175 protein-coding genes, 4 pseudogenes and 2 riboswitches (1 of these 181 cut by a window edge) are annotated in these 203,875 nt (G+C 72.4%); of the genes and pseudogenes, 80 read left to right on the top strand and 99 right to left on the bottom strand.

The window, feature by feature from the left end; genetic code table 11:
* Positions 1 to 416 precede the first annotated feature (416 nt).
* Positions 417 to 866: a PTS glucose transporter subunit IIA gene (locus ACH4F2_RS09415; RefSeq protein WP_398132093.1), complete on the top strand. Its 450-nt coding sequence runs from the start codon at positions 417 to 419 to the stop codon at positions 864 to 866.
* 77 nt (positions 867 to 943) lie between these two features.
* Complete coding sequence (gene ptsP, locus ACH4F2_RS09410) at positions 944 to 2,614, top strand: phosphoenolpyruvate--protein phosphotransferase (protein WP_398132092.1); 1,671 nt, start codon at positions 944 to 946, stop codon at positions 2,612 to 2,614.
* A 72-nt stretch (positions 2,615 to 2,686) separates the two neighbouring features.
* Here the strand turns inward: ptsP and ACH4F2_RS09405 are convergent, their stop codons facing one another.
* A complete protein-coding gene (locus ACH4F2_RS09405) occupies positions 2,687 to 3,577 on the bottom strand; it encodes a hypothetical protein (protein WP_398132091.1) in 891 nt (296 codons plus the stop codon).
* A gap of 121 nt (positions 3,578 to 3,698) precedes the next feature.
* On the bottom strand, positions 3,699 to 5,675 hold the full coding sequence (locus ACH4F2_RS09400; RefSeq protein WP_398132090.1) for an acetoacetate--CoA ligase: 1,977 nt from the start codon (positions 5,673 to 5,675) through the stop codon (positions 3,699 to 3,701).
* A gap of 213 nt (positions 5,676 to 5,888) precedes the next feature.
* Between ACH4F2_RS09400 and ACH4F2_RS09395 the strand changes: the two genes are divergently transcribed.
* Complete coding sequence (locus ACH4F2_RS09395) at positions 5,889 to 8,267, top strand: glycoside hydrolase family 31 protein (RefSeq protein WP_398132089.1); 2,379 nt, start codon at positions 5,889 to 5,891, stop codon at positions 8,265 to 8,267.
* Here the strand turns inward: ACH4F2_RS09395 and ACH4F2_RS09390 are convergent.
* Positions 8,258 to 8,794 carry an NUDIX domain-containing protein gene (locus ACH4F2_RS09390; RefSeq protein ID WP_398132088.1) on the bottom strand — a complete coding sequence of 179 codons (537 nt, stop codon included), beginning with the start codon at positions 8,792 to 8,794 and terminating at the stop codon, positions 8,258 to 8,260. The two genes, ACH4F2_RS09395 and ACH4F2_RS09390, sit on opposite strands and share 10 nt — an antisense overlap.
* A gap of 47 nt (positions 8,795 to 8,841) precedes the next feature.
* Entirely contained in the window at positions 8,842 to 9,651 is an 810-nt protein-coding gene (locus ACH4F2_RS09385) for a M15 family metallopeptidase (RefSeq protein ID WP_398132087.1), read from the bottom strand.
* A 141-nt stretch (positions 9,652 to 9,792) separates the two neighbouring features.
* Here ACH4F2_RS09385 and ACH4F2_RS09380 point away from each other — a divergent pair, with 141 nt between their 5' ends.
* Positions 9,793 to 11,418 carry a GGDEF domain-containing protein gene (locus ACH4F2_RS09380; RefSeq protein ID WP_398132086.1) on the top strand — a complete coding sequence of 542 codons (1,626 nt, stop codon included), beginning with the start codon at positions 9,793 to 9,795 and terminating at the stop codon, positions 11,416 to 11,418.
* 504 nt (positions 11,419 to 11,922) lie between these two features.
* Here ACH4F2_RS09380 and ACH4F2_RS09375 read toward each other — a convergent pair.
* Genes ACH4F2_RS09375 through ACH4F2_RS09360 form a run of 4 tightly spaced genes read right to left on the bottom strand, consistent with a single transcriptional unit; the run spans position 11,923 to position 16,393 of the window.
* Positions 11,923 to 12,528, bottom strand: coding sequence for a GTP-binding protein (locus ACH4F2_RS09375; protein ID WP_398132085.1), 606 nt, complete (start codon positions 12,526 to 12,528; stop codon positions 11,923 to 11,925).
* Positions 12,529 to 12,574: 46 nt separating this feature from the next.
* Complete coding sequence (locus tag ACH4F2_RS09370) at positions 12,575 to 12,970, bottom strand: DUF742 domain-containing protein (protein ID WP_398132084.1); 396 nt, start codon at positions 12,968 to 12,970, stop codon at positions 12,575 to 12,577.
* Positions 12,971 to 12,980: 10 nt separating this feature from the next.
* The gene (locus tag ACH4F2_RS09365; protein ID WP_398132083.1) at positions 12,981 to 13,415 is read right to left on the bottom strand and encodes a roadblock/LC7 domain-containing protein; all 435 of its coding nucleotides are present in this window, start codon (positions 13,413 to 13,415) and stop codon (positions 12,981 to 12,983) included.
* Entirely contained in the window at positions 13,412 to 16,393 is a 2,982-nt protein-coding gene (locus ACH4F2_RS09360) for a nitrate- and nitrite sensing domain-containing protein (protein ID WP_398132082.1), read from the bottom strand. The genes ACH4F2_RS09365 and ACH4F2_RS09360 overlap by 4 nt, the downstream gene beginning before the upstream one ends.
* A gap of 421 nt (positions 16,394 to 16,814) precedes the next feature.
* Here ACH4F2_RS09360 and ACH4F2_RS09355 point away from each other — a divergent pair, with 421 nt between their 5' ends.
* The 3 genes and pseudogenes from ACH4F2_RS09355 to ACH4F2_RS09345 all read left to right on the top strand — a co-directional run.
* Positions 16,815 to 17,384: a hypothetical protein gene (locus ACH4F2_RS09355; protein ID WP_398132081.1), complete on the top strand. Its 570-nt coding sequence runs from the start codon at positions 16,815 to 16,817 to the stop codon at positions 17,382 to 17,384.
* Positions 17,385 to 17,525: 141 nt separating this feature from the next.
* Entirely contained in the window at positions 17,526 to 18,722 is a 1,197-nt protein-coding gene (gene solA, locus ACH4F2_RS09350) for an N-methyl-L-tryptophan oxidase (protein ID WP_398132080.1), read from the top strand.
* Positions 18,710 to 19,133 (top strand): annotated as a pseudogene (locus ACH4F2_RS09345) (SRPBCC family protein); the annotation flags it as partial. The gene solA and the pseudogene ACH4F2_RS09345, both read left to right, overlap by 13 nt.
* A gap of 123 nt (positions 19,134 to 19,256) precedes the next feature.
* Here the strand turns inward: ACH4F2_RS09345 and ACH4F2_RS09340 are convergent.
* The 4 genes from ACH4F2_RS09340 to ACH4F2_RS09325 all read right to left on the bottom strand — a co-directional run bounded on the left by ACH4F2_RS09340 (position 19,257) and on the right by ACH4F2_RS09325 (position 27,289).
* Positions 19,257 to 23,918, bottom strand: coding sequence for a hypothetical protein (locus ACH4F2_RS09340; protein ID WP_398132079.1), 4,662 nt, complete (start codon positions 23,916 to 23,918; stop codon positions 19,257 to 19,259).
* A 70-nt stretch (positions 23,919 to 23,988) separates the two neighbouring features.
* On the bottom strand, positions 23,989 to 24,870 hold the full coding sequence (locus ACH4F2_RS09335) for a hypothetical protein (RefSeq protein ID WP_398132078.1): 882 nt from the start codon (positions 24,868 to 24,870) through the stop codon (positions 23,989 to 23,991).
* 106 nt (positions 24,871 to 24,976) lie between these two features.
* Positions 24,977 to 26,503 carry a hypothetical protein gene (locus ACH4F2_RS09330; RefSeq protein ID WP_398132077.1) on the bottom strand — a complete coding sequence of 509 codons (1,527 nt, stop codon included), beginning with the start codon at positions 26,501 to 26,503 and terminating at the stop codon, positions 24,977 to 24,979.
* Positions 26,504 to 26,593: 90 nt separating this feature from the next.
* Positions 26,594 to 27,289: a GntR family transcriptional regulator gene (locus ACH4F2_RS09325; RefSeq protein WP_398132076.1), complete on the bottom strand. Its 696-nt coding sequence runs from the start codon at positions 27,287 to 27,289 to the stop codon at positions 26,594 to 26,596.
* A 176-nt stretch (positions 27,290 to 27,465) separates the two neighbouring features.
* Between ACH4F2_RS09325 and ACH4F2_RS09320 the strand changes: the two genes are divergently transcribed.
* The 5 genes from ACH4F2_RS09320 (at position 27,466) to ACH4F2_RS09300 (ending at position 32,003) form a co-directional block, all read left to right on the top strand.
* Positions 27,466 to 28,788, top strand: a complete 1,323-nt coding sequence (locus ACH4F2_RS09320) for an MFS transporter (RefSeq protein ID WP_398132075.1) — start codon at positions 27,466 to 27,468, stop codon at positions 28,786 to 28,788.
* Positions 28,785 to 29,618 (top strand): putative hydro-lyase, encoded by an 834-nt coding sequence (locus tag ACH4F2_RS09315; protein ID WP_398132074.1) that lies wholly within the window; start codon positions 28,785 to 28,787, stop codon positions 29,616 to 29,618. Before ACH4F2_RS09320 ends, ACH4F2_RS09315 begins: the two co-directional genes overlap by 4 nt.
* A 137-nt stretch (positions 29,619 to 29,755) precedes the next feature.
* A complete protein-coding gene (locus tag ACH4F2_RS09310; protein WP_398132073.1) occupies positions 29,756 to 30,514 on the top strand; it encodes a LamB/YcsF family protein in 759 nt (252 codons plus the stop codon).
* Complete coding sequence (locus ACH4F2_RS09305; RefSeq protein WP_398132072.1) at positions 30,511 to 31,137, top strand: allophanate hydrolase subunit 1; 627 nt, start codon at positions 30,511 to 30,513, stop codon at positions 31,135 to 31,137. The genes ACH4F2_RS09310 and ACH4F2_RS09305 overlap by 4 nt, the downstream gene beginning before the upstream one ends.
* Entirely contained in the window at positions 31,134 to 32,003 is an 870-nt protein-coding gene (locus tag ACH4F2_RS09300; RefSeq protein WP_398132071.1) for a biotin-dependent carboxyltransferase family protein, read from the top strand. Before ACH4F2_RS09305 ends, ACH4F2_RS09300 begins: the two co-directional genes overlap by 4 nt.
* 45 nt (positions 32,004 to 32,048) lie before the next feature.
* Here the strand turns inward: ACH4F2_RS09300 and ACH4F2_RS09295 are convergent.
* From ACH4F2_RS09295 to ACH4F2_RS09275, 5 genes and pseudogenes are all read right to left on the bottom strand, one after another.
* Positions 32,049 to 32,225: pseudogene (locus tag ACH4F2_RS09295) on the bottom strand (SGNH/GDSL hydrolase family protein); the annotation flags it as partial.
* Positions 32,224 to 32,911 (bottom strand): annotated as a pseudogene (locus ACH4F2_RS09290) (glycosyltransferase); the annotation flags it as partial. The pseudogenes ACH4F2_RS09290 and ACH4F2_RS09295, both read right to left, overlap by 2 nt.
* The gene (locus ACH4F2_RS09285) at positions 32,908 to 34,035 is read right to left on the bottom strand and encodes a glycosyltransferase family 4 protein (protein WP_398132070.1); all 1,128 of its coding nucleotides are present in this window, start codon (positions 34,033 to 34,035) and stop codon (positions 32,908 to 32,910) included. The gene ACH4F2_RS09285 and the pseudogene ACH4F2_RS09290, both read right to left, overlap by 4 nt.
* Positions 34,036 to 34,278: 243 nt before the next feature.
* On the bottom strand, positions 34,279 to 35,697 hold the full coding sequence (locus tag ACH4F2_RS09280) for a HEAT repeat domain-containing protein (RefSeq protein WP_398132069.1): 1,419 nt from the start codon (positions 35,695 to 35,697) through the stop codon (positions 34,279 to 34,281).
* A 334-nt stretch (positions 35,698 to 36,031) separates the two neighbouring features.
* A complete protein-coding gene (locus tag ACH4F2_RS09275; RefSeq protein ID WP_398132068.1) occupies positions 36,032 to 36,424 on the bottom strand; it encodes an ankyrin repeat domain-containing protein in 393 nt (130 codons plus the stop codon).
* 331 nt (positions 36,425 to 36,755) lie between these two features.
* On the opposite strand from ACH4F2_RS09275, the gene ACH4F2_RS09270 reads away from it, so the two are divergent.
* Positions 36,756 to 36,950 carry a hypothetical protein gene (locus ACH4F2_RS09270; RefSeq protein WP_003977410.1) on the top strand — a complete coding sequence of 65 codons (195 nt, stop codon included), beginning with the start codon at positions 36,756 to 36,758 and terminating at the stop codon, positions 36,948 to 36,950.
* Between the two features lie 62 nt (positions 36,951 to 37,012).
* Positions 37,013 to 38,845: a hypothetical protein gene (locus ACH4F2_RS09265; RefSeq protein ID WP_398132067.1), complete on the top strand. Its 1,833-nt coding sequence runs from the start codon at positions 37,013 to 37,015 to the stop codon at positions 38,843 to 38,845.
* A gap of 34 nt (positions 38,846 to 38,879) precedes the next feature.
* Here ACH4F2_RS09265 and ACH4F2_RS09260 read toward each other — a convergent pair whose 3' ends face one another.
* Positions 38,880 to 40,379 (bottom strand): PLP-dependent aminotransferase family protein, encoded by a 1,500-nt coding sequence (locus ACH4F2_RS09260; RefSeq protein ID WP_398132066.1) that lies wholly within the window; start codon positions 40,377 to 40,379, stop codon positions 38,880 to 38,882.
* A gap of 101 nt (positions 40,380 to 40,480) precedes the next feature.
* On the opposite strand from ACH4F2_RS09260, the gene ACH4F2_RS09255 reads away from it, so the two are divergent.
* From ACH4F2_RS09255 to ACH4F2_RS09240, 4 genes are all read left to right on the top strand, one after another.
* Complete coding sequence (locus tag ACH4F2_RS09255) at positions 40,481 to 41,170, top strand: YitT family protein (RefSeq protein ID WP_398132065.1); 690 nt, start codon at positions 40,481 to 40,483, stop codon at positions 41,168 to 41,170.
* Positions 41,167 to 41,934, top strand: coding sequence for a glycerophosphodiester phosphodiesterase (locus ACH4F2_RS09250; protein ID WP_398132064.1), 768 nt, complete (start codon positions 41,167 to 41,169; stop codon positions 41,932 to 41,934). The genes ACH4F2_RS09255 and ACH4F2_RS09250 overlap by 4 nt, the downstream gene beginning before the upstream one ends.
* A 74-nt stretch (positions 41,935 to 42,008) precedes the next feature.
* Positions 42,009 to 43,355 carry an MFS transporter gene (locus tag ACH4F2_RS09245; RefSeq protein ID WP_398132063.1) on the top strand — a complete coding sequence of 449 codons (1,347 nt, stop codon included), beginning with the start codon at positions 42,009 to 42,011 and terminating at the stop codon, positions 43,353 to 43,355.
* A gap of 278 nt (positions 43,356 to 43,633) precedes the next feature.
* On the top strand, positions 43,634 to 44,008 hold the full coding sequence (locus ACH4F2_RS09240) for an RNA polymerase-binding protein RbpA (RefSeq protein ID WP_003977404.1): 375 nt from the start codon (positions 43,634 to 43,636) through the stop codon (positions 44,006 to 44,008).
* 137 nt (positions 44,009 to 44,145) lie between these two features.
* Here the strand turns inward: ACH4F2_RS09240 and fxsA are convergent, their stop codons facing one another.
* The 4 genes from fxsA to ACH4F2_RS09220 all read right to left on the bottom strand — a co-directional run bounded on the left by fxsA (position 44,146) and on the right by ACH4F2_RS09220 (position 48,334).
* Positions 44,146 to 44,718: an FxsA family membrane protein gene (gene fxsA / locus ACH4F2_RS09235; RefSeq protein WP_398132062.1), complete on the bottom strand. Its 573-nt coding sequence runs from the start codon at positions 44,716 to 44,718 to the stop codon at positions 44,146 to 44,148.
* A gap of 46 nt (positions 44,719 to 44,764) precedes the next feature.
* Positions 44,765 to 45,661: a polyprenol monophosphomannose synthase gene (locus ACH4F2_RS09230; RefSeq protein WP_398132061.1), complete on the bottom strand. Its 897-nt coding sequence runs from the start codon at positions 45,659 to 45,661 to the stop codon at positions 44,765 to 44,767.
* Positions 45,662 to 46,188: 527 nt separating this feature from the next.
* A complete protein-coding gene (locus ACH4F2_RS09225; RefSeq protein ID WP_398132060.1) occupies positions 46,189 to 47,793 on the bottom strand; it encodes an amidohydrolase in 1,605 nt (534 codons plus the stop codon).
* 100 nt (positions 47,794 to 47,893) lie between these two features.
* Positions 47,894 to 48,334, bottom strand: coding sequence for an Lrp/AsnC family transcriptional regulator (locus ACH4F2_RS09220; RefSeq protein ID WP_142196567.1), 441 nt, complete (start codon positions 48,332 to 48,334; stop codon positions 47,894 to 47,896).
* Positions 48,335 to 48,601: 267 nt separating this feature from the next.
* On the opposite strand from ACH4F2_RS09220, the gene ACH4F2_RS09215 reads away from it, so the two are divergent.
* Both ACH4F2_RS09215 and ACH4F2_RS09210 read left to right on the top strand, forming a co-directional pair.
* Entirely contained in the window at positions 48,602 to 49,039 is a 438-nt protein-coding gene (locus tag ACH4F2_RS09215) for a hypothetical protein (protein ID WP_398132059.1), read from the top strand.
* 238 nt (positions 49,040 to 49,277) lie between these two features.
* Positions 49,278 to 49,559, top strand: a complete 282-nt coding sequence (locus ACH4F2_RS09210) for a hypothetical protein (protein ID WP_398132058.1) — start codon at positions 49,278 to 49,280, stop codon at positions 49,557 to 49,559.
* Here the strand turns inward: ACH4F2_RS09210 and ACH4F2_RS09205 are convergent.
* The 4 genes from ACH4F2_RS09205 to ACH4F2_RS09190 all read right to left on the bottom strand — a co-directional run bounded on the left by ACH4F2_RS09205 (position 49,522) and on the right by ACH4F2_RS09190 (position 53,465).
* Positions 49,522 to 50,697: an acyl-CoA dehydrogenase gene (locus ACH4F2_RS09205; RefSeq protein ID WP_398132057.1), complete on the bottom strand. Its 1,176-nt coding sequence runs from the start codon at positions 50,695 to 50,697 to the stop codon at positions 49,522 to 49,524. The genes ACH4F2_RS09210 and ACH4F2_RS09205 overlap by 38 nt on opposite strands.
* 320 nt (positions 50,698 to 51,017) lie before the next feature.
* Entirely contained in the window at positions 51,018 to 51,677 is a 660-nt protein-coding gene (locus ACH4F2_RS09200; RefSeq protein WP_398132056.1) for a TetR/AcrR family transcriptional regulator, read from the bottom strand.
* Positions 51,678 to 51,759: 82 nt separating this feature from the next.
* A complete protein-coding gene (locus ACH4F2_RS09195) occupies positions 51,760 to 51,900 on the bottom strand; it encodes an SCO1431 family membrane protein (RefSeq protein ID WP_398132055.1) in 141 nt (46 codons plus the stop codon).
* 191 nt (positions 51,901 to 52,091) lie between these two features.
* Positions 52,092 to 53,465 (bottom strand): peptidase C39 family protein, encoded by a 1,374-nt coding sequence (locus tag ACH4F2_RS09190; protein WP_398132054.1) that lies wholly within the window; start codon positions 53,463 to 53,465, stop codon positions 52,092 to 52,094.
* A 210-nt stretch (positions 53,466 to 53,675) separates the two neighbouring features.
* Here ACH4F2_RS09190 and ACH4F2_RS09185 point away from each other — a divergent pair, with 210 nt between their 5' ends.
* Positions 53,676 to 54,296 (top strand): uridine kinase, encoded by a 621-nt coding sequence (locus ACH4F2_RS09185; RefSeq protein WP_398132104.1) that lies wholly within the window; start codon positions 53,676 to 53,678, stop codon positions 54,294 to 54,296.
* Between the two features lie 430 nt (positions 54,297 to 54,726).
* On the top strand, positions 54,727 to 56,592 hold the full coding sequence (locus ACH4F2_RS09180) for an AAA family ATPase (RefSeq protein ID WP_398132103.1): 1,866 nt from the start codon (positions 54,727 to 54,729) through the stop codon (positions 56,590 to 56,592).
* A gap of 69 nt (positions 56,593 to 56,661) precedes the next feature.
* Here the strand turns inward: ACH4F2_RS09180 and ACH4F2_RS09175 are convergent, their stop codons facing one another.
* From ACH4F2_RS09175 to ACH4F2_RS09135, 9 genes are all read right to left on the bottom strand, one after another.
* A complete protein-coding gene (locus ACH4F2_RS09175) occupies positions 56,662 to 57,699 on the bottom strand; it encodes a hemolysin family protein (protein ID WP_398132053.1) in 1,038 nt (345 codons plus the stop codon).
* Positions 57,696 to 59,027 (bottom strand): hemolysin family protein, encoded by a 1,332-nt coding sequence (locus ACH4F2_RS09170; protein WP_398132052.1) that lies wholly within the window; start codon positions 59,025 to 59,027, stop codon positions 57,696 to 57,698. Before ACH4F2_RS09170 ends, ACH4F2_RS09175 begins: the two co-directional genes overlap by 4 nt.
* A gap of 204 nt (positions 59,028 to 59,231) precedes the next feature.
* Positions 59,232 to 59,690: a PH domain-containing protein gene (locus ACH4F2_RS09165; RefSeq protein WP_398132051.1), complete on the bottom strand. Its 459-nt coding sequence runs from the start codon at positions 59,688 to 59,690 to the stop codon at positions 59,232 to 59,234.
* A 20-nt stretch (positions 59,691 to 59,710) separates the two neighbouring features.
* Positions 59,711 to 60,559, bottom strand: coding sequence for an ATP phosphoribosyltransferase (gene hisG / locus ACH4F2_RS09160; protein ID WP_398132050.1), 849 nt, complete (start codon positions 60,557 to 60,559; stop codon positions 59,711 to 59,713).
* A 47-nt stretch (positions 60,560 to 60,606) separates the two neighbouring features.
* Entirely contained in the window at positions 60,607 to 60,879 is a 273-nt protein-coding gene (locus ACH4F2_RS09155) for a phosphoribosyl-ATP diphosphatase (protein WP_030951748.1), read from the bottom strand.
* A 34-nt stretch (positions 60,880 to 60,913) separates the two neighbouring features.
* Positions 60,914 to 61,399, bottom strand: a complete 486-nt coding sequence (gene ribH, locus ACH4F2_RS09150; protein WP_398132049.1) for a 6,7-dimethyl-8-ribityllumazine synthase — start codon at positions 61,397 to 61,399, stop codon at positions 60,914 to 60,916.
* 21 nt (positions 61,400 to 61,420) lie between these two features.
* On the bottom strand, positions 61,421 to 62,710 hold the full coding sequence (locus tag ACH4F2_RS09145; protein WP_398132048.1) for a bifunctional 3,4-dihydroxy-2-butanone-4-phosphate synthase/GTP cyclohydrolase II: 1,290 nt from the start codon (positions 62,708 to 62,710) through the stop codon (positions 61,421 to 61,423).
* Positions 62,707 to 63,351, bottom strand: a complete 645-nt coding sequence (locus tag ACH4F2_RS09140; RefSeq protein ID WP_398132047.1) for a nicotinamide riboside transporter PnuC — start codon at positions 63,349 to 63,351, stop codon at positions 62,707 to 62,709. The genes ACH4F2_RS09145 and ACH4F2_RS09140 overlap by 4 nt, the downstream gene beginning before the upstream one ends.
* The gene (locus ACH4F2_RS09135) at positions 63,348 to 63,950 is read right to left on the bottom strand and encodes a riboflavin synthase (protein WP_398132046.1); all 603 of its coding nucleotides are present in this window, start codon (positions 63,948 to 63,950) and stop codon (positions 63,348 to 63,350) included. Before ACH4F2_RS09135 ends, ACH4F2_RS09140 begins: the two co-directional genes overlap by 4 nt.
* 152 nt (positions 63,951 to 64,102) lie before the next feature.
* A riboswitch (FMN riboswitch) is annotated at positions 64,103 to 64,233 on the bottom strand.
* A 216-nt stretch (positions 64,234 to 64,449) separates the two neighbouring features.
* Between ACH4F2_RS09135 and ACH4F2_RS09130 the strand changes: the two genes are divergently transcribed.
* Complete coding sequence (locus ACH4F2_RS09130; protein WP_398132045.1) at positions 64,450 to 66,825, top strand: chitinase C-terminal domain-containing protein; 2,376 nt, start codon at positions 64,450 to 64,452, stop codon at positions 66,823 to 66,825.
* Between the two features lie 136 nt (positions 66,826 to 66,961).
* On the opposite strand, the gene ACH4F2_RS09125 is transcribed toward ACH4F2_RS09130, so the two are convergent.
* Positions 66,962 to 68,203, bottom strand: coding sequence for an ROK family transcriptional regulator (locus ACH4F2_RS09125; RefSeq protein ID WP_398132044.1), 1,242 nt, complete (start codon positions 68,201 to 68,203; stop codon positions 66,962 to 66,964).
* 156 nt (positions 68,204 to 68,359) lie between these two features.
* Between ACH4F2_RS09125 and ACH4F2_RS09120 the strand changes: the two genes are divergently transcribed.
* Positions 68,360 to 69,571: an MFS transporter gene (locus ACH4F2_RS09120; RefSeq protein WP_398132043.1), complete on the top strand. Its 1,212-nt coding sequence runs from the start codon at positions 68,360 to 68,362 to the stop codon at positions 69,569 to 69,571.
* Here the strand turns inward: ACH4F2_RS09120 and ACH4F2_RS09115 are convergent.
* Positions 69,531 to 69,989 (bottom strand): acyl-CoA thioesterase, encoded by a 459-nt coding sequence (locus tag ACH4F2_RS09115; RefSeq protein WP_398132042.1) that lies wholly within the window; start codon positions 69,987 to 69,989, stop codon positions 69,531 to 69,533. The genes ACH4F2_RS09120 and ACH4F2_RS09115 overlap by 41 nt on opposite strands.
* Before the next feature lie 183 nt (positions 69,990 to 70,172).
* Between ACH4F2_RS09115 and ACH4F2_RS09110 the strand changes: the two genes are divergently transcribed.
* Positions 70,173 to 71,585, top strand: coding sequence for a uracil-xanthine permease family protein (locus ACH4F2_RS09110; RefSeq protein ID WP_398132041.1), 1,413 nt, complete (start codon positions 70,173 to 70,175; stop codon positions 71,583 to 71,585).
* Here ACH4F2_RS09110 and ACH4F2_RS09105 read toward each other — a convergent pair.
* Positions 71,567 to 72,715 carry a glycoside hydrolase family 6 protein gene (locus tag ACH4F2_RS09105; protein ID WP_398132102.1) on the bottom strand — a complete coding sequence of 383 codons (1,149 nt, stop codon included), beginning with the start codon at positions 72,713 to 72,715 and terminating at the stop codon, positions 71,567 to 71,569. The genes ACH4F2_RS09110 and ACH4F2_RS09105 overlap by 19 nt on opposite strands.
* Before the next feature lie 174 nt (positions 72,716 to 72,889).
* Between ACH4F2_RS09105 and ACH4F2_RS09100 the strand changes: the two genes are divergently transcribed.
* Positions 72,890 to 73,585 (top strand): DUF5995 family protein, encoded by a 696-nt coding sequence (locus tag ACH4F2_RS09100; protein ID WP_398132040.1) that lies wholly within the window; start codon positions 72,890 to 72,892, stop codon positions 73,583 to 73,585.
* 103 nt (positions 73,586 to 73,688) lie between these two features.
* On the top strand, positions 73,689 to 74,618 hold the full coding sequence (locus ACH4F2_RS09095; protein WP_398132039.1) for an LLM class F420-dependent oxidoreductase: 930 nt from the start codon (positions 73,689 to 73,691) through the stop codon (positions 74,616 to 74,618).
* A gap of 8 nt (positions 74,619 to 74,626) precedes the next feature.
* Here the strand turns inward: ACH4F2_RS09095 and ACH4F2_RS09090 are convergent, their stop codons facing one another.
* Positions 74,627 to 76,324 (bottom strand): flavin monoamine oxidase family protein, encoded by a 1,698-nt coding sequence (locus ACH4F2_RS09090; protein ID WP_398132038.1) that lies wholly within the window; start codon positions 76,322 to 76,324, stop codon positions 74,627 to 74,629.
* 52 nt (positions 76,325 to 76,376) lie between these two features.
* Positions 76,377 to 77,165 (bottom strand): carbon-nitrogen hydrolase family protein, encoded by a 789-nt coding sequence (locus tag ACH4F2_RS09085; RefSeq protein WP_398132037.1) that lies wholly within the window; start codon positions 77,163 to 77,165, stop codon positions 76,377 to 76,379.
* A gap of 440 nt (positions 77,166 to 77,605) precedes the next feature.
* Here ACH4F2_RS09085 and ACH4F2_RS09080 point away from each other — a divergent pair, with 440 nt between their 5' ends.
* The gene (locus ACH4F2_RS09080; RefSeq protein ID WP_398132036.1) at positions 77,606 to 78,151 is read left to right on the top strand and encodes a Repetin; all 546 of its coding nucleotides are present in this window, start codon (positions 77,606 to 77,608) and stop codon (positions 78,149 to 78,151) included.
* On the opposite strand, the gene ACH4F2_RS09075 is transcribed toward ACH4F2_RS09080, so the two are convergent.
* The 9 genes from ACH4F2_RS09075 to fmt form a co-directional block, all read right to left on the bottom strand.
* Entirely contained in the window at positions 78,099 to 79,331 is a 1,233-nt protein-coding gene (locus ACH4F2_RS09075) for an MFS transporter (RefSeq protein WP_398132035.1), read from the bottom strand. The genes ACH4F2_RS09080 and ACH4F2_RS09075 overlap by 53 nt on opposite strands.
* A gap of 139 nt (positions 79,332 to 79,470) precedes the next feature.
* Positions 79,471 to 79,923: an Lrp/AsnC family transcriptional regulator gene (locus ACH4F2_RS09070; protein WP_398132034.1), complete on the bottom strand. Its 453-nt coding sequence runs from the start codon at positions 79,921 to 79,923 to the stop codon at positions 79,471 to 79,473.
* A 15-nt stretch (positions 79,924 to 79,938) separates the two neighbouring features.
* Positions 79,939 to 81,429 (bottom strand): amino acid permease, encoded by a 1,491-nt coding sequence (locus tag ACH4F2_RS09065; protein ID WP_398132033.1) that lies wholly within the window; start codon positions 81,427 to 81,429, stop codon positions 79,939 to 79,941.
* A 560-nt stretch (positions 81,430 to 81,989) separates the two neighbouring features.
* A complete protein-coding gene (locus ACH4F2_RS09060) occupies positions 81,990 to 83,432 on the bottom strand; it encodes a GuaB1 family IMP dehydrogenase-related protein (RefSeq protein WP_398132032.1) in 1,443 nt (480 codons plus the stop codon).
* Between the two features lie 108 nt (positions 83,433 to 83,540).
* On the bottom strand, positions 83,541 to 83,894 hold the full coding sequence (locus ACH4F2_RS09055) for a barstar family protein (RefSeq protein ID WP_398132031.1): 354 nt from the start codon (positions 83,892 to 83,894) through the stop codon (positions 83,541 to 83,543).
* A 45-nt stretch (positions 83,895 to 83,939) separates the two neighbouring features.
* A complete protein-coding gene (locus ACH4F2_RS09050; RefSeq protein ID WP_003977362.1) occupies positions 83,940 to 84,983 on the bottom strand; it encodes a sugar-binding transcriptional regulator in 1,044 nt (347 codons plus the stop codon).
* Positions 84,984 to 85,060: 77 nt separating this feature from the next.
* Complete coding sequence (gene rpe / locus ACH4F2_RS09045; RefSeq protein WP_398132030.1) at positions 85,061 to 85,747, bottom strand: ribulose-phosphate 3-epimerase; 687 nt, start codon at positions 85,745 to 85,747, stop codon at positions 85,061 to 85,063.
* A 155-nt stretch (positions 85,748 to 85,902) separates the two neighbouring features.
* Positions 85,903 to 87,330 (bottom strand): RsmB/NOP family class I SAM-dependent RNA methyltransferase, encoded by a 1,428-nt coding sequence (locus ACH4F2_RS09040; protein WP_398132029.1) that lies wholly within the window; start codon positions 87,328 to 87,330, stop codon positions 85,903 to 85,905.
* Positions 87,331 to 87,410: 80 nt separating this feature from the next.
* Positions 87,411 to 88,343 carry a methionyl-tRNA formyltransferase gene (gene fmt / locus ACH4F2_RS09035; protein WP_398132028.1) on the bottom strand — a complete coding sequence of 311 codons (933 nt, stop codon included), beginning with the start codon at positions 88,341 to 88,343 and terminating at the stop codon, positions 87,411 to 87,413.
* A gap of 324 nt (positions 88,344 to 88,667) precedes the next feature.
* On the opposite strand from fmt, the gene ACH4F2_RS09030 reads away from it, so the two are divergent.
* Positions 88,668 to 89,231, top strand: coding sequence for a hypothetical protein (locus tag ACH4F2_RS09030; RefSeq protein ID WP_398132027.1), 564 nt, complete (start codon positions 88,668 to 88,670; stop codon positions 89,229 to 89,231).
* 280 nt (positions 89,232 to 89,511) lie between these two features.
* Here the strand turns inward: ACH4F2_RS09030 and ACH4F2_RS09025 are convergent, their stop codons facing one another.
* The 5 genes from ACH4F2_RS09025 to ACH4F2_RS09005 form a co-directional block, all read right to left on the bottom strand.
* The gene (locus ACH4F2_RS09025) at positions 89,512 to 90,465 is read right to left on the bottom strand and encodes an ROK family glucokinase (protein WP_398132026.1); all 954 of its coding nucleotides are present in this window, start codon (positions 90,463 to 90,465) and stop codon (positions 89,512 to 89,514) included.
* Positions 90,466 to 90,519: 54 nt separating this feature from the next.
* On the bottom strand, positions 90,520 to 91,071 hold the full coding sequence (locus ACH4F2_RS09020) for a DUF5304 domain-containing protein (protein ID WP_398132025.1): 552 nt from the start codon (positions 91,069 to 91,071) through the stop codon (positions 90,520 to 90,522).
* A 57-nt stretch (positions 91,072 to 91,128) separates the two neighbouring features.
* Positions 91,129 to 92,310, bottom strand: a complete 1,182-nt coding sequence (locus ACH4F2_RS09015; RefSeq protein WP_398132024.1) for an ArsA family ATPase — start codon at positions 92,308 to 92,310, stop codon at positions 91,129 to 91,131.
* A gap of 139 nt (positions 92,311 to 92,449) precedes the next feature.
* Entirely contained in the window at positions 92,450 to 92,890 is a 441-nt protein-coding gene (locus ACH4F2_RS09010) for an SRPBCC family protein (protein ID WP_398132023.1), read from the bottom strand.
* Positions 92,891 to 93,025: 135 nt separating this feature from the next.
* On the bottom strand, positions 93,026 to 93,823 hold the full coding sequence (locus ACH4F2_RS09005) for a metallophosphoesterase (RefSeq protein WP_398132022.1): 798 nt from the start codon (positions 93,821 to 93,823) through the stop codon (positions 93,026 to 93,028).
* 310 nt (positions 93,824 to 94,133) lie between these two features.
* On the opposite strand from ACH4F2_RS09005, the gene ACH4F2_RS09000 reads away from it, so the two are divergent.
* A complete protein-coding gene (locus ACH4F2_RS09000) occupies positions 94,134 to 95,930 on the top strand; it encodes an AMP-dependent synthetase/ligase (protein ID WP_398132021.1) in 1,797 nt (598 codons plus the stop codon).
* Between the two features lie 121 nt (positions 95,931 to 96,051).
* Here the strand turns inward: ACH4F2_RS09000 and ACH4F2_RS08995 are convergent, their stop codons facing one another.
* Positions 96,052 to 97,194, bottom strand: coding sequence for a glycosyltransferase family 4 protein (locus tag ACH4F2_RS08995; RefSeq protein WP_398132020.1), 1,143 nt, complete (start codon positions 97,192 to 97,194; stop codon positions 96,052 to 96,054).
* Positions 97,195 to 97,323: 129 nt separating this feature from the next.
* Here ACH4F2_RS08995 and ACH4F2_RS08990 point away from each other — a divergent pair, with 129 nt between their 5' ends.
* Positions 97,324 to 98,565 carry a glycosyltransferase 87 family protein gene (locus ACH4F2_RS08990; protein ID WP_398132019.1) on the top strand — a complete coding sequence of 414 codons (1,242 nt, stop codon included), beginning with the start codon at positions 97,324 to 97,326 and terminating at the stop codon, positions 98,563 to 98,565.
* Here the strand turns inward: ACH4F2_RS08990 and ACH4F2_RS08985 are convergent.
* From ACH4F2_RS08985 to ACH4F2_RS08965, 5 genes are all read right to left on the bottom strand, one after another.
* Positions 98,522 to 99,715, bottom strand: coding sequence for a hypothetical protein (locus ACH4F2_RS08985; RefSeq protein ID WP_398132018.1), 1,194 nt, complete (start codon positions 99,713 to 99,715; stop codon positions 98,522 to 98,524). The genes ACH4F2_RS08990 and ACH4F2_RS08985 overlap by 44 nt on opposite strands.
* A gap of 55 nt (positions 99,716 to 99,770) precedes the next feature.
* Entirely contained in the window at positions 99,771 to 100,802 is a 1,032-nt protein-coding gene (locus tag ACH4F2_RS08980; RefSeq protein ID WP_398132017.1) for an NlpC/P60 family protein, read from the bottom strand.
* A 211-nt stretch (positions 100,803 to 101,013) separates the two neighbouring features.
* A complete protein-coding gene (locus ACH4F2_RS08975; protein WP_398132101.1) occupies positions 101,014 to 102,054 on the bottom strand; it encodes an NlpC/P60 family protein in 1,041 nt (346 codons plus the stop codon).
* A gap of 232 nt (positions 102,055 to 102,286) precedes the next feature.
* Positions 102,287 to 103,630 (bottom strand): NYN domain-containing protein, encoded by a 1,344-nt coding sequence (locus tag ACH4F2_RS08970; protein WP_398132016.1) that lies wholly within the window; start codon positions 103,628 to 103,630, stop codon positions 102,287 to 102,289.
* 65 nt (positions 103,631 to 103,695) lie between these two features.
* The gene (locus ACH4F2_RS08965) at positions 103,696 to 103,935 is read right to left on the bottom strand and encodes a hypothetical protein (RefSeq protein WP_395573676.1); all 240 of its coding nucleotides are present in this window, start codon (positions 103,933 to 103,935) and stop codon (positions 103,696 to 103,698) included.
* 157 nt (positions 103,936 to 104,092) lie between these two features.
* Here ACH4F2_RS08965 and ACH4F2_RS08960 point away from each other — a divergent pair, with 157 nt between their 5' ends.
* From ACH4F2_RS08960 to ACH4F2_RS08930, 7 genes are all read left to right on the top strand, one after another.
* Positions 104,093 to 104,881, top strand: coding sequence for a rhomboid family intramembrane serine protease (locus ACH4F2_RS08960; protein ID WP_398132015.1), 789 nt, complete (start codon positions 104,093 to 104,095; stop codon positions 104,879 to 104,881).
* Positions 104,878 to 105,159 (top strand): Lrp/AsnC family transcriptional regulator, encoded by a 282-nt coding sequence (locus ACH4F2_RS08955; protein WP_100044201.1) that lies wholly within the window; start codon positions 104,878 to 104,880, stop codon positions 105,157 to 105,159. Before ACH4F2_RS08960 ends, ACH4F2_RS08955 begins: the two co-directional genes overlap by 4 nt.
* 123 nt (positions 105,160 to 105,282) lie before the next feature.
* Positions 105,283 to 105,597 carry a small secreted hydrophilic protein gene (locus tag ACH4F2_RS08950; protein ID WP_398132014.1) on the top strand — a complete coding sequence of 105 codons (315 nt, stop codon included), beginning with the start codon at positions 105,283 to 105,285 and terminating at the stop codon, positions 105,595 to 105,597.
* Positions 105,518 to 107,008: an ATP-binding protein gene (locus ACH4F2_RS08945; RefSeq protein ID WP_398132013.1), complete on the top strand. Its 1,491-nt coding sequence runs from the start codon at positions 105,518 to 105,520 to the stop codon at positions 107,006 to 107,008. The genes ACH4F2_RS08950 and ACH4F2_RS08945 overlap by 80 nt, the downstream gene beginning before the upstream one ends.
* Before the next feature lie 19 nt (positions 107,009 to 107,027).
* Complete coding sequence (locus tag ACH4F2_RS08940; RefSeq protein WP_345595790.1) at positions 107,028 to 107,690, top strand: response regulator transcription factor; 663 nt, start codon at positions 107,028 to 107,030, stop codon at positions 107,688 to 107,690.
* A 91-nt stretch (positions 107,691 to 107,781) separates the two neighbouring features.
* Positions 107,782 to 109,197, top strand: a complete 1,416-nt coding sequence (locus ACH4F2_RS08935; RefSeq protein WP_398132012.1) for an SLC13 family permease — start codon at positions 107,782 to 107,784, stop codon at positions 109,195 to 109,197.
* A 56-nt stretch (positions 109,198 to 109,253) separates the two neighbouring features.
* Positions 109,254 to 110,462, top strand: a complete 1,209-nt coding sequence (locus ACH4F2_RS08930; RefSeq protein WP_398132100.1) for a glycerate kinase — start codon at positions 109,254 to 109,256, stop codon at positions 110,460 to 110,462.
* On the opposite strand, the gene ACH4F2_RS08925 is transcribed toward ACH4F2_RS08930, so the two are convergent.
* The 6 genes from ACH4F2_RS08925 to ACH4F2_RS08900 form a co-directional block, all read right to left on the bottom strand.
* On the bottom strand, positions 110,411 to 111,784 hold the full coding sequence (locus tag ACH4F2_RS08925; protein WP_398132011.1) for an aminotransferase class V-fold PLP-dependent enzyme: 1,374 nt from the start codon (positions 111,782 to 111,784) through the stop codon (positions 110,411 to 110,413). The two genes, ACH4F2_RS08930 and ACH4F2_RS08925, sit on opposite strands and share 52 nt — an antisense overlap.
* A 195-nt stretch (positions 111,785 to 111,979) precedes the next feature.
* A riboswitch (SAM riboswitch) is annotated at positions 111,980 to 112,096 on the bottom strand.
* 126 nt (positions 112,097 to 112,222) lie between these two features.
* Positions 112,223 to 113,287 carry an anthranilate phosphoribosyltransferase gene (gene trpD, locus ACH4F2_RS08920; RefSeq protein WP_398132010.1) on the bottom strand — a complete coding sequence of 355 codons (1,065 nt, stop codon included), beginning with the start codon at positions 113,285 to 113,287 and terminating at the stop codon, positions 112,223 to 112,225.
* 133 nt (positions 113,288 to 113,420) lie between these two features.
* Positions 113,421 to 115,082, bottom strand: a complete 1,662-nt coding sequence (locus ACH4F2_RS08915; protein WP_398132009.1) for a cytochrome bc complex cytochrome b subunit — start codon at positions 115,080 to 115,082, stop codon at positions 113,421 to 113,423.
* Complete coding sequence (locus ACH4F2_RS08910; protein WP_398132008.1) at positions 115,079 to 116,137, bottom strand: Rieske 2Fe-2S domain-containing protein; 1,059 nt, start codon at positions 116,135 to 116,137, stop codon at positions 115,079 to 115,081. The genes ACH4F2_RS08915 and ACH4F2_RS08910 overlap by 4 nt, the downstream gene beginning before the upstream one ends.
* Positions 116,134 to 116,943 carry a c-type cytochrome gene (locus ACH4F2_RS08905; RefSeq protein ID WP_398132007.1) on the bottom strand — a complete coding sequence of 270 codons (810 nt, stop codon included), beginning with the start codon at positions 116,941 to 116,943 and terminating at the stop codon, positions 116,134 to 116,136. The genes ACH4F2_RS08910 and ACH4F2_RS08905 overlap by 4 nt, the downstream gene beginning before the upstream one ends.
* Positions 116,944 to 117,008: 65 nt before the next feature.
* Positions 117,009 to 117,629 carry a heme-copper oxidase subunit III gene (locus ACH4F2_RS08900; protein ID WP_029393865.1) on the bottom strand — a complete coding sequence of 207 codons (621 nt, stop codon included), beginning with the start codon at positions 117,627 to 117,629 and terminating at the stop codon, positions 117,009 to 117,011.
* Between the two features lie 188 nt (positions 117,630 to 117,817).
* Here ACH4F2_RS08900 and ACH4F2_RS08895 point away from each other — a divergent pair, with 188 nt between their 5' ends.
* Complete coding sequence (locus ACH4F2_RS08895) at positions 117,818 to 118,219, top strand: hypothetical protein (protein ID WP_398132006.1); 402 nt, start codon at positions 117,818 to 117,820, stop codon at positions 118,217 to 118,219.
* Positions 118,220 to 118,246: 27 nt separating this feature from the next.
* On the opposite strand, the gene ACH4F2_RS08890 is transcribed toward ACH4F2_RS08895, so the two are convergent.
* From ACH4F2_RS08890 to coxB, 4 genes are all read right to left on the bottom strand, one after another.
* Positions 118,247 to 119,524, bottom strand: coding sequence for an Ig-like domain-containing protein (locus ACH4F2_RS08890; RefSeq protein WP_398132005.1), 1,278 nt, complete (start codon positions 119,522 to 119,524; stop codon positions 118,247 to 118,249).
* 129 nt (positions 119,525 to 119,653) lie between these two features.
* On the bottom strand, positions 119,654 to 120,052 hold the full coding sequence (locus tag ACH4F2_RS08885; protein WP_398132004.1) for a cytochrome c oxidase subunit 4: 399 nt from the start codon (positions 120,050 to 120,052) through the stop codon (positions 119,654 to 119,656).
* On the bottom strand, positions 120,049 to 121,785 hold the full coding sequence (gene ctaD / locus ACH4F2_RS08880) for a cytochrome c oxidase subunit I (protein WP_398132003.1): 1,737 nt from the start codon (positions 121,783 to 121,785) through the stop codon (positions 120,049 to 120,051). Before ctaD ends, ACH4F2_RS08885 begins: the two co-directional genes overlap by 4 nt.
* On the bottom strand, positions 121,782 to 122,741 hold the full coding sequence (gene coxB / locus ACH4F2_RS08875) for a cytochrome c oxidase subunit II (protein WP_398132002.1): 960 nt from the start codon (positions 122,739 to 122,741) through the stop codon (positions 121,782 to 121,784). The genes ctaD and coxB overlap by 4 nt, the downstream gene beginning before the upstream one ends.
* A 323-nt stretch (positions 122,742 to 123,064) precedes the next feature.
* On the opposite strand from coxB, the gene ACH4F2_RS08870 reads away from it, so the two are divergent.
* The gene (locus tag ACH4F2_RS08870) at positions 123,065 to 124,447 is read left to right on the top strand and encodes a cysteine desulfurase/sulfurtransferase TusA family protein (protein ID WP_398132001.1); all 1,383 of its coding nucleotides are present in this window, start codon (positions 123,065 to 123,067) and stop codon (positions 124,445 to 124,447) included.
* 77 nt (positions 124,448 to 124,524) lie between these two features.
* Here ACH4F2_RS08870 and ACH4F2_RS08865 read toward each other — a convergent pair whose 3' ends face one another.
* The gene (locus tag ACH4F2_RS08865; protein WP_398132000.1) at positions 124,525 to 125,499 is read right to left on the bottom strand and encodes a carbohydrate kinase family protein; all 975 of its coding nucleotides are present in this window, start codon (positions 125,497 to 125,499) and stop codon (positions 124,525 to 124,527) included.
* A gap of 133 nt (positions 125,500 to 125,632) precedes the next feature.
* On the opposite strand from ACH4F2_RS08865, the gene ACH4F2_RS08860 reads away from it, so the two are divergent.
* Both ACH4F2_RS08860 and ACH4F2_RS08855 read left to right on the top strand, forming a co-directional pair.
* The gene (locus tag ACH4F2_RS08860) at positions 125,633 to 125,842 is read left to right on the top strand and encodes a hypothetical protein (RefSeq protein WP_398131999.1); all 210 of its coding nucleotides are present in this window, start codon (positions 125,633 to 125,635) and stop codon (positions 125,840 to 125,842) included.
* A 113-nt stretch (positions 125,843 to 125,955) separates the two neighbouring features.
* Positions 125,956 to 127,476, top strand: a complete 1,521-nt coding sequence (locus ACH4F2_RS08855; protein WP_398131998.1) for a hypothetical protein — start codon at positions 125,956 to 125,958, stop codon at positions 127,474 to 127,476.
* Positions 127,477 to 127,575: 99 nt separating this feature from the next.
* Here ACH4F2_RS08855 and ACH4F2_RS08850 read toward each other — a convergent pair whose 3' ends face one another.
* Positions 127,576 to 127,932, bottom strand: a complete 357-nt coding sequence (locus tag ACH4F2_RS08850) for an iron-sulfur cluster assembly accessory protein (RefSeq protein WP_279566575.1) — start codon at positions 127,930 to 127,932, stop codon at positions 127,576 to 127,578.
* Between the two features lie 277 nt (positions 127,933 to 128,209).
* Between ACH4F2_RS08850 and nadA the strand changes: the two genes are divergently transcribed.
* Positions 128,210 to 129,394, top strand: coding sequence for a quinolinate synthase NadA (gene nadA, locus ACH4F2_RS08845; RefSeq protein WP_398131997.1), 1,185 nt, complete (start codon positions 128,210 to 128,212; stop codon positions 129,392 to 129,394).
* Between the two features lie 97 nt (positions 129,395 to 129,491).
* On the opposite strand, the gene ACH4F2_RS08840 is transcribed toward nadA, so the two are convergent.
* The 5 genes from ACH4F2_RS08840 to ACH4F2_RS08820 form a co-directional block, all read right to left on the bottom strand.
* On the bottom strand, positions 129,492 to 132,611 hold the full coding sequence (locus ACH4F2_RS08840; RefSeq protein ID WP_398131996.1) for an efflux RND transporter permease subunit: 3,120 nt from the start codon (positions 132,609 to 132,611) through the stop codon (positions 129,492 to 129,494).
* A 163-nt stretch (positions 132,612 to 132,774) separates the two neighbouring features.
* Positions 132,775 to 133,458: a response regulator gene (locus ACH4F2_RS08835; RefSeq protein ID WP_398131995.1), complete on the bottom strand. Its 684-nt coding sequence runs from the start codon at positions 133,456 to 133,458 to the stop codon at positions 132,775 to 132,777.
* Positions 133,455 to 134,681 (bottom strand): sensor histidine kinase, encoded by a 1,227-nt coding sequence (locus tag ACH4F2_RS08830; RefSeq protein ID WP_398131994.1) that lies wholly within the window; start codon positions 134,679 to 134,681, stop codon positions 133,455 to 133,457. Before ACH4F2_RS08830 ends, ACH4F2_RS08835 begins: the two co-directional genes overlap by 4 nt.
* 171 nt (positions 134,682 to 134,852) lie before the next feature.
* On the bottom strand, positions 134,853 to 135,137 hold the full coding sequence (locus tag ACH4F2_RS08825; RefSeq protein WP_398131993.1) for a hypothetical protein: 285 nt from the start codon (positions 135,135 to 135,137) through the stop codon (positions 134,853 to 134,855).
* Between the two features lie 21 nt (positions 135,138 to 135,158).
* Entirely contained in the window at positions 135,159 to 135,950 is a 792-nt protein-coding gene (locus ACH4F2_RS08820) for a PspA/IM30 family protein (protein ID WP_398131992.1), read from the bottom strand.
* A gap of 187 nt (positions 135,951 to 136,137) precedes the next feature.
* On the opposite strand from ACH4F2_RS08820, the gene ACH4F2_RS08815 reads away from it, so the two are divergent.
* The 3 genes from ACH4F2_RS08815 (at position 136,138) to ACH4F2_RS08805 (ending at position 138,801) form a co-directional block, all read left to right on the top strand.
* Positions 136,138 to 136,860 carry a DUF3043 domain-containing protein gene (locus tag ACH4F2_RS08815; RefSeq protein WP_398131991.1) on the top strand — a complete coding sequence of 241 codons (723 nt, stop codon included), beginning with the start codon at positions 136,138 to 136,140 and terminating at the stop codon, positions 136,858 to 136,860.
* Between the two features lie 74 nt (positions 136,861 to 136,934).
* A complete protein-coding gene (locus tag ACH4F2_RS08810) occupies positions 136,935 to 137,636 on the top strand; it encodes a class I SAM-dependent methyltransferase (RefSeq protein ID WP_398131990.1) in 702 nt (233 codons plus the stop codon).
* 67 nt (positions 137,637 to 137,703) lie between these two features.
* Positions 137,704 to 138,801 (top strand): S1C family serine protease, encoded by a 1,098-nt coding sequence (locus ACH4F2_RS08805; protein ID WP_398131989.1) that lies wholly within the window; start codon positions 137,704 to 137,706, stop codon positions 138,799 to 138,801.
* Positions 138,802 to 138,842: 41 nt separating this feature from the next.
* Here the strand turns inward: ACH4F2_RS08805 and ACH4F2_RS08800 are convergent, their stop codons facing one another.
* Complete coding sequence (locus ACH4F2_RS08800; RefSeq protein ID WP_398131988.1) at positions 138,843 to 139,079, bottom strand: hypothetical protein; 237 nt, start codon at positions 139,077 to 139,079, stop codon at positions 138,843 to 138,845.
* A 182-nt stretch (positions 139,080 to 139,261) separates the two neighbouring features.
* Between ACH4F2_RS08800 and ACH4F2_RS08795 the strand changes: the two genes are divergently transcribed.
* The gene (locus tag ACH4F2_RS08795; RefSeq protein WP_398131987.1) at positions 139,262 to 140,461 is read left to right on the top strand and encodes a bifunctional adenosylcobinamide kinase/adenosylcobinamide-phosphate guanylyltransferase; all 1,200 of its coding nucleotides are present in this window, start codon (positions 139,262 to 139,264) and stop codon (positions 140,459 to 140,461) included.
* A gap of 104 nt (positions 140,462 to 140,565) precedes the next feature.
* Here the strand turns inward: ACH4F2_RS08795 and ACH4F2_RS08790 are convergent, their stop codons facing one another.
* On the bottom strand, positions 140,566 to 141,372 hold the full coding sequence (locus ACH4F2_RS08790; protein ID WP_398131986.1) for a class I SAM-dependent methyltransferase: 807 nt from the start codon (positions 141,370 to 141,372) through the stop codon (positions 140,566 to 140,568).
* A 166-nt stretch (positions 141,373 to 141,538) separates the two neighbouring features.
* Here ACH4F2_RS08790 and cobT point away from each other — a divergent pair, with 166 nt between their 5' ends.
* On the top strand, positions 141,539 to 142,642 hold the full coding sequence (gene cobT / locus ACH4F2_RS08785) for a nicotinate-nucleotide--dimethylbenzimidazole phosphoribosyltransferase (protein ID WP_398131985.1): 1,104 nt from the start codon (positions 141,539 to 141,541) through the stop codon (positions 142,640 to 142,642).
* A gap of 304 nt (positions 142,643 to 142,946) precedes the next feature.
* Here the strand turns inward: cobT and ACH4F2_RS08780 are convergent, their stop codons facing one another.
* Entirely contained in the window at positions 142,947 to 143,699 is a 753-nt protein-coding gene (locus ACH4F2_RS08780) for a hypothetical protein (RefSeq protein ID WP_398131984.1), read from the bottom strand.
* A gap of 60 nt (positions 143,700 to 143,759) precedes the next feature.
* Between ACH4F2_RS08780 and ACH4F2_RS08775 the strand changes: the two genes are divergently transcribed.
* Positions 143,760 to 144,542, top strand: a complete 783-nt coding sequence (locus tag ACH4F2_RS08775) for an adenosylcobinamide-GDP ribazoletransferase (protein ID WP_398131983.1) — start codon at positions 143,760 to 143,762, stop codon at positions 144,540 to 144,542.
* Between the two features lie 9 nt (positions 144,543 to 144,551).
* Here the strand turns inward: ACH4F2_RS08775 and ACH4F2_RS08770 are convergent, their stop codons facing one another.
* Positions 144,552 to 145,334: an endo alpha-1,4 polygalactosaminidase gene (locus ACH4F2_RS08770; RefSeq protein WP_398131982.1), complete on the bottom strand. Its 783-nt coding sequence runs from the start codon at positions 145,332 to 145,334 to the stop codon at positions 144,552 to 144,554.
* A gap of 272 nt (positions 145,335 to 145,606) precedes the next feature.
* On the opposite strand from ACH4F2_RS08770, the gene ACH4F2_RS08765 reads away from it, so the two are divergent.
* The 7 genes from ACH4F2_RS08765 to ACH4F2_RS08735 all read left to right on the top strand — a co-directional run bounded on the left by ACH4F2_RS08765 (position 145,607) and on the right by ACH4F2_RS08735 (position 156,367).
* The gene (locus tag ACH4F2_RS08765) at positions 145,607 to 147,145 is read left to right on the top strand and encodes a leucyl aminopeptidase (protein WP_398131981.1); all 1,539 of its coding nucleotides are present in this window, start codon (positions 145,607 to 145,609) and stop codon (positions 147,143 to 147,145) included.
* A 284-nt stretch (positions 147,146 to 147,429) separates the two neighbouring features.
* Positions 147,430 to 148,818 carry a dihydrolipoyl dehydrogenase gene (gene lpdA, locus ACH4F2_RS08760; RefSeq protein ID WP_398131980.1) on the top strand — a complete coding sequence of 463 codons (1,389 nt, stop codon included), beginning with the start codon at positions 147,430 to 147,432 and terminating at the stop codon, positions 148,816 to 148,818.
* A 64-nt stretch (positions 148,819 to 148,882) separates the two neighbouring features.
* On the top strand, positions 148,883 to 150,667 hold the full coding sequence (sucB, locus tag ACH4F2_RS08755) for a 2-oxoglutarate dehydrogenase, E2 component, dihydrolipoamide succinyltransferase (protein WP_398131979.1): 1,785 nt from the start codon (positions 148,883 to 148,885) through the stop codon (positions 150,665 to 150,667).
* Positions 150,668 to 150,930: 263 nt separating this feature from the next.
* Positions 150,931 to 151,554 carry a GntR family transcriptional regulator gene (locus ACH4F2_RS08750; protein WP_398131978.1) on the top strand — a complete coding sequence of 208 codons (624 nt, stop codon included), beginning with the start codon at positions 150,931 to 150,933 and terminating at the stop codon, positions 151,552 to 151,554.
* A 402-nt stretch (positions 151,555 to 151,956) separates the two neighbouring features.
* The gene (gene aceE, locus ACH4F2_RS08745; protein WP_398131977.1) at positions 151,957 to 154,659 is read left to right on the top strand and encodes a pyruvate dehydrogenase (acetyl-transferring), homodimeric type; all 2,703 of its coding nucleotides are present in this window, start codon (positions 151,957 to 151,959) and stop codon (positions 154,657 to 154,659) included.
* A 71-nt stretch (positions 154,660 to 154,730) separates the two neighbouring features.
* Complete coding sequence (locus tag ACH4F2_RS08740; protein ID WP_398131976.1) at positions 154,731 to 155,789, top strand: helix-turn-helix transcriptional regulator; 1,059 nt, start codon at positions 154,731 to 154,733, stop codon at positions 155,787 to 155,789.
* A gap of 56 nt (positions 155,790 to 155,845) precedes the next feature.
* The gene (locus tag ACH4F2_RS08735) at positions 155,846 to 156,367 is read left to right on the top strand and encodes a DUF4240 domain-containing protein (RefSeq protein ID WP_398132099.1); all 522 of its coding nucleotides are present in this window, start codon (positions 155,846 to 155,848) and stop codon (positions 156,365 to 156,367) included.
* 68 nt (positions 156,368 to 156,435) lie between these two features.
* Here the strand turns inward: ACH4F2_RS08735 and ACH4F2_RS08730 are convergent, their stop codons facing one another.
* Positions 156,436 to 157,353 carry a peptidoglycan recognition protein gene (locus ACH4F2_RS08730; RefSeq protein WP_398131975.1) on the bottom strand — a complete coding sequence of 306 codons (918 nt, stop codon included), beginning with the start codon at positions 157,351 to 157,353 and terminating at the stop codon, positions 156,436 to 156,438.
* A 107-nt stretch (positions 157,354 to 157,460) separates the two neighbouring features.
* Between ACH4F2_RS08730 and ACH4F2_RS08725 the strand changes: the two genes are divergently transcribed.
* Complete coding sequence (locus tag ACH4F2_RS08725; RefSeq protein WP_398131974.1) at positions 157,461 to 158,645, top strand: MarP family serine protease; 1,185 nt, start codon at positions 157,461 to 157,463, stop codon at positions 158,643 to 158,645.
* A gap of 3 nt (positions 158,646 to 158,648) precedes the next feature.
* Here the strand turns inward: ACH4F2_RS08725 and ACH4F2_RS08720 are convergent, their stop codons facing one another.
* The gene (locus ACH4F2_RS08720) at positions 158,649 to 159,143 is read right to left on the bottom strand and encodes a GNAT family N-acetyltransferase (protein WP_398131973.1); all 495 of its coding nucleotides are present in this window, start codon (positions 159,141 to 159,143) and stop codon (positions 158,649 to 158,651) included.
* A gap of 117 nt (positions 159,144 to 159,260) precedes the next feature.
* Here ACH4F2_RS08720 and ACH4F2_RS08715 point away from each other — a divergent pair, with 117 nt between their 5' ends.
* Complete coding sequence (locus ACH4F2_RS08715; protein ID WP_398132098.1) at positions 159,261 to 160,208, top strand: TIGR01777 family oxidoreductase; 948 nt, start codon at positions 159,261 to 159,263, stop codon at positions 160,206 to 160,208.
* 296 nt (positions 160,209 to 160,504) lie between these two features.
* On the top strand, positions 160,505 to 161,908 hold the full coding sequence (locus tag ACH4F2_RS08710) for an NAD(P)/FAD-dependent oxidoreductase (RefSeq protein WP_398131972.1): 1,404 nt from the start codon (positions 160,505 to 160,507) through the stop codon (positions 161,906 to 161,908).
* 72 nt (positions 161,909 to 161,980) lie between these two features.
* On the opposite strand, the gene ACH4F2_RS08705 is transcribed toward ACH4F2_RS08710, so the two are convergent.
* The gene (locus ACH4F2_RS08705) at positions 161,981 to 163,444 is read right to left on the bottom strand and encodes a regulator (protein ID WP_398131971.1); all 1,464 of its coding nucleotides are present in this window, start codon (positions 163,442 to 163,444) and stop codon (positions 161,981 to 161,983) included.
* Between the two features lie 236 nt (positions 163,445 to 163,680).
* Between ACH4F2_RS08705 and lipB the strand changes: the two genes are divergently transcribed.
* From lipB to ACH4F2_RS08685, 4 genes are all read left to right on the top strand, one after another.
* Positions 163,681 to 164,532 (top strand): lipoyl(octanoyl) transferase LipB, encoded by an 852-nt coding sequence (gene lipB, locus ACH4F2_RS08700; protein WP_398131970.1) that lies wholly within the window; start codon positions 163,681 to 163,683, stop codon positions 164,530 to 164,532.
* A gap of 269 nt (positions 164,533 to 164,801) precedes the next feature.
* Positions 164,802 to 165,755: a lipoyl synthase gene (gene lipA, locus ACH4F2_RS08695; protein ID WP_398131969.1), complete on the top strand. Its 954-nt coding sequence runs from the start codon at positions 164,802 to 164,804 to the stop codon at positions 165,753 to 165,755.
* Positions 165,756 to 165,987: 232 nt separating this feature from the next.
* Positions 165,988 to 166,203 (top strand): hypothetical protein, encoded by a 216-nt coding sequence (locus tag ACH4F2_RS08690; protein ID WP_398131968.1) that lies wholly within the window; start codon positions 165,988 to 165,990, stop codon positions 166,201 to 166,203.
* Positions 166,204 to 166,284: 81 nt separating this feature from the next.
* Positions 166,285 to 166,989: a DUF4191 domain-containing protein gene (locus ACH4F2_RS08685; protein WP_398131967.1), complete on the top strand. Its 705-nt coding sequence runs from the start codon at positions 166,285 to 166,287 to the stop codon at positions 166,987 to 166,989.
* Between the two features lie 87 nt (positions 166,990 to 167,076).
* Here ACH4F2_RS08685 and ACH4F2_RS08680 read toward each other — a convergent pair whose 3' ends face one another.
* On the bottom strand, positions 167,077 to 167,544 hold the full coding sequence (locus ACH4F2_RS08680) for an RDD family protein (protein ID WP_398131966.1): 468 nt from the start codon (positions 167,542 to 167,544) through the stop codon (positions 167,077 to 167,079).
* A 254-nt stretch (positions 167,545 to 167,798) separates the two neighbouring features.
* On the opposite strand from ACH4F2_RS08680, the gene glnA reads away from it, so the two are divergent.
* The 3 genes from glnA (at position 167,799) to ACH4F2_RS08665 (ending at position 170,920) form a co-directional block, all read left to right on the top strand.
* Positions 167,799 to 169,208: a type I glutamate--ammonia ligase gene (glnA, locus tag ACH4F2_RS08675; protein ID WP_398131965.1), complete on the top strand. Its 1,410-nt coding sequence runs from the start codon at positions 167,799 to 167,801 to the stop codon at positions 169,206 to 169,208.
* 160 nt (positions 169,209 to 169,368) lie between these two features.
* Positions 169,369 to 169,629, top strand: a complete 261-nt coding sequence (locus ACH4F2_RS08670; protein WP_398131964.1) for a hypothetical protein — start codon at positions 169,369 to 169,371, stop codon at positions 169,627 to 169,629.
* Between the two features lie 106 nt (positions 169,630 to 169,735).
* Positions 169,736 to 170,920 carry a winged helix DNA-binding domain-containing protein gene (locus tag ACH4F2_RS08665; protein ID WP_398131963.1) on the top strand — a complete coding sequence of 395 codons (1,185 nt, stop codon included), beginning with the start codon at positions 169,736 to 169,738 and terminating at the stop codon, positions 170,918 to 170,920.
* 45 nt (positions 170,921 to 170,965) lie between these two features.
* Here ACH4F2_RS08665 and ACH4F2_RS08660 read toward each other — a convergent pair whose 3' ends face one another.
* The 6 genes from ACH4F2_RS08660 to ACH4F2_RS08635 all read right to left on the bottom strand — a co-directional run bounded on the left by ACH4F2_RS08660 (position 170,966) and on the right by ACH4F2_RS08635 (position 177,336).
* Positions 170,966 to 173,536 (bottom strand): FtsX-like permease family protein, encoded by a 2,571-nt coding sequence (locus tag ACH4F2_RS08660; RefSeq protein ID WP_398131962.1) that lies wholly within the window; start codon positions 173,534 to 173,536, stop codon positions 170,966 to 170,968.
* Positions 173,533 to 174,300 (bottom strand): ABC transporter ATP-binding protein, encoded by a 768-nt coding sequence (locus tag ACH4F2_RS08655; RefSeq protein WP_398131961.1) that lies wholly within the window; start codon positions 174,298 to 174,300, stop codon positions 173,533 to 173,535. Before ACH4F2_RS08655 ends, ACH4F2_RS08660 begins: the two co-directional genes overlap by 4 nt.
* 23 nt (positions 174,301 to 174,323) lie before the next feature.
* Positions 174,324 to 174,755, bottom strand: a complete 432-nt coding sequence (locus ACH4F2_RS08650; RefSeq protein ID WP_398131960.1) for a hypothetical protein — start codon at positions 174,753 to 174,755, stop codon at positions 174,324 to 174,326.
* A 171-nt stretch (positions 174,756 to 174,926) separates the two neighbouring features.
* Positions 174,927 to 175,601 (bottom strand): response regulator, encoded by a 675-nt coding sequence (locus ACH4F2_RS08645; RefSeq protein ID WP_398131959.1) that lies wholly within the window; start codon positions 175,599 to 175,601, stop codon positions 174,927 to 174,929.
* The gene (locus ACH4F2_RS08640; protein WP_398131958.1) at positions 175,598 to 176,848 is read right to left on the bottom strand and encodes a sensor histidine kinase; all 1,251 of its coding nucleotides are present in this window, start codon (positions 176,846 to 176,848) and stop codon (positions 175,598 to 175,600) included. The genes ACH4F2_RS08645 and ACH4F2_RS08640 overlap by 4 nt, the downstream gene beginning before the upstream one ends.
* Before the next feature lie 179 nt (positions 176,849 to 177,027).
* Positions 177,028 to 177,336, bottom strand: coding sequence for a hypothetical protein (locus tag ACH4F2_RS08635; RefSeq protein WP_398131957.1), 309 nt, complete (start codon positions 177,334 to 177,336; stop codon positions 177,028 to 177,030).
* 175 nt (positions 177,337 to 177,511) lie between these two features.
* Here ACH4F2_RS08635 and ACH4F2_RS08630 point away from each other — a divergent pair, with 175 nt between their 5' ends.
* Entirely contained in the window at positions 177,512 to 177,871 is a 360-nt protein-coding gene (locus ACH4F2_RS08630) for an arsenate reductase family protein (protein WP_398131956.1), read from the top strand.
* 6 nt (positions 177,872 to 177,877) lie between these two features.
* Positions 177,878 to 178,057, top strand: a pseudogene (locus tag ACH4F2_RS08625) (hypothetical protein); the annotation flags it as partial.
* On the opposite strand, the gene ACH4F2_RS08620 reads toward ACH4F2_RS08625, so the two are convergent.
* Complete coding sequence (locus tag ACH4F2_RS08620) at positions 178,046 to 178,918, bottom strand: alpha/beta fold hydrolase (protein WP_398131955.1); 873 nt, start codon at positions 178,916 to 178,918, stop codon at positions 178,046 to 178,048. The pseudogene ACH4F2_RS08625 and the gene ACH4F2_RS08620 sit on opposite strands and share 12 nt — an antisense overlap.
* Positions 178,919 to 179,067: 149 nt before the next feature.
* Here ACH4F2_RS08620 and ACH4F2_RS08615 point away from each other — a divergent pair, with 149 nt between their 5' ends.
* The 7 genes from ACH4F2_RS08615 (at position 179,068) to ACH4F2_RS08585 (ending at position 186,452) form a co-directional block, all read left to right on the top strand.
* Positions 179,068 to 179,505 carry a MarR family transcriptional regulator gene (locus ACH4F2_RS08615; protein ID WP_398132097.1) on the top strand — a complete coding sequence of 146 codons (438 nt, stop codon included), beginning with the start codon at positions 179,068 to 179,070 and terminating at the stop codon, positions 179,503 to 179,505.
* 165 nt (positions 179,506 to 179,670) lie between these two features.
* A complete protein-coding gene (glnII, locus tag ACH4F2_RS08610) occupies positions 179,671 to 180,702 on the top strand; it encodes a glutamine synthetase (RefSeq protein ID WP_398131954.1) in 1,032 nt (343 codons plus the stop codon).
* A gap of 403 nt (positions 180,703 to 181,105) precedes the next feature.
* Positions 181,106 to 181,738, top strand: coding sequence for a winged helix-turn-helix domain-containing protein (locus ACH4F2_RS08605; protein WP_398131953.1), 633 nt, complete (start codon positions 181,106 to 181,108; stop codon positions 181,736 to 181,738).
* 73 nt (positions 181,739 to 181,811) lie between these two features.
* Positions 181,812 to 182,846, top strand: a complete 1,035-nt coding sequence (locus ACH4F2_RS08600) for an SDR family oxidoreductase (protein WP_398131952.1) — start codon at positions 181,812 to 181,814, stop codon at positions 182,844 to 182,846.
* A 52-nt stretch (positions 182,847 to 182,898) separates the two neighbouring features.
* On the top strand, positions 182,899 to 184,176 hold the full coding sequence (locus tag ACH4F2_RS08595; protein WP_398131951.1) for a sensor histidine kinase: 1,278 nt from the start codon (positions 182,899 to 182,901) through the stop codon (positions 184,174 to 184,176).
* Positions 184,161 to 184,814, top strand: a complete 654-nt coding sequence (locus tag ACH4F2_RS08590; protein ID WP_398131950.1) for a LuxR C-terminal-related transcriptional regulator — start codon at positions 184,161 to 184,163, stop codon at positions 184,812 to 184,814. Before ACH4F2_RS08595 ends, ACH4F2_RS08590 begins: the two co-directional genes overlap by 16 nt.
* Before the next feature lie 132 nt (positions 184,815 to 184,946).
* On the top strand, positions 184,947 to 186,452 hold the full coding sequence (locus ACH4F2_RS08585) for a DUF1996 domain-containing protein (RefSeq protein ID WP_398131949.1): 1,506 nt from the start codon (positions 184,947 to 184,949) through the stop codon (positions 186,450 to 186,452).
* Between the two features lie 72 nt (positions 186,453 to 186,524).
* Here the strand turns inward: ACH4F2_RS08585 and ACH4F2_RS08580 are convergent, their stop codons facing one another.
* Positions 186,525 to 186,953, bottom strand: coding sequence for a hypothetical protein (locus ACH4F2_RS08580; RefSeq protein ID WP_398131948.1), 429 nt, complete (start codon positions 186,951 to 186,953; stop codon positions 186,525 to 186,527).
* Positions 186,954 to 187,089: 136 nt separating this feature from the next.
* Here ACH4F2_RS08580 and ACH4F2_RS08575 point away from each other — a divergent pair, with 136 nt between their 5' ends.
* Genes ACH4F2_RS08575 through ACH4F2_RS08565 form a run of 3 tightly spaced genes read left to right on the top strand, consistent with a single transcriptional unit; the run spans position 187,090 to position 190,350 of the window.
* Positions 187,090 to 187,599 (top strand): tetratricopeptide repeat protein, encoded by a 510-nt coding sequence (locus ACH4F2_RS08575; protein WP_398131947.1) that lies wholly within the window; start codon positions 187,090 to 187,092, stop codon positions 187,597 to 187,599.
* A gap of 44 nt (positions 187,600 to 187,643) precedes the next feature.
* Positions 187,644 to 189,575 (top strand): hypothetical protein, encoded by a 1,932-nt coding sequence (locus ACH4F2_RS08570; protein WP_398131946.1) that lies wholly within the window; start codon positions 187,644 to 187,646, stop codon positions 189,573 to 189,575.
* 58 nt (positions 189,576 to 189,633) lie between these two features.
* Positions 189,634 to 190,350: a TetR/AcrR family transcriptional regulator gene (locus ACH4F2_RS08565; RefSeq protein ID WP_398131945.1), complete on the top strand. Its 717-nt coding sequence runs from the start codon at positions 189,634 to 189,636 to the stop codon at positions 190,348 to 190,350.
* Here the strand turns inward: ACH4F2_RS08565 and ACH4F2_RS08560 are convergent.
* The 6 genes from ACH4F2_RS08560 to ACH4F2_RS08535 form a co-directional block, all read right to left on the bottom strand.
* On the bottom strand, positions 190,347 to 190,703 hold the full coding sequence (locus ACH4F2_RS08560; RefSeq protein ID WP_398131944.1) for a 5-carboxymethyl-2-hydroxymuconate Delta-isomerase: 357 nt from the start codon (positions 190,701 to 190,703) through the stop codon (positions 190,347 to 190,349). The two genes, ACH4F2_RS08565 and ACH4F2_RS08560, sit on opposite strands and share 4 nt — an antisense overlap.
* Positions 190,704 to 190,759: 56 nt before the next feature.
* Positions 190,760 to 196,177, bottom strand: a complete 5,418-nt coding sequence (gene pulA / locus ACH4F2_RS08555) for a pullulanase-type alpha-1,6-glucosidase (protein ID WP_398131943.1) — start codon at positions 196,175 to 196,177, stop codon at positions 190,760 to 190,762.
* A 211-nt stretch (positions 196,178 to 196,388) separates the two neighbouring features.
* Positions 196,389 to 198,071, bottom strand: coding sequence for a glycoside hydrolase family 13 protein (locus tag ACH4F2_RS08550; protein ID WP_398131942.1), 1,683 nt, complete (start codon positions 198,069 to 198,071; stop codon positions 196,389 to 196,391).
* A gap of 125 nt (positions 198,072 to 198,196) precedes the next feature.
* Positions 198,197 to 199,108, bottom strand: a complete 912-nt coding sequence (locus tag ACH4F2_RS08545) for a sugar ABC transporter permease (RefSeq protein ID WP_398131941.1) — start codon at positions 199,106 to 199,108, stop codon at positions 198,197 to 198,199.
* A gap of 13 nt (positions 199,109 to 199,121) precedes the next feature.
* Positions 199,122 to 200,126, bottom strand: a complete 1,005-nt coding sequence (locus tag ACH4F2_RS08540; RefSeq protein ID WP_398131940.1) for a carbohydrate ABC transporter permease — start codon at positions 200,124 to 200,126, stop codon at positions 199,122 to 199,124.
* A gap of 132 nt (positions 200,127 to 200,258) precedes the next feature.
* Positions 200,259 to 201,530 carry an extracellular solute-binding protein gene (locus ACH4F2_RS08535; protein ID WP_398131939.1) on the bottom strand — a complete coding sequence of 424 codons (1,272 nt, stop codon included), beginning with the start codon at positions 201,528 to 201,530 and terminating at the stop codon, positions 200,259 to 200,261.
* 393 nt (positions 201,531 to 201,923) lie between these two features.
* Here ACH4F2_RS08535 and ACH4F2_RS08530 point away from each other — a divergent pair, with 393 nt between their 5' ends.
* Positions 201,924 to 202,958 carry a LacI family DNA-binding transcriptional regulator gene (locus ACH4F2_RS08530; RefSeq protein WP_398131938.1) on the top strand — a complete coding sequence of 345 codons (1,035 nt, stop codon included), beginning with the start codon at positions 201,924 to 201,926 and terminating at the stop codon, positions 202,956 to 202,958.
* Positions 202,959 to 203,044: 86 nt separating this feature from the next.
* Positions 203,045 to 203,875 carry the 5' portion of a phosphatase PAP2 family protein gene (locus ACH4F2_RS08525; protein ID WP_398131937.1) on the top strand. The gene runs 27 nt beyond the window's last position, so only the first 831 of its 858 coding nucleotides appear in the window; it begins with the start codon at positions 203,045 to 203,047; the stop codon falls past the right edge of the window.

Here is a 203,875-nt window from a genome sequence, read left to right as displayed (position 1 = left end):
TTTTGGCACGCTGTTGAGTTCTCAAGGAACGGACGCTTCCTTTGTACTCACCCGAGAGACTCTCTCAGGCTTTCCTCCGGGCGCTTCCCTTCGGTGTTTCCAACACTACCAGGCTTTCCTGGTGCTTCTGACCACCGTCCTGCGAGCACGCAGAGGGTGATCCAGCGATAGGATCTGATGAGTTGGGTACTGCTCGAGCCAGGACGCCATGCTTCGCATCGCTCAACCTCAAGCAGGAGTAACGACTGTACACGGAGCCGTGGAACGGGTGCAAATCCGTGGGGACTGTGGTCTAGACCTCTAATCGGAACACTCATGCGGAACCGGTACTTCCTATGACATACGCTGCTGCTCAGTGCGCCGTCCGGGACAGGCAGTGACGGCCCGTACAGATCACCGCCCCCGGGAGGCTTCCCATGACCACCGTCTCGTCCCCGCTCTCAGGACGTGCCATCGGACTGGCCGCTGTGCCGGACCCCGTCTTCTCCGGGGCCATGGTCGGTCCGGGTACCGCCATCGACCCCGTACGGGAGCCGTCCGTGGCGATCGCCCCCGTGGACGGGGTCATCGTGTCCCTGCACCCGCACGCCTTCGTCGTGGTCGACGACAGCGGGCACGGTGTGCTGACTCATCTGGGCATCGACACCGTGCAGCTCAACGGTGAGGGTTTCGAGCTGCTGGTGAACAAGGGCGACACCGTCGTGCGTGGGCAGGGCGTCGTCCGCTGGGACCCTGCCGCCGTCGAGGCCGCGGGCAAGTCGCCGGTCTGTCCGGTCGTGGCCCTGGAGGCGACGGCCGAGGCCCTCACCGATCTCCGTGAGGACGGCGAAGTGAAGGCCGGCGAGAGTCTCTTCCTCTGGAAGTGACGTCGGCGCCGTCGTATGACGGCTGGTAGGACAACCACCGCGGCGGCGGGACCCGCCGCACTATCGGGACGGGTGAGATGGAGACAACGCTGCGAGGCGTCGGTGTGAGCCACGGCGTGGCGATCGGCGAGGTTCGGCACATGGGCACGGCGGTGCTCGAGCCGCCGGCCAAGCAGATTCCGGCCGAGGACGCGGAGCGTGAGCAGGGGCGCGCCCGCAAGGCCGTAGAGGCTGTGGCGGCCGATCTGATGGCACGCGGCAATCTGGCGGGGGGCGAAGCCCAGGCAGTGCTCGAGGCTCAGGCCATGATGGCCCAGGACCCCGAGCTGATGGCCGACGTGGACCGGCGGATCGCCGTCGGCAGCACGGCCGAGCGCGCGGTGTACGACGCCTTCGCCGCGTACCGCGCTCTGCTGGCCGGTGCCGGTGAGTACCTGGCCGGCCGCGTGGCCGATCTCGACGATGTGCGGAATCGTATCGTCGCCCGTCTGCTCGGGGTGCCGATGCCGGGCGTCCCGGACAGCGACGAGCCGTACGTGCTCATCGCGCGGGATCTGGCGCCTGCGGACACGGCGCTGCTGGACCCGACGCTGGTTCTCGGTTTCGTCACCGAGGAGGGCGGGCCGACCAGTCACAGTGCGATCCTCGCGCGGGCACTCGGTGTGCCGGCCGTGGTGGCGCTTCCTGGCGCCGGGGAACTGCCCGAGGGCACGGTTGTCGCCGTCGACGGCAGCACCGGCGAGATCTTCGTGAAGCCCAGTGAGGAGAAGAAGGCGCGGCTGGCCGCGGAGGCGGCCGAGCGCAAGGCTGCGCTGGCAGCGTCGACGGGGCCGGGTGCGACCTCGGACGGTCACAAGGTGCCGCTGCTCGCGAACATCGGCGGTCCCGCGGACGTGCCCGCGGCGGTAGCGGCCGGGGCGGAGGGTGTCGGTCTCTTCCGTACCGAGTTCCTCTTCCTCGACGACAGCGCGAAGGCGCCGTCCGAAGAGAAGCAGGTCGCCGCCTACCGGCAGGTGTTGGAGGCCTTCCCCGAGGGACGGGTCGTCGTGCGGGTGCTGGACGCCGGCGCGGACAAGCCGCTGGATTTCCTGACCCCCGGTGATGAGCCGAACCCGGCGTTGGGCGTGCGTGGTCTGCGGACGCTGCTCGACCACCCGGATGTGCTGCGCACTCAGCTGACGGCGCTGGCGAAGGCGGCAGAGGGGCTGCCCGTCTACCTCGAGGTCATGGCCCCGATGGTGGCGGACCGGGCCGACGCCAAGGCGTTCGCGGACGCGTGCCGTGAGGCCGGGCTGCGGGCGAAGTTCGGTGCGATGGTGGAGATCCCGTCAGCCGCGCTTCGGGCGCGCTCGGTGCTGCAGGAGGTCGAGTTCCTGTCGCTGGGGACGAACGACCTCGCTCAGTACACCTTCGCGGCCGACCGGCAGGTGGGCGCGGTGTCCCGGCTGCAGGACCCGTGGCAGCCGGCGCTGCTCGACCTGGTCGCGCTGTCCGCCGAGGCGGCGCAGGCCGAGGGCAAGAGCTGCGGAGTCTGCGGTGAAGCCGCGTCGGACCCGCTGCTGGCGTGTGTGCTGACTGGTCTGGGCGTCACCTCCCTCTCCATGGGCGCGGCGTCTCTTCCCTACGTCCGGGCGACGTTGGCGAAGTTCACGCTGGCGCAGTGCGAGCGTGCGGCGGCGGCCGCCCGGGCGGCGGACAGCGCCGATGAGGCGCGGAACGCCGCTCAGGCGGTGCTGTCGGGCGAGTAGAGGCCGGACGAGACCACCGCAGTCGGTGTGGTGCGGGGCGTTCCACCTTCGGGTGGAGCGCCCCGCACGCGTTCAGTGGTGGTGTCCCGGTGGCAGGTGGTCGTCTCCGAGGTCCGGAGGCGCGCAGTAGTCGACGTTGGATTCCGGGGAGATGAGGTCGCCGGATTCGGCGTCGGTGCAGTAGGCGTCGAAGACCTCACCGGCGGTGAGGGGTTCGAGGCCGTACCCCCGCAGGCGCCAGCCGTGGATGTGGTCGGCGCCTCCCGGGGTGCTGACGCGCATGACGAGGCCGCCGGGACTGTGGGTGGCCAGGCCGAGGGCGAGGACGCTCGTGAATTCCAGGGCCTCGGCCTCGTCGACGTGCGGGGCGCCGTCGAGGTCCTCGTCGGCATGGAGGACGGAGACAAGGGTTTCCGGGGAGCCCGAGACGCTGCAGACCAGGTGCCGGTCACCCGGTGGAGCCGTTTCGAGGACGCGGAGAAGGAGGCGCGTGGCCCGGATGAAGGCGGCTCGGCCGAGATCCTCGCCGCAGGTGGCGCAGCTGCCGAGGCGGGCGAGCAGGGTGGACGCGTACTCCCAGGTGGCCTGGCGTACGGCTTCGTCGACGAGGTCCGGGAGGAGGTCGGCCAGTGGCTGGCCCTCGTACGGGACGGTGGGGCCGCTGGCGGCGAGTTCGGCGGTGAACCGGGTGCGGCTGGCGGCGGCGTCGGGGTCGAGTCCCGACGCCGAGCAGAAGTCGGCGTATTCCTCCGGGTCGAAGAGGGCGACGGTGGTGTGGGTGCCCTGGGAGGCGCGTGACCTGAGCAGGGCTTCCACCTGGTGGAGATAGGCGGCGTGATCGTCGAAGGTGAAGCTGCGGTAGCGCCTCATGGCGCGGAAGTCGTGTTCGTCGGTGAGCAGTCCGATGGTGCCGGCGATTTCCCGGTGCAGGTCGCGTCGCTCGGTCTGGTCGGTGTGCGCCATGTTTCCCCCTGTGCGCAGTCGATCAATGCTCACTCACAGTAACCGGCGGCACTGACAACAGCGTCGGGCGGGCGTCGTGAGCCGACGGCCGTTCTGAGTGGCCGGCTCGTCGATGGCCTGGTCAGGTGCGTTTGCGGGCGAGGTCTTCGTAGAAATGGAGCAGGTCGAGGTTGTCGATGGAGCCGGGGTTGACGGCCTTCTCCAGCGGGGTGCCCTGGAGGAGGCGCTTGACCGGGACCTCGATGCGTTTGCCGGTCAGGGTGTGCGGAATGCCGGGCACCTCGATGACCTCGTCGGGGACGTGGCGCGGGGACAGCTGTTCGCGGATGGTCCGCTTGATGCGGGACAGAAGGGCTTCGTCGAGTACGGCTCCGGGGGCCAGGTGCACGAACAGGGGCATCCAGTAGCCGCCGTCGGGCTGTTCGACGCCGATGACGAGGGATTCCCTGATCTCGGGGAGGCGCTCGACGGCCTCGTAGATGTCGGCCGAGCCCATGCGGACGCCCTGCCGGTTGAGGGTGGAGTCGGAACGGCCGTGGATGACGACGGAGCCGCGGGAGGTGAGGGTGATCCAGTCGCCGTGCCGCCAGACGCCGGGGTAGGTGTCGAAGTAGCTGTCGTGGTAGCGGCTGCCGTCGGGGTCGTTCCAGAAGCGGATCGGCATCGAGGGCATGGGGTTGGTGACGACCAGTTCGCCGACCTCGTCGGTGAGGGGGTTGCCGTTCGGGTCCCAGGACTGGAGGTCGGTGCCGAGGCCGGGGGCCTGGAGTTCGCCGATGTACACCGGCAGGGTGGGGACGGCGCCCGCGAAGCAGGAGCACACGTCGGTGCCGCCGCTGACGGAGGCGATCCACAGGTCCGCCCCGCTCTGCGCGAACTCGTCGTGCAGCCAGCGGAAGCCGTCGGGCGGGAGCGGTGAGCCGGTGGTTGCGACGCACTTGACCCCGGAGAGGTCGTGGTCGCGGGCGGGGTGCACGCCGGCCTTGCGGCAGGCCATGACATAGGCGGCGGAGGTGCCGAAGAGGGTGGCCCCCGTGCGTTCGGCGATTCGCCACTGGGCGCCGGTGTCCGGGTAGCCGGGGCTGCCGTCGTAGAGGACGATCGTGGTGCCGGTGAGCAGGCCGGAGACGAGGAAGTTCCACATCATCCAGCCGGTCGACGTGTACCAGAAGAAGCGGTCCTCGGGGCCGAGGTCGCAGTGCAGGCCGAGCTGTTTGAGGTGCTCGACCAGGATGCCGCCCTGGGACTGGACGATGGCCTTGGGCAGGCCGGTGGTGCCGGAGGAGTAGAGCACCCACAGGGGGTGGTCGAAGGGCACCTGCTCGAAGACGGGGTCCATGTCCGAGGCCGTCAGCGTCGCCCATTCCAGCGCGTCCTCGGGGGTCTCCGTGCCGAGGAGCGGGATGTGGACCACGGCGCGCACGGTGGGCAGTTCGCGGCGCAGTTCGGCGACCGTGTCGCGGCGGTCGTGTTCCTTGCCGCCGTAGCGGTAGCCGTCGACGGTGAACAGGACGACCGGTTCGACCTGCTGGAAGCGGTCCAGGACGCTGCGGGCGCCGAAGTCGGGGGCGCAGGAGGTCCAGACGCCGCCCACGGCGGCGGTCGCGAGGAAGGCGACCACGGCCTGCGGGATGTTCGGCAGGTAACCGCTGACGCGGTCGCCGGGGCGTACGCCGAGGGCGCGCAGTTCGGCGGCGAGCGAGCCGACCTGGCGGCGCAGCTCGGCCCAGGTGACGGGGCTCGGTTCGTGGGTCTCGTCGACGTACAGGAGGGCCGGTTCGTCCGCGCGGGTGGCCGCCGCGCGCAGGGCGTGCTCGGCGTAGTTGAGGGCGGCGCCGGGGAACCACTGGGCGCCGGGCATCGAGCGGTCGCCCAGTACGCGCGCGTAGGGGGTCGAGAAGCGTACGTCGAACCACTCCGCGACGGCTTCCCAGAAGGTGGCCGGCTCGTCGACGGACCAGCGGTGCAAGGCTGCGTACCCGCCTTCGGCGGGGGCGCCGTGGTGCTCGGCTGCCCAGGTCCGGAACCTGGTGATCCGTGCCTGGGCGATGCGCTGCGGATCTGGCTGCCAGAGCGGCTGGGGGTTCACGGTCGACATGGGGCGGCTCCCGGACTGTGCGCGTCGTGTGCGTCCTCCGCGCACGGGCTGGGGTGTGCGCGTGACGCGGCTGACACGGACGATGCCACGTGATCGATTTACGCACCAGGGCACGCCCCACATAGTCGGCATCGTGAAGATGTGGTCCGGTCACGGGTGAACGGCAGTTGAACGACCCCCGGGCGGGAGGCCGTCGATGGCAGGGTGAGCAGCATGGACGGTCGTGACCTGGTGCGTTCGGTGAAATCGGTCGGTTCCGCGGGGGCGGCGCAGGGGTTGCGTACCGTACGGGCGGCGTGGCGCAGGCGGCGTGCCGATGCCGCGGGACTGCCGCCGCGTGGTGCGGAGCGTGCGCGGGTGCCGGGGCAGATGCGGGAGGTGGTGCCCGGACCCGGGGGCGGTGTCGTCCGGTTCAGCCGCTCGGAGCTGCGCGTCCTCGTCGCCGTGAACGGGGCCGTGTTCTGGGGCTGGGACGGGGCCGGGCCGGAGCCGTCGTACGCGTTGACGGGCCGTTGCCCGGAGCCGGATCCGCGGGCGGTGCTGGAGCCGGACAAGGACGGCGGCTGGCGGGTGGTGGCCGAGCGGGCGACCGTGGCGGTGTCCCGGCACGGCGCGATCGAGGTCCGTACGCCCGGCGGCGTGGTGCTGCGCCGTGAGCTGCCGCCGCGCTGGTGGGAGCCGGTCGGTGGTGGTGCGGCGCGCTGGACACAGCGGTCGGAGGTGGCGGCGGACGCCCGGTTCTTCGGGCTCGGCGGGCGGGCCGCGGGGCCTCGGCTGAGGAAGGGCACGTACCGGCTGTGGAACACGGCTTCGGGTCCGGCCCACTCTCACCGGGAGGATCCGTCGTCCGTCACGATGCCGGTGCAGCTGGTGGTGGCCGACGCGGGGACGCATCTGGTTTTCCACGACAGTTCGTGGGACGGCACGGTGGCATTGCGGGAGGGCGAGGAGGGGTCGGGGTCCGGGCACGACCGGCCGGGGCGGAGTGTGCTGCGGATGGACGGTGGTCCGCTGCGGTGCTGGGTGACGGTGGGTACCCCCGCGCGCGTGCTGCTCGCCTGGGCGTCGCTCACCGGGGCGTCGGCGCTGCCGCCCGCGTGGGCACTCGGTCACCATCACGTGCGGTCGGGTCTCGGCGACGAGCAGGAGGTGCGGCGGATCGTCGCCGGATACCAGGAGCGTGACCTCCCGCTCGACGCCGTACATCTGGACATGGGCCACCTGGACGCCCATCAGGTGTTCACCGTGGACGAGGAGCGGTTTCCCAAGCTGTCCGTCCTCGCCGAGGAGCTGCGGCGGGACGGGATCCGGCTGGTGTCGGTCGTGGGCCCCGCGGTCCCTGCCGCGTCCGGCAACGCCGTGTACGACAGCGGGTCGAGCGAGGACGTGTTCGTACGGGACGCCTCGGGTCCGGTCGCCCGGGGAGTGGCGTGGCCCGGGGACGTGGTCTTCCCGGACTTCACGCGCGCGCGTGTGCGTGAGTGGTGGGGCGGGCTCTACGAGGAGCGGCTGGGGCGGGGGTTCGCCGGGTTCTGGCACGACCGGGACGAGCCCACCTCGTTGGCCGCGTTCGGGGAGTCGACGCTGGCACGTTCGGCCCGGCACTCCCTGGAGGGCGGGGGTGGTGACCACAGGGAGGCGCACAACGTGTACGCGCTGTGCATGGCCCGGGCCGGTTACGAGGGGCTGCGGAGCCTGGCGCCCGAGGAGCGGCCGTTCATCCTCTCGCGATCCGGGTGGGCGGGGATGCAGCGATACGGCGGCACGTGGTCCGGTGAGGTGGCCGCCGACTGGCCCGGGCTGCGGGCGTCGCTGGCGCTGGTGATGGGGCTCGGGCTGTGCGGAGTGCCGTACTCGGGGCCGGATGTGGGCGGGGCCGGCGGGAGTCGGTCGCCGGAGCTGTATGTGCGGTGGCTCCAGCTGGCCGCCTATCTGCCGCTGTTCCGTACGCGCGGGGGGTCACGGGCGGGGAGCGGGGAGCCGTGGGCGTTGGGTGCCGAGGTACTGGAGCACGCTCGGGTGGCGCTCGTCGAGCGACGGCGGTTGATGCCCTACTTCGTGACGCTGGCGCATCTGGCCCGGCGTACGGGCGCGCCGTATGTGCGTCCGCTGTGGTGGTCGGCACCGGAGGAGCGGGCGTTGCGGGACTGCGAGGACGCCTTTCTGCTGGGTGACTGTCTGCTGGTGGCTCCGGTGCTCGATCCGGGGGCGGACCGGCGGGCCGTGCAGCTGCCGCGGGGGCGCTGGTACGACATGGTGACGGAGCGGGCGTACGAAGGGCCCGCGCAGGTTCTCGTCGATGCTCCTCTGGGGCGGATTCCGGTGTTCGCGCGCGCGGGAGCCGTGCTTCCGGTGCGAGGGGAGGGCGGTGGGACGGAGCTGGAGGTGTGGGCGCCCGCGCGGGGGCGGACCGGCGGCGGGCTGGTCGTGCCGGACGCGGGCGACGGCTGGGTGGAACCGGAGATCGAGCGGTACGTGTCCCGCTGGGAGGCGCGGCGGGTCGTCGTGGAGCGGGAGGGCGAGGACAGCGTGAGCGAGCCGTCCCGCCCGGTGCGGGTCCGTGGACTCGAGGAGCGCTCGGCTCAGATGTAGCGGCCCTCGAACCAGGCCCGCACGGCGCGGGTGTGAAGGGGGAAGGCCAGCTCCTCCGACCTGCGCAGCAGGTGCCATCCCTCGGTCTCGTTCGTGGCGACGGACGACGGGAGGCTCTCGGCCGGCCGCTCGGGGAGGAGCCCGAAGAGCAGCAGGTGGCCGTCGGGCGAGCTCATGGCGTCGGCGAGCCGTACGTCGCGGCTCGCGGCGTCGATGCCCGTCTCCTCCTTGAGCTCGCGGACGACCGCCTGCCGCCAGTCCTCCCGGTCGTCGACGTAGCCGCCGGGCAGTGCGACGCCCCCGCGCGCGGGGGTCACGGTGCGGGTGATGACGACCAGGGCGGTGCCCCGTGTGTCGTACACGGGCTGGAGGGCTACCGCGACCGGCAGCGGGTTGCGGTAGGCCGCGGTGCCGCACGCGGGGCAGGTGCGGGGCCAGCCGGAGACGCCCTCTCCGTAGGGCGTTCCGCAGCTCGAACAGTGGGAGCCCGGTGCGGAGTTGGGAACGGAGGTTTCGGTTTCGGACACGCGGCGGACTGTATCCGATCGTGCAGGGGGCGGCTCCGGCAGGCGGCTCAGTGGCGGCCGACGAGGGATTTCACGGAGACCGGGAAGTCGAAGTAGGTGTCCGGGTAGGGCTCGGGCTTGTACGTGAAGTGCCACCACTCCTCGGGGAGGTTCACCAGGCCGACGTCCTCCATGGTGTTCTTGAGCAGCAGCCGGTTGGCCCGCTGGACGCCCTGGACGCGGGGGTCGAGGGTGTGTGAGCGGGTGTCGAAGCAGTCGTAGCCGGTGCCCATGTCGATGGAGTTGTCGGGGAAGCGCTCACCCTGGGGGGCGAAGCAGGGCACGAGGGGCTGCCCGGGATGATACGGCCGGGTGGGCTTCGCGGGGAGCTTCACGATCGTGAGGTCGACGGTGGAGCCGCGACTGTGGCCGGACTTCTCCGCGATGTAACCGTCCGCGAACAGACGGGTCTTGTCGACGTCCGGGTAGAACTCGGCCTTCATGTCCTGGTCGTCGAGGTCCTCGGCCCAGCGGACGAAGTGGTCGACGGCGCGCTGCGGCCGGTAGCAGTCGTACACCTTGAGGGAGTAGCCCCGGCGCAGCAACCGGGTCTGGGCCTCGTGGAGGGCCTCGGCGGCGGGGCGGGTGAGGATGCACAAGGGCTGCCGGTAGCCGTCGATGCGCTCGCCGACGAAGTTGTGCGGGGTGAGGTAGCGCATCTCCTGGATGATCGTCGGGTCAACGCTCCTCAGGGCCACGAAGTCCTTCGGAGCCCTCGGCTCCGTCTCGGCCCGGGCGGTGGCGGGGGCGGCCGTGACGGCGAGCAGGGCGGCGAGGGTGGTGGCCAGGCCGCGGAGCGCGGTGGAGAATCGTGTCATGCTCCCTGCATCTATCAGGTGCGGGTTCCGCGGGGGAAGTGGGCGGCTCACGGTGCGTACGCTCTGTGAGCGTGTCGGAATGCTGCGTGAACGTCGCGTGAACTGGGCCCGTGGGGCTGCCGGCGGCGTCATCCTGCTCCCGTGCGCTCCTGGACGGACACTCTCCGCTTCGCCTTCCAACCGGTGGTCAATCTGGTGACCGGCGGGGTCGCGGCGCTGGAGATACTCGTCCGTCCGGAGACCGGCGACATCCTGGCGGAGGCTCGTCGCGACCCCGAGCTCGACGGCCGGCTGGCGGTGGCGGCGTTCCGTGCGGCGGTCCGCAAGGAGACGTTGCTGCCGCTGCACGTGAACGTGTTCGCGGGCACGCTCGCCGACCTCGGTGGCCTGCAGGGGCTGCACGGCGCCGTACGTGAGGCGGGGCGGATGCCGTGGGAGGTGACGGTCGACGTCTGTCCTCCGTACACGCATGTGCCGCGTCAGGCCCTGCTGGAGGCGGTGACCGCGTTGCGGGGCCAGGGATTCCGGATCTGCGCGGACGGGGTCGGTGACGGCGACGCGCCGCTGCGGCTGCTGACGGATCTGGCGCCGGAGCTGGTGAAGCTCGACGCGTCGCTGTTGGCGCGGCCTGCTGCCGTACGGGCGATGCGGGTGCTGTGCGACGAGTTGGGGGCACTGCTGTCCGTCGAGGGCGTGGAGACGGAGTCGCAGTGCGCTGCCGCGCGGTCGGCCGGGGCGCAGTTGGCTCAGGGTGAGTTGTTCGGGCCGCCGGCGCGGTTACCCGCGGCGGACGTGTACGTTCCGCCCGGCTCCCCCGGCGTCGGGCCGGCACCGCGCTCGGGACCGTCGGTACGGCAGTTCGTGCGGCCGGCCGCGTTGCTGCCCACGACGGCTTCGGCGGGGCAGGTGCGGGCGCTGCTGACCGGGTCGCCCGACGTGTCCGGGGTGCTGCTCGTGGACCGGGACGGGGTTCCGGTGCGGTCGGTGCACCGCTCCCGTTTCCTGCTGTCGATGTCGGCACGCTACGGGCATGCCCTGTACGCCGACCGGCCCGCCGCGAAACTCGGTGACGTGCCGCGGACGGTGGGTGTCGACGCGACGGCCTGGGAGGTGCTGGACGTGGTGGCGGTCGGTGGCCCGGGCCGTACGTCGGACGACGTGGCCGTGGTCGACACGGGCGGGCGGTGCGTGGGCGTGGTACGGCTCTCGGATCTTGTGCGGGCGCTGGCCGAGAGCCGGGTCGAGGAGGCGGCCGGGCTCAATCCGCTGACGCGGCTGCCGGGTTCGGACGCGATCACGGACGAGGTGGACCGGCGGATCGCGGACGGGCGGGCGTTCGCGCTGAGCTGGCTCGACGTGGACCACTTCAAGCAGGTCAACGACGGGGCCGGCTTCGCGGCGGGCGATGACCTGATCCGGGCCATCGGGCGAGCGCTGCTGCAGACTGCGGCGGGCTCCACGCGCGTGGGGCACATCGGCGGTGACGACTTCCTGGTGCTCACGGATCCGGAAGGGCTGGATCCGCTGGCCACCTCCGTGCTGGACGTGCCGTGGTCCGCCGGCGGGCGGCCCGTGACACTTTCCTTGGCGACGGTCCTGTGCCCGCCGGGCGGCGTGCCGGACCACCGACAGGCGGCGGCCTGTCTGGCCCCGCTGAAAAGGGCCGCGAAGGCCTTGCACGGGGCGAGTTGGGTGCTGGGCCGGACGGGCGTGCACGGGCACGAGGTCCGGCGCGGCTCGGAACGGACTACGGCGCCGACGGGGTGAGCGGGGCCGCCGCCGCGGGTGCCCCGGGGCGCGCGGTTCGTTGAGCGCGCGCGTGGTGGGCGATGGGGCACGCGCGCGTGGTGGGTGGTGCAGCGCGTGTGGTGGGTGGTGCAGCGCGTGTGGTGGGTGGTGCAGCGCGTGTGGTGGGTGATGCCCGCGCGGCGGGTCACCGGTGCGGTGCGTTCCGTCGGGGCGCGGTCGCGACGGGGGCCGCCGGCGGACGCGCGCGGCCCCGTGGAGACATCCTCGTAGGCGAGATCGTCGGTACGGCGATCCTCGTCCTCTTCGGCGCGGTCCTCTGCCCTCGACGAGCTCGAGGCGCACTGGCAGCAGCGGGACGTCGAGTGGGCGCCCGTCATGGAGGCGTCGGTGCGGGACCGGGAGTGCCGCGACTGGCGCGGGGCGGTGGAGTAGGGCTGCGGCTGGCTGGAGGACGGGGACGGGTAGGCGCCGGGCAGAGCCGGGGGCACGCGCGCGTGGGTATCGTTTCCGTGCCCCCGGCCGTCAGGTCGTGACGACCCGGCGGCGGTCCGCCGCCTGGGCCATGGCGTGCTGGACCACGCCGATGAGCGTCTCCTTGACCGACTCCCGGTCACGGGCGTCGCACATCACCAGGGGCACGCCGGCGTCGAGGTCGAGGGCCTGGCGAACGGTGTCCGCCGGGTAGCGGGCCGATCCCTCGAAGCAGTTGACGCCGACCAGGAACGGGATGGAGCGGCGCTCGAAGTAGTCGACGGCGGCGAAGCAGTCCTCGAGGCGGCGGGTGTCGGCCAGGACGACGGCACCGAGCGCGCCCTCGGAGAGCTCGTCCCACATGAACCAGAACCGTTCCTGACCGGGCGTGCCGAAGAGGTAGAGGACCAGGTCCTCGCGCAGGGTGATCCGCCCGAAGTCCATGGCGACCGTGGTGGTGTGCTTGCCCTCCACCCCGCTGACGTCGTCGACGGGCCGCCCGGCCTCGGTGAGCAGTTCCTCCGTGCGCAGCGGTCGTATCTCACTGACCGCGCCGACAAGAGTGGTCTTGCCGACACCGAAACCGCCGGCCACCAGGATCTTGAGCGTGACGGGCTCGACCGGCGCTTTGCCCCGCTGAGAACGCCCGAAGATCATCGATCTCTTCTCCTTAACGTGCCGCTTGCCCTGCCCGGAGGCCTGTTCACAGTGCCCTCAACCCGCTGATCACGTCGCGCAGGATGTTCTCGTCCGGCAGCTCGGCCGGGGGCACGGGCCGGTTTACGTGGACGAGTTCGGCGTCCACGAGATCTCCGACCAGGACCCGTACGACCCCGATGGGCAGGTCGAGTTCGGCGGCGAGTTCGGCGACCGACTGCGGGGTGTCCCGGCACAGTCCGACGATGTCCACGTGCTCCGGGGAGAGCGTGACGTCCGCCTCCGGATCGTCCGCGTGGAGCTCCGTGACCACCACCGCGATCAGGTCGAGGCGGTGCTGGGCCGCGCTGGTGGTGCGGCCGCGCGTCATGGCGTACGGACGGACGACGGGCCCGGCCTCGTCGTCGAACCAGTGGTTACTTCCCTGACCGTCTGCGCTCATGTCATCCCACTTACCCGCCCGAGGGCAGATCGGTGCGCGGAGCGGTGCCCAGGTGCACGCCGACCCGCTTGACGAGGAGGGTCATCTCGTACGCGACCTGGCCGACGTCGGAGTCGGCGTCCGACAGGACGGCGAGGCAGCTGCCGTCGCCGGCGGCGGTGACGAACAGGAAGGCGTCGTCGAGTTCGACGACCGTCTGCCGGACGCTGCCTGCCTCGAAGTGGCGGCCCACGCCCTTGGCGAGACTGTGGAAACCGGACGCCACGGCGGCCAGGTGCTCGCTGTCCTCCCTGGTCAGGTCCTTGGAAGCCCCGGTCGCCAGACCGTCGCCGGACAGGACGACGGCCTTGCGGATGCTCGTGACACGGTCCACCAGGTCGTCGAGGAGCCAGTTGAGCTCCCCGGACTTGGTCGCGGTGTGGCCGGTCGCCTTCGGTGCGGTCATCGACCGTCCCCCTTAGTCGTTCCTCGTGGTGCTTGTGGTGCTTGTGGTGCTGTGCCGCCGGGGACGTCGTCACCCGCGGCGTTCTCCCTGCGGCCGCGCTGCCAGCCGCGCTGGAGCGAGGCCATGCGGCTGCGCACTTGCTCGGCGTCCCGGTCGGCGGGGTTCGAGCGGTCCTCTGCGGACGGTTCGGAGCTCTGTCTGAGCTGGGGTGCCAGGCTGGCCTGCCGTACTCGCCGGGGCAGCGTGCCCGTACCGGGTTCGGAGGCGTCCGGGGTTTCCCTCAGGACGCCGGTGCGGTCGGCGGGCCGCGTGCGGGCCTCGCCGTCACCGGAGGCGCGTCCCCCGCGCGCGGGGGACGCGCCGCGGCGGCGAGCCGGGAGGGACGGCAGCGCGTCGGAATCCGTACGGCCTGCGTCACGACCGCCGGCGGCTCCCTCGGAGCGGTCGCCGGTGGCTCCCTCGGAGCGGTCGCCGGTGGCTCCGTCTGAGCGGTCGCCGGTGGCTCCGTCTGAGCGGTCGTCGATTCGGGCGTCGGTGCGGTCGTCGCGACGGCGGCGGGCCGGCAGCGCGGGCGGCTCACCGGCTCGGGCCTGGGGACCTGTGCGGGCTCCCGTGCGCTCCGCGTCCGCCTGAGCCGCGTCGTCCGCGGATTCCCGGGCGGCTCGGTCGGAGACCGGACGCCCGTGCGAACTGACCAGCTTGGGGGCCCGGCGGCGGCGGGGCAGCGCGACCGGCGCGCTCGTCCCGTCCTCGTTCCGGGGCGACTCCCCTTCGCTTGAGGGCTTCTGACCTCGTCGTTCGGTGCCGCGGGCCACCGGGGCGTCGTCCGCCGCGGCGAGGGAGCGGTGCGGGCGGAACAGGCCGCCCCGTTCGCTGTCCTGGTCGCCGAGCGCGCCCGGCAGATCGTCGAGGGCGTCCAGGTCGACGGGCGCCTCCAGTTCGACCGGGCCGTCCAGCGGCGGCACCGGCCGGTCCGGCAGCCGTGCGGGCACGTGGGAGAGAGCGGGACGGCGGCTCTCCGCCCTCTCCTTCTCCTTGACGTGCTGAGGGCGGTCGAGACGGAATCCGACGCCGTTGGTGTCCGGGGCGTCGTCCGTGAGCAGCGCGTCGGGCACGAAGACGACCGCGGTGGTGCCGCCGTACGGCGAAGGCTGCAGGGACACCCGGACGTTCTGCCGCTGGGCGAGCCGGCTGACGACGAAGAGACCGAGCCGGTCGGTGTCGGAGAGCTCGAACTCCGGTGTTTCGGCGAGCCTGAGGTTGGCGTCGAGAAGGGCGTCGGCCGCCATGCCGAGGCCGCGGTCGTGGATCTCGAGGGTGAAGCCGTTGGCGACGCGGTCGCCGAGGACCTGCACCGCGGTGTGCGGCGGCGAGAACACCGTGGCGTTCTCGAGGAGTTCGGCCACGAGGTGAGTGAGGTCGGCGACCGCCGGTCCGGTGACGGCGATCCGGGGCAGCCGGCGGACCTCGATGCGCTCGTAGTCCTCGACCTCGGCGACCGCGGCACGCACCACGTCCATGAGCTGAACGGGTTTGCGCCACTGCCTGGACGGGGCGGCGCCGGAGAGGATGACCAGGCCCTCGGCGTGCCGGCGCATACGGGTGGTCAGGTGGTCCAGGCGGAACAGGTCGGCGAGTTCCTCGGTGTCCTCGGTGCGGCGCTCCATGGCGTCGAGCAGGGTGAGCTGCTTGTGCAGCAGCACCTGGCTGCGGCGCGCGAGGTTGACGAACACCTCGGAGACGCCGGCGCGGAGTTCGGCCTGTTTGACTGCGGCTTCCACCGCGGCCCGCTGGAGGGTGTTCAGGGCCTGGCCGACCTCGCCCATCTCGTTCCTGTCGTACTCCAGGCGCGGTACCTCGGTCTCCACGTCCACCTGTTCGCCGGCCGAGAGGCGGCGCATCACGCTGGGCAGCCGTACGCCGGACGCTTCGTGGGCCTCCAGGCGCAGCTGCCTGAGGTCGCGGATGAGGGAGCGGCCGACACGTACGGACAGGAAGAGGGAGTACAGCAGGGCGATCAGGCCGAGCGCGCCGGCGACGACCACCTTGGCGATGACGTTCGTCGCGACCGGGTCGACACGGTCCTGGTAGCGGTCGGCGGCGTGGTCGTCGAGGGCGCCGAGTTCGTCGAGCACGCTGCCGGCGGCGGTGTCCCAGCTCTTGGCGGTGACGTGGCGCGGCGTGCCGGACTCGGTGGAGACGGCCGCTTCCTCGGCGACCCGCAGGGGGGCGGAGGAGGCGTTCTTCCAGAAGCGCTGGTACCGCCCGCGTTCGGCGGCGGGCAGCAGGGGGAGGTTGATGTCGTACATCATGGTGCGCTGCGCCACGAGGTCGGAGACGTCCCGTACTTCGCCGCGGGTGAGCCGGCCGGTGACGAGGGCGGAGCCGAGGAGGGCGTCCTCGCGGGAGAGCAGTTCGCGGGCGCGGGAGACGTTGACGAGTGCGCGGTACTGCTTGTCCAGGCCCACGTTGTCGACGACGTGCAGGTTGGCGAGCAGTTCGTGGCAAGGGTCGACCAGCCGGTTGTACAGGCCGAGCGCCTGCGCGCGGTCGACAGTGCCGTCCTCCACGCTGCGGCGCAGCGACCCGATGCCGTCGAAGGCGTCCAGTACGGCGGTGAGCCGTTCCTCCTCGGCCTGGCCCAGCGCGTCGCGTACGTCGGTGTCCGCGGCGTTGCGGCGGATCTCGGCGAGGGCCTCGTCGGTGGCGGCGCGGCTGCGCTGCAGGGCGGAGAGCCCGTCGGAGGCGCGCGGGTCGGCGAGGTGGACGAGGGTCTGACGGCGTTCCTGCTGGAGGACGCGGACGGTGTCCTCGACCGGGTAGCCGATCTCCTCGACGACGGTCGAGACGCTCAACAGCCTGCTCGCCTCGCGTCCCGTGAGCACCGTGGCGAAGGCCCAGATCGCGGTCAGGGACACCAGCGGCACGAGAAGCAGCGCCACGATCTTCCGGCGGATCGACTTCCCGCGAAAGCGCATGTCCTCCCCCAGCTCGACCCCCACCGGCAGGGGGTGCGCATGTACGTCAACAAACGGCGCGAGCCTACTACTCACGCGCAGCCAACTCGAAGACCCGTCCGGAGGCCGTACCTCCGCACCGGCGGCCGACGATGGTCAGTTGTCCGGTCATTGGGGGAGATTGCCTCCCGGAATCCGGTGGCGGGCGGCAAGTTGCTTCCTCCCGGCGTGGCGGGCGGATTGGCCGAAATTTTTCGCCTGCGTGGGATTTCCGGGAATCCTGGCGGCCCGTCGTTCGTCCTTCACTACGGGAAATGGAGGCGGAATCGGCCGCAGGAGCCGCATGCCGCCCCCGGGCGGCGTAAAGCAGCGCAAGCCGGGCAGCCAGAGGGGAGCCGTGCTTCGTACACGGGAGAGCTGTCTGCTGGCGGTGGGGAGTGACATGTTGATGGGCACGGCGGAGCGGCGCATGGCGCCGGAGGAGGGCGGTGCGGTCGAGTTGACGGCCCGCTCGGCCCCCGAGGTGCCGGATGGTGACATTCCGGCGGCCGGGCCGGACACGTCGGCGGGTGAGCGGCCGGCGCAGTCGGGCCGGCCGGAAGAACGGGAGCAGCAGTCGGCCTACCGGCCGTTGTGGACGGAGGAGCCCGCGCGGCGGCGTCGCCTGCCGGATCCGGTGCGTACGGCGGCCGTACGCGCGGTACTGGTCGTCGCCGTTACGTTGATCATGGCCATGGTGGCCTTCCTGTGCACCATGGCGGGATCCTGGCTGGCGTTCCCCATGGTGATCGGCAGCGTGGCGGGCACGGTGGTGGCCACGTGGGGCGTGCTGGACGTCTGGGTGACGCGGCAGATCTGGCACCAGCGGCACGGCGTGGTGTCGATGCCGAGCAGCACCGCGCGGGCCATGCGGCGCGAGCGTCGCCGGGCCAGGCGGCAGGCCCGGTCCGCGGAGCGGACCCAGGAGCGGATACGCCGACGGGGCGGCGCGGGGCAGTTGTCACACGGCTGAACGGCCGGGTGCCGGCACACCCTGGGTGAGCGGGCCGGCTTCGGCGAAGAGGTGCCTGCCACGGTCGGCGACGAGCCGCTGTTCGACCCGAAGGTGACCCGTGTCCGCCGCTAGGACGCCCCGGCCCCCAGGAGGCCCCCGTTGTCCCCCACCTACGACGTGATCGTCATCGGTCTCGGCGGCATGGGCAGCGCAGCCGCCCATCACCTGTCCGCGCGGGGCGCCCGCGTGCTGGGCCTGGAGAAGTTCGGCCCGGTGCACAACCGCGGCTCCAGCCACGGCGGTTCCCGGATCACCCGGCAGTCGTACTTCGAGGACCCGGCGTACGTACCCCTGCTGCTGCGCGCCTACGAGCTGTACGAGGAGGTGGAGCGGGCCACCGGCCGGGAGATCGCCCTGCTGTGCGGCGGAGTGATGGTCGGCCGCCCCGACTCCTGGCCCGTATCCGGCTCGCTGCGCTCGGCACGCGAGTGGGACCTGCCGCACGAGATGCTGGACGCCCGGGAGATCCGTCGCCGGTTCCCCACGCTCTCCCCGCAGGACGACGAGGTCGCGCTGTACGAGGCCAAGGCCGGTCTGCTGCGTCCCGAGAACACCGTCGCCGCCCACCTCCAGCTCGCCACCCGGCAGAGCGCCGAGCTGCACTTCGACGAGCCGATGACCCGCTGGGAGCCGTACCGGGACGGCGTCCGCGTGCACACCGCCGAGAACACCTACACCGCCTCCCAGCTGGTGATCTGCCCGGGCGCGTGGGCACCGCGGCTGCTCACCGACCTGGGGGTGCCGTTCACGGTCGAGCGGCAGGTCATGTACTGGTTCCAGCCGCGGAACGGCATCCGGCCCTTCCTCCCCGCCCACCATCCGATCTACGTCTGGGAGGACGCGGCCGGCGTCCAGGTCTACGGATTCCCGGCCATCGACGGCCCCGACCACGGAGCCAAGGTCGCCTTCTTCCGCAAGGGGCGGGCCACCACCCCGGAGACCATCGACCGTACGGTCCACGACCACGAGGTGGAGGCGATGGCCGATCACATGTCGGGCCGCGTCCCCGATCTGCCCGGAACCTTCCTCAAGGCCGCGACCTGCATGTACACCACCACCCCGGACGAGCACTTCGTCATCGCCCGGCACCCCTGGCACCCCGGATCGGTGACTGTGGCCGGCGGTTTCTCGGGGCACGGCTTCAAGTTCGTGCCCGTGGTCGGCGAGATCCTCGCCGACCTGGCACTGACCGGTACCACCGCCCACCCCATCGGTCTCTTCGACCCCGCCCGCCCCCGGCTTCGTCCGAGCGGGGCGACCCCCACCGCCGCGCCCGCCCGAGGAGCACGCACGTGACGACCACTCCCCTGTCCCCCCGCCTCATCGCGACCCTTCCGGGCCACTGCTACACCCACCCGGAGATCTGCATGTTCCCGCTCGCCGAGGACCGAACGGTCGTCGAGTGCGACTGGCTGTACTCCCCGGACGTCGTGGCGTCGGGGGCGGACCTGTCACGGTCGGTGGAGCCGTTCCACCGGGTCAACACCCAGGACTTCGAATCCTGCGAGCGGACCCAGCCGGCCATGTCGTCCCGGGCCTTACCGTGCGGGCGGGGTCCTGGTGCCGACCGAGCACCGCATCCGGGTGTTCCACGGGTGGCTGCTGGAGCGGCTGGGGGGGTGTCGTTCGGATCAGGCGGAACCCGGGCAACGGTGTCTGGCCACCGACCCGAGCGGGGTCTGGTGCGTGCCGCCGCAAGGCGGATGAGGGCGACAGGGCGGAGCCCTGTCAACTGACGACAACGCCGCTGGGGGCACCGCCCACGCCCTTCAGGCGGTGGGGAAGTGCGTGCCGGCCCCCGCGACCCCGGCAAGATCCGAACGACACCCCCTATGCCGGTGACTGGGTGGGCCGTTTGAACATCCGGGTCGCCGTGATCTCGCTGTGCACCGTCTCGGCGCCGTCCTCGGCGGCCGGAGTCGGCTGGGGCAGTCCCGGCCTCAGGTGTTCCTCCACGCTGATGTACTTCAGGCCCGCCCGGAGGTCGGCGTCGTTGCGCAGCCGGATGACCAGCGGGAACTCCGCCAGCGCCGTCGTGTCGAACAGGCCGGTGGTGTACAGGAGCTGCACGCCGAGCGCGTCGGACACGGCCCGCTGGAGCTCCAGCAGGTAAGTGGCGTTGGCGCGGCCGATGGGGTTGTCGAGGAACAGGGTGCCGGCGTGCCGGTGCCGGTCGCGGCCCCGGTCGTTGCTGCGGAGCGCGGCCATCGTGCAGTACAGGGCGATGGCCGCGGTGAGGAGTTGCCCGCCGGAGAAGACGTCGCCCATCTGACCGACGGGGACGCGCTCGGCGCGCAGTACGGCGTCGGGCTTGAGGATCTCGACGGCCACGCCCTTGGGCTGGAGTGCGGCGGCGACGCCGCGCAGCAGCAGGGACATGCCGTCGCGACGCAGGTCGGAGTTCTTCTTCACGGCCGCGCGGGTCGCCTCGTCGACGACTTCGCCGAGCCGCTCGGTGAGCGTGGCCTGATCGGGTTCCTCGAAGCGGATGCGCAGGAACTCCTGCCCCGACCACTCGCCGAGGCCCTCCGGAAGCCGGGAGAGCCGCTGGGCGGAGCGGAGGGTGGCGAGCGCCGACTCGACCATGCCGCGCAGCCGGTCCACGATCGAGTCGCGGTTGCGCTCCAGCTGTGCCAGCTCGTCGGTCAGGACCCGGAGCCGGGGCGCGAAGGCGTCCGCCCACTTGGCGGCGTGCTCGGGCAGCGCGGCGGCGGGCAGCTCGCGGATCTGCTGGCGCGCGGGGGTGCGGACCTGTTCGTAGCGGGTGGAGTTGGCGTGGCGGACGAGTGCGTCACTCGCCTCGCGCACGGCGGCCTCGGCGGCGGACAGGTCGGCGGCACAGCCGCGCAGCGAGCGGCGGGCCTCGGCAGCCGACTGACGGGCGTCCTCCAGACCGCCCGGGTACGGCTCGGGTTCCTCCTGCTCCTCCTCGGGCGTGTGCTCCCGCATCAGGTCGCGGAGCATGGCGGCGATCTCGTCGAAGCCGCCGGCCGCGTCCTCGGCGCCGCGGTGCGCGTCGAGCAGTTCGGCGTGTGCCTCGCGGGCGTGGGTGAGCGCCTCGTTGCGGGAGGCGAGTTCGGCGGTTGCGGTGCGCAGCAGGGTCTGGGCGTGCTCGGCGTCGCGCGGGAGGAGTTCCCCGGGGAGTTCGGTGTGGGCGTCGCCGTCCTCGGGTGCGTGCCGTTCGGCCTCGCCGCGCAGCCGGCCGAGCTGCTCGCTCGCGCTGGACATGCGGGTCTCCAGGAGCTGCACCAGCTCCTCGGCGCGGGCGGCGGCGGCCTGCCGGGACGGTCCGTCGGAGCCGTCGGGCGACTCCAGCAGCTGCCCGGCCCGGGTGCGGACCTTGTTGCTGAGCCGGTCCAGTTCGGCGCGCGCCGCGCTCTCGTCGCTCTCCGCGCGGGCCTGTTCGGCGCGCAGGTCGGCGCCGACGCCCACCTTCTCGTAGAGCTGGGAGGCGGCCCGGTAGGCCTCGCGGAGGGCGGGCAGGGACGACTGCGGCGTGTTCGTGCCGCTCTCGGGTGGCGCGTCCGGTACGTCGTCGGGGGCGCCCGCGATCTCGGAGCGCTCGGCGCGCAGTGCGCGGGCGGTGCGGCGGGCGTCGTCGGCGGCCCGCTGGGCGGCGCGCCGGTCCTCGTCGGCGGCGCGGGCCCGCTCCAGGCAGGCCTGGGCTCGGGCCTCGGACTCGGCTCCCTCGTCGGCCAGTTCACGGAGCCTGACCTGCCAGCCGGCGCGCTCGCGCAGTCGGAAGGCGAGTCCGGCGAGGGCGTCGGCGGCGCGGCGGGCCTTCTGCGCGGCCTCCTGCCGTTCGTCCCGCATCCGTACCGCCTCGGCGGCGCTCTCGTCGGTCTCGGCCCGCACCGTGCGCGCCTCGGTCAGTTCCGCCTCCGCCTCCTCGGCGAAGGCGCGCGCTTCCCCCGCGGTCCGCGCCAGTTCGGCGAGGCGTCCGGCGGGGCAGCCGGTGCGCCAGGAGGCGAGCCGGGCCGCCAGCTCCCGGTCCTTGCCGAGCCGGGCGGCGAGGGCGCGGATCTCCTCGTCCCGCTCCGCCGCCCGCGCGCGCAGCGTGTGCCGCTCCTCGTCGGCGGCGTGCTCGTCGTGCATGGCGGGGTTCGGCGGTACGAGGAAGACGTCCCCGGTGTCGGAGCCCGGCGCCGGGGTGGGCGCGAGCAGGGCGGCGGCGGTACCTACGGCGACGGCGGAGCGCGGCAGCAGGGCCGCGTCACCGAGGACCTCGCGGGCGCGGGTGTGCGAGTCGGGGTCGGTGATGATCACGCCGTCGACCAGCTCGGGGCGGGCGGCCAGCACGCGCGCGTGGTCGGCGGGGTCGACGGCCTGCGCGAGGTAGCGCCAGCCCGGCAGGGCGGGGATGCCGTGCTCGCCGAGGAACTCCACGGTGGCCAGCACATCCGGACCGGGCGGCAGCAGTCCGCCGTCGCCGAGCGCACCGAGGATGCGGGAGTCGTCGGCGGCGGCGGTGCGCAGCTCGAACAACTGGCGTTCGGCGGAGGAGACGGTGTCGTCGAGGAGTTCGCGCAGTTCGTCGGCGAAGCGGTCGAGTTCCTCGGGGGTCAGGGCGCCGTCGGCGGCCTCAGGCGCGGCGGCCGGGTCGCGGTCGGTGCCCTGGCGGGGCTGCGGGACACCGGGGCGGGTCTCGGTGGTCAGGCCGAGCAGGTCCGCCAGCCGCTCCTCGGCCGCCAGTGCCTCGGCCGTGCGGCGCTCGGCCTCGTGGGCGCGTTCCGCCGCGGTGGCCGCGTCCGCCGCGCGGGCCGCCGTCAGTTCGGCGCGGCTCTCGGCGGCGGCCGCCTCACGCGCGTGCTCCGTAGCCCGACGTGCGGCCTCCCGGGCGGTGTCCCAGGCCGCGACCGTCGTCTTCTCGGCGTCGCTGGCCGCGAGGGCTGCGCGGGCGGGGTCGGCGTCGGGCGCACTGTCGTCGAGCCAGCCGGCCCGGACCGCCTCGGCGGTCTCCTGCTCGACCTCGGTGAGCCGCTGGCGCAGGTGCCCGGCCTCGCTGCGGGCCCGCTGCGCCTCGGTGGCGGCGGTGGTGGCGTCCCGGTGGGCGGCGTCGCTGACCTCCTGGAGGGAGGCGGACCGCGCCTCTTCCTCGTTGGCGTGGTGCTCGACCTTTCCGGCTGCCGCGTGCAGGGCGCGGACGAGTTCGACGGCGGCCTTGGCACGGGCGGCGAGCGCGGGTGCGGCGTCCCGCTCGGCCTCCTGGATGGCGGCGGACACGCGGGCGACGCGGTCGGCGGCGGCGCGATGGCGCAGGACGGCCTCGGCGGCCTGCCAGGCGGAGTGCAGGGTGCGCGCGTCGGCGAGTTCGCGCTTCTGCGCGGCGGCCGACTTCTCGGCCGCGGTCAGGGCCAGGGAGGCGTGCCGGTAGGCCAGCTCGGCAGCGATGAGACCGCTGCGGTCCCGGGCCGACTCGGCGTGCGTGACGGCGTACGCGGCGGCGGTGACCCGCTGGGCGAGATCGCCGGCCCGGACCCGCTCCTGAGCGCCGCGGGCGGTGAGCCGGCGGGCCAGGGTTCTGGTCCGGCGTTCGGCGGCGCCGTGGATGTCCCGCGCGCGCGTGCGGGCGTCGGCGGCCTCGACGATCCGGCCGAGGAGGTCGACGGAACCGGCGGTGAAGTCGCGTTCGGCGATCAGCTCGGCGCGCCGGCCCAGTTTGCTGCCGAAGCCGCCGACCAGGTCGGCGAGGCCGTCGGTGTCACGGGTGTCGGTGACGGCGCGCAGCAGCAGGTCGGTGAAGTCGGAGTCCTTCTTGACCGCGAAGAGGCCTGCTGCCTCGCCCTCGTCGGCGTTCATCTCGCGCTGGTAGCGGAAGAGTTCGGGGTCGAGGCCGAGCTCTGTGAGGTGCTCGACCCAGCGGTCGTGGATCTCCTCCCAGTGCACTTCCAGGTGCGGGTAGGCCTTGCCGGCCTCGGTGAGCGCGTCCCGGAAACCCTTCATGGTGCGTCGTCGGCCCTGGGCGCCGGATACGCCTTCGACGGGCGGGCGGACGGCGGTGGCCTCGGCGACGGGCAGGTTGTCCAGGGTGAGTCCGGGGCCGGGCCGGAAGGAGTACCAGGCCTCGGCGAACTTCCGCGGGTCGCCGGAGACCTGGCGGCCGCGCCACTCGCTGACCTTGCCGACGACCACGCACTCGCCGGTCTGCACGTGCTGCCACTCCAGCGCCACGTGTCCGCAGTCGTCGGCGAGCAGGAACTTGCGCAGTACTCCGGAGCTGGCGCCGCCCAGGGTGTTGCGGTGGCCGGGCAGCATCACCGAGAAGATCAGCTTGAGCAGGACGGACTTGCCGCCGCCGTTCTCCAGGAACAGCACGCCGGCGGGCGCGGGCCGGCGCGGGGGGCCCACCGGCTCCTCCTCGAAGAACTCCGCCTGCGTGGGCGCGGGGTCGGGCACGGGCCGGCCCACACCGCGCAGGTCAAGCACGGTGTCGGCGTAGCGCGCACCTGCGGGCCCGATGGAGTAGAGGCGGACCCGGGACAGCTCGTACATGGCGGACTCTCGTAAGTCTTCGTGAAGTTGGGGTGCGGGGGGGGAGGCTTGGGCGGTGTCCTGGGCGGTGTCAGGAGGAGTGGAACGGCAGTCCGGCGTCGGCCACCAGCTCCAGGTCGTCCGTCTCCTCGGCGGGCAGCAGCGTCGCGGTGCCGTCGGTCACCGGCACGATGCCCAGGTCCAGCAGCTCGGCCATGGCGGCGCTGCCCGCCATGTCGCGCACCTGGAGCTGGTAACGGGCCGTGGTGCGGTACGTGCCGCCGTTGTCGTCGCCGGTGCGCTGCAGGAAGCCGGACTCGGTGAGGAACGCGGCGGCCTTGCCGACGATGCCGGTGGTGGAACCGGGGAGTCTGCGCGCGTCCTTGGTGGCGCCGGTCGCGCTGCGTCTGACCCAGATCCGCCAGGCGGCCTCCAGACCCGGGGCGTCGGTGACCGGGTCGGTGTTCTCGCCCTGTTCCTCCGCCCGCTCCTCCAGCCGACGGCAGGCCTGGCGGACGAAGGCGTCCACGCCGTTGACCGTGACGCGGCCGATGTAGCCGTCGTCGGCGAGGTCCTCGGGGCGCGGGTAGGCCATGGCGGCGACGGCGAGGTGGGCGAGGCCGTGCAGGAAGCGGTCGCCGGAGTCGGTGGCGGCACGCCGCGCGTAGTCGCCCATGCGGACGGCGAAGACCGAGTCCTCGGCGGCGGTGACGGCCATCCCCGCGCGCGGCGAGACCTCCAGGACGATCAGCCCGAGGCCGGCCGCCACGGCGTCGGCGAGCCGTGCGAACGGCGGGTCCTCGCGGTACCGGCGCAGCAGGTCGGCGTACTCCTGGTCACGCGCGGGCAGCAGCTTGGGCTGGAGGCCGAAGGCGACGAGCCGCGCCGCGTCGGCGGCGTCGGCGGGCGTGACGGCCGTGGTGGCCGGCGCGGCACCCACCTCCGGTTCGCTCCGGTCGACGTGCTCTGTCACGGTCGGTACTCCTCGCTGTGCTGGTGCTGGTGCTGGTTCTGCTCAAGGTGCTGGTGTTGCTCGAGGTGCCGGCGCTGGTGCCGGCGCTGTTGCCGCTGGTGTGTCCTCATGCCGCCTCCGTGCGGTCGGCGGCCATCCCTGCCGCGTCCAGCAGTGCCGTGCCGACGATGAGGTCGGCGCCGCCGAACTCGGGGTCGTCCAGCTCCGTGCCGTCGTCCACGGCGAACAGGAGTTTCGGCTCGCCCTGCCGGTAGGCGGTGCCGACGGGCGGGCTGGCCGCGTGGACGGCCAGCAGGGCGACGAGGTACGGCAGCTCGGCGTCGCGGGTGCGGGCGTCGGCCAGCAGCCCCGACAGTCGGCGCGGTGCGTCGTGCGGCAGGTCGAGCAGCTCCATGGCCGCGGCCAGCTGTTCCTCGCTGAAGCGGCTGTCGTCCGGGGTGGCGATCAGGTCGGGTTCCGGCATTTCGGCGCCCAGGTGCTCCCGCTCCACCGGCGGGGTCAGCAGTATGTCGACGAGGTCGCCGACCCGGACGGAGACGGGCGTGCGCAGACCGGTGCCGCGCGCGAAGAAGGCGTCGGTGACGCGGAGCGCCCGCTCCAGGGGCAGTGGCAGGAGGGGGGCGACGAGATGGCCGTACAGGTCCAGGCCCGAGGTCGTCAGGGGGGTGGCGAAGGCCTGCCGGTCCTGTTCGGCGCGGAAGAGCGGGCCGGCCTCCAGGAGCCGGGACTGGAGCTGGGTGTGGCGGCGGATGCAGTCCTTGACGATGTCGACGAGCTCTGCGGCGCGACGCTTGTGCTCGGGGTCCTCGGACTCGTCACGGGCCTTGCGGATGTTGGTGAGGATCGCGTTCTCGTGACGGTACCGGTCGGCGACGTGGTCCAGGGCCTCGGCGATCATGTCGGGGACGGCGCTCAGCCAGTCCACCGCGCGGACGTTGCGCCGGGTGGCGTCCAGGGCCCTGCGCAGGGTCTCCGAGTACTGCACGGTCCGGTACCGGGCCTGTTCGGCGGCGAGCTGGGCGTCGGCGAGGCGGCCGCGGCTGATCAGCACCTCCAGCTTGACCTCGGCGGCGATCTGGGCGCTGGTGACGTCGGTGTCCAGGGCACCGACGAGGACGTTGACCGCCTCGTCCGTGGTGCGCAGGTAGACGGTGCCGCCGGGGCCGGGGACCTCTTCGAGCAGCTTGAAGTCGTAGTCACGGCGCACGTAGGTGCCGTCCGGCCCGAAAGTGCCGTACACCGCGCGGAAGCCGCGGTCGACACTGCCGACGTTGATCAGGTTCTCCAGGACCCAGCGGGCCACCCGCTCGTGCTCGGCGGCGGGCCGTGCCGGGGACTGGGCGGCGACGCGCGGGATCAGCCGGGCCACTATCTGGTCGTGGTCGGCGCCCGTGTCGAAGTCCATGTTCAGCGTGACGAGGTCGATGGCGGCGAGGGCGACCTCGGCCATGCCGTACACCGAGTACTCACCCGCGAGGTTCGCCTTGCGCGCGTCGAGGTCGTGCAGCGGCGCCGTGCAGGCGAGCGCGCGCAGCCGCCGCGCCAGTCCTTCGTCGGCGGCCGGGCCCGGGGCAGGGCGCGGCACCGCGCTGAGCTGGGGCGGAACACTGTCCGTCGATGCAGGCGAAGTCACGGTGCACAGACTAGGTCCTCGGTCTGACAACCACCCAAACGACGCAGATGGGCCCCGGCGAGACAGGCTCCGCGGGGCGCTGTGGGGGGGCTACCCCTCGTCCCCGACCCGCCGCAGGTAGACCTCCACGACCCGCTTCAGCGAGTTCTCGAGGTAGACCGCGAGCAGCCGCTCCGCCGTCTCCCGCTCGCCGGTCTCCAGGACTTCGAGGATCTCCGCGTTGCGCGCGATGTACGGCTCGTGCAGGCGCCGGGGGTCGTCCACGACGTGGAAGGCGAGGCGCAGTTCGGCGAAGACGCTGCGCATCAGCTCGTCCGTGCGTTCGCTGCCTGCCAGGGCCACCAGTTCCCGGTGGAAGTGGATGTTGGCGGTACCCACACCTTTCCAGTCACCTTCGCGGGCCGAGCGCCGTCCGTCCTCGACGGCCCCGGCGAGTCCGTCCAGGACGTACGGCGGCTCTCCGAGGCCCCTGACGACGGCGCACTCGACGAGGGCGCGGGTGCGGTAGATGTCCTCGACGTCCTCGACGGTCAGGACCCGGACGAAGACGCCCCGGTTCAGCTCGTGGACGAGCAGGCGTTCATGGGTGAGCAGCCGGAACGACTCACGCAGCGTGTTGCGTGAGACCCCGAGCGCGCCGCCGATGCTGTCCTCCGACAGCCGGGTCCCGGGTGGGAAGTAACCCTCGGCGATCCGGCTCCTGAGGATGTCGGAGACCCGCTCGGCGGTGCTGGTGCGCCCGAGGAGGGCGCGGTCGTCCGCCAGTCCCGTCAACTGCTCTGCCATGCCCGGAATTCAATCGCAGATACCAGAACGAAACAACAGGGGTATTGAGGGATCGTTGAACGATCCCCTACGGTGCCCTCACGTGTCGGTACGGCGCCCGCTCCGCTCACCGCGCCGCCGTACCGACCGGCTCGCTCTCGACAAGCACCCTCCGTCCTCCCACTGCGAGGTGCACCATGAGCACACCCCCTCCACCACAGGCACTGACCGCCGAGACCCGTCCGTCCGGAACGGGTGAACACCCCTCGGAAGACGGCCCGTTCGGCTGGCTGCGCGCCCTCGGTCCGCGGGGCCGCCGCGCCTTCGGCGGCGCGTTCGGCGGCTACGCGCTCGACTCGTACGACTACTTCACCCTGCCGCTGACGATGGTCGCGCTGGCCGCGTACTTCGGCCTGGACAGCGGCCAGACCGGTCTGCTCACGACGGTCACGCTGGTCGTCTCGGCGGTCGGCGGCGCCCTCGCGGGTGTCCTGGCTGACCGCGTCGGCCGGGTCAAGGCGCTGCTGCTCACCGTGATCACCTACGCCGTGTTCACGGTGGCCTGCGGCTTCGCGCCCAACTACGAGACGCTGCTGGTCTTCCGGGCACTGCAGGGCCTCGGTTTCGGCGGCGAGTGGGCGGTCGGCGCGATCCTGGTCGCCGAGTACGCGAGCGCCAAGCACCGCGGTCGCACGCTCGGCGCGATCCAGAGCTCCTGGGCCGTGGGCTGGGGACTGGCGGTGGTCGTGTACACGCTGGTGTTCTCGCTGGCCGGTGACGACCTCGCGTGGCGCATCATGTTCTGGACGGGCGCGCTGCCCGCGCTGCTCGTGGTGTGGGTGCGGCGCAGCGTCCAGGACGCGCCCGAGGCCGCCGCGGCCCGCCGGAAGGACCCGGCGAAGGGCTCGTTCGGGGCGATCTTCGAGCGGGGCACGGCCGACTCGCCGGGCCTGCTGCGGATCACGCTCTTCGCGAGCCTGCTCTCCACCGGCGTCCAGGGCGGCTACTACACCCTCGCCACCTGGGTTCCGACGTATCTGAAGGACGAGCGCGACCTGTCGGTCGTGGGCACCGGTGGTTATCTGACGTTCCTGATCTCGGGCGCCTTCATCGGCTACCTCACCGGCGGCGTCCTCACCGACCTGCTGGGCCGCAAGCGCAACATCTGGCTCTTCGCGCTGCTGTCGGCGCTGTGCATCCTGGCGTACGCGAACATCCCCAGCGGCGCCAACACGCTGCTGCTGGTGCTCGGTTTCCCGCTCGGCTTCTGCATGTCGGCGATCTTCAGCGGCTTCGGTTCGTATCTGAGCGAGCTGTACCCGACGGCGGTACGGGGCGCGGGGCAGGGCTTCACGTACAACACCGGGCGCGCCGTGGGCGCCGTCTTCCCGACCACGGTCGGCTTCCTGGCCGACAGCTGGGGTGTGGGCGGTGCGCTGGTCTTCGGCGCCATCGGCTACGGCATCGCGGCGCTGGCTCTGCTGGGGCTGCCGGAGACGCGCGGAAGGGAACTGACGTGAAACGCTCCCACCGCACGGCCGACGACCGGCCGATCATCCTCGTCGACGAGCACGCGCACGCGTGGAGCCCGAGAACGGCCCGCTCCCGCTTCCGGGAAGGGCTGACCGGCCCCACGGCCGGGGCCGCGGCCGGCCACACCCAGGCCAACCTGATCTCGGTGCCCGCCGACTGGGCGTACGACATGCTGCTGTTCTGCACCCGCAACCCGAAGCCCTGCCCCGTGCTCGACGTCTCGGACGCCGGGTCCTGGTCCACCGCGCTCGCCGACGGCGCGGACCTGCGCACCGATCTGCCGCGCTACCGGGTGTGGCGGGACGGTGAGCTGGTGGACGAGCCGACGGACGTACGCGCCCACTGGCGGGACGACCTGGTGTCGTTCCTGATCGGCTGCAGCTTCACCTTCGAGTGGGCCCTCACCGCGGCCGGAGTCCCGATCCGCCATGTCGAGCAGGGCCGCAACGTCCCGATGTACGTCACCACGCGACAGTGCCGTCCCGCCGGGCGGCTGCACGGGCCGATGGTGGTGTCCATGCGCCCGGTGCCGCCCGAGCACCTGTCGGCGGCGATCCACGAGACCAGTCTGCTCCCGGCGGTACACGGCAGCCCGGTGCACTGCGGCGACCCGTCGGCGCTCGGCATCGACGACCTGGGCCGGCCGGACTTCGGCGACCCGGTGGACCTGGAGCCGGACGACATCCCGGTGTTCTGGGCCTGCGGAGTGACCCCGCAGGCGGCGGTCATGGCCTCGCGTCCGCCCTTCGCCCTCACTCACGCGCCGGGGCAGATGTTCCTCACGGACGCCCGTGACGAGCAGTACCGCGTGGCCTGACGGCGATGCCGGGGGAACCCGTCCCGGAACGGAACCGGAGGGTCCCGGAACGGAACCGGAGGGTCCCGGAACGGAACCGGAGGCAGGGGGAACCCGGCCTCGGAACGGAAACCGGAGACACTGGAGACACTGGAGACATGACCTCGATCGACCTCAACGCCGACCTCGGCGAGGGCTTCGGCCGCTGGCGGCTCACCGACGACGAGGGCCTGCTCTCGGTCGTCACCAGCGCCAACGTGGCCTGTGGCTTCCACGCCGGGGATCCGGCGACCATGCGGCGGGTGTGCGAGGCGGCCGCCGAGCGGGGCGTGAGTGTCGGCGCGCAGGTCTCCTACCGGGATCTGGCCGGTTTCGGGCGGCGCGCGATGGACGTGCCGTCCGGCGAGCTGGCGGCCGAGGTGGCCTATCAGATCGGCGCCCTGGAGGTCTTCGCCCGGGCGGCGGGCACGCGCGTGGCGTACGTCAAGCCGCACGGTGCCCTGTACAACCGGGTGGTACGGGACGAGGAGCAGGCGGCGGCGGTCGTCGACGGGGTGCTCCTCGCGGGCGGCGTCCTGCCCCTGCTGGGGCTGCCCGGCTCGCGTGTGCTGGAACTGGCCGGCCGGGCCGGGCTCCCGGTCGTCACGGAGGCGTTCGCGGACCGCGCGTACACCGACGAGGGCACGCTCGTGCCGCGCGGGCGGGAGGGCGCCGTGGTCACCGACCCGGCCGCCGTCGTGGAACGCGCGGTCTCACTGGCCGTCTCCGGCACCGTCACCGCCCGCTCGGGGCAGCGGGTCGGGGTCCGCGCGCGTTCCCTGTGCGTGCACGGCGACACGCCGGGCGCGGTGGAACTGGCGCGCCGGGTGCGGGAGCGGCTGGAGTCGTCCGGCGTCCGCGTGGAGGCCTTCGTATGAACGTGCTGCCCGTCGGTGACGACGCCCTGCTCGTCGAGGTCTCCTCGGGCGAGGAGGCCGAGGCACTGCACGCGGAGCTGCTGCGGCGCCGCGCGGAGGGCACGCTCGCGGCCCGGGAGATCGTCCCGGCGGCCCGCACGGTCCTCCTCGACGGCCTCACCGATCCGGCCCGCCTCGCGTCCGAACTGACCGCCGCCGAGGTACCGCCCGCTCCCCCGCGCGCGGGGCCCGTCGTCGAGCTCCCGGTCCGCTACGACGGCCCGGACCTGGCCGACGTCGCCGCGCACTGGGGTGTGGCGGTGGAGGAGGTGGCGCGCATCCACGCGGGCACCGGGTTCCGGGTCGCCTTCTGCGGGTTCGCGCCCGGCTTCGGCTACCTGACCGGCCTGCCCGCGCGGTACGACGCCCCGCGCCGGGACACCCCTCGCACGGCCGTCCCGGCCGGTTCGGTGGCGCTGGCGGGGCCGTACACGGGCGTCTACCCGCGCTCGTCGCCGGGCGGCTGGCAGTTGATCGGTACCACGGACGCCGTGCTGTGGGACCACACACGCGTGCCGGCGGCCCTGCTGTCGCCGGGCACGCGCGTGCGGTTCGTGCCCCGCGGGCGCCAGGGGGGTTCATGACGGACCGGGCGCTCGCCGTCGTCCGGGCCGGGGCGCTGACGACCGTGCAGGACCGGGGCCGCCCCGGCCACGCGCACCTCGGGGTCCCCCGCTCCGGGGCACTCGACGCGCCGGCGGCGGCGCTGGTCAACCGGCTCGTCGGCAACCCGCCCGACGCCGCCGTCCTGGAGACCACGCTCACGGGCTGTGCCCTGCGCCCGCGGTGCGCGGTGACGGTGGCGGCCGGCGGCGCTCCCTGCCCGGTGACGGTGGACGGCCGGCCGGTGCCCTGGGGTGCGCCGGTCGGCGTGCCGGCCGGTGCGCTGCTGGATGTCGGGGCGGCCGACTCCGGCGTCCGCACCTACGTGGCCGTCTCCGGCGGCGTCCTCGTCGAGGCGGTCCTCGGCAGCCGCTCCACCGACCTGCTGTCCGGCCTGGGGCCGCCGCCCCTCGCGGACGGCATGGTGCTGCCCCTGGGGCGACCGCGCGGACGGCACGCGCGCGCGGACGTCGCCCCGCAGCCGGCTCCCCCGGCGGAGCTGGTCCTGCGCGTGACGCCGGGACCGCGCGCCGACTGGTTCACCGCGGAGGCGCTACGGACGTTCGCTTCGCGCACTTACCGGGTGTCGCCCGCGAGCAACCGCATCGGACTGCGTGTGGACGGACCCGCACTGCGACGCGCCCGCACGGGCGAACTCCCCAGTGAGGGCATGGTGCTGGGGGCGGTGCAGGTGCCGCCCGACGGCCGACCGGTCGTGTTCCTGGCCGACCATCCGACGACCGGCGGCTACCCGGTGATCGGCGTCGCCCGCACCAGCGACCTCCCGGCGGCGGCCCAGGCTGCGCCGGGGACACCGGTGCGCTTCGTGTCCGTGCGCAGGGGCTGACGCCGCCGCACCTGCGGTCGGGGGCGCGGCGCGCCCGTACGGTCGGGCGGCGGAGGTGCGCAGGTCGAGCCGGGCGCTCGTCCCGCGCGCGTGGTGGCGCAGTTCGGCGGCGGCCAGGCCGAGGAGTTGGGGCAGGAGGTCGGTGCAGCGCCGGGCCACCCAGCCGGTGCCGGCGGTGGCCAGCCACCACAGACTCGCCGACCGGGTCGGGGCGCGGAACTCGCCGGAGCGCCGTCAGCGCGTCCAGTGCCGTGCCGGGCCGCTTCTCCACGGACAGCCGGGAGCACATCACCAGCAGGGTCTCGTCCACGCGCGCGTGCCGGGCGCGCAGCCCCGGATCGCGCAGCGCCGGGTGCCGCCCGGTCAGGTCGACCCCCAGGGGCGCCCGTACGACGTCGCGGGCCCCGACGCGGACGAACTCCCGCTCGGCGAACTCGGTGGGGCACACCACGCGCGCATAGGTGTGCGCCGTACGGATGTTGAGGGCGGGCGGTGCGCCGGGCAGCCCGGTCGGGCAGGCCCCAGGCGCGCAGCACCCCGTCGGCGGTCTCGTGGGAGACCATCACGGAGGGGGTCCTGGCCCGCCGGGCCCACTTGCCGGTCCAGCGCAGCGTCGTGCGGTCGGACACCTCCAGTCGGTCGGGGGCCGGCGTCTCCAGCAGCGCGGCCACGCGCCGCCGGTCGGTCAGGACCCGGTATCCGCCGGTGCCCGGCAGCAGCGGTCCTGGGAGGGTGATGACCCGGCCCTGTTCGGTCTCCCGGTCGTCGGCGCGCTCGCCGGGGACGACGAGGACGGGGTCGTGTCCGGCCGCCCGGAAGCCCCTGCCCAGCTCGCGCAGGGCGGTGCGCAGGCCGCCGGAGGCGGGGGCGACGAAGTGGGCGAGCCGGACGATCCGCAGCGCGCTCATGCGGCCGGCACCGCCTTCCGCGAGGCGAGCACGTCCGAGTAGTGCCCGACCAGCCGGTCGCCGACGGTGGCCCAGGTGCGCCCCTCGACGGCCGCCCGCCCGGCCGCCCCGTACGCGGCGCGCAGCACGGGGTCGGCGGCCAGGGACCACACCGCGTCCCGTACGGCGGCGGCGTCGCCCGGCGGCACGAGCAGCCCGGTGCGCCCGTGGGCGACGAGGTCCAGCGGGCCGCCGGCCGCGGGCGCGACGACGGGCACCCCGCTCGCCATGGCCTCCTGCACGGTCTGGCAGAACGTCTCGAAGGGGCCGGTGTGCGCGAAGACGTCCAGTGAGGCGAAGACCCGGGCGAGGCCGTCGCCGGTACGGCGGCCGAGGAACACCGCGCCCGGCAGCGCCTGCTCCAGGACGGGCCGGCTGGGCCCGTCGCCGACGACCACGACGCGCACGCCGTCCAGGCGGCAGGCGCCGGACAGCAGCTCCACCCGCTTCTCGGGGGCGAGCCGCCCGACGTAGCCGACGATCAGCTCACCGCCCGGGGCCAGTTCGCGGCGCAGTGCCTCGTCGCGCCGGCCGGGCCGGAAGCGGGCGGTGTCCACCCCACGCGGCCACAGCGCGACCCTGGGCACACCGTGCGCCCGAAGGCCGCGCAGGGCCGCACTGGACGGGGCGAGCGTGAGGTCGGCGGCGGCGTGCACGGAGCGGATGCGCCGCCAGGCCGCCGTCTCGCCCGCCCCCATGTAGGTACGGGCGTACCCGGCGAGGTCCGTCTGGTAGACGGCCACGGCGGGGACGCCGAGCCGGGCGGAGGCGGCCGTGCCCCGGACACCGAGGACGAAGGGGCTGGCCAGGTGGACGAGGTCGGCGCGGTGCTCGGCGATCGCGGCGGCCACGCGCCGGCTGGGCAGGGCGACGCGGACCTGGGGATAGCCGGGGAGCGGGAGGGAGGGGATCCGGACGAGGGGGCACGGCGCGGTGGTGTCCGCCGTGTTGCCGGGGGCGGTGGCCGGGGCGACGACGACGCAGTCGTGACCGCGGTCGACGAGATGCCGGGCGGTCTGGAGTGCGCAGTGGGCGACGCCGTTCACATCGGGCGGAAAGGATTCGGTCACGATGACGACACGCATACCGGTGTTGTCGCCGGATTGGACGTGCTCGCGTCAACGTCGATCTTTCCTGGCGCGGAACGTCCCATGAGCGTTGCCCTGCCCACCCGAGCGGGTCGGTCCGCGGCCATGCCCGCCCGACCCGCGGGTCACCCGCCGTTCGCACGGAGGACTCCGCCGTCCGGGCGGACCGTCGCCGGCGGGCGGGCACACGGCGTCACACCCGTCCGCACAGCGGTTTCCGCCCCGCGGTCTTCGCGCCGCTCACACGGCGGGCGCGTCCGGTCCGAAGCGGCTGCGTACGGCCGTCTGGACCTCGTCCTCCTCCGCCGGGTCGGCGGCGAGCCTGCGCAGCCGTTCGACGACGCGGTTGTCGCCGGTCTCGGCATGGCGGGCGGCGAGTTCGCGGGTGGTTTCCTCGCAGTCCCACAGGCACTCGATGGCGAAGCCCGCGGCGAAGGACGGGTCGGTGGCGGCCAGCGCGCGGGCGGCCCGGCCGCGCAGGTGGGAGGAGGCGGTCTCGCGGTAGATGTGCCGCAGCACGGGGGCGGCGCAGGCGATGCCGAGCCGGCCGGTGCCGTCGACGAGGGTCCACAGGGTCGGCGCGTCGGGGCCTACCCCGCGTACCGCCTCCCGCAGTGCGGCGAGGACGAGGTCGCGGTCCCGCGCTGCGCCCCGGCAGGCGAGTACGCGTCCGGCAGCGGCGCCCAGGGCGTCGGGCCGGTGAACCCATCGGCGCGCCAGGTCGACGGCGGCGAGGCTGCGCATCCGCTCGAAAGCGGCGACGGCGGCCTCCACGACCGGTGTCGAGCCGGTGTTCACGGCGCCCTCGATCAGGTCGAGGGCGTCCGGATCATTGCCGTCGGCGAGATAGCGCAGGGCGGTGCAGCGTGCTCCCTCGTCGCCGGAGCGCGCGGCCTCGACGATCTCGGGCCGGTCCTCGGGGCCGGCGACGGCCGTGAGGCACCGGGCGGCCGGCACGTGGAGCGCGGCGCCGCGCTCCACGCCCTGCTGGGCCCACTCGAACACGGCACGCACGCTCCAGCCCGGACGTGGCCCGGTGGGGCTCATCTGCCGCTGCCAGCGGTCGAAGGAGCCCGCCTCGTGGGCGGCACGCACGCGCGTGGCGATCGATCGGCGCGGATCGTCGGCCCACAGCCGCCAGGGCCGGGGCTCGAAGGCGTCCCGCACGGCGACGGCCAGCTCGGCGTCGCCCTCGGCATCGCGCGGGAAGCGTGCCAGGACGGGGGCGGCGAGGGCGCGCAGACCGGCGTCGTCGTCGCGCAGGGCCAGCTCGTCGAGGGCCCACGCCCAGTTGACGCCGTGAGCGGCGTACCTGCGCAACAGCTCCAGCGCGTCCAGCCTGCCGTAGGAGGCGAGGTGGCCGAGGACCGCAAGGGCGAGCCCGGTGCGTGACTCGTCGCCGTCGAGGATGTCCTCGGGGTCGAAGAGGTGGGCCTCGATCGCGTCCAGCTCGCCGTTCAGGTCGAGGTAGAGGCGGGCGTAGTAGAGGGAGCGGTTCTCGACCTGCCAGTCGTGGCGGGGGTCGTGCAGCACACAGTGGTTCAGTGCCGCGAGCGCTTCGGCCCGCGGAGCGGTGAGCGCGTGCAGCGTGCCGTCGCCGCGACCCCGCTGAAGCAGGCCGAGCAGCGTACCGCTGGGCGCTATGACCGGATCGAACATGGGAAACAGCCTCACATCAAGCGTCGACGCAACCGGGGAGCACGCGTTACCTGGCCGTGCGCCAACACGTCGGAGCGCCCGTCGTCTCTTGCTTGCTGAAGACCATGTTCCTCTGCCTCTCGTCGATGGCCCGTGCGGGCCGTGTCACGGCCCGCGCGGTGCGGCAACACCTGCCCAGCCATCGCGTCCGTGAACCACGTCGTCATGATGACCCGGCGGTCACATCTGCCGCGACCGAAATTTCGGCGGCCCGGTACCGCCTCCCCCGTTTTTCGTATTTTCCCTGGTCAGAAAGTGTGGAGCCGATCCGGATCAGTCCCGGCCCGGCGTCCGGTCACTGGGCGCCGAACAGCTCCAGCAGCTCCGTCCGGGCGAACATCCGCGCCGTCTCGACGGCCGACGGGGTACCCGCGGCCGGATCGGCACCGGCCTCCAGGAGCGCCCTGGTCACTTCCGTCTCACCCTTGAACGCGGCACCGGCGAGCGGTGTCTGCCCCCGGTCGTTGACACGGTCGGCCTCGGCACCGCGGGACAGCAACGCGCGCACCGCGTCGGCGTGCCCGTGGTAGGCGGCGAGCATGACGAGGGAGTCGCCGCGGTCGTTGGTGAGATTGGCGGGAACACCGGCGTCCACGTACGCCACCAGTTCCTCGGTCCGCCCCTGCCGGGCCAGATCGAAGATCTTGGTCGCCAGCTCCACGACCTCCGGGTCGGGGGCTTCACTCATCGGCCGGACCACCTCTCACTACGTACGTTGCGGACGTCTCGTACGTGACGAACGTCGGGGACTGCGTGTGCGTACGGCCGCGAGCGGTGCGGCCGTACGAGTGAATCGCCAGGGTACTGGCTCGCGCGGCACATGAGCCGATGTGCCCGAGGTAAAGATCAGCACGGACCCCGCCGAGCGCAACAGCCCTGCTCAACCGGCCTAGTGGAGCACTCCGCCACCTGGGGTAATTCAGCTGAATTTCCCCCATTTGCACCTTTTATCGTATGGATACATGCTGTGAGCCTGGAAGTACTCATGGTGACTGTCCCCGCGAACCAGGAGAACTCACATGATCCTCTCGATCTCAGGCGTGGTCCTGCTCGGCATCGTCGTCTTCATCTTCTTCCGCAAGGACGGCCTCAAGGCCTCGCACGCGCTGGTCGCGGTCCTGTTCGGGTTCTATCTGGCGAGTACGGCCATCGCCCCGAGCATCAAGGCAGGCGGCGAGAGCCTGGCGGGCCTCCTCGGCGGAATCAAGTTCTGACGCCCCTCTCCCCTGTCCGACCACCCACACGTACGCACGTACGCGATTCCCAGGAGGCAGCAGTGGCCCGGCGGCCCCTCCCCCGCATTCTGAGCAACGGCGGCGCACAGCTCGCCCGGAGCCGGGAGCTGGCCCGGACGGCGGCCGACAGCGCCACCGACGTCCTCCAGCCGCTGATCACGATCGCCCGCGGTCTGCGCCGACTGGCCTCGGCCGCGCGGCGCAGATGGGCCGAGACCCCCAAGGACCGGCGCGGCGCGCTGCTGTTCCTGATGGCCTCGGTGGTCCTGGTCGTGGCACTCGTGCCGTACGGCCCGCTGCTCGCCGTCGTCACCCTGATGGCGGCGGCAGCATGGCAGGGCAGGGACCGCCCCCCGCCGGAGCCGGAGGGCCCCGACGACTCCCAGACCAAGCGCCTGACGTCGCTCTACGAGGCGCTCGTCCCGTACTTCTCCGTCGCCGAGGACCCAGACCCCCTGTACGCCCACGGCGGCGCCTGGGAGAAGGCGTTCCCGGCGTACGAGTTCGACGACACCGGCCGCTTCGCCCACCTGGTGATCCGCTACCCGGCGTACTTCACCGACGGGGAGGCCGAGACCCGCGCCCGGATCGAGCACCTGCTCACCGCGAAGTCCGGCCGGGGCCGGGAGTACCACTTCTCGTGGGACGAGGAGGCCAACCTCCTCACCGCCGACGTGCTCGCGGCGCTGCCCACCGACATCGCCGCGCAGCGCTTCGTGACGGCGCCCGGCGAGACCGTCCTCGGTTTCACCGACCCGACCCTGGTCCAGCGCACTCTCCCCCTCGTCCACGGCGAGGAGCGGCGCGATGTGCCGCCGGTCGTCTGGCGTACCGGCATCCGCTCGACCGAGCCCCACCTGCTGGTCGTGGGGCAGCCCGGAACCGGCACGTCCACCCTGCTGCGCTCGGTCGCGCTGCAGGCCCTGCACCACGGCGACCTGCTGATCATCGACGGCGGTGGCACCGGTGAGTACGCCTGTCTGGTCGGCCGGGACGGCGTCCTGGCCGTCGAGGGCGGCCTCACCGGGGCACTGACCAGCCTGGAGTGGGCCGCCGCCGAGACGGAACGCCGGCTGATCTCCGTCAACCGGGCCCGTCAGGAGGGCCGGGCGGCGCCCGACGACACCCGGCGACCCCTGTGGGTCCTCCTGGACCGGCCGAGCGCGTTCGCGCACCTGGCGGCCGCGGACGGCCGTCGGGACCCGCAGTCCCTGCTCCAGGTACCGCTGCGGCACGGCCGGGCCGCCAACGTGACCGTGGTCGTCGCCGATCAGCTGGACGCCCTGGACAGCCTCAGCGACGCCGTACGGCAGCACACACGCGCGCGTGTCGTCCTCGGCCCGGCCACGGCGGACGAGCTGGCGGCCGTGCTGGGCGCTCCCCCGCACACCACGCCCGTCGACCAGGTACCGCCCGGCCGGGGGTACGCCCGCCTGGGCACCGGCCCGGTGCACCGCCTCCAGGTCCCGGCCACGCCGGACCCCTACGACGACGCGACGAGCGACGCCCACCGGCAGGCGGTGCTGGACCTGCTCCCGCCCCGCACGACGCCGGCGGACGGGGAGCAGGCGCCGATCCCCGTGGAGGCGGAGGCGGCGGAGCCGAAGCCCGTCTCCACCGAGAAGAAGGACCCCCCGCCCAGGACCGGGACCGAGCCTGAGAAGCCGGCGGCGGACACCGAGCCGAACCCGGCCGCGAGGAAGACGGCGGTGGTGAAGTCGATGGCGGAGCCGGTTCCGCCGGAGCCCCTTCCGTCGGAGCCCCTTCCGTCGAAGGTGGTTCCGTCGGAGACAGTTCCGTCGGAGCCTCTTCCGTCGAAGGTGGTTCCGTCGGAGACGGTTCCGGCCAAGGCGGCCGCGGCGGAGACCTCCTGACACCCGACCGGGGCCGGAGCGACCCACGCCCTCCCTACGCCACGAACGTCCGCGGCGCCTCGCCGCCCCCGACACTCCCGTTCTCCACCAACCGGGCCGCCGCGGCCAGGCGTACCGCCGCCTCCTCGGCCACCGCGCCGCCGACGGTGAACGGCAGCCGGACGTACCCCTCGAAGGCCCCGTCGACCCCGAAGCGCGGCCCGGACGGGACCCGTACCCCCACCCGCTCCCCCGCCTCGGCCAGCCGTGAGCCCGACAGGCCCCCGGTCCGCACCCACAGGGTGAGCCCGCCCCGCGGCACCTCGAACTCCCAGTCGGGCAGCTCCCGTCGTACGGCGGGCACCAGCGCGTCCCGGTTCTGGCGGGCCTGCTCGCGCCGCACCTGCACGGCCTGTTCCCAGCCGCCGGTGCTGAACAGCCAGTTCACGGCCAGCTGCTCCAGCACGGGCGTCCCCAGGTCGGCGTACGCGCGCGCGGCGACCAGGCTGCGGATCACGTCGGGCGCGGCACGGACCCAGCCGATGCGCATCCCGGCCCAGAAGGCCTTGCTGGCGGAACCGACGGTGACGACCGTGGACCCGGCCGGGTCGAAGGCGCACACGGGGCGCGGCATCTCGACCCCCTCCTCCAGCCACAGCTCGCTCATCGTCTCGTCGGCCACGAGCACCGTCCCCGCCGAGCGGGCCGCGTCCACCAGCCGCCGCCGCTGGTCCTCGTCGGCGAGCGCGCCGGTGGGGTTGTGGAAGTCGGCGACGACGTACGCGATGCGGGGCGCCGCCTCGCGCAGCACTTGGCGCCAGCGGTCCACGTCCCAGCCGGTGAGCCCCTCCGCCATCGCGACGGGGACCAGCCGGGCCCCGGCCTCGCGCATCAGCTGGAGAATGTTGGCGTACGAGGGCGACTCCACCGCGATGCGCTCGCCTCGCCCCCCGAAGAGGTGGCAGATGGCGTCGATGGCGCCCATCGCCCCCGTGGTCACCATGATCTGCTCGGGCATCGTCGGGATCCCGCGCGCGGTGTAGCGCTCGGCGATCATCGCGCGCAGTGCGGGCAGCCCGGCCGGATAGTCGCCGTGGGTGTGCGCGTAGGGGGGAAGTTCCTCCAGGGCACCCTGCACGGCACGGGTGAGCCAGGGCTCGGGCGCGGGCAGCGCCGCGCAGCCGAGGTCGATCATCGAGCCGAGCGCCTCGGGCGGCAGCGGCTCCAGACCGCGCGCCGGCAAGGGGTTCCCGGCCGGTACGGCGGTCCAGCTGCCCGCGCCGCGCCGGGACTCCAGGAAGCCCTCGGCGCGCAGCGCCTCGTAGGCGGCGGCGACCGTGGTGCGGCTGACGGTCAGGGACAGTGCCAGCTCACGTTCGGCGGGCAGCCGGGCGGCGACCGGTACACGTCCTTCGAGCACCAGGAGCCGGATGCCGTCGGCGAGCGCGCGATAGGCGGGCGGGCGGCGGGTGCCGGGCCCGGCCGGGCGGTCCTGCTGGGAGCCGAGCAGCCGGGCGAGCTGCCCCGCCCCCACAGCCGAGGTCCACTGCGCCATGTAAATCAGTCCACCTTCCCCGAATTGGCCATGGTTGACTCTCCTTCTCAAGCCACAGGGTGTCATGCAGCAGGCCACTACCTCGACCCAGGGGGCACATCTTGTCCAGGCAGACCAGGCAGACCAGGCAGACCAGGCAATCGGGGCATCGACAGCTCCCCCGGCGACTGACACAGCTCTACGGCGGTCTGGTGCTGTACGGCGCGAGCTCGGCGCTGCTGGTCAGGTCGGGCCTCGGCCTGGAGCCGTGGAACGTCCTGCACCAGGGCCTCGCGGAGCGCACCGGCCTGCCGATGGGCGTGGTGCTGACCCTGCTCGGCGCGGCGATCCTGCTGCTGTGGATCCCACTGCGCCAGCGGCCGGGTCTCGGGACGGTCTCCAACGTGCTGGTGATCGGCGCCGCGATGGACGCGACGTTGGCCGTCGTGCCCGACGCCCACGGCTGGACGCCGCGGATCGCCATGATGGTGGCGGGGATCATCCTGAACGGCGCGGCGACCGGGCTGTACATCGCCGCCCGGTTCGGCCCGGGCCCGCGCGACGGCCTGATGACCGGGCTGAACCGGCGCACGGGGCTGTCGGTGCGCCTGGTGCGGACCGCCGTCGAGATCACCGTCGTGGTGACGGGCTTCGCCCTCGGCGGCACGGTCGGTGTCGGCACCCTGCTCTACGCCGTGTCGATCGGCCCGCTCGCCCAGGTCTTCCTGCGTGTGTTCGCCGTTCCCCCGACACCGGGCGGCAGCACGGTGGTTGCCGCCGGTCGGCCCCGGCGCGCGATACTGCGTCGGTGACCACCGCGATACGCCACCCCTACCTGGACCATCCCGGTCCGATCGCCTTCGCCCACCGGGGCGGCGCGGCGGACGGCCTGGAGAACACGCTGCGGCAGTTCCGGCGCGCGGTCGAGGCGGGCTACCGGTACATCGAGACGGACGTCCACGCCACGCGGGACGGGAAGCTCGTCGCCTTCCACGACGCGACCCTGGACCGGGTGACGGACGGGGCCGGCCGGATCGCCGACCTCACGTGGGAGAGGGTGCGCCGCGCGCGCGTGGCGGGCGTGGAGCCGGTGCCGCTCTTCGAGGATCTCCTGGAGGCCTTCCCCCGGATCCGCTGGAACATCGACGTGAAGGCGGAGCCGGCGCTGCTGCCGCTCCTGGAGCTGATCGAGCGGACGGACACCTGGGACCGGGTCTGCGTCGGTTCCTTCTCCGAGGCCCGCGTCGTCCGCGCCCAGCGCCTGGCCGGCCCGCGCCTGGCCACCTCGTACGGCACCCGGGGCGTCCTCAGCCTGCGGCTGCGCTCCTGGGGCGTCCCTGCCGCGCTGCGCCGCTCGGCGGTGGCCGCACAGGTACCGGAGGTCCAGTCGGGCATCCAGGTGGTGGACGGGCGCTTCGTGCGCACCGCCCACGCGCGCGGGCTCCAGGTGCACGTCTGGACGGTGAACGACCCCGGCCGCATGCACCGCCTCCTGGACCTCGGGGTGGATGGCATCATGACCGATCACATCGACACACTGCGCAAGGTCATGGAGGACCGCGGCGTCTGGGTCTGAGACCGTCCGGCAGCGTCGGCGACCCGCGGCCGAACCCCGGGACGGCGCGCGTTCACGGGGAAGCGAGGGCACGGGTGGGCACCGACACCCTGCGGACGGACGCGGCCGACGGCGCCGACGACCGACGGCGCGAGCAGCGCGGCTGGTACTTCTACGACTGGGCGTGCTCGGTCTACTCGACGAGCGTGCTCACCGTGTTCCTGGGCCCCTATCTGACGTCGGTCGCCGAGGCGGCGGCGGACGCGGACGGGTATGTCCACCCGCTGGGCATACCCGTGCGGGCCGGGTCGTTCTTCGCGTACTCGGTGTCCCTGTCGGTGATCGTGGCGGTGCTGGTGATGCCCCTGGTGGGCGCCGCGGCCGACCGCTCGGGCCGCAAGAAGCCACTGCTGGCCGCCGCCGCGTACACCGGGGCCGCGGCCACGGCGTGCATGTTCTTCCTCGACGGCGACCGCTATCTGCTGGGCGGCCTGCTCCTGGTCGTCGCCAACGCCGCGCAGTCCGTCGCGATGATGCTCTACAACTCCTACCTGCCCCAGATCGCCCCGCCCGAGGAACGCGACGCGGTCTCCTCCCGCGGCTGGGCCTTCGGGTACGCGGCCGGGGCCCTGGTCCTGATCGCGAACCTGGTCCTCTACACGGCCCACGACTCGTTCGGGCTGAGCGAGAGCGCGGCGGTCCGCGTCTGTCTGGCGTCGGCCGGCCTGTGGTGGGGCGCCTTCGCACTCATCCCGCTGCGGCGGCTGCGCGACCGCCGCGCTCCCGCGCGGGAGGCGGCCCTTCCCGGGTTCCGGCAGCTCGCGGCGACCGTCCGCGACATGCGCCGCCGCCCGCTGACCCTGGCCTTCCTGCTGGCGTACCTCGTCTACAACGACGGCATCCAGACGGTGATCTCCCAGGCCTCGGTCTACGGCTCCGAGGAGCTGGACCTCGGACAGTCCACGCTCATCGTGGCCGTCCTGCTGGTCCAGCTGCTGGCGGTGGCGGGCGCGCTGGCGCTGGGCCGGCTGGCCCGGACGTACGGGGCGAAGCGCACGATCCTCGGGTCGCTGGTGGCCTGGACGGTCACGCTCGCGGCCGGGTACTTCCTGCCGGCCGGGGAGCCGGTGTGGTTCTTCGTGCTGGCCGCCGGGATCGGGCTCGTCCTGGGCGGCAGCCAGGCGCTGTCCCGCTCCCTGTTCTCCCACCTGGTCCCGCCCGGCAAGGAGGCCGAGTACTTCTCGGCGTACGAGCTGAGCGACCGCGGGATGAGCTGGCTCGGTCCGCTGCTTTTCGGGCTCACCTACCAGCTGACCGGGAGCTACCGGGACGCGATCATCTCGCTGGTCGTGTTCTTCGTCATCGGTTTCGTGCTGCTCGCGCGGGTCCCGGTGCGGCGGGCGATCGGCGACGCGGGCAACCCGGTACCTGAAAGGATTTAGCACTTGGCGCGAAAGGGCTGTAGTGTACGCGTTTGGCCTGCCAGGCGTACCGTTACTGCGCGTCAAAGGTGCCGAAACGCTATGTCACATCTGCCAGCAGACGTGACAAACCGGACATCGGCGGGTACTGCACTGGTTGCAAGGCTGCGACTGCGACGGCGACGCAGACGCCCGGAACGGGAGTCGGGACGGGAATCTTTACCGCCGCCCGGACGTTGACCGGATGACGACGACAGCGACACCTGTCCTGTGGGCGACAAGCCCGGGAGGCACGATTCATGAGTGAGCGAGCTCTTCGCGGCACGCGCCTCGTGGTGACCAGCTACGAGACGGACCGCGGCATCGACCTGGCCCCGCGCCAGGCCGTGGAGTACGCATGCGAGAAGGGGCATCGATTCGAGATGCCCTTCTCGGTCGAGGCGGAGATCCCGCCGGAGTGGGAGTGCAAGGTCTGCGGGGCCCAGGCACTCCTTGTGGACGGCGACGGCCCTGAGGAGAAGAAGGCCAAGCCCGCGCGTACGCACTGGGACATGCTGATGGAGCGGCGCACCCGCGAGGAACTCGAAGAGGTCCTCGAGGAGCGACTGGCCGTTCTGCGCTCCGGCGCGATGAACATCGCGGTGCATCCGCGAGACAGTCGCAAGAGTGCGTAGCGGGAAACCGTAAGCAGCAGCACAACCGAACACCGCGGGTGCCGTACGTGAGTTCCACGTACGGCACCCGCGGTTTTGGTATGTCCCCCGGCGCGTCCCGGGCCGGGTGAGGCCACGGCTCCGGTCGGCGGAGAGGCTCAGCGCGTCAGCGGAGGACGCGGATCCTGCGGTGCGTCGTCCGGGTCGTCCCGGATGACCTCGCCCTGGACGACCCTGCCGTCCGGCTGGTGCATGCGGGCCTGGCGGAACGCGTCGCCCAGGGTGCCCGGGCCGGCCTCGCGGAGCTTGCGCTCCACCGTCCGCTCCGCGTAGCGGCTCACGGCCTTCTGGACCGGGGGCAGCAGCATGAGCAGGCCCAGCGCGTCCGAGATCAGACCGGGAAGTATCAGGAGGAGTCCGCCCAGCATCATCAGGCCGTTGCCTTCGCTGTTCGGACGGGATTCGGGCATGACGCCCGCCTGCTGCTGTTGCAGCGTCTGCGTGAGGTTCCTGAAGGCCCGGCGGCCCGCACTCTTGATCACCACGGACCCGAGGACGATGCCCGCCACCAGCAGCAGGAAGACCACGAACCCGCTGGAGGCACCCGCGACCACGGTCAGCAGCCAGATCTCCAGCACGAGCCACGCGGCGATGCCCAGCGGCAGGAAGGTGCGCAGCCGGGAGCGCGGGGGCCGGGCGGGGGACCTGGGGGTCTGAGCGCCAGTCGTCATACCCCTAGTGTGCCTGGCCCCGGCTCAGCGCGGCGTAAGGGGACGATCAGGTGTTCTTGTCGGGCGCCTGTACCGGCTCGTCGCCCGGCTCGGCCGCCTTCTCGCCCGGCACTCCGGTCGGCTTGCCGACCGCCCTGCCGGGCTTCGCGTCGGGCTGTCTGTCGCGGCCCAGGACCTTGCCGACCCGCTCCCCCACACCCCACGTGGTGACTCGCCAGAGGGCCTCCACCAGGATGTCGCGGCTCATCTTGGAGTCGCCGAATTCGCGCTCGACGAACGTGATCGGCACCTCGACGACGTGGTACCCCGCCTTGATCGCCCGGCGGGCGAGGTCGACCTGGAAGCAATAGCCCTGGGAAGAGACCTCGTCGAGGCCGAGCCCTTCCAGGGTCTCGCGGCGGAAGGCGCGGTAGCCACCGGTGATGTCGCGCAGCGGCAGGTCGAGCGCGAGGCGGGAGTACATGCTGCCGCCGCGGGAGATGAACTCGCGGGACTTGGGCCAGTTCACCACCCGGCCGCCGGGCACCCAGCGGGAGCCGAGCACCAGGTCCGCGCCCTTGAGGGCGGTCAACAGGCGGGGCAGCTCCTCGGGCTGGTGGGAGCCGTCGGCGTCCATCTCGATCAGCACGCCGTAGCCGTGCTCCAGACCCCAGCGGAAGCCCGCGAGGTAGGCGGCGCCCAGGCCCTCCTTGCCCTTGCGGTGCAGGACCTGGACGTGGTCGTCCTCGGCGGCCAGTTCGTCGGCGAGCTTGCCGGTGCCGTCGGGGCTGTTGTCGTCGGCCACGAGCACGTGCGCCTGAGGGACCGCCTCGCGCACGCGCTCGACGATCGCCTTGATGTTCTCCACCTCGTTGAAGGTCGGAATGATCACCAAGGCCGTGCCCAGGGGGCCGAACCGCCTCCCCCGCCCCGCTTCCGCGGGCGTCCCGTCGCCGTCGTTCACCGCTGCCCCTTCATGTCCGTACGCAGAGGACCACCATAATGGCCGCGGCCTGCGGTGACGTGACAGGACGTTCGTACAGCGGTGTCATTTCCCGAGCACCGGGGTAGGGATGCGCGGTTAAGGACCGTTTCCGCTGCGGATGGGGGCCCGGCGCCCTTCGGGCCGACCCGGGGCCCGCTGGCTGCGGGTCGACCGAAAGCCGTTGTCTACTGAGCGCCCGGGCCCCACCCGGGTCACACCTCCCGACCGGCCGGAATGGTCCCTCGTCGCGGCGCGAGCGCTGAGCCTGGCTCCCAGTGACGGTGCGCCGGTGCGGCACACCGTCCCTGACCCAGCGGCGCCGCGACGCGTACGCGGAGGATTCCCCGGTCGGGCGTCCGGTGGTGGACTCGGCCGAACCTACCGGCCCCCCGCCGTCGCCTGTCAACAGTCGTTCGACCTGCGACTTCCGTACCAACGCGCAGGTCAGAGCCGAGGACGCGCAGGTGGTACGCGGAAGAAGATCATCGCCCCGTCGGCCGTGGAGATCACTCGCCCGGCCGTACGAACACCGTCCGGCCGCCCACCACGGTGCGCAGGCAGACGGGCAGGTCGCGGCCCGGAGTCAGGTCGGGCAGGCCGGGGGTGCCGGAGCGCGGGTCGGTCGACCAGCGCGCGACCCGGTCGTCGGGGGCCTGGACCACGAGCTCGCCGGTACGCCACACGGCGTAGTCGGCGGGGGCGCCCGGCACCAGGACGCCCGCGTCGTCGCGTCCGATCGCCCGCCAGCCGCCGCGTGTGTGCGCAGTGAAAGCGGCACGCACGGAGACGCGGTGCTCCGCCGTGCGGTGGAAGGCGGCGGCGCGGACGGTGCCCCACGGATCGAGGGGCGTGACGGGGCTGTCCGAGCCGAAGGCCAGCGGAACACCGGCGCGCAGCAGGGCCGCGAAGGGGTTGAGGGTGCGGGCCCGCTCGGCACCCAGGCGCTGGGCGTACATGCCGTCCTCGCCACCCCACAGGGAGTCGAAGGCGGGCTGGACGGAGGCGGTCAGGCCCAGCTCGGCGAAGGCCGCGACGGTCTCGGGGGTGAGCATCTCGGCGTGTTCGACGCGGTGGCGGGCGGCACGGACCCGGGCGAGGCCGAGCTTGTCGGCGGCGGCGCGCACGCCCTCCACCACGGCGGTCACGGCGGCGTCGCCGATGGCGTGGAAGCCGGCCTGGAGGCCGGCGTCGGTGCAGGCGGCGACGTGGGCGGCGACGGCGGCGGCGTCCAGGTACGCGGTGCCGGTGTGCTCGGCGTCGGCGTACGGCCGGTGCAGGCAGGCGGTGTGCGAGCCGAGGGAGCCGTCGACGAAAAGGTCGCCCGCGGCGCCGACGGCGCCCAGTTCCCTGGCCTTGTCGACGTCCTGTTCGGCCCAGTATCCGATCACTCGCGGCCCGCGCTCCTGGGCCGCGAGGCGCAGCAGGCCGGTGAGGTCGTCTTCGGAGGAGATCTCCGGGCCTGCGCACTCGTGAACGGTTCCGATGCCGAGGGAGGCGGCGTGCGCGAGGGCGGCGCGCTGGGCCTCGGTGCGCTGGTCGGGGGCGACGGCCCCGAACGCGGCGGCGCGTACGGCGTGGTGGGCGTCGGCGGTGAGCGGGCCGTCCGGCCGGTCGGTGCCCCCCGGGACCAGGTCGAGCAGGGCGGTCGTGACGACGGCCGAGTGGACGTCGATACGGCTGAGGTAGAGGGGCCGGCCGCCGGTGGCCTCGTCCAGCTCGGCACGGGTCGGGGGCAGCCCGCCCTGCCAGCGGGAGGCGTCCCAGCCGTGGCCGAGGAGGACGCGGTCGTCCGGGCGGGCCGCGGCGAAGTCCCGTACGAGGGCGAGGGCCGCCTCGCGGGTGGGGGCGCCGGACAGGTCCAGGCCGGTGAGGGCGAGGCCCGTGGACGTGGTGTGCACGTGTGCGTCGGTGAACGCCGGGGTGACCAGGGCGCCGTCCAGGTCGATCACCTCGTCCACGCCGTCCGCGAAGGCGTCCGCGGCACCCTCCGAGCCGACCCAGGCGACCTGGCCGCGTTCGACGACCATCGCCGTCGCGAAGGGGTCGGCGGGACTGTGGACCTCGCCGCGGCGCAGCAGGACGGTCGTGGACGGGGTGGTGGACTCACTCATGAACACCAGTCTCGCCCCTCACGCGGACCACCCGGCAGGCGGGGCGGCCGCGCCGGCGCGTCCCGGCGCCCGGGGCGACGCGGGCGGCGCCGACCGCCGGTCAGATCCGCGGCGGCCGGGACTCGTACGGCGTCGACAGCACCACGGTGGTCCGGGTCGACACCCCGGCGAGGGAACGGACCCGGGCGAGCAGTTCCTCGAGCTCGTGCGGTGTGGACACGCGCACCTTGAGGATGTAGTTCTCGTCGCCCGCCACGCTGTGGCAGGCTTCGATCTCCGGGACGCCGGCGAGGCGGTCGGCGATGTCGTCGGGGGCACTGGGGTCGAACGGTTTCACCGAGATGAAAGCGGTCATCGGCAGCCCGACGGCCTCCGGGTCGACGACCGCGGCGTAACCGCGGATGACGCCACGCTGCTCCAGCCGCCGCACCCGCTGGTGCACCGCCGACGTGGACAGGCCCGTGGCCTTGCCCAGGTCTGTGTAGCTCATCCGCCCGTCCTTGACGAGCAGCTGCACGATCTGTCGGTCCAGCTCCTCCATGGCGCAAGAACCTACAGTGCGGTTGATCTCCTCGGATACCTGAGCAGTCCAGGTCATGCCCGGTTCGTGATGTGACGGGGAGTCGACCGGCGGCCGAGAGGGGACAAATCCGCCGCACGGGGCACCTGCGAGCGGCATGTGACGAATACCACACACCTTGAACGACCTCCGTGATGTTCTCGTGATTACCCCGCAAGGGGGACGGGAAGTGCTTGCTGTGGTCGAGGCCGCAGTGCCTTCACGGCCCAGCCCGAGGGGGAGAACCCAATGCAGAGTCTTAAGCGCCCTGGACGTACCACGCCCAAGCGGCAGCAGCCGGTCGTCGAGCTCGTATCGGAGGGCGTCGAACCCGACGCCTTCGACGACGAGGAACTCGACACCTACGACACCTACGAGATGTACCGGGTGATCTGCCCGGACTGTGCGCAGCCCATCGCCCTGCTGGCGGACGAGGAGGTGCTGCCGGAGCACGCACTGTGCGCCTCGCCGTGGAACCCGTTCGGGCTCTCGGTCTGCGCGGGCACCGGCCGCAGGGCCACCGAGGCCCGTCCCGCGGACGAGTCGTTCCAGCCCCACGAGCAGGACACCGCGCTGCTGTTGACGCTCCCCCGGGGTCTCGACTGGCGGACCCAGCCCTTCTCCCACGTCGGCGGCCCGGGCTCGCGCCCGATCCGTGTGCCGGCGATGCGGCGCGAGGCGGCCTGAACCGCCTCGGGCACCCACCGTCCGGGGGCGCAGCCCGGCTTTCCGTCGACCAGCCGCGCCACGGCCCGCAGACCGCCGTGGCGCGGGACGGCATGTGCTGTCGCAGGTGATGAGGGCCGGTAGGGGCGACGTGGCGTCAGGACCGGCCCGGCAACGGCGACTCGGCGACGGACGCCCGCGAACTCACTCTCGATTCCGCGGACCGGTGTCCTGCCCGCCGTTGCCGCGTTGCCCGGGTATGACCCCCACGTACTCGGCGACCGGGCGTCGGCACCGCGTGTTCGTCCCGGTGCCCGCGGGACCGGTCCCGCAACTCCCGGATCCGCCGATCTACCGTGAGTTGATGCGAGCCTGGGCCGACCGCGGCCGTACCCTGCCCGGTCGCCACGACCCGGAGTGGGTCAGGCTCGCGGCGCCTCCGCGCGGGCTCGAGGGCTCCTTCGCCACCGGCGACTTCGGCGTCGCCGGCGGCTTCGGCGACTTCAGCGCTCCTCGGGCCCCGCGAGGTGACGGGCGATGACCATCCGCTGGATCTGGTTGGTGCCCTCGACGATCTGCAGCACCTTCGCCTCGCGCATGTACCGCTCGGCCGGGAAGTCCGCGGTGTAGCCGTACCCGCCGAGGACCTGCACGGCGTCGGTGGTGACCCGCATCGCCGTGTCGGTGCAGTGCAGCTTGGCCATGGCAGCCTGCTTGGCGAACGGCAGACCGGCGTCGCGCAGCCGTGCCGCCGTCAGGTACAGCGCGCGGCCGGCCTCGATCTGGGTCGCCATGTCGGCGAGCATGAAGCGCAGCCCCTGGAAGTCGGAGATCGGCTTGCCGAACTGCCGCCGCTCGGCCGCGTAGGACACCGCCTCGTCCAGCGCCGCCTGGGCCACGCCGATCGCACAGGCGGCGATGCCGAGCCGCCCGGAGTCGAGCGCGGACAGGGCGATCGCGAAGCCCTGGCCCTCCTCGCCGAGACGCCGGGCGTCGGGGACCCGCACGCCGTCGAGATGGACCTGCGCCGTGGGTGAGCCCTTGAGGCCCATCTTCTTCTCCGGCACCGCGGCGCTCAGCCCCTCGGCGTCGCCGGGGACCAGGAAGGCGGTGATCCCCCGCGGGCCCTCCTCACCGGTACGCGCCATCACGGTGTAGAAGTCGGCGATGCCGCCGTGCGTGATCCACGCCTTGGTCCCGGTGAGCACCCAGTCCCCCCCGCCCTCGCGCACGGCCTTGGTGCGCAGGGACGCGGCGTCCGATCCCGAGGCGGGTTCGGACAGGCAGTAGGCGCCGAGCAGGCCGCCGCCGAGCATCGCCGGCAGGTGCTCGGACTGCTGCTCCTTGGTGCCGTAGGCGGCGAGCGCGTAGGAGGCGAGCGTGTGCACGCTGACGCCGAGACCGACGGTGAGCCTGACCGCGGCGAGCTCTTCGAGGACCTGGAGGTACACCTCGTACGGCTGATCGCCGCCGCCGTACTCCGCGTCGTAGGGCAGACCGAGCAGGCCGGAGTCGGAGAGCAGGGTGAAGACCTCGCGCGGGAAGCGTCCGGCGTCCTCCTCCTCGGCGGCCCTCGGGGCGATCTCACGCTGCGCGATGTCGCGGACGAGCGAGATCAGATCCCGTGCCTCGTCCGTGGGCAGTTGCCGGTCCACCGGCTGCGGGGCGCGGTCGGGCATGGCGACGCTCTCCTCCCTGTCGGGGCACATCGGCGGATGTGCGCCTTGGGTGGAGGCGGTTCCGCCGGGTCGTTCGGGCCTGGCCGATGCTCGCACTCCCGGGTCGCGGAAGCGGCTGACCAGCGGCTGTGCGCTGTGAGTATGCCCGATCGGAGGCATGGAGTCACCAGTTAACGACCGCTTACTTGGAGAAATGCTCCGGCCGGTGCCTACGTGGGTTCCCAGCAGGCGTGCGCCGAGGAAGACCGGGCCGGTGCGGGGCGGCGGCCCGGACCGCGTTCGGGCCCGCGCGCCGGACTCCGGCCCTCGCCCCTCCTTCGTCAGGCGTCCCGGCGGGCGGGGGCCGGGGCCGGGCAGGCGGGGTCCAGCTCCTCGATGGCGCGCAGGGTGCCGCCGAGCGACTTCACCAGCAGGTCGCGCATGGTCTCGCGGGGCAGTCCGGGGCGGCCGATCCAGTTCAGGGTGGCGCCCTCGACGCCGCACACCCAGGAGAACAGGCCCATACGGGCCAGTGGTCCGACGTCGGAGCGCCCGTACGCTCCTTCGGCGATGGTGACGACGATCGCCTCACGCACCCCGTCGCGGATGGCGTGCACCTCGGCGTCGAAACCGACTCCGCCGGTGACGATCGTGCGGTAGGCGGCCTGGTGGTGTTCGGCGTAGCGCAGATAGCCGTCGATGGTGCGGTGGACGCGGTCCGCCTGAGGCAGTTCGGTGCCGCCCGCGGCGGTGGTGACGAGGTCGGCGACCGAGTCCTGGATGATCGCCAGGTAGTAGCCCCGCTTGGACTGGAAGTAGTAGTAGATCAGCCCTTTGGCGACATGCGCCTGGCGGGCGATGTCGTCCATGGAGAGCGCGTCGTACGACGTGTCGGCGAACAACCGCCGCCCGATGGCGATGAGTTCGGAGCGGCGTGTCAGCGAGCGCTCGGTGCCGCGCGCCCGGGGACGGGCGTCGGCACGCTGTTGACTGATATTCAATTTCGACCCTGGTCTCCTACGGGGGGCAGGACGTCCGCAGTATGGCAGGCCGGGTCGTGGGGCAGGTCACACGAGGGTCACGTCACAGCAGGCCCAGCTGGACCACGAACATCGCGATCACCACGACAAGGGTCCAGCCCATGACGTGCTCGAGGACCTTCGGGCCGTCGTCCTTGGGGCCGCCGGTACGGACACGGGCGGCGGTGGCGGTGTGTGCGCTCATGGCTTCTCGCTGATCTCGACGTTCGGTGGACTTCCCCCCGGCCCCCAGCTCCCCCTGGCGGTCACCCTGTCCACCTTGCCACCGGGAGCGGCTTTTGCGGCGGAGACGTTGGTCACAGCGGGCCGGCGAGCCAGGGCGGACGGCCCCCGGCGCTCGGTGGAGCGGCGTTGGGGGCCGTCGTCGCGGTGCGGTCAGCGCACGCCCACCGCCGCGAGGGCCTTGCGCTGGCGCGGGCTGGGATGGGCCGGGAAGTACAGGTAGCAGACACCGCCCGTACCGGAGGCGACCTTGCCACTGGCGTTGTACCGCTTGGTCCTGAGCCAGATGTTCTCCCACTCGCGGCGCCGGTAGACGCGGCGCACGGCCTCGTTGTCGTCCGAGGCCGGATCGTTGGCGATCACGTCCCCGTCGGCGGTGAAGCCGATCACGGTCATCAGGTGGCCCGAGGTGCCGTAACCGGCCCCGGTCAGCTCCTTCTCCAGGAAGGACTGGGACGTGATGACCGGAATGCCGGCCGCGATCAGCGTCTCGAGGTCGGTGAGGGAACCGAGGCGGGTGACCACGCCCTGGAGGCCCTTGAAGGTGGCCGCGTAGGCGGCGTTGAACGGCCAGTTGCCGCAGCCGGCGTACTGGTGGTCGTACGTGTACCGGGCCGCGTGGCAGACCTGCGGGTCGGCGTAGGAGGGGTCGACCCAGGCGAGCTGCTCCTCGGTGAGCCGGCCACCCCAGTACTCGATGATCATCTGCGAGGAGGTGGGGCTGCACCAGGCCTCGCCGCCGTTGTCGTACTCGGGGTACTGGCCCTTGTGGATCTCCTGCGAGTAGCGCGGGACGTGCAGCTCCTGGGCGAGGCCGGGGGCGGAGGCCGGGACGGTGAAGCGGTCGGGCACGTCGGAGCCCATCGCGCCGAGCCGCCAGACGGTGGGCGTCGCCCTCGTGCCGGGGCGGCGGTGGAGGGTGAGCCTGAGCCGGTAGGAGGCCAGGCGCAGGCCGGTGGAGGCGTCGTCGATGGCGAACGTGTCCGTCCAGACACTGCTCCTGCCGTCGCCCTGGTCGTCGACCGAGGTCCGCTTGATGTCCTGGTCACCGGCCGCCCAGCGGCCCATCACGTACCAGGGGGTGTCCGTGCCGTCGGAGTAGGTGCCCTTGAGCTCGACCTGGATCCAGGTGCCGCTCGGGGTGTGCGCGTTCCAGGAGGCGATGACCTCCGTCGAGGGCACGGTGAGCCGGTGGACGGGCGACGTCCAGGTCGCGTATTCCCAGGTGCCGGCCCTGCCGGTGTGCGGGTCGGTGTAGTCGGTGGTGCCGGCCGGGGCGCCGATCGCGACACCGGGCCGGGCTCCGGCGACGGGGCGGGCACCCTGTGCGACGCCGCCCCGCCAGTCGCGGAACGTGGTCCAGGCGCGGTAGTCGACCTCTCGCGCGGGGGCGCGGCCGGGGTCCGCGCCGCCGGCGCCCGTACCGGGCGCGGCTTCGGCGTTGGCAGGGATCGCGCTGCCCGCCACGGCGGCCGCGACGGCGGCGGCCAGGACGGTTCTGCGGGACGGCTGTTCGGCTCTGCTCATGGGCGGAAGACCCCCAGGTGTCCGAGTCGGGCGGGTCCGTTGCACGGTTGTGCGCCAACTATGGCCGCAGGTGCCCGCTCCTGCCAGCACTTCCGCGCACGCCACGCCATGAATATTGGTGTCGACCAGTGGCGTGGGCACGGGCCGGAGCGGCGCGGTTAGAGTGCGGGGCGAACACCGTCCGTCCCTTCGCGCCGCCCAGGACCCGCCATCCACGACCTCCCCGCCCGGCTCCGCCGGCTTCCCCCCTCCTGCGGGCCCGTGCGCCTGATCGCCGTCGACGGGTACGCCGGCTCCGGGAAGTCCACGTTCGCCGGCCGGCTGGCCGCCGAGCTGGGTGGCGCGCCGGTGCTGCACCTCGACGACATCGCCAGCCACGACGAACTGTTCGACTGGACGGGGCGGCTGCTGAGCCAGGTGATCGAGCCCCTGCGGCGCGGCGACACCGCGCGGTACGCCCCCTACGACTGGCGGACCCGGTCCTTCGGAGCCTCCCGCCCGCTGCCGCCGGCCCCGGTGGTCCTGGTGGAGGGGGTCGGCGCCGGCCGCGAGGCGCTGCGTCCGCACCTGACCCGGCTGCTCTGGATGGAGCTGCCGTGCGAGGAGGCGTGGGCACGCGGACGGGCGCGCGACGGAGCGGAGCAGCGGACGTTCTGGGACGGGTGGATCCCGGCGGAGCGCCGGCACTTCGCCGACGACCCCTCGCGCCCCTACGCGCACCTTCTGGTGCGGCAGAAAGAGGAGGGGTACGAGGTACTCCCGGGACCCGCGGGAACCTCCTCCTCAACCCACTTCCTCACGCAGGGTGACGGACCCTCCGCAATGTGCTGAACTCGTGAAGATCACCGCTCGGCAACCGGCCGGTGCGCCCCAACTGCGCTTGACCCGGGGGCCGTACAGGTCTTACGTTCTGAATGTGCGGCCGCTCGAAGCCGCCGACAGACACGAAGCCCCCGGTTGTTCCCCCGTGACCGGGGGCTTCGTTCTGCCCTGAGCGCGTTTTCCGGCTGCTCCGCGACGCGATCCGCTCACCCTCGGTCACCGCCCCGCGCGCGCCCCGTCTGCTCCCACCCCGTGGAACAGCCCGCCCCGGCACCCTTCGGAGGAAAGACCGCCGCGGGTACGATGCCCTCGGTGCGACCTACGGGCGGTTGCCGCGCGCACCTTGCAACTCCGGTCCGCGGTGAAGCCGTTGACCGAGGCGGTCGACGGGCGACGGCTCGCCGGCATACCGACGGGGGCACGGTACGTGGGGGACGTGATGGACTTCGGCGCGCAGGGCCCGCAGGCCCCGGCCGACCTCGCCTGGCTGCGCGGCGTGGACGCCTACACCATGGGGGCCTATCCGCAGGCGGAGGAGGAGTTCCGGGCCGCGGTACGCATCGACCCCGAGATGGCCGACGGCTGGCTGGGACTGCACGCGCTGCGCGTCGACACCACCAACGCGCTGCTCAGGATGTTCCGGCACCGGGAGCGCTTCGGCGAGCAGCGCGCCCGCCACCGCCGCACCCTCAACTCCTGGTACTGGCTGGGCTGGTGGGTGCAGCCCGTACTGGAGAGTCCTCGCGATCTGCTGCTGGCGCACGCCTCCCACTGGCTGGACGGCCGCCACGTCCCGGAACTGGACCGGGCGCTGGCCGGACTGCCGCCCGTGGACACCGACGCCCAGGTCCGGTTCCTGCACGCTTGCCGCGCCTACCTGGTCAAGGACTGGGAACAGCTCGTCCGGCACACCGACCCGCTGCTCGGCGATCCCCTGCTGGGCATCGAGGCCGGCCTGTTCAGCGGCATGGCGCGGGTACGCCTGGAGATGTACGGACAGGCGGAGCCGCTGCTGTCGGCGGCCCTCATGCGGTGTCGCAGCGAGCAGCCGCAGCGCAAGGAACTGCGGTACTGGCTGGCGCGGGCGCACGAGGGCACGGGGCGCAGCGCCGCCGCGCTGCCGCTGTACCGGGCCGTGCACCGCGTCGACCCCGCCTTCATGGACACCTCGGCCCGGTTGGCGGCGATCGCCGAGGGCGACGGCTACGACGACGCCACCGACCTCGCGGGGCTGGCGCAGGCCGGTATGGGAATGGACGGTTTGGACGGCGCCGACGGACTCGACCCTCTGTTCGGCGCCGAGGAGCGCGGCCTGAAGCTGTCCGCCCCCGAACCCGCGCTGACCGCCCCCCTGCCCACGCTGACCGGACCGTCGGTGCGCGAGAAGGCGGGCGGGCCGGACCCGTCCCTGCCCACCGGGCCCACCGACCCCGCGTTACTGGAGGAGGCGCTCGCCGAGCTGGAGCGCATGGTGGGGCTGGAGCCGGTGAAGCGGCAGGTCAAGGCCTTGTCCGCGCAGCTGAACATGGCGCGGCTGCGGGCCGGTCAGGGCCTGCCGGTCCAGCCGCCCAAGCGCCACTTCGTCTTCTCCGGCCCGTCGGGCACCGGCAAGACCACCGTGGCCCGCATCCTGGGCCGCGTCTTCTACGCCCTCGGCCTGCTCGGCGGCGACCACCTCGTGGAGGCGCAACGGGCCGACCTGGTCGGCGAGTACCTCGGCCAGACCGCCGTGAAGGCCAACGAGCTGATCGACTCCGCGCTCGGCGGCGTCCTCTTCGTCGACGAGGCGTACTCCCTGTCCAACTCCGGTTACGGCAAGGGCGACGCGTACGGCGACGAGGCCCTCCAGGTGCTGCTGAAGCGGGCGGAGGACAACCGCGACCACCTGGTGGTGATCCTGGCCGGCTACCCGGAGGGCATGGACCGGCTGCTGACCGCCAACCCGGGGCTGTCCTCCCGCTTCACCACACGGGTCGACTTCCCGTCGTACCGGCCGCTGGAGCTCACCTCGATCGGTGAGGTGCTCGCGGCCGAGAACGGGGACGGGTGGGACGAGGAGGCACGCGACGAGCTGCGCTCGATCGCCGGGCACGTGGTGGACCAGGGGTGGATCGACGAGTTGGGGAACGGGCGGTTCCTGCGGACGCTGTACGAGAAGAGCTGCGCGTACCGGGATCTGCGGTTGTCCGTGTGCCCCGGGGTGCTGACCCGGGACGATCTGGCGACGTTGCGGTTGCCGGATCTGATGCAGGCGTACGGGGAGGTGCTGTCGGGGAGAGGACCGCAGGACCCCCCGGGGTTGTGAGGCGCCGGCGTTCGGGGCCGGCGCCCGAGGGGGTTCGCTCGCCGCGCCGGCGGGCGGACGCGGCTCGGGTCATGTCGCCAGCGTCACCTCTCTGTGGGCCGGGTCCTTCACCTCGCCCACCAGTAGCTCCAGTACGTCCTCCAGGGCGACGAGCCCCAGTACCTTCCCGGACGCGTCCGTCACCTGGGCGAGGTGGGTCGCCGCCCGGCGCATCACGGTGAGGGCGTCGTCGAGCGGGAGTTCGGGGCGCAGGGTCGTCATCGGGCGCCAGAGCTGCTGCGGGACGGCCCGGTCGGAGTCCTCCAGGTCGAGGACGTCCTTGACGTGGAGGTATCCCATGAAGGCCCCTTTCCCGGCCGCGACCGGGAAGCGCGAGTACCCGGTGCGTGCGGTGAGCCCGACGATCTCGCCCGGTGTGACCGACGGGCTGACGGTGATCAGGGACTCGCGTCCGAGGAGCACGTCGGTGACCGGGCGGGAGCCCAGTTCCAGGGCGTCCTCCAGTCGTTCCTGCTCCTCCGGGTCGAGCAGGCCGGCCTGGCCGGCGTCCTCCACCAGCCGGTTGAGCTGCTCGCTGGTGTAGACGGCCTCGACCTCGTCCTTGGGCTCGACGTGGAACAGCCGCAGAATGCCCTGGGCGCAGGCACCGAGCGCGGCGGTGACCGGCCTGCAGAGGCGGGCGAAGGCGACCAGGCCGGGGCTCAGCCAGAGCGCGGCCTTCTCGGGGGCGGCCATCGCGAGGTTCTTCGGGACCATCTCGCCGATGACGAGGTGGCAGAAGACCACGGCGGCCAGCGCGATCACGTAGCCGAGCGGGTGAATGACGCCGTGCGGCAGGTGCATCCACTCGAAGACCGGCTCCAGCAGATGGGCGACCGTCGGCTCGGCGACCGCGCCGAGCGTCAGTGAGCAGACGGTGATGCCGAACTGGGCCGCGGCCATCATCTGCGGCAGCCGCTCCAGCCCGTACAGCACCTGCCGGGCCCGGGCGGTGCCGAGCGGTTCGATCTGGCTGCGGCGCACCGAGACGAGTGCGAACTCGGCGCCGACGAAGAAGCCGTTCGCGAGCACGAGCAGCGCCGCGAGAAGGAGTTGCAGAACGCTCATCGGGCGGCCTCCAGTACGGACACGGGCGCCGTCCGCACCAGTCGCGTCCGTTCGGCTCGGTAGTGGCCGACCTGGCGGACCGAGAGCCGCCAGCCGGGCAGTTCCGCCCGGTCGCCGACGGCGGGGATGCGGCCGAGCAGGTCGGCGACCAGGCCGGCCACGGTCTCGTACGGTCCCTGGGGGGCTTCGAGGCCGATACGTCGCAGGGCGTCGACGCGGCAGCTTCCGTCGACGTCCCAGGCGGGACGGCCGTCCTCCGGCGGGGCGGGGGCCAGTTCGGGGACGTCGAGGCCGTCGTGCTCGTCACGGACCTCGCCGACGATCTCCTCGACGATGTCCTCCAGGGTGACGACGCCGGCGGTGCCGCCGTACTCGTCGACGACGACCGCGATGGGCTGCTCGCTGCGCAGGCGCGTGAGCAGCGGCCTGACGGGCAGGGTCTCGGGGACGAGGAGCGCCGGGCCGGCGATCCGGCCGGCGGTGGTCCGCAGCCGGTCGTGCGCGGGGACCGCGAGGGCGTCCTTGAGGTGGACGATGCCGACGATCTCGTCGATCTTCTCCCGGTAGACGGGGAAGCGGGACAGGCCGGTGGCGCGGGTCAGGTTGACGACGTCCTGGGCGGTGGCCGAGAAGTGCAGGGCGCTGACCTTCACGCGCGGGGTCATGACGTGCTGAGCGGTCAGTTCACCCAGCGACAGGGTCCGTACGAAGAGTTCGGCGGTGTCCTGTTCCAGGGCGCCGGCCCGGGCGGAGTGCCGGGCCAGGGAGACCAGTTCGCCGGGGGTGCGGGCGGAGGCCAGCTCTTCGGTGGGTTCGATGCCGAGAGCGCGGACGAGGCGGTTGGCCACGGCGTTCAGCGCGGCGATCACCGGGTGGAACAGGCGGGCGAAGGCGTGCTGCGGGCCCGCGACGAAGCGCGCGACCTGCAGGGGCCTGGACACCGCCCAGTTCTTGGGTACGAGCTCGCCGATCACCATCTGCACCGCCGAGGCCAGCAGCATGCCCACGACGACACAGACACCGGGAACCGCGCCGTCGGGGATGCCGGTCGCCGTGAACGGGCCGTCCAGGAGCTGGGCGAGCGCCGGCTGGGCGAGCATGCCGACCACGAGGGAGGTGATGGTGATGCCGAGCTGGGTGCCGGAGAGCTGGAAGGACAGCTCCTTGAGGGATTCGACGACCCGGCGGGCACGTCGGTCGCCGTCGGCGGCGGCCCGCTCGGCGTCCGGCCGTTCGACGGTGACCAGACCGAACTCGGCGGCGACGAAGAAGCCGTTGGCGAGGATCAGCAGGAACGCGGCTGCCAGGAGCAGCAGGGGGGTGGTCATGATGCCGCCGCCTGTGGGGTGTCACAGCAAGGGGCGGCGCAGGTACTGCAGGACGATCCGTCCATCGCCGGAGGGAGTCACTCCTCGGGTAGCGGGAACCCCCGCGCACCGGGCGGAGCGACAGGGGCGAGGACGCGACGGCCGCGTCCTCGGTCCCAGATTAGTCACGGAGGGGGTGCCTGCGGCAGGGTCGCCGCACCCGCGTCAGCCGCGCGGAGGCTCGGGGACGGCGGCGGAGCGGGCTTCGACGAGGGCGCGCAGAGCACGCGCGTCCTGGATCGCGCGCTGCCGGGCGATGCCCGGCTGGATCCCGAGCGCGGGCAGGCTGGTGCCGTCGCTGAGGTCCAGGAAGGCCCAGGGGTCACCCTGCCGGAGGTTGACCCGGAGGATCTCGGCCCAGGCGAGGCGCCGCTTGGTGGTGAGGTTGACGACGGTGACGCCCGCCTCGTCGGCGGTGACCCGGGGCCGGGCCAGCAGGAGCAGGACCCCGGCGAGGAGGAGGGCGGTCAGCATGAAGCTGAGGCGCTCTCCCGTGCCGAGGCCCTCCAGCAGCATGCCGACCGCCGTGATGGCCGCGAAGGTGAGGACGGCAAGGGCGGTCAGGACGGCGCGGGTGCGGCCCGGCCGGAAGGTGACGGGCAGGTCCGGCGTGGTGTCGGGCATGACATGGCTCCGGGTCGTGCTCAGAGTCGGCAGGCGTGGATGGCCGTGGTGAGGATGGCCCGGGCGCCGATCTCGTACAGGTCGTCCATGATCCGCTGGGCGTCCTTGGCGGGGACCATCGCGCGGACGGCGACCCAGCCCTCGTTGTGCAGCGGGGAGACGGTCGGGGACTCCAGGCCGGGGGTGAGCGCGACTGCCTTCTCCAGCTGCTCCACCCGGCAGTCGTAATCCATCATCACGTACGTCCGGGCCACCAGCACACCCTGGAGGCGGCGCAGGAACTGCTGGACCTTGGGCTCCTCCGCGTCCGCGCCGGAGCGGCGGATCACGACGGCCTCGGACTTCATGATGGGCTCGCCGAAGACTTCCAGGCCCGCGTTGCGCAGGGAGGTGCCGGTCTCGACGACGTCCGCGATGACCTCGGCGACGCCGAGCTCGATGGCGGTCTCGACGGCGCCGTCGAGGTGGACGACGGAGGCGTCGACGCCCCGGTCGGCCAGGTGGGCCGCGACGATGCCCTCGTAGGAGGTGGCGACGGTCCGGCCCTTGAGGTCCTCGATGCCGTTCGCGGTGCCCGGCTTGCCGGCGAAGCGGAAGGTGGAGCGGGCGAAGCCGAGCGGGAGGATCTCCTCGGCGTCGGCGCCGGAGTCGATCAGCAGGTCGCGGCCGGTGATGCCGATGTCGAGCTTGCCGGAGGAGACGTAGATCGCGATGTCGCGGGGGCGCAGGTAGAAGAACTCGACCTCGTTGGTCGGGTCGACGATGCGCAGTTCCTTGGACTCGCGGCGCTGCTGGTAGCCGGCCTCATGCAGCATCTCCCCCGCGGGGCCTGACAGGGAACCCTTGTTGGGGACGGCGATGCGCAGCATGAGGTCGGCTTCCTTTGCGTGAAGGGGTGAAAAAAGAGGGGCTCGTTTTACAGGTGGGCGTAGACGTCGTCCAGGGAGATGCCGCGGGCGACCATCATCACCTGGACGTGGTACAGCAGCTGGGAGATCTCCTCGGCCGCCGCCTCCTTGCCCTCGTACTCGGCGGCCATCCAGACCTCGGCGGCCTCCTCGACGACCTTCTTGCCGATGGCATGGACTCCCTTGTCCACCAGTTCGGCGGTGCGGGAGGTGGCGGGGTCGCCGTTCGCGGCCTTGTGCTGGAGCTCGGTGAAGAGCTCCTCGAAAGTCTTCTTGGACATGGTGGCGCCCACTTTACGCGTAGTGCCGACCGGCCTAACGCCACGGTTCGGATACTGAGCGGAGGGTGGCCGCCGTGGCGACCGCCGCGGTCACCGCCTCGTGGCCCTTGTCCTCGCTGGAGCCCTCGATGCCGGCCCGGTCCAGGGCCTGCTCCTCGGTGTCGCAGGTGAGCACGCCGAAGCCGATGGGGACACCGGTGTCGACCGAGACCTGGGTGAGGCCCTGGGTCACTCCCTGGCACACGTAGTCGAAGTGGGGGGTGCCGCCGCGGATGACGACGCCGAGGGCGACGATCGCGTCGTAGCCGCGTCCGGCGAGGACCTTGGCGACGACCGGGAGCTCGAAGCTGCCGGGGACCCTGAGCAGGGTCGGCTCGTCGATGCCCAGCTCGTGCAGGGCGCGCAGAGCGCCGTCCACCAGTCCGTCCATCACCTTGTCGTGCCACTGTGCCGCGATGACGGCGACCCGCAGGTCGCCCACGTTGCGTACGGACAGCTCCGGTGCACCCTTGCCGCTCACGTCTCTCCTCGCGTTGCTTGCTTACTGGTTGCCGCAGGTGGACACGGGCGTCGTGTCCAGCCAGGGCAGGTCGTGTCCCATCCGGTCCCGCTTGGTGCGCAGGTAGCGGAGGTTGTGTTCGCCGGCCTGGACGGGCATCGGCTCGCGGCCGGTGACCTCGATGCCGTGCCGTTCCAGGGCGTCGCTCTTGTCCGGGTTGTTGGTCATCAGGCGGACGGCGCGCACGCCGAGGTCGCTCAGGATCTGGGCGCCGGCACCGTAGTCGCGGGCGTCGGCGGGCAGGCCGAGTTCCAGGTTGGCGTCCAGGGTGTCCCGGCCGCGCTCCTGGAGTTCGTAGGCGCGCAGCTTGGACATCAGGCCGATGCCGCGTCCCTCGTGGCCGCGCAGGTAGACGACGACTCCCCGGCCCTCGGCCTGGATGCGGTCCAGGGAGGCGTCCAGCTGGGGGCCGCAGTCGCAGCGCTGGGAGCCGAAGACGTCGCCGGTGAGGCACTCGGAGTGGATACGGGTCAGGACGTCCGCTCCGTCACCGATCTCGCCGTGCACCAGGGCGACGTGCTCGACGCCGTCGACGGTGGAGCGGTAGCCGTACGCCGTGAAGTCGCCGTGCCGGGTGGGCAGGTGTACCTCTGCCTCGCGGCGGACGGTGGGCTCCTCGCTGCGGCGGTAGGCGACGAGGTCCTCGATGGAGATGATCGTCAGGCCGTGCTTGCGGGCGAACGGGATCAGCTCGGGCAGCCGCAGCATGCGCCCGTCCTCGCCGGCGATCTCGACGATGGCGCCGGCCGGACGCAGGCCCGCGAGGCGGGCGAGGTCGACGGCGGCCTCGGTGTGGCCGCCTCGGACGAGCACGCCGCCGGAGCGGGCGCGCAGCGGGAAGATGTGCCCGGGGCGGACCAGGTCGGTCGGTTCGGCGGTGCCGCTCGCCAGGAGCTGGAGGGTGGTGGCGCGGTCGGCGGCCGAGATGCCGGTGCTGACGCCGTGCGCGGCGGTGGCGTCCACGGAGACGGTGAAGGCGGTCTTCATCGACTCGGTGTTGTCGTCGACCATCTGCGGGAGCCGCAGCCGGTCCAGTTCGTCGCCCTCCATGGGGGCGCAGATCAGTCCGCGGCACTCGCTCATCATGAAGGCGACGATCTCCTCGGTCGCCTTCTCGGCGGCGATGACGAGGTCGCCCTCGTTCTCGCGGTTCTCGTCGTCGACGACGACGACCGGGCGTCCGGCGGCGATGTCCGCGATGGCCTGTTCGATCGGGTCGAGGGCCAGGTCGTCGAGGCCGTCGGTGCTGTAGAGGATCGGTGCCGTGCTCATGCGGGCGCTCCTTCCGGGACGGGCCGCGCCGCGGTGCGGGAGCGCAGCCACCAGTCGCGCAGGCCCCACAGAACGAGCGCGCCGTAGATGACGTAGACGAAGCCGGAGAAGGCGAAGCCGTTGGCGAAGTTCAGCGGGACGCCGACCAGGTCGACCAGCAGCCAGGCGAACCAGAACTCGACCATGCCGCGGGCCTGGGCGTACATGGCGACGACGGTGCCGACGAAGATGTACGCGTCCGGCCAGGGGTCCCAGGACAGGGTCGGGAAGGCGGTGAACAGGCCGCCGACGGCGAGGGTGCCGATCGCTGCGGCGGCGAGCAGGGCGCCGCGCTCTCGCCAGGTGGCGAACCGGACGGCGATGGAGCCGTCCTGCGTCTGCTGCCGGCCGCGGTTCCACTGCCAGAAGCCCCAGGCGGCGACGACCATGACGACGATCTGCTTGCCCGCGCTGCCGGAGAGGTGGGCGGTGGCGAAGGCCGTGAAGAGGACGAGCCCGGAGACGAACTGCACGGGCCAGGTCCAGATGGAGCGTCGCCAGCCGAGGGCGAGGCCGAGCAGGCCGATCACGTTGCCGATCATGTCCGACCATTTGATGTGCTGGTCGAAGAGCGTGAACGCCTCGGAGTTGAGCCAGTTCACCGGGTGCCCCCCTGGGCGCCGAGCAGGCGCTCGACGTACTTGGCGATGACGTCCACCTCGAGGTTGACCGGGTCGCCGGGCTGCTTCAGGCCGAGCGTGGTCAGGGCGAGGGTGGTGGGGATGAGGCTGACGGTGAAGAAGTCGGGGCCGGCGTCGACGACGGTGAGGCTGATGCCGTCGACGGTGATGGAGCCCTTCTCCACGACGTAGCGGGTGAGGTCCGCGGGGAGGGAGATCTTCACGAGCTCCCAGTGCTCGGAGGGCTTGCGCTCCAGGATCTCGCCGGTGCCGTCGACGTGGCCCTGCACGATGTGTCCGCCGAGCCGGGCGCCGACGGCGGTGGGGCGCTCCAGGTTGACGCGGGAGCCGGTGGTGAGGACGCCCAGGCTGGAGCGGTTCAGGGTCTCGGCCATCACGTCCGCGGTGAACTCGTCGCCCTCGTGGTCGACGACCGTGAGGCAGACGCCGTTGACGGCGATGGAGTCGCCGTGGCGTGCGCCTTCGGTGACCACGGGGCCGCGCAGGCGGAAGCGACAGGCGTCGTCGAGGGTTTCGACGGCGGTGATCTCGCCCAGCTCTTCGACGATTCCGGTGAACACTTCCCGGGTCCTCCCTGCCTCTTCGGGCACGGACTCCGGGGCTGTCGAGGACGACAGAGACCGCGAGCGAGGACACCGGGAACGACGCCGGACGGGACCCGCCCGGCGTCGGGCGAGCCCAGAGGTCGGCGGCGCGCACGTGTGCTCGCCCGCCGCGCACTGCCTCCCATCCGGACTTTAACCGTCGGTCCAGGAATTTCACCTGGTCAACCGGTCGCTGGAGGCGACCGGGTCGCGGACTGTAACCGCCGGTTCGGACTTTCACCGACCCCGGAGTGCGCTGCTTCTGGTACAGGGCCAGTGTGCCACGCCTGATCCCCGTCCACGCGGACGGAGTGTGTGGAGTGGCTCACAGAGCGCTCCCTCCCGGGGTCCGGTCGCGCCACGACCTCCCCCAACCGGGGTGCTGCCACCCCGCCTTGAGATTGGTCCATACCTATTGACTCACTGGTCTAGTCCTCTCTAGGGTCTGCGCAACTTCCGTGGAGAGGAACCGACTGTGCCTTCCCCGTCACGCTCCAGAACCCGCCACAGGGCGGGGCCGGCCCTGTTCGCGGCGGCCGCCGCCGTCGCCGGCCTACTGCTGGCCGGCCTCCCGGCGACCGCGTCACAAGCCGCCGACCAGGAAACCTGCCGCCCCGACGGGCTCTACCAGACCCCTGGCGTCGATGTCCCCCACTGCTCGGTCTACGACTCGGCGGGCCGGGAGAAGATGGGCGCGGACCACCCGCGTCGCGTGATCGGCTACTTCACGGGCTGGCGCACCGGCAAGGACGGCAAGCCGGCGTATCTGGCCTCGGACATCCCGTGGGACAGGATCACCCACATCAACTACGCATTCGCCCACGTCGACGGCGGCAACAAGCTCTCCGTCGGCCCGGACAGCGCGAAGAACCCGGCGACCGGCATGACGTGGCCAGGGGTGAAGGGCGCCGAGATGGACCCGGACCTGCCCTACCAGGGCCACTTCAACCAGCTGAACAAGTTCAAGAAGCAGCACCCGGACGTCAAGACGATGATCTCGGTGGGCGGCTGGGCGGAGACGGGCGGCTACTTCGCGGACGACGGCACGCGTGTGGACTCGGGCGGGTTCTACTCGATGGCCACCAACGCCGACGGCTCGGTCAACCACGCCGGCATCGACACCTTCGCGGACTCGGCGGTGGACTTCGTACGGAAGTACGGCTTCAACGGTGTCGACATCGACTACGAGTACCCGACGACGATGAAGGACGCGGGCAACCCGCTGGACTGGTCGTTCGCCAACGGCCGCCGGGCCGGACTGGTCAAGGGCTACGCGGCCCTGATGAAGACGCTGCGCGAGAAGCTCGACCGCGCGGGCGCCACGGACGGGAAGCACTACCTCCTCTCCGTCGCCGCGCCGTCCTCCGGGTACCTGCTGCGCGGCATGGAGACCTTCCAGGTCCAGAAGTACCTGGACTACGTCAACATCATGTCCTACGACCTGCACGGCGCCTGGAACGAGTACGCCGGCCCGAACGCCTCCCTCTTCGACGACGGCAAGGACGCCGAGCTGGCCGCCGCGGGCGTCTACGGCAGTGCCCAGTACGGCGGCATCGGCTACCTCAACACCGACTGGGCCTACCACTACTTCCGCGGCTCCATGCCGGCCGGCCGCATCAACATCGGCCTGCCGTACTACACCCGCGGCCACAAGAACGTCCAGGGCGGAACCGACGGCCTGTGGGGCAAGGCGTCCGCCTCCTCCTGCCCGGCGGGCTCCGGCCTGACCAAGTGCGGTGACGGCGCCGTCGGCATCGACAACCTCTGGCACGACCTCGACGCCGACGGCAAGGAGTCCCCGGCGGGCTCCAACCCGATGTGGCACGCCAAGAACCTCGAGAAGGGCATCGTCGGCGACTACGTCACCGACTACGGCTTCCCGGCGGACACGAAGCTGACGGGCACCTATGCCCGCAAGTACGACTCGACGCTGGTCGCGCCCTGGCTGTGGAACGCCGAGAAGAAGGTCTTCCTCTCCACCGAGGACGAGCAGTCGGTCAGGGCCAAGGCCGACTACGTGGTGGACCGCGGCATCGGCGGCGCGATGATCTGGGAGCTGGCCGGCGATTACGGCTGGAACGCCACCAAGGGCCAGTACGAGAGGGGCGACACCCTCACCACGCTGATGTACGACACGTTCAGGTCGGCCGCGCCGTACGGCGCGAAGAAGTCGAACGCGGACCTGCCGGCGGAGGCCGTGAACGTGGACGTGGAGTTCACGGACTACAAGCTGGGCGACTCCAACTATCCGATCACGCCCAAGCTGCGGATCACCAACAACACGAAGACCGCGCTGCCGGGCGGTACGGAGTTCCAGTTCGACTACGCGACCTCGGCCCCGGGGAACGCCTCCGACCAGTCCGGTTTCGGCACCAAGGTCATCAGCAGCGACCACACGGGTGGCAACACGGGCGGCCTGAAGGGTGACTTCCACCGGGTGTCGCTGAAGCTGCCGGCGTGGCAGTCGCTGGCGCCGGGCGCGACCGTCGACCTGTCGTTCAACTACTACCTGCCCGTGTCGACCCCGTCGAACTGGACGGTGACGATCGGCGGCAAGGCGTACGCCCTGGCCGGCGACCTCGCACGGGGCACGACCGTGGTGGACCCGGGGACGCAGACACCGACCCCCACCCCGACGCCCACGGGCACGGAGACCCCCCGCCCGAGCCCGAGTCCGACGGACGGCACCGGTCAGTGCGCGGCCCCGGCCTGGGAAGCGGCCACGGCGTACGGCACCGGCGTCACGGTCTCCCACGAGGGGCACTCGTGGAAGTCCAAGTGGTGGACGAAGGGCGAGGAACCCGGCACCACCGGTGAATGGGGCGTCTGGCAGGACCTCGGCGCCTGCTGACCCCGACGAGACCGGCCCGGCGGCGGTGACGAAGGCCCTTGCCCGCCGCCGGGCCACCCAAGGCGCCGGCCCGACCACCCCGGAGGCGCCACCGCCACCGCCACCGCCGCGGAAGTGGCGTCGAACGCCCCGCCGGTCACCGCTCCGGCGGGGCGAACAGCTCGTCCTGGGCACGGTCGCGGGCGGTCAGCAGCGCCCCGCGCAGCACGGCGCCGCCGCCCAGCGTGCTGGGCCGTACCTCCGTGGCGAGCGGCGACATCCGGGTGAGGCGGTGCTGGACACGGGCGGCGAGCGTGCCGGCGCCGGCCCGGCCTACCTCGCCGGCCAGCACCAGACAGCCGGGGTCCAGGACGGATACGACGGCGGCGGCCCCGAGGGCGACCCGGTCGGCGAGCTCGTCGAGGAACCGCACCGCGTCCGCGTCCGCGTCCGCGTCCGCGTCCGCGTCCGGGGCAGGATGCCGGCTCCGGGACGCCTGCGACCGGCGTACCGCCTCCCGTACCAGCGCTGCGGCGTGCGGCTCGGCCCCCTCGGGCGTTGCCGTCACGCCGTGCCGCGCCGCCAGGGCGTTCACCGCGGCAGCCCCGGCCACGGAATGGAAGCCGCCGTCGCAGTCGGTGGCCGACGGCAGGCCCGGGGTGCCCGGCACCGGCAGGAAGCCGATCTCGCCCGCGCCCCCGGAGACACCCCGCCGCAGCGTGCCGTCGAGAACGACCGCGGCGCCGATGCCGAGGCCGAGCCAGAGCAGGACGAACGTGTCCCGGTCCCGGGCCGCCCCGTCGCGCTGCTCGGCCAGGGCGGCGAGGTTGGTCTCGTTCTCCACGCCGATGCGTGCCTCGGGGAACTTCTCCTGCAACGCGGCCATCAGCCGGCGATGCCATTCGGGCAGTCCTGTGGAATCGCGCAGCTCCCCACTGACCGGGTCGATCAGGCCGGGCGCGCCGATGCCGACGCTGTGCAGCCGGTCGGCCCCGGCCTCCTTCGCCGCGCGCTCGACCAGGCCCACCGCCTGTTCCACGGCGGGGCCCGTCCCGGTGTCGTCGCCGATCGGCACGGACGCCTCGGCGAGCACCCGGCCGAGCAGGTCGGACACCAGCACGGCGACGCCCCCGGTGCGTACGTCGAGGGCGGCGAGGTGGGCGCGTTCGGCGACGATGCCGTACAGCTTGGCGTTCGGCCCGCGGCGCTGCTCGCCCGACTCCCCCGCCACCTCGATCAGGCCGGAGGCGGTGAGGCGTTCGACGAGGTCGGCCACGGTGGGCCGGGACAGGCCGGTCAGGTTCTTCAGCTGCCCTGCCGTCAACGGGCCTTCCTGCTGGAGCAGATGCAGGGCGAGCCGGTCGTTGATGGCCCGGGCGGTGCTCGGGGATGCGGGCATGCCGGGATCCTTCCAGATCGGCGGCGCGGAGGCCCACGCCGAGAATCCCCTATCTATCAGGCAGGGTTCCTGATAGTTTACCCGGCGCAGTGAGCGCGGTGAGCTCAGTGACGCCAGGCAGTCGAGCCGGTGCAGACCCGACGGAGGGGCCCGAGAATGAGCGCAGTGGTCTACGAGCAACGCACGGTGAGGCGCGCCCGGTATGCCGTGGCGGCCGTGTTCGCCGTGCACGGCGCCGTCACCGGATCGTTCGCGACGCGCGTCCCGTGGATCCAGGACCATGCGGGAGTGAGCGCGGGCCAGTTGGGTCTGGCGCTCGCGTTCCCGGCGCTCGGCGCGTCGCTGGCCATGCCGCTGGCGGGCAGCGTCAGTCACCGCTTCGGCGCCCGCACCGCGCTGCGCGGTCTGCTGGCCCTGTGGACGCTGGCGCTGGTCCTGCCCTCCCTCGCCCCGAACCTGCTCACCCTCTGCCTCGCCCTGTTCGTCTACGGCGCCACGGCGGGCATGTCGGACGTGGCGATGAACGCGCTCGGCGTCGAGATCGAGAACCGGCTCGACAAGTCGATCATGTCCGGACTGCACGGCATGTGGAGCGCGGGCGCCCTGGTCGGCTCGGCGGCCGGCACGCTCGCCGCCCATCTGGGTGCGGACGCCCGGCTGCACCACGTCCTGGCCGCCGCGGCGCTGACGGCAGCGGGCCTGGTGGCCTGCACCTGGGTGCTGGACCTCCAGCCCGCCGAGGACGAGGACCCGCCGCCGAGGTTCGCGCTGCCGCCGAGGTCGGCGCTGCTGATCGGCGCGGTCGGGTTCTGCGCGGTGTTCGCGGAGGGCGCGAGCCTGGACTGGTCGGCGGTCTACCTGCGGGACCAGCTGGAGGCCTCGGCCGGTCTGGCGGCGGCGTGCACGACGGGCTTCACGCTGACCATGGCCCTGGCCCGGTTCGCCGGTGACAAGGTGGTGGACCGGTTCGGCGCGGTGCGCACGGTCCGGGTGAGCGGTGTGCTGGCCACCCTCGGCGGTCTGCTCATCGTCCTCGGGGGCCATCCGGCGGTGGCGATGACCGGCTTCGCACTGATGGGCCTCGGCATAGCCGTCGTCATCCCGCTGTGCTTCGCCGCGGCCGGCCGCGCCGGCTCCAACCCGAGCCTGGCCATCGCGGGCGTCGCCACCATCACGTACACCTCCGGTCTGGTCGCCCCGAGCGCGATCGGCGGTCTGGCCCAGGTGACCAGCCTGGTGGTGTCGTTCGGTCTGGTGACCGCGCTGGCCTGCTGCCTGGTGGTGTTCGCGAAGGTGCTGCGCGCCGGGGACCGGGACCGCCCGAAGATCAGTCCGTCGAACGCAGGAGTGCCCGACCGGCAGTCCTGAAGGCGTCGCTCCACGGCGCCGGGCGCAGCGTCTCAGAATCCAGCCGGACCAGCACCCGGGTGCCGCGGGCGTACGTGGTGGCGCCGTCCGCCGAGCAGAAGCGGAAGCCGTACGTCAGCCCGGTCGTGCCGAGCCGGTCCAGCCAGAGGTGGACGGCGTAGGCTCCCGGCCGGGTGACCGGGGCGTCGTAGGTGATCGTCAGTTCCTTGACGGCGTTGCAGGCGTCGCCGGCCGCCGCCCAGTCGCCCTCGAACCGGAAGCCGTGCTCGGTCCACAGCTCGGCCCAGGCCCGTTCGACCATCACCGGGTACCGGGCGTTGTGCAGCAGGCCGAGCGCGTCCAGGTCGTCGAAGTGGACGGTGACGGGGACGAGCCGGCCGTAGGAGAGAAGGGGCGCGGCGGGGGCTTCGGCGGTCACGGGCGGGCTCCAGGTCTTGCTCGGTCGTGCTCACGTACGGCGGATCGCCTCCATCCTAAGCGAACGCTCAGCAGCGGCGGCCGGGAAGGTGCTGGTCAGCGGGGGGTGCGGGACGTGGGACCGTCCGGTACCCCTGACAATGGTCCGGACAGTCCTCACGTACAGAGAAAGCGAAACCTCACCATGGACCTCGGCGTGCGCTGGAAGCTGCACGGTGACGGGCGCACGCCCGCACCCGGAGCGGTGGTCCGCCCCGACGAACGGCTCTCGTGGCCCCGCACGGCCGGGCTGGGCGCCCAGCACGTGGTGGCCATGTTCGGGGCGTCCTTCGTGGCCCCGGTCCTGATGGGCCTGGACCCCAACCTCGCGATCATGATGTCGGGCGTGGCGACCGTCATCTTCCTGCTCGCCACCCGCGGCCGGGTGCCCAGCTACCTCGGCTGCTCGCTCTCCTTCGTCGGCGTCGCCGCGGTGATCCGGGCGCAGGGCGGCACCAGCGCCACGGTGACCGGTGCGGTCCTGGTCGTCGGGGCCGCGCTGTTCCTGGTGGGACTGGCCGTGCAACGGTTCGGGGCGCGGATCATCCACGCCGCGATGCCGCCGGTCGTCACCGGCGCGGTGGTGATGCTGATCGGCTTCAACCTCGCCCCCGTCACCGCGTCCACCTACTGGCCGCAGGACCAGTGGACGGCGTTGCTGGTGATGCTGTTCACCGGTCTGGCCGTGGTGTGCCTGCGCGGCTTCTGGTCCCGGATCGCGATCTTCCTGGGGCTGGTCTTCGGCTACGCGCTCTCCTGGGTACTCGACCGGATCTTCGGGCAGATCCACTCGGTGGACGGCAGCGGCAAGCTCACCGACCACTGGCGGCTGGACCTGTCCGCCGTGGGCCAGGCCGACTGGATCGGGCTGCCGTCCTTCCACGGGCCGAGTTTCGAGTGGTCCGCGATCCTGGTCGCCCTGCCGGTCGTCATCGCGCTGGTCGCGGAGAACGCCGGGCACGTCAAGGCGGTCGGCGAGATGACCGGCGACAACCTCGACGACAAGCTCGGCACGGCGATCTCCGCGGACGGCGTCGGCTCGATGCTGTCCACCGCGGTCGGCGGCCCGCCGAACACGACGTACTCCGAGAACATCGGCGTGATGGCCGCGACCCGGGTCTACTCGACGGCCGCCTACTGGGCCGCCGCCGGCTTCGCCCTCCTCTTCGGCCTCTGCCCGAAGTTCGGCGCGGTCGTGGCCGCGATCCCCGGTGGTGTCCTCGGCGGCATCACGGTCATCCTCTACGGCATGATCGGTCTGCTCGGCGCCCAGATCTGGATCAACGCCAAGGTGGACCTGCGCAATCCGCTGAACCTGGTGCCGGCCGCCGCGGGCATCATCATCGGCGTCGGCAACGTCAGCATGGAGTTCACCGACACCTTCTCCCTCAGCGGCATCGCGCTCGGCACCGTGGTCGTCATCACCGGCTACCACGCGCTGCGGGCCTTCGCCCCGGCCCACCTCAAGACGCAGGCGCCGCTGCTGGACGAGGGCACGTCGTCGTACGACGAGAAGGGCGAGGACGGCGGCGACGGGGCTCAGCGCGCCAAGTCGTAGGCGTAGGACGGCGTGAACGTGCCCGGCTTCCCCTTGCAGCCGTCCGACTCCCCGGGCAGCTTGACCCACAGGTAGGCGTCGACGCGCCCCATGCCGGTGCTCAGGGTCGGTGTGCGCCCGATCCTGCGGTCGGCCGGGTCGCACCACTCGCCGTCGGCCGGGGCGCCGTTGCCGTTGCGGCTGGTGTCGATGACGGCGCCCAGGCCGGCGGGGCCGCCGAGGGCGTCGAGGACCGCGCGGTCGTAGGCGACCTCGTCGGCGGTGGTGTGGAAGTTGGAGACGTTGCTGAAGATGCCGTCGGAGGAGTCGGCCGAGGCGGCGCCCGCCTGCTTCAGCCAGCCCGCCTGCTTGGCGGGCGCGTGCCAGCCGGAGTGGCCCGCGTCGAAGTAGACCCGGGCTCGGGGGTTGGCGTCCTTCAGCACCCGGCCGGCGCGGGCCAGGGAGGCGAAGCGGTCGGCGCGCTCACCGGCGGACATGCACTCGGCCTGGGCGACAGAGTCGGGCTCCAGGACGATGATGACGTCACCCGTGCCGAGCCCGGCGGCGAAGCGGTCGATCCAGTCGTCGTACGCGTCGAGGTCGGGCGCCCCGCCCTGGGAGTGACCGCCGCAGTCGCGGTCGGGTATCGCGTACGGCACGACGACCGGCACCCGGCCCGCTTCGGCACCGCCCGAGGTGACGGCGCGGACCCGGGAGGTGATCGTCCCGGGCGTGTAGTCGGCGAACCACACGGCGGCCGGGTGATCGGCTATCCGGGACTGGATGAGGTCCTGGCGCGGGTCGTCGGGGTGGGCCCGGACCCAGTCGAGGACCTGGGACTCGGGGTGCCGGTAGAGCCGGGTGGAGGCCGGGGTCGTCGTCCGGGGCTCCCTCTCCTCGGACTTCTCGGACTTCTCCGGCCTCTTCTTCGGTACGGGGCTCCGGCTCGCCTTCCTCGCCGGGGCGGAGGGCGAGGCGGAGACGGACGGTGACGCCGACGACGGGGGCGGTACGACGGGCAGGGACTGCAGCCGCGGCGACCGCGTCACCTCCGGACGGGCCTCGCCCACACCGCCGCCGTCGTCACCGAGCGCGGACAGCATGCCGGTCACGGTGCCCACCGCGACCACGACGGACGCCGCCGCGACCATCGCGCTGCGGCGGGCGGCACGCCTGCGCTCGGCCCTGCGAGCGGCCAGGCGCCGGGCACGAAGGCCTGACACGTGTGGTTCCCCCTCCCCCGCACGGCGGGCGCGTTCCCCCGTTCTGGGGAAGCGTCGGGCCCGCCGGCACTCCCGCCAGCCTAAAGCTGCGACGCTGCCGCCATGGCGCACAGCGAACAAGTCACGGCGGCCGTCCAAACGGTGGACACGGTCCTTTCCCGGATGCGCGCCCTCGACACGATGCTGCCCGCCCGGGACGGGGTGGCGGTGTTCAACCGCGTCTACCTGACCGTCACCGAGACCGTCGACCGGCACATCGACAGCGGTCGTTTCACGGACTCCAGGGCTGCGATCGCGCTGGACGTGCGGTTCGCGGAGCGCTATCTGGCCGCCGTCGACGCGCCGGGCGACGAGCACCGTCCGCCCGCGTGCTGGCGCCCCCTGTTCCAGTTCCGCCGCCATCCCGGTGTACGGCCGTTGCAGTTCGCGCTGGCGGGCATCAACGCGCACATCGGCCACGATCTCGCGCTGGCCGTGGTGGACACCTGTCGTACGCTCGGCTGCGAACCCGTCGACCTGGAGGACGAGTTCGACTGGGTGGGTGATCTCCTCGTGTCGCTGGAGGAGCGCATCCGCGACGAGCTGATGCCGGGTCCCGACCTCCTGCGGATCACCGACCCGCTGACCCACCTGCTCGGCTCCTGGAGCCTGGAGCGCGCCCGCGACGCCGCCTGGGCGACGGCCCGCGCGCTGTGGGCGCTGCGCCGGCTGCCCGACGTCGCCGGGGAGTTCACCGAGCGGCTGGACGCGGCGGTGGGCTTCTCCGGCCGCATGCTGCTCACACCGCTGCCGGACTGACCGGCCGGATGTTCCCGGTCCGCGCTCCCGGAACTGCCGCGCGGTCGTTGTACGTTGAAGCCCAGGGCAACATCGCACCTCGACTGCGAAGGAGCACCCGGACATGACGACCCGGCTCGGTCTCGGCCTCCCCCAGATGCGGCAGTACGACCTCGGCAAGGACGTCCCCGACGTGGCCCGCGCGGCGGAACGGATGGGCTACGAGAGCCTGTGGGTCTTCGAGCGGGCCCTGTTCCCCGAGCCCGCCACCCAGGGCGTGTACGGCATCGAGGGCCGGCCCTGGCCGGACGAGTACCGGGACGTGGCGGAGCCGCTGGTCACCCTGACCCTCGCCGCGGCGGCCACCGAACGGGCGGAGCTGGGCACCAGCGTCCTGATCGCCCCGCTGCACCTGCCCTTCCGGCTCGCGAAGGCGCTGGCCTCCTTGGACGCGGCGAGCGGTGGCCGGGTCGTCGCCGGCTTCGGCACGGGCTGGTCCCACGACGAGTACGCGGCGGCGTCGGTGCGGCCGTTCGCCGAGCGCGGCCGGGCCCTGGACGAGCTGATCGGGGTGTGCCGCGCGGTCTGGGGGCCTGACCCGGTCGTGTACGAGGGCGAGGTCACGAGGATCGCGTCCGCCGTGGTCGGCCCCAAGCCCGCCCGGCCGATCCCGGTCATGCTGGCGGCGAGCAGCGACAGGGCCCGGCGCCGGCTGGTCGACCACGCCGACGGCTGGCTGCCGAACGGCGTCGGCGTCGAGGTCGTGGCCGAACAGTGGCGGCGGCTGCGCGACCTGGCCGACGAACGCGGCCGTACCGAGCCGATCCGTACGGTGCTGCGGATCAACGCCCGCTATCGCGCGTCGGCCCACGAGGGCGCCCGCCGCCGCCCCTTCCACGGCGGCGTCGACCGGATCGTCGAGGATCTCGCCGCGCACGCCGAGATCGGCCTCGACGAGATCCTCATCGACCTCCAGGGCTCCGTGCGGGACGCCGAGGAGCTGAAGGACGTGGCCGCCGAGGTGTACGAGAAGGCTCGCGCGGCCGGGGTCTGACGGACGGGTCAGTCCTCGGGGAGCTCGACCGGTGCGATCTCGTCGTAGACGTCACCCGGGCCGGGATTGGTCGCGTCGGTCTCGCCGCCGAAGTGGTGCATGACGCCCCAGACCGCGTTCAGGGCGGTCTGGACGGCGCCCTCGGCCCAGCCCGCGGTCCAGGAGATGTCGTCGCCGGCGAGGAAGATGCCCCGCTTGTCCGCGGGCAGCTCCTCCTGCATGAAGTGCGTGAACAGGCGCCGCTGGTAGCGGTAGTGACCGGGGAGGTTGGCTTTGAACGCGCCCATGAAGTAGGGCTCGTTCTCCCAGGAGACCGTCACCGGGTTGCCGATGATGTGCTTCCTGATGTCGACCTTCGGGTAGATCTCGCCGAGCGACTTCAGCATGACCTCCATCCGCTCGTTCGCGGACAGCGGCAGCCACTTGAGGCTGTCGTCGCACCAGGTGTAGGAGAGGCAGATGACGGCGGGCTTGTCGGGGCCGTCGTCGAGGAGGTAGGTGCCGCGGGTCATGCGGTCGGTGAGCGTCATCGACATGACGTCCCGCCCGGTGTCCTCGTCCTTGTCCAGCCAGAAGGGCCGGTCCACCGGCACGAAGAGCTTGGAGCTCTCCATGTAGTGGGTCCGCTCGATCGCGGTCCAGTGGTCGATCGGGAAGAGCGAGTCGTCGCACGCGATCTTCGAGAGCAGCATCCAGGACTGTGCGGTGAAGATCGCCGCCTGGTAGGTGCGGATGTCGCCGTCGGCGTCGGTCACGGTGATGCGGTTGCCGGCGGTGCGGGTGAGACGGGTCACGGCCGGGCGCGGGTCGCCGCCCACGTGCAGGGACTTCAGCGAGGTGCCGTACGGCCAGTGGACGATCTTCTCCGGCTCGCGCTCCCAGAGCCTCAGCGGCAGTTGCTGGGAGCCGCCGACGATTCCGCGGTGGTGGTCGTCGGCCTCGGTGTAGACGACCCGGAGGATCTCCAGGATGGAGTTGGGGAAGTCGGTGTCCCAGCCGCCGGTGCCGAAGCCGACCTGGCCGAAGATCTCGCGGTGCCGGAAGGACCTGAAGGCCTCGGAGTCGCAGAGGAAGCCGTAGAAGGTCTGGTTGTCGAGCTTCTCCACGAGCTTCGCCCAGATCTCACGGATGCGCGGGACGTCGCGCTCGCGCAGGGCGCGGTTCATGCCGGAGAAGTCGGCGCCCTCTTCGAGGCACTTCGCCCATGCGTCGGCGACGTCACGGTAGACCTGGGGCAGGTCGTCGAGGGTCTCGGCGTAGTGCGACTCGCCCTTGAGGTCGACGACGGTCGAGGGCGTCGCCTCGGCGAGGGGGTTGGGGAACGAGCGGGTCTGAAGTCCCACCAGGTCGATGTAGTGCTGAAGGGCGGTGGAGGAGGGCGGGAAGCGCATGGCGCCCATCTCGGCGGTCAGGGCGGGGTCGCACCCGTCGAAGCCGACGGTGCGCAGCCGCCCGCCGATCCGGTCGGCCTCGTAGACGACGGGTTTGAGGCCCATCTTCATCAGCTCGTAGGCGGCGACGATGCCGGACAGGCCGCCGCCGATGACGGCGACCTCGGTGCCGTGTTGGGTCGCGGGTATCTGGCCGAGGCCCGCGGGGTGGGCGAGGAAGTCGTCGTACGCGTACGGGAAGTCCGGCCCGAACATGGTGATCGGCGGCTGCTGCTCGTCTGCGTGCTCGATCGCGTTCGGCACGGTGGACGTCATGGGGTACGGACTCCTTGCACAGGTGGAACGGGGGGGGCGTGGCGGTGGGGGGTCAGGCGAGGGAGCCGTAGAGGCCGGGGCGGCGGTCCTTCAGATACGGGTTGGTCTCGCGGGACGCGGCGAGGAAGGCGGGGTCGACGTCGGCGAGGACCAGTTCCTCGGCACGCCCGGCCCGGACGCGGGCGGTGCCGTCGGGGCCGGCGAGGGTGGAGAGCCCGACGAACTCGAACTCGCCCTCCTGGCCGACGCGGTTGACGTACGCCACGTACATCTGGTTCTCGAAGGCCCGCACCGGCACGACGGACTCGGCGACGAACTGGAACGGGTGCATCTGCGCGGTGGGGACGAGCAGCAGGTCGGTGCCGGCCAGCGCGTGCGCGCGGACGTTCTCCGGGAACTCCACGTCGTAGCAGATCATCAGGCCGACGGTCACCCCGTCGAGTTCCGCCTGGACGACCGGCTGCTCGCCGGGCGTGAAGTGGTCGCGCTCGAAGCAGCCGAAGAGGTGGGTCTTGCGGTAGCCGGCGAGGCGGGTGCCGTCGGCGGAGATCAGCTGGACGGAGTTGTGGACGCTCTCGCCGTCCCGTTCCGGGTAGCCGTACGCGACGGCGAGCCCGTGCCGGCCGGCGATCTCGGCGACGGCGTCGGCCGAGTCGCCGTCGGCGGGCTCGGCGAGGACTCCGATGTCGTCGCCGATCGCGTATCCGGTCAGGAACAGCTCGGCGGTGACGAGCAGCCCGGCGCCCGCCGCGGCGGCCCGGCCCGCGGCCTCGTCGAGGACCTTGAGGTTCTCGGCGGGGGAGCCGGGCCGGCCGGAGCTCTGGAGCAGGGCGGTGCGCATGCGTGTTCCTCACCGGTGGGACGGGGTCGGGGGTCAGATAGACGGTACGGTCGGCGACCCGGCCGGACAAGAAGCACCTGTTGCGCGCCTGTGGGCGGATCGTTGCGTCCGCGGCGCGTCTGCCGGTGATTCGTTGTCCGTCCGCTCCCGCCCCGGCCCGGACGGTCCGCCGCCGAACGGGGCCGGGCCGTGTACGCGGCACGGAGCGGGCCGGGCGACGGTCGGTGAGCCGGTGTCGGCGCCCGCTCGCCACCCGGCGATTCGTCGCGCGCCCGCGCCCCGGGTCGTACGCCCGGCTCCGCCCCGGGAGGCAGGCACGCGTGCCCTCCCCCCGCCGTGCGGCGGAGGGCGTTCCCTTCCCGGGCGCGATGTGGCGGGGGCGCGGCGCCGGAACAGTGGTGACCGTTCGAGTTCACCGGCTTCCGCCCACGGAGGACACCATGAAACGCCGTACGACGACCGCCGCACTCTGTGCCGCACTGCTGCTCACCGCCGTCACCACCGGCGCCGCCGTCGCCTCCGGGCCGCACGAGGAGCGACCCGCGTCAGAGGCCGCGGCGCTCACCGGCAGCGCCAAGCTGTACCGGACCGCCGGGGACGACATCACCTTCACCTTCGACGCCCACCTGGCGGCCGAGGACAGCGACGATCCGCTCCGGGCCACCGGCACGTTCGAGTTCAGCCACTACGTCAACGGCAGGGGTGCCCGGGCGAAGGCCGACGTCGACTGCCTGCTGACCGGCGGTGACGTGGCCGTCGTCTCCGGCGTCATCACCGACTCCGACCTGCCCGGTGCCGAGGGCAGGCGGGTCGGCGTCACGGTCCACGACCGCGGCCGCCACGACCGGCTCGGCTACAGCTGGGCCGCGACGGGCAGCGCCGCGCAGGGCGGGGAGCTGCCCCGGTGCGTGAGTTCGGCGCCCTACGAGAAGGTCAGGAAGGGGACCGGCGACTTCGAGGTCGTGCCCTGGCAGCCGCCGCTGTAGGACGGGCGACGGTGGCCAGCAGCAGGGCTGTCAGCAGGTACGGCACCGCGGACCAGGCGAACGCGGCGCCGTGCCCCGTCACCGTGGCCGCCGCCGCGTAGGCGCCGTAGGTGGCGAGGGTGCCCAGTTCCGTGCCGAGGCCCGCGACCGAGGTCAGCGTGGCCCGTCCGGCGGCGTCGATACGCCGCTGGAGGCGCGCGTCGGCCAGCACGGTGGCCAGCTGGAAGCCGCCGAAGGCCAGCGCGACCAGGACCAGGGCGGCCGGGGTGCCCGCCGCGGCGCCGATCGCCAGGGCGAGCGCGGAGCCCGCGAGCAGGGCGGCGAACCCTCTGGTGGTCAGGCGTTCGGCCGCGCCGGCGAGCAGGCTGCCGGCCGTGGCGCCGGCCCAGATCACCAGCAGCAGCCAGGGAACGGTCCGGTGCGCGACGCCGGTGTCCCGCACCAGCAGCGGCGTGTACTCGTCGAGCGCGCCCCACACCGCCGTCACGGCCGGCACGAGCAGCAGCGCGCCGCGCACGGAGCGGTCGGCACGGGCCTCGGCGAGTCCGGCGCGCAGCGTCGCGGTCCAGCCGTCGCCGCCGGCGGACGGTTCGCGGTGCTCGGGGAACCGTGTCGCCACGGCGGCACCGGCCAGGCAGACCAGCACGCTCGCCGCGCCCACCGCCCCGTAGCCGCCCCGGTCGAACACCGGACCGGCCAGGCCCATCGCGGTCATCGTCGCGGCGATCCCGATCGCCCGCGCCCGGCCCATGACGCGGGCGTACCGGTCTGCCGCGCCGGCCCGGTCCAGTTCGTCGTGGACCAGCGCCTCCAGCGCCCCCGAGCCGAGCGCTCCGCCGGCTCCCCACAGCACGAAGCCGAGAGCGAAGGCGCCGTAGGAGGGCACGAGCACCCACAGGGCGAAGCCGGCCGCGGTGAGCAGCGGGCCGATCACCAGCAGCCGCCGCCGGGAGACGGCGTCGGCCCAGACGCCGGAGGGCACCTCCAGAAGCACACTGGTCGACGACCACAGGGCGAACAGGGAGGAGATCTGCCAGACCGACAGACCGGTGTCGCTGAACAGCAGCGCGTACACCGGGTAGAGCAGGACGAAGTCGTCGCAGAACGCGGAGGCGTACAGCGTGCGCGTCAGCCGCCGGGTACCGGCGGTGGCGGGGGCACGCTCGGGTGAGAGAGTCATGAGGCCTTCCCGAGGGGGCGGATCGGACACCGGGGGTACGGCGTCCGAGGCGGTCCTCGGGAGGAGGCACGGCTGGTGGATCAATGTCGCCAGGTCATGGCACCGATGCTAGCGGCGCGGCGCGCCCCCGGCCCACCGATTACGCGGGCGACCCCGACGAATAGCGGCGCAGCAGCGGCGAGAGCACCAGCACGGACTTGGTCCGCTCCACGAACGGCTCTCCGGCGATGCGCTCCAGGACCCGTTCGAAGTGCCGCATGTCGGAGGCGAAGACCTGGGCGACCGCGTCCGCGTCCCCGGTGACGGTGGACGCGGCCACGATCTCCTGGTAGCGCTCCAGGCCCCGCTGGATGGTCTCCGGCGAGGTGTTGCGGCGGCAGAAGATCTCGACGAACCCCTCGGTCTCCCAGCCGAGTGCGGCGGGATCGACCCGTACGGTGAAGCCGGTGATGGCTCCGGTGGCGCGCAGCCGGTCCACGCGCCGTTTCACGGCGGGCGCGGACAGGCCGACCGACTGCCCGATGTCCGCGTAGGAGCGGCGGGCGTCCTCGGCGAGGGCGTGCACGATGCGTTCGTCGAGATCGTTCAGCACTGCGGGTGGTTCACTTCACTTCTGGTGCGTCCGGGCTTCTGAGCTGTCCGGCGTGGCGAGCCGGGAACGGCGATGGCCGTATACGAAGTAGAACACGAGCCCGACCGCCATCCAGACACCGAAGACCACCCAGGTGACGGTGGACAGGCTGCCCATCATCCAGACGCAGAAGGCGAAGCCCAGCGCCGGCAGGACCGGCGACAGCGGCACCCGGAAGGTGCGGCGCATGTCCGGGCGGGTCCGGCGCAGCACCACGACGGCCACGTTGACCAGGGCGAAGGCGAAGAGGGTGCCGATGCTGGTGGCGTCGGCGAGCTGTCCGAGCGGGATGGCGGCGGCGAGGACGCCGCAGAACAGGGAGACGATCAGCGTGTTGGCGCGGGGCGCGCCGGTCTTCGGGTGGACCCGGGAGAACACCTTGGGCACGAGCCCGTCGCGGGACATGGCGAACAGGACGCGGGTCTGGCCGTAGAGCACGGTGAGGACGACGCTGGCGATGGCGACGACCGCGCAGAACGCCAGCAGGGTGCCCCAGAAGTCCTGACCGGTGACGTCGGTCATGATCCGGGCGAGGGAGGCCTCGGAGTCGGTGAAGTTCCGCCAGGGCTTGGCGCCGACGGCGACGGCCGCCACGAGGACGTACAGCACCGTGACGATGACGAGGGAGAGCATGATGGCGCGGGGCAGGTCGCGCTGGGCGTTCTTCGCCTCCTCACCGGCGGTGGAGGCGGCGTCGAAGCCGATGTACGAGAAGAAGAGCGTCGCGCCGGCCGCGCTGACCCCGGCCATGCCGAGCGGCATGAAGTTCTCATAGTTGCCGGAGCGGAAGCCCTGCACGCCGATCGCGCAGAACAGCACCAGTGCGGCGATCTTGACGACGACCATGACGGTGTTGGCCCGGGCGGACTCGCGGGCGCCGCCCAGCAGGAAGGTCATGGCGAGGAGCACCACGATCAGCGCGGGCAGGTTGAAGACGCCGCCGTCGCCGGGCGGGGCGGACAGGGCGGCCGGGATGGTGACGCCGATGGTGCCGTCGAGGAGTTCGTTGAGGTACTCGCCCCAGCCGACGGCGACGGCGGCCACCGACACGCCGTACTCCAGGACCAGGCACCAGCCGCAGACCCAGGCGACCAGCTCGCCCATCGTCGCGTAGGCGTACGAGTAGGAGGATCCGGCGACCGGGATGGTGCCCGCCAGCTCGGCGTAGGAGAGGGCCGAGAAGAGTGCCGTCAGGCCGGCGATGACGAAGGAGAGCGTGACGGCCGGGCCGGCCTTGGGGACGGCTTCGCCGAGGACGACGAAGATGCCGGTGCCGAGGGTGGCGCCGATGCTGATCATCGTCAGCTGCCACAGGCCCAGGGAGCGACGGAGGGTGCCGCCTTCGCCCTGGCCGCCCTCGGCGACCAGGCGTTCGACGGGCTTGCGGCGCATGAGGCGCGCGGCCAGGCCCGGGGACGTGGGGGTGGCCGGTGCGTGGTGGTGCGAGGGTGCGCCTGGGTCGAGCACGCGTTGACTCCTTTGTCGCTGCCGTTCGCCGCCGGTGGTGAGCGGGCGGGCTCCCGGCGGGCTTCTCTGGAGCAGCGGGTACCGGCGACGTTCCTCGCGGAAGCGGGAACCCACCGAGCGGGGTACCCGCCACGCCACGTACAGCGCAGAACACTACGAGCGGGGCGGTGTCCCCGTAATGCAGCAACCTTGCGCGTGTCCGCACGATCGTTGCGTTCACCGGGACCGGGCGCGCATTCGTTGCGCAGAGGCTGCGCAGCGTTGCGTACGGGGCCACAGGGCGGCGGATCGGCCCTGGTCAGCGACTGTCCGCCTCGCCCGCGACGGCTCGTGCCTCGACTGCCTCCGCCGCGTCGGACCCGATCTCTGCGGCCGGTCCCGGCGGCTTCCCGGGCCTCGGTCCGGCGCGCAGGCGCTTCCCCGGCCTGTCCGCTTGCCGGTCCCCGGTGCGGCCGCGGTCCGTGGCCGGCAGGCGCCGGCCCCCCGAGCACACGAGGACGGCCCCCGGCCTCCCCACGCGGGGAGGTCAGGGGGCCGTTCGTACGGGCTCGGGTGCGCGCTCAGCTCCAGCTGGCGTGCAGCGGCTTGCCCTCGGCGTAGCCGGCGGCGCTCTGGATGCCGACGACGGCCTTCTCGGCGAACTCCTCCAGGGAGGCGGCACCGGCGTAGGTGCAGGAGGAGCGGACGCCCGCGATGATCGAGTCGATGAGGTCCTCGACGCCCGGGCGGGTCGGGTCGAGGAACATCCGGGAGGTGGAGATGCCCTCCTCGAACAGCGCCTTGCGGGCCCGGTCGTAGGCCGACTCCTCGGAGGTGCGGTTGCGCACCGCGCGCGCGGAGGCCATGCCGAACGACTCCTTGTAGGGGCGGCCGTTGGCGTCGTGCTGGAGGTCGCCCGGGGACTCGTACGTGCCCGCGAACCAGGAGCCGACCATCACGTTGGAGGCGCCGGCCGCGAGGGCCATCGCCACGTCGCGCGGGTGGCGGATGCCGCCGTCGGCCCACACGTGCTTGCCGTACTTCTTCGCCTCGGCGGCGCACTCCAGGACCGCGGAGAACTGCGGCCGGCCGACGCCGGTCATCATGCGGGTGGTGCACATGGCACCGGGTCCGACGCCGACCTTGATGATGTCGGCGCCCGCCTCGATCAGGTCGCGCACGCCCTCGGCGGAGACGATGTTGCCCGCGACGATCGGGACCTGCGGGTCGAGGTCGCGCACCACCTTGACGGCGCTGATCATCGACTCCTGGTGACCGTGCGCGGTGTCGATGACGAGGGTGTCCACGCCCGCGTCCAGCAATTGCTTGGCCTTGCCCGCCACGTCGCCGTTGATACCGACGGCGGCGGCGATGCGGAGCCTGCCGTTCGCGTCGGTCGCCGGGGTGTACAGCGTGGCGCGCAGGGCGCCCTTGCGGGTCAGGATGCCGGCGAGGCGGCCGTCCCTGTCGACGGCGGGCGCGTAGCGGCGGTTGGCGGCGTCGAGGGTGTTGAAGGCCTCGCGCGGGTCCATGTCCGCGTCGATGAGGATCAGGTCCTTGGACATGACCTCTTCGAGCTGGGTGAAGCGGTCCACGCCGCTCAGGTCGGCGTCGGTGACCACGCCGACCGGCTTGTGGTCCTCGTCGACGACGACGCCGGCGTCGTGCGCGCGCTTGGGCAGCAGGGACAGCGCGTCGGCGACGGTCTGGTGCGGGGCCAGCACGATGGGGGTGTCCAGGACGTGGTGACGGCTCTTCACCCAGGAGACGACGTCGGTGACGACCTCGATCGGGATGTCCTGCGGGATGACCACGAGGCCGCCGCGCCGGGCCACCGTCTCGGCCATGCGGCGCCCCGCGATGGCGGTCATGTTGGCGACGACGAGCGGGATGGTGGTGCCCGTGCCGTCCGGGGAGCCGAGGTCCACGCCCTGCCGGGAGCCCACGGCGGAGCGGCTCGGCACCATGAACACGTCGTCGTACGTCAGGTCGTACGAGGGCTGGATGTCATTCAGGAAACGCACGTGCTGCACATCCCAGTCGATCAGAGGTGGCCCCCGGACAGGTCAGCCAGGGGGAAAGAGCACGTACTTCATTCTCCCATGGCCGATGGCCGGTTACCCCCGGGCAGATCATCCAGGCTGGTCAGCCTCCTGCTTGGAGGATCCTCCAGGGCCGAGGGTCACGAAGAGCCCCGGACCGCGGTCCGTCGCCTCGGCGAAGACCTCCTCGGCGACGGCCCACTCGTCCGGCCGCTCCCGCGCGTACGCGCCCCATCCCCGTACGACGAGCAGCAGCCCTTGGTCCGCCGCGCCCTCGGGCCAGACGGAGGGGTCGGCGAGGGAGTCGGCGAGCGCGTCCCAGTTGCGGCCGAACCAGTCGGGCAGCGCCAGGTCACGGGCGCAGCGGTCCATCAGGCCCGCCTTGTCCGTGACCCCGTCGAGGTCCAGCGTGACCACGAGCCGCCCCGCGGGGTCCTCGGTCATGTCGCACTCTTCTCCCTCTCCCGCCCCCGGTCGTCCGATGAGCCGTCAGATACCGTCCGGGTCGGTCCTGTTGAGCGTCGACTTCGGCGCCGAGCCCACCGTCATCAGGTAGTCCGCGGCCGACGTGTCCGTCACCAGGCTGGTGACCAGCCCGGAGCGCAGCACCGCGTCGATGGCCGCCGCCTTGCGCTGCCCGCCCGCGATCGCCACGACCTCGGGGATACGGCGGAGCTGGTCGGCCTTGACCGTGATGCACCGCTCCCCCAGGTCCCGCCCGACCCGGCGCCCCTCGGCGTCGAAGAGGTGCGCGGACATCTCGGCGGCGACACCGAGCGAGGCGTAGTGCGCGCGCTCCTCGTCGCTGAGCATGTCGTGCACCGTCGAGATGCCCGGCTCCCAGGAGCCGATGGAGACGCAGGCGACCGTGACCTTGTCGAAGTACTCGAAGGCCCGGGCGATCCCGGTCTGGTGGCGCAGCGCCTGCGCGGTCGCCGCGTCCGGCAGCAGCATCGGCGCGTAGATGGGGTGGGCGTCGCCACCCGACACCTGGGCGGCGCGGCGTACGGCCTCCACCGAGCCGCGCTCGGCGGTCCCGGCGTCGTACACGCCCGTCAGCTGAACCACCGTGCACGGCGGCAGCCGGTCGAGCGCCGCCGCCATGTGGATGGTGGACCGGCCCCAGGCCAGGCCCAGTACGTCACCCTCGTTGACCAGCTCGCCGAGCAGGTCGGCGGCCACCTCTCCCAGGTTCTCCGGGTCGGGTGTCTCCTCGGCGTCGGCCGGGGACTCCACCACGACGGCGTGCCTGAGGCCGTAGCGGGCCCGCAGGGCGTCCGAGCGCTCGGCGTCCAGCTCGGCCGGCACCCGGATCTCGATTCGGACAAGGTCCCGCTCGAGTGCGGTCTCAAGGACCCGGGCCACCTTGAAGCGGCTGACGCCGAACTCCTCCGCGATCTGGATCTTGGACTTGCCCTCGAGGTAGAAGCGGCGGGCCATGGCCGCCGCCTGGACCAGCTCAGCGGGTCCCATCCGCATGGCTGAACGGCCCGCCGACATACCCGACACGGCGATCTCCTCACTGCTGTTCACACTCTGGATTCGCCGTTCATCCTTGCAGATTCGGCGCACTTGATCAGCCCTGATGGGAGCCGTTCACGTTCTGTTCCTCAGTGGTCGCACGCCCAGGACGCCTTGGCGGTCGCCGACTCGGCCTGCGTGCGCAGTGCACGTACCGCCTCGGCCGGGTCGGATGCCCCGTACACGGCGGAACCCGCGACGAAGACGTCCGCGCCGGCGTCGGCGCACTGCTCGATCGTCGATGCCGACACCCCGCCGTCGACCTGGAGCCACAGCTCCAGACCGTGCTTCTTGATCAGCTCACGGGTGCGCCGGATCTTCGGGAGCATGATGTCGAGGAACGCCTGCCCGCCGAAGCCCGGTTCAACCGTCATGATCAGCAGCATGTCGAGCTCGGGGAGGAGATCCTCGTACGGCTCGATGGGCGTCGCGGGCCGCAGCGCCATGGACGCGCGGGCACCCTTGGCCCTGATCTCCCGTGCGAGCCGCACCGGCGCGGCGGCCGCCTCGACGTGGAAGGTGACGGAACCGGCGCCCGCCTCGACGTACTGGGGCGCCCAGCGGTCGGGGGCCTCGATCATCAGGTGGCAGTCCAGCGGGGTGTCCGTCGCCCGGGCCAGGGACTCCACGACCGGCACGCCGAGGGTGAGGTTCGGGACGAAGTGGTTGTCCATGACGTCGACGTGGAGCCAGTCGGCTCCCTCGACCGCCTTGGCCTCGTCCGCGAGGCGGGCGAAGTCGGCGGACAGGATGCTGGGGTTGATCTGCGCGGCCATGCCCCCAAGACTGCCATGCCCACCGGGGGCGAGTGGCATCGGTCCCGAGGGGCGGTATCCGTTCCCGAGGGCACGCGGTCGGGTCACGTGCGTCGCGGGTGCGGGTCAGCGGGGGCCGGCCGCCCGTCGCGCGGGTCCGCGGCAGCGGGCGCCCGTCACGCGGTCCGGCGGACGAGTGCCAGATACATGGCGTCGGTTCCGTGCAGATGCGGCCACAGCTGTACGTCGGGGCCCTCGCCCAGGTCCGGTACGCCGGGCAGCAGCGGCCGGGCATCAGTCAGTTCGGCACCGGGGAACTGCTTGAGCACGTCGGCGACGACGGCCCGGGTCTCTGCGAGGTGCGGCGAGCAGGTCGCGTAGCCGACGACACCACCGATCCGTACGGCCTCCAGGGCGCTGCGCAGCAGTCCCCGCTGGAGCGGGGCGAAGCCGTCGAGGTCCTGCGGACGGCGCCGCCAGCGTGCCTCGGGGCGGCGGCGCAGGGCGCCGAGCCCGGTGCACGGAACGTCGACCAGGACGCGGTCGAAGCTGCCGGGCCGCCACGCCGGGCGGGTCCCGTCGGCCGCGATCACCTGGTACGGCCCCGGATTCCCGTCCAGCGCCTTGGCCACGAGACCGGCCCGGTGCGGCTGCTTCTCGGAGGCGAGCAGGAAGGCGCCCCGCTCGGCGGCCAGCGCGCCGAGGAGCGCGGCCTTGCCGCCCGGCCCGGCACATCCGTCCAGCCAGCGCCGGTCCGGCCCGTCCAGGGGCGCGTTGGCGAGGGCGAGCGCGACGAGCTGGCTGCCCTCGTCCTGCACGCCGGCCCGGTTCTCCCGTACGGCCCGGACGGCCCCGGGCTCGCCTCCCTCGCTCAGTCGCACGGCGTACGACGACCAGCGCCCCGGTACGGCGGCCTCCTCGTCCAGCAGTTCGTCGGCCGTGGCCCGTCCGGGGCGGGCGACCAGGGTGACCTCGGGCCGCTCGTTGTCCGCGGCCAGCAGTTCCTCGATACCGGCCCGGCCGCCGCCGAGCGAGTCCCACAGCGCGGAGACGACCCAGCGCGGGTGCGAGTGCACGACGGCGAGGTGGTCCTCGGGGTCCTCGTCGTAGGGCGGGGCGACCCGCTCCAGCCATCCGTCGAGATCGTCCCGCGCCACCTTGCGCAGCACGGCGTTGACGAACTTGGCCCGCCCGTCGCCGAGCACCACGCGCGCCAGCTCCACGGAGGCGGACACGGCGGCGTGGCTGGGGATCCGGGTGCCGAGCAGCTGGTGGACGCCGAGGCTGAGCACGTCCAGCACCGGCGGGTCGACCTCACCCAGCGGCCGGTCGACGCAGTCGGCGATGATCGCGTCGTACGTGCCCTGCCGGCGCAGCGTCCCGTACACCAGCTCGGTCGCGAGGGCCGCGTCCCGGGCGTCGAACTTCTCGGGCCCCTCCTTCTCCCGGGCCTTGCGCAGCAGCGGCGGCAGGACGAGGTTGGCGTACGCGTCCCGCTCGTCCACGGCCCTGAGCGCCTCGAAGGCGAGGAAGCGGACGGGGTCCTTCTGGGGCCTGCGGTAGGGCTTGCCGGGTTTACGGGGACGACGAGGCTGATCGCTCACGAAAAAGGTGCTCCGGGTGTGGGGTGACGTGCGCCCACCAGCGTACGCCGGGCCGGTGAACGGTGATGCGCGGGCGCTGGTCAGCCGCCGAGCAGCTCGCCCTCGGTGATCCGCACGCCGCGCGCCCAGTCCGCGGCCCGCATCGGCTTCTTGCCCTGGGCCTGCACCCACAGCAGCTCGACGGCGTACGAGCCGGTGCCGACGTACACGTTGTTCTTGCCGGCGGCGAGCTGTCCCGGGGCGAGATCCGTCCGGTCGGGTACGGGACGGGCCTGCACGAGCTTGAGCCGCTCGCCCCGGAAGGTGGTCCAGGCGCCGGGGGCCGGGGTGCAGCCGCGCACCACCCGGTCGACGCGCAGCGCCGGGGCGGCCCAGTCGACCCTGGCGTCCTCGACGGTGATCTTCGGGGCGAGGGTGACGCCGTCGGCCGGCTGCGGCACGGCCTCGAGGCTGCCGTCCTCGATGCCGTCCATGGTGGCGGCGAGCAGCCCGGCGCCGGCGAGGGCGAGCCGGGTCAGCAGGTCACCACTGGTGTCGGTGGGCCGGACGGTCTCGGTGACCGTCCCGTAGACGGGGCCGGAGTCCAGGCCCTCCTCGATGAGGAAGGTGGACGCGCCGGTGATCTCGTCGCCGGCCATCAGCGAGTGCTGCACCGGGGCGGCACCGCGCCAGGCGGGCAGCAGCGAGAAGTGCAGGTTGACCCAGCCGCGGGCGGGCACGTCGAGGGCGACGCGGGGCAGCAGCGCCCCGTAGGCGACGACGGGACAGCAGTCCGGCGCGATCTCGCGCAGCCGCTCCAGGAACTCCGGGTCGCGCGGCTTCGCGGGCTTGAGCACCTCGATCCCGGCCTCCTCGGCCCGCTCGGCCACGGGAGAGGCGACCAGCCGGCGCCCGCGCCCGGCCGGAGCGTCGGGCCGCGTGACGACGGCGGCCACCTCGTGGCGCCCGGAGGCGATCAGGGCGTCCAGGGCGGGAACGGCGACCTCGGGGGTACCGGCGAAGACGAGCTTCATGGGTGGGACGGGCCTCTCGGGCGGGGGCGGATGCGGGCGACGCACCAGTCTACGAGCCCGCGCGCGAGGGAAAGCCGCCGACGGCGCTGCACCCCGCCGCGGAGCCCGGCGCGGGTGGGAGACCGCCGAGGCTGCGGGTCGAGGCCGCGTGTCGAGGGCGCGTGGGCGCGTGGGCGAGGGGGCGCGGGCGAGGGGCGCACGCATATGCCGCCACGCCCCCACCCCGTGACCAGCGGAGCGCCCACGCGTTGGTCAAGGAAGAGTTGACCACCGGGCCGCCCGCGCGGCCCGATTCCTTTCAACGCCGGTTCGAGAGGCTTGTTCATGGCCGACCACGCAACCCACGACGCCCAGGCTCGGGCCAGCCTGCACTTGCTGGTGCGGGACATCGAGCGGGTCCGCCGGCAGGTGGACGCACTGCGCACCCTCACCGCCCAGCTGGGCAACGTCTACCGCCCGCGCCGCTCCGGCCCCTCCACGGGCTTCGTCGTCTACGGACGCGCCCCCGCCCCGACGGTCCGTCTCGCCCAGGAGCTGCGGGACAGTGTCGAGACCCTGGTCACGGCCGCCGTGGACTTCGACCGTTCGCTCGGTTTCTCGTGGGACGCGGTGGGCTCGGCGCTCGGCGTCACCAAGCAGGCGGTGCACCGCCGCTACGGCTCGCGCCGCGCCACGGCCACCCAGGCCGCGCCCGCCGCCGAGTCCCCCGAGCACGTGCCGGAGCCGACGGCCGCCCGCGCGGTCAACGTGGGCTCCGCCGTGCCCACCGTCCCAGTCGTCCCCACGGTCCCGGCGGCCCGTTCCATGCCGACCCAGCCGACGGCGGGCAGTCCGGCCCTGCGCGACGACGTCCGGCCGACGGCCTTCCCCGGCCCGCGCAACGGCTGAACCGCGACGGCACAGAGGCGGGGGGGGGGGGGGGGGGGGGGGGGGCGGGGGGGGGGGGGGGCCGGGGGGGGGGGGGGGGGGGGGCGGGGGGGGGGGGGGGGGGGGGGGGGGGGGGGGCGGGGGGGGGGGGGGGGGGGGGGGGGGGGGGGGGCGGGGGGGGGGGGGGGGGCCGCCGGGGGCGGGGGGGGGGGGGGGGGGGGGGGGGGGGGGGGGGGGGCGGGGCGGGGGGGGGGGGGGGGCCCGCCCCCCCCCCCCCCCCGCCGGCGCGTGTGACCGTGCCCTACATGATCGGGTCGGGCTCCCTCGCCAGGTCGGCCGCGCCGACCAGGCCGGCCTTGTTGCCGAGCTGGGCGGCGATCACGTCCGCGACCGGTCGCCAGTTGCCGCCGACCAGCCACCGCTTGTACGACTTGCGGATCGGGTCGAGCACCAGGTCTCCCTCGTCGGAGAGGCCGCCGCCGACGATGAAGGCGGACGGGTCGAAGAGGGACGCCAGGTCGGCGAGGCCGGCGCCGGCCCAGCGGGCCAGTTCGCGGTAGGAGTCGACGGCGACCGGGCAGCCCTGGCGGGCGGCGACCGAGATGTGCTTGCCCTCGATGCCGTCGGGGGTGCCGTCGCCGAGCGCGAGGAGCACCTCGGCGCGCTCGGGGGTGGCGTTGGCGCGCTGCTTGGCGTAGCGCACGAGGGCGCGGCCGGAGGCGTACTGCTCCCAGCAGCCCTGGGAGCCGCAGCCGCACAGCAGGCCGTCCGGCACCATGCGGATGTGGCCGAACTCGGCGGCCACGCCGAAGTGGCCGCGGCGCAGCTTGTTGCCGATGATGATGCCGCCGCCGAGGCCGGTGCCGAGGGTGATGCAGATGACGTTGCGGTGGCCCTTGCCGCCACCGAACTTGTACTCGCCCCAGGCCGCGGCGTTCGCGTCGTTCTCCACGACGACGGGGAGGCCGACGCGGGCCTCGACCTTCTCCTTGAGCGGCTCCTGGCGCCAGTCGATGTTGGGCGCGAAGTAGACCGTGGAGCGCTGCCGGTTGACGTATCCGGCGGCGCCGATGCCGACGCCGACGATCTCGTGCCCCGCGCGCGCGCCCTCCACCGCGGAGGCGATCGCGTCCACGATGCCCTCGGCCGTGCCCGGGGTCGGCACCTTGTGGGTCGAGAGGATGTTGCCTTCCTCGTCGACCACGCCGGCCGCGATCTTCGTGCCGCCGATGTCGACGCCGATGGTGAGTCCCATGAATCCCTCAGTTCGGTCGAGCCCCGCTATGGCCAACCGTACCCGAGGGGAGTGTCAGTCCAAGTCGATGCGCTGCCCCGGGCCGGTGCCCTCGTCGCCTTCGTCGCGTCCGTCGCCGCTTCCGTCGTCGCGCTGTTCGTCCAGGTCACGGGGGTCGCTGGAGTCCCGGGGGGTGTCGTTTTGGCCGGCGGGCCCGGCGGTCCAGCGACGCTCCTGGTTCTGGACGGCGGAGCGGTAGGCGGCGAGGATTTCGCCGCCGGCGGCCGCGAGGTGGTCGAAGACGTCCGGATTGCGCTCGATGACCGGTTCGACGGCGGCCTTGGCCTGCTGGACGACCTGCCGGACCACCTGCTGGGCGGCCGGCCCGGCGACCTGGCCGAGCAGCGGGGACTGGAGGCCGGACAGCTTCTCCGCGACGGTGTCGACGAGCCGGCGCAGCTCCTCGGCGGCCGAGCCGGACGGGGTCCCGTACTCGGCCCGGCGGCGGGCCTTCTCCGCCTCCAGGTCCTCGGCGCACGCCGTCGCCCAGGCGTCGGCGTCGGTGGCCCGCACCGCGTCGGCCTCGTCGGGGCGGGCGGCCTCGGACGGGGGGAGCTCTTCGCTCATGACGGACTCCTGACTACGGTTCGTCCTTACGACGTTACCCGAAGGGGCGCGGCGCCTTCAGCGGCTCTGCGGCCACAGCCGCGGGTCCGGCCTGAACCGGACGGCGAGGGTGCCCTCCCGCAGCGCGGCCCCGTCGACGGTGCAGCGGCGCAGCGCGGACGGCAGCGGGGCGATCCTGCTGAACGGTCCGGCGGTGACGACCAGTTCGTCGCCGCGGCGGATCAGGTCGAGTTCGTCGCGTATGGCGCCGGGCAGGGGGATGTGCCAGACCAGCACGCCGTCCTCGGCCAGCCGGTCGGTGACCGGCCACTCGACCGGGGAGACGTCGGGGTTGACGCCCGGCGCGTCGAGGGCGGCGAGGTCGTCCGTGCCGCGCGGGTCGCGTCCGAGGTGGGCGACGGTGCGGACGTCGTACGTGCCCTGCCACTCCTCCAGTGCCTTGCGCTGCTGGGCGAGGGGGCCGGTGAGCCAGCTGTCCGCCGGGATGTCCTCGGGCAGGACGCGGCTGGCGACCAGCAGGTCGGTGCGCAGGCCGCGCAGGGCGAGGCCGAGGGTGGCGGAGCGGACGGCGTCCACGCCGGCCGGGCCGGGCTCGGCGACCAGCCGTACGACGGTGTTCCGGTCGGCGAGGACGGCTTCGGCGGCGGCGAGTTCCAGGTCCCAGCGGGCGGCGGCCTCGTAGAGCGCCTCGGCGGGCATGGGGACGCCGGCGAGCCGGCCGAGGACGGGGCGCAGGGCGCGGGCGGCCTGCCGCTCGGGCGGGAGGAGACGGCGCAGGTAGCGGCGCAGTTCCTCGGGCAGGGCGAGCAGCGCGAGGGCGCGCGGCGTGGGCGGGAGGTCGACGACGAGGAGTTCGTGGCGGTCGGGGCCCTCGGCGAGGGCGGCGTCGCGCAGAGCGCGCAGCAGGGCGAGTTCGTCGGCGCCGGGCAGGGGGGTGAGTTCCTCGGGGTCGAGGCGGCCGGCGCCGAGGAGGTCGAGCGCGGAGGCGGCACGGTCCTGGAGGGTGGCGAGGCCGTCCCGGAACCCCTGCGCGGCGTCGGGCCGCCAGGCGGTGAGGCGGGGCTCGACGGTGATCGGCGCGGGGCCGGTGCGCACTGCGAGCACGGCGCCGAGGGTGTCGTCGCGGCCGCCGCCGAGGAGCAGGGTGCGGGTGCCCTGCCGGGCGGCGGCGAGCGCGGTGGCGGCGGCGACGGTGGTACGGCCGCTGCCGCCGGGGCCGGTGATCAGGATGGTGCGCATGAGGCTGAACGGTACCTGGGGTGTCTCTCCCCCTCCCGGCTTCGTTCGGGCGGGGAAGAAGCCCCCACCGCCCGCCCGGGCCGGCCGTGCCGCCCCTGGGAGACCTCCGGGCCTTCCAGGGGCGGCACGGCTGCGAGGGCTACTTCTCCCCCGACTCCACCCGCTTCTTCAGTCCCGCCAGTGCCCGGTCGATGATGACCTTCTCGGCCTTGCGCTTGATCATGCCGAGCATCGGGATCTTGACGTCGACGGTGAGCCGGTAGGTGACCTCCGTGCCCGCGCCCGCCGGCCGGAGCAGGTAGGAGCCGTCGAGGGAGCGCAGCATCTGGGACTTGACCAGCGTCCAGGACACCTCGTGCTCACCGGCCCAGGTGTATCCCAGCGTCTGGTCGTCCTTGATCGCCCCGGCGTCCATGACGAGCCGGACCTGCTCGGCGCGCCCCTGCGCGTCGGTCGCGAGGACCTCCGCCTCCTTCACCTCGCCGGTCCAGTCCGGGTAGCGGGCGAAGTCGGCGATCACCGCCATGACGTCGGCCGGTGCCGCCTCGATCATGATGCTCGAGCTGGTGTGTTCCGCCATCGCCGTGGCTCCTCCGGATGCGGGCCGGTACTGAGGTCGTCGTGCGCCCGTGGCGCGCACGTGTGCCGCGTGCAGGCTATCGCGCACGGACACGGCCGATGTCACCACCCACCTGCGCAGGTGTCCCCGAAGCGTTCACCACTCCAGCGCCCACGGCCGCCCCGTCGACGCGAAGTGCCCCACGTTCACGCACTCGGTCGCCCCGATCCGCATCCGCCGCGCCAGCGGCTGGTGCACGTGCCCGAACAGGGCGTAGCGGGGACGGGTGCGGCGGATCGCGTCCAGCAGCGCGCGGCTGCCCCGCTCGAAGCGCCGCGCCACCGTGTCGTAGACCAGTTCCGGCACTTCCGGCGGGATGTGCGTGCACAGCACGTCCACCTCGCCGACGGCCTCGATCTTCGCCGCGTACTCCTCGTCGCCGATCTCGTACGGCGTGCGCATCGGGGTGCGCAGGCCGCCGCCGACGAAGCCGAAGACCCGGCCGCCGATCTCCACCCGCTCGCCGTCGAGCACGGTGGTGCCGGGGCCGGCGTACTCGCGCCACAGGGGCGGCATGTCGACGTTGCCGTAGGTGGCGTACGTCGGGGTGGGGAAGGCGGCGAACATCTCGGCGTACTGCTTGCGCACCGCCCCCTCGATCAGCTCCCGCCGGTCCCCGCCGACGCCCGCCCACAGCCGCGCCCCGAACTCCCGCGCCTCCGTGAAACGGCGGGCGGTGCGCAGTTCGACGATGCGGTCGGCGTTGGCGGTTCCGAACAGGTCGGGAAAGATGCCGCGCGAGTGGTCGGCGTAGTCGAGGAAGAGGACCAGGTCCCCGAGACAGATCAGGGCGTCGGCGCCCTCGCCGGCCCTGGCCAGGTCGCGGGCGTTGCCGTGGACGTCGCTGATCACATGGACGCGGGTTGTCGTGTTACCGGCCGGTGTGGATGCCATGGCGATCAAGCGTAAGGAGCGCGCACCTGCTGTGAACAGTGGCGGCCGGACCTGCGGTTACTGGCTGGTCGGCCGATCTGTCGACTACTGTGCGCAAAGCAAACCCCATCTGTGTGACGCAGCGAACATCTCGCGGGGACCCCCTGTCGGAGAAGCCATACCGGCGGGTAACGTCCGGGCAGTCCAGTCGTGCTCTGGATTTCAACATGTGAATCCCGCATGAGTTGTCCCGAGCACTTGCCCGAGCCTTGGACCGCACCGTCGCATCGCACAACGTCGTGGCGCCGGCGCCTTATGAGGAGCAGCAGTCTTGCGCGAGTTCAGCCTTCCGGCTTTGTACGAGGTCCCCGCGGACGGAAACCTGACCGACATCGTCCGCAGAAACGCCGCGCAGCACCCGGACGTCGCTGTCATCTCCCGCAAGGTGGACGGCGTGTGGCAGGACGTGACCGCCCGTGACTTCCTCGCCGAGGTGTCCTCCGCCGCCAAGGGCCTCGTCGCCTCCGGCGTCCAGCCGGGCGACCGGGTCGCACTGATGTCCCGTACGCGCTACGAGTGGACCCTGCTGGACTTCGCGATCTGGAGCGCGGGCGCGATCACCGTGCCGGTGTACGAGACCAGTTCGCCCGAGCAGGTGCGGTGGATCCTCAGTGACTCGGGCGTCACGGCGTGCGTCGTGGAGTCCGCCGGGCACGCCGCCGCCGTCGAGTCGGTGCGCGAGCAGCTGCCCGCCCTCAAGCACGTCTGGCAGATCGACGCCGGAGCCGTGGAGGAGCTGGGACGCCTGGGCCAGGACGTCACGGACCGGACCGTCGAGGAGCGCGGCTCGATCGCGAAGGCCGACGACCCGGCGACCATCGTCTACACCTCCGGCACCACCGGCCGCCCCAAGGGCTGTGTGCTCACCCACCGCAGCTTCTTCGCCGAGTGCGGCAACGTCGTCGAGCGGCTGCGCCCGCTGTTCCGCACGGGCGAGTGCTCCGTGCTCCTCTTCCTTCCCCTCGCGCACGTCTTCGGGCGGCTGGTGCAGGTCGCGCCGATGATCGCGCCGATCAAGCTGGGCTGCGTCCCGGACATCAAGAACCTCACCGACGAACTGGCCGCTTTCCGGCCCACGCTGATCCTCGGCGTGCCGCGCGTCTTCGAGAAGGTCTACAACTCGGCGCGCGCCAAGGCGCAGGCCGACGGCAAGGGCAAGATCTTCGACAAGGCCGCCGACACGGCGATCGCCTACAGCAAGGCCCTGGACACCCCGTCCGGCCCGTCCCTCGGCCTGAGGATCAAGCACAAGGTCTTCGACAAGCTCGTCTACTCCAAGCTCCGCACGGTCCTCGGCGGGCGCGGCGAGTACGCCATCTCCGGCGGCGCCCCGCTCGGCGAGCGGCTCGGTCACTTCTTCCGCGGCATCGGCTTCACGGTCCTGGAGGGCTACGGTCTGACCGAGTCCTGCGCGGCCACCGCCTTCAATCCCTGGGACCGGCAGAAGATCGGCACGGTCGGCCAGCCGCTGCCCGGGTCCGTGGTGCGCATCGCGGACGACGGCGAGGTGCTGCTGCACGGCGAGCACCTGTTCAAGGAGTACTGGAACAACCCGGCCGCGACGGCCGAGGCGCTGGCCGACGGCTGGTTCCACACCGGTGACATCGGCACCCTCGACGAGGACGGCTACCTCTCGATCACCGGCCGCAAGAAGGAGATCATCGTCACCGCCGGCGGCAAGAACGTCGCCCCGGCCGTCATCGAGGACCGCATCCGCGCGCACGCGCTGGTCGCGGAGTGCATGGTGGTCGGCGACGGGCGGCCGTTCGTGGGCGCGCTGGTCACCATCGACGAGGAGTTCCTCGGCCGCTGGTGCGCGGACCACGGGAAACCGGCCGGCTCGACCGCGGTGTCGCTGCGCGAGGACCCGGATCTGCTCGCGGCGGTCCAGGACGCGATCGACGACGGCAACGCGGCCGTCTCCAAGGCGGAGTCGGTGCGGAAGTTCCGGGTGCTGTCGGCTCAGTTCACCGAGGAGTCGGGGCACTTGACTCCGTCGTTGAAGCTGAAGCGGAGTGTTGTCGCCAAGGATTACGTGGACGAGATCGAGGCGATTTACTCCAAGTAGGGGCGTCCGCCGGGGTGCCGGGTTCGGTGCGTCGGCGGCTTTCCGTCCGTTGTGGCTGGTCGCGCAGTTCCCCGCGCCCCTGAGCGGAGTGCCGTCCCCGGTGTGCCGAAGGAACCCTGCGTCAGAGCAACGCCTTCAGGTGTTCTGCCAGCAGGTCCCAGCGCCACTTCTCCTCGACCCAGGTGCGGCCCCGCTCGCCCATCCCACGGCGCAGCTCCGGGTCGGCCAGGAGCGTGACGATGCGGTCGGCGGCCTCTTCGGCAAAGCCGCCCCGAACCACCCACCCCGTCTCGCCGTCGAGTACGGCGTCGGGGGCGCCGCCGGAGTCGCCCGCGACCACGGGCAGGCCGGTCGCGGAGGCCTCCAGGTAGACGATGCCGAGGCCCTCGACGTCGAGGCCGCCCCGGCGGGTGCGGCACGGCATGGCGAAGACGTCGCCGGCGCCGTAGTGCGCGGGCAGCTCGGACCAGGGGACGGCGCCGGTGAAGTGCACGGAGGCGGCGACGCCGGTCTCGGCGGCGAGGCGGCGCAGGTCCTTCTCGTAGGGGCCGCCGCCGACGATCAGCAGGACGGCGTCCGGCTCGGCGGCGAGGATGCGCGGCATGGCCCGGATCAGGGTGTCCTGGCCCTTGCGGGGCACCAGCCGTGAGACGCACACCACCACGGGCCGCTCGGTCAGTCCGAGCCGGGCCCGCACCTCGTCGCCTCCGCTGCCCGGGTGGAAGGTCTTCTCGTCGACGCCGGGCGGCAGCTGCGTCATCCGGGCGGCGGCCCGCGGGGTGAGCGCGCCCGCGATCCGGGAGCGCGTGTACTCCCCGAGGTAGGTGATCGTGTCCGTGGACTCCCCGATCCGGCGCAGCAGTTGCCGGGCGGCGGGCAGCTGGGCCCACCCGGCCTCGTGCCCGTGGGTCGTGGCGACGAGCCGCTCGGCCCCCGCCTTCCGCAGCGCGGGCGCCATCAGCCCCAGCGGCGCCGCCGCCCCGAACCACACCGACGTGCACCCGTGCTCGCGCAGCAGCCCGACGGCCCGCCGGGTCGCGCCCGGCGTCGGCAGCAGCATCGTCGTACGGTCCCGTACGACGGTGAAGGGCTGTTCGGCGTCGAAGGCGGCGGTGGCCTCGATGCCCTCCCGGTCGCGCTTCCAGGTGGAGGCGTAGACGACCAGCCGTTCGGGATCCAGGCGCAGCGCCATGTTGTGCAGGAAGGCCTGGATGCCGCCCGGGCGGGGCGGGAAGTCGTTGGTCACGATCAAGGTCTTGCGCATCGCCGCCGACCCTACCGAACCCCCGTCCGGGTCCGGGGCCCGGCTGCCTCCTGTGGCACACGCACAGGTGTCCGGTCATCATGGCCGCACGGCCCAGCACAGCACGGCACGCGGACGGGCAGGGAGCACGTGGACACGAGGGACGCGAGGCGGTCATCGGCGTGGCTGCCGGTGACCTGGGGCGTCACGCGGCTGGTGCTGCTGCTGTTCGTACTGAAGGTGCTGGTCTTGCCGGGGCCGGACGTCACCGGTGACGTGTCCGTCATCTACCGCGACTGGTACGAGGTCCTGCGCACCGGAACGTTTCCGCACGACGACGTCACCTGGCAGTACCCGCCCGCCGCGGCCTTCGCGGTCCTCTCCCCCGCACTGCTGCCCTTCCTCTCGTACCCGACGGCCTTCTTCGTCCTGGCCTGCGGAGCGGACCTGGCCGTCCTCGCCCTGCTGTGCCGCGCGGGCCGGGGTTCCGGGCGCTCGTCGTGCGGTGCGTGGGTGTGGGTGGCGGGCGTACCGCTGCTCGGTCCGACGGTGTACGCCCGCTACGACGTGATGGTCACCGCCGTCGCGGTGGCGGCGCTGCTGGCCGCCGGCCGGCATCCGCGCGTGGCGGGGGCCCTGGCGGCCCTGGGGGCGCTGCTGAAGGTCTGGCCGGCGCTGGTGCTCCTCGGGATGCGCGGGCGCGCCCCGTGGGCCGCCGCCGTGCTGAGCGGCGCGGGGCTGGCCGCGCTGTTGGCCGTGACGATGCCGGGGGCGTTCGCGTTCCTGACGTTCCAGCGCGAGCGGGGCACCGAGGTGGAGTCGCTGGGCGCGCTGGTCTTCCACGTCGCCCGGCACTTCGGCTGGGACGGCGAGGTGCTGCTCAACTACGGCTCGGTCGAGTTCCTCGGCCCGTACGTGGGCACGGTGAGCACGGTCGCCCTCGCGCTCACCGCCCTGGCCTTCGGCGGGCTGCTGCTGTGGCGGGCGGCGGCCTCGCGCTTCGCGGCGCACACGGCGGCGGACGCGGCCTTCGTGGCGGTGCTGGTGTTCACGGTCACGAGCCGGGTGCTCAGCCCGCAGTACATGGTGTGGCTGATCGGTCTCGCGGCGGTCTGCCGGTGCTACCGGGCGAGCCGGATGCGGGTGCCGGTCGCCCTGGTGCTGGCGGCGAGCCCGGTGACGGTGCTGGAGTTCCCGCTCTTCTTCGCCGAGGTCGTCGCCAGTGACCCGCTCGGCGTCGCGCTGCTGTTCGTCCGCAACGGCCTGCTGGTCGCCGCGGCGCTCGTCGCGGCCCGCGCCCTGTGGCGCGACACGGTGCCGCACAAGGCCCGGGGCCGGTGCGGCCGGCTCAGCCGAACTCCGCCCGCAGATACTCCCGCCACCGCGCCGTGAACTCCTCCGGCCCCGTCCCGAGCACCTCGTTCATCGCGTCCTCGGCCGCGCCCGCGCGGTCGTCGTGCGCGCCCACGGCGCGGTAGAAGGCGTCCAGGCGGTCCTCGCCCCACTGGTCGGCGATCATCCGGCAGGCCAGCCAGCCGCCCTCGTAGGCGCGGGCCAGTTCGTCCGCGTCGGCGGTGAAGCCGAAGTCCTCGTCGGTCGGCAGCCCGGCGGGGACCCGCCCTGCCGACACCGCGCCGGCCATCTCGGGCGCGGCCTCGGCGGGGGCGCGGCCGCTGCCGCGGTAGCCGACCCAGTCGGCGTAGCCCTCCGACAGCCACAGCGGGGTGGCGGCGGTGGTGTCGGCGCGGGTGGCGACGTGGGTGGTCTCGTGGGTGAGCACGACCTGCTTGCCGAGGGTGCCGAGCAGCCCGTACGCGTCGGGGTTGACGATGATCCGGTCGGCCGGGGCGCGCTCCCGGCCGCCCGTCTCTCCGGTGGTGACGGCCGCGATGCCGCGGTAGGACGAGGCGGGGGAGCCGAGCAGCCCCGCCATGTCCTCCAGCGAACCGGGCACGAGCACGACGACCCGCCGCGCCCAGTCGCCGTCCCAGGCGTCCGACACGGCCGGCACCGCCCGGTCGGCCAGGTCCGCGTAGCCGCGCAGCGCCCCGGTGGGCTGCCCGACCCCGAGCACCAGGCTGTGCTCGCCCCGCACGACCCGGACCACGCCCTGGTCCCACGGCTGCTGGCCGGACCGCTCTGCGGGCCGGTCGGAGTCGACGGACCACCGCCCGTCCGCACCGTCCCGGCTCAGCCGCACGGTGCGGGCGGCGGTGACAGAACCCCGGTCGTGGCCCTCGAAGCGGTAGCGGAGCTCGACGGCGGCGGTGGCGGTGGCGCCGGTGCGGTCCACGTCCCCCACGCGGTACGACCACTCGGCCAGCGGCACCGCGCTCAGGTTGTCGAAGCCGGCCCCGGTGCCGGTGCGCGTGTAGGCGGCCCGGTCGTGGTCGAGGACGGCCGCCGCCCGCCGGTCCAGCACCCGCTGCACCTCGGCGCGGGCGGGGTCGGCGGCGGTCCGGCCGCCGCAGGCCACGAGGGAGACGAGCAGCAGGCACAGCGCCACCACCGAGGAACCCGGCACCCGCCTTCGACCAGCCATCCTCCCGATCGTACGGGCGCCGGCCCGCGGGGCGCAGAGGAACCGGGCGCGGAGGTCAGACCCGGGTGACCGACGAGACCGGCATCATGCCGACCGGGTCGTAGCGCACGGGGGCGCCGGGGTAGGGCGCGTGGATCACCTGGCCGTTGCCGACGTACATGCCGATGTGGCTGGCGTCGTCACGGTAGGCGACCAGGTCGCCGGGCTGCGCCTGGTCCAGGGACACCCGCTGCCCGGCGCCGGACTGCGCCTGCGAGGTGCGCGGCAGGCCGATCCCGGCCTGTGCGTACGACCACTGGGTCAGGCCCGAACAGTCGAAGCCGGTCGGCCCGTTGGCACCCCAGACGTAGGGCTTGCCGAGGGCGGAGCGGGCGGCGGCGACGGCGGCCGCCGCGCGCCCGGAGGCGGGAGCGGCGTCGCCGGGGACGGCCGGGTCGGTGCCGGCGGCCAGGCCGGTGCGGCCGGAGCGGGATCCGCGGTCGTAGGCGGCGCGTTCGTCGTCCGGGAGGGAGTTGAGCAGCCGGCGGGCTTCGGCGAGCTTTCGCTCCACGGTCTTCTTGTGGGCGGCGACCGCCTTGCGGCTCTTCTCCAGTTCGGTGAGCTTCTCGCCGGCCTCGGCCCGGTCCTGGGCGAGGTCGCGCATGGCCCCCTCGAGTTCCCTCAGCTCACCGGCCTGGTGGGTGGTGATCCGGTCGAGCACGGAGGCCTTGTCCAGGTAGTCGTCCGGATCGGCGGAGAGCAGCAGTGCCAGCGCCGGGTCGACGCCGCCGGAGCGGTACTGGGCGCCTGCCAGCGAGCCGAGTCCGTCCCGCAGGGTGTTGATCCGCGCCTGCTGCCGGGCGATCGAGTCCTGCGCGGCGTCGATCTCCGCCCGCAGGGCCTCGGTGCGCGCGTCGGCCTTGTTGTACGCCTCGGTCGCCTGCTCCGCCTCCGTGTGGAGCCGGTCCACCTCCGTCCGCCGGTCGTCGTGCGGGCTGGCCGTGGCCGGTACGGCGCCCAGTACTGCGGCGGCGACGGACAGCAGGCCGACGGCGGCGACGGTGCCGCGGTCGAACCCGGTTGGTGCAAGGCGGCGATGGGACCCCACGGGAAGCCGCACTCCTTCCGCTGGCGGACAGGGAAACGCGGCAGACAGTAACCCCGCGGCGGGGCACCAGCCAACGACCTCGGGGGCCGCGCAGCACGACGCCCCGCCGCTGACGCAGGTCACCGGCGGGGCGGGGGTCACAGGGCCGCGCCGTGATTCGCCCGAACGGGCGGCATGGCGCGGGTGATTTCAGGTTTGGAAGGGGGTCGGCTCAGACCCGCACGCCGAACATGAAGGGGCCGCCGATGGTGCTCATCGACTCGTAGCGGACGACCGTGCCGGTGCGCGGTGCGTGCAGGACCTGGCCGTTTCCGGCGTAGAGGCCGACGTGGTGCAGGTCGTTGAAGAAGAAGACGAGGTCGCCGACCTGCAGCTGGCTCATCGAGGAGATCCGCGTCCCCGCGCCGGTCTGCGCCTCGGAGGTGCGCGGGATGGCGACGTCGGCCTGGGCGTAGGCCCAGCGGGTCAGGCCCGAGCAGTCGAAGGAGGACGGGCCGGTGGCGCCGTAGACGTACGGCGTCCCTATCATGCTCTGGGCGGCGGCGAAGGCCGCGGCGGCCCGGCCGGAGGCGGGGGTCCCGGTGCCGGAGAGGACCTGGCGCTCGCTGCTGCGGGTGGAGCGCTGCTCGTCCTTCTGGAGGGCGGCCTTCTCCTGCGCGGTGAGCGTGTTGAGCAGCTTCTGCGCGGAGGAGAGCTTGCCCTGGACTTCCTTCTTCTTCTTGCCCAGTTCGGTGCGGGTGGAGGCGAGGTCCTTGAGCTTCCCGCCGGCCTCGGAGCGCTGCTGGGCGAGGTCCCGCTGCTTGACCTGGATCTTCTTCAGCGCCTCCACCTGCTGACCGCTCAGCTGGTCGAGCGTGGAGGCCTTGTCCAGGTAGTTGTCCGGGTCGGCCGAGAGGAAGAGCTGGAGGGAGGGGTCGATGCCTCCGGTGCGGTACTGGGCGCTGGCCATCGAACCGAGGCCGTCGCGCAGCTCGTTGAGCTCCTCCTGGCCGCGGGCGACGTTGTCCTGGATCACGGAGATCTCCTTCTGGAGCTTCTCCTGCTTCTCCTTGGCGCCGTTGTACTTCTCGGTGGCCTGCTCGGCCTCTTGGTAGAGCTTGTCGACCTTGGCCTTGACCTCGTCCTTGCTCGGCTTCTCACTCGGAGCGGCGTTGGCGGCCTGAGAGCTGAGAGCGACAGCGGCGGCGGCAGCGGTGGTGAGCACGGTCACGCGCGTGCGGCTCGGCTGCTTGGGACGACGGTGGGACGCCACGGAGACGAGCTCCTTCTTGAGAGGGATCACCCGTGCGAGGGTTCGATGGCTGACCCTAGTGACCCACTCGTGATCAGTTCAAATCCTCTGCCGAAAAATCCCGGTTACGCACCGCATTCTTTGCCACAACTCACCTGCAGTGACCCTTACTTGACGCTACGTTGCGTGACGGTTCCGTCAATTCGGGCATAGAGCGCCTACGTTGCGGTTGACACGAAAGTGAACCAGGAGGCTAGGAAAGCCGCTTGAGGAGCACCACGGACGCCACCGGGCGTGCGCCCGCCCGGGCCACCCCGTCGGCGACCTCGCGGTCGGTGGAGACGACGATGACCGGCCGGCCCGGCGGCTCGGCCCGCACCAGCTGGCGGATCACCTCGTCGGCGGTGACGCCGGGCTTGGAGAACAGCACCCGCACCCCGCGCGGCGGCGCGAGCAGCACCGGTGCCGCCAGTTCGGCGCCGTCGAAGACGCAGGTCATCTCCGCGCCGGTCTGCGCGGCGAGCTGGGAGAGCTGGCCGAGCAGCCTGAGCCGCTGCTTCTCCAGCGGCATCTGCGGATAGCCGGTCTTGGTGACGTTGTAGCCGTCGACGACCAGGTGCGCCTGGGGCAGCGCGAGCAACTGGTCGAGGATGGCGGGGTCGTTCTCGGACAGCGCACGGGCGGCGATGTCCTTGGGGGTCATCCGGCCGGGCTCGACCGCGTCCACCGTCTCGGCGGGCCGCACCGACACCGGGGGCAGCGCGAGTTCCCTGCGCAGTCCCTGCGTCGCGTCCAGCAGGGTGTCCAGCAGCAGCCGCACCCGCATGTCCTCCACGCTGCGTCCCTCGCGGGCCGCCTTGCGGGTGGCCTCCAGGGTGGCCTCCGCCTCCCCGAGCCGGGTCTTGAGCCGCCGGGTCTCGCTCTCGGCGGCGGACACCTGAGCGTGCCCCTCGGCGCGCACGGCGTCGATCTCGGTCCGGATCTTGCGCAGCGCGGCCTCGCCGCGCTTGACGTCACTGAGGGCGGAGCGCAGCTTGCGGTGCAGCGACTCGGCCTCCTTCTTCGCCGCATCCAGCTCGGCGCGCAGCCGCTCGGTCTCGGTCCTGGTGTGCTCCCTGGCCCGGGCCAGCTCCTCGTGCAGCCGCTCCAGCTCCGCGCGGCTCTCCTCACCGGCGCGCTCGGCGTCCGCGCGCTGCGCCTCCTCGCCGGCGGCGGTCACCAGCTTGACCCAGCCGTGCGGCCGCAGCACGTAGGCCGCGGCCGCCACGTCGAGGGGGTCGGCGGCGGGCGGTGGGGAGCCGGCGTCCAGGGCGTCGGCCAGTTCCGGCTGGGCCTCTCTGAGTTTCTCGCCGATGCGCTGGCGGAACAGGGGGGCGGTCTCCACGGCGGCGGCCATGGCGTTGCCGGCGAACTTGGCCCTGCGGTTCGGGGCGAACCGGGCGTACTGTCTCAGCTGTGCGGGCAGTTCGGCGAGGGTGAGTCCGCCGAAGCCGTCGGACACGATCTGCACGACCCTGCGGCGCACGCCGTCGGGCAGCGGCCGGTCGAGCACCTCGGCGGCGCCGTCGCCCGGCTCCCCGCCCTGTGTCTCCACCATCCGTCACCCCAATGCCTCTGCGCGATCCCGTACGGGATCACCTCATGCGGGGGCCGCTCCCGTCATCAGGAAGCGGCACCCGGCCTGTCCACGAGTTCCACCTGGTCCACGGCGTTGCACCAGCGGCACCGCACCGACTCGATGGTCTCACTGAGTACCTCGCGCTCCTCGACCTGCGGCTCACCGGCCAGATCGAGGTGCACGTACTCGACGACCTTCGAGGCCCGGGTCACGTCGAAGCGGGTGAGGTTGCCGCAGAGGGTGCAGCGCCACCGCGTCGTGTCGGTCGGCAGGGGAACCGTCATCGTGGCTGTTCGCTCTCTTCCAGTGTCGGTGACCCGCCGGGCTCCCCCGGCGCGTGTGGCTCGTAACCCTACGGCCTGGCGGGTACCCGACGCCCGCGTGTCCACGGCGGCGAGGCGGTCCGTACGGTTGTGTCCCGTTACGCCATGCTCTGTGTGCATGATCCGCAACTGGAGCACGGCGGCCCTCAGAACGGTCAGGACGGTCAGGCCGCTCGGCACGGCCCGCACGGCCCGCGCGACCCGCACGGCGCGGGGCCGGGCGGCGCCGGTGACGTACGGGCTGATCACCCTGTGCTGCCTGCTGTTCCTGATCAGCCCGGCGGCGGGCCTGAATCCGGCGTACGGCACCGGGGACGAACTGCTCGCCGCACAGCGTGCCTACTTCCGGCGCTGGGGTGTGATCCCCGCAGAACTGTTCGAGGACTCCCCCGGGTCCGTCCTCACCCCCGCCACGGCGCTGTTCGTCCACGGCAGCTGGGTGCACCTGCTGGGCAACATGCTCTTCCTCCACGTCTTCGGCGCGATGGCCGAGGAACGGATGGGCCGTCTCCAGTTCGCCCTCTTCTACCTCGGCTGCGGCTACCTGGCCCTGCTCGGTTACGCGGGGGCCAACGCCCAGTCCCCGGAGCCCCTGGTCGGCGCATCGGGGGCGATCTCCGCGGTCCTCGGCGCGTTCCTCTTCCTCTTCCCGCGCGCCCGGGTGACCAGCCTCCTGCCCTTCCTCTTCTTCCTGCCGCTGCGCTTCCCCGCCTGGATCGTGCTGCCGTTCTGGGCGGTCCTGCAGTGGATGGCGGCGGGCCGGGCCGGCGACGACCCCGGGGTGGCGTACCTCGCGCACCTGGTGGGCTTCGGGCTGGGCCTCGTCTTCGCGTGGGTGCGGTTCGGGCGTAGGACTAGAGTGAAGAGCGTTCCAGTGACGGCCCCCGAGGGAGAGAAACAGCCGTGATCAGCGCGATCGTCCTCATCAAGACCAGCGTGGACCGGATCCCCGAGATCGCGGAGCGGATCGCCGCGCTGGAGAACGTCAGCGAGGTCTTCTCCGTCACCGGCACCTACGACCTGATCGCCATGGTGCGGGTGAGCCGGCACGAGGACCTGGCGGAGGTCATCCCCGGCCGGATCAGCAAGATCCCGGGCGTGGAGGGCACGGACACCCACGTGGCGTTCCGGACGTACTCGCAGCACGACCTGGAGGCGGCGTTCGCCATCGGACTCGACAACTGATCCCGCTGCCCGGCCTCGATGCGCGATCCCGATGCCTTGATGCCCGATGACCCGACGCCCGATGAAGAGTTCTTCATCCCGTCCTCATCCGGGACGGCGGGTTCCGGGCGCAGGATCGGGGACATGGTCTTCTCTCGCCGGATGGCGGCCCTGGCGGCCGTCGTCCTGATCCCGCTCGGCATCGCCGCGACCAGTTTCGCCCTCACCGACAGTCCGCAGGAACCCAAGGTCCCGGCCAAGGTGGAGCTGGAGAGCGGCTCCCCGACGCCGACACCCGCCTCCTCCTCGCCCGAGCCGACGCCCAGCGACCAGGTGGTGACCCGGCCACCGGTGACCGACAGCCCTCCGGATGACGACGATGACGACGACCGAGGTCAGGACACCAGGGAGACCGGGGACGACCCGGCCGCCGACGACGGACCCGGCGACGACGGCTGACCGCGAGCGCCGCCGTATCTCGGCCCGCGTCCGCATCCTTCTCTGGCTGCTGCTCGTGATGGCGGTCGCCCTCGCCTCGGTGGCCGCGACCACCCGCTCGATCCTGCTGCACGACACCGACCAGCGGATCAACGGCCTGCTCGCGCAGGAGGCCGGCGAGTTCGCCAACTTCGAGGAGCAGGGCTTCGACCCGGCCACCGGCCGCCCGTTCACCGACCCGGGGCGGCTGCTGCGGGTCTTCCTGGAGCGGCAGTACGCCGACCTGGACGAGGAGCTGATCGGCCTGGTGGGCGAGGCGGGCAGCAAGCCCGCGCAGATCATCCAGCAGCGGGAGATCCCGGTCGCCCTGCCCCTGCACGAGGACGCCGACGCCAGGCGCCGCATCTACGCCTCGCCGGACGCCACCGGCACCCTGCACCGGCCTCAGGGCGAGATCCGCTGGGCCAAGGTCACCGTCGCCCGGTACGGCGGCGAACCGGCCGCCGCGTTCGTGGTCGCCTTCCACCCCGGGCGGGAACAGGCCCGCGCGGACGAGGTGTTCCGCGTCCTGCTCGCCATCTCCGGCGTCGCCCTGCTGATGACGACCGGCATCGCCTGGGTGGTCGCCGGCCGGATCCTCAAACCGGTACGGCTGGTGCGGACCACGGCCGCGCAGCTCACCGAGCAGGACCTGACCCGGCGCATCCCGGTGCACGGACACGACGACGTGGCCGCGCTCGCCGAGACCTTCAACGCCATGCTCGACCGGCTGGAACGCGCCTTCGCCACCCAGCGCCGGTTCGTCGACGACGCGAGCCACGAGCTGCGCACCCCGATCACCATCGTGCGCGGCCACCTGGAACTGATGGGCGACGACCCGGCGGAACGCGAGGAGACGGTCCGCCTCGTCACCGACGAACTGGACCGGATGAGCCGCATCGTCGAGGACCTGCTGCTGCTCGCCAAGGCCGAACGCCCCGACTTCGTCACCCCCGAGCCGGTGCAGCTCGCCGAACTCACCGCCGACGTCTACGTCAAGGCCCGCACCCTCGGCGACCGCGACTGGGTGCTGGGCGGGGTCGCCGACCGCGAGGCCCAGCTCGATCCCCAGCGGATCACCCAGGCCATGGTGCAGCTCGCGCAGAACGCCGTGCAGCACACCACCGCCGGCCAGACCATCCGCATCGGCTCCCGCGCCGACGGCACCCGTATCGAGCTGTACGTCGCCGACTCCGGGCCCGGGGTCCAGCCGCAGGACGCCGAGGTCGTCTTCGAGCGGTTCCGGCGCGGCACGGCCCGGCGCGGGGCGCGCGGGACCGGCGCCGGGCTCGGACTGTCGATCGTCAAGGCGATCGCGGAGGGCCACGGCGGGCGGGTCGGCCTGCGCACCACCGAGGGCGGCGGCGCCACCTTCGTACTGACACTGGACTGATTCCGGAAGAGGCACGCCCATGAACCGCATCCTCATCGTCGAGGACGAGGAGCGCATCGCCTCCTTCGTCGAGAAGGGCCTGCGCGCCAACGGCTTCACCACCACCGCCGTCGCCGACGGCGACGCCGCCTACGAATACGCTCTCACCGGCGGTTTCGACCTGGTCGTCCTGGACATCGGACTGCCCGGCCGGGACGGTTTCACGGTCCTGCGCGAGCTGCGCGAGTCCCGGGTGACGACCCCGGTGATCGTGCTGACCGCCCGGGACTCCGTACGGGACACGGTGGCCGGCCTGGAGGGCGGCGCCGACGACTGGATGACCAAACCGTTCCGCTTCGAGGAACTCCTCGCCCGGGTACGGCTGCGGCTGCGTACGGCGGCCAGGGCGCCGGAGGTGACCGTGCTCAGGTCCGGTGACCTCTCCCTGGACCTGCGTACCCGCCGGGCCCGGGCCGCGGAGCGGACGGTGGACCTGACGGCCCGTGAGTTCGTGCTGCTCGAGCTGTTCCTGCGGCACCCCGGACAGGTCCTGTCCCGGGAGCAGATCCTGTCGCACGTGTGGGGCTACGACTTCGACCCCGGCTCCAACATCGTGGACGTGTACGTGCGGGCGCTGCGCAAGAAGCTGGGGGCGCAGCGGGTTCAGACGGTACGGGGCATGGGGTACCGGCTGCCGGGCTGACGTACGTATCGGCCCATCGACCGGCATTTGGTGAAGTTTCCTTCATGTCGGGCTCATTGAGGGCTCACCGCCCGGGAGAACCCTCGATGACGTGACGTTGAACCTCCGCCTCACGGCGGCCCTCTGCGTGGCGCTGTCCCTGTGCGCGCTACTGGCGGTCCCCGGCAACTTCCCCGCGCTCGGCGGGGACGCGCGCCTCACCCTCGCCGTCTTCGCGCTGGCCACCTGCGCCTGGATCGGTACGCCGATCGACGACACGTACATCGCGCTGGGTGCCGGACTCGCGCTGACCGCGACCGGAGTGATCAGCAGCGACACCCTCTTCGGCACCCTCGGCGACGACACGGTGTGGCTGCTGATCTGCGCCTTCGTGCTGGCGGCCGCGGTGGCCCGGACCGGGCTCGCCGGGCGGGCGGCGGCGTTCCTGGTCGGCGGGGCGCGCAGCGTACGGCAGTTGGTGCACCTGACGACGGCCGCGCTGGTCGTGACCGCGTTCGCGGTGCCGGCCACGTCGGGCCGGGCGGCGCTCGCCCTGCCCGTGTTCCTCGCCCTCGCCAAGGCGCTCGCCGACCGGAAACGACTGGTCGTGATGCTGGCGCTGCTGTTCCCGACCGTGATCCTGCTGTCGGCGGTGGCGACCCTGATCGGTGCCGGTGCGCATCTGATCACGGTGTCGGTTCTGTGGGAGTCGACCGGGGACCGGATCGGCTTCACCCAGTGGCTGCTGCTCGGCCTGCCGCTCGCGGTGACCTCCTCCCATCTGGCCGCCGAGACGGTGCTGTTGACGACAACTCGGCGGGCGGACCGCAAGGGCCCCGTCCACATCACCACCGAGGAGATACAGCGGCACAGCGAGAGCCCGGTCACCGGCCCCTGGACGCAGGCGGAGAAGCGGTGCGCCCTGCTGCTGGCCACGGTGGTGGCCCTGTGGTGCAGCGAGCCGCTGCACCACGTCTCGCCCGCGGTCGTGGCGCTGATCGGCGCGGTCGTCGCCTCCACCCCCGCGCTCGGCACCGTACGGCTCAAGGACGCCCTCAAGACCGTGCCCTGGTCGCTGCTTCTGTTCATGGCGGCGACCATGGCGATGGGCGTCGCCCTCGCCGACTCCGGTGCGGCGAGGTGGCTGGTGTCGGGGCTGCCCTCGCACGTCGCGCCGGCCGTCTTCCTCGGCGTGGTGATCGCGATCAGCACCGCGGCCCACCTGGTCCTCCAGTCCCGCTCCGCCCGTTCCTCCGTCCTGGTCCCGCTGGTGATCGCCGCGGCCGTGGGCGCCGGGGTCAACCCCGTCGCCGCCGCTCTCGCGTCGACCGCCGCCGCCGGTTTCTGTCACACCCTGCCGGCCTCCGCCAAGCCGGTCACGCTCTTCTCCGACATCCCCGGCACCCCCACCTACACCCCGCGCGACCTGCTGCGGCTGTCGGCCGTCCTGGCCCCGCTGACCGCCGCGCTCGTGCTGTTCTTCGCCGCCGCCGTCTGGCCGCTGCTCGGCGTACCCGTGACCCGTTGAAGGAGCCCTCCATGTCCGTCGTCCCTTCCCCCTCGCCCGCCTCCTCGGTGCCCTCCCTGCTGGGCCGTGTCGTCGTGGCCCCCAGCGGCTTCAAGGAGTCCCTGTCCGCCCAGGCCGCCGCCGACGCCATCGCGGCGGGCGTCCGCCGGGTCCTGCCCCACGCCGAGATCGACCGCATCCCGCTCGTCGACGGCGGCGAGGGCACGGCCGCCGCGCTGGCGTCCGCGACCGGCGGGCGGCTGGTCGCGCTGGCCGCCACCGGCCCGGTCGGCGAGCCCGTCGGCACCCACTTCGCGCTGCTCGGCGCCCGGGACACGGCGGTGGTGGAGATGGCGGCCGTCGCGGGCCTGTCCCTGGTCCCCCGCGCCCTGCGCGACCCGGGCGCGACGACCACGTACGGCGTCGGCGAGCTGATCCGCGCCACGCTCGACACCGGGGTGCGCCGCGTTCTGGTCGGCTGCGGCGACTCCGGCACGTCCGACGGGGGCGCCGGCGCGCTCCAGGCGCTCGGGGCCCGGCTGCTGGACGCGGACGGCTTCGAACTCCCGCGCGGCGGCCGGGAGCTGATCCGCCTCGCCCGCATCGACCCGTCCGGCCTGGACGTCCGGCTGAAGGACACCGAGCTGCTCGTCGCCTGCAACCCGTTCAACGTGCTGTGCGGCGAGCGGGGCGTGGCCCGGGTGTTCGGCCCGCAGAAGGGGGCGACGCCCGCGCAGATCGAGGAGTTGTCGGCCGGACTGGAGAACTGGGCGCGCGTCGCCACCCGCGACCTCGGTGTCACCGGCACCGACCTGCGAAGCGGCCCCGGCACCGGCGCCTCCGGCGGGCTGGGCGCGGGCCTGGCCGCCGTCGGGGCCCGGCTGCTGCCCCGCTTCGACGTGCTCCTCGACCACCTCGACCTGGACGGCCGCCTCGCCCGCGCCGACCTGGTCCTCACCGCCGAGGGCGCTCTGGACCACCAGACGCCGCGCGGCAAGGTCCCCGCCGAGGTGGCCCGCCGGGCCAAGCTCTACGGCCGTCCCGTCCTCGCCCTGGCCGGCACCCTCGGCGAGGGCGCGCACGAGGTGCCCGGGGTGGACGCCTGCCACGGCATCATGCCGGCACCGATGGCCCTGGCGGACGCGCTGCTGCGCGCCTCCGAACTCCTCACGGACGCCACGGAGCGGGCGTTGCGGATGATCCTGCTGGGGTCACGGCTGCCGGGCCGGACGGCTCAGGCGGCGGAGGTCGTGTCGGGCACGCAACGCCCGTCCTCGGTACGGTAGTTCCACCGGGCTCCGTCGTTCACCAGCTCTTTGACCGCGTCCACGAACCGTTCGACGTGCTCGTCCGGCGTGCCCGCGCCGAAACTGACGCGGATGGCGTTGAGGGACTTCTCGCCGGGCGCCGCCTCGGGGGCGCCGCACTCGCCCTGCGCCTGCGGGTCGCTGCCGAGCAGGGTGCGCACCAGCGGGTGGGCGCAGAACAGGCCGTCGCGCACGCCGATGCCGTACTCGGCGGAGAGCGCGGCGGCGAAGTGGGAGCTGTTCCAGCCTTCGACGACGAAGGAGAGCACGCCGACGCGGGGGGCGTCGTCGCCGAAGAGGGACAGGACGCGCACCTGCGGTACCCCGGCGAGCCCTTCCCGCACCTTGCCGATGAGGTACTCCTCGCGGGCGACCAGCGTGTCGAACCCGGCCTCGGTGAGCGCCTTGCAGGCGGAGGCGATGGCGTAGGCGCCGATGACGTTGGGCGACCCTGCCTCGTGCCGCGCGGCGCTGTCGTGCCATTCCACGTCCACGCCGCCGTCTGCGCGCCGGGTGACGCTGCGGCTGGCGCCGCCACCGGCGAGGTACGGCTCCGCCTCGCGCAGCCAGTCGGCCCGCCCGGCCAGCACCCCGGAGCCGAAGGGCGCGTAGAGCTTGTGCCCGGAGAAGGCCACCCAGTCCACGTCCAGGCCGGCCACCGAGACGGGGTGGTGCGGGGCGAGCTGGGCGGCGTCGAGCACGATCCGGGCGCCGTGCGCGTGCGCGGCGGCGGCGAGTTCGCGTACCGGCCACAGTTCGCCGGTGACGTTGGAGGCGCCGGTGACGCAGACCAGGGCGGGCCCGTACGGCTCGCGGGCGGCGAGGGCGCGCTCCAGGGTCTCGACGGCCTGCGCGGGGGTGCGCGGGGCGTCCAGGAAGGTCACGTCGGCACCCCGCCAGGGCAGCAGCGAGGCGTGGTGCTCGGTCTCGAAGACGAAGACCCGGCAGTCGGCGGGCAGCGCGGCGGCGAGCAGGTTGAGCGAGTCGGTGGTGGACCGGGTGAACACGACCTGGTCCCCTTCCCGGCAGCCGAGGAACTCCGCGACGGCGTTCCGGGCGTTCTCGAACAGGTCGGTCGACAGCTGCGACAGGTACCCGGCGCCCCGGTGGACGCTGCCGTAGTAGGGGGCGTAGGCCGCCACGTCGTCCCAGACCCGCTGGAGCGCGGGCGCGCTGGCGGCGTAGTCGAGGGCGGCGTAGGTGACCTCGCCGCCGGTGACGAGCGGCACGGTGACATCGCCGCCGAGAACGGGCAGAGGAGGACAGACCGACTGGCCGGCGGCAAGGGTGGAAACGGACATGGGGGACTCCCGTGACGTGAGGGCAGGCGACGTCACCACGCGGACCGCGACGGCTCAGGCGTGGGAGAAGCCAGGAAGGTGAGGAAGGACGGTGCGGAGGCGGGGCTCTGCGGCCCTATCGCATTCGCTGGTTCACGGGAGACTCCCTCGGACGACCCAGGACCCCTGGACCCACACTTCCGAGAGCGTGCGAGGGGTCCGCGCTTGCCGTAGACCTCGCTGCCTACGGCCTGGTCTTCACCCGGGGCACCCCGCCACGGACGGAGGGTTGCCGGACAGTCGGCCGGGGCCTGATGACTGTCACTCATGACCTGCCAAGGAACGTACGGGAAAAGATCGGCGTCCCGCAACCCGGGTCCGGATCGCGGGACGCTCGTCACACGGAAAGGCCGTTACGCGTCACACGGAAAGGCCGTTACGCGTCACACGGGAAGGCCGTTACGCGTTGCTCGCGGCCACCCAGCGGTCCAGGGCGCGCTTGGCGGCGCCCGAGTCGATCGCCTCGGCGGCCCGGTCCATGCCGGCCCGGATCTGCTCGGCCAGCGGCGCCTCGCCGGGCTCCAGGGCGACCAGGGCCGCCGCGGAGTTCAGCAGCACCGCGTCCCGTACGGGGCCCGTCTCGCCTGCCAGCAGACGGCGGGCGACGTCGGCGTTGTAGGAGGCGTCGGCACCGCGCAGCGCCTCCACGGGCACCAGTTCGAGGCCGACGTCCCGCGGGTCGAAGGTCTCCTCGGTGACCCGGCCGTCCCGCACGACCCAGACCCGGGAGGTGGAGGTCGTGGTCAGCTCGTCGAGGCCGTCGTCGCCGCGGAACACGAGGGAGGAGTGGCCGCGCTCGGCGAAGACACCGGCGATGATCGGCGCCATCCGGGCGTGGGCGACCCCGATCGCCTGGGACTTCACCTGGGCGGGGTTGGTCAGCGGGCCCAGGAAGTTGAACACCGTACGGATGCCGAGCTGGCCGCGCGCCGCCGCCACATGGCGCAGCGACGGGTGGAACTTCACGGCGAAGCAGAAGGTGATGCCGGCCTCCTCGGCGACCTGCGCCACCCGCTCCGGCGTCAGCTCCAGATTGACCCCGAGCTTCTCCAGGACGTCGGAGGCCCCGGACGCCGACGACGCGGCCCGGTTGCCGTGCTTGACGACCTTCGCGCCCGTGCCGGCCACCACGATCGCCGACATGGTGGAGATGTTGACCGTCTTCGCGCCGTCACCCCCGGTCCCGACGATGTCGACCGTGTCCCCCGGCACCTCGATCACGTTGGCGTGCGCGTACATGGTGCGCACGAGGCCGGAGATCTCCTCGACGGTCTCCCCCTTGGACCTGAGCGCCACCGCGAAGCCGGCGATCTGCGCGTCGGTCGCCTCGCCGCGCATGATCACGTCCAGCGCCCAGGCGGTGTCGTCCGCGGACAGGTCCTGGCCGTCCAGCAGTCCGTTCAGCAGGGCGGGCCAGGAGCGGCCCGCCGCGGTGTCGCCTCCAGCGGGAGTCACAGCGCTCATGAGCCGCTCCTGAATCGTGTGTGTGTCGTGGAAAGGAGTGTGGTCCCACCCTATCCAGCCCCGGGGCACGGCGAAGGGCCCCGTCCGAGGAACGGACGGGGCCCTTCGACCGTGGTGTGGCGACGCTGGAGGGTCAGTGGTGGCCGTGGCCGCTCGTGATCTCCTTGTACTCCTCGACGGTCGGCTTCGGAATCTGCGACTCCTCGCCGTAGTACGCCTCGCTGAGCTTGGCGCGGAGCTTCTCGGTGCTCTTCACCTTGCGCTCGACACCGTTCTCGTCGACCGTGGGGCCGATCTCGGCCGGCTTGTACTGCTCGTGCGCCGTGAGCGTGTGCAGCTGCTCCTGGCTGAGCGGCTCGTGCACCTCGATGAACTCACCGTGCGGCAGGCGCTTGATGATGCCCGACTCGCGGCCGTGCAGCACCTTCTCCTTGTCCCGGCGCTGAAGGCCGAGACAGATCCGCTTGGTGACGATGAACGCGATGACCGGGCCGACGAAGAACCCGATCCGCACGAACCAGGTGACCGCGTTGATCGACAGGTGGAAGTGCGTGGCGACGATGTCGTTGCCACCGCCGATCAGCATGATCATGTACGCGGTGACCCAGGCCACACCGAACGCCGTCCGGGTCGGGGCGTTGCGCGGCCGGTCCAGGATGTGGTGCTCGCGCTTGTCCCCGGTGACCCAGGACTCGATGAACGGGTACAGCGCGATCATCGCGAGGAAGATCCCGAAGATCACGAGTGGGATGAAGACACCCAGGACGAGCGTGTGACCCCAGAAGTTGATCTCCCAGCCCGGCATGGCGCGGACCAGGCCTTCGGCGAAGCCCATGTACCAGTCGGGCTGGGCGCCGGTGGAGACCATGTCCGGCCGGTAGGGGCCGATGGCCCAGATCGGGTTGACCGACACGAAGCCGGCGATGGCCGCGATGACACCGAAGACCAGGAAGAAGAAGCCTCCGGCCTTCGCCATGTACACCGGCAGCAGCGGCATGCCGACGACGTTCTTGTTGGTCTTGCCGGGACCCGCGAACTGCGTGTGCTTGTGGTAGAAGACCAGGATCAGGTGGCCGACCACGAGCCCGAGCATGATGCCCGGCAGCAGCAGGATGTGGATCGAGTAGAACCGGGCGACGAAGTCGGTCCCCGGGAACTCCCCGCCGAACAGGAACATCGAGATGTACGTACCGACGATCGGCACGGACAGGATCGCGCCCTGCGTGAAGCGGACACCGGTGCCGGAGAGCAGGTCGTCCGGGAGCGAGTAGCCGGTGAAACCGGTGAACATGCCCAGGACGAACAGCAGGAAGCCGAACAGCCAGTTGATCTCACGCGGCTTGCGGAACGCGCCGGTGAAGAAGACGCGCATCATGTGCACGAACATGCCGGCGAGGAAGATGATCGCCGCCCAGTGGTGGATCTGCCGGATCAGCAGACCACCCCGGATGTCGAAGCTGATGTCGAGCGTCGACTTGTACGCCTCACTCATCAGCTGTCCCTGCATCGGGACGTACGAGCCGTGGTACTCCACCTCGTTCATCGACGGGTGGAAGAACAGCGTCAGGTACACACCCGTGAGGATGATGATGATGAAGCTGTAGAGGCAGATCTCACCCAGCATGAAGGACCAGTGGTCCGGGAAGATCTTGCGCATGTTGGCCTTGGCCAGGGAGTAGATCCCGAGCCGGCCGTCGGCCCAGTCGGCGACGCGTTCGCCGGCCGGGGCCTTTCCGCGCGATCGGCCCGCCGACGCGCCGGCGGACGGGTTCGGGTTGCTCGCTGCAGTACTCATCCGCGCTCCCAGAATGCAGGACCGACGGGCTCCTCGAAGTCGCTGAGCGCTTCGAGATAGCCCTCGTCGTTCACGCCGATCCGCAGCTGCGGCAGGGGGTGGCCGGCGGGACCGAAGATCACCCGGGCACCGTCGGCAAGGTCGAAGGTGGACTGGTGGCACGGGCACAGCGCGTGGTGCGTCTGCTGCTCGTACAGGGAGATCGGGCACCCGACGTGGGTGCAGATCTTCGAGTACGCCACGACGCCCTCGTGCGACCACTCGAGCTCGCGCTTGTCCTTGATGGCCTCCGGCTCCAGCCGGATGATCATCAGGGCGGCCTTGGCGATCTCGTTCTGGAAACCGTGGTCGTGCTCCTCCAGGCCCTCGGGCTTGGCGAAGGTGAGGGAACCGACCGCGATGTCCGACGGGCGCATCGGCTCGTTCGTGTTCATGTTGACGAGCAGCTTGCCCTTGGACCACAGCGTGTGGCGGAGCTTCGTCCCGGGCAGCGGGCCGAGGTCGCGCAGCAGGACGACGCCGGAGAGCGGCACCAGCGTGAGCGCCCCGAACATCGTGTTGCGGATCAGCTTGCGCCGGCCGATCACCGACTCCTTGGCACCCTGCTTGAAGTCCGCGTGGACCTTCGCGCGGACCTCGGGCGAGGCCTCGATCGGGTGCCGCTCGTCGGCGACCTCCTCGTCGGACATCAGGGTGCGCGCCCAGTGGACGGCGCCCGCGCCGATGGCGAACAGCGCCACGCCCAGGGTCAGGCCCAGCGCGAGGTTCATCGCGTTGATGTGACCGAGCGGCCAGACGAAGATCGACTTGTCGTGCGGGATCGCCACGAACGAGGCGATGAAGGCGATGGTGGCCAGCATCGACAGCGTGAACAGCAGGGCGACCGTGCGCTCGGACCGCTTGGCGGCCCGCTCGTCGATGTCCTGGATCCGGTGCTCGTGGGGCGGCAGCCCCGGGTCCGCGAACGGGTTCTTCTCGTCCGCGGGCTTCGGCGCGTGGTGCGCGCCGCCCTGCTCGGCCGGCAGGTTCTCTTCTGGGATGTCTTGGCTACTCATGACTTCTTGGCCTTTGCGGTCCGGGCGGCGACCCACACGGCGACGGCGATGCAGCCGCCGAGGCCGAAGATCCAGCCGAAGAGGCCCTCACTGACGGGCCCGAGGCCGCCCAGCGAGAGGCCGCCGGGGTCCACGGTGTCGTCCGAGTTGACCGCGTGCAGGTAGGCGATGATGTCCTTCTTGTTCTGCTCGGTCAGCGTGCTGTCCGGGAAGGAAGGCATGTTCTGCGGGCCGGTCTGCATGGCCTCGTAGATGTGCTTCGGGTCGACGTCCTCGAGGGTGGGCGCGTACTTGCCGTGCGTCAGCGCACCGCCCTTGCCGGTGAAGTTGTGGCACTGCGCGCAGTTGTTGCGGAACAGCTCACCGCCCTTGGCGCTGTCCGCGCCCTCCGGGCCGTACTTCTCCGCAGACGGGACGGCCGGGCCGGCGCCCAGCGAGGCGACGAAGGCCGCCAGCTGGTCGATCTCGGCCTGGGAGTAGATCACCTTCTTGCGCGGGACCTGTGCGCCGGGCTGCTGGGCCGGCATACGTCCGGTGCCCACCTGGAAGTCGACCGAGGCGGCGCCGACGCCGACCAGGCTCGGCCCGTCGGTGGTGCCCTGCCCTCCGGTGCCGTGGCAACTGGCACAGCCGACGGCGTAGAGCTTCTTGCCCTCGTCGATGGCGAGGGACTGGGCGGTTTCATCGGCCTGCGCCTTGCTCGCGGGTGCGAACGCGGCGTACAGCCCCCCTGTGCATGCCAGCGCGAGGAGTAGGACGACGAGCGCCGCCAGCGGATGGCGTCGTCGTGCGGAGAGCTTTTTCACGGATTACCCCGGTGTCAGGATTTTCTGCGTCGATGCTTCGGGTATTGCGCGGGTGCGTGCCGCGACTACTTGATCATGTAGATCGTGGCGAAGAGGCCGATCCAGACGACGTCGACGAAGTGCCAGTAGTAGGACACGACGATGGCGGCGGTCGCCTGCTCGTGGGTGAACCTCCGGGCCGCGTAGGTGCGGCCGAGGACCAGCAGGAAGGCGATGAGTCCGCCCGTCACGTGCAGTCCGTGGAAGCCGGTGGTCAGGTAGAACACCGAGCCGTACGGGTCCGACGAGAGCGAGAGGCCCTCGTGCTTGACCAGCTCGGTGTACTCGAACACCTGACCGCCGATGAAGATCGCACCCATCACGAAGGTGACGATGAACCACATCCGGAGCTTCTTCACGTCACCCCGCTCGGCCGCGAACACGCCGAGCTGGCAGGTGAGGGAGGAGAGCACCAGGATCGTGGTGTTCGTCGCGGAGAACGGGAAGTTCAGCGCGTCGGCCTTCTCGGACCAGAAGTCCGGGCCGGTCACCGATCGCAGGGTGAAGTACATCGCGAAGAGGGCCGCGAAGAACATCAGCTCGGAACTCAACCAGATGATGGTTCCGACGCTGGTGAGGTTCGGCCGGTTGACCGACGGGTGCGCGTGCCCGGTTTCTACTGTCGTTGCTGTCGCCACGACCGACATTATGTCGGTCGCTTATCCCGCCCTCACCCCGGGGGGTGCCGTTCGGAGTGTCCGCACCGTCTGTACTGCCCGTATGGCCCATCCAAGGGCCCCTCGAAGCCGTGTCCGAACCAGTGTTGACGAGCTGTCCGAGGGAGTAGCATCCGGCGCGACGGGCTACGACTGTTTCACTGCGTATCGGAGGAAGCATGCAGCCGACCGCCACGGTGCTGGTCTACAGCGACGACTCCAACACCCGCGAGCAGGTGCGGTTGGCGACCGGTCGCCGGCCCGCTCCGGACGTGCCCGTCGTCGAGTTCGTGGAGTGCGCCACCCCGGCCGCCGCGATCAAGGAGCTGGACAAGGGCGGGATCGACGTCTGCGTCTTCGACGGCGAGGCGGTGCCCATGGGGGGCATGGGCCTGTGCCGTCAGATCAAGGACGAGGTCTTCCGGTGTCCGCCGGTGCTGCTGCTCATCGCGCGGCCGCAGGACGCGTGGCTGGCGACGTGGAGCCGCGCGGAGGCCGCTGTGACGCTGCCGGTGGAGCCGGTGGAGTTCGCGGGTGCGCTGGCTTCGCTGCTGCGCCAGAAGAGGCTGCAGGGCGTCTGAGGGTGCCTGAGGCGCCCCTCGGGGCGCCTACACCGCCGTCGGTCGCAGCCTCGCCGCCTCCTGGGGGTCCGTGGCGTTCGGGTTGCCACCCGTAAGGGCGCTTCCCGTACGCCATTCGGTCCAGTCCAGGTTCCAGTCGCCGAAGCCGTTGCCGAAGGATTCCATCGTCTCGCCGTCGGAGTTGACGACCTCGACGAGGTCGCCCTCCTGGAAGGTGTCGAAGAACCACTCCGCGCTGGCGGTGCTCATGCCGACGCAGCCGTGGCTGACGTTGGCCATGCCCTGGGAGCCGACGGACCAGGGTGCGGCGTGCACGTACTCGCCGCTCCAGGTGACCCGGGTGGCGAAGTACACGGGCAGGTCGTACGACTCCGAGGAGCCCTCGGCGATGCCGACGGTGCTGCTGCGCATGCGTACGAAGGGTTCCTTGCCCAGGACGACCTTGACGCCGTTGCGGGTCTCGAAGCCGGGCTTGCCGGCGGTGACGGGGATCTGCCTGATCTCCTCGCCGTCCCGGTAGACCGTCAGCGTGTGCGCGGCGGCGTCGGTGACGGCCACGACGTGGTCGTCCGTGGTGATGGTGAGGGGCTCGGCGGTGCCGCCCCACATACGGTCGCCGACCTTGATGCCGTCGAGGGTGCTGCGGACCTGGACGGTGGCGTGGGCGGGCCAGTACTCCTTGGGCCGGTAGTGGAGTTTCTTGTCGTCCACCCAGTACCAGGCACCCTCCACCGCGGGTGTGGAGTCCACCTTCAGGGCCCGTTCCACTATGGTCCGCTGGGCCGGGTCCCGGACCGGCAGGCTCAGTTCCGCCGTGACGGGCTGCCCGACGCCGTACGCACCCGCCTCGGGCCCGAAGGAGACGTCGAGGGTCTTCTTGGCGGTGGGCCGGCCGGTCTCGAAGGTGAGGACCTTGCGGCCGGGCGCGCCGTCGCCGTCCTCGGTGCTGACCCGCACCGTGTAGCGGGCGCCCGCGGCCAGCGGTGAGGTGCTGTGCCAGCGGGCTCCGTCGGCGGAGAGCTCGCCCGCGACATGGCGGCCCGCCGCGTCCATGGCCGTGACGTCCGTGATGCGCCCGTCGGCGCCCTCGGCGACGACCTCCAGGGGCTGGTCGGGGTCGGCCTTCTCGCCGGCCTCCTTGGGGCCGTTGAAGGAGATCTGGCCGGCCGCGTCGTACGGCGCGGCGGACAGCGGGTTGTCGTCGTCGCCGCTGCAGGCGATGACGCTCGCGCCGAGGGCGATCACCAGCAGGGTGCAGCCGACGACCGTACGCCCCCGCGCCTGGAAGTGAACCGTGTTGCTCATGTCCTCACGCTAGGGAGGGACGTCAACGGCGGCACGGCGGGTAAGCCGGAAGAGTGAGAAAGGTGCGGCAGACGAAGGGGCCCGGACGCTCCTGACGGAGTGTCCGGGCCCCTGGGCGCTCGGCGCGTGCTACTGGGTGCGGTTCTCACCGCGGTAGTACTCGAAGACCCAGCCGAACAGGCCGATCAGCAGGATCGGTGCCGAGAAGTACAGCAGCCACCAGCCGACCGCGACACCCAGGAAGGCGAACGCTCCGCCGATCCCGAGCGCCAGCGGCTGCCAGCTGTGCGGGCTGAAGAACCCGACCTCGCCGGCCTCGTCCGCGACGTCCGCTTCCTTGTTGTCCTGGGCACCGGCGTCGACCCGCCTGGCCGTGAAGGCCAGGTAGAAGCCGATCATGATGGCCAGGCCGAAGGCCAGGAAGAGGGCCGTGGTGCCGGCCGGCTCCTTCGACCAGTAGCCGTAGACGATCGCGACGGCCAGGATGAAGACGCTCAGCCAGATGAAGAGCTTGCCCTGGATCTTCACTTCCCGGCCTCCTTGCCGCCGGCGAGGGCCTTCTCACCGTGACCGACGTTCTCGAGCTGGTCGAGCGCGGCGACCTCGGGGTGGTGCAGGTCGAAGGCGGGGGATTCACTGCGGATGCGCGGCAGCGTGAGGAAGTTGTGCCGCGGCGGCGGGCAGGAGGTCGCCCACTCCAGCGAACGGCCGTAGCCCCACGGGTCGTCCACGTTGACCGGCTTGCCGTACTTGGCCGTCTTCCAGATGTTGTAGAAGAACGGCAGGAGCGACATGCCGAGCAGGAACGAGCTGATCGTCGAGATCGTGTTCAGGGCGGTGAAGCCGTCGGCGTGCAGGTAGTCGGCGTACCGGCGCGGCATGCCCTCGGCGCCCAGCCAGTGCTGGACCAGGAAGGTGCCGTGGAAGCCGATGAACAGCGTCCAGAAGGTGATCTTGCCCAGGCGCTCGTCCAGCAGCTTGCCGGTGAACTTCGGCCACCAGAAGTGGAAGCCGGCGAACATCGCGAACACCACGGTGCCGAACACCACGTAGTGGAAGTGCGCCACCACGAAGTACGAGTCCGAGACGTGGAAGTCCAGCGGCGGCGAGGCCAGGATGACACCGGTCAGACCACCGAAGAGGAAGGTGATCAGGAAGCCGGTGGACCAGAGCATCGGTGTCTCGAAGGACAACGACCCCTTCCACATGGTGCCGATCCAGTTGAAGAACTTCACACCGGTCGGGACCGCGATCAGGAAGGTCATGAAGGAGAAGAACGGCAACAGCACGCCGCCCGTGACGTACATGTGGTGGGCCCACACCGTCACCGACAGACCGGCGATCGCGATCGTCGCGGCGATCAGGCCCATGTAGCCGAAGATCGGCTTGCGGGAGAAGACCGGGATGATCTCACTGACGATGCCGAAGAACGGCAACGCGATGATGTACACCTCTGGATGCCCGAAGAACCAGAACAAGTGTTGCCACAGCAACGCTCCGCCGTTGGCCGAGTCGAAGATGTGCGCACCGAACTTGCGGTCCGCCTCCAGGGCGAACAGGGCCGCGGCCAGCACCGGGAAGGCGAGCAGGACCAGCACACCGGTCAGCAGCACGTTCCAGGTGAAGATCGGCATGCGGAACATGGTCATGCCGGGCGCGCGCATGCAGATGATCGTGGTGATGAAGTTGACCGAGCCGAGGATCGTGCCGAAGCCGGAGAAGGCCAGACCCATGATCCACAGGTCACCGCCGATGCCCGGCGAGTGCACCGCGTCGGACAGCGGGGAGTAGGCGAACCAGCCGAAGTCGGCCGCGCCCTGCGGGGTCAGGAAGCCGCCCACCGCGATGAGCGAGCCGAACAGGTACAGCCAGTAGGCGAACATGTTCAGCCGGGGGAAGGCCACGTCCGGCGCGCCGATCTGCAGCGGCATGATCCAGTTCGCGAAGCCCGAGAACAGCGGCGTCGCGAACATCAGCAGCATGATCGTGCCGTGCATCGTGAACGACTGGTTGAACTGCTCGTTCGACATGATCTGCAGGCCCGGACGGGCCAGCTCGGCGCGCATGAGCAGCGCCATCACGCCGCCGATCACGAAGAACGCGAACGACGTCACCAGATACAGCGTGCCGATCGTCTTGTGGTCAGTGGTCGTGAGCCACTTGACCACGATCTCGCCACGCCTTTGGCGCCGGACCGGCAGCTCGTCCTGGTAGTGGGACCCTGCTGCCGAGGCACCCTGGGGTTCGTTGAGGATGCTCACAGGTTGTTCGTCTCCCGGTTCTTCTCGTGGCTCGTCTGCGCGATGCCGGCGGGAACGTAACCGGTCTGCCCCTTCTTCGCGAGGTCCTGGAGGTGCTGCTCGTAGCGCTCCGGGGAGACGACCTTGACGTTGAACAGCATCCGGGAGTGGTCCACGCCGCACAGCTCGGCGCACTTGCCCATGAAGGTGCCCTCCTTGTTGGGGGTCACCTCGAAGGCGTTGGTGTGGCCCGGAATGACGTCCTGCTTCATGAGGAACGGCACCACCCAGAAGGAGTGGATGACGTCACGCGAGGTCAGGACGAAGCGGACCTTCTTGCCCTTGGGGAGCCAGAGGGTCGGGCCCGGGTTGTTGTTCTGCGGGTTCCGCGTACCCGGGACACCGCAGTCGTAGACGCCGCCGGCGTTCGCCGGGAAGTCGTCCTTGAACCGGTCCGGGATCGCGGCCAGTTCCTTGGAGGTCTTCGCGTCGCCGGAGGAGCCTTCGACGTTCTCGACGTGGTTGAAGCACCAGCTCCACTGGAAGCCGACCACGTTGACCGTGACGTCCGGCTTCTTCTCCAGGCTCATGAGTTCGGACTCGTCACGGGCGGTGAAGTAGAACAGCACCGAGACGATGACGAGTGGAACGATGGTGTACAGCGCCTCGATGGGCAGGTTGTACCTGTTCTGCGGAGGGACCTCGACCTTGGTGCGGGTGCGCCTGTGGAAGAAGCAACTCCACAGGATCAGGCCCCACACCAGCACGCCGGTGGCCAATGCGGCAGCCCACGAGCCCTGCCACAGGGAGAGGATCCGCGGAGCCTCTTCCGTGGTTGGGGTGGGCATGCCGAGGCGGGGGAAGTCCTCCCATGTGCAACCGGTGGCGGTCGCCAGGACCAGGCCCGCGGTCAGTGCCTGCAGCAGCTTCCGCCGCATGGGGCGCCGCGGCGAGCGGTCGGAGCCGTTGGGACTCACGTAGCGCCTTCCCGAGAGTCTCGCCCGCGCTGTTCGGCTGCGGCCTTCTCGCTGGTCGGTCGCCGCCCTGCGTCGGGCAGGGGTTTGATGTTTATGCGGACCAAACCCTAGCCGACGTCCTCCGGGGGGTCGCGGGGAGGGTGGCATACGCGCCGGGGGTCACCCTGAAAGGGTGGGACGGGGGGCCTACGGGGGCGGGAGCTGGGGTTGTTCGGCGGGTGACGGTGCGTCGTGGCCTGCCGTGCCCACGCGGCGCGGCCGCACGCCGACACAGCCCCATGCCCCTGTGCCCGCCGCTGTCACCGGCGGTTTAGCGTTGCCGCGTGGGCTACTTCGACGCTGCTTCCGCCGCTCCCCTCCATCCCGTCGCCCGGCAGGCCATGTTGGCCTCCCTCGACGAGGGGTGGGCCGACCCCGCCCGGCTCTACCGGGAAGGGCGGCGGGCCCGCCTGCTGCTCGACGCCGCCCGGGAGGCGGCCGCGGAGGCGGTGGGGTGCCGTGCGGACGAGTTGGTGTTCACCCCTTCGGGGACGCGGGCGGTGCATTCGGGTGTCGCGGGAGCGCTGGCCGGGCGACGTCGCGTCGGAAGTCACCTGATCGTGTCAGCTGTCGAGCACTCCTCCGTACTGCATGCGGCCGAGGCGCACGAGGCCGGCGGCGGGACGCTCACGCAGGTCGCCGTGGACCGGACGGGAGCGGTGGACCCGGCGGCGTACGCGGCCGCGCTGCGCGGCGACACCGCACTGGCCTGCCTTCAGTCGGCCAACCACGAGGTGGGTACCGAGCAGCCGGTGGCCGAGGTGGCCGAGGCCTGCCGGGCGGCGGGCGTGCCGCTGCTGGTGGACGCGGCCCAGTCACTGGGGTGGGGGAAGGTGGCGGGCGACTGGTCGCTGCTCACCGCGAGCGCCCACAAGTGGGGCGGCCCCTCGGGGGTCGGGCTGCTCGTCGTACGCAAGGGGGTGCGATTCGCGCCGCAAGGGCCCGGTGACGAACGGGAGTCGGGCCGGGCGCCCGGGTTCGAGAACCTTCCGGCGGTCGTGGCCGCGGCGGCGTCGCTCCGGGCGGTGCGCGCCGAGGCGGCCGAGGAGGCGGCCCGGCTGCGGAAGCTGACGGAGCGGATCCGGGCGCGGGTGCCCGCCCTGGTGCCGGATGTGGAGGTGGTCGGCGATCCGGCGCGCCGGCTGCCCGGCGTCGTCACCTTCTCGTGTCTCTATGTCGACGGGGAGACTCTGCTGCACGAGCTGGACCGTGCGGGTTTCTCGGTCTCGTCCGGGTCGTCCTGCACGAGCAGCACGCTGATGCCGAGCCACGTCCTGAAGGCGATGGGGGTGCTCAGCGAGGGCAACGTCCGGGTGTCACTGCCGCCGGGGACACCGGCCGAGGACGTCGAGCGGTTCCTGGAGGTGCTGCCGGGCACGGTGGCCGCCGTACGGGAGAGGCTGGGGGCGCCGGTGGCCGGGGAGCCCGTCCGGGAGGCGGGGACGGATCTGGTCGTGGACGCGCTGGGCCGGCGTTGCCCCGTTCCCGTGATCGAGCTGGCCAAGGTCATCGGCGACGTCCCCGTCGGGGGCACGGTCCGCGTCCTGTCCGACGACGAGGCGGCCCGCCTGGACATCCCGGCCTGGTGCGAGATGCGGGGGCAGGAGTACCTGGGTGAGGAGCAGGCGGAGCGGGGAACGGCGTTTTCGGTCCGCCGGGTGAGCTGACCGACCGGGGGCGCGGGGCTGTGTCGGTGTGCGGCTTCGCCGCGTGAGCGCGACCAGCCCCGCCCGCCGGGCCGGATTCAGCCCAGGTGCGCCTGGACCTCGGCCGCGGCCTCGTCGCCGTACGCCTTGGTGAACCGCTCCATGAAGTGCGCCCGCCGCAGCTGGTACTCCTGCGTACCCACCGTCTCGATGACGAGAGTCGCCAGCATGCAGCCGACCTGCGCCGCCCGCTCCAGGGACACCCCCCACGCCAGACCCGACAGGAACCCGGCGCGGAAGGCGTCGCCGACGCCGGTGGGGTCGGCTTTGCGCTCCTCGTCCGGGACGCCGACCTCGATGGTCGCCTCGCCGGCCCGCTCGATGCGCACGCCCCGCGCGCCCAGGGTGGTGACGCGGTGGCCGACGCGGCCGAGGATCTCCTCGTCCGTCCATCCGGTCTTGGTCTCGATGAGCCCCTTCTCGTACTCGTTGGAGAAGAGGTAGGTCGCCCCGTCCAGCAGTATCCGGATCTCGTCGCCGTTCATCCGGGCGATCTGCTGGGAGAAGTCGGCGGCGAACGGGATGGACCGCGTGCGGCACTCCTCGGTGTGCCGGAGCATCGCCTCCGGGTCGTCGGCGCCGATGGAGACCAGGTCGAGGCCGCCGACCCGGTCGGCGACGGTCTTGAGCTCGATGAGGCGGGCCTCGCTCATCGCACCGGTGTAGAAGGAGCCGATCTGGTTGTGGTCGGCGTCGGTGGTGCAGACGAAACGGGCGGTGTGCAGGGTCTCGGAGATGCGCACCGAACCGGTGTCGACGCCGTGCCGGTCCAGCCAGGCCCGGTACTCGTCGAAGTCCGAGCCGGCCGCGCCGACCAGGATCGGCCGGGTACCGAGCTGCCCCATACCGAAAGCGATGTTCGCGGCGACGCCGCCCCGGCGTACGTCGAGCTGGTCGACCAGGAAGGAGAGCGAGACCGTGTGCAGCTGGTCCGCGACGAGCTGGTCGGCGAAGCGGCCGGGGAAGGTCATGAGGTGGTCGGTGGCGATGGAGCCGGTGACTGCGATGCGCACGGCGTGGACTCTCTCCTGAGGGGGAGGCGGGTTGACAGTTCACGCTACCCGGGAGTGCCCCCGGTCCGAAGCAGGCAAAACTACCCGGTAGTACAACTTTCTTCGCGGTCCGGGACGTGCCTACGGTTCTGTTATGACGAACCTGAGGACCGCCGACCCCGCCCCGGCCGACCTGGACGGCGACCTGGCGTCGCTGCGCGGTGACTGCGCCCGGATGGCCCCGCGCTGGGGGGCGCCGGCGGACGTCTCCACCCGCCCCGTGCCCGTCTCCCTCATCCACGGCGTGCGGGTGCCGCGGACGTCGGCCCGGCTGCTGGACGCGATGTCGGACTACGGCGACTGAGGTCCGCCGGGCGACTCGGGGGCCGTTCGGGCGACGCGTGGCGTCGCCGGGAACCGGATCCCGCCCCACCGCGTCCCATCGCTGTCCCCAGTAACAGGCGAAGGAGCGATGCGGTGAACACCGAGCGACCCGACAACGACGACGCCGGCTCCGCCGACGAGGCCGGCACCGGGCGCCTCGCGCGACGGCGTCCCCGGGCGGTCGCCGTCGCCTCCGTCGCCGCCGCCGTGCTGCTGGTCGGGACCGGCGGGGCCTACCTCGCCACGTCCGCCTCCGGTGACGGCCCGGGCGGCGGTACGGCGTCCGGGGCGTCGGGCGACGACACACCCCCGCCGCTCGTCCTGGACGACCACGGTGTCCAGAACGGCCAGGGCGGTACGAACGGCATCGCCCCCGGCGAGCCCAACCCCTACGGCGTCACCTACCGCGCCGGCGGCGCCCTCCCCGAGGGCCCCGGCTCGGCGTCCGTCTACCGGGCGAAGGGCGAGGTCACCGAGGCGGAGGTGGCCCGGCTGGCCAAGGCGCTCGGGGTCGGCGGGGTGCCCCGCGCCGAGGGCGGGGCCTGGAAGGCCGGCAACGCCGAGGACGGTTCCGGACCGCTGCTCACGGTGAACCGGCAGGCGCCCGGCACCTGGACCTTCCAGCGCTACGCACCCGGCACCGACAACTGCAGGAAGGGCGCCGTGTGCAAGGCGCCGTCCGCCGGCGGGGACCCGGTGAGCGAGGCCGCCGCGAAGACGGCGGCGGCGCCGGTGCTGAAGGCGCTGGGCCAGGACGACGCCAAGCTGGACGCGCGCCAGGTCATGGGCGCCCGGCGGGCCGTGAACGCGGAACCCGAGGTCGGCGGGCTGCCCACGTACGGCTGGACGACCGGCGTGGTCGTCGGCGCGCGGGGCGAGGTGGTCGGCGGCAGCGGCCAGGTGAAGGCGCCGGTCGAAGGGGACACGTACCCCGTCCTGGGCGCCGAGGAGACGCTGGCGCTGCTGAACGCGCCGGCCGGCACCTCCGGCGGCGGCATCGGCGGCTGCGCGGGCCCCGTACCGCATCAGGACCGCCCGGACATGCCCTGCGAGCTGCCGGCCGGCACGCCGGAGAAGCCCGGAAAGCAGACGGTCACGGTCGAGGACGCGGTGTTCGGGCTGGCCGCGCACCCGGTGCGGGGGCGGCAGACGCTGGTGCCGTCCTGGCTGTTCGAGGCGCGGGCGCCGGGCGCGAAGGACGCCGTCACGGTCACGTATCCGGCGGTCGACCCGAAGTACCTGACCGCGGCGGCACCCGCCTCGCCGCCCCCCTCCCCGTCCCCGTCCGACGGGCCGTCCTCGGCGCCGGCGAAGCCGCGGGACGTGCGGGTGAGCGGCTACACGGCCGCGGGCGGGGAACTGACCGCGCACTTCACGGGCGGGGTGTGCTCCGACTACGAGGCGTCGGCGAAGGAGAGCGAGGGGAAGGTGACGGTCACGGTGACCGAGACCCCGCATCCGGAGAAGGTCTGCATCCTGATCGCCGAGGAGTACGAGCGGGCGGTGGAGCTGGACGAGCCGCTCGGCGACCGGAAGGTCGTGGGCTCGGACGGCGAGGAGATCCCGGTGCACAAGCCGGGCGCGCGGCTGCCGCAGCCGTCCGGGGGCCGGTGACGGCGATCCCGTGGGGGCGGGCAGGCAAGAGGGCGGCGGCCCGGGGTCGGTCCCGGGCCGCCGCCCTCTCGTACGACTGTGGCGGGTGCGCCGCGCGGCTCAGCTGAAGGAGTCGCCGCAGGCGCAGGAGCCCGTCGCGTTGGGGTTGTCGATGGTGAAGCCCTGCTTCTCGATCGTGTCCACGAAGTCGATGGTGGCGCCGCCCAGGTACGGGGCGCTCATGCGGTCGGTGGTGACCTTGACGCCGTCGAAGTCCTTGACCACGTCGCCGTCGAGCGAGCGCTCGTCGAAGAAGAGCTGGTAGCGCAGGCCGGAGCAGCCGCCGGGCTGGACGGCGACGCGCAGCGCCAGGTCGTCCCGGCCTTCCTGGTCGAGCAGGGCCTTGACCTTGGCCGCGGCGGCGTCGGTCACGATGATGCCGTCGGTGACGGTGGTGGTCTCGTCCGATACGGACATCTACATCTCTCCCGGGTTGTACGGAGACTGCTTGCCGACGGTTCCAACCGGCGGGGCCGCGGATTCATTCCGGGTCGGACCCGTGTCTCGTCCCTCGGCCTTCCCTTCATGCTCGCACACGCCCCGTGAAGCGGACAGCGGCTGTGGACAGCGGCTGTGGACGGCGGCTCGGGCGCCGGGATTCACGTCACACCGACACTATGGGCATCGTCAAACTGACGTGAACCGGTTATGATATATAGCGTCAGTTCGACGAAAAGTAGAAAGGGTAGGTGTCGTGACCACCGCCCAAACCCAGGAGCTCGACGTACAGCCGTCGCCCCTCGCCCTGCTGCTGCTCGGCCGCGAGGCCGACCCGAGGAGCGAGCGCGGTGTGGAGTGCCCCGGCGACCTGCCCTCGCCCTCCGACCCGGACCTGGTCGCGCGCGCCCGCGCCGCCAAGGAGAAGCTCGGGGACAAGGTCTTCGTGCTCGGTCACCACTACCAGCGCGACGAGGTCATCCAGTTCGCCGACGTCACGGGCGACTCCTTCAAGCTGGCCCGGGACGCCGCCGCGCGCCCGGAGGCCGAGTACATCGTCTTCTGCGGTGTGCACTTCATGGCGGAGTCGGCCGACATCCTGACCTCCGACGAGCAGAAGGTGGTCCTGCCCGACCTGGCGGCCGGCTGCTCCATGGCGGACATGGCCACCGCCGAGCAGGTCGCCGAGTGCTGGGACGTGCTGACCGAGGCCGGGATCGCCGAGCAGGTCGTGCCCGTCTCGTACATGAACTCCTCCGCGGACATCAAGGCGTTCACGGGCAAGCACGGCGGCACCATCTGCACGTCGTCCAACGCCCGGCGGGCCCTGGACTGGGCCTTCGAGCAGGGCGAGAAGGTGCTGTTCCTGCCCGACCAGCACCTGGGCCGCAACACCGCGGTGCGGGACATGGGCATGTCCCTCGAGGACTGCGTGCTCTACAACCCGCACAAGCCGAACGGCGGACTGACCGCCGAGGAACTGCGCGCCGCGAAGATGATCCTGTGGCGGGGCCACTGCTCGGTGCACGGCCGCTTCAGCCTCGACTCGGTGAACGACGTGCGTGAGCGCATCCCCGGCGTGAACGTCCTGGTCCACCCCGAGTGCCGGCACGAGGTCGTGGCCGCGGCGGACCACGTCGGCTCGACCGAGTACATCATCAAGGCCCTGGAGGCGGCCCCGGCCGGTTCCAAGTGGGCCATCGGGACCGAGCTGAACCTGGTCCGGCGGCTGGCGAACCGTTTCGCTTCCGAGGACAAGGAGATCGTCTTCCTCGACAAGACGGTCTGCTTCTGCTCGACCATGAACCGCATCGACCTGCCGCACCTGGTCTGGACGCTGGAGTCGCTCGCCGAGGGCACCCTGGTCAACCGGATCGAGGTCGACAAGGAGACGGAGGCGTTCGCGAAGCTGGCGCTGGAGCGGATGCTCGCCCTGCCGTAAGGGGCGTTTCCCTCACCCGCCCGTACTGTCTCCCACGGCTGGGGCCCTGCCCGACCACCTTCGGTGTCGGGCAGGGCCCCAGCCGTTTCCGGATGCCTCAGACCTTCGCCGTCTCCGGCTCCTCCGAGGCCGCGGGCCGCGGCGGTACGCCGCCGCCCCGCTTCGCCGCCTTCTTCTCCGCGCGCCGCTCCTTGCGCAGCTCCAGCATCGCGTAGAGCGTCGGGACCAGCAGCAGGGTCAGCAGCGTCGACGTGATCAGACCGCCGATCACCACCACCGCCAGCGGCTGGGCGATGAAGCCGCCCTCGCCGGTGACGCCGAGCGCCATCGGGAGCAGGGCGAAGATCGTCGCCAGGGCCGTCATCAGGATGGGCCGCAGCCGGTGCCGGCCGCCCTCGATCACCGCTTCGACGACGCCGTAGCCCTGCTTGCGGTACTGGTTGACCAGGTCGATCAGCACGATCGCGTTGGTGACCACGATGCCAATCAGCATCAGCATGCCGATCATCGCCGGGACACCCATCGGGGTGCCCGTCGCCAGCAGCAGGCCGATCGCGCCGGTCGCCGCGAACGGGATCGACACCAGCAGGATCAGCGGCTGGGCCAGCGACCGGAAGGTGCCGACCAGCAGCATGAACACGATCGCGATGGCCGCGAGCATGGCCAGGCCCAGGTTGACGAACGCCTCGTCCTGGTCGGCGGTGACGCCGCCGATCTCGGCCGTGGCGCCGGCCGGCAGGTCCAGCTCGTCGATCTTCGACTGGAGCTCCGTGCCCACCGCGCCGGTGTTGTCACCGGTCGGCTTGGCCGTGATGGTCGCCGAACGCTGCCCGTCGATGCGGGTCATCGAGACCGGGCCGTCCACCAGCTCGACCGTGGCGATCTCGCCCAGCTCGGCCGGCCCCAGGTTCAGGGCCTTCAGCTGGGCCAGCGTCCCGGCCGGCTGGGCCGACCTGATGACGACGTCGCGCTCGGTGTCCTCCAGGGTCGCCTTGGCCGCCGGGGTGCCGCGCACGGCCTGGGCGACGGCCGCGCCGAGCGTCTGGTCGGTGAAACCGGCCTCGGCGGCGCGGGCGTTGGCCTTGACCGAGACGCGCGGCACGCTCTGCGCCAGGTCACTGGTGACGTCGGTGACGTCGTCGAGCCCGGCGACCGTCTTGCGGACCTCCTCGGAGGCCTCACGGAGCACCTGCGCGTCGGCCGCCTTGACGACGACGCTCAGGTCCTGGCTGCCGAAGCCGTCACCGGCGGCGACCGTGGTGGTGCCGATGCCGTCGAGCTTCGCGAGCCCGTCCTCGATGTGGTCCTGGACGTCCTCCGCGGACGCCGAGTCCTCCAGCATGAGCTGGTACGAGGCCTGGTTGGTGTCCGTGCCGCCGCCGAAGGCCGCCATGAAGCCGGACGAGCCGATGGTGACCTGGTAGTCCTTGATGCCCTCGGTCTCGCCGAGCAGCTTCTCGACCTTCTCGGCCTGGACGTCGGTCGCGGCGAGGCTGGTGCCCGGCTTCAGCTCCTGCTTGATGCTCAGGACCTTCTGGTCGCCCTGGTCGAAGAAGTTCGTCTTCAGCAGCGGCGCCATGGCGAACGTGCCGATGAGCACGACGACCGCGATGGCCAGACTGGTCAGGCGGCGGCGGGTGGCGAAGCGCAGGACGGGGACGTAGAAGCGCTGCAGACGGCTCTTGGCCTCCTTCTCCTCGGCCAGCCGGCGGGCCTCGGCCGCGTCCTCGGGGGTGCCCTTGGGGGGACGCAGGAACCAGTACGACAGCACCGGGACGACCGTCAGCGACACCAGCAGGGAGGCCAGCAGCGCGGCGGTCACGGTCAGGCTGAAGGAGCCGAACAGCTCGCCGACCATGCCGCCGACCAGGCCGATCGGCAGGAACACGGCCACTGTGGTGAGCGTCGAGGAGGTGACCGCTCCGGCGACCTCGCGGACCGCCTTGAGGATGGCCTCCTGGCGCTCCTCGCCGTAGCCGAGGTGCCGCTTGATGTTCTCCAGGACCACGATCGAGTCGTCGACGACCCGGCCGATGGCGATGGTGAGCGCGCCCAGCGTCAGCATGTTCAGCGACAGGTCGCGGGTCCACAGGACGATCAGGGCGAGCACCACGGACAGCGGGATGGAGACCGCGGTGACGAGCGTGGAGCGGATCGACGCCAGGAAGACCAGGATGATCAGGACGGCGAAGACCAGACCGAGGGCGCCCTCGGTGGTCAGGCCCTCGATGGCCTTGGACACCGCCGGGCCCTGGTCGCTGACGACGGTGAGCGTCGCGCCGGAGCCGAGCTGCTCGCGCAGGTCGGGGAGCTTGTCCTCGACGGCGTTCGAGATCGCGACCGCGCTGCCGTCGTGGTCCATCGTGACGGCGACGGAGAGGGACGGCTCGCCGTTGGTGCGGGTGAGGGAGTCGGCCTTGGCCTCCTCCTCCTTGACGGTGGCGACGTCACCGAGGCGGACCGGCTTGCCGGCGCCCTCGCCGGTGACCATGAGGTCCTGGATCTGCCGCAGCGAGGTGAAGCCGCCGCCGACCTGGACGGTGCGGTTGGCGCCGGCCTCGTCGAAGGAACCGGCGGGGACGGTCGCGCCGCCGGCCTGCAGGGACCGGGCGAGCGCCTGCGGGCTCACGCCCGCCTCGGCCAGCTTCGCCTGGTCGGGGGTGACGGTGACCTGCACGTCCCGGACGCCGTCGACCACGACCTGGGCGACGCCGTCGATGTCCTTCAGCTCGGTCACGACCGTCTTGTCGAGCTGGTCGGCCAGCGCCTGCTGGTCCTTGTCGGAGGTGACGGCGAGGACGACGGTCGGGATGTCGTCCGTGGACCCGGAGATGACCTGCGGGTCCACGTCGTCGGGGAGCTGGGCGCGGGCCCGGTTGACGGCCTGCTGGACGTCGGCGACGAGCTGCTGGGTGCCGTTGCCGTAGTCGAAGGACGCCATGATGACGGCGTTGCCCTCGCTGGCCGTCGAGGTGATGCCCGAGATCCCGTCGACGGCTTCGAGGCTGTCCTCGATCGGTTCGACGACCTGCTTCTCGACCACGTCCGGCGAGGCGCCCTGATACGGCGCAAGCACCGAGACCATGGGAAGTTCGATGGTGGGCAGCAGCTGCTGCTTGAGCTGGGGGATGGCGATCGCGCCGAAGACGAGCGCGACGATCGACATCAGCCCTATCAGGGCCCGTTGCGCGAGGCTGAATCTCGACAGCCAGGACATGGATCAGGGTCTCTCTTCTGTGGCCGAGCGGGGGGACGCGTGTGAACGCCACAAGTGAGCGCCCACCCCAACACCCTGAGCCATGGGCGGCCCCGGTTCCCTAAGCCCCAGGTCCATTTCCCCGACCGGCGCGTACTCCCGCCGCAGTACACCCGGGTCGGGATCACTCCACCCTCGGACGTACCAGTCCGGATTCGTACGCGATGACGACCAGCTGGGCCCGGTCACGGGCTCCCAGCTTGGACATGGCCCGGTTGACATGTGTCTTCACGGTGAGCGGGCTGACCTCCAGCCGCTCGGCGATCTCGTCGTTGGAGTGCCCGCCGGCGACCTGCACCAGCACCTCGCGCTCGCGCACCGTGAGCGTCTCCAGCCGCTCGGCGCGGGCCGGGTCCCGCTCCTCGTCCGCCGTGCTCTCCTGGGCGAGGAAGCGGGCGATCAGCCCTTTGGTGGCGACCGGGGACAGCAGCGCCTCCCCGCCGGCCGCGACCCGGATCGCGCTGAGCAGTTCGTCGGGTTCGGATCCCTTGCCGAGGAAGCCGGAGGCGCCCGCGCGCAGCGACTGCACCACGTAGTCGTCGACCTCGAAGGTGGTCAGTATGACCACGCGGACATGGGCCAGGGCCGGATCGGCGCTGATCAGGCGGGTGGCGGCGAGACCGTCGGTGCCGGGCATCCGGATGTCCATCAGCACCACGTCGGCCTGCCGTTCGGCGGCGAGCCGGGCCGCCTCCGCACCGTCGGACGCCTCCCCCACCACCTCCATGTCGGGCTCGGAGTCGACCAGCACCCGGAAGGCGCTGCGCAGCAACGCCTGGTCGTCGGCGAGCAGGACACGGATCGTCATACGGGGCCCTCCGCGGCATTGGTGCGGTTCCTGACCGGAAGGATCGCATGGACCCGGAACCCGCCTCCGTAGCGGGGACCGGTGGTGAGGGTGCCGCGCACGGCGGTGACGCGCTCCCGCATGCCGAGCAGACCGTGACCGCCGCCGTCGGCGCCGGTGGCGGCGTCGCCCTCTCCGGCACCGTCGTCGAGCACGGTGACCTCGATGTCCGGTCCCACCCGCACGACACTGACCTCGGCCTTCGCCCGCGTCCCCGCGTGCTTGTGCACGTTGGTCAACGCCTCCTGGATGATGCGGTACGCGGCCAGGTCGACGGCGGTGGGCAGGGCCGCGTCCTGGTCGGCCCGGGCCACCTCGACGTGCAGTCCGGCGTTCTGGAAGGTGGCGACGAGTTCGTCGAGGCGGTCCAGGCCGGGGGCGGGCTCGGTCGGGGCCTCCGGGTCGTCGGACTGCCGGAGCAGCCCGACGGTGGCGCGCAGCTCGCCCAGCGCGGAGCGGCTGGCCTCCCGTACGTGGGCGAGGGCTTCCTTGGCCTGGTCGGGCCGCTTGTCCATGACGTGGGCGGCGACCCCGGCCTGAACATTGACCAGGGCGATGTGGTGGGCGACCACGTCGTGCAGGTCGCGGGCGATACGCAGCCGCTCCTCGGCGACGCGGCGGCGTGCCTCCTCCTCCCGGGTGCGCTCGGCCTTCTCGGCCCGGTCGCGGATGGCCTGGACGAAGGCGCGCCGGCTGCGGACGGCGTCCCCGGCACTGGCGCCTATGCCGGTCCAGGCGAAGACGGCGAGGTTGTCCTGCGCGTACCAGGGCAGGGGTCCGGCCAGCATGGCGGCGCCGGTCAGCACCGTCATGGTGAGCAGGCCGACCCGCCAGGTGGTGGGGCGGTCGGTGGAGGCGGCGACGGTGTAGAGGGCGACGACGGTGGACATGACGACGGGCGCGCGGGGGTCGCCGGTGACGCCCTCGACGATGGAGACGCCGCCGGTGACCGCGAGGACCACCAGCGGGGCGCGGCGGCGGAAGACGAGCGCGGCGGCGCCGACGGCCATGAGGACCAGGCTGAGCGCATCGGGGGTGCGCACGCCCCAGGTGACGCCCTCGGGACCGTGCGGGTCCACGAAGGAGCCGGCGACCATGCACACCAGGACGGCTGTCGCGATGGCCGCGTCCAGGGCGGAGGGGTGGGCGCCGATGGTGCAGCGCGCGCGGGCGAGGGTGCTCACGGCCGTTCACGGTAGCTGGAGTGGGCGTGTCTCATGAGTGGGCCCGCATGCCGTGGGCGTTGGCCTGGGGCTGCGCCCCCCGGACCCCCGCTTCGGCCCGAACGGCCTCGTCCCGGGGCGCCGGACGGGCTGAAGGACTCACGTGCCGCCCGGGGAACAGGCTGCCGGGATTCACGTCCCGCCGGGGATGAGGCCGTCGTCGCTCAGGAGTTCCTGGACCTCCTCCAGGGTGGCGTCCGGGGACGGGAGGATGAGGTCGGACGGCTCCAGGGCGTCGTCGGGCAGCGGCTCGCCCAGTTCGCGGACCTTGGCCAGGAGGGCCTGGAGGGTCGCGCGGAAACCGGGGCCGTCGCCGTTCTCCATTTCGGCCTGGAGCTCGTCGTCCAGCTTGTTCAGCTCGGCCAGGCGGCCGTCGGCCAGCGTCAGCTGGCCCTCCCCCATGATCCGTACGATCACGTCGCCCTCCTAGGCATGGGCTTACTGCTTGTCGAAGCGCGGGGTGTCCTGCGGCTGGGACTGCGTCTGCCCCTGGCCCTGTCCCTGGCCGCCCTCGATGGCCTGCCGGTCGGAGGTGCTGCCCCCGGCCAGCTCGGCCTTCATGCGCTGCAGTTCCAGCTCTACATCCGTACCACCGGAGAGCCGGTCCAGCTCGGCCTGGATGTCGTCCTTGTGCATGCCGGACTGGTCGTCCAGGGCGCCGGAGGCGAGCAGTTCGTCGATGGCGCCGGCCCGGGCCTGGAGCTGGGCGGTCTTGTCCTCGGCCCGCTGAATGGCCAGGCCCACGTCGCCCATCTCCTCGGAGATGCCGGAGAACGCCTCGCCGATGCGGGTCTGCGCCTGGGCCGCCGTGTAGGTGGCCTTGATGGTCTCCTTCTTCGTACGGAAGGCGTCCACCTTGGCCTGGAGGCGCTGGGCCGCCAGGGTGAGCTTCTCCTCCTCGCCCTGGAGCGTGGCGTGCTGCGTCTCCAGGTCGGTGACCTGCTGCTGGAGCGCGGCGCGCCGGGACAGCGCCTCGCGGGCCAGGTCCTCGCGGCCCAGCGCCAGCGCCTTGCGGCCCTGGTCCTCCAGCTTGCCCGACTGGGACTGGAGCTGGTTGAGCTGGAGCTCCAGGCGCTTGCGGCTGGTCGCCACGTCGGCGACACCGCGGCGCACCTTCTGCAGCAGCTCCAGCTGTTTCTGGTACGAGTAATCGAGGGTCTCGCGCGGGTCCTCAGCCCGGTCAAGGGCCTTGTTGGCCTTCGCGCGGAAGATCATCCCCATACGCTTCATGACACCGCTCATGGGCTTCGCGCGCCCCCTTCTGACCGAGTCCAGGTCCAGCTACTGCAACAGAACCCACAGTACGGGCCCTGCATCCATTACCGCACTGTTCGGGGACGGATGTGCTCATCCCCAAGGACGACTGCGTACGCTCCCGGTCCGGCGTGAGGAGTAGGTGCTCCCCGGGTTGTCCGGAATGACCCGGTGCCCGAGGGGTGTACGCAACGCCCCCTGTGTCCACTTACGGACGACCGGCGTTGCCGGATCGTTCCCCACCGGACTGCGGTCCACACCCCGGCAACCCGTACCCTTGGGTTTTGTGTTCCGTAGCCGTGCCAAGGAAGAGAAGGCACCGAGCCTCGTCAAGACGCCGGTGACCGACTCCAAGCAGCCCCGTGACCCGCAGGCCCCGAAGGGAAGGCCGACGCCCAAGCGCAGTGCGGCCCAGTCCCAGCGCCGCAGCGTCGCCAACACTCCGATGACGCGCAAGGACGCCGCCAAGCGCCAGCGCGAGGAGCGCCGGACCGCGATGGCCCGACAGCGTGAGGCGCTGGCGAAGGGCGACGAGCGGTACCTGCCGGCCCGTGACAAGGGTCCGGTCCGCAAGTTCGCGCGCGACTTCGTCGACTCCCGGTTCAACATCGCGGAGTACTTCCTGCCGATGGCCGTGATCATCCTCGTACTGAGCATGATCCAGGTGCCCGCGCTGCAGAACGTCGCGCTGCTGCTGTGGCTGTTCGTGATCGTGCTGATCGTGCTGGACTCGATCGTCTCCGGCTTCCGGCTGAAGAAGCGCCTCGCCGAGCGCTTCCCGGACGAGCGCAGGCGCGGCGCGGTCGCCTACGCGCTGATGCGCTCCCTCCAGATGCGCCGGCTCCGCCTGCCCAAGCCGCAGGTCAAGCGCGGGGAGCGGCCCTGAGCACCACGCCGTTCGCCCAGGGCGCGGCCGATGCCCGGCTGGGCGGTCTGCGGGACGTCGTCCGGCAGGAGCTGGTGGCCCGGCAGCTGGACGAGCAGATAGCCGCGCGCTTCCCGGTCGGCAAGCGGCTGCGGGTGCTCGACGTCGGCATGGGCCGGGGCACCCGGGCGCTGCGGCTGGCACGGGCCGGGCACCAGGTGACCGGCGTGGAGCGGGACGCCGCCATGATCGCCGGGGCGCGCGAGGCCCTGGCCGGCCAGCCCGAGGGCATCCGGGAGCGGATGCGGATCATCGAGGGCGACGGCCGGGACACCGGCGTGCACTTCCTGCCGGGCAGCTTCGACGTGGTGCTGTGCCACGGCGTGCTCATGTACGTCGAGGAACCCGACCCGCTGCTCGCGGGGCTGGCCCGGATGCTCGCGCCGGGCGGGCTGCTGTCGCTCCTGGTGCGCAACGGCGACGCGCTCGCCATGCGCCCGGGCCTGTACGGCGAGTGGGCCGGCGCGCTGGCGGCCTTCGACACCACCACGTGCCGCGACCGCCTCGGCGTCGACGTCCGCGCGGACCGGCTGGCGACGCTGACGGCGAAGCTCGCGAGCATCGGCGCCCCCCTGCACACCTGGTACGGCGTCCGGGTCTTCACGGACGCGGCGCCCGACGACGCCCCGGTCCCGGACGACCTCGACACCCTGCTGGCCGCCGAGGTGCGGGCCGGCCGGACCGACCCGTACCGCGGCGTCGCGGCGCTGCTGCACCTGTGCGGGGTGCGGGGGTAGGACCGCGCGGCGCACGTTCGGGCGTTCACCGGGAGCCGGGGTTCCGGCGCGCGGAGAGACTCGGGGCATGGACGCTTCCCGTGCCCGCCGTACCCGTGTGCCCCGGCTGCTCGGCCCGGTCGCCGCGCTGGCCTGCTCCCTGCTGCTCGTCGCCGGCTGCTCCGACGCAGGTGCCGGGACCGGCACGGGGTCCCGGAGCGAGCCGGAGGCGGGCACGGCACGGGCCGCGGCGCCGCTCGCGGCCAACGACCTGCAGGCCGACTACGAGCGGGTGATCAAGGACGTACTCCCGTCGGTCGTGCAGATCCAGGCGGGGGACTCCCTGGGATCGGGCGTCGTGTACGACGACAAGGGGCACGTCGTCACCAACGCGCACGTCGTCGGGGACAACAGGTCGTTCCGGGTGACGACCGCCCGGAACGAGGACGCCCTCGCCGCAGAACTCGTCTCCTCCTACCCCGAGCAGGACCTCGCCGTCATCAGGCTGCGGAAGGTCCCCGACGGCATGAGGGCGGCCCGCTTCGGCGACTCCGCGAAGGTCGAGGTCGGGCAGATCGTGCTGGCGATGGGCTCGCCGCTCGGGCTGTCCTCCAGCGTGACGCAGGGCATCGTGTCGGCGACCGGCCGGACCGTCACCGAGGGCAGCGGCGGGGGCGGTACGGGCGCGACCATCGGCAACATGGTGCAGACGTCCGCGGCCATCAACCCCGGCAACAGCGGTGGCGCCCTGGTGAACCTCGACGGCCAGGTGATCGGCATTCCGACGCTGGCGGCGACCGACCCGGGCATGAGCGAGAGCGCGGCGCCCGGCATCGGGTTCGCGATCCCGGCGTCCATGGTGAAGACGGTCGCCGGTCAGATCGTCGAGAACGGCCGGGTCACCGACTCGGGCCGGGCGGCACTCGACATCACCGCCCGTACGGTCGTCGACGACGGCTACCGGCCCGCGGGCGTCGCCGTCGTCGAGGTCGGTGACGGCGGGGCCGCCGACGAGGCGGGGCTGCGGCCCGGGGACGTCGTCGTCCGGCTGGGCGACACGGACATCACCACGATCACCGCACTGGCCGAGGCACTGGCGTCGATGGAGCCGGGCGACCGGACGAAGGTGACCTACACCCGGGGCGGCGACGAGCGCACCGCCGAGGTGACGCTCGGCGAACAGTGACGGGGCGGGGGCGGCCCGGTGGGGCCGCTCCCGCCCGCCGGTCAGGCCTCCGGCTCCGGGGCCGGCTCGGCCTCTTCGGCGTGCAGGCTCATCGGGCCGTAGATCTCGGTGGCGTCCTCGAACAGCCGCACCTGGTCGGTGCCGCCCTCCTTGAGGTCCTTCCAGTACTCACCGATCCAGGACTCGGCGTCCCCTTGCGTGGTGAACTCCTCGGGCTCCACCGCGGGCTGGACCTCCGTCCCGCCGGCCGTCTCGAACCGCCACGTCCATGCCGCCATGTACGCCTCCAAGATGTCAGCACATGCAGAGCGGAAGCCGGATCTTGGTCCGGCCTCCGACCGCAGCCTATGCGCTGAGCCGGGTGCGCCGTAGAAGGCCCGGCGAACAGGGGGGTGCCGCCCCGCGCCCCTCAGGGGGCCTCGGGCGCGCACGTCGCCGGGTGACCGGGGAAAATCGGTGCGTGGACGTGACTCTGCTCGGCACCGGTGCCCCCGCGGGACTCCCCCGCCCCGACTGTCCCTGCGCGGCCTGTGCCGCGGCGCAGGGCGAGATGGCGCGCGCGGCGACCGCGCTGCTGGTGGACGGGGCGCTGCTGCTCGACCTGACGCCCGGCGCCGCGTTCGCCGCCGCGCGCGCCGGGCACTCACTGACCGGCGTACGGCAGGTGCTGCTGTCGCACCCGCACGACGGGCCCGCCGTGGAGGTGCCGGCCGGGCTGCCGCAGCCGGGGCGGGTGCCGGACGGGCGCGAGCTGGCGCTGCTGACCGGGCACCGGGTGCGGGCGGTGGCGATGGACGCGCCGGGCACCGGGTACGCCGTGACCGGCCCGGACGGGCAGCGGCTGCTGTACCTGCCGCCGGGCGGCGCGCCGGCCGGTCTGGAGGAGCCCGCCGCGCCGTACGACCTGGTCCTCGCGGACGTCGTGGGGCGGCCGGACGCGCTGGCGAGGCTGCGGGCGGTGGGCGCGGCGGGCCCGACGACGGACGTCGTCGCCGTCCACCTCGGCCACGACGTGCCGCCGGGGCGGGAGCTGACGCGGCGGCTCGCGTCGGCGGGGGCGCGGGCGGTGCCGGACGGGACGACGCTGGTGGTGGGCTCGTACGAGGACGTGCCCGACGTACCGCGGCGCACGCTGGTCCTGGGCGGCGCCCGGTCGGGCAAGTCGGTGGAGGCCGAGCGGCGTCTGGAGGCCTTTCCCGAGGTGCTGTACGTCGCGACGGGCGGTTCGCGCAACGGGGACACCGAGTGGGCGGCGCGGGTCTGCGCGCACCGGGAGCGGCGGCCGGGGTCGTGGCGCACCGCGGAGACGTGTGATCTGGTGCCGTTGCTGAAGGACGACGGGCCGGCGCTGCTCGTCGACTGCCTGTCGCTGTGGCTGACGGACGCGATGGACGCCGTCGGGGCGTGGGACGACGCGGAGTGGGCGGACGGCGGGGAACGGGCCCTGCGGGACCGGGTGCGGGAGCTGACGGAGGCGGTGCGCGCCACCCGGCGCACCGTCGTCGCCGTGTCGAACGAGGTGGGGTCGGGGATCGTGCCGGCCACGGCGTCGGGCCGCCGTTACCGCGACGAACTCGGGCGGCTGAACGCGGCGTTCGCGGCCGAGTGCGAGCAGGTGCTGCTGGTGGTGGCGGGGCAGGCGCTGGTGCTGCGGGGCTGACGGGGGGGCGGGCGCGTGGAGCACGGGGTGCGGGGGACGGAAGTACGGGGCGGGGTACCAGGGGCTTACGGGGGCTACGGGCCGGGGGACGAAGGCTGCGGGGCCTAGGGATACCACGGGGTCGACGGGTACCACGGGGCTGACGCGTCCTTGCGCGCGATGACGCGGTGGGACCGCGCGCCGGTGAGCACCGTGCAGCCCCGCGCCGCGAGTTCGGCACGCAGGTCCACCGGGTGCGAGGCGCCGGGCGGGAGGGTGAGCAGGCGGCGCGGGTCCGCCACGTCCACGAGCAGATGGCCGCCGGGGCGGAGCACGTGGAGGGCGGCGCGCAGTTCGGCGCGCGGGTCCGGGACGCGCTCCAGGTGGTGGAAGAGGCTGACGACGTCGTAACGGGCGCGCAGACGGGCCGCGATGTGCGGGTCCGTCAGCCGGCCGACGTACGCCTCCTCGACGCGGCCGACCGCGCGGGCGCGCAGGACGCGGTGGGTGGGGTCCAGGCCGTCGAACGAGGTGTACGGGAAGTGGGTGCGCGCGGTACGGGGGAAGTCGGCGTCGCCGGTGCCGACGTCCAGCCAGCTCTCGGGCTCGGGGCGGCGGCGGAGCATCGCGCGGGCGGCCAGGCCGTGTCTCAGACGGACTCCGGCCCGGACCAGCGGGTGCAGCGGACCGGGTGTGAGCGGGGGGTTGCGGAAGACGTGCCGGCAGTCCAGGCAGCGTTCGAGGACGGACCGGCCGGCGGCCGACCGGCGCCGGCCCTCGCGGCCCGGGCCCCCGCGGCGCGGGCGGGTGCGCAGCCGCCGCGAGCCGCACCAGGGGCAGTCCTCGCGGTGCGGCCCGTACCGGGGCACGGGAGGCACCGGGGGGACGGGGGACCGCGCCGACGAGGCGGAGGGGACGAAGGGTGCGGACATGGGCGGCTCCCGGCGCGAGATGAGGAGAGCGGACAGGAAGACGGCATACGACAATCCACGCAAAACGTTACGTAGGTGATCGCGATCCGGGGCGCAACGACGCAGCGTGGGCGCGGTGCGCACCGGTCCGCCGTCGCGTTCGACCGGGGCCGGTACTGTTCGGCGAATGAGCTCGCTGAATCTCGACGACTTCACCGATCTGATCGAGCGCCCCGACGGCGGGGTGCGCCGCGACGCCGAGGCGCGCCGGGAGCGTCAGGTCGTCCCGCCCGGATCGCTGGGCCGCCTGGACGAACTGGGCGAGTGGCTGGCCGCGGCGCAGTCCGCCGTACCGGTGCGGCCGGTCGAGCGGCCTCGGGTGGTGCTCTTCGCCGGCGACCACGGGATCGCCGAGCTGGGCGTCTCGTCGCGGCCCGCGGGCGGTGCCGGTGAGCTGGTGCGCGAGGTACTGGAGGGCGGCCGGCCGGTGTCCGTGCTCGCCCGGCGCCTCGGCGTGCCGGTGCGGGTCGTCGACATGGCCCTGGACTGCGACCCCGAGACGCTGCCGGCGGAGGTCGCGGGGCACCGGGTTCGGCGCGGCGGCGGGCGCATCGACATCGAGGACGCGCTGACCCTCCAGGAGGCGGAGGCCGCCTTCCGGGCCGGGATGGCGGTGGCCGACGAGGAGGCCGACTCCGGCACGGACCTCGTGGTGCTCGGCGACGTGAGCGTGGGCGGCACCACGGCGGCGGGCGTACTGGTCGCCGCGCTGTGCGGGACGGACGCCTCGGTCGTCACCGGGCGGGGCGGGCTGGCCATCGACGACCTGGCCTGGATGCGCAAGTGCGCGGCGATCCGCGACGCGCTGCGCCGGGCCCGGCCGGTGCTCGGCGACCAGTTGCAGCTGCTCGCGACGGTGGGCGGCGCCGACCTCGCCGCGATGACGGGCTTCCTGCTGCAGAGCGCGGTGCGGAAGGTGCCGGTGATCCTGGACGGCGTCGTGACGGCCGCGTGCGCGCTGGTCGGGCAGCGGGTCGCCTTCCGGGCACCGGACTGGTGGCTGGCCGCCCACGACAGCGGGGAGCCGGGCCAGGCCAAGGCGCTGGACCGGATGGCGCTGGAGCCGCTGCTGTCCCAGGGCGTGACGGTGGGTGAGGGCGCGGGGGGTCTGCTCGCGCTGCCGCTGGTGCAGGCCGCCGCGGCGTTGGCGGCGGAGCTGCCGGAGGTTTCGGACGGGGGCGAGGACGAAGGCGCCGAGGGCGCGGACGCGGGCGACGACGCCGGGGTGTGACCAGGCATCCGGGTGGGTGCGGACGGGGGGCGGGTGACGCGGCCCGGCGTCGGCGGGGTGTCTCCCCCACTCTCGGCGTCTCCCCCCGCTCTCTCGGCGTCTCCCCCCGCTCTCTCGGTGCCTCCCCCCGCTCGACTTCGCTCGAGCGGGGGACCCCCGTGAGCGCTACCCCCATGAGCGGGGCCCCCACCGCCCACCCGTGCCACCCCGGGGGTACCTCCCAGCCGTTCAGGCACTGGGGGAGGCACGGCTGCCCGCAGTCGCGCGGACACGGTTGCCCGTGGCTCGGGCGGTGGGATTCGGGTCAGTGATGTTTCGGGGCCGGGTCCGGGCGGCCGCCGATCCAGTCCTGAAGGGCCCGGCGCGGGCCGGACCAGCGGCGGTCGTGGCGGTAGGCGCGCAGGCGGGACTTGGCGCGGGCGCGCGGGCGGCGGCCGTAGCAGCGGCGGGCCCAGAGCGAGCCGGGGCGGGCCAGGCGGATCGCGCCGATCAGGGCGACGAGGGGGACGATCACCCCGAAGACCGCGAGGCGGGCCTTGCCCTTGGCCAGGGCGAGGAGCGAGAAGAAGAAGTTCCCGGCGACGGTCGCGACGACGTTGGCACGGCCCTGCATCTCGTCCTCGGACAGGCCGTCGACGCCGAACGGCGTGAACCCGGCGAGCACCAGGCCGACCAGGGCCGCGGTGACCACCACGACCTCCACGCTCTTGCGGCCCGCCTCGGTCCAGTAGACGTCGTCGAGGTGGAGGATCAGCGCGAACTCGTCCAGTACGAGCCCCGCCCCGATACCGAAGACCACCGCCGCGAGGGCGGAGCCGAAGCCGTGCCGGCCCCCCGCGACCGCGCCGAAGCCGCCGACGACGGTGAGGACGATCCCCGGGACGACGTGGTGGACGTGCACCCCGCCGGCCTCGACGTTGCCGAAGGGGCCCTTGCCGGCCCGGATGAGCCGGGTGACGACCCGGGTGATCACGAACGTCAGGACGAAGGCCGCCAGGGCGAGGAGCAGCGGCAGCTTGCCCGGTTCCATGATGTTGCGCTGCCACCAATCTCCCATGTGCGAACTTTATCCCCGCCGCCCGTGAACGCCCCGGTGACCGCCGGGTAGTCTGCGCCGGTGCTCAGGACCCCCTTGCCCGACGGCCTCCGTTTCGCGTTCGGCACCCTCACCGTGTTCCCGGTCAGGGTGACCCGCTGGGACCGGGATGCGGCGCGCGGCGGCATGCTGTGCGCGCCGCTGGCCGGGCTGGCCGTCGGCGCCGCCGCCGCGGCCGCCGGGCTCCTGCTGCTGTCCCTGGGCGCGGGGAGCCTGCTCGCCGCGGTCGCCACGGCCGCCGTACCCGCCGTGCTCACCCGCGGGCTGCACCTGGACGGGCTGGCCGACACCGCGGACGGACTCGGCAGCGGGAAGCCCGCCGAGGACGCGCTGCGGATCATGAAGCAGTCGGACATCGGGCCGTTCGGCGTGCTCGCCCTCGTGTTCGTACTGCTCGCCCAGGTGGCCGCGCTGGCCCAGGCCTACGACGGCTCCTGGGCGCGGGGCGCGCTCGCCGCCGTGGTCTCGGCGACCGCCGCCCGGCTGGCCCTCACGCTCGCCGCCCGGGCCGGGGTGCCCGCAGCCCGCCCGGAGGGACTGGGGGCGGCGGTCGCCGCAGTGGTGCCGGCGGGTGGCGCACTGGCCGTCACCGCCGCCGTCACGGCGGCCGCGGCCGCGGCCGGCGCCGGTTCCGGGCCGTACGACGCGGTCCGTGCGGCGCTCTCCGTGCTGTGCGCCGTCGCCGTCGCCGAACTGCTGCTGCGGCACTGCGTCCGCCGCTTCGGCGGGGTCACCGGTGACGTCTTCGGCGGGGTCGCGGAGACGGCTGCCACCACCGCCCTCGTGGTTCTGGTCCTCGGCTGAGTCCCGGGCTCAGCAGGCCTCGCGCCACGCTCCCAGTTCGTACTTCTTCAGCATCGAACTCAGCCGCAGCTCACGGGAGTCGGCGCAGAAGCGGTCGGCCGGCAGCTCGTACTCGACGTGGAAGACCGCCTTGTCCGCGTCGATGAACGGCTGGTTGTCGGCGCACTCGCCGTACTGGGCGCACTGTTCGTTGACCGCGAAGTCGAAGTCGTCGACCAGTTCCGGGATCTGGTCCAGGTCGTTCTTCAGGCCGACGGCCATGCCGCGGTCGTGGGCGAGTTCCGCGATCAGCCGGTTGTAGCGGAGCTGGTCGTCCGCGGTGAGCGGGAAGCCGGTCTCGTTCCTGTAGCCGTCCATGTTGTCCGGCTCGACGGCGTCGAAGCCCTTCTCGCGGCACATGTCGATGCGCTCGGCCATCAGCGGCTCCAGGACGTCCGTCTCCCGGATGTCCAGCCAGCGCTCGCCCTCCCAGCCGTTGCCCTTGCCCAGCACCGACTTGGGGAACTTCCCGGCGTCGGGACGGAAGTCCTCCCAGGCGCCGGTGGACAGGTAGCAGATGACCTTGCGGCCGTCGTCGTGCAGTGCGGCGACCGTCGCCTTCGTGTGGTCGAAGCCGTCGATGTCGTAGACCGGCACGTCGACGGAGGTGTCGAGCTTTCCGCTGAGCTGCCACTGCCAGGCGGTGCCGGGCCGGGGCTGCCAGTGGTCGCCCGCTTCCGGCTTGTCGTCGGGGGACGACGTGCAGCCCGTGAGCAGCAGCAGAAGGGCTATCGACAGGACCGGGCGTCTCACGGAACGTGCTCCAGGGGGTGGGTGGCGCGGTGGCGTACCCCAGGAATGATCTCCCATCGCGGGGGCCGCGCGGGAGACCGCGGCCCCCTCGGGGGAGAACGCGGCCGGGCGACAGAGAGCGGACACGGGCGCGAGCGTAGGCTCGTGCCGGGTGTTCGCCCGCCCGGGCGAGGACCGCATCGCAGGAGGGACCCAGGGTCGGTTGTCGGGCCCGGTCGACCCACCCGCATTCGGCCATCCAAGACTTCATACGGAAGCGAGAATCCACCACCGTGACTGCTCTCACTCTCTCCACCGCCGCGGCGCCCGGCCTGCGGGCCGACGCGATCGTGATCGGTGTCGCCAAGAACGCGGCGGCCAAGTCCCAGGGCCTGGTCGTCGCGCCGGGCGCCGAGGCCGTGGACGAGGCGTACGACGGCCGGCTCGCCGGCGTCCTGGAGACCCTCGGTGCCACCGGCGCCGAGGGCGAGGTGACGAAGCTGCCCGCGCCGTCCGGCTTCAAGGCGCCCCTCGTGGTGGCGGTGGGCCTCGGCGCCCAGCCCGAGAAGGACGCCGGCTTCGACGCCGAGGCGCTGCGCAGGGCCGCCGGCGTGGCCGCCCGTGCCCTGGCCGGCGTCAAGAAGGCCGCCTTCGCCCTCCCGCTCACCGAGGCCGCCGACGCCGGCGCCGTCGGTGAGGGCGTGCTGCTCGGCGCGTACGCCTTCGAGGCCTACAAGGAGTCCGGCAAGGACACGAAGGCGAAGAACGGCAAGGCCCCGCTGGCCGAGGCCGCGCTGCTCGGCGGCAAGCCCCGCGACAAGGCGTACAAGGCGGCGATCGAGCGTGCCGCGGCCGTCTGCGAGGAGCTGAACCGCGCCCGCGACCTGGTCAACACCCCGCCGAACGACCTGAACCCCGAGGCGTTCGCGGCCGTGGCGCAGGCCGCCGCCAAGGAGCACGGCATCAAGGTGCAGGTGCTCGACGAGAAGGCGCTCACCAAGGGCGGCTACGGCGGCATCCTCGGCGTCGGCGCCGGCTCGGCGTCGGGCCCGCGCCTGGTGAAGCTGTCGTACACGTCGTCGAAGGCGACGAAGTCCCTCGCCTTCGTCGGCAAGGGCATCACCTACGACTCGGGCGGCATCTCGCTGAAGCCGGCCGGGCACAACGAGACGATGAAGTGCGACATGGCCGGTGCCGCCGCCGTGTTCGCCGCGGTCGTCGCCGCCGCGCGCCTCGGCCTGGAGGTCAACGTGACCGGCTGGCTGGCGCTGGCCGAGAACATGCCGTCGGGCTCCGCGACCCGCCCGGGTGACGTGCTGCGCATGTACAGCGGCAAGACGGTGGAGGTGCTCAACACCGACGCCGAGGGCCGGCTCGTGCTCGCCGACGCGCTGTGGGCGGCCTCGCAGGAGAAGCCGGACGCGATCATCGACGTGGCGACCCTGACCGGAGCCATGATGCTGGCGCTGGGCAACCGGACGTACGGGGTCATGGCGAACGACGACGCGTTCCGTGCCACCGTGCACGAGGCGGCGGAGGAGGTCGGCGAGCCGGCGTGGCCGATGCCGCTGCCGGAGCACCTGCGCAAGGGGATGGACTCGGCGACCGCCGACATCGCGAACATGGGCGAGCGGATGGGCGGCGGTCTGGTGGCCGGCCTGTTCCTGCGCGAGTTCGTCGGCGAGGGCATCACCTGGGCGCACCTGGACATCGCGGGTCCGGCCTTCAACGAGGGCGGGCCGTTCGGGTACACGCCGAAGGGCGGGACGGGGACGGCCGTGCGGACGCTGGTGCGGGTCGCCGAGCTGACGGCTGCGGGTGACCTGGGCTAGGGACGCCTGACGGGCCGGGGGTGCGGGTGATTCGGCGTCTACGGGCCCTTTGCGGCTTGTCGCGCCGTTCCCCGCGCCCCTCGAGGACGTCGCTCGTCCCGTGCCGCGACAGAACGTGGGACGTGTCACACACCGGCCCCACGTCTCGTCGGCCCCCTACAAGTGCGAAGATGGGGCTCGGCAGGACAGGGCCCACCCAAGGGCCGAGAACAATGAGCGGCCGGACACCAGCCGCCGACCGGTCACTGGAGACCGGCGTGGCGCACATGCATGGAGGACGTGACGTGGCGAACGACGCCAGCACCGTTTTCGACCTAGTGATCCTCGGCGGTGGCAGCGGTGGTTACGCCGCGGCCCTGCGCGGGGCGCAGCTGGGCCTGGACGTCGCCCTGATCGAGAAGGGCAAGGTCGGCGGCACCTGCCTGCACAACGGCTGCATCCCCACCAAGGCCCTGCTGCACGCGGGCGAGATCGCCGACCAGGCCCGCGAGAGCGAGCAGTTCGGTGTGAAGGCCACCTTCGAGGGCATCGACATGGCGGCCGTCCACAAGTACAAGGACGACGTGATCTCGGGCCTGTACAAGGGCCTGCAGGGTCTCATCGCCTCCCGCAAGGTGACCTACATCGAGGGTGAGGGCCGGCTGTCCTCGCCGACCTCCGTCGATGTGAACGGTCAGCGCGTCCAGGGCCGCCACGTCCTGCTGGCGACCGGCTCCGTGCCGAAGTCGCTGCCGGGCCTGGAGATCGACGGCAACCGGATCATCTCGTCCGACCACGCCCTCACGCTCGACCGCGTGCCGAAGTCCGCGATCGTCCTGGGCGGCGGCGTCATCGGCGTCGAGTTCGCCTCCGCGTGGAAGTCCTTCGGCACCGACGTCACGATCATCGAGGGCCTCAAGCACCTCGTGCCGGTCGAGGACGAGAACAGCTCCAAGCTGCTGGAGCGTGCCTTCCGCAAGCGGGGCATCAAGTTCAACCTGGGCACCTTCTTCCAGAAGGCCGAGTACACCCAGGACGGCGTCAAGGTCACCCTCGCCGACGGCAAGGAGTTCGAGGCCGAGGTCCTGCTCGTCGCCATCGGCCGCGGCCCGGTCTCGCAGGGCCTGGGCTACGAGGAGGCCGGGGTCGCCATGGACCGCGGCTACGTCCTGGTCGACGAGTACATGCGGACCAACGTCCCGACCGTCTCCGCCGTCGGTGACCTCGTCCCCACCCTCCAGCTCGCGCACGTCGGCTTCGCCGAGGGCATGCTGGTCGCGGAGCGGCTCGCCGGCCTGAAGACCGTCCCGGTCGACTACGACGGCGTGCCGCGGGTGACGTACTGCCACCCGGAGGTCGCCTCCGTCGGCATCACCGAGGCCAAGGCCAAGGAGATCTACGGTGCGGACAAGGTCGTCGCCCTGAAGTACAACCTGGCGGGCAACGGCAAGAGCAAGATCCTGAAGACCGCGGGCGAGATCAAGCTCGTGCAGGTCAAGGACGGTGCCGTGGTCGGCGTCCACATGGTCGGCGACCGCATGGGCGAGCAGGTCGGCGAAGCCCAGCTGATCTACAACTGGGAGGCGCTGCCGGCCGAGGTGGCCCAGCTCGTCCACGCCCACCCCACGCAGAACGAGGCGATGGGCGAGGCCCACCTGGCGCTGGCCGGCAAGCCCCTGCACTCCCACGACTGACCTCCCTCGGTCACTGGGCGCGACGACACAGACTTCCGCAATTTCGTAAGGAGCAACCGAAACCATGGCGGTTTCCGTAACCCTTCCGGCGCTCGGCGAGAGCGTCACCGAGGGCACCGTCACCCGTTGGCTGAAGGCCGAGGGTGAGCGCGTCGAGGCCGACGAGCCGTTGCTCGAGGTCTCGACCGACAAGGTCGACACCGAGATCCCGGCCCCCGCCTCCGGCGTGCTGTCCTCCATCAAGGTCGCCGAGGACGAGACCGTCGAGGTCGGCGCCGAGCTGGCGCTGATCGACGACGGCTCCGGCGCACCGGCGGCCGAGGCCGCCCCGCAGGCCCAGCAGGTCGCCGAGCCGGCCCCCGAGCCCGCCCCGGCCGCCCCGTCCACCGAGCAGGCCGCCCCGGCGCCCGCTCCGACCGCCGAGGCCTCCACCGGCGGCGGCTCCGCCGAGGGCACGGACGTGGTCCTGCCCGCGCTCGGCGAGTCCGTCACCGAGGGCACCGTCACCCGCTGGCTGAAGTCGGTCGGCGACAGCGTCGAGGCCGACGAGCCGCTGCTCGAGGTCTCGACCGACAAGGTCGACACCGAGATCCCGGCCCCCGCCTCCGGCACCCTGCTGGAGATCGTGGTCGGCGAGGACGAGACCGCGGAGGTCGGCGCCAAGCTGGCCGTCATCGGCGCCGCCGGTGCCGCGCCCGCCGCCGCTCCGGCCGCCCCCGCGGCCCCGGCCCAGCCCGAGCCCACCCCGGCTCCGGCGCAGGCCGCCCCTGCCGCTCCGGCCCCGCAGGCGCCCTCGGCTCCCGCCCCGCAGCAGCAGACCACCCCGGCGCCCGCGCCCGTCCCGTCCGCCCCGGCGCCCGCGCCGGCCCCGGCTGCCGCTCCGGCCGCCCCGGCCGCCGCCCAGCCGGTGGACGACGGCGCGTACGTCACCCCGCTGGTGCGCAAGCTCGCCGCCGAGAACGGCGTCGACCTGTCCACCGTCAAGGGCACCGGCGTCGGCGGCCGTATCCGCAAGCAGGACGTCACCGCCGCCGCCGAGGCCGCCAAGGCGGCCGCCGCTCCGGCTCCGGCCGCCGCTGCCGCCCCGGCCGCCGCCGCGAAGAAGGCCCCCGTCCTGGAGGCCTCCCCGCTGCGCGGCCAGACCGTCAAGATGCCCCGCATCCGCAAGGTCATCGGCGACAACATGGTCAAGGCGCTGCACGAGCAGGCCCAGCTGTCGTCGGTCGTCGAGGTCGACGTCACCCGCCTGATGAAGCTGCGCGCCCGCGCCAAGGACGCGTTCGCGGCGCGTGAGGGCGTCAAGCTCTCGCCGATGCCGTTCTTCGTGAAGGCCGCGGCCCAGGCGCTGAAGGCGCACGCGCCGGTCAACGCCAAGATCAACGAGGCCGAGGGGACCATCACCTACTTCGACACCGAGAACATCGGTATCGCGGTGGACTCCGAGAAGGGCCTGATGACCCCGGTCATCAAGAACGCCGGTGACCTCAACCTGGCCGGCATCGCCAAGGCGACCGCCGACCTGGCGGGCAAGGTCCGGGCCAGCAAGATCAGCCCGGACGAGCTGGCGGGCGCGACCTTCACCATCAGCAACACCGGTTCGCGCGGCGCGCTGTTCGACACGATCATCGTGCCGCCGGGCCAGGTCGCCATCCTCGGCATCGGCGCCACGGTCAAGCGCCCGGCCGTCATCGAGACGGAGGAGGGCACGGTCATCGGCGTCCGCGACATGACGTACCTGACCCTGTCCTACGACCACCGTCTGGTGGACGGCGCCGACGCCGCCCGTTACCTGACGGCGGTCAAGGCGATCCTGGAGGCGGGCGAGTTCGAGGTCGAGCTCGGCCTGTAATCCCCCTGCCAGTGGGCCTGTACGGTGCCCCCGCCCGGAGCTCTCCGGGCGGGGGCACCTTCGTGTTCCGGCCGGTATGCGTCGTGTAAGTCTCGTCTCACCTGCGTGAAAGCGCCCCCGTACGCCCTTCCGGCTCGCGGTGACGGCCGTATTGTTTCTCCACGTCAGTCGCCCCAGGGGTCCCGCCGCCGCCCCACCACCGCCCCGCAACGAGGCCCTTCGGGCCGCTGTATAAAATCCTTGCCCCTCCCGAAGGAGCTCTCATGACCGCGCCCGTCGTCCACTCGCTGCGCGAACAGATCCGCGAGCACATCCTGGAAGGGATCATCAGCGGACGCTGGCAGCCGGGCGAGCGGATCGTGGAGCGACGGATCGCCACCGAGCTGGAGGTCAGCCAGACCCCGGTACGGGAGGCGCTGCGGGAGCTGGAGTCGCTGCGGCTGATCGAGTCGGCGCCGAACAAGGGCGTGCGGGTGCGCAACCTGACCGCCGCCGACCTGGAGGAGAGCTACCCGGTCCGGGCCGGTCTGGAGGCGATCGCCGCGGAGCTGGCGGCGGACCGGCTCGCCGAGGACTGCTCGGCCCTGGAGCCGCACGTCGCCGCGCTGTACGAGGCCGACCGGGAGTCCGACGGCACGGCCCAGGTGCGGCACACGGTGGGCTTCCACCGGGAGCTGGTGCGGGCGGCCGGCAACTCGGTGCTGCTCCACACCTGGGAGGGGTTGGGCATCGAGGTGTTCACGGCGCTGTCGATACGGTGGCTGGGCACGGTGCAGCAGTCGTACGCGGAGGAGCACGAGGAGCTGGTGGCGGCGTTCCGTCGCCGGGACCCGCGTATCCCGGAGATCGTCAAGGCCCACGTCCTGGGGTGCGCCCCCCGCGCCTGAGTCTCCTCGCCCCCGCCGCCCCTTCCCGTCCCGGGGGCTGCGGGGCTGCGCCCCTGGGACGGACACAGCCCGTCAGTGGCGCGGGGAACTGCGCGACCAGCCAGGGCTCACCCGTAGACGCCCGCCGGCCGAACCCCGCTGGCTCATCCGCGCCCACCCCTCTCACCTGCACGAATCCCTCCGACTGGACCGTCACCCCGTGCCACCGCCAGAGGCACCCCGTGCCGACTTTCTCGGTATCGAGAGGTTTTGCCCCTCAACCCTTTGATCGATCATCGATCAGCGAGTTACAGTCACCGACGGGCTTCCACCCAAGCCTCACGCCCTGTCCTGCCAAAGACCTAGGGCACCCCCGAACCCTTGACGATGAGGGAACCCCCTTCGACTGAGGAAGGCGGCGACATGACCGACCCCAAAGCCATCCAGCCGAGCGAGCTCGACCAGCTCCCGGACCGCGACCCCGAGGAGACCGCCGAGTGGCGGGCCTCCCTGGACGCCGTCACCAAGGCGGCCGGGCCGCACCGTGCCGCATATCTGATGCGCCGCACACTGGAGCGCGCCGAGGGCGCCGGCATCGCACTGCCGAAGCTCCTCGAGACGGACTACGTCAACTCCATCCCGACCGCCGACGAGCCCGTCGTGGACGGCGACGAGGCGTTGGAGCAGCGGATCACCGCCTGGAACCGCTGGAACGCGGCGGCGATGGTGACCCGCGGCAGCAAGTACGGCGTCGGCGGCCACATCGCCACCTTCGCCTCCGCGGCCTGGCTGTACGAGACCGGCTTCAACCACTTCTTCAAGGGCAAGGAGGGTGACGGCTCCGGCGACCAGCTCTACGTCCAGGGCCACGCCTCCCCCGGCATCTACGCCCGCGCCTTCCTCGACGGCCGCCTGAACGAGGAGCAGCTGGACAACTTCCGCCGCGAGGCCGGCGGCAACGGCCTGCCGTCCTACCCGCACCCGCGGCGCCTGCCCTGGCTGTGGGAGTTCCCCACCGTCTCGATGGGCCTCGGCCCGATCTCCGCGATCTACCAGGCGCGGTTCAACCGCTACCTGACCAGCCGCGGCATCAAGGACCTGAGCGACTCCCACGTGTGGGCGTTCCTCGGCGACGGCGAGATGGACGAGCCGGAGTCCACCACCGCGCTCACCCTCGCCTCCCGCGAGGGCCTGGACAACCTGACCTTCGTCATCAACTGCAACCTGCAGCGCCTCGACGGTCCGGTCCGCGCCAACTTCAAGATCGTGCAGGAGCTGGAGGCCCAGTTCCGCGGCGCCGGCTGGAACGTCGTGAAGTCGCTGTGGGGCACGGCGTGGGACGAGCTCTTCCAGCTCGACACGACCGGCGCGCTCGTACGCCGCCTGCGCGAGGTACCGGACGCGCAGGTGCAGACGTACCAGACGCGCGACGCCGCCTACATCCGCGAGGACTTCTTCGGCAAGGACCCGCAGCTCGCCGAGATGGCGAAGCTGCTGTCCGACGACAAGATCCTCGAGTGCTTCCACTACTCGCGCGGCGGTCACGAGTCCCGCAAGGTCTACGCCGCGTACAAGGCCGCGCTCGCCCACAAGGGCGCGCCGACCGTGATCCTGGCCCAGACGGTCAAGGGCCACACCCTCGGCCGCGGCTTCGCGTCCAAGAACGCCAACCACCAGATGAAGAAGCTCTCGGTGGACGAGTTCAAGGACATGCGCGACCTGCTCGGCCTGCCGATCGCGGACAGTGCCTTCGTCGACGGCGTGGTCCCCTACGGCCACCCTGGCGCCGACTCCCCCGAGGTCCGCTACCTCCAGGAGCGCCGCGCCGCCCTCGGCGGTCCGGCCCCGGCCCGCCGCGTGCACCCCCTCGCGCCGCTTCCCGCGCCCGCCGAGAAGGCGTTCGCGTCCTTCGACAAGGGCTCCGGCTCGCAGAACGTGGCCACCACCATGGCCTTCGTCCGCCTGGTCAAGGACCTGGTCCGCGACAAGGAGACCGGCAAGCGCTGGGTGCCGATCGTCCCCGACGAGGCGCGCACCTTCGGTATGGAGTCGCTGTTCCCGTCGCTGGGCATCTACTCGCCCAAGGGCCAGACGTACGAGCCGGTCGACCGTGACCAGCTGATGTACTACAAGGAGGCCAAGAACGGCCAGATCCTCAACGAGGGGATCACCGAGGCCGGTTCCATGGCCGACTTCATCGCCGCTTCGACGTCGTACGCGACGCACGGCGAGGCGATGATCCCGTTCTACATCTTCTACTCGATGTTCGGCTGGCAGCGCACGGCCGACCAGATGTGGCAGCTCGGCGACCAGCTCGGCCGCGGCTTCCTGGTCGGCGCCACGGCCGGCCGGACCACGCTGACCGGTGAGGGCCTCCAGCACGCGGACGGCCACTCCCCCGCCATCGCGGCGACCAACCCGGCGGCGCTGACGTACGACCCGGCCTTCGCCTACGAGGTCGCGGCGATCGTCAAGGACGGTCTGCGCCGGATGTACGGCGAGGCGGCCCCGGGCGAGGACCAGGACGTCTTCTACTACCTGACGGTCTACAACGAGCCGATGCCGCAGCCGGCCAAACCGGCCGTCCCCGGCGTCGACGAGGGCATCGTCAAGGGCCTGTACCGCTTCAACACGGCGGAGTCGGCGGGCCTGACCCCGGCCGCGAACGCCCCGCGCATCCAGCTGCTGGGCTCCGGCACCGCGATCCACTGGGCGCTGAAGGCGCAGAAGCTGCTCGCCGAGGAGTGGGGCGTGGCCGCCGACGTGTGGTCCGCGACCTCCTGGACGGAGCTGCGCCGGGACGCGCTGGACGCCGACGCGGCGCTGCTGCGCGGCGAGGAGCGGACGCCGTACATCCGCCAGGCGCTCCAGGGCGCCGAGGGCCCGGTCCTCGCGGTCTCCGACTACATGCGCCAGGTCCCGGACCAGATCGCACAGTGGGTCGAGCAGGACTGGTCCTCGCTGGGCGCCGACGGCTTCGGCCTGTCGGACACCCGCGAGGCCGCCCGCCGCCACTTCGGCGTCGACGCCGAGTCCATCGTCGTCGCGGCCCTGGCCCAGCTGGCCAGGCGCGGCGAGGTCAAGGCGACGTCCGTGAAGGAGGCGCGCGAGCGCTACGGCCTGTGAGGGCCGGCACGAGCTGAGAGGAGGCCCCCGCCGCGGCGGGGGCCTTCCGTGTTCTCCTGCATGATGTGGGCATGCGTGCTGCCCGCCTCATCAAGATGGTGCTGCTCCTCCAGTCCCGCCCGGCCATGACCGCCGCCGAGCTGGCCCGGGAGCTGGAGGTGTCGGAGCGGACCGTGACGCGGGACGCGCAGGCGCTGTCGGAGGCGGGCGTACCGGTGTACGCGGAGCGGGGGCGGGCCGGCGGCTACCGGCTGATCGGCGGGTACCGCACCCGGCTGACCGGGCTGGCGCGGGGCGAGGCCGAGGCGCTGTTCCTGTCGGGGGTGCCGGGGGCGCTGCGCGAGATGGGCCTTCAGGACGCGGCGTCGGCGGCCCGCCTGAAGGTGTCGGCGGCCCTGCTCCCCTCCCTCCGGGACGCCTCCCGCACGGCGGCGCAGCGGTTCCACCTGGACGCGCCGAACTGGTTCCGGGAGCCGGAGACGCCCGAGCTGCTGCCGGCCGTCGCGGACGCGGTCTGGGACGACCGGACCGTCGCCGCGCGCTACCGGCGCGGGGAGGACGAGGTCGTGCGGGAGCTGGAGCCGTACGGGCTCGTGCTGAAGGCGGGGGTCTGGTACCTGTGCGCGAGGGTGGCGCGGGCGGCGGGCGGCGGGGCCTTCCGCGTGTACCGCATCGACCGGTTCACGGCGGTGGAAGCGCGCGAGGAGCGCTTCGAACGGGACGACGGTTTCGACCTGCCGGCGTTCTGGACGGAGCGGGCCGAGCAGTTCGCGCGGTCGATCCTGCGGGTGGAGGCCGTGGTGCGGCTGACGCCGGAGGGTGCGCGCAGGCTGGCGTACGTCGTCGACGCGCTGTCCGCCCGGGAAGCGCTGCGGGCCGCCGGGGCGCCGGACGCGGACGGGAGGGTGACGGTGACGCTGCCCGTGGAGTCGGAGGAGGTCGCGCACACCCAGCTGAGGGGGCTGGGGCCGGAGGTGGAGGTGCTGGCGCCCGAGGAGCTGCGGGCGCGGTTCGCACGGGACGCGCGGCGGCTGGCCGGGTTGTACGGCGACGGGGCGTCCGGCGTCGGCGAGTACGGTATCGGGGCGTCCGGCGACGGGACGTCCGGCGCGGACCCGGCCGGGACATAACGATCCGCCGCACTCCGCGTGCGTCGCACCCGTCCAGGGCCGATGCTGGACCCGTGATGGACGAGACGGAGTTCTGGGAGCTGATCGACGCCACCCGGCAGGGCGCCGACGGCGATCCCGAGGGTCAGGCCGACCTGCTCGTGGAGCGGCTCCTCGAGATGGACCCGGACCTTGTGCTCGACTTCGCCCGCCATTTCGAGGCGCGTTACAACCGTGCCTGCACCTGGGACGTGTGGGGCGCCGCGTGGGTGCTGCTCGGCGGGGCGAGCGATGACGCCTTCGACTACTTCCGGTGCTGGCTGATCGGCCAGGGCCGCGAGGTGTACGAGGGCGGGGTGCACGAGCCCGACTCGCTCGCCGAGCTGCTGGACGACTTCGACGAGGAGCTGGACGGCGACGGCGAGGAGCTGGGCTACGCGGCCGACGAGGCCTATGAGCAGCTCACCGGCGCCGTCGCACCCGACCTGGGCATCGCGCCCGCGCCCGCGGAGCCGCTGGGCACTCCGGTCGACCTGGAGGACGACCGGGCCGTCGCCGCCCGCTTCCCGCGTCTGTGGGAGCGGTTCGGGCGGGACTGACCCCAGCCCGTTCCTCATGGTCCCCGCCTCCGGTCTGCCGGTGCGGCCGACGGTAGGGGGCCGGGCTCTCAGCGGCCCGCGCGACCGCTGTGCCCGTCCTGCGGGTCAGGCGGGCGGCCCTGGAGCCGGGCCGCCACGTCCCTGATGTGCGGGAGGCGGGCGGTGAGGGCCGCGCCCGGGCAGCTGGTCTGGTAGCCCTCGTCGTGGCCCGCGACGGCCGGCAGGGTGGCGGTGGCGCCGGCGGCGTACCGGCTGAGGCCGTTGCTGGAGACCAGGCTGGCCCTCCCGCGCGGGTCGGTGTCGGTGCGGCCGAGCTTCCAGGCGGCCAGCGCGGCGATCGCGTCGGTCAGCGTGTCGGGCACGGGCACGCCGTCGGTGAAGGTGCCGAGGGCGGCGATCCCGGTGGTGCGGTGGTTGAAGCCCTGGGTGTGGGCGCCGGTGACGGGGCGGTCGATGCCCCCGGCGCGGCCCTCGTAGATGGTGCCGCAGCGGTCGACGACGAAGTTGTAGCCGATGTCGTCCCAGTCCCGGGCGCCGGTCTGGCCCGTGTAGACGCCGCGGAGGATGGCCGGCACGTCGGCGCAGTCGTAGTCGTTCGGCGTGTCCGTGTGGTGGACGAAGACGGCGAGGACCTTGTCGTCGTAGCGCGGGGGCGGCTGTGCGCGGGCGGCGTCGCCCAGCCACTGTGACCGGGACACGATGCGCGGCCGGGGCGCGGCGTACCGGTCCGCGGCGGCCGTCCCGTCGTGCGTCGCGGCCGCCCGTTCCACACCGCTCGCGCACAGCGCCAGCGCGGCGACGGCGGCCAGCCCGGGCAGACAGCCGAGCAGCGCCCGCACCGCTCCCGGCATGCGGGAGGCGGCGCCCGGTAGGGGAACCGCACGCCGCTCGCGGACCCCGCGCGGTGCTCGGAAGACACGCATGGATCCACTGTCCGGCGGATCCGGTCGGCCCGCGACGTGTGCTGTGCCACCTGGCGGAACCATCGTCCCGGTCCGGGACGTTTTCCGGTTGACCCGAGGCTGATCACCCTGCCCGTCCGGCACGTACTCAGTGGCCCGGGGCCTGAGGGCCCGGTGGAAAGGCGGTTCGCGTGGACCTGCTCGACATCGCGCTGGTGCTGGTGGTGGGGGCCTACGCGGCCTCCGGTTACCGGCGCGGTCTGGTGGCCGGCTGTGTATCGCTGGCCGGCTTCGTGGGCGGTGCGGCGCTCGGCGTGTGGATCCTGCCGTGGGTGATGGACCTGGTGGCGCCGGGATCGACGGCGGCGACGGTGACCGCCGTGGTCACGGTGCTGCTGCCCGCGATGGTGGGCCACGAGCTGGCGGGGCGGCCGGCGCTGCGGTTGCGCCGGGAGCTGGCCGCGGGGCCGCTCAGGGCGGCCGACGGGGCCGGCGGGGCGGCGGCCAACGCGGTGGCGGCGCTGATCGTGGCGTGGGTGGCGGCGAGCGTCCTGGCGGCGTCCTCGTCCTCGCTGCTCACCTCGGCGATCCGGGACTCGTCGCTGCTGGGCGCGGTGCAGCGGGCCATGCCGGACACCACTCCCGCGTGGTTCTCCGGGGCGACGTCCGCGCTGGCCGAGGCGGGTTTCCCGCAGGTCTTCAACCCGTTCGAGAACGAGTCGACGGCGAAGGTCGCCGAGCCCTCCGGCGACAGTGTCACGGCGGCGGCCACCGACGCGGCCAGGCTCAGCACTGTGAAGGTCGAGGGCGTCGCCGGCGCCCAGGGCCGGGAGGGCAGCGGCTTCGTGTACGCGCCGGAGCACGTGATGACCAACGCCCACGTGGTGGCCGGCATCGACGACCCGACCGTGCGGGTCGGCGGGGTGGGGCCGGCGTACGGGGCGCGGGTGGTGCTGTTCGACCCGGGCAAGGACGTGGCCGTGCTGTACGTCCCGGACCTGACCGCGCCGGTCCTGCGGTTCGAGGACGACGCGGAGCGCGGTGATCGGGCGGTGGTCGCGGGCTATCCGCAGGACGGCGACCTGGACCTGCGGGCGGCGACCGTGGCGAACCGGATCCGGGCGAAGGGCCAGAACATCTACAGCGACGAGAACGTCACCCGGGAGATCTACTCCATACGCTCCACGGTCCGCCCCGGCAACTCGGGCGGGCCGCTGCTGACCACCGACGGCCGGGTGTACGGCGTGGTCTTCGCCCGTTCCACCTCCGACGCCCGGACCGGTTACGTGCTGACGGCGGACGAGGTGGCCGACGAGGCGCGGCGCGCGGCCGGCGCGACCCGGGCGGTGGACACGGGCGAGCCGGTCACGTCGTGAGCGTCAGGAGCCGGTCAGCGACTGGCCCATCAGCACGTCGTCGACGTAGCCGCCGTCGAGGTGGAACTCCTCCGGCTGCACGCCCTCGACGACGAAGCCCTCGGACTCGTAGAGCCCCCGGGCCGCGGTGTTGTGGCCGAGGACACGCAGGGTGATGCGGCGGAAGCCCTGGTGGCGGGCCTCGTCCACGGCGGCCCGGACGAGGGCGCGGCCGGCACCGTTGCCGCGCGCCGCGTCCAGGACGGCGAGACCGCGGATCTGGCGTACGTGGGTGTTGGAGGCCAGGGGCGTGGGGAAGCCGAGACGGACGTAGCCGACGACGGTCCCGTCGAGTTCGGCCACCAGGTGGTCGGCGGGGCCGGAGACCTCACCGAAGAAGGGGTCGTCCGGCTCCGGCCGGGGTGAGACGGCGTGCAGGTAGGACCAGGTCTCATGGTCGATCCGACGCAGCGGCCGCTCGTCGTCGGGCCTGGCCTGTCGTATGTGCGGAACTGGCATGACGATCACTGTACGACGCGGGGCCGGGGGCCGGTCCGGGGTTTTTCCGGGGCCGCCCGGCAGGATGGGCCCATGGACGACGGGCGCATGAGCGAGGGACGCGACGACAACGGGCGCATGAGCGACGAGCCTACGGGCGACGGGCGTACGGGCGACGGGCGTACGGACAGGGAACGTTCCCGCATCGCGGTGGCCGGCGCGTCCGGTGTCATCGGCGGCGCGCTGGTGCGGTCCCTGACCGCCGACGGGCACGAGGTGGTGCGCCTGGTCCGCCGCGCGCCGCGGGGTGCGGACGAGGTCCGGTGGGATCCGGAGGGCGGCCGGGTGGACGCGGCCGGGCTCGCCGGGTGCGACGCCGTGGTCAACCTGGCCGGGGCCGGGGTGGGCGACCGCCGCTGGACCGACGCGTACAAGACGCTCATCCGCAACAGCCGGGTGCACGGCACGACGGCGCTCGCGGAGGCCGTCGCTTCGCTGGAGAAGCCGCCGCGGGTCTTCGTGAACGGCAGCGCGATCGGCTTCTACGGGGAGACCGGCGACCGGTCCGTCGACGAGAGCGCGCCCGCGGGAGAGGGCTTCCTGCCGTCCGTGTGCCTGGAGTGGGAGGCGGCCGCGGCCCCGGCCCGCCGGGCGGGCGTCCGGACGGTGTTCGTGCGGACCGGGCTGGTCGTCTCCCGCCGGGGCGGGGCCTGGGGCCGGCTCTTCCCGCTCTTCCGGGCGGGGCTCGGCGGACGGCTGGGCGACGGGTCCCAGTACTGGTCGTTCGTGGCGCTGCACGACGAGGTGGCGGCGATCCGGCACCTGCTGGAGCGCGAGGACCTGTCCGGCCCGTTCAACCTGACCGCCCCGCACCCGCTGACGAACCGTGAGATCACCGCGGCCATGGGCCGGGTGCTGCACCGCCCGACGCCGTTCGCGGTGCCCGCCCCGGTCCTGCGCGCCGCGCTCGGCGAGCTGGCCGGTGACGTCCTGGGCAGCGCCCGGGTCCTTCCGGCGCGCCTGCTGGACTCGGGCTTCCGCTTCGCGTTCCCGGAGATCGACGGGGCGATCCGGGCCGCGCTGTGAGGCGGGGGCGCGCTGTGAGGCGGGGGCGGGCCGGCCGGGCCGCGGGGCAGCCCGGGGCCGGATCGCCGCCACCTCGACCGCGACCCCTCTTGGTCATCTTTGATCCTCTTCTGACCGCAGGACGGTCGCATGACGTCCGTACGGCAGCCGTATGCGACCGCCGTGCGACCGTGCCCTGCCTCCGCGCGACTCCCCCTGACCATTTCCAGACCTAACCTCGACTCGAACTCGGGTATCCCTCAAGGCGGTTGGGGGCATGACGTCTCCAGCGGCCGCGCAACCTCGAGGAGGGGCACGTGCTTGAGCCCGCGTACCAGGCGGACGTCGTCGTCGTGGGGGCCGGGATCGCCGGACTCTCCGCGGCGCATCGGCTGACCAGCGCAGGAGTGACGACCACGGTCCTGGAGGTGGCCCATACCGTGGGCGGCCGGATGGCGACCGAGAAGGTCGACGGCTTCCGGCTCGACAGAATCGGACACCTGCTGTCCACGGCATATCCCGGACCGCACCCCGCCCCCGGGCTGCCCGGCCTCGCGCTGCTGCCCTTCGCCCCCGGCGTTCTGCTGCACAGCGAGGGCCGGCACCACCGCGCGGGCGCCCCGGTGGGCACCCGGGGCGCAAGGGGCGCACTCCACGCGGTGCGCGCCCTTACGAGCGCCCCTCGGTCGGTGCCCGCGCCCCGGCGCCCTGTCCACGCCCCCGGCGCGTCCGGCAGGCCCGTACCCGCGCCCCGCACCCGCGCCGGCGCCCCGCTCGGCACCGCGGTCGACCAGGCCCGGCTCGGCGCCGCGCTGACCCGGCTCGCGAGCACCCCGGTCGAACGGCTGCTGGCCCGCCCGGAGCTGCCCGCCGCCCATGCGCTGGCGGTCCGCGGGCTGCCGGCGCGCACGATCGACGGCTTCCTGCGTCCGCTGCTCGCCGCCCTCCTGTGCGACCCGGACCTCACGACCTCCAGCCGGTGCGCCGACCTCGCGCTGCGCGCGTTCGCCGGCGGAGGGCTCGGACTGCCCGAGGGCGGTGCCGAGGCGCTGCCGGAGCTGCTGGCGCGGACGCTGCCGCCGGGCACCGTGCACACCGGTGTCCGGGTCACCTCGGTCGCCACCAACGCGGTGACCACGGCGGAGCACGGCGTCATCCGCTGCCGGGCCGTCCTGGTGGCGACCGACGCCCGCGCCGCGGCCGAGCTGCTGCCGGGCCTGAGGGTGCCGGACTTCCACCCGGTGACGGTGGTGCACCACACGACGGACGAACCCCCGGCGACCGGAGCCGCCCTGCTGCTGGACGCGGACCGCGGCGGCCCGGTCGCCCACACGGCTGTGGTCAGCCAGGTGGACCCGTCCCGTGCGCCGGCCGGGCGCGCCCTCGTCTCGTCGACGGTCCTCGGCCCTCCCCCGTCCGACGTGGACACCGCCGTACGCATCCACCTGTCCCGCGTCTACGGCACCCCGACCACCCGCTGGGAGACCCTCGCCGTGCACCACACGCCCGAGGCGGTGCCCGCGATGCGCCCACCGCACGACCTGCGCAGGCCGGTGCGGCTGCTGGCCGGCCTGTACGTGTGCGGCGACCACCGCGACACCAGCACCGTCCAGGGCGCGCTGCACTCCGGCCGGCGGGCGTCGGCGGCGATCCTGACGGACCTGGGGGCGGGGCGGCCGATGCACGCGGCGGAAACGGTGGCCTCGGCACGGGCGGCCTGAGGCCGGTCCGCGGGCCCCGCCACCTCGCCGAGGGGTGGCGGGGCCCGCGGACCGGGCACCGTGTCGCGCTCCCTATCCCAGCGCCGCCACCTTGTCCCGGTACCCCCGCACGGCCGCCGCGTCCTTGTACGGCTCCAGCCGCCGTTCGAAGTCGCGGACGTACTCCGCCGCCCGCACCGACCTCATCTCGGCCGCCTGCCCGGCCGCCTCGGCGGCCAGCTGGCAGGCCTGGTCGAGTTCACCGAGGCCGAGGCGGGCGGTGGCGAGGACGACCCGGCAGAACAGCCGGCTGCGGGCGTACACGGGGGCGCGCAGCTGCAGCGAGCGTTCCGCGTGCTGGGCGGCGGCGCGGAACTGCTGCAGGTCGCGGTGACAGTGCCCGAACTCGTCGGCGAGCTGCGCCTCGTCGAAGAAGCGCGCCCAGTGCGGTACCTCGTCGCCGGGCCGCGCCGTCTCCAGGGCACGCTCGGCCCGGACCAGCGAGGCGGTGCAGGCCCGCACCTCGCCGAGCAGGCCGTGCGCGCGCGCCTCGGCGGCGTGCAGCAGCGTCTGCACGACCGGTGGCGCGGAGGTCCCGACCCCCTGCTGCGCCACCCGCGCGAGCTGCACGGCCTCGCGCCCGTGCCCCAGGTAGACGGCCTGCCGGCTCATGGTGGCCAGCACGTACGAGCCGTACGCCCGGTCCCCCGCCGCCTGCGACAGCCGCAGCGCCTGTACGAAGTAGCGCTGGGCGAGGCCGTGCGCGGCGATGTCGTACGACGTCCAGCCCGCGAGCCGGGTGAGGTCGGCGGCGGCACCGAAGAGCCGGCGGCCGGTCTGCTCGCCGTAGGTACCGCGCAGCATCGGCTCCAGCTCGTGCTCCAGGTAGCGCACCAGGGCCTGGCGGGCGTGTCCGCCGCCGTACCGGTCGTCGAGGCTGCGGAAGAGCTCGCCGACGGAGCGCAGCGCGGCGAGGTCGCCGCCGGTGACCTTCTGGCCGGGGCCCCTCTCGGCGGGGGCCCTGCGGCGGGACGGGTCGAGCGGGACGGCGATCCTGGCGGTGACCGGGCGGCCCTGCGCGGGGATGCGGACGGGCACCTCGGCGCGGGCCACCTTCTCGTCGGCGCGGCCGATGAGCCAGTCCCGGCTGGGCACGACGAGGCCCGCCGGCGTGAAGGCGATCTTGCGGAGTTCGGCGTGGCTGCCGGAGTCCTTGCGCCACAGCCCGCCGACGATGTCGACGGCCTCCTCCGGGCCCGCGGCGAACTCCAGCCCCGCGTAGACGGGCGCGCAGGCGTCCAGGCCGAGGTCCTGGGCGGTGAGGCGGCGGCCCAGGCGCCGGGTGAAGACCTCGGCGATCAGGGCCGGGGTGGTGCCGCGTGGCTGCTGGCCGCGCAGCCACCGGGTGACGGACGTCTTGTCGTATCTCAGGTCCAGGCCGTGTTCGATTCCGAGCTGGTCGACGCGACGCGCGAGACCCGCGTTGGAGAACCCCGCTTCGGCGATGAGCGCGGCGAGCTGGCGGTTGGGGGTGCGCTGCGCGGGTCGTTCCGTCATGGTGCGGTGCGGTCTCCTGCCTTCCGGGCCGTTCGATGTGCCCGGAGCGCCTGTGAGCAGCCCTTATGGCCTCGTGAACGGCGTGAATGTAGCGGAGAGTAAACACCCGATCGCACACTTCGACCGGCATTCATCCGATCGTGTGAGGATTCCCCGCCCGGCTGACGGCGAGCGGGCGGTCGTACAGTGGCGTGGGCACGGTTCGTGCCTTACGACCTTCCAGGGAGGCACTTGCCGTGAATGAGCTGCGGTTCGTCCGAATGGGGTTCGGTGCCGATCGCGTCGAGTACCAGGAGGCGTGGGACGAGCAGCGCCGGGTGCACGCCGCGCGGTTCGCCGACGAGGTCCCCGACACCGTGCTGCTCCTCGAACACCCGCCGGTCTACACCGCCGGCCGGCGCACCGAGGACAGCGAGCGTCCGCTGGACGGCACGCCGGTCGTCGACGTGGACCGCGGCGGCAAGATCACCTGGCACGGTCCGGGCCAGCTGGTGGGCTATCCGATCCAGAAGCTCCCGCGCCCGGTGGACGTGGTGGCGCACGTACGGCGGCTGGAGGAGGCCCTGATCCGTACCTGCGCGGAGTTCGGCCTCGAGACCACCCGGGTCGAGGGCCGCAGCGGCGTGTGGGTCCTCGGCGACCCCGTCGACCAGCGCCCCGCGCCATATGGAGGGGCAGCGCGCAGCGCTTCGGCTGAGGGTGGTGGCGGGCGACGGGCGGGACTCTCCCTGGACTTCGACCCGCGCCTGACGGACGAGGAGTTCGACCCCCGGATGAACGGGCCCGAGTACGCGCCGTCCAACGCCGGCCAGCGCCGCGAGGACCGCAAGATCGCGGCGATCGGCATCCGGGTCGCGAAGGGCGTCACCATGCACGGCTTCGCCCTGAACGTGAACCCCGACAACAAGTGGTTCGACCGGATCATCCCCTGCGGCATCCGCGACGCGGGCGTCGCCTCCCTGGCGAACGAACTCGGCCGCGACGTGACCCTCGAGGAGGTACTGCCGGTGGCGGAGCGCCACCTGCGCGACGTCCTGGAGAACGCGGAACCGAAGCCCCGGGTGATCGAGAAGGCACCGGCGGCGTGATGCCGACCCGCCCGGCCCGAGCAGGCGGAGGCCATGGATCCAGCTCGTCCGGTCCTCCTCGCATGCGCAGGCCAGGAACCCGGCCCGTCCGGCCCGTGTAGGCACAGGGCATAAATCCAGCCCGTCCGGCGTTCGAGGACGAGGCCGTTCAGGCCGGAGCGGGGGCCTGGGGGCGGCAGCCCCCAGCGAGGCCAGCACCCTCGCCGGGCATTCAAATCAACGGGCGTACGCTTAAAGGCGCCGAAGAATCAAACGCTAGGGAGCCGGTCGTGTCCGCAGTCGCACCCGACGGACGCAAGATGCTGCGCCTGGAGGTCCGCAACAGCCAGACCCCCATCGAGCGCAAGCCCGAGTGGATCAAGACCCGGGCGAAAATGGGCCCCGAATACACCAAGATGCAGAACCTCGTGAAGAGCGAGGGCCTGCACACCGTCTGCCAGGAAGCCGGCTGCCCCAACATCTACGAGTGCTGGGAGGACCGGGAGGCGACCTTCCTCATCGGCGGCGACCAGTGCACCCGGCGCTGCGACTTCTGCCAGATCGACACCGGCAAGCCCGAGGCCCTCGACCGCGACGAGCCGCGCCGGGTCGGCGAGTCCGTGGTCACCATGGACCTGAACTACGCCACCATCACCGGCGTCGCCCGTGACGACCTGCCGGACGGCGGCGCCTGGCTGTACGCCGAGACGGTGCGCCAGATCCACCAGCAGACGGCGGGGCGCGAGGCCGGCCGCACCAAGGTCGAACTGCTTGCCCCCGACTTCAACGCGGTCCCGGAGCTCCTCCAGGAGGTCTTCGCCTCCCGCCCCGAGGTCTTCGCGCACAACGTCGAGACGGTTCCCCGGATCTTCAAGCGCATCCGCCCGGGCTTCCGCTACGAGCGCTCGCTGAAGGTGATCACCGAGGCCCGCGACTACGGCCTGGTCACCAAGTCCAACCTGATCCTCGGCATGGGTGAGACCCGTGAGGAGATCAGCGAGGCGCTGAAGCAGCTGCACGAGGCCGGCTGCGAGCTGATCACCATCACGCAGTACCTGCGCCCGTCGGTGCGCCACCACCCCGTGGAGCGCTGGGTCAAGCCGCAGGAGTTCGTGGAGCTGCAGCAGGAGGCCGAGCAGATCGGCTTCTCCGGTGTGATGTCGGGTCCGCTGGTGCGGTCGTCGTACCGGGCCGGACGGCTCTACGGAATGGCCATGGAGCAGCGCCGGACCGCCACCGTGTGAATTGACGCACAAGTCCCTACTCGCCAGTAATGGCCGATACGCCGCGGTCCCGACCGTCCTCGCAGATGAGGACACCGGTCGGGGCCGCGACGCCGTTGTGGCCTCCGGCATCGCGGCTTCATGTCCGTTTGACCGGCGGGTCACGCCCTGGTAACACCAATCAGTGACCCTGAAATCACACCATGTGCACCCGTCTCCGGACCCGGAGCCGTACCGAGGGGGGACCTCCACGATGCAGGCCGCGCCCGTTCGCGCCACCGCAGTCCGCGCCACCGCCATCCCGTCGTTCACCACCGCCCTGCGTGCCGTCGAGTCGCTGCTGATGAGCGGCGGCCAGCGCACCGCCCGGCGCAACGCCTGGACCTCCGTGCTGGAGGACCGCCGCCGCGCCAAGGACCGGATCGAGACGGAGCGCGTACTGCGGCAGTCCGTCGCAGGAAGCCCCTGACCTCACCCGCGCCCCGCCTCCCCCTCCCCTCGCCGGGCACTGCCGTCGTCGGCGCTTTCGGGGGCACGTAGACTTCGTGCCATGGCGAGGAAGGAACCTGCAGCGGACGCTGCGAATCCCGGGCGACTGAAGCAGATCGCTCTGACCTACAAGATGACCCGCAAGGCCGACAAGAAGATCGGTCTTGTACTCGCGGGTGTCGGCATCGTCGTCTTCGGTGTCTTCCTCGCGATCGGTTTCCTGATCGGTCACCCCATCTATCTGGGCATCCTGGGCGTGCTGCTCGCCTTCCTCGCGACGGCGATCGTCTTCGGTCGCCGGGCCGAGCGGGCGGCCTTCGGTCAGATGGAGGGCCAGCCGGGCGCGGCGGCGGCGGTGCTGGACAACATCGGCCGGGGGTGGACGACGACACCCGCGGTGGCGATGAACCGCAACCAGGACGTGGTGCACCGCGCGGTCGGCAAGGCCGGCATCGTGCTGGTCGCGGAGGGCAACCCGAACCGGGTGAAGTCCCTGCTCGCGGCCGAGAAGAAGAAGATGAACCGCATCGTCGCGGACGTGCCCGTGCACGATCTGGTCGTGGGCACCGGCGAGGGCCAGGTCGAGCTGAAGAAGCTCCGCACGACCATGCTCAAGCTCCCCCGCGTCCTGAGCGGCCCGCAGGTCACCGTGACCAACGACCGGCTGCGCGCCCTGGGCGACCTGATGAGCAACATGCCGCTGCCCAAGGGCCCGATGCCCAAGGGCATGCGCATGCCCAAGGGCGGCAACCCCAGGCAGCGCTGACCCCGCAGGACTCCGAGACGCCGGTACGGCGATGGGGGCGGCCCGGATCATCCGGGCCGCCCCCATCGCCGTACCGTGTGCGCCGCGTCAGATCCGTACTTCCACGGTGCGCGCCAGCCGGTCGTGCAGTCCCCGGCCGTCGCGGTCCCAGATCAGCGCCGGGAGGGCCACGCACAGCAGGACCGAGCGCAGCAGGGCGCGCAGGGGACTGGGGCGGCCCGTGCCCAGCTCCACCACCCGCAGGCGGAAGAGGCGCTTGCCCGGGGTGAAACCGACCGTGCCGACGGTCAGCACGCTCAGCACGAAGAAGATCAGCAGGGCCCAGTTGCCGGTCGCCTGGCCGTAGCCGTCCGTGATCAGGCCGTATGCGATCAGGAGGCACAGGCCCCAGTCGACGGCCAGGGCGCCGAGCCGCCTGCCCGGACGGGCGATCGAGCCCGGTCCCTCCTCGGGCAGCCCGAGCTGCTCGCCCCGGTATCCGAGGTCGGCGCCGGCCCCTTCGATGGCCGCACGCGGCCCGGAAAGCCACGATCCGATTGCTTGCCTGTTGTCCACCCGTCCACGGTACTGCGCCCGTATATGACCGCCGGACGGAGGGGTGGACGCAGGGTGCGGTTGCGGCTGCCGACGGGGGTGTGGCGGGCCTGGAGGAGGCCTACGCTGGAACGGAGCCGGTTAACTTCTGCGAAACAAATGGGTCACGCCCGAGAAATCACCCGTCCCTAGGGTCGAGGAAGCGTGTGCCACCCGCACTGGCCGCACGAACGATCTACCACCCCGGCGGGACGGTCGGGAGTAGGAGGAGCTGGATGTTCCAGAACGCCGACGACGCCAAGAAGTACATCGCGGACGAGGACGTCAAGTTCGTCGACGTCCGGTTCTGCGACCTGCCGGGCGTCATGCAGCACTTCACGTTGCCCGCCGCGGCGTTCGACCCCGACGACGAGCAGGCCTTCGACGGCTCCTCGATCCGCGGCTTCCAGGCGATCCACGAGTCGGACATGGCCCTGCGCCCCGACCTGTCGACCGCGCGCGTCGACCCGTTCCGCCGGGACAAGACCCTCAACATCAACTTCTTCATCCACGACCCGATCACGGGCGAGCAGTACTCCCGCGACCCGCGGAACGTGGCGAAGAAGGCCGAGGCCTACCTCGCCTCCACCGGCATCGCCGACACGGCGTTCTTCGGCCCGGAGGCGGAGTTCTACGTCTTCGACTCCGTCCGCTTCGCGACCAGCGCGAACGAGTCCTTCTACCACATCGACTCCGAGGCCGGCGCCTGGAACACCGGCGCGGTGGAGGACAACCGCGGTTACAAGGTCCGCTACAAGGGCGGCTACTTCCCGGTCCCGCCGGTCGACCACTTCGCCGACCTGCGTGCCGAGATCTCCCTCGAGCTGGAGCGGTCCGGCCTGCAGGTCGAGCGTCAGCACCACGAGGTGGGCACCGCCGGCCAGGCCGAGATCAACTACAAGTTCAACACGCTGCTCGCCGCCGCCGACGACCTCCAGCTCTTCAAGTACATCGTGAAGAACGTGGCCTGGAAGAACGGCAAGACGGCGACCTTCATGCCGAAGCCGATCTTCGGCGACAACGGCTCGGGCATGCACGTCCACCAGTCGCTGTGGTCGGGCGGCGACCCGCTCTTCTACGACGAGCAGGGCTACGCCGGCCTGTCGGACATGGCCCGCTACTACATCGGCGGCATCCTCAAGCACGCCCCGTCGCTGCTGGCCTTCACCAACCCGACGGTGAACTCCTACCACCGCCTGGTGCCGGGCTTCGAGGCGCCGGTGAACCTGGTGTACTCGCAGCGCAACCGGTCGGCCGCGATGCGCATCCCGATCACGGGCTCGAACCCGAAGGCCAAGCGCGTCGAGTTCCGCGCGCCGGACGCCTCCGGCAACCCGTACCTGGCCTTCTCGGCCCTGCTGCTCGCGGGCCTGGACGGCATCAAGAACAAGATCGAGCCGGCCGAGCCGATCGACAAGGACCTCTACGAGCTGGCTCCCGAGGAGCACGCGAACGTGGCGCAGGTCCCGACCTCGCTGGGCGCGGTCCTGGACCGCCTGGAGGCCGACCACGAGTTCCTCCTCCAGGGCGACGTGTTCACGCCGGACCTGATCGAGACGTGGATCGACTTCAAGCGCGCCAACGAGATCGCGCCGCTGCAGCTGCGTCCGCACCCGCACGAGTTCGAGATGTACTTCGACGTGTGATCGACGCCCGGGCCTGCCCGGGTCGTCCGGCGCCCCCGTCTCCTGCTCGCCAGGGGCGGGGGCGTTGTCGTTGGCCGAAAAGCTTCACAGGGGGAACCGGGCCCGGGATCATGTTGACTGACACGGTTGTTCGAGTCAGGGACGGGGAGAGGGACCGGGCATGTCCGATCGGGACGACGAGGAACGCGAGTTCGACATCAAGTGGGCGGACGGTGCCGAGCACAAGGAACCCTCCGCACGGGCCCGGATGCTCGCCGCGCGCTGGAAGGAGAACCCTCCCGGACCGGTCCCCTTCCGTGCCGATCCCGAGCACGTGGGCTCCGGACGCCGGTCGTCGTGGGTGTCCACCGCCGTGGTGCTGGGCTGCGTGGCGGCGGTGATCGTCCTGCTCGGGTACGCCAACTACCGGGCGTCCTACTAGAGCGCTCACCGGGCCGGGCCGCTCGGCGAGCCGTCCGGCCCGGGATATGTCAGTGGTGTCGGGCAGGATGGCCGTACCGAGGACACGACGGGGGGCGGAGGCCGGTATGGGTGACGGGCGGCGGCACATCGGGACGGCGGAGCGGCGGGACCGGCTCGCGCTGCGGCAGCGGCTGGCGGTCGAGGCGCGGGCGGGAGGCCCGGAGGAGGTCGCCGGTTCACTGGTCGCCCTGCACGGCACGGACCCCGCGACGGTGTATCTGGCCGTGGGCGCCCGGCTGGCCGACGCGGCGAAGACCGTGGGCGGGACGGAGCGTGCGCTGTACGAGGACGGGACGCTGGTCCGGATGCACGGCATGCGGCACACCGTGTTCGTGTTCCCGACGGAGCTGACCGCGGTCGTGCACGCCTCGACCGGCCTCGCGGTCGCCGCCCGGGAGCGGGCCGCACTGCTCAAGCACATGGCGGCGGCCGGGGCGCCGGACGCGGCCTGGCTGGCCGAGGTCGAGGAGTCGGCGCTTGCCGCGCTGGCCCGGCGCGGCCAGGCGACGGCGGCCGAGCTGGCCCGGGACGAGCCGCGCCTGAAGGAGCAGTTCGTGTACGCGGCCGGGAAGCGCTACGAGGGCGTGCACACCGTCTCCACCCGGCTGCTGAAGGTGCTGGGCGTGGAGGGCAAGGTCGTCCGGGGCCGGCCGCTGGGCTCCTGGACGTCCAGCCAGTTCCGCTGGGCGCCGGCGCCCGGGCATCCCGGGCTGGACCCGGCCGGGGCGCGGGCGGAGCTGCTGCGGCGGTGGCTGGCGGCGTGCGGGCCGGCCACCGAGGACGACCTGAAGTGGTGGACGGGGTGGCGGGTGACGGAGGTGCGCCGGGCGCTGGCCGCGATCGGCGCGGAGGCGGTGTCGCTGGACGAGGGCCCGGGGTACGTGGTCGCCGGCGACGCCGGTCCGGTCGCCGGACCCATCGGGCCGTGGGCGGCGTTGCTGCCCGCCCTGGACCCGACGGCGATGGCCCGGCGGGAACGTGACTGGTACCTCCCGCCCGAGCTGCGGCCGATGCTCTTCGACCGCAGCGGCAACGTGGGGCCGACGGTGTGGTGGAACGGCCGCGTGGTCGGCGGCTGGGCCCAGCGGGCCGACGGCGAGATCGTCTGGCGGATCCTGGACGGCGAGGGGATCGGCGGCGAGGCCCGGGCCGCGATCGCGGCGGAGGCGGAGCGGCTGGGGTCCTGGGTGGGGACGACACGGGTCACTCCGCGGTTCCGGACGCCCTTGGAGCGGGAGCTGGCGGCGTAGGGCACGCCTTCGGCGCCGGCGACAGCCCGCCCGGCCGGGTACCGGCTACTCGGTCCGGGCGACGGCGACCGTCGGTGAGGTCCGGGAGGCGCGGAGGGCGGGCAGCATTCCCGCGGCGGCGGTCACCAGGACGAGAGCGGTGAAGACCGCCGCGAGTTCCCCGGCCGGCACGCTGAACGGGGCGCTCGTCTCGGCGACACGGACCACCAGCCAGGAGTACGGCACGGCGAGGGCCAGACCGAGGATGCCGCCCAGCACTCCGTAGAGCGCGCATTCCACCGTGACCATGCGGTGCACGGCCGCTCCGCTGAGCCCCAGGGCCCGCAACAGGCCGAACTCACGCCCGCGTTCGACGACGGTGAGACTCGCCGTCGTCGCGACTCCGGCGACCGCCACGAGGACGGTCAGACCCAGGACCATGATCACTGTCGTGGCCGTCGTCCGCAGGTCGTCCGACCCCCCGGCCTGTCCGGCCGGCTCCTCGGCCATGACGCGGCCGTCGCCGCGCTCCGGACCGGTCAGCGTGTCGGTGATGGCCCGCTGTGCGCGTATCCGCCCCTGAGCGCCGTCCTCGGAGGCGTTGGCGGTGACCGTGGTGGGCGCCGCGTCCGCTCCCATACGGGTGAGCTCCGCGGCGGGGACGAAGAAGTTCCCTCCGTAGGGGCCGGCTCCGGGCAGGGTCGCCGCCACGGTGAGGTGGACGGGCCGGCCCTCGAACGTCAGCGTCACACGGTCGCCCGCCCGGACGCCGAGCCGGTGGGCGTTGTCGGCGTCCACGACGACGTGGGCGGGTCCGAGACCGCCGAGGGAGCCGGTACGGGCGGTCAGGCCCACACCGGAGCGGACGGTGTCGAGGTCGAGGTCGGAGACCGTCGCGCTGCGGGTGCCTTCGACGACCTCCGCCGTGCGGAACGCGGTCACGTCGGTGAGTTCGGGGTGGGAGGCCAGGTCGGCGGCCAGCGACCGGTCCAGCGACTCGCTGTCCCCCGCGTACAGGCGGAAGTCGGCGGGCGCCTCCACCGCCTGCCGGTACCGCTCGTAGGCGCTGAGGGAGGCGAGGCAGGTCAGGGTCGAGCCGACCAGGCAGACTCCGAGGGCCACGACGACCGAGACCGAGGCCGCCCTGCCCGGCGCGCCCCCGACGCCCGCGACCGCGAGCCGGCCGGCCGCACCGGTACGGCGCAGTGGCACGGCGACGGCCGACAGTACCGGCCGGACCAGACGGGGTCCGAGAGCGATCAGGGCCAGGAAGGCCAGTCCGCCCGAGAGCACCACGCCGGTCAGCGCCGCGAACCGGTCGTACTCCGTGTCGCCCGGCCGGGGCAGCCCGCCGTACTGCTGCCGGGCGAGGAGCGCGGCGCCCGCCGCGCACAGCAGGCCCAGCGCGGTCCGTCCGACGCCGCCCGCCGCGCCCTCCCCGGACGCCGCGCTGCGCAGGGCCTGCAGCGGCGAGACCCGTGAGGCGGTCAGGGACGGGGCCAGGACCGCCAGGACCGCCAGCAGGCCGGTGCCGGCAACGGTGAGGACGGCCTCCGTCAGCGGGAGGTGGGAGGGGGCGGACAGCTCGTGCCCGAACCGCCGGGCGACCGGCGGGACGAGTCGCGCGCAGCCCCAGGCCGCCAGTACACCGGTCGCGCCGGCCAGCAGGCCGACCACCGTCCCCTCGGCGACGAGCGCGGTGGCGAGCCGTCGCGGACTCGCCCCGATGGCGCGCAGCAGCGCCAGTTGGCGGACGCGCCGCGCGAAGACGATGCGGAAGGTGGAGGTCGCGACGAGAACGGCCGCGCCGACGGCGACGCCGAGGAAGACGGTGACCAGCTCCAGGACGTCCTTGGCCTCCGCCACCGCCTCGCGCGCCTCCTGCTCCCGCACCGCGTCCCCGGACCGCACGTGCGCTCCGGGCACCGCCTGCCGGATCCGCTCCGTCAGCTCCGCCGGCACGGAACCGGTCCCGGAGGACGCGGTGCCGGTGCGGATGTCGACGCGGGAGTAGCCCGTCACGCCGAGCAGCTCCCCGAGGTGGGGGCCCGGGGCGTATCCGGTGGGCTCCGCGTCGTTCGTGGCGGTGCTGCGGACGATGCCGCTGACCTCGACCGTCACCCGCCGGGCGCCCTCGCCGTCGGGTCCGGGCCGCAGCAGGGTGAGCGACGATCCCGGAGCGAGGCCGTACTCCCGGGCGGCCCGCGTGTTGACGGCGAGCCGGCCCGGGCCGGCGGGGTACGTGCCGGTGAGCAGCCGGACTTCCGCCAGGGCACCGGTGCCCGGGTCCGCGGACAGAGCCAGGTAGCGTTCGACGGCGCTGCCGTCCAGCGGGCTGCCGCCGTCGATCCGGCCGACGGCCTCGGCGACGGAAGGCGTCTTCCGGATCTCGCGGAGGCGTGCCTCGCCGATGTCCTGCCCGTCGTCGCCGGGCGTGACCACGATCGACACCGCTTCGGGTGTCCCGCGGAACTTCTCCACGACGGTCGCGGTGATGATCTGCTGGGCCATGACGGCCCCGAAGACGACGAACGCCGCGATCAGCAGCGACAGTCCGGTCGCCGCGAACCGTCCGGGCCGCCTGAGGAGTTCCGCCACCTGGGAGCCCAGGACGGTCGCACGCCACGGGGTGCTCATCGCCGCCTCCCCGTGGCGTCGGTGGCGAGTACGGCGGCCCGTCCGCGGGGGGCGGCGTCCTCGTCCTTCACGACGCGTCCGTCCGCGAGAGTCAGTACCCGGTCCGCGTACCGCGCGGCAGCGGGGTCGTGGGTGACCATCACGACCGTCTGGCCGAGGTCTTCGACGGACCGGCGCAGCATGGTGAGGACTTCGGCGCCGGTCCGGGAGTCGAGGTTGCCGGTGGGTTCGTCGGCGAAGACCACGGCCGGCCGGGCCACCAGCGCCCGGGCCACGGCGACCCGCTGCTGCTGGCCCCCGGACAGCTCGGCGGGGCGGTGCGACACCCGGTGGGCGATGCCGAGGACTTCGCAGAGGTGGTCCACCAGCTCGCGGTCCGGGCGCCCGCCGGCCATGGTGAGGGGCAGCACGATGTTCTCGTAGGCCGTCAGCTGCGGCAGCAGGTTGAACGACTGGAAGACGAACCCGATCCGCTCCCGGCGGACCCGGGTCAGCTGCCGGTCGGACAGCCCGGCGATCTCCGTTCCGTCCAGGACGATGCTGCCGGAGGTGACGGTGTCGAGTCCGGCGACGCAGTGCATCAGGGTCGACTTGCCCGACCCGGAGGGGCCGACGACGGCGGTGAACCGGGCGCGCTGGACACCGACGGACACCCCGTCGAGGGCCCGTATCTCGGCGGTGCCCTGGCGGTAGGTCTTCACCAGGGCGGTGGCGGTGATGACGTCGTCCGGTGTGTGGCCGCGGGCGGCGGTGCGGGGAGCCATGGGGATGGTGTTCGCGATCCGGGTCAGGAGCCGAGCGGCGGCATGGACAGGGTGACGCCGGAGTCCGAGCAGTGTCCCCGCGCCTCCTCCTGGAGGTTCTTCACGTCCTTCGCGGACGGTGCTTCGGGGGACTTCTTCGCGGTCGCGAGCGCCCATCCCTCGTACTGGGAGACCTTGGCTCCGAGGTAGCCGTCCTTCATCTGCGCGCGGCGCTCGTCGCCGGTTTCCTTCCACCACTTCTCCGCGTCGGGCGCGGGTCCGGTGGAGATCTGCTCGGCCTCGGTGATGATGCGCTGCGCCAGCCGGCAGTCCTCGGCGGACGCCTGGCTGAGCTCGTCGCGGTCCTGCCACCAGTACGCCGCCCCGGCGACCAGGGCGGCGGCGGTCACGGCCGTGGCCGCGGCGATGACGAGACGGTTCCGCTTGCGGTTCTGCGTGGTGGGCGTGGTGTTCATCGAATCCTCCAGATGTCTTCTCGGCCGCGTTCGGCGACAGTGAGAAGTCTGGAGTGGGACGGCCCGCCGGACATCGGCCACGGATCCGAGATCGGACGCTGCGGATCTGGCACACCGGACGGGGTGGTCTCTGCACCCCCGGGCGCAGAACCCGGGGGCGCTTCTGCCCCCTCAGGGGGAGGGACGGACCAGCCCGGACTCATAGGCGAACGCGACGGCCTGGGCACGGTCCCGCAGGTGCAGCTTGGCCATGAGGTTGCCCAGGTGCGTCTTCACCGTGGCCCCCGCGACATACAGCTCCGCCGCGATCTCGGCGTTGGACATTCCCCGGGCGACCAGGGCGAGCACGTCACGCTCGCGCGCGGTCAGGGCGTCCAGCCGTTCGGCCTGTCCGTTCGCCGGTGCCAGCCGGTCCGAGACCCGGTCGAGGAGCAGCCGGGTGATGCGCGGCGCCACCACCGACTCCCCCGCGGCCAGCACCCGGATGGCGTTCACGACCTCGGCGGCGGGGGCGTTCTTCAGCAGGAAACCGCCGGCTCCGGCGCGCAGCGCCGCGAACGCGTCCTCGTCGTTGTCGAAGGTGGTCAGCACCAGCACGCCGGGCGGATCGTCCAGCCGCATCAGCTGCTCCGTGGCCTGGATGCCGTCCATGACGGGCATGCGGATGTCCATGATGACGACGTCCGCCTCGACCTTTCGCAGCAGGTCGAGGGCGTCCGCCCCGTTCTCCGCCTCACCGACGACCTCGATGTCGTCCTGGCCGGCCAGCACCATGGAGAAACCGGCCCGGATCAGCGGCTGGTCGTCCACCACGGCCACCCGGATCGGCCTGTCCGCCTGTGTCATTCCTTTGTCCTTGTCGGAATCGAGGCACGTACGTGCCATCCGTTGCCGAGCCGGGGGCCTGCCTCGAAGCTGCCGCCGGCGAGCTCCACCCGCTCCCGCATCCCCACGAGCCCGTTCCCTCCGGAGCCCCCGACGCCGCGGCCGGCGAGCGTGCCCGCCCCGTCGTCGACCACACTGATCAGCAGTGTGCCCTGTTCCTCGTGGAGCCGGATGTCGACCCCGGCGCCGGCTCCGGCGTGGCGCAGCACGTTCGTGAGGCACTCCTGGACGATGCGGAAGGCCGTCATCTCCTCCGCCGGCGACAGCCGTCCTTCACCGACCTCGACCGACACGTCCACGGTCAGCCCGGCGGCCCGTGCGCGTTCGGCGACGACCTTGATCTCGTCGAGGGTGACCAGGCGCCGTTGCGGGCCGCTGTCGGCGGAGTCCGGGGATCCCGGGTTCCCCTCGCGCAGCACCCGGACGATGCGGTGCATGTCGTCGATCGCGTCGCGGCCCGTGGCGGCGATCGTCTTCAGCGCGGACTCGGCCATGTCCGGCGACTTCCGCAGCACGGACTCGGCGCCGTCGGCCTGGAGGATCATCACGGCCAGGCTGTGCGCCACCACGTCGTGCAGCTCACGGGCGATGTCGGCCCGCTCCCGGGCCGCGGCCAGCCGGACGCGCTGCTCCTGTTCCCGCTGGACGTGCAGGGCGCGGGCCGCCTGGCTCTCGGCGTAGAGGCGCCGCGTGTACAGGGCGAAGGCCGTCAGCCAGACCGTCAGGATCAGGCCCCAGTAGGTCAGGAGCAGGCTGAGATCGATGGCCGGCTCGATGGCGAAGGGCGATATCCCCCCCGCCTCGACCGTCGCGGCCAGCAGCACCACGGCGCCCGCGAGATACGGCATCCAGGTGGTCCGGGAATGGTGGACGACCGACATCATGGCGAACAGCACGGCCACGTTGTACGAGGCGGGCGCCGACGCCAGCTGCGTTTCGTACAGGTCGTACAGGTTGGACAGGAGGTGCTGGACGATGCTCAGCGCGAGGACGGCCGCCATCACCGTGCCGGGGTACCGTCTGCGGGCCAGCAGGCACAGGGCCATCAGCCCGCCCAGGAGCAGGTCGTAGTCGCCGCTGTAGTACTCCGCCGCCACCAGGACCACCAGTGCGATACCGATGTCGCAGGCCCGGGCGACGGCGCGTCCGGACCGGCCGGACGGCGTCATCCAGGACGACGGGACCGGAACCGTCCTCTCCTCAGCCAACCGTCGTACCTCTCTCCTCGGGCAGGGGCGCGGCCGCGTGGCCCGCCGGCACAAGTGCCGTCGGGCTGCGGGGACTTCGAGGTGAGGGCGGCGCCCTCACCCGCCCATACTGCCTCACGGTGCGGCACGGCGGTGCCGGGCGCCTCGGGTGGTGAGGCCGCCCGGCACCGGTCCGGAACTCAGCGGCTGTAGCGCAGGAACGCGCGCACCATGTGGCACGTGGTTTCCGACGGCGGGTGGACGCCGATCAGTTCCGCCGTGGTGCGGATCCTCTCGTTGCGGGCCTGGGCCGGGAGGTAGACGCCGGAGTCGAGCAGGGCGATGGCGAGCCTCATCGCCTTGAGCCGGCGGTTGTGCGTGACGTACCACTCGCGGGGGCGGCCCGCCGGCAGCGGACGCTTCTCCACGGGTTCGTACGGCAGGTCGAGCAGGACGGGCCGCTTGGCGGTGGACTGGGTGGGCTTCGGCTTCAGTGCGGCAGCGGGCACGGGCATCCTCCTGTCGCGATCAGGGCGCCGTCCGGACCTCCCGGCGACACCCTCGAACACTGCTTCTATTTTACCGCCCACCACTGACAAAAGCCCCTGGCCACAAGGGCTTTCGGGGGCCCTGTGACACACGGGGTGAACGGGTTCTCGCACCCCTCGGGCTACCGTGTGCGGCATGGAGATCTGGATCAACCCGGCCTGCTCGAAGTGCCGCAGCGCGATCAGCCTGCTCGACGCCGAGGGTGCCGACTACACCGTCCGCCGCTATCTGGAGGACGTGCCGAGCGAGGACGAGATCCGCGAGGTGCTCACCCGCCTCGGCCTGGAGCCGTGGGACATCACCCGCACCCAGGAGGCCGTCGCGAAGGAGCTGGGCCTGAGGGACTGGCCGCGTGACGAGGCGTCACGCGACCGCTGGGTCACGGCACTGGCCGAGCACCCGAAGCTGATCCAGCGCCCGATCATCACGGCGGACGACGGAACGGCCGTCGTGGGCCGCACCGACGAGGCGGTTCGGGATGTTCTGAGCCGCTAGGCGGTGGGCACCAGGCTCAGGGTGACCAATCTCGACAACGACGCCTCCACGGCGGTGGAGGTCTCCTCCGTCTCCGGCAGCCGCGTACTGCTCGACAACGCGGCGTTCGAACAGGTCCGGGAGCAGGGCGAGTTCCTGATCCGGCGGGCGCTGATCGAGAAGGCGGGGTGGGGCTCAGCCACCTGACGCGGTGAGGAAGTCGCCCAGGCGGCGGCCCAGGCCGGGCGGCGCGGCCTGCGGCAGCGCGTGGTGGGACACGTCCGGCAGGACGGCCGCCTCCACGCGCGGCAGCAGCGTCTTCGCCCGGGCCGCCACCTCGGACGCGTCATGGGTCCTGCTGTTCCCGGCCAGGAGCAGCAGGACCGGCACGTCCAGACCCCGCAGCGCGTCCGGCGCCGGGCGCGGTCCGGTCACCGGCCCGCGCCCGGGAAAGCCGACGGCCGCCTCCTGGAGGGCCGCCCAGTCGGAGTCGAGGGGGGTCGTGCCGGTCTCCCACTCCAGGAAGGCGCGGACCCGGCGGGGCGTGGGCCGCAGCAGCGCCGGCAGCGCGTGCAGCAGGTAGGCCGCCTTGAACCCGGCGAAGCACTGGGTCGGGTCCAGGAGGAACAGGCGGCGTAGCCGGTCTGGTGCGCGCAGGGCGTACTGCAGGGCGATCCAGGCTCCGTAGGAGTGACCGCCGAGGTCCGTCTCCTCGATGCCGAGGCCGTCGAGGAGCGCGTCCAGCCAGCCGGCGAGGTCGGTGACCGTACGCAGGTGGCGGTCGCCGGCCGGCGTGCTCCGGCCTGGGGCGCCGATCAGGTCGACCGCATGGAGGCGGTGGGTGCGGGACAGCTCGCCGGCCTGCGCGTACCAGGAGGCCGAGGTCGCCGCACCACCGCCGGGGAGGAGGACGAGCGGCGGTCCGTCGGCCGGGCCGGTCACGTTGACGTGCGTCACGCCGAAGGGCGTGGGGACGGTCATCGCCTCCCGCCGCGCCGGCCACTTGGCCAGAACACTGTCGTACGCGGCGTGGAAACGGCCGGCGTCGTACGTACCGCGAGCGCTCACGAGCGGAACCCCCTGCTTCTCGGTCTTCTCTTACTCGGTCTTCTCTTGCACGGTCTTCTCTCGCGTCGAGTATTCTCTCGCTCAGCGAGATACTTGTTTGGCGAGATGATAGCCGGAGGTGATGCCCCGTGTCCGAGCAGGGACCGGAGATGCGCATCGTCCATCTGCTGCGCGCGGTCGCCGTCGAACTGGGCGCGCACAGCGCGCGGTTCGCGCAGCGCAACGGCATGCACCCCACCGACGTCCGCGCGCTGATCGCACTGCTGGACGCGTCGCGGGCGGGCGAGGAGATGACCGCCGGACGGCTGGGCGCCGCCCTCGGGCTGAACTCGGCGGGCACCACGGCCCTGGTCGACCGCCTGGAACGGGCCGGTCATGTGCGGCGGGTGCGCGACGAGCGGGACCGGCGCAGGGTCACCGTGCAGGTGGACGAGCGGGCGGTCGCCCTGGGCTGGGCCCACTTCGGGCCACTGATCGGGCAGGCGGTGGAGCTGCTGCGGGGTTACGACGAGCGGGAGTTGGAGGCAATCGTCTCCTTCCTGACCGGCGTCAGGGAGGCGGCGGCCGGGGACGGGCGGGAACCGTGAGAGACGCGCCACACCGGCCTCAGGTAACACGGGGTTCACATACGGGCAACGGACGGGAAATCGCCTGTTGGCACGCTGCGGGGCAGTAGACGCGACGCCCCGGTTCCGGCCCGGCGCCGCAGCACCCGCATGTGCGCCCAGACCCACCCCGAAGGATGTGTCCCCGTGACCTTCAAGGCCGAGTACATCTGGATCGACGGCACCGAGCCGACGGCCAAGCTCCGTTCCAAGACGAAGATCATCACGGACGCCCCCGCCGGCCTGGACGCCCTGCCGGTCTGGGGCTTCGACGGATCCTCCACCAACCAGGCCGAGGGCAGCTCCTCGGACTGCGTGCTCAAGCCGGTCTTCTCCTGCCCCGACCCGATCCGCGGCGGCGACGACATCCTGGTGCTGTGCGAGGTCCTCGACACGGACATGACGCCGCACCCGACCAACACCCGCGCCGCGCTGGCCGAGCTCTCCGAGCGGTTCGCCGCACAGGAGCCGATCTTCGGCATCGAGCAGGAGTACACCTTCTTCAAGGGCGCCCGCCCGCTCGGCTTCCCCGAGGGCGGCTTCCCGGCCGCGCAGGGCGGCTACTACTGCGGCGTCGGCTCGGACGAGATCTTCGGCCGCGACGTCGTCGAGGCCCACCTGGACAACTGCCTCAAGGCCGGCCTCGGCATCTCCGGCATCAACGCCGAGGTCATGCCCGGCCAGTGGGAGTTCCAGGTCGGCCCGCTGGCTCCGCTGGAGGTCTCCGACCAGCTGTGGGTGGCCCGCTGGCTGCTCTACCGCACCGCCGAGGACTTCGGCGTCTCCGCCACCCTCGACCCCAAGCCGGTCAAGGGCGACTGGAACGGCGCGGGCGCGCACACCAACTTCTCCACCAAGGCGATGCGCGAGGGCTACGACGCCATCATCACCGCCGCCGAGTCGCTCGGCGAGGGCTCCAAGCCGATGGACCACGTCAAGAACTACGGCGCCGGCATCGACGACCGTCTGACCGGCCTGCACGAGACCGCCCCGTGGAACGAGTACTCCTACGGCGTCTCCGACCGCGGCGCCTCGGTCCGCATCCCGTGGCAGGTCGAGAAGGACGGCAAGGGCTACATCGAGGACCGCCGTCCGAACGCCAACGTCGACCCGTACGTGGTGACCCGCCTGCTGGTGGACACCTGCTGCTCCGCGCTGGAGAAGGCCGGCCAGGTCTGATCAGGCATCCGGCTCGCGCGCTGGGGCGTCCACCACGACGGTGGGCGCCCTCGCGCGTGCCACGGAGCGGAATGCCGCGTCGACTTCACGCCGCAGCGGCGTCCACGCAGTGAGAGGAGGCTCCTCTCCCACGCCTCCGTCTGCTTCAATGGGCCCATGGTCGGCTTCCGGAAGTACGCGGCAACGGGTCGCCATGACCTCGAGCCCTTCTGGCCCTCCCGTCAGCACGACGACTTCGACCGGGTGTGTTGCCGCGCTTCGACCGCGCCGGCCCTCTAGAACGCCGTACACCCAGGGCTTTCCGCTGGCGCGCACGACGTACGTCCCGCGACGCGCGCCCGTCCACGAACTCGCGCCCGTCGCCCCTCCCGACGAACCTCTCGCGCGAAAGAGCTGACGTCTCATGGCGACCACCCGCTCCCTGTCCACCGTTCCCCTCGCCTCCTCCGCCTCCTCCCCCGTCACCTCCCTCCCCGCCTCCGGTGACCCCCGGCACCGGCCGCGTGCCGTCGACCGGGACGAGGCGGCGTACGTCGCGGACCTGCTGCCGCCCGGCGCCACCTGGCTGCCCGCTCCCCCGCACGCCCTGCCCGCGCTGCCGGGGCGGCCACCGATGGTCGGCTACCTGGTACTCGTCCCGGCCGACCGGCACCAGCCGCCGTTCCCGCCGGTGGGTGTGGACGGCACGCCGCCGAAGGCCACCGGGGACGGCGCCGGCGCCCCGGGTGACGGCCAGGGCGGCGACCCGCTCGTCCGGATCGACACCGCGCGCCGCACCGCCGCGGTGGACGGCCGCGAACTCGACCTGACCTACCTGGAGTTCGAGCTGCTCGCGCATCTCGTCACGCATCCGCACCGCGTACACACCCGCGACCGGCTGGTCACCACGGTGTGGGGGTACGGTCACGTGGGCGACGGCCGCACCGTCGACGTGCACGTCGCCCGGCTGCGCCGCAAGCTCGGTGCCGAGCACCGCCGGACGATCCAGACCGTCCGGCGCGTCGGCTACAAGTACACGCCGCCGAACGGACGGTGAGCCACCGCCGCCGGTTTCTGCCGACGGCAGACAGCGCTTCCTCCGGGTCACCGCACCGGGCACAGTGACCCGTATGAGGCTACTGGTGCTGGGCGGTACGGAGTTCGTGGGGCGGGCCGTGGTCGAGGCGGCGCTCGGGCGCGGCTGGGAGGTGACCGTCCTCCACCGCGGACGGCACGCCCCGCCGCCCGGGGCACGGGCGCTGCACGGCGACCGCACCGCACCCGACGGGCTCACCGCCCTGGCCGACGGCACGTGGGACGCCGTCGTCGACACCTGGTCGGCGGCGCCCCAGGTGGTGCGGGACGCGGCGCGGCTGCTGCGGGGCCGCGCCGGCCGGTACGTGTACGTGTCCAGCTGCTCGGTGTACGCCTGGGCCCCGCCCGCCGGGTACACCGAGGACGCCCCGCTCGTCGAGGGCGCCTCGGCGGACGCCGGGCAGAGCGACTACGCCCGGGACAAGCGGGGCGCCGAGCTGGCCGTGCTGGACGCCTTCGGCGCGGACCGTTCGGTGCTCGCCCGGTCCGGGCTGATCCTCGGCCCGTACGAGAACATCGGGCGGCTGCCGTGGTGGCTGAACCGCGTCGCACGCGGCGGCCCGGTGCTCGCGCCGGGTCCGCGGGACCTGCCCCTCCAGTACGTCGACGTCCGCGACCTCGCCGACTGGGTCCTCGGGGCGGTGGAGCGGGAACTCAGCGGCCCCTGCAACCTGGTCTCCCCGCCGGGGCACACCACCATGGGCGCCCTGCTCGACGCCTGCGTGAGGGTGACGGGCGGCCCGGCGGAGCTGCGCTGGACCGCCCCCAGAACCGTCCTCGACGCCGGCATCGAGCCCTGGACGCGACTGCCGGTGTGGACGCCACCGGGCAGCGACCTGCACGACGCCCTGCACGGCGCGGACGTCTCCCGGGCGCTGGCGACGGGCCTGAACTGCCGGCCGGCCGGTGACACCGTCGCCGACACCTGGGCCTGGCTGCGGGAGATCGGCGGCACGGCGCCGCGGCGCCCGGACCGGCCGCCGGTCGGGCTGGACCCGGAGACGGAGGCGAAGGTCCTCGGCGCCGACCGGAGCGGGCCCGGCGAAGGTGTACCTGACACCACCTCCTGACCGGGGGGTTCGGCCCAGTGACCCGTGCCGCCGCCTCGGCGAGACTGACGGCATGAGCATCGAGACGAAGCGCGACGACCAGAAGAGCGGCCTGATGACACGTACGCGGGGTGTGGCGCTGTCGGCCGTGCGGGGACTTGCGCTGGCACTGATCTCCCTGCCCGGCGCGGTGCTGTGCTTCTGCCTGACCCTGGTGTCCATCGCGCTCGTCCCGATCGGGATCGGCCTCGTCACCACGCCGTGGGTGCTGACGGGCGTGCGGATGTTCGCGGACTGGCGTCGGCTGCTCGCCGCCGAGTGGGGCGGGGTGCGGATCCAGCGGGCGTACCGGCCGCTGCCCGAGAACGCCAACCCGTGGGCGCGCACCTTCGGCATGCTCGGTGACCCTGCGACCTGGCGGGACTTCCTGTGGCTGCCGGTCGACATGACGGCCGGTTTCGTCACCGCGCTGCTGACCTTCGCGCTGCCGCTGTACCCGTTGGAGGGGCTCGTGATCGCGGCCGGGCTGTGGCGGGTCCTGCCCGACGGGTACTGGTACGGGTTCGTCCGCGTCACCGACCAGACCTCGGCCTTCTACGCCGCCGCACTGGGCGCCGTTCTCCTCGTCGCCGCGTACTGGCTCACCCCGCTCCTGCTGCGCGCCCACTTCCGGCTCACCGGCGCCGTCCTCGGCTCCGGCCAGGAGGAACTCGCCGAGCGGGTACGCGTGCTGACCGAGACCCGCCGTGACGCCGTGGACACCTCCGCCGCCGAACTGCGCCGCATCGAGCGCGACCTGCACGACGGGGCGCAGGCCCGGCTGGTCGCCATGGGCATGGACCTGGGCACCATCGAGACGCTGCTGGAGAAGAACCCGGCGAAGGCCCGGGAACTCCTCGCACAGACCCGCCGGTCCTCCGCCGAGGCGCTGACCGAACTGCGCGAACTGGTGCGCGGCATCCACCCGCCGGTGCTCGCCGAACGCGGCCTGGGCGACGCCGTACGGGCCCTGTCGCTGCGGCTGCCCGTCACCGTCGAGGTCGAGGCGGAGCTGCCCGGCCGCGCGGAGGCCCCGGTGGAGTCGGCCGGGTACTTCGCTGTCAGCGAGATCCTCACCAACGCCGTGAAGCACTCCGGTGCGGACCGGATCTGGATCGACATGCACCACGTGGAAGGTCATCTGCGCATCTCCGTCACCGACAACGGCAAGGGCGGCGCGGTGATCGGAGCCGGGTCGGGCCTGGCCGGGGTGGAGCGGCGACTCGGTACATTCGACGGCGTCCTGGCCGTCAGTTCACCCGCGGGCGGCCCCACCATGGTCACCATGGAGATCCCTTGCGCGTTGTCCTAGCCGAAGACCTGTTCCTGCTGCGCGACGGGCTGGTCCGGCTCCTCGAGGCCCACGACTTCGAGATCGCCGCGGCCGTCGAGACCGGCCCCGAGCTGTCCCGGGCACTGGCCGAACTGGAGCCGGACGTCGCCGTCGTCGACGTACGCCTGCCGCCCACGCTCACCGACGAGGGCCTGCAGTGCGCACTCGAGGCCCGCCGCAAGCGGCCGGGGCTGCCGGTGCTGGTCCTCTCCCAGCACGTGGAGCAGCTGTACGCGCGGGAGCTGCTCGCCGACGGCAGCGGCGGGGTGGGATACCTGCTCAAGGACCGGGTGTTCGACGCGGAGCAGTTCGTGGACGCGGTACGGCGCGTCGCGGCGGGCGGTACGGCGATGGACCCGCAGGTCATCCAGCAACTGCTCAGCCGGCGTGCGGCTCAGGACCGGCCGCTGGAGCGGCTCACCCCCCGGGAGCGGGAGGTGCTGGAGCTGATGGCGCAGGGACGGACCAACGCGGCGATCGCCGGCAGGCTCGTCGTCACGGAGCGGGCGATCGCGAAACACACGGCGAACATCTTCGCCAAGCTGAGCCTCGAGGTGTCGGACGACGACAACCGCCGTGTGCTGGCGGTTCTGGCGTATCTGGACCGCGGCCGCTGACCACTTGAGTCCCACAGGACCCGGCAGTTCCCGAGGCGACTGAACACCCCTGGGACGGGCTCCGTATGGAAGGGAGCCGCTTCACTCCTGTCGGGCGCCCTCGATGCCCCGCAAGGAAGTCAGAGGAGTTCCATGGGACGCAACACAAGAAAACGCCGTACGCCGCTGGCCACCAAGGTCGTAGCCGGGGCGGCGGCCCTGGCGGTCGGCGGGGGCGGGCTGGTCTGGGCGAACTTCCACGCCTCGGCGCACGAGGAGAATCCGGCACACAACCGGACGAGGTCCGCCGCCGCGCAGGTCGCGACGATCGACTGCCCCGACGTCGGCCAGCAGATCCGTGACGTGCCGGACCGGGCGCGCGGGGAGGTCGACGGCGAACTCGCCACGATGGACGGCCAGATCACCGACGCCTACAAGCGCCTCGCCACCACGCGCCGCGCCCAGGCCGGTGACTCGCGGTACGTGCAGAACGCCATCCTCGGCCCGCTGGGGGACCGCCGGAAGGCGGTCATCGACCGGATCCAGCTGCAGGTCGACCGGGCCGGCGGCAAGGCCGACGCCGACCTGGACGAACTGGCCCAGTGCCAGGGCCGGCCCGCGGAGCAGCCGCAGGACGGCGACGGCCAGGACGGCGACGGCCAGAATGACGGCCAGGACGGCGACGGTCAGGGCCAGGACGGCGGCCAGGACCCGGACGACAACGGCAACGGCGTCGCCGGCCCGGTGGCCGACGACTTCATCGACATCAACGACGTCCAGCCCGGCTCCCGCAACAGCCAGAACGGCCTGGCCGCGGACGGAGACGGCGGTTCCACGGGCACCTTCACCACGGACTGCGGTGTCAACGAGAACGACCTGTTCAACAGCGACAACCTGATCGCCGCCCCGGGCGTCGACAACGGCGCGCACCACGTGCACGACTACGTCGGCAACCAGGACAACGACGCCTTCTCCAGCGACGAGGACCTGGCGAACGCCGACACCTCGTGCCAGAACCAGGGCGACAGGTCCACCTACTACTGGCCGGTGCTGCGCCTCCAGGACGGTACGGAGGAGTTCGACGCGGACGACCTGGGCGGCGGCGCCGACGGCAACGTCGGCAAGATCCTGAAGCCGGCCCGGGCGGAGCTGAGGTTCGTCGGCAACCAGCAGGGCGACGTCGTCGCCATGCCGAAGTTCCTGCGCATCATCACCGGTGACGCCAAGTCCTTCACCAACGGCGACGCGAACGCCAACAGTTCGTGGAGCTGCACCGGCTTCGAGGACCGGCAGGTCACCGACAAGTACCCGATCTGCCCGGAGGGCAGCCAGGTGGTGCGCACGGCCAACTTCCAGAGCTGCTGGGACGGCCAGAACATCGACAGCGCCAACCACCGGGACCACGTGGCGTTCGTCCAGCAGGACGGCAGCTGCGCGAACGGCTTCCGGGCCATCCCTCAGCTCCAGGTCCGCCTGGTGTACGACATCCCCGCCCCGACCGTCGAGAACGGCTCGGTGCGCGACCCGTACGCCGTGGACAGCTTCCCGGAGCAGCTGCACAAGCCGATCACCGATCACAACGACTTCATCAACGTCATGGACGAGGACCTGATGAACGAGGTGGTCGACTGCATCAACAGCGGCGAGGACTGCCAGTAGCCGGCAGTCCCAGGACGGGTGAGGGGGCCGGTGGCGGCATGCGCCACCGGCCCCCTCGCCGTCCCGTACGGGTCAGCCGCCGTGCCCGCCATGCCCCGGCGAGTGGCCGCCGCCGTGGCGCGTGCCCTGCTCCAGGGTTCCGCCGAGCCGGCCGCGCAGGTCCGCCACGACGTCCTCGTGGCCGACGGCGACCCACTTGCGGCCGACGAGGTAGTGACCGCCGTAGTCCTTGGCCGTGTCGAGCCACTCGCGCTGCCCCCGGTCGGTGGCGAAGGTGGCGAGTACGTACTTCTCGTCGCCCTTCCCGCACAGGGCCTGGCGGATGGTGTCCTCGTCGGTCTGCATGTCCGGGGCGCACTTCGCCTCGGCGGCCAGGTGCTCCAGGCTGCCGGTCACCGTCCTCGGCACGGCCGCCGGGGCGTCCCCGCCGGATCCGCACCCCGTCAGCGCCAGTACCGCCACCGCTGCGACCGGCGCGAGCATCGGTCGGGTCAGCCTCATGTGTTCCTCCGGTCCGCTGTGACGACATGCCGCCCGGAGCCCCGGCGAGGGCTCTCTTCATCGGTACGGCCGCGGGGCGCGAAGTATTCAGCGATCCGGGTGCCCTTGCGGGCACACCCGTGCGAAAGTGGCAGCCGTGGACCAGGACTGGGAAGACCGTGTCACCGCAGCGTGGGCGGCGTTCGACGACTGCGCCGAAGACGAGGCCGCCGCCTTCCGCGCGGTGATCGACACGCTCGCCGACGAGTTGCCCGCCGACAGCCCCCTCGGCCTGTTCGAGCGGGCCTGCGCCTGGGACTCCACGGGCCACTCCGACCGGGCCGTGCCCCTGTACCGTGAGGCACTGGCGCGCGGACTGAGTCGGGTCAGCGGCTACAAAGGCCGCCGGGCGAAGATCCAGCTCTCCAGCTCCCTGCGGAACACCGGACACCCGGAGGAGGGCGTCAAGCTGCTGTCGCCCGAGCTGCTGGCCCCGTCGGACGAACTGGACGACGCCGTTCGCGCCACGCTCGCGCTCTGCCTGTCGAGCATGGGCCGCGACCGTGAGGGCCTGTCGCTGGTGCTCGGAGCGCTCGCGCCCCATCTGCCGCGTTATCAGCGCTCGATGGCCACCTACGCACGGCTGCTGGTGGAACCCGAGGACTGATCCGGGCACGGTGACCAACCACCGATTCGCTCGTTCTGCTGAACGTGCAGCCACAGGATGTCGCCCCGCGCCCCGCACCGTCCTCCACTTCCCCGGCCCACCCGGTCGTCGACGTCGAGCAGGCCGAGGCCGCGCTCGTCGAGCACTACCCGCGTCTGGTCCGGCTCGCCTACCTGGTGCTGCCGCCGGGCCTCGGCCGGAGCCGCCGCGTCCTGACCGCGCACGCCCTCACTCAGCGCGCGCTGCCCCGCAACCGGACGACGGCACCCGTGATCCCGGCCCAGTCGCCGGGCCGCGACACCGACCCCGGCTACGCCCTGGTCCGCCTCCGGGTCGTCCGTACGGCGCTGGAGGCGGGCCTCCCGCTCAGGCGGCGCGCGTGGCCCAAGCGGTCCCAGCTGCCGCCGCTGCTGCCCCAGGTGCGGGGACTCAAGCTCTTCCCGCGCTCCGGCGGCGCCGACGAACTCGCCCTGGACCAGCGGCTGTCGGCCCTCACCGCGCCGGGCCGGGCGGCGTACGTGCTGCGGGGGCTGGAGAAGCTCCCCGACGGCGACGTGCGGCAGCTGCTCGGCGCCGCCGGGGTCACCGACGCGGACGCCGCGCTGCGGGAGGCCGCCGAGCTGCCCGGCCGGTACGAACTGCTCGGCTCCGCCGAGTTCGACCCCTGCTCGCTGCAGGCCCGGCCGACCGACCTGATGCGCCGCCGGCAGCACACGAAGGCCGCGCTGGTCGCGGGTGCGGCCCTGGTGGTGTGCGGGGCGCTGCTGGGCCTGCCCGGCGACGGCTGGGGACCGGACGGCGCCGCCGCCCCGCCCTACGCCCACAACCCGGCGGCGCAGGCCGCCCTCGACCCCGGCAGACTCACGAAGGCCGCCCCCGCCGCGTGGGAGACCTCCGCGCGCACCGACTTCTCGGTGTGGCCGGCCCGCGGGGACCTCACCGGCGACAGGGAGCTGCTGCGCCGTGCCCTCGCCGTCTGGGCCCGGCCCGGCGCGAGCGTGAGGGTGTCGGCGACGCCGGGCACCCCGACCGGCGGCCCCGCCGGCCCGCCCCAGCTGCTGTACGCCGGGAACGTCGACAACGCGCGTGTGGTGATCCTGCACGACGGTCTGCGCGTCGTCAGGTACGCCGAGCCGAAGGACGGCACGGCCGGCGCCGCCCTGGACCTCGCGCGCACCGACGGGGCCGACCGGGCGCACGCCGGCGCGGTGGTCCTCGGCCGGGCCGACGGCAACGTCCGCTACCTGACGGCGCCCTGGGTGACGAAGGCGGCCGGGCGGGACCTCGCCGACCCGGACTCCGCCACGCGGGACCTGACGCTGACCCGGGGTGTGACCTCGCCGGTGGCCGGCCCCGTGCGGCAGGAGTCGGGGGCGTGCACGTCCTGGAACGTCCTGGAGCTGACCGACGGCCCGGACACCCGTGTGGTGACCGACCTCGGCGAGCTGGTCCCGGCCCGCCTCACCACCGGACGCCCCGGCTCGGCCGAGGACGCCTCCGGCGGCGAGGCGTTGCGCGCCTGGGCGCCGTACGCCTGCTCGCTGGGCGCGGTGCGCGGTCAGGGCGTGCGGTCGGTGAACGCCTGGCGGTTCGCGACGCAGCCGCTGCCCGACGCGGCCGGGTCGGGAGACTGGATGTGCACCCGGGCCGAGACCTGGCGTGGCCGCGGGGCGCGGGTGCTGGCCCAGTTCCGGACGCCGGGCGGGGCGCGGGGCGCGGTGGCGGCGAAGGCGCAGGACGTACCGGCGTGCGGCGCGCGCGACCCGCACGTGCTGGCCGGGGTGCTGTGGAAGTCGCAGGACGGGCACTGGTACCTGCTGGCCGCCGGCAGCGGTGACGCGGAGTCGGTCGGGGCGACGGGCGGCATCAGCGGCTCGGCCGACGGCAACCTGCTGACGGTGAGGACCGAGCAGGGCGCGCGGGCCGAGCTGACGGGAACCCTGGAGGACGGGCGGACGATCGGCGGTCTGCGGTAGGACACCGACGCCCGGTCCGGCCCGTTCGAAGGCCGGATTCGATCGGTAAGGTGTTCGTATGACTACCGGGGTGCGCCGCAGGATGGGCGTCGAGGAGCGACGGCAGCAGTTGATCGGCGTCGCGCTCGAGCTGTTCAGCCGCCGCTCGCCCGACGAGGTCTCCATCGACGAGATAGCGTCGGCCGCGGGCATCTCGCGCCCGCTGGTCTACCACTACTTCCCCGGCAAACTCAGCCTGTACGAGGCCGCGTTGAAGCGCGCCTCGGACGACCTGGCGGCCCGCTTCGTCGAGCCGGCCGAGGGCCCGCTGGGTGCGCGGCTGCTGCGGGTGATGGGCCGGTACTTCGACTTCGTCGACGAGCACGGACCCGGTTTCTCGGCGCTGATGCGCGGTGGTCCGGCCGTCGCCGCGGGCGGAGCCTGCTCGGTGAGCACGGCCTCCACGACCGACGCGCTCGTGGACTCCGTGCGGCAGGCCGCGTATGTCCAGATCCTTACGCACCTGGGCGTCACCGATCCGCCCGCACGGCTGGAACTGGTCGTCCGTTCCTGGATCTCGCTCGCCGAGTCGACGGCCCTGATCTGGCTGGACGGGCGCCGCATCCCCCGGGCCGAGCTGGAGGTCCAGCTCGTGCACGACTTCGCCGCGCTGGCCGCGGTGAGCGCCGCCCACGACGAGGAGATGCGCGCCCTGCTGCGCCGTGTCGTCGAGGACGAGCCGGCCGGCGGCCCCTTCGGCGGCCTGGCCGGCCGGCTCACCGCTCTCGCGGGTTAGCTCTCGAACTTCCGGTACGACGGGTCCAGGTCGCGTATCTCGGCGGAGGCGTGCAGGGCGAGGCCGTCGCCCGGCTTGACGTACTGGCGCAGCAGCTCCAGTACGGCCTCGGTGAGGCGCACCTTGGTCTCGTCGGTGCGGCCGGGGAGCAGCCCCAGGGTGACGTGCACGACGGCGTGCCCCTCGGTGTCGGGGCCGACCGTGGTGTCCTCACCGCGGCGGAACTGCGTCTTGCAGGCCGGCGGCTTGGCGGCCGCGATCTCTACGACGGCGGTGTGCAGGGCCCGCGCGAAGGCGGGCCGGTCGAAGTCGTCCGCGAGCTCGGCGGAGTAGTCGACGGTGATCTGCGGCATGAGCCCTCCCGTTTCAGGAAACAGCAGGGCTCACCCTAACCGCAGTGCTCCTGCCGTCAGCCGGCCCGCTGGAACACGGCGACCGTACGGCCGGGCACGGTGAACGTGCCGTTCTGCGCCACGTACGAGGACTCCTTCACGACGGAGTCGGCGCCCTCCGCCTGCACGGGGTGCAGCCGGTAGCCGGCCCCGGCCGCCGCCTCGACGCGCTGCTCCTGCCGCTCGGGGGTGGCGTTGAAGACGACCACGAGGTCACCGAGAAGCATCGTGATCACGCCGGGCGTCTCGTCCTTCCCGGAGAGCGGGAAGGAGAGCCGGGACTGCACCTGCCCCGCCGTGGCCAGGGAGAAGTCCTTCTCGCTCGTACGGATCTTCAGCAGGTCCTGGTACGCCGCCGAGGCGCCCGTGATCTGCGGGCAGCCGACCGCGACCGTGCTCAGCAGTGGTCCCGCGTAGGGCCACTTGTCCTTGTTGTCGGCGGCCGGGGGCAGTCCGCGGCCGAAGCCGTTGCCGTCGGCGCAGTTCCAGTGGATGGCGTTGTACCAGTCGCCGCTGTCGTAGGAGTTGCGGTCCAGCGACTTGGAGCGCAGCAGGTCGGTGCCCGCCTGGGAGAGCGCCGGCCCCTGCGAGAGGGCGGCGGTCGCCATGGCGAGGACCTGCATGCGGGCCCGGTCACCGGCGGGCGTGTCCTTCGGCAGCTTGAAGGCCAGCGCGTCGAAGAGGGACTCGTTGTCGTGCGCGTCGGCGTAGGCGAGGGCGTCGCCCGGGGCCTCGGCGTAGCCGGCGGGGGCGCCGTTGTAGTCGACCTCGGAGCCCTTGACCTCCTTGCCGTCGGTGTCCGTGAAGGTGTAGCCGGCGAGGTTGCCGCTCAGCCCGACCTTGACCAGGTCCTGGTAGTGCAGCAGGCGGGCCTTCTGCTCGGCCGGGGTGCCGTTGTCCGCGGCGGGGTTGGGGTCGGTGTACAGGCCCGACGCGAAGCCCTGGACGCCGGGGTCGGCGTCGAAGGGGCCGCCGCCGCGCACGGCGTCGCGGGCGCGGTCGGAGAAGGTCGCGATGCCGGTGCCGGCCATGTTCTTCTGGGTGGCCTGCGTGAAGCGGGCGTCGTCGGCGACCTCGCCGAAGTTCCAGCCCTCGCCGTACAGGATGATCTTCTTGCCGTCGACGCCGTCCTTCTCGGGGGTGAGGGCGTCGAGGGCCTTGCGGACCGCGAGGATGTTCTCCTTCGGGTGGTGGCCCATGAGGTCGAAGCGGAAGCCGTCGACCTTGTACTCCTTGGCCCAGGTGACGACCGAGTCGACGACCAGCTTGCCCATCATGGCGTTCTCGGTGGCGGTGCCCGCACAGCAGGTGCTGTTCGCCACCGACCCGTCGGCGAGGAGCCGCTGGTAGTAGCCGGGGACGACCCGGTCGAGGACGCTGGTCTTCGCCTGGCCGCTCGCCGCGGTGTGGTTGTAGACGACGTCCATGACGACCCGCAGGCCGTCCTCGTTGAGGGCCTTGACCATCTCGCGGAACTCGACCGTGCGGGCGGTGCCGTCCGGGTCGGTGGCGTAGGAGCCCTCGGGGACCGTGTAGTGATACGGGTCGTAGCCCCAGTTGTAGGCGTCCTTGCCGGCGGCCTTCGCCACGCACTCCTGCTGCTTGTCGGAGTCGGCCGGGAGCGCGGCGAGGTCGCAGTCGACGGTGGCCTGGTCGGACTTCTTCTCGGGGATGGTGGCGATGTCGAAGGCGGGCAGGAGGTGGACGTACGACGTGCCCGCCCCGGCCAGCTCGCGCAGGTGCTCGGAGCCGTCGCTCCTCTCGTCGGTGAAGGCGAGGTAGGTGCCCCGGTGGTCGGGGTCCGCCGTCCGGTCCGCGACGGAGAAGTCGCGGATGTGCAGCTCCTGGATCTGGGCGTCCCTGAGCGGTACCGCCTCGGGCTTCTCGTAGCGGTCCCAGCCGCGCGGGGCGAGGGAACGGTCGCCCAGGTCGACGACGAGGCTGCGCTCGGAGTCGGTGGTCAGGGCGAGCGAGTACGGGTCGGTGACCTTGTTGGTGACGACCTCGCCGGCGTCCGGCGCCCACACCTTCACGGCGTAGCGGTAGGCCTGGCCCTTCCAGGACTTCGGACCGGTGGCGGACCAGACACCGCTGTCGTCGTCGCGCCGCATCCGGACCGTGCGGTCACCGATCTCCAGGGACACGCTCTGCGCGGTCGGCGCCCACACGGACAGCGTGGGACGGCCGTGCCGGAAGGTCGGCCCGAGGCCGGCCCCGGTCGCCTCGGCGGCGTACAGGTCGTCCAGGACGCCGCCGGTCTGCACGCCCGTCGCCGCGAGCACGGCGCCGGTGGCGGCACGCTGGGAGGCGACGACCTGGCCGCGCAGCGCCTCGCGCACCCGGTCGCGGTCGCGCGGGTCGACGGACCAGGCGGCGTAGGCCTCGAGGTGCGGGAACTTCGCCTTCTGGGCGTCGGTGAGGGTGGTCCTGGTGAGGCGGAGCCAGGCGGTCTCGTCGTCGGCGGTCAGGGTGCCGTTCTCGGCCTTGACCGAGCCGTTGCGGGAGGCGAGCAGCTGGGTGGAGGCGGCGCCGTCGGAGCCGTTCCAGGCGACGGTGTTCCGGTCGATCCAGACCGCCTTGGAGGTGGTGAGGTCGACGGCCGCCGCCGAGCCGGCCGGCTGCGGCAGCAGGTACTTCTCCTCGCCGCTGAGCAGCCACACCTCGTGGCCGTCGGCCTTGAGGTCGAGGGCCTGGTCGGTGGGGAGGTCCTTCTCGTCGCCCTTGTGGACGATGTAGCTGAGACTGTCGGCACCCTCGGTGAGCGGTACCTCGAAGACCGCGCCATAGGAATCAGTCTTCACCGGCATCAGCGGCTTCGACCAGTCGGTGGGGTTCGCGGCGTCGCCCCAGACGTGCAGGCCCCAGCCGTCGTAGTTCCCGTCGGCGCGGTGGTAGTGCAGGACGGCCTTGGTGGTGTCCTGGGCGGGGTACTCGGGCCGCTCCGTGGTGACCTGCTCCTTGCCCTGCTCGATCCACACCTCGCCCGTCCGGGTGACGTCGATCGTGCGGTCGGCGGTGACGTCCTTGTTTCCGTCCTTGTCGATGACGAGGAAGTTCACGTTGCTCGCGCCGGGCTTGAGCTTGACGTGGGCGAAGGCGCCGTAGGCGTCGCGGCCGGTGAAGGGGTGGCTGTCGGGCCAGGTGGTCGCCTCGCCGTCGGCGAGGTCGCCCCAGGCGTACAGGCCCCAGTCGTCGTAGTTCCCGTCCTCGCGCTTGTAGTGGACGATCGCGTAATCGCGGGACGCGGCGGTGGGCGGCTGCTCGACGGGCGGGGTGCCGGTCGTGGAGGCGGCCGTGGCGCTCGCGGTGCGGCCCGCCGAGTCGACGACGACCGCCTTGTAGCGCAGGGCGGTGCCGGCCGGGGTGTCCTCGCCGATGGTGTGGGTGACCTTGTACGGGGCGTGGTCGGCGGAGCCGAGGGTGCGCCACTTGCCGTCGCCGGTCTGGGCGGCGAAGACGACGCGGTTCAGCTGTCCGCCGGTGACGCCGGCCGTCAGCTCGACGGTGCCCGTGGCGCCCGGCTCGGGGGCGGTGAGGGTGACCGTCGGCCCGGTCGTGGGCTCGGCGAGCGGGCCGGCGGCCTTGAGGACGATGGCCGACCCGGCCGGGACGGTGACCGTGACCTTGCTGTCGGCGCCCGACTTCACGTCGTCGTCGGTGCCGTACAGGCCGCGGAAGGTCATGCCGGCCGAGCCGGTCCGGAAGGTCGCGGTCTTCGCCTCGCCCGCGTTGTTGAAGGCGACGAGGTACTCGGTGCCGCTCTCGGCGTCGGTGCGGGAGAAGGCGTAGACGCCGGCGCCGTCGGCCGCGTAGCGCTCGGTCTGCACTCCGTCGGCGAGGGCGGGGTGGGCCTTGCGGAGCTTCGCGAGAGCACTGATCTGCTGGTAGAGCGGTGCTCGCGTGTCGTACGCGTCGTCGGCGTGGGTGCGGTCCGTGCCGAGCTGGTCGTCGTCCAGGTAGTCGGCGGTGCGGGAGGCGAACATGGTCTGGCGGGCGTCCTTGTCGCCGCCGGCGCCGGTGAAGCCCTGCTCGTCGCCGTAGTAGACGACGGGATTGCCCCGGTTGAGGAACATCAGCTCGTTGGCGAGCCGCGCCTTCTTCAGCAACTGGGCGTCGGTGGCCTCCGGGTCGTCCTGCTTGAGGAAGGTGCCGAAGCGGCCCATGTCGTGGTTGCCGAGGAAGGTGACCTGTTCGTAGGCGTTGGCCTTGTCGGTCGTGTACTTCCAGTCGTCACCGAAGACGGCCCCCAGCTTCTTCGCGCTGCCGCCCTGGGAGGCGTACGCGCGGGCGGCGTCCTGGAAGGGGAAGTCGAGAGTCGAGTCCAGGCGGCCCTGGGTGACGTACGGGGAGGTGACGGAGGTGTCGGCGGAGTAGACCTCGCCGAACATGAAGAAGTCGTCGCGTCCCTTCTTCGCCGCGTACGCGTCGAGCGCGGTCGCCCACTGGGTCCAGAACTCCATGTTGACGTGCTTCACGGTGTCGATGCGGAAGCCGTCGATGGCGAAGTCCTTCACCCACCGCTGGTAGATCTTCTCCATGCCGCTGACGACCTCGGGCCGTTCGGTCCACAGGTCGTCGAGGCCGGAGAAGTCGCCGTAGGTGGCGGACTCGCCGGCCCAGGTGGAGTCGCCGCGGTTGTGGTACATCCCGGGGTCGTTGAGCCACTTCGGGACCTTGAGGTCCTTCTTCGCGGCGGGGACGACCGGCGTGCGCGGGAAGGAACCCGCGTCCACCCCAGGGAACCGGTTGCCGCCGTCGGCGTGGTCGGCGTCGTCGAAGGGCTCGCCGTCCCGGGTCAGATAGGGGAAGGCGCCCTTGGAGAGGTAGTCGTAGGACTTCTCCTCGTAGTCGACGACATCGGCGGTGTGGTTGGTGATGACGTCGAAGAAGACCTTCATGCCCTTGGCGTGTGCCTTGGAGATGAGGTTCTTGAGGTCCTGGTTGGTGCCGAAGTGCGGGTCGACCTGGGTGAAGTCGGTGATCCAGTAGCCGTGGTAGCCGGCGGAGGCGTTCTCGCCGGTGCCCTGCACGGGCTGGTTCTTGAAGATGGGCGCCATCCAGATGGAGGTGGTGCCCAGGCCCTTGATGTAGTCGAGCCTCTCGGCCAGGCCCTTGAGGTCGCCGCCCTGGTAGAAGCCCTTGTCGGTGGGGTCGTAGCCGGTGGCGAGCCGGGTGCCGGTCAGGCCGCCCTTGTCGTTGCGGGTGTCACCGTTGGCGAAGCGGTCCGGCAGGACGAAGTAGAACTGCTCGCGGGTGAGGTCGTGGCGGGCGTCGGCCTTCGCCAGCTCGGCGTCGGACGGGGGCGCGGGCGGGGCGACGGCCCGCGCGGCGAGGGGCGGGAGGAGGGCTGCGGCGAGCGCGGTCACGGTGACGGCCGCGACCCGTCTCGCTCGTGCGGTGCGGCGCGCGACAGGCACCGGCCATCTCGGTATCACAGGCGTGAACTCCTTGCGACTACGGCTCGATCGGGTCCGACCCCGGCGAGACCGTAACGCCGACGCAAGGCTTGCAGCAAGACTTGCGAAAGTAACAGAAAGGAATTCCATGGCACTTGCCCCCGCGCCTTCCGGCCGGCCCGACGCGCAAGGCCCGCCGCTTCCCCGTGGGGAGGCGGTGGGCCTTGCGCGTCCTGGGCGTTGCCGGGGGTCAGGCCCGGGTCCACCACACCGTCGTGTCCGCCGGCACCTTCGCCTCGCCGGCCGTCTCGGTCACCTCGTCGCTGGCCAGCAGCACCCGGCCGTACGCGGGCATCGCGACCGACTCGCCGGTGGTGTTGGCCACGCACACGAACTCCCCGCGCCGGAAGGCGACGACGCCCTCGGGGGCACGCAGCCACTCCACGGCGTCGCCCGCGCCCAGGTCGGGGTCGCGGCGGCGCACCGCCAGCGCGGAGCGGTACAGCTCCAGGGTGGAGCCGGGCTCGCCGGTCTGCGCCTCGACGCTCAGCTCGCCCCAGGCCGTCGGCTGCGGCAGCCAGCTGCCGCCGTCGCCGAAGCCGTACGACGACCCCGTGCGCGTCCACGGGATCGGCACCCGGCAGCCGTCGCGGAAGCCGTCCTGCCCGGCGCCCCGGAAGTACGCCGGGTCCTGGCGCACCTCGTCGGGGAGGTCGACGACGTCCGGCAGGCCGAGTTCCTCACCCTGGTAGACGTAGGCCGAGCCGGGCAGCGCCAGCATGAGGAGGGTGGCCGCCCGTGCCCGGCGCAGGCCCGTCTCGCGGTCGCCGGCCAGGCGGATCTGGGTGCCGAGGCCCGCCGGGTTGGCGAAGCGGGTGGCGTGCCGGGTGACGTCGTGGTTGGAGAGGACCCAGGTGGCCGGGGCGCCGACCGGGCGCATGGCGTCCAGCGTGCGGTCGATGACCGTGCGCAGTTCCTCGGCGTCCCAGTGGGTGCCCAGGTACTGGAAGTTGAACGCCTGGTGCAGTTCGTCGGGGCGGACGTAGTTCGCGGTCCGCTCGACGGTCGGGGTCCACGCCTCGGCGACGAAGATGCGCTCGCCGCTGTACTCGTCGAGGATCAGCCGCCACTGGCGGTAGATGTCGTGGACGCCGTCCTGGTCGAAGAACGGCATGACATCGTTGCCCAGCAGCTTCAGCTGCTCGTGGTCTCCCAGGTCCGGCAGGCCCTCGGCCTTCACCATGCCGTGGGCGACGTCGATGCGGAAGCCGTCGACGCCCATGTCCAGCCAGAACCGCAGGATGGAGCGGAACTCGTCGCCGACGGCCGGGTGCTCCCAGTTGAAGTCGGGCTGCTCGGGGGCGAACAGGTGCAGGTACCACTCCCCCGGCGTGCCGTCGGGCTCGGTGACCCGGGTCCAGGCGGGGCCGCCGAAGATGGACTCCCAGTCGTTGGGCGGCAGTTCGCCGTTCTCGCCCTTGCCCGGGCGGAAGTGGTAGCGGTCGCGCAAGGGCGAGCCGGGACCCTCGGCGAGGGCGCGCTTGAACCACTCGTACTGGTCGGAGGAGTGGTTGGGGACCAGGTCGACGATGATGCGCAGGTCGAGCGCGTGGGCGTCGCGGATCAGCGCGTCGGCGTCCAGCAGGCTGCCGAACATGGGGTCGACGGCCCGGTAGTCGGCGACGTCGTAGCCGGCGTCGGCCTGCGGCGAGGCGTAGAAGGGGCTGAGCCACACGGCGTCCACGCCGAGGTCGCGCAGGTACGGCAGGCGGGTGCGCACACCCTCCAGGTCGCCCATGCCGTCGCCGTTGCTGTCGGCGAAGCTGCGCGGATACACCTGGTAGATGACGGCGTCCCGCCACCAGTCATGGCGCCCTGCGACGGTGGCGACGGCGGAGGTGGGGGCCGGTGCGGCGGAGTGCTGCTGGCTCATGACGTCCTTGTGATGTGACGGAGTTCCGGTCATGGAGACATGGGTACGGGAGGGGGAAGAGGCGGCCGGCCGCGGCGCTGCGGGGTCGGATGGGCACCGCGGCCGGACGTTTTCCCGGGCGGGCGTCAGCCCTTGGTCCCGCCGGCGGTCAGGCCGGTCACCAGGTTCTTCTGCACGAGGTAGAAGAACGCGGAGACGGGTATGGCGACGAGTACGGCGGTGGCGGCCATCAGATGGCGCTGCGCGTCGTGCTCGCTGACGAAGCTCTGCAGACCGACCGCGAAGGTGTACTTCGTGTCGCTCAGCATGAACGTCGAGGCGAAGGCGACCTCGCCGAAGGCGGTGATGAAGCTGTAGAAACCGGCGACCGCGAGGCCCGGCCGGGCGAGCGGCAGGATCAGCCGGAAGAAGGTGCCGAAGGGAGTCAGCCCGTCGACGCGCCCGGCCTCGTCGATCTCGAACGGGATCGTGTCGAAGTAGCCCTTGAGCAGCCACGCGCAGTACGGCACCGCGGTCGAGCAGTAGACGAGGATCAGACCGAGGTAGCTGTCGACGAGCTGGAGCTCGGACAGGATCTGGTACATCGGCACGATCAGTACGGCGATGGGGAACATCTGGGTGACCAGCAGCACCCACATCAGCTTCTTGTAGCCGGGGAAGCGCATCCGCGAGACCGCGTAGCCGGTGGTGGCGGCGACCATCACGCCGATGACCGTGGTGCCCAGCGAGACGATCAGCGAGCTCTTCAGCCAGTCGAAGAACTGCGTGTGCTGGAGCACGTACGCGTAGTTGTCGAAGGTCATCTTCGACCAGATGCGCTCGGGGTGCAGGTAGTCGTTCTTGTCCGGGCCCAGCGACAGGTAGACCAGCCAGGCGACCGGGAAGAGCGCGATGAGGCTCGCGACGGTCAGGATGCCGTGGGAGGCGAGGGACGCGGCCCGGCTGCGTTCGCCGCGGCCACGCCCCGGGCGCGGCGGCCGAAGGGACGCGGTGACCTGCTCCGCCGGAGCCTTGGTGTGCGCTGTGGTGGTACTCATGGCGGCTCCTGCCTCAGTTCGCGAGCTGCTGCTCATTGCGGTTCAGCCAGCGGCGGTAGAAGGAGGTGAAGACGATCAGGATGGCCAGCAGCAGGATGCCGTAGGCCGCGGACTGCGCGAAGTCACGTGGTTGCTGCCCGAAGCCGAGCTGGTACGCCCAGGTGACGAGGATCTGGGCCTCGGGGGCGGTGTTGCCGAACAGCAGGAAGATCACGGCGAACTGGTTGAAGGTCCAGATGACACCGAGCAGGACGACGGTGGAGCTGACGGACCTCAGGCCGGGCAGGGTGACGTAGCGGAACCGCTGCCAGGCGTTCGCGCCGTCCATCTCGGCGGCCTCGTACAGGCTGTTGTCGATGGACTGCAGGCCGCCGAGGAGGGAGACCATCATGAACGGCACACCGCACCAGGTGTTGACCATGATCGCGGCGAAGCGCTGCCAGAAGGTGTCCTCGAGCCACGCGGGCGTCGGCAGGTGCAGCCAGTCCAGGGCCGAGTTGATGATGCCCTGGTCGGCGAGCATGAAGCGCCAGCCGAAGACGGTGACGAAGGTGGGCACGGCCCACGGCAGGACCAGGATCAGCCGGTAGAAGGTGCGGCCGCGCAGCTTCTGGTTGAGCAGCAGGGCGAGACCGAGGCCGATGAAGAAGTGCAGGCCGACACAGACCGCCGTCCACACGATGGTCCAGATGAAGTGCGACCAGAAACGGTCGTAGGCGGTCGGGCCCCACAGGATGTCGGCGTAGTTGTCCAGGCCGACGAACTTGTAGGTGGCCTCGATCTCGTTGACGCCGATCGTGCGCCCCGTGTTGAGGCTGTTGGCGTCGGTGAGGGTGAGGTAGAGGCCGTACCCGAGCGGGTACAGCACGAGGACGCCGATCACGACGGCCACCGGCGCGATCATGGCGTAGGCGTACCAGTGCTTCTGGTAGCCGTCTTTCAGACGCCGGCCAAGGCCGGGCCGCGGGGTGCGGTCACCGCGGCGCTTGCCGGTCGCGCGGTCGATGGCGACTGTCATGGTTCGACACCTTCGGGAGCATCGGGACGAGCGGGACGATCAAGGAGTACGGCGCCGGGGGCTGCGGCGCGCAGGCCGGTGGCCGCCGGATCCCCTCCCCCCACTGCGGGGGGACCCGGCGGCCGCGCGGACCTACTTGCTGAAGTCCGGCACCAGCTTGGCGATCGCGGTCTCCACGTCGCCCAGGCCCTCGTCCAGGGACTTCTTGCCGCCGGCGATCTGGGGCAGCTCGTCGTCGAGCGGGGTCAGCAGGGAGCTGTACTCCGGCAGCGCCGGGCGCGGCTGGGCGGAGGGCAGGACCGTCTGGTAGCCGGCGATGCCCGGGTCGGCCTTGACCTTGTCGGTGTAGGCGTCGTCGCGGGTCGGCAGCGTGGAGTTCTTCAGGGCGACGGTCTCCTGCGACTTCGCGGAGGTCATGAAGTTCACGAACTTCAGCGACGCCTCCTGGTGCGCCTTGTCCGAGCCGGCGTACACCGAGAGGTTGTGGCCGCCGGTCGGGGCGCCCGCCTTGCCGGCGGCACCGGCCGGGACGGTGGCGATGCCGAGGTTGCCCTTGTCCTTGAAGGCGGTGCCCTTGTAGAAGTTGGTGATCTCCCACGGGCCCTGGACGATCGAGGCGACCTTGCCGCTGACGAACGCCTCCTGGATGTGGGCGTAGGCGTCGGCGGTGGTGTCGGCCTTGTGCAGGCCCTTGCCGTCGAACAGGCTCAGCCAGGTGCCGTACGCCTTCTTCGCCTCGGGCGAGTTGACGGTGATCTTCTTGCCCTCGACGTCGACCGTGTCGGTGCCCTCGCCGTACAGGAACGGCTGCGCGTAGTAGCCGGCCGTGGAGGCCCAGTAGCCGTCGACGCCGGTCTTGTCCTTGATGGTGGCGGCGGCCTTCTTCAGGTCGTCCCAGGTCTTGGGGGCCTCGACGCCGGCCTTCTCGAACAGTTCCTTGTTGTAGACGAAGGCGAGGGTGTCGGTGACCAGCGGGACGCCGTAGGTCTTGCCCTCGTACTTGGCCTGCTCGATCAGCTTGGGCTGGAACTTGTCCTGCTCGGCGAGGGCCTCGGTGCCGTCCAGCGGCAGGAAGAAGCCCTTCTTGGCGAAGGCGGCGGTCCAGCCGACGTCCGTGCGCAGCACGTCCGGGGCGCCCGAGGCGCCGGCGGCGGTGTCGAACTTGTTCTGCGCCTGGTCGAAGGGGACGTTGACGTACTTGACCTTGATGTCCTTGTTGGCGGCCTCGAACTCCTTGACCAAGGCCTTGTAGGTCGGCGCCTCGTTGGTCGCGTTCGAGGTGTCCCAGTACGTGATGGTGACCGGTCCGCCCGACCCGCTGTCGCTGTCGCCGTCCCCGCCGCACGCCGTCGCCGCGAGAGCGAGGGACGCCACCAGCGCGGTGGCCGCTATGCCACGCCGCATGAGTTCTCCTTGAGGGTGAAAGCCCGAGTGGTGCAGGGTGCGGGCCCGTCCGCCGCTCCTGCCGACTGCCGACCGCGCCTTTGCCGCCGTCGGGCGACGTGAACGTAACAGCGCCGCAAGCTCGGCGGAAAGGTCTTGCAGCAAAAAAGTGCAAGAAGTCTCCGAAGTTATCCGGGCGTGACCTCCCGGCGACCGTCGCGAGACGCTTGATTACGGGGATCGAGCGGTATCGGGCCGGTTGTGCAAGACTCTGCAAGCTCTTGCCGCCACTTTTCTTGAGGGAGCGCGATGACGCAGCAGCCGGCGCCGGGCCGTTCGACGGGCCGTCCAACAGGCCGCCCACGGCGCCCGATCGGTGTGCAAGGCAGCGGCCGACAGGTACAGTCCACCCCTGTGACCACACGGCTTGCCGACATCGCCGCCCAGGCGGGGGTGAGCGAAGCGACCGTCAGCCGCGTTCTCAACGGCAAGCCGGGCGTCGCCGCCACCACCCGCCAGTCCGTACTCGCCGCCCTCGACGTGCTGGGGTACGAACGCCCCGTGCGGCTGCGGCAGCGCAGCGAGGGCCTGGTGGGTCTGATCACGCCGGAGCTGGAGAACCCGATATTCCCGGCGCTGGCCCAGGTCATCGGCCAGGCGCTGACCCGCCAGGGCTACACGCCGGTACTCGCCACCCAGACCCCGGGCGGCTCCACGGAGGACGAGCTGACGGAGATGCTGGTCGACCGCGGCGTCGCCGGCATCATCTACGTCTCCGGTCTGCACGCCGACACCACCGCCGACATGCAGCGCTACGAGCGGCTGCGCGCGCAGGGCGTGCCCTTCGTCCTCGTCGACGGTTTCTCGTCGAAGGTGCAGGCGCCGTTCATCTCCCCCGACGACCGCGCCGCGATGAGCCTCGCGGTCACGCACCTCGTCTCGCTCGGGCACACCCGCATCGGGCTGGCCCTCGGCCCGAAGCGGTTCGTGCCGGTGCAGCGCAAGATCGAGGGCTTCGTGCGCAGCGTCCAGGATCAACTGGACATGAACGCCGAGACCGTGGAGAAGGAGCTCGTCCAGCACTCCCTCTACACCCTGGAGGGCGGCCAGGCGGCGGCCACCGCGCTCATGGAGCGGAACTGCACGGCGGTGGTCTGCGCCAGCGACATGATGGCGCTGGGCGCGATACGGGCGGCGCGGCAGCGGGGCCTGGACGTGCCCAAGGACTTCTCGGTCGTCGGTTTCGACGACTCACCGCTGATCGCCTTCACGGACCCGCCGCTGACGACCGTCCGCAAGCCGGTCCCGGCGATGGGGCAGGCGGCGGTGCGCACGCTGCTGGAGGAGATCGGCGGGACGCCCGCGCCGCACAGTGAGTTCGTGTTCATGCCGGAGCTGGTGGTGCGCGGGTCGACGGCGTCGGCGCCGGGAGAACGCAACCGGCCCTGAGCCCTGCCGCGGTTTGGCCGGATGCGGGCCGCATCCGACGGGGGGATGATCGGTGGGGCAGGGCTTTTCTGGCAGACTTCATGCCTATGGGTGACACGACCGTGAGGACCACGGAACGCCTGGAAGAGGTCGTTCCGCACCCCGTCACGGAGGAGACGGGGCGGGGACTCCTGCGCCGCCTTCGCGCACCACGCAGGCCGCGCCTCTGGTTCGAGATCCTGCTGATCGCGCTCAGTTACTGGACGTACTCCCTGGTCCGCAACGCGGTACCGGAACAGCGGGGGCAGGCGCTGCGCAACGCCGACTGGATCTGGCGCGTCGAGCAGCAACTCGGAATCGCCGTCGAGGAGTCGGTCAACCACTCCGTGAACTCGGTGACTTGGCTCATCATCGGCATGAACTACTACTACGCCACGCTGCACTTCGTGGTGACCCTGGGCGTGCTGGTGTGGCTGTACCGCAGCCATCCCGGCCGCTACGCGGCGACCCGGCTCGTGCTCTTCGCGACGACGGGCGTCGCCCTGGTCGGTTACTACCTGTATCCGCTCGCCCCGCCCCGGCTGATGAACGGCGAGCACTTCATCGACACCGTCATGGTCCACGAGACGTGGGGGTCGATGGCGTCCGGGGACCTGAAGAACATGTCGAACCAGTACGCGGCGATGCCGTCCATGCACATCGGGTGGTCGGTGTGGTGCGGGCTGACGATCTTCGCGCTGGCCTCGGTGCCGTGGGTCCGGGTGCTGGGGCTGGTGTATCCGGTGCTCACGCTGGTGGTGATCGTCGCCACCGCCAACCACTTCTGGCTGGACGCGGTGGGCGGGGTGCTGTGCCTGGGGTTCGGGTACGCGCTGGCGGCGGCCTGGTACGGGCGCCTGCCGCACGCGCTGCCGCGGACGGTGGCGGCACGGCGGGGT

Source organism: Streptomyces sp. NPDC017890 (genome assembly GCF_044328675.1).
GTDB lineage: Bacteria > Actinomycetota > Actinomycetes > Streptomycetales > Streptomycetaceae > Streptomyces.
This window is presented reverse-complemented; position numbering and strand designations above follow the sequence as displayed.

Excerpts from the sequence above, each read along its gene's own strand:
- ACH4F2_RS08945 (WP_398132013.1), top strand. The coding sequence starts at position 105,518 with ATGACGACGACCGAGGTCAGGACACCAGGGAGACCGGGGACGACCCGG.
- ACH4F2_RS09015 (WP_398132024.1), bottom strand. The coding sequence starts at position 92,310 with ATGCGCACCATCCTGATCACCGGCCCCGGCGGCAGCGGCCGTACCACC.
- ACH4F2_RS09090 (WP_398132038.1), bottom strand. The coding sequence starts at position 76,324 with ATGACGTCCACCGTGCCGAACGCGATCGAGCACGCAGACGAGCAGCAG.
- ACH4F2_RS09220 (WP_142196567.1), bottom strand. The coding sequence starts at position 48,334 with ATGGAGGAGCTGGACCGACAGATCGTGCAGCTGCTCGTCAAGGACGGG.
- ACH4F2_RS09120 (WP_398132043.1), top strand. The coding sequence starts at position 68,360 with ATGAGCGCAGTGGTCTACGAGCAACGCACGGTGAGGCGCGCCCGGTAT.
- ACH4F2_RS08925 (WP_398132011.1), bottom strand. The coding sequence starts at position 111,784 with ATGTCCGTTTCCACCCTTGCCGCCGGCCAGTCGGTCTGTCCTCCTCTG.
- ACH4F2_RS09340 (WP_398132079.1), bottom strand. The coding sequence starts at position 23,918 with ATGTACGAGCTGTCCCGGGTCCGCCTCTACTCCATCGGGCCCGCAGGT.
- ACH4F2_RS08780 (WP_398131984.1), bottom strand. The coding sequence starts at position 143,699 with ATGGGAGATTGGTGGCAGCGCAACATCATGGAACCGGGCAAGCTGCCG.
- ACH4F2_RS08890 (WP_398132005.1), bottom strand. The coding sequence starts at position 119,524 with ATGAGCAACACGGTTCACTTCCAGGCGCGGGGGCGTACGGTCGTCGGC.
- ACH4F2_RS09105 (WP_398132102.1), bottom strand. The coding sequence starts at position 72,715 with ATGGTCGCGGCGGCGTCCGTCGTGGTCGCGGTGGGCACCGTGACCGGC.
- ACH4F2_RS08860 (WP_398131999.1), top strand. The coding sequence starts at position 125,633 with ATGACGAACCTGAGGACCGCCGACCCCGCCCCGGCCGACCTGGACGGC.
- ACH4F2_RS09085 (WP_398132037.1), bottom strand. The coding sequence starts at position 77,165 with ATGCGCACCGCCCTGCTCCAGAGCTCCGGCCGGCCCGGCTCCCCCGCC.
- ACH4F2_RS08550 (WP_398131942.1), bottom strand. The coding sequence starts at position 198,071 with ATGAGCCAGCAGCACTCCGCCGCACCGGCCCCCACCTCCGCCGTCGCC.
- ACH4F2_RS09240 (WP_003977404.1), top strand. The coding sequence starts at position 43,634 with ATGAGTGAGCGAGCTCTTCGCGGCACGCGCCTCGTGGTGACCAGCTAC.
- ACH4F2_RS08580 (WP_398131948.1), bottom strand. The coding sequence starts at position 186,953 with ATGAGGCTGACCCGACCGATGCTCGCGCCGGTCGCAGCGGTGGCGGTA.
- ACH4F2_RS08705 (WP_398131971.1), bottom strand. The coding sequence starts at position 163,444 with ATGACGGAACGACCCGCGCAGCGCACCCCCAACCGCCAGCTCGCCGCG.
- ACH4F2_RS09170 (WP_398132052.1), bottom strand. The coding sequence starts at position 59,027 with ATGACCACCCCCCTGCTGCTCCTGGCAGCCGCGTTCCTGCTGATCCTC.
- ACH4F2_RS08600 (WP_398131952.1), top strand. The coding sequence starts at position 181,812 with ATGAGGCTACTGGTGCTGGGCGGTACGGAGTTCGTGGGGCGGGCCGTG.
- ACH4F2_RS08690 (WP_398131968.1), top strand. The coding sequence starts at position 165,988 with ATGCAGGCCGCGCCCGTTCGCGCCACCGCAGTCCGCGCCACCGCCATC.
- ACH4F2_RS08915 (WP_398132009.1), bottom strand. The coding sequence starts at position 115,082 with ATGAGTACTGCAGCGAGCAACCCGAACCCGTCCGCCGGCGCGTCGGCG.
- ACH4F2_RS09080 (WP_398132036.1), top strand. The coding sequence starts at position 77,606 with ATGAAACGCCGTACGACGACCGCCGCACTCTGTGCCGCACTGCTGCTC.
- ACH4F2_RS08910 (WP_398132008.1), bottom strand. The coding sequence starts at position 116,137 with ATGAGTAGCCAAGACATCCCAGAAGAGAACCTGCCGGCCGAGCAGGGC.
- ACH4F2_RS09195 (WP_398132055.1), bottom strand. The coding sequence starts at position 51,900 with ATGAGCGCACACACCGCCACCGCCGCCCGTGTCCGTACCGGCGGCCCC.
- ACH4F2_RS08965 (WP_395573676.1), bottom strand. The coding sequence starts at position 103,935 with ATGACGGTTCCCCTGCCGACCGACACGACGCGGTGGCGCTGCACCCTC.
- ACH4F2_RS08960 (WP_398132015.1), top strand. The coding sequence starts at position 104,093 with ATGATCCGCAACTGGAGCACGGCGGCCCTCAGAACGGTCAGGACGGTC.
- ACH4F2_RS09205 (WP_398132057.1), bottom strand. The coding sequence starts at position 50,697 with ATGCCCGACCGCGCCCCGCAGCCGGTGGACCGGCAACTGCCCACGGAC.
- ACH4F2_RS08685 (WP_398131967.1), top strand. The coding sequence starts at position 166,285 with ATGGCGAGGAAGGAACCTGCAGCGGACGCTGCGAATCCCGGGCGACTG.
- ACH4F2_RS09165 (WP_398132051.1), bottom strand. The coding sequence starts at position 59,690 with ATGCCCGACACCACGCCGGACCTGCCCGTCACCTTCCGGCCGGGCCGC.
- ACH4F2_RS09320 (WP_398132075.1), top strand. The coding sequence starts at position 27,466 with ATGAGCACACCCCCTCCACCACAGGCACTGACCGCCGAGACCCGTCCG.
- ACH4F2_RS08895 (WP_398132006.1), top strand. The coding sequence starts at position 117,818 with ATGCAGCCGACCGCCACGGTGCTGGTCTACAGCGACGACTCCAACACC.
- ACH4F2_RS08655 (WP_398131961.1), bottom strand. The coding sequence starts at position 174,300 with ATGGCTCCCCGCACCGCCGCCCGCGGCCACACACCGGACGACGTCATC.
- ACH4F2_RS09125 (WP_398132044.1), bottom strand. The coding sequence starts at position 68,203 with ATGCCCGCATCCCCGAGCACCGCCCGGGCCATCAACGACCGGCTCGCC.
- hisG (WP_398132050.1), bottom strand. The coding sequence starts at position 60,559 with ATGCTGCGCATCGCCGTCCCCAACAAGGGTTCCCTGTCAGGCCCCGCG.
- ACH4F2_RS09310 (WP_398132073.1), top strand. The coding sequence starts at position 29,756 with ATGACCTCGATCGACCTCAACGCCGACCTCGGCGAGGGCTTCGGCCGC.
- ACH4F2_RS09075 (WP_398132035.1), bottom strand. The coding sequence starts at position 79,331 with ATGACTCTCTCACCCGAGCGTGCCCCCGCCACCGCCGGTACCCGGCGG.
- ACH4F2_RS08650 (WP_398131960.1), bottom strand. The coding sequence starts at position 174,755 with ATGAACACCACGCCCACCACGCAGAACCGCAAGCGGAACCGTCTCGTC.
- ACH4F2_RS08820 (WP_398131992.1), bottom strand. The coding sequence starts at position 135,950 with ATGAAGCGTATGGGGATGATCTTCCGCGCGAAGGCCAACAAGGCCCTT.
- ACH4F2_RS08985 (WP_398132018.1), bottom strand. The coding sequence starts at position 99,715 with ATGGCTGGTCGAAGGCGGGTGCCGGGTTCCTCGGTGGTGGCGCTGTGC.
- ACH4F2_RS09360 (WP_398132082.1), bottom strand. The coding sequence starts at position 16,393 with ATGCGCTTTCGCGGGAAGTCGATCCGCCGGAAGATCGTGGCGCTGCTT.
- fmt (WP_398132028.1), bottom strand. The coding sequence starts at position 88,343 with ATGAAGCTCGTCTTCGCCGGTACCCCCGAGGTCGCCGTTCCCGCCCTG.
- glnA (WP_398131965.1), top strand. The coding sequence starts at position 167,799 with ATGTTCCAGAACGCCGACGACGCCAAGAAGTACATCGCGGACGAGGAC.
- ACH4F2_RS08740 (WP_398131976.1), top strand. The coding sequence starts at position 154,731 with ATGCGTGCTGCCCGCCTCATCAAGATGGTGCTGCTCCTCCAGTCCCGC.
- ACH4F2_RS09175 (WP_398132053.1), bottom strand. The coding sequence starts at position 57,699 with ATGAGCGTTCTGCAACTCCTTCTCGCGGCGCTGCTCGTGCTCGCGAAC.
- ACH4F2_RS09405 (WP_398132091.1), bottom strand. The coding sequence starts at position 3,577 with ATGGCGCACACCGACCAGACCGAGCGACGCGACCTGCACCGGGAAATC.
- ACH4F2_RS08565 (WP_398131945.1), top strand. The coding sequence starts at position 189,634 with ATGACTACCGGGGTGCGCCGCAGGATGGGCGTCGAGGAGCGACGGCAG.
- ACH4F2_RS08835 (WP_398131995.1), bottom strand. The coding sequence starts at position 133,458 with ATGACGATCCGTGTCCTGCTCGCCGACGACCAGGCGTTGCTGCGCAGC.
- ACH4F2_RS09285 (WP_398132070.1), bottom strand. The coding sequence starts at position 34,035 with ATGCGTGTCGTCATCGTGACCGAATCCTTTCCGCCCGATGTGAACGGC.
- ACH4F2_RS08970 (WP_398132016.1), bottom strand. The coding sequence starts at position 103,630 with ATGGTGGAGACACAGGGCGGGGAGCCGGGCGACGGCGCCGCCGAGGTG.
- ACH4F2_RS09110 (WP_398132041.1), top strand. The coding sequence starts at position 70,173 with ATGGACCTCGGCGTGCGCTGGAAGCTGCACGGTGACGGGCGCACGCCC.
- ACH4F2_RS08560 (WP_398131944.1), bottom strand. The coding sequence starts at position 190,703 with ATGCCGCAGATCACCGTCGACTACTCCGCCGAGCTCGCGGACGACTTC.
- ACH4F2_RS08995 (WP_398132020.1), bottom strand. The coding sequence starts at position 97,194 with ATGCGCAAGACCTTGATCGTGACCAACGACTTCCCGCCCCGCCCGGGC.
- ACH4F2_RS09325 (WP_398132076.1), bottom strand. The coding sequence starts at position 27,289 with ATGGCAGAGCAGTTGACGGGACTGGCGGACGACCGCGCCCTCCTCGGG.
- ACH4F2_RS09095 (WP_398132039.1), top strand. The coding sequence starts at position 73,689 with ATGACGACCCGGCTCGGTCTCGGCCTCCCCCAGATGCGGCAGTACGAC.
- ACH4F2_RS09400 (WP_398132090.1), bottom strand. The coding sequence starts at position 5,675 with ATGTCGACCGTGAACCCCCAGCCGCTCTGGCAGCCAGATCCGCAGCGC.
- ACH4F2_RS08540 (WP_398131940.1), bottom strand. The coding sequence starts at position 200,126 with ATGACAGTCGCCATCGACCGCGCGACCGGCAAGCGCCGCGGTGACCGC.
- ACH4F2_RS09260 (WP_398132066.1), bottom strand. The coding sequence starts at position 40,379 with ATGGCGCAGTGGACCTCGGCTGTGGGGGCGGGGCAGCTCGCCCGGCTG.
- ACH4F2_RS09270 (WP_003977410.1), top strand. The coding sequence starts at position 36,756 with ATGATCCTCTCGATCTCAGGCGTGGTCCTGCTCGGCATCGTCGTCTTC.
- ACH4F2_RS08535 (WP_398131939.1), bottom strand. The coding sequence starts at position 201,530 with ATGCGGCGTGGCATAGCGGCCACCGCGCTGGTGGCGTCCCTCGCTCTC.
- ACH4F2_RS09155 (WP_030951748.1), bottom strand. The coding sequence starts at position 60,879 with ATGTCCAAGAAGACTTTCGAGGAGCTCTTCACCGAGCTCCAGCACAAG.
- ACH4F2_RS08670 (WP_398131964.1), top strand. The coding sequence starts at position 169,369 with ATGTCCGATCGGGACGACGAGGAACGCGAGTTCGACATCAAGTGGGCG.
- ACH4F2_RS08840 (WP_398131996.1), bottom strand. The coding sequence starts at position 132,611 with ATGTCCTGGCTGTCGAGATTCAGCCTCGCGCAACGGGCCCTGATAGGG.
- ACH4F2_RS09365 (WP_398132083.1), bottom strand. The coding sequence starts at position 13,415 with ATGACCGCACCGAAGGCGACCGGCCACACCGCGACCAAGTCCGGGGAG.
- sucB (WP_398131979.1), top strand. The coding sequence starts at position 148,883 with ATGGCGGTTTCCGTAACCCTTCCGGCGCTCGGCGAGAGCGTCACCGAG.
- trpD (WP_398132010.1), bottom strand. The coding sequence starts at position 113,287 with ATGAGCGCTGTGACTCCCGCTGGAGGCGACACCGCGGCGGGCCGCTCC.
- ACH4F2_RS08630 (WP_398131956.1), top strand. The coding sequence starts at position 177,512 with ATGGAGATCTGGATCAACCCGGCCTGCTCGAAGTGCCGCAGCGCGATC.
- ACH4F2_RS09005 (WP_398132022.1), bottom strand. The coding sequence starts at position 93,823 with ATGGCATCCACACCGGCCGGTAACACGACAACCCGCGTCCATGTGATC.
- ACH4F2_RS08595 (WP_398131951.1), top strand. The coding sequence starts at position 182,899 with ATGAGCATCGAGACGAAGCGCGACGACCAGAAGAGCGGCCTGATGACA.
- ACH4F2_RS08735 (WP_398132099.1), top strand. The coding sequence starts at position 155,846 with ATGGACGAGACGGAGTTCTGGGAGCTGATCGACGCCACCCGGCAGGGC.
- ACH4F2_RS09300 (WP_398132071.1), top strand. The coding sequence starts at position 31,134 with ATGACGGACCGGGCGCTCGCCGTCGTCCGGGCCGGGGCGCTGACGACC.
- ACH4F2_RS08805 (WP_398131989.1), top strand. The coding sequence starts at position 137,704 with ATGGACGCTTCCCGTGCCCGCCGTACCCGTGTGCCCCGGCTGCTCGGC.
- ACH4F2_RS09225 (WP_398132060.1), bottom strand. The coding sequence starts at position 47,793 with ATGAGTGAGTCCACCACCCCGTCCACGACCGTCCTGCTGCGCCGCGGC.
- ACH4F2_RS08940 (WP_345595790.1), top strand. The coding sequence starts at position 107,028 with ATGAACCGCATCCTCATCGTCGAGGACGAGGAGCGCATCGCCTCCTTC.
- ACH4F2_RS08665 (WP_398131963.1), top strand. The coding sequence starts at position 169,736 with ATGGGTGACGGGCGGCGGCACATCGGGACGGCGGAGCGGCGGGACCGG.
- ACH4F2_RS09145 (WP_398132048.1), bottom strand. The coding sequence starts at position 62,710 with ATGAGCACGGCACCGATCCTCTACAGCACCGACGGCCTCGACGACCTG.
- ACH4F2_RS09210 (WP_398132058.1), top strand. The coding sequence starts at position 49,278 with ATGACCCCCACGTACTCGGCGACCGGGCGTCGGCACCGCGTGTTCGTC.
- ACH4F2_RS08605 (WP_398131953.1), top strand. The coding sequence starts at position 181,106 with ATGGCGACCACCCGCTCCCTGTCCACCGTTCCCCTCGCCTCCTCCGCC.
- ACH4F2_RS09055 (WP_398132031.1), bottom strand. The coding sequence starts at position 83,894 with ATGACCGAGGACCCCGCGGGGCGGCTCGTGGTCACGCTGGACCTCGAC.
- ACH4F2_RS09215 (WP_398132059.1), top strand. The coding sequence starts at position 48,602 with ATGCAGAGTCTTAAGCGCCCTGGACGTACCACGCCCAAGCGGCAGCAG.
- ACH4F2_RS09030 (WP_398132027.1), top strand. The coding sequence starts at position 88,668 with ATGGCCGACCACGCAACCCACGACGCCCAGGCTCGGGCCAGCCTGCAC.
- rpe (WP_398132030.1), bottom strand. The coding sequence starts at position 85,747 with ATGGCCGCGCAGATCAACCCCAGCATCCTGTCCGCCGACTTCGCCCGC.
- ACH4F2_RS09395 (WP_398132089.1), top strand. The coding sequence starts at position 5,889 with ATGGACGGTCGTGACCTGGTGCGTTCGGTGAAATCGGTCGGTTCCGCG.
- ACH4F2_RS09180 (WP_398132103.1), top strand. The coding sequence starts at position 54,727 with ATGGACTTCGGCGCGCAGGGCCCGCAGGCCCCGGCCGACCTCGCCTGG.
- ACH4F2_RS09190 (WP_398132054.1), bottom strand. The coding sequence starts at position 53,465 with ATGAGCAGAGCCGAACAGCCGTCCCGCAGAACCGTCCTGGCCGCCGCC.
- ACH4F2_RS08900 (WP_029393865.1), bottom strand. The coding sequence starts at position 117,629 with ATGTCGGTCGTGGCGACAGCAACGACAGTAGAAACCGGGCACGCGCAC.
- fxsA (WP_398132062.1), bottom strand. The coding sequence starts at position 44,718 with ATGACGACTGGCGCTCAGACCCCCAGGTCCCCCGCCCGGCCCCCGCGC.
- ACH4F2_RS08950 (WP_398132014.1), top strand. The coding sequence starts at position 105,283 with ATGGTCTTCTCTCGCCGGATGGCGGCCCTGGCGGCCGTCGTCCTGATC.
- ACH4F2_RS08850 (WP_279566575.1), bottom strand. The coding sequence starts at position 127,932 with ATGTCCGTATCGGACGAGACCACCACCGTCACCGACGGCATCATCGTG.
- ACH4F2_RS08720 (WP_398131973.1), bottom strand. The coding sequence starts at position 159,143 with ATGCCAGTTCCGCACATACGACAGGCCAGGCCCGACGACGAGCGGCCG.
- ACH4F2_RS09025 (WP_398132026.1), bottom strand. The coding sequence starts at position 90,465 with ATGGGACTCACCATCGGCGTCGACATCGGCGGCACGAAGATCGCGGCC.
- ACH4F2_RS09010 (WP_398132023.1), bottom strand. The coding sequence starts at position 92,890 with ATGGCGGAACACACCAGCTCGAGCATCATGATCGAGGCGGCACCGGCC.
- cobT (WP_398131985.1), top strand. The coding sequence starts at position 141,539 with ATGAGCTCGCTGAATCTCGACGACTTCACCGATCTGATCGAGCGCCCC.
- ACH4F2_RS08715 (WP_398132098.1), top strand. The coding sequence starts at position 159,261 with ATGAGCGACGAGCCTACGGGCGACGGGCGTACGGGCGACGGGCGTACG.
- ACH4F2_RS09375 (WP_398132085.1), bottom strand. The coding sequence starts at position 12,528 with ATGATCTTCGGGCGTTCTCAGCGGGGCAAAGCGCCGGTCGAGCCCGTC.
- ACH4F2_RS08615 (WP_398132097.1), top strand. The coding sequence starts at position 179,068 with ATGCGCATCGTCCATCTGCTGCGCGCGGTCGCCGTCGAACTGGGCGCG.
- ACH4F2_RS09355 (WP_398132081.1), top strand. The coding sequence starts at position 16,815 with ATGTTGATGGGCACGGCGGAGCGGCGCATGGCGCCGGAGGAGGGCGGT.
- ACH4F2_RS08815 (WP_398131991.1), top strand. The coding sequence starts at position 136,138 with ATGACCCGGTGCCCGAGGGGTGTACGCAACGCCCCCTGTGTCCACTTA.
- ACH4F2_RS08750 (WP_398131978.1), top strand. The coding sequence starts at position 150,931 with ATGACCGCGCCCGTCGTCCACTCGCTGCGCGAACAGATCCGCGAGCAC.
- ACH4F2_RS09385 (WP_398132087.1), bottom strand. The coding sequence starts at position 9,651 with ATGACACGATTCTCCACCGCGCTCCGCGGCCTGGCCACCACCCTCGCC.
- ACH4F2_RS09280 (WP_398132069.1), bottom strand. The coding sequence starts at position 35,697 with ATGTTCGATCCGGTCATAGCGCCCAGCGGTACGCTGCTCGGCCTGCTT.
- ACH4F2_RS08545 (WP_398131941.1), bottom strand. The coding sequence starts at position 199,108 with ATGAGTACCACCACAGCGCACACCAAGGCTCCGGCGGAGCAGGTCACC.
- ACH4F2_RS08585 (WP_398131949.1), top strand. The coding sequence starts at position 184,947 with ATGGGACGCAACACAAGAAAACGCCGTACGCCGCTGGCCACCAAGGTC.
- ACH4F2_RS08730 (WP_398131975.1), bottom strand. The coding sequence starts at position 157,353 with ATGGTTCCGCCAGGTGGCACAGCACACGTCGCGGGCCGACCGGATCCG.
- ACH4F2_RS09305 (WP_398132072.1), top strand. The coding sequence starts at position 30,511 with ATGAACGTGCTGCCCGTCGGTGACGACGCCCTGCTCGTCGAGGTCTCC.
- ACH4F2_RS09100 (WP_398132040.1), top strand. The coding sequence starts at position 72,890 with ATGGCGCACAGCGAACAAGTCACGGCGGCCGTCCAAACGGTGGACACG.
- ACH4F2_RS08790 (WP_398131986.1), bottom strand. The coding sequence starts at position 141,372 with ATGTCCGCACCCTTCGTCCCCTCCGCCTCGTCGGCGCGGTCCCCCGTC.
- ptsP (WP_398132092.1), top strand. The coding sequence starts at position 944 with ATGGAGACAACGCTGCGAGGCGTCGGTGTGAGCCACGGCGTGGCGATC.
- ACH4F2_RS08645 (WP_398131959.1), bottom strand. The coding sequence starts at position 175,601 with ATGACACAGGCGGACAGGCCGATCCGGGTGGCCGTGGTGGACGACCAG.
- aceE (WP_398131977.1), top strand. The coding sequence starts at position 151,957 with ATGACCGACCCCAAAGCCATCCAGCCGAGCGAGCTCGACCAGCTCCCG.
- ACH4F2_RS09275 (WP_398132068.1), bottom strand. The coding sequence starts at position 36,424 with ATGAGTGAAGCCCCCGACCCGGAGGTCGTGGAGCTGGCGACCAAGATC.
- ACH4F2_RS09370 (WP_398132084.1), bottom strand. The coding sequence starts at position 12,970 with ATGAGCGCAGACGGTCAGGGAAGTAACCACTGGTTCGACGACGAGGCC.
- ACH4F2_RS09415 (WP_398132093.1), top strand. The coding sequence starts at position 417 with ATGACCACCGTCTCGTCCCCGCTCTCAGGACGTGCCATCGGACTGGCC.
- ACH4F2_RS08800 (WP_398131988.1), bottom strand. The coding sequence starts at position 139,079 with ATGGCGGCATGGACGTGGCGGTTCGAGACGGCCGGCGGGACGGAGGTC.
- ACH4F2_RS09020 (WP_398132025.1), bottom strand. The coding sequence starts at position 91,071 with ATGAGCGAAGAGCTCCCCCCGTCCGAGGCCGCCCGCCCCGACGAGGCC.
- ACH4F2_RS08660 (WP_398131962.1), bottom strand. The coding sequence starts at position 173,536 with ATGAGCACCCCGTGGCGTGCGACCGTCCTGGGCTCCCAGGTGGCGGAA.